A 227105-nucleotide genomic window follows, 5' to 3' on the forward strand; every position below is an offset into this window, starting at 1 on the left:
AATCAACATGCAGACCCTTCGTGTCTGAGGCACACTTTGCGCCCGCTGTAATTTCACAATGCCATAAAGGCCCGGCCATTGTGCCGATCCCCCCCTCTATATACTAGAGATACCAGAGGGCGTTTTTTTGCGGATGTGAGAAGAATGAGCCAACATTTTCAACATGATGTGCTGGTGATTGGCAGCGGCGCTGCCGGCTTGAGCCTTGCGCTCACGTTACCCAGCCATATGCGTATTGCAGTGCTGAGCAAAGGCGATCTGGCCAATGGTTCGACGTTCTGGGCCCAGGGCGGCGTCGCCGCTGTCCTGGATGACACCGACACGGTGCAGTCCCACGTCGAAGACACCCTCAATGCCGGTGGCGGGCTGTGCCACGAAGACGCGGTACGCTTTACCGTCGAGCACAGCCGCGAAGCCATCCAGTGGCTGATCGATCAGGGCGTACCCTTCACCCGCGATGACAGCATCGACCCCGAGCAACAGGGCTTTGAGTTCCACCTCACCCGAGAAGGCGGGCACAGCCACCGGCGCATCATCCATGCGGCCGACGCCACCGGCGCGGCGATTTTCAAGACATTGCTCGAACAGGCCCGCCAGCGCCCCAATATCGAACTGCTCGAACAGCGCGTTGCCGTCGATCTGATTACCGAACGCCGCCTGGGCCTGGAAGGTGATCGCTGCCTCGGTGCCTATGTGCTGGATCGTGCCACGGGTGAAGTCGACACCTTTGGCTCGCGCTTCACCATTTTGGCAACCGGTGGCGCAGCCAAGGTGTACCTCTATACCAGCAACCCGGACGGTGCCTGCGGTGATGGCATCGCCATGGCCTGGCGTTCGGGTTGCCGGGTGGCCAACCTGGAGTTCAACCAGTTCCACCCCACCTGCCTGTATCACCCGCAAGCCAAGAGCTTTTTAATCACTGAAGCCCTGCGGGGCGAAGGCGCGCACCTCAAGCTGCCCAACGGCGAGCGTTTCATGCATCGCTTCGACCCGCGGGGCGAACTGGCCCCGCGGGATATCGTCGCCCGGGCCATCGACCATGAAATGAAGCGTCTGGGCATCGATTGTGTGTACCTGGATATCAGCCATGAGCCCGATAGCTTTATCAAGGCCCACTTCCCGACTGTATATGAGCGCTGCCTGGCATTTGGTATCGACATCACTCAACAGGCCATCCCGGTAGTACCTGCGGCGCATTACACCTGCGGCGGCGTGATGGTCGACGAACATGGCCACACCGATGTGCCGGGCCTGTACGCCATCGGCGAAACCAGCTTCACCGGCCTGCATGGTGCCAACCGCATGGCCAGCAACTCGCTGCTCGAGTGCTTTGTGTACGCCAAGTCGGCAGCGGCAGATATCCTTGCCCAGTCGCCCGAAATCGCCGCCCCCGTCGCACTGCCGAGTTGGGATGCCAGCCAGGTGACCGACTCCGATGAAGACGTAATCATCGCCCACAACTGGGATGAGCTACGGCGCTTTATGTGGGACTACGTGGGCATCGTGCGCACCAACAAGCGCCTGCAGCGGGCCCAGCACCGGGTGCGCCTGCTGCTGGATGAAATTGACGAGTTCTACAGCAACTACAAGGTCAGCCGTGACCTGATCGAGTTGCGCAACCTGGCGCAAGTGGCCGAGTTGATGATCCGCAGTGCCATGACCCGCAAGGAGTCGCGCGGCCTGCACTACACCCTCGACTACCCGCACATGCTGCCCGAAGCGCTGGACACTATTCTGGTGCCAGCCACCTACGCCGACTGAACTTCAGTCGCACGCGCAGGCGCCGGTGCTGATCCGGTGCCAGCGCGGCGGCCGGAATGCACACCGCACGCACCCGCCGCTCACCCGGCGAGCGAAAGCGCACCACTACCACCAGGGGTAGCGCCAGGCTGTCACGGCGCAGTTGCACGGCCTGCCAGCCTTGGTCACGACTCCACAACTGCCAGCCATCAACATCATGACGCAACCGGGTAATGGCACTGCCATGGGTCAGGCGGATATGCCTTGGCAACACCCAGGCCCCGTGAGCCAGACACAGCAATGCGCCGAGCAGGTGTGCCCAGGCAGGGATCGAAAGAAGGCAAATAGATATCAGCGCCAGCGACTGGGCTGCAAGATACGCCGCCAGCAATTGCCCCGAGGCATGCCAGCGGCATTCAAAATAATTACTTGGGCTGGACACGGTCCAGAATCATCCGGACCATGCGCTGCAGCTCAGGGTCCTCGGACTCGCTGCGCTCCATAAACCAGCCAAACATGTCCTGGTCTTCGCACTCCAGCAGCTTGCGATAGCATTCGCGGTCTACGTCATTAAGGGTGGCGTACACCTCCTTGACGAAAGGCACCAGCAACACATCAAGTTCAAGCATGCCGCGGCGGCTGTGCCAGTAGAGACGATTGAGTTCAACATCTTCGACCATGGAGCGCTCCTCAAATAGAACGCAAGTATACAGGCCGATCCGTCATAGAACAGTCGGCTTTGGTCGGCCCCGTCCATCCTTTGCGAACTACCCATTTGCAGGGCGCACCTCTATGATGTGTTCCAGACTTATTCAACTGCGATGACCCATGGCCGACTCTGCTTTTTTTTGCACCCTGAACCACGAAGGCATCCTTGCTGTGATCGGCAACGACGCCAGCAAGTTTCTGCAAGGGCAGCTGACCTGCAACCTCAACTATTTGAGTGAAACCAGCTCAAGCCTTGGCGCCCGCTGCACGCAAAAAGGCCGTATGCAGTCGAGCTTTCGCATCGTACTGCAAGACAACGGCTGCCTGCTGGCAATGGCGCGCGAACTGGTTGAACCGCAGTTGGCGGACCTGAAAAAGTACGCGGTGTTCTCCAAGTCCAAACTGACCGATGACAGTGCCAACTGGATACGCTTTGGCCTGGTAAATGCCGACTCGGTGCTGCAAAGCCTGGGCCTGGACCTGCCAGCTGAAACTGACAGCGTCGCCCGCGCCAGCGACCTGATCGCCATTCGCGCTTCTGAAGGCCGCGCGGAACTCTGGGCCCCTGTCGAACAGACTGAAAGCCTCGTTCAGCACCTCAAGGCACAGCTGCCCGAGGCCGACCTCAACCAATGGCTGCTGGGCCAGGTTCGCGCCGGTATTGGCCAGGTCATGGCCCAAACCCGTGAGTTGTTCATTCCGCAAATGATCAACCTGCAGGCCGTAGGCGGTGTCAGCTTCAAAAAAGGCTGCTACACCGGCCAGGAAATCGTTGCGCGCATGCAATACCTGGGCAAACTCAAACGCCACCTCTACCGCCTGTCCCTTGAGGCGGGGCATGCTGCGCCCGCCCCCGGCACGCCGCTGTTTACCCCGTCCCACGCCAGTTCCGTGGGCGAAGTGGTACTGGCCGCTAACGCCGAAAACGGTGTTGAGCTGCTAGCCGTGCTGACCAGCGATGCTGCGCAAGCCGGAGATATTCACTTGGGTGACCTGCAAGGCCCTGGCCTTTCACTGCTTGAGCTGCCGTATCAACTGGACCGCGATCGCGAAATCCAGCGTTGATTGCCACACATTGAAATGCAGTACCTAGAGAAATGAGCATGCTGGCGCACAGAGTCCAAATGGACTTGCTTAAGGCCATTGATAGAGATGACCTGGTTCTACCCACACTACCGGAAGTAGCGTTAAACATTCGCAAGGCCGCGGAAAACCCTGAAATCAGCGTCAGTAACTTGAGCAAGGTCATAGGTCGTGACACCGCGCTGTCAGCCCGACTGATCAAAGTGGTCAACAGCCCGATGTTGCGTGCCACCCGTGAGGTGACTGACCTGCACACGGCCATCACCCGCCTGGGTGTTAACTACAGCAGCAATCTGGCGATCGGGCTGGTGATGGAGCAGATTTTCCATGCCCGCTCCGAGGTGGTCGAGCAGAAAATGCGCGATGTATGGCGCCAGAGCCTGGAAGTGGCCGGCATCTGCTACACCCTGTGCCGCCGTCATACCTTGCTCAAGCCTGACCAGGCGGCACTGGGCGGCCTGGTGCACCAGATCGGCGTCTTGCCCATCCTGACCTACGCCGAAGAGCACAACGAACTGCTTTCCGATCCGGTTTCGCTTAACCACGTCATCGACAGCATTCACCCGCTGATTGGTGACAAGCTGCTGGCAGGCTGGGAGTTTCCGGAAATGCTGCTAAAGATTCCCGGGCAGTATCAGGACTTTTCCCGGCAAACCAAAGCCATCGACTACATCGATCTGGTGCAAATCGCTACCGTGTTTATGGGGCAAGACATGGAAGCACTGGTCGCCCTGCCCGCGCTCAAGAAGTTGAAGGTGCAAGCTGATGACCTGAAGTTTCAGGAGCAACTGCACGAAGCGCGCTGGATGCTTATCTGAACCTCTGAATCTGTGGGAGCGGGCTTGCTCGCGATGCAGACGACGCGGTCTGTCAGTTACACCGAATCGATTCAATCGCGGGCAAGCCCGCTCCCACAGGGGATTTGACGCCGGGTCGACTGGCCAGGGTATTTATCCATCCATGTCACAGGGCTAGCGCCCATTGGCCGGCACAAAACTCACCCGCACTTTCAACCCGCCCTGCACGCCATCATGCAAACTGATATGGGCAAGGTGGGCGCGACAGATTTCACCCACAATCGCCAGCCCCAGCCCCGACCCGGCCACCTGCTGATTACGTCGATAGAAGCGTTCAAATACCCGTTCGCGATCTTCATGGGGAATGCCCGGACCATCATCTTCGACTTCCAGCACGGCAGGCGCTGTCACGCGCAAAATCACATTGCCACCCACCGGTGTGTGAGCCATGGCGTTGTCCACCAGATTGCTCAGCAGTTCATGCAGCAACGTAGGCTCACCGTATAGCCAGACCGGCTGGTCGGCCTCAAGCGCCAGGGCAAACCCGCGGGCATGGGCCAGTGGCGCCATGGCCATGCCCAGCTCACGGGCCAACTGACTCAGGTCGAGCAACTGCGCACCGCCTTCGGCAATAGCCCGGGCGCCGTTTTCGATGCGCGCCAGCGACAGCAACTGATTGGCCAAATGGGTCAACCGGTCCGTACCCTGGGCCGCTTGCTCAAGGGTATGGCGCAAGGTCTGCGGTTCCTTTGCACGCAAGCCCAATTCAAGCTGGGCCTTGAGGACTGCCAGAGGTGTGCGCAACTCATGGGCAGCGTCAGCAATAAACTGCGCCTGACGAGCGAACTGCCCACGCAAACGCTCGGTAAAATGATTGAGTGCCTGCACCAATGGCCGCAACTCTCTTTGCACGGACACCAGCGGCAAGGGTCGCAGATCATCCATCTCGCGCTCCTCCACGGCGCTGCGCAAACGCTCCAGCGGGCGCAGTGCGGCGCTTACGGCAAACCACACCACCAGTAATGCCCCCAACCCCAGCATGCCCAGGCGCAGCAAGGTGTCCGCCATCAAGCTACGGGCCATGGCCACCCGTGCTTCGTCGGTCTCGGCCACACGAATTTCCGCCATGCCGTTCATGCTGGGTTCGCTCACAGCCTTGAGCAAACTCACAACGCGCACGTTCTGGCCGAGATAAGTGCCATCATAAAAACGCGCCAACGCCGGATAATCATCGGTCCGCGGCGTGCCAGCTGGCGGCGCGGGCAGATTTTCATAACCGGAAATCAGCTTCTGATGAATATCATTGACCTGGTAGTAGATTCGCCCGGCGCTGTCGTAGGCAAAGGTATCAAGGGCAACGTAGGGCACATCCGCACTCAGGCTGCCATCACGCTGCGAGAGCCCGGCGGCAATGGTTCGTGCCGATGCCAGCAGGGTTCGGTCATACGCCGTATCGGCGGCCTCGCGACCGTTGAAGTAAGCGCTCAAGCTGCTCGCCAGCATCAACACAACCAGCAACAGCGTAAGGTGCCACAACAGGCTCCAGCGCAAGCTGTCGAGCTTAAACATCGCGGCCTTCCAGCAAATACCCCAGGCCCCTGAACGTCACGATCGCCACTGCCTGGCCGTCGAGTTTTTTACGCAGTCGGTGAATGTAAATCTCGATGGCGTCCGGGCTTGCCTCCTCATCCAGGCCAAACACCTGAGCCGCCAGCTGCTCCTTGCTCATGACCCTGCCAGGGCGCGCTATCAGCGCTTCGAGTACCGCCTGCTCGCGGGAGGTCAGCACCAGCAGATCATTGCCAAGGGTGAAGCGCCGGGTTCCGAGGTCGTAGACCAGGGCGCCGCATTGCTGCAGCCGTTCGCCCCCCAGCACACTGCGCCGCAGCAGCGCCTTGACCCGGGCTTCCAGCTCCGTCAGCTCAAACGGCTTGGCCAGGTAATCGTCGGCCCCCAGATTAAGCCCGTGAACCCGGTCCTTGACGTCACTGCGTGCGGTCAGCATCAACACCGGCAAGGTTTTGCCACGGGCCCGTAAACGCGCCAGGACTTCAAAGCCATCCATGCGCGGCAGACCTACATCCAGAATCGCCACGGCATATTCTTCACTGCTCAAGGCCAGGTCGGCGGCCACGCCATCATGCAGAACATCCACGGTCAGGCCCATGCCTTTCAGGGCTTGGGCAACACTCTCGGCCAGCTGTAGCTGATCTTCGACCAAAAGCACACGCATCGGTTTCACCTCGATTTTTTGTCCAGGCCGCAGCCTTTTGTGCGCGGAGTGTACAGACGGCAGGAGTGCTGTGAAGCGCAAAAACAGTGAATCTGTTTTGAAAGGTTAGCGAAAGGTTGGCCGGCTAGCATCACGAGACTGACCGTAATCCCTGTCGCCGTCATGCACTGCATAACGGCCCGAAAAACGCCTTGAAGCGTTTTCGCCAATAAGAACAATAATGGAGCACCTGCATGCTGACTTATCAGCCCGAAGCCCTTCATCCCTGTATTCCCCCCCTACCCGCGCTCTGTCGCGATGATTTTGCACACCCCAAAACTGCCCTATAAAAATAAAAGCTCCTGAGGAGACGATATGAAATTCCCCCTGCGCACTCTGGCTATTGCGGCCGGCTGCATGCTCTTCACTGGCCAACTGCTGGCTGAACCCAAGCGCCCCGAATGCATTGCCCCGGCGTCCCCTGGCGGTGGCTTTGACCTGACCTGCAAACTGGCGCAAAGCGCACTGGTCAACGAGAAGCTGCTGAGCAAACCCATGCGTGTGACCTACATGCCAGGTGGCGTGGGGGCTGTTGCCTACAACGCCGTGGTCGCCCAGCGCCCGGCCGATGCTGGCACCCTGGTAGCCTGGTCCAGTGGCTCATTGCTTAACCTGGCCCAGGGCAAGTTCGGCCGCTTCGATGAAAGCGCCGTACGCTGGCTGGCAGCGGTCGGCACCAGCTACGGGGCCATTGCGGTGAAGAAGGACTCGCCCTACAAAAATCTCGATGATCTGGTTCAGGCCCTGAAAAAAGACCCGAGCAAAGTGGTCATTGGCTCAGGCGGCACCGTTGGCAGCCAGGACTGGATGCAGACCGCCCTGATCGCCAAGGCCGCCGGGATCAACCCCCGTGACCTGCGTTATGTGGCCCTGGAGGGTGGCGGTGAAATCGCTACCGCGCTGCTGGGTGGCCATATTCAGGTAGGCAGTACAGATATTTCCGACTCCATGCCCCATATCCAGAGCGGTGATATGCGCCTCCTCGCCGTATTCGCCAACGAGCGTCTCGACGAGCCGGAGATGAAGGACATCCCGACGGCCAAGGAACAGGGCTACGACATTGTCTGGCCTGTCGTACGCGGCTTCTACCTGGGGCCAAAAGTCAGCGATGCAGAGTACGCCTGGTGGAAAGAGGCTTTTGACAAGCTGCTGGCGTCCGAAGACTTCGCCACTTTGCGTGATCAGCGCGAACTGTTCCCCTTCGCCATGACCGGCCCGGAGCTGGACACCTATGTGAAAAAGCAGGTGGCTGACTACAAAGTCCTGGCCCAGGAATTCGGCCTGATCCAGTAACCGCCGCCGACCACTGGCTGTGCCCCTGCACCCAGGGGCACAGCCCAGGAGTAAACCATGCTTGCACAACGCGTATTTGCTTCGGCCCTGCTGCTTGTCTGCGCCGGTTTGGCGGCGATGGCCTGGCCTTATCAGGCAGCCTTTTCCTACGAACCCGTTGGTCCTCGCGCTTTCCCTTTGCTGATGCTGGCATTAATGGGATTGGGGCTGGCCTACATGATCTTTCGCCCCTCCCCCGTGGTGCACAGCGAAGATGACCCAAAACTGGATCGTGAAACCCTGACCAAGATCGGCCTGTGTATCGTGCTGTTGCTGATCTTCGCCGGCACCTTCGAACCTCTCGGTTTTATCCTCAGCAGCATCCTGGTCGGCATCCCGCTGGCGCGTCTGTATGGCGGTCGCTGGCTGCCCAGCAGCGTGATCATCAGCTTGGTGAGCGTTGGCCTTTATTTACTCTTTGATAAAGCCATGGACGTTCCGCTGCCGCTTGGCCTGCTCGACGTTCTGGAGGACTGATATGGATACTTTCGGCTATTTGGGCCAGGGCTTCGGCGTCGCGCTCAGCCCGTACAATCTGGTCACAGCCCTGTGCGGCACCTTGATCGGCACCGTGGTCGGCCTGCTGCCGGGGCTTGGCCCAATCAACGGGGTCGCCCTGCTGATCCCCATCGCATTTGCCTTGGGCCTGCCACCGGAATCGGCGCTGATCCTGCTGGCGGCGGTGTATCTGGGCTGTGAATACGGCGGGCGTATCAGCTCGATCCTGCTGAACATCCCTGGCGAAGCTTCGACCGTGATGACCACCCTCGACGGCTACCCGATGGCGCGTAAAGGCCTGGCTGGCGTGGCGTTGTCGCTGTCGGCCTGGAGCTCATTTATTGGCGCCTTTATCGCCACCTGCGGCATGGTGCTGTTTGCTCCGCTACTGGCCAAGTGGGCGATAGCCTTCGGCCCGGCGGAGTATTTCGTGCTCATGGTGTTTGCCATTGTCTGCCTCGGCGGCATGGCCGGGGACCGTCCGCTCAAAACCTTTATCGCTGCGCTTATCGGCCTGTTTCTGGCCTGCGTGGGGATTGATGCCAACAGTGGCGTATACCGCTTCACCGGCGACAACATCCACCTGACTGACGGCATTCAATTTGTCGTGCTGGTACTGGGTTTGTTCTCCATCAGCGAAATCCTGTTGCTGCTGGAAAAAACCCATCGCGGCCAGGAAGCGGTTAAGGCCACCGGGCGCATGATGTTCAATTTCAAGGAAGCGTCTGCGGTATTCGCGGTGAATATCCGTTGCGGGCTGCTCGGTTTTATCATGGGCGTTCTGCCGGGTGCAGGTGCCACACTGGCCAGCGCCGTGTCCTATATGACGGAAAAACGCCTGGCGGGTACTTCCGGCAAATTCGGCGAGGGTGACATGCGCGGTCTGGCGGCCCCCGAAACCGCAATCGGTGCTTCCGCTTGCGGGGCGCTGGTACCCATGCTGACCCTGGGCGTGCCGGGTTCGGGCACCACGGCGGTGATGATCGGCGCTCTCTCGCTGTATAACATCACCCCCGGCCCGCTGTTGTTTCAGCAGCAGCCGGATATCGTCTGGGGTCTGATCGCGTCATTGTTTATCGCCAACGTCATGCTGGTGATCCTCAACATCCCGATGATCCGTATCTTCACCCGGATTCTATCGGTGCCTAACTGGGCGCTGGTGCCCGCAATCGCCATCATCACGGCCATTGGTGTATACGCCGTGCACGCGACCACCTTCGATCTGTTCCTGATGATCGGTATCGGCATCTTCGGCTATATCCTGCGCAAGCTCGACTTCCCGCTGTCTCCGGTATTGTTGGGGTTCATTCTGGGCGGGCTGATGGAGCAGAACCTGCGTCGCGCACTGTCGATATCCAACGGTGCGCTGGATATCCTGTGGGCGAGCCCGATCACCCTGGGTGTCTGGGTACTGACGACAATCATGTTGTTGCTGCCTGTCATACGTATCTGGCGCAAACGCAGCGCTCAACGTCGCGCCCTGGCCAATGCCTGATTCAGGACTCAAGCACTGGTGGGGCACGCCGCTGGTCGGCCTGGCTGGCGGCTACCTCGCCAGCCAGATCGGCTGGCCGTTACCGTGGATGGTCGGCTCTCTGCTGGCGATCATCCTGGTGCGCTGCCTGACACCCTGGCAACTGGCCGAGATTCCCGGCGGGCGTAAATGCGGGCAGTGGATTGTGGGCATCGGTATCGGCCTGCATTTCACACCTGTGGTGATGGAGCAGGTGCTGGCGCATTTCTGGCTGATCCTGGCGGGCGCCCTGCTCACCAGTGTGTCGAGTGTGATCGGTGTATGGCTGATGCGCCGCAGCGGTGAGGATCGCGCCACTGCGTTCTTCTCCAGCATGCCCGGCGGTTCGGGGGAGATGGTCAACCTCGGCGCACGCAATGGCGCCGTATTGAGCCGCGTCGCTGCTGGGCAGAGCCTGCGCGTACTGACCGTTGTGCTCTGCGTTCCGGCAGCCTTCAAGTATTTGTTGGGCGAAGGCACACCCGCCATGCATCCTGCTGCCATTAACCCTTACTGGCTCGCGGTGCTGTTTCCGGCAGGTGCCTTGCTGGCCTGGATCTGGCAACGCCTGCGCCAGCCAAACCCGTGGCTGTTCGGGCCGCTGCTGGTCAGTGCCAGCGTGAGTATTCTGTGGGATTTGCATATAGGCCTGCCAGACGGCAGCAGCCAGATGGGGCAGTGGCTGATTGGCAGCGGGCTGGGCTGTCATTTCAATCGGGCATTCTTTCGGCGGGCGCCGTCTTTTATCGGCAAAACCCTGCTGGGCACAGCCCTGACCATGTTGATAGCCAGCCTGTGCGCACTGGGCTTGAGTGCCCTCACCCAACTCGATCTACGCTCCATGACCCTGGGGATGATGCCGGGCGGCATTGCAGAAATGAGCCTCACCGCAGAAACATTGCAACTGTCAGTGCCGTTGGTCACCGCGTTGCAGGTAATGCGCCTGATCTTCGTGCTGTTTTTGGCTGAACCCCTGTTCCGCTATTGGGCTCGCCGGGATCAAGCCGATCCTTCCTGACCGGCGCTGGCCCACCGGCGCTCTCGTCGGGTGTGCCTCGCACCGCTGAGCAATGGCTTAAACCGGCGGTAATTTCCAGTCGATCGCAGCTAGGCCGTTTTGCTCAAGGAACTTGTTGGTTCGGCTGAAGTGGCCGTTACCTATAAAGCCCCGATACGCCGATAGCGGCGATGGGTGCACCGACGTCAGCACCAGGTGTTTGGTCGCATCGATCAGTTTTTGCTTGCTCTGGGCATGGGCGCCCCACAGCAGGAACACCAGCTTGGGTTGCTGCTCGCTGACCACCTGGATAATCCGGTCAGTAAAATGCTCCCAGCCCTTCTTGGCATGGGAGGCGGCATTGGCGCGCTCCACCGTCATCGTCGTATTGAGCAGCAAAACGCCCTGCTCTGCCCAGTGTTGCAAGCAGCCGTGAGGGGCAATATCAATATTCAGGTCACGCTTGAGCTCTTTATAGATATTGACCAGCGACGGCGGTGTCGGGATACCGGGCTGTACTGAAAAACACAAACCATGGGCCTGACCGGGGCCGTGATAAGGGTCCTGGCCAAGAATGACCACCTTGATCTTGTCCAGCGGCGTCAGGTTAAGGGCATTGAAAATAAGCGGACCCGGTGGGTAAATCTCTTTTCCGGCCGCATGTTCCTGGCGCAGGAACTCGCGCAGCTCGGCCATGTAAGGTTTATCGAACTCCTCACGCAATGCCTGTTTCCAGACAGGTTCAAGTTTTATACGGTCATCCGGGGTCATGGGTAGTTCCTGAGAAACAATGGGGCGGACACTAGAAAACCCCGTCCCTGTTGTCAACATCCCCATCCGACGCGTCCGGCGCCATGCAAGCGGGTCAGGTGCTTGTGCCGGGGTCATTGCCGGTTCGACCGTGAACGCTGATCTTGCTGAACCTTTAATACTGAATGAGGGGTGCCTGAACCTCTTGCACAAGCACAGGGCTATTAATCCCTTGCTGATTCAGCTGTTCGCGCTGAATCAGCGGCGCCTGAACCTCTCGCACAAGCACAGGGCTATTAATCCCTTGCTGATTCAGCTGTTCGCGCTGAATCAGCGGCGCCTGAACCTCTCGCACAAGCACAGGGCTATTAATCCCTTGCTGATTCAGCTGTTCGCGCTGAATAAGCGGCGCCTGAACCTCTCGCACAAGCACAGGGCTATTGATCCTTTGCTGATTCAGTTTTTCGCGCCGAATAAGCGGCGCCTTAACTTTTTGCCTGACCACAGGGCTATTTACGCCCTGATTTAACAGTGGGGCGGAACGCACGTCGGCTCGCTGATGGTGCCAGTGATGCACAGGATAATTTATACAAGCAGACAAGGATGCACTTATTAACACAACAGCTATAACTCGAATATACATACAAACCTCTCAAACCAAAGACAGTGCTCCCGCCCCATCGAAAGATATAAAAAACCGCGCACACTTCATTCAATATCTAAGAAACCAACCAAACACTCTCGAATTTACACCCCACAGCCATGCAGAGTAGTCAGCCAGACTCCCTGCCTGGCCGCATCAGCTGGATAAGGCATTACCGGACACGCAAATCAATTCCGTACCGAAAACGAACACCCATTGGTGTCAGATGAGTTGCACTCATAAAAAGCCAGCCCAAAGCCGCTGGTATACATCTTCCAGTTTCTAGCCTCCACCAAATTCATGGCGTCACCGGAAGCATCCGGATTATTATAATGCAAGTTCAGAAGTGACCTGTCAGCCGCCCTGTACTCGCAATACCCGATCCGCCCCGTAGACCCTGCCTCGTTATTGGCTGGATAAAAAACAGCGGCTTCGAATGTTTTCAACGGTGACGCTGTCGGGGCGCTTGCCACAGCGATCCATTCAGCTGCGGAAGCATTGGCTGGCGCCGTATAGATACCATTTCTGAGCGTCACGGTTTCAGCACGCGGACAACTTTCAACCACACTAGCTAAAGAAACCGAAGAATAAAACAACATCGCACACAACAAGTACACGTATTTCATATACGCCCCCAATCAAATACTGAAAATTGTTCACGACAAGCAACTTGTCGCCCCCCCAATCCTAAACGGACATTATTATTTAACAACAGGTTATTATGTAGGGAATTTCCTGAGGATACGTGCGATCTTCTTTATCCTCAGCACCTAATCAAAAAGAGCCAACCTCCACACTGATTATAAATAACGATCGTTTTCCTACCCTTGTAAGGATTATTATCAAGCCATCAACTATTTCCATGGACATGCTGAAATGACCACCCCTGACCTGTGCCCAGCATGCGGCGCTCGAAACGACTGCGCCATGGCCAGCCCGGATATCGCGGCTCAATCCTGCTGGTGCCATACCGTCAATATTGATCCCAAGGTCATACAGGCATTACCACTTGAGCTACGTGACCTCGCCTGCCTGTGCCCACGTTGCGCGAACGTTGCAAGTCAATTGCCGCCTGCACGGGCGCAGAGCCTCACGTAAGATACGCGCAAGAATTCCTTGTGATTGATCGCTATGCGTTTAGACCGTTTTCTGAGCAACCGCCCCCAGTTCAACCGCCAGCAAGTACGCTTGCTCCTGATAGAGAAGCGTATCCAGGTTGATGGGCAGGTTATCTGCGATCCACGTCACGAAATCCGGGCATTCAGCCAGGTTGAGTTCGACGGGCAAATCTTGCAGGCAGGCAAACCGGCGCGTTACTTCATGCTGCACAAGCCACCCGGTTGTGTAAGCGCCACCCAGGATGCGGAACATCCTACGGTGATCGACTTGCTGGATGAGCCGGACAAACACGACCTGCATATCGCAGGTCGGCTGGACTTCAACACCAGCGGGTTGATGCTGATTACCAATGACGGCCAATGGTCGCGTCATGTCACTCAGCCCGAGACCAAGATGCCCAAGGTGTATTACGTCGAGACCGAGCAGGAAATTACCGACGCGTATATCAGCAAATTTCGTGAGGGCGTCTATTTCGCTTTTGAAGACCTGACCACGCAGCCCGCCGGGCTGGAACTGCTTGGCCCTTGCAGTGCGCGCCTGAGCATCGTTGAGGGCCGTTATCATCAGGTCAAACGCATGTTTGGCTTCTTCAACAACAAGGTCGTGCGCCTGCACCGCGAAAGCATCGGCCCCTTGGTGCTCGACAGCCTGCTGGCCCCCGGCGAGTACCGGGCGCTGAGCGAGCAGGAAGTGGTGCAATTCCAACCCACTCCAGCAAATTAGCCGGCAACGAGGCCCACCCCTTTCTGTAACAATCACAGAGCACCATGAGTCAGACCGACGCTCGATTCACTGGAGTCTGACGCCATGATGAAGCCCGAAATTGCCGTGCTCGACATTCAAGGCCAATACCGCATCCACACCGAGCTTTATCGTTGCGATACGGCGCTAAACACCATCATCCTGGTGAATGGTTCGATGGCCACCACTGCGTCCTTTGGCCAGACCCTGAAAAACCTCCACCCGCATTTAAACGTTGTTCTCTATGACCAGCCCTACGCGGGCAACTCCAGACCTCATAACCCTCATCAGAAGATGCTGACGAGGGAAATAGAAGCTCAAATTTTGCTGGAGCTGATAGAGCATTTTGACGCGAACTACCTGCTGTCATTTTCATGGGGCGGGACAGCGGCACTTACCGCCCTGGCGTGTGCGCCGCGACGCATCGAAAAGGCCGTGATCAGTTCGTTTTCGCCGCTGATCAACGACGCCATGCGCGATTACCTGGAGCGTGGCCGTCATTGCCTGGCAGCTTGCAACCGCACTCAGGTGGGCAATCTGGTCAACGACACACTGGGCAAGCATTTGCCGCCATTGTTCAAACGTTTCAACTTCAGGCACGTCAGCAGCCTGGCCGAGCATGAATACGCGCAAATGCACTTTCATATAGACCAGGTCCTGAACAACGATCAGCAAGGCTTTCTCAGTGCCACGCAGGGTATCGATATACCGGTGCTGTTTATCAATGGCCAATGGGACGAATACACCGTGGCCAGCGACGCCCGGCACTTTGCCCAGCCGATTGCCAACAGCCGGTTCATCAGCCTGGAAAACACCGGGCATTTTCTCGATATGGAAAACAGGAGCGCCAGCCACAGCAGTAAAAACGCCCTGCTCGAGTTTTTAAAGCCAACACGACCTCACCCACCCTCACTGTCGTTGTGAGGGTGCCCGAAGCAATCAACAGAACGAAAAGCTGCTAAAACAACACATTTCAAGAATAAAACTTCTCATCGCTGCCATCTTCTGGTACAAAGTCAGCCGCTCTGAGCGGGTGTCGTATAATGGTATTACTCCAGCTTCCCAAGCTGATCACGCGGGTTCGATTCCCGCCACCCGCTCCACTTCTTCCTGGCTTTCAATCCACTTGAAAGCTTCGCTACACAGCAAAATCCTGCAACTGCATTGCCATCCAAGCCCTACCCCACCCTTTTTCATCCCCGATGACATTGTCCGCACTGCATCCCCCCTGCCCGTTATTTCAAACGATCGCTTGCAACAACCCGGGCAGCGCATGCATCAGCGCACTGATGGCAAAGCCGATAAACATCACCCCGCACAACCGGGTAATCAGTAATTCATGGCGCTGATAGAGCGCCCTGACATGGCCGGCGCCAACAACACCCACCAGAATCATGTAGGCCAGCGCCCCACCCACAAAGCTCAACGCGATCAACCATGGCAACATGGCCCAGGTCAGTAACTCTGCGCGGCTGGACAATAGCGCGGTGAACGTCGCCACTGCCACCGGATACGCTTTGGGATTGGTCAATCCGAAGAAAATCCCGTGGGCAAACGGCTGTCGCGCCGGACCTTGTTGAGCACTGCTGCTGCCCTGGGCGCGAACGGCACGCAGGCCCAGCCAGAAAAGGTACAAGCCGCTGATCAAGCCCAGCACGTTGAAGGCAGTGCTGCCAAATTCACGTGCGCCGACGATGGCAATCAACGCCGTGCTGCACCAGATCACATCGCCGAGCAAATGCCCGCACAGAAAACCGGCGCCGGCACGTCGCCCACGGGCAGCGCCAATGCCGAAAACAGCCAGCACGCCCGGGCCCGGCGTGATGCCATAGATAAAGCCTGAGGCCAGAACGGCCAATAACAACGAAGGTGTCATGCAAAACGCTCCAGATAATCATGCCTCACGTTCGTCCGCTGCCGTGAAGTGGCTCGATTTTGCACGTTATCAACGCTTAAGTAACCGCGTGCAGGGCGAAATTCAGTGGCGCCGCCCCAAAATATTCACCACCAGCCGGTCAACCCAGCCCCAGATGCGCTGCTTCACCCGTCGCCAGAGGGGGCGTGATTGCCAGTCTTGCAGGCTGACGGGCTGACTTTGGGCGAAGTCGGCGATAAAGCTGGCCGCCACCGCCTGGGTAAGCGCCGGATCCAGCGCCTCAAGGTTGGCTTCAAGGTTGAAACGCAGGTTCCAGTGGTCGAAATTGCATGAGCCAACGCTGACCCAATCGTCGATCAGGACCATTTTCAAATGCAGAAAACAGGGCTGATATTCCAGTATCTGCACTCCGGACTTGAGCAGCCGCGGGTAATAACGGTGCCCGGCGTAGCGCACCGAAGGGTGGTCTGTACGCGGCCCGGTGAGCAGCAACCGCACATCGACACCCCGCGCTGCTGCCCGGCGCAATGAACGGCGCACGCTCCAGGTGGGCAGAAAGTAAGGCGTGGCCAGCCAGATGCGCTGCTTGGCGCTGTTGATCGCGCGCACCAGCGATTGCAGGATATCGCGATGTTGATGGGCATCGGCGTAGGCCACGCGCCCCATACCCTCAGCCTCGTCGGGCACACCGGGCAAGCGCGCCAGGCCGAAGTGGGTCGCCGGTTTCCAGGCCTTGCGGCTGATATTGGCCCGCCACTGGCGATCAAACAGCATCTGCCAGTCCAGCACCAGCGGACCTTGCATCTGCACCATCACCTCATGCCAGTCGCAGCTGTTTTCAGTGGGGCGCCAGAACTCATCGGTGACGCCGGTGCCACCCACCACAGCCAATTGCTGATCCACCAACAACAGCTTGCGATGATCGCGATACAGATTGTTGAGGCCACGGCGCCAGCTCAGCGGGTTGTAATGCCGCAGCTCAACCCCGGCTTCGATCAGCCTGCGGCGCAACGCCGGGCCCAGTCCCAGACTTCCGTAGGCGTCAAACAGGCAACGCACCCGCACCTCGCGCCAGGCCGCCTGTTCCAGGGCCTGGACGATGGTTTCGGCACAGTCACCGGCCTCAACCAGATACAACTCCAGATCGATCTGCTCCTGAGCCTGTTCAATGACGGCCAGCATGCGCGGGAAAAACTGCGGCCCGTCGATCAGCAACTCAAAACTATTGTCACTGCGCCAGCCAAACACTGCGCCGGCCATCTTAACGGGCCGTGAAAATCAGCACCGCATTCACCGGTACTGAAAAGCTGATCGCCGAAAGCCCGGCCAGTTTGCGCAAGGTTTCAAGCTCCGGTTGCAGGCCAAAATCTTCGGCTTGCAGCATCAGCGGCTCCAGGGTCACGACCTGAAAGCGTCGTTCATCCAGACGGGTGGCCAATAGCTCGGCTTGATAGGTGTGCTGTTTGCCGCGCAAGCTGACCGTTACCGGCAAGCGCAATTCCAGTTGCGCACCGGAGGCCAGGTCATTGATCGGTTGCAGGTCGATCTGCGCGCTGATCTGCGCTTCCGGGAAGTGCTTGAAATCAAACAACACGTCACGCATGCGCTCATCACGCAGTGGCACTGAGCTGTTGACCGAGTCCATCTCGATACGCAATTGCGCCAGGCCTTTGCGGTCAACCTTGCCATGCAGGACCAGAAAGCGGTGCACATCGGCGATATTGGCATTTTGCGTGGTGATAAATGACAGCCGTGACGACTCACCGTCCAGGTACCAGTTGGCCTGGGCAGACAGGCTCACACCCAGGGTCAGCAACAAGGCACAGGCAGAAGATAACAGCGCTTTAAGCATAAAAACTCATCAACCAATAAACGTGGGTGAACATTAAACCCGGCGAGCGGTTTTGGCAGGACTTTTTTCACCCTCTTGAGACGCCAGGCGCTACCGACAGTTCCTCCCGCCCCCCCTGTCACACAAGCATCATCCAAACGTCACAGTGGTGACATTGCACCTGCTTAGCCTGAAGTTGCACACCTCAGTCGATTGGCAGATACCCAGAGCGGGCACAGTGCCTGCACGGAGATTCGCAATGTCCCAGATCGCCCGTATCCGCGACACCGCTCCAGAACGTCGCTTGCAGGCTGAGCGTTTGCTCGGCCCCGTGGCATTGCGCGAGGCTCAGACCCTGCGTTTTCGTGTGTTCAGCGACGAGTTGAAGGCCAAACTCAAAAGCGCCGAACATGGGCTGGACGAGGACGGCTATGACGCTTATTGCGAACATATCGGGGTACGCGATCTCAATAGCGGCCAGTTGGTTGCCACCACCCGCCTGCTGGATCACAGCGCGGCACAACGTATCGGTCATTTTTACAGCGAAGAAGAGTTCAACCTTCACGGGTTGGCCAACCTGCAGGGGCCGCTGCTTGAAATCGGGCGCACCTGCGTCGACCCGGCCTACCGCAATGGTGGCACCATCGCCGTGCTGTGGGGTGAACTGGCCGAAGTCCTTAACCAGGGCAATTATCGCTACCTGATGGGCTGCGCCAGCATCCCGATGCAGGATGGTGGCATTCAGGCCCGGGCGATCATGCAGCGTCTGCGCGAGCGTTACTTGTGTACGGAGCATCTACGCGCCGAGCCGAAAAATCCGCTGCCGGCGCAGGAAGTGCCCAGCAACGTCATCACGGAAATGCCGCCGCTGCTCAAGGCCTATATGCGCCTGGGCGCGAGGATTTGCGGCGAACCCTGCTGGGATGAAGACTTCCAGGTGGCCGACGTCTTCATCCTGCTCAAGCGTGATGAACTGTGCCCGCGCTATGCGCGCCATTTCAAGGCGGCCATGTGATGCGCCGCTTGCGCCGGTATGCCCGGGTGGCACGGGTGCTCGGGGTGGTCAGTCTGGGGCTGGGCATGGCGGGCATGTTCGGGCTGCTGGAGCGCCTGGGCCTGAACAGCACAATGGATCGCCGCCAGCGCTGGTCGCAGTTTTTTATGACACGCCTGAGCAGCGCCCTGCCCTTTCGCGTCACCGTGGTCGGGGAAATCCCGGCAACGCCGATGCTGTGGGTGAGCAATCACGTGTCCTGGACCGATATTGCATTGCTGGGGCAACTGACCCCGCTGTCATTTCTGTCCAAAGCCGAGGTGCGTGGCTGGCCGGTGGCCGGGTGGTTGGCGGCCAAGGCAGGCAGTTTGTTTATCCGCCGTGGCGCGGGAGACAGCCAGGTGATTCGTGAGCAAATGACCCGTCACCTGCAACAGCCGCTACCCCTGCTGATGTTTCCCGAAGGCACCACCACGGATGGGCGCTCGGTGCGTACCTTTCATGGGCGGTTGCTGTCGGCGGCCATTGACAGCCGGGTACCACTGCAACCTGTAGCCATCCGCTATTTGCGCAATGGCGAGGTCGATGCGATAGCGCCGTTTATTGGCAATGACGATTTGCTCTCACATCTGCTGCGACTGTTTAGCCATGAGCAGAGCGACGTTGAGATTCATCTGCTGGAGCCCATTGCCAGCCAGGCACAAGAGCGGGCCGTGCTGGCGTTCAGAGCGCAGGAAGCGATCCGGCGGGTGATGTCAGCACCGGTGACGCAAACAGATCCGCTGCCGGAGAGAGTGGGGGCGATGATTTGAGCCGGGAGCCATGTAAGGGGATGTTGTGGGAGCGGGCTTGCTCGCGATGCAGGCGACACGGTGCGACGATAAAGTCGCGTTGCAACAGTAAAGGTACGTTGCACATTAACTGGCCCACCGCGTACATATCCGGCATGTGCGTCTAACTGAAATATTGGTTTCGCCCTTACGGCGAGTCCCTTTTTGAAGGACCAAAAAGGAACCAAAAAGTCCTCGCCCCATCGTACGGCCTTCGCTGCGCTCAGGTTCCCTCGCTCCGGCTCTGCTCCGTGGGCCCGCCGCCACGGGCCATCCATGGCCCATCGCGGCTCTCCCGGCATCCATGCCGGTCGACCCACTCCTCAGAACCTCCTCTCGGCCTCCCGGGAGGGCAGGCAGATCAAAAGCACTACGCCGAGGCGGCCGACCGGCCGGCCTGTTTGGTTCACATTTACTGCGCAATCCCCTGTCGTCACTGCCGAAGGAACAAGGCTGCGATTTTTAACGCGAATATCGGTTATGTACTCAATGCATCAGTTATAAAAACGCTATCAAGCAGGCCTCAACCGCCAGCCCAGCACATCCAGCAAATCACACCCATCACGCAGCAATTGCGCCGAAACAGTAGCCATATGCTTAAGATCTACAGAGTCAGCCTCTTGCACTTCCCGACTGGAAAACGATTCCATCAGTTGGGTGACGGCCAGTACGCGAGCGGCGGCGTTGGCATGAAGTACGTCGAGGGGCGCGTTGCGGTCGATCAATAAAGCAGGGATGGTGCAATCGATGGCGGTAAGAGGGATGAACTGGGAATGAGTCATGGATAAACCTCAGATGCTATATGTTTTAGCCAGCCGTTTTCGTCGCCAAACAAAAACAAGTGGCCGCTGTACGCGGGTTGGCGAACCGGTCATTCCCAGAACCCGGCAGACCCGAAGATCTCCCACGCACAGCTGCCATAAAGCACAGCGCGTATAAATACACGCTCTGTCTTATATAGCAATTGCACATATTTCTGAAAATGTTCCAAGTCGCCAAACCCGGCCGCCTTATCGGCGAACACCGACTATAAGCGTCGTCCCCTCGCCCCAGCAATTGGCAAACCTGTGAGAAAAATCCCGAAAAAACGTGAGCTTATAGTTTCTGTAGTCGCTGCCGAGGAACACTGCAACTGTGGGAGCGAGCCTGCTCGCGAAGGTCGTTCGCGAGCAGGCTCGCTCCCACAATAGGGCTTGACTGCAACAGAGTATCTACAGAGATTGCGCAGTACACGCGAACCAAACAGGCCGGCCGGTCGGCCGCCTCGGGACGCAGTGCTTTTGATCTGCCCGCCCCTTCGGGAGGCCGAGAGGAGGTTCTGAGGAGTGGGTCGACCGGCATGGATGCCGGGAGAGCCGCGATGGGCCAAGGATGGCCCGTGGCGGCGGGCCCACGGAGCAGGGCCGGAGCGAGGGAACCTGAGCGCAGCGAAGGCCGTACGCCGGGGCAAGCCTTTTTGGTTACTTTTTCGGCGTCTGGAAAAAGTGACTCGCTGTAAGAGCGAAACCAATATCCCAGTTAGACATGAATGCCGGATATGTACTCAACACTCCAGTTAAACAAACAAGATCAAGCAGGCCGCAACCGCCAGCCGAGTACATCCATCAGATCGCACCCGTCACGCAGCAATTGCGCCGAAACAATAGCCAGATGTTTGAGATCAACGGAATCAGCCTCTTGCACTTCACGGCTGGAGAACGATTCCATCAGTTGGGTGACGGCCAGTACGCGAGCGGCGGCGTTGGCGTGAAGTACGTCGAGGGGCGCGTGACGGTCGATCAATAAAGCGGGGATGGTGCAGTCGATGGCAGTAAGCGGGACAAACGGTGAGTCAGTCATAGGTAAACCTCTTGGGTAATCGTTTGAGCCATTCATTTCCGTCGCCAAACGAAAACAGGTGGCCGCTGTACGCGGGTTGGCGAACCGGTATACCCAAGGAAACCCGGCAGACCCGAAGATCTCCCACGCACAGCTGCCATAAAACGTAGCGAGAAAAATACACGCTCCGACACTTATAGCAATTCCGTTTGTTCCTTAGGTAGTTTACAGGTCGCCAAACCCGTCCGCCTTATCGGCGAGCATTGACTATAAGCGCCGCCCTATCGCCCCAGCAATTGGCTAACCTGTGAGAAAAATCCCGAAAAAACGTGAGCTGGCAGTCTCTGTAGATACTCTGTTGCAGGTCTAGCCCTATTGTGGGAGCAAGCCTGCTCGCGAACGACCTTCGCGAGCAGGCTCGCTCCCACAGTTGCAGTGTTTCTATAGCAGCTGCCGCGATTGCGCAGCACACACGAACCGAACAGGCCGGCCGGTCGGCCGCCTCGGGGCGCAGTGTTTTTGATCTGCCAGCCCTCCCGGGAGGCCGAGAGGAGGTTCTGTGGAGTGGGTCGACCGGCATGGATGCCGGGAGAGCCGCGATGGGCCATGGATGGCCCGTGGCGGCGTGCCCACGGAACAGGGCCGGAGCGAGGGAACCGGAGCGCAGCGAAGGCCGTACGCCGGGGCAAGCCTTTTTGGTTACTTTTTCGGCGTCTGGAAAAAGTGACTCGCTGTAAGAGCGAAACCAATATCTCGGTTAGACACGAATACCGGATATGTACTCAACACACCAGTCAAACAAACAAGATCAAACAACCGTAAACCCTGAGAATCTGGTGTAACTGAAACAACCCATTGCCTGATTTTGCGACGACTTCGCCCCTCGTCAGCGGCTACGGACATCCCTTCCGGTAACAACCCGCCGCATACACCTGCAACTGCGGATAAAACGCCCGAAAATCCTCGCTCAGCGGTTCATACAATGCCTTTAAATCCTGCATCGCCCCGGCCAGTTCCTCGGGGCGCGACAAGCGCCGGGCTATACCATTGAACACCTGCTCCAGCACGGCAAAATCCCGATACGAACCCAACCAGTCATGGGCCGCCATGTGCGGCGCAATCGTGGCAAGCCGCCGTGGCAGCTGTTGTTCGGCCACCAGCACCCGGTAAAAATCCGAGGTAAAACGCTCCAGCGGCCCTTCGGCATACTGCCCCCAGTCCCGCGCCAGGCAATGGTCAAAAAACACGTCCAGCACAATGCCCGCATACCGCCGGCGAGTATGGGCAAATCGCGACAACGACTGATCAACCAGGGGGTGGTTGTCAGTAAAGACATCAATGCTGCGGTGCAGCGCTATACCGTGCTCAATGTCCGCGCTGTATTGGCCATGCAGCCGCCCTTTGACAAAATCGCCATAAAGACTGCCAAGCATTTCTTCCGGGCGCTGACCGCCAAGGTGCAGATGTGCGAGATAATTCATGGGCGCAGTTTAGCACTGCCACACCAATATCGTTATAACCCGATATATCGATTTGAGCTGATCTAAGATCGAAATCATATTTGTATATCGCGATACAACGATTTAAAGTTCGCCTCATCGCGATATAACGTTGTACCCAATGAGCACTGCAACCATGACGATCGACCTCGACGAAATAATAAAAGCCCTGGCACACCCAGTACGCCGAGAAATTCTCAACGCTCTGAAAAACCCTGATGCCTCGTTCCCTGACCAGGTCCACTCCACCGAACATGGTGTGTGTGCCGGGCAGTTTGATCAGCTCTGCGGCCTGTCGCAGTCCACGGTTTCTGCCCATCTCGCAACGCTGCAGCGAGCGGGCCTGATTACCAGCCAAAAACACGGTCAGTGGCACTTTTTCAAACGTAATGAGGAAACCATCAAGGTCTTCCTCGAAAAAATCAGCCAAGAGCTTTAAAAGGACTTCCATGCCCCTCTCGCTACTCATTCTGGCGCTCAGCGCTTTCGCCATCGGGACCACCGAGTTTGTGATCATGGGCTTGCTGCCTGATGTCGCAACCGACCTTGGTGTATCCATTCCCGGTGCCGGCTGGCTGGTAACCGGCTACGCGCTGGGTGTGGCCATCGGTGCGCCGTTTATGGCGCTGGCCACGGCCAGGTTGCCGCGCAAGGCCGCCCTGGTAGCGTTGATGGTGATATTCATCATCGGCAACCTGCTCTGTGCCCTGGCCAGTGATTACAACGTGCTGATGTTTGCCCGTGTTGTCACTGCCCTGTGCCACGGCGCGTTCTTCGGTATTGGTTCGGTCGTGGCCGCAGGCCTGGTACCTGCCAACAAGCGCGCGTCTGCCGTGGCCCTGATGTTTACCGGCCTGACCCTGGCCAACGTGCTCGGCGTTCCCCTGGGCACTGCTCTGGGCCAGGCAGCAGGATGGCGCTCGACGTTTTTTGCCGTCACCGTGATCGGTGTCGTGGCATTGATCGGCCTGATCCGCTTTCTGCCAGCCAAGCGTGACGAGGAAAAACTCGACATGCGTGCCGAACTGGCCGCGCTCAAAGGCGCAGGCATCTGGCTGTCGCTGAGCATGACTGCACTGTTTTCCGCGTCGATGTTCACCCTGTTCACTTATGTCGCGCCCCTGCTCGGTGATGTCACCGGCGTTTCGCCAAGCGGCGTGACCTGGACTCTGCTGCTGATCGGCCTTGGCCTGACGGTGGGCAATATCATCGGTGGCAAGCTGGCGGACAAACGCCTGGCCGCAACGCTGATCGGTGTGTTTATCGCGATGGCGGTGATGTCCACCGTACTGACCTGGACCAGCGTCGCGGTGATCCCGACTGAAATCACCCTGTTTTTGTGGGCTGCGGCTTCATTCGCTGCCGTACCGGCGCTGCAAATCAATGTCGTGACCTTCGGCAAGGCTGCCCCGAACCTGGTTTCAACCCTGAATATCGGCGCATTCAACGTCGGCAATGCACTCGGCGCCTGGGTTGGCGGCAGTGTCATCGCCCACGGCTTCGGCCTCACCAGCGTTCCACTGGCCGCTGCCGCACTGGCAATACTGGCACTGCTGGTGACGCTGATCACTTTCCGCCAGGGCGGCAATTCCGAACTGGCTACTGCTACTAACTGATCCTTGAGAGGGCTGCATAAATGACGACGATTTTCGATCCGATCAAGCTGGGCGACCTCGAACTGCCCAACCGCATCATCATGGCTCCGCTGACCCGCTGCCGCGCCAGCGAAGGTCGGGTACCTAACGCTCTGATGGCTGAATACTACGTTCAACGCGCCTCTGCCGGCCTGATCCTGAGCGAGGCCACATCGGTCACGCCTATGGGCGTCGGCTACCCTGACACTCCGGGCATCTGGGCCGACGACCAGGTACGCGGCTGGACCAACATCACCCGGGCCGTCCACGCTGCCGGTGGCCGGATTGCACTGCAACTGTGGCATGTAGGCCGCATCTCGCATCCGATGTACCTGAACGGTGAAACGCCGGTTGCACCCAGCGCCATTGCGGCCAAGGGCCATGTTAGCCTGGTGCGCCCGAAGGTTGATTTCCCGACGCCTCGCGCGCTGGAAACTGCCGAGATCGCCGATATTGTCGAGGCTTACCGCACAGGCGCAGAAAACGCCAAGGCTGCCGGTTTTGATGGCGTCGAGATCCATGGTGCAAATGGCTACCTGCTCGACCAGTTCCTGCAAAGCAGCACCAACAAACGTACCGACCAGTACGGCGGCAGCATAGAGAACCGTACGCGCCTGTTGCTGGAAGTTACCGACGCCGCCATTGAAGTCTGGGGTGCCGGCCGGGTTGGCGTGCATTTGTCGCCACGGGCCGACCTGCACGACATGGGCGATGAAAACCTGGCCGAAACCTTTGGTTATGTCGCCCGCGAACTGGGCAAGCGCGGTATTGCCTACATCTGTGCGCGCGAGCATGAAGCTGCCGACAGCCTGGGCCCGCAACTCAAGCAAGCCTTCGGTGGCCCGTACATCGTCAATGAGAGCTTCACCAAAGACAGTGCCAATGCCTGGCTGGCAGCAGGCAAGGCCGATGCCGTCGCATTCGGCGTGCCGTTTATCGCCAACCCTGACCTGCCCGCACGCTTGAAGGCCGATGCGCCGCTGAATGAGGCGCACCCGGAAACCTTCTACGTCAATGGCGCAGTGGGCTATATCGACTATCCAGTACTCTAAGTACTGAGCCTGGCACGGCCAGGTGACTGCACCACGCAAAACGCCCGAGACCAATGGCCTTGGGCGTTTTGCTATAACCGTTTAAACATCACCGCCCGGACCCTTTTTGCGGGCAAAAAAAAGGGGCGGTTTGACCCGCCCACATTTTTTCCCTAGTCCCTTTTGTTCCTTCTCATCATCCTGATGAATCGCTTCCCGCGATGTCCGTCTGCGTTCTTCCTTGAGCGCCGTATCGATCCGTCGATACAGTTCAAATACTAGAGTTTTATAGGATTGCTGCAAGCGCGGATGTTATGAGTATTTATTACACAAACCGCCTAACAAAAAATATAAATATTTTATATTTCAATGACTTATGAATTAAGCACTGTTTCACAAAGGCGTTTGCCCTTTATTGCCAAGCCCTTGGCTTACGCAAAAAGTAAGTAAAGGCTTACAGCAAGCCACAGGCAATAACCTATCTCGTCCGTGACATTCCATTTCAAAGCCGATTAAATAAACAATTAGTTCAAGTTTGTATAACAACAAGGTCCATATTGTTGTCAAATTCGCACTACCGGGCATCACTCAAAACAAACACCCACAAAAAACCCCGATTAATTCGGGGTTTTTTGTCAGCCGTTCGCGGATTACTGGAACAGCGACTCGCTCGACAGGCCGTTGCGTTCAAGAATTTCTCGCAAGCGCTTGAGCCCTTCAACCTGGATCTGGCGCACACGCTCACGGGTCAGGCCAATTTCCAGCCCTACATCCTCAAGAGTGCTGCTCTCATGGCCACGCAGCCCGAAACGGCGAATCACCACTTCACGCTGCTTGTCTGTGAGCTCGGACAACCACTGATCGATACTTTGCGACAAGTCATCGTCCTGAAGCAGCTCACAAGGGTCTGTGGGCCTGTCATCTGTCAGGGTATCAAGCAGGGTTTTGTCAGAGTCCGGCCCCAAAGACACGTCTACCGAAGACACGCGTTCATTAAGCCCAAGCATGCGCTTGACCTCGGCGACCGGTTTTTCGAGCAGATTGGCGATTTCTTCAGGAGAGGGTTCGTGATCGAGCTTTTGCGTGAGTTCGCGCGCGGCTCGCAGGTAGACGTTCAGCTCTTTTACAACGTGGATCGGCAAACGGATGGTGCGGGTCTGGTTCATGATCGCCCGTTCAATCGTTTGGCGGATCCACCAGGTGGCGTAGGTCGAGAAGCGAAACCCTCGTTCGGGATCGAATTTCTCGACAGCCCGGATCAGGCCCAGGTTGCCTTCTTCGATCAGGTCAAGCAATGACAAACCACGGTTGACGTAACGTCGGGCAATTTTCACCACCAGCCGCAGGTTGCTTTCTATCATTCGCTTGCGCCCGGCCGGGTCGCCGCTTTGCGACAAACGCGCAAAATGGACTTCTTCTGCCGGAGAGAGTAACGGGGAAAAGCCGATTTCATTGAGGTACAACTGGGTCGCATCAAGGGCCCGCGTGTAGTCAATGTACTTGTGCTGTTTTGTAGCAGCTGCTTTTTTGGACTTGGTTCTAGCTGTAGGGGGCGAATCGTCTTCTTCTGACATCAAGTCGCTATCGATGCTGGAGTCCATAAGGAGCACCTCATCGTCGATGTCAAACCCCGGCGCTTCTTTGTTGAGAGCCATTGCAATAGTCCTTTGTTGAGTTCGACCTCAAGCTCAAGCCTCGCCTTAATCCCTGGCAACGCTGGAGCCTGTTCCTTATCCACATCAGGAACAGGCTGGTAACCGATCAACGGCGAGGAAGGAATTGCAATGGATCTACAGGTTTACCTTGGCGGCGAATCTCAAAGTGAAGTTTCACCCGGTCTGTACCAGTTGACCCCATTTCGGCAATTGTCTGTCCGACCTTGACCTGCTGCCCCTCCCGAACCAAAAGCCTGCGGTTGTGACCGTAGGCACTGACGTAGGTATCACTGTGTTTGATGATGATCAGTTCGCCGTAGCCCCTCAATCCACTGCCAGCGTATACAACCGAACCATCAGACGCAGCTAAAACAGGCTGTCCCAAATCGCCGGCGATATCAATACCTTTATTCAAACTACCGTTTGAAGAGAATTTTCCGATCAAAATGCCATTTGAGGGCCATCCCCACCCCTTGGGAGCAGGGCCTGCCGGCATCGGGGCAACCGCTGCGGGGGCACTTGCAGCCGTGGCGGAACGCTTGATAACCGTGGTTTTGCTGCCCGAAGAGGATGACACAACGGTGGTGCTCGAGCCGCCTGCGGGCTGGGTGCCTGAGCGCCCGTCAAAGCGGATGACCTGGCCCGGGACGATGGTGAACGGGGCGGCAATATTGTTGCGTGCAGCCAGGGCCTTCCAGTCCCACCCATAACGAAAGGCTATCGAGAACAAAGTGTCGCCGCGACGCACCGCGTATTGCCCGGTGGTCACGGCCGGGCGCTGGGCCACGCCGTTGCGGTCAACGACATTTACGCCATTTTTGGGGGTGCTGGAGCACGCTGCCAACAAAGCCAGTGTGGTACTCAGAAATAGACCGACCACCAGTCTCTGAAAGCTTTTGCTGCTCTTACGCTGCGCAATGACTGTGAGACTCACCCGCCGCTCCCTTTGAAGATGGCTAAATAGTAAAACGCCAGTACTGGCCATGGTTTGCAGCAAGTATAACTGGCTATAGGGCTTTTACAGACTGTAAAGCCGATTGATAAACACAGCGTATAAAACATACACACATACCGGGTAGAGCCCGGGTGATGGGCTTTATGACCCGTACCCTGCCCCAAAATTCACCCGATACGAACAAAGACTCAGGCCAGCGGCCCGTTGAGCAGCGGCACAAAGCGTACATTACCGATCACCCGCCGGGCGAAACCGTGCTCTTCGCGCACGATCAACATCAACTGCTGCATCTCGCCGGCACCCACCGGGATCACCAGGCGCCCGCCAGGGGCCAGTTGGTCGAGCAGTGCCTGCGGCACATCAGTGGCTACAGCGGTGACGATAATGCCGTTGTAAGGCGCCAGCGCAGGCCAGCCCTCCCACCCATCGCCCCAGCGGAACACCACATTGCGCAGGTTGAGCTCAAGCAATCGCTCCTTGGCCCGGTCCTGCAGCACCTTGATGCGCTCGACCGAAAAAATCCGCTCGACCAGCTGCGACAGCACGGCGGTCTGGTACCCCGAACCGGTGCCGATCTCCATGACCTTGTCCAGCGGCCCGTCCTCAAGCAACAGCTCGCTCATGCGCGCCACCATGTAAGGCTGGGAGATGGTCTGGTTATTGCCGATCGGCAGCGCCGTATCTTCGTACGCCCTGTGCGCCAGGGCTTCATCCACAAACAGATGACGTGGCGTGCGGCGAATGACCTCGAGCACGTTCTGGTTAACGATGCCCTCTTCACGCAGGCGCTGAATCAGCCGCTCACGGGTGCGCTCAGAGGTCATGCCAATGCCGCGGTGCATCATGCCATCCTGCTCGCGCGCCATCAGCCCATGCCCTCCAGCCAGTCATTGAGGCTGTTGAAACCATCACCAAAGGTGCGATCCAGTTGCAGCGGCGTGATCGATACATAACCCTGCATCACGGCATGGAAGTCCGTGCCCGGGCCACCGTCTTCGACATCGCCTGCCGCAGCAATCCAGTAACCTGCCTTGCCGCGCGGATCAACCACCCGTACCGGTGCAGCAGCACGGGCACGATGGCCGAGACGGGTGAGTTGAATGCCACGAATCTTCGCCAACGGCAGGTTGGGAATGTTCACATTGAGGACCGTACGCGGCGGCAAGTTCAGCGATGCGTGGGCTTCAAGCAGCTTGCGGGCAAAAAACGCCGCCGTCGGCAGGTTGTCCACCTGGCGGGAGACCAACGAAAAGGCAAAAGAAGGACGATCCAGGAAGCGGCCCTCGAGTGCCGCCGCCACAGTGCCCGAGTACAACACGTCATCACCCAGGTTGGCACCCAGGTTGATGCCCGACACCACCATGTCCGGCTGCTGCTCGAGCAAGCCGTGAATAGCCAGGTGCACGCAATCGGTAGGTGTACCGTTGATGCTGATAAAGCCATTGGCCAGGGTATGAGGATGCAGGGGACGGTCCAGCGTCAGCGAACTGCTGGCGCCACTTTTGTCCTGCTCGGGGGCAACTACCACGCACTCGGCGTAGTCGGCCAGCGCACCATAAAGCGCGGCCAGGCCCGGAGCTGTTACCCCGTCATCGTTTGAAATCAGAATACGCATAAGGTGTCCGCTTGATCCAACGTCACCAGATCAACAAGCTCGCGCACCAGAACAGTGGCGAAGCATCCTGGCGGCAGAACAAATTCCAGTTGCAGAATGTCAGGCTGAGGATAATGCCACGTCAACCGGCCAATGGGCAGTCGCAGGATACGTCGCTCATGGCTCATGCCGGCGCGTACCAGCCAGTCACGCAAATCGGCTTCACGCTCTGCAATTGACTGCTCCAGCGCGTGGGTGGCGCCAGTGGTCGGTGATTCGCCCTCGCCCCACTGCGGGCCGGTGGGGTGCAGATCGAGAATGGCCAGGCGCGGGTCGCTGCATTCAGCCTCGCCCGCCGGGAAAAAGCTGCGGCTGTCGGTAAAAGCCAGTAAATCGCCAACTTGCGCCCGTTGCCAGCTGCCATCGGCCACCCGTGCGGCCAGCACCTGATTGAACAGATAGCTGCGCGCGGTGGACAGCAGCCGCGAACGAACGTTGCGCTGCTCAGGCAAGGCCTTGCGCGCCGCATAATCACGGGCTTCGCCCAGATTGCCGCCCTGCCAGCCAAAGCGCTGGCTACCGAAATAGTTCGGTACACCCTGCTTGGCGATCAGTTGCAGGCGTTGCTCCAGCGCGTCCTTGTCGGCGTTCAGTTGCGTCAGGCGCAAGGTGAAACCATTGGCCGCATGGGCTCCTCGCTGCAATTTGCGCTTGTGTCGCGAGGTCTTGAGAATCTTCAGCGTGTCGTTTTCGGCGCCCGACAGATCAGGGTCTGCCTTGCCCGGCAGTTGCACGCTGAACCACTGGCGGGTCAATGCCTGGCGGTCCTTGAGGCCTGCATAGCTGACGGTGCGCAGCGGCACGCCTGCCGCCTTGGCAAGGCGCCGGGCCGCCTCCTCGGTATTCAGGCCGCGCTTCTCGACCCACAACCACAGGTGCTCGCCATCTCCGGACAGCGGTATATCAAGCACTTCGTCGACTTGAAAATCTTCAGCCGTGGCCTTGAGCACAGCCGTGCCCAATGCCTCGCCATAAGCGAGCGGGCCCAGCAGATCAAACTCGTTCATGAGCGAACCAACAAGGCAATGGAATGCACTGCGATGCCTTCTTCACGCCCAACGAAGCCGAGCTTCTCGGTGGTCGTGGCCTTTACGTTTACCTGGTCCAAATCAACCTCTAGATCCGCGGCAATCAGCGCACGCATCGTTTCAATATGCGGCGCCATTTTTGGCGCCTGGGCAATGATGGTGTTGTCGACATTGCCGACTTTCCAGCCCTTGGCATGGATCAGACCGACGACATGACGCAACAGAACGCGACTGTCAGCGCCCTTGAAGGTCGGATCGGTGTCCGGGAAATGCTTGCCGATATCGCCAAGCGCTGCAGCGCCCAGCAAGGCGTCGCTCAGGGCGTGCAACAGCACATCACCATCAGAGTGGGCCAACAGCCCGAATTTATGGGAGATCCGCACGCCGCCCAACGTAATGAAATCGCCTTCAGCGAAACAGTGCACATCATAGCCGTGGCCAATACGCATAAAAAAACGCCCCGATTAAGTCAGGGCGTGATTCTACCTACTATTAAGCACTTAGTGCGCTTGCGTGGTGACGCAAGTGGTCGTCAATAAAGCTGGCGATGAAGAAATAGCTATGGTCGTAGCCCGGTTGCAAACGCAAGGTCAGCGGGTAATCGGCTAGCCTGGCGGCCTGTTGCAGCACTTCAGGCTTGAGCTGAACAGCCAGGAAGTCATCGCGATCTCCCTGATCGACCAGCAACGGCAGCCTTTCACTGGCCTCGCCAATCAGCACACTGGCATCCCACTCACGCCAGCGCGCCCGCTCTTCTCCCAGGTAATGGGAGAATGCCTTTTGCCCCCACGGGCAATCCATCGGATTGCTGATGGGCGCAAACGCCGACACCGACTGGTAACGCCCCGGATTACGCAACGCGCAAACCAACGCCCCGTGCCCACCCATCGAATGTCCGCTGATGCCACGCTTTTGCGAAGCCGGGAAATGCGCTTCGACCAGAGCCGGCAATTCCTGCACCACATAATCGTGCATCTGATAGTGCTGGGCCCACGGCTGCTGAGTGGCATTCAGATAGAACCCTGCACCCAGGCCGAAATCCCACGCCCCCTGCGGGTCATCGGGCACGCCTTCGCCACGGGGGCTGGTGTCCGGTGCGACGATGATAAGGCCCAATTCGGCAGCCATCTTCATGGCCCCGGCCTTGTGCATGAAGTTTTCGTCGGTACAGGTCAAACCCGACAGCCAATACACTACAGGCAGCTTTGCGCCCTGCTCCGCCTGCGGCGGCAAGTACACGGCAAACACCATGTCGCAGCCCAGCACTTCGGACCGGTGCTTGTAACGCTTGTGCCAACCGCCAAAGCTCTTCTGGCAGGAAATGTTCTCAAGAGACATGGGCAACTCCAGACCACAAGACAAACACCCCCCTGTGGGAGCAACCCCGCTCCCACAGGTGTTTTATGGCGTTCGACTTGCCGCAGTTATTTAGAAATGGATGACAGTGCGGATGCTTTTGCCTTCATGCATCAGGTCAAAAGCCTTATTGATATCTTCCAGGCCCATGGTGTGGGTGATGAAAGTATCCAGCGGGATCTCGCCGCTTTGTGCCATATCTACATAGCTTGGCAATTCGCTGCGGCCGCGCACGCCACCAAATGCCGAACCGCGCCAGACGCGACCGGTCACCAGCTGGAACGGACGGGTGGAAATTTCCTGCCCCGCACCTGCCACGCCAATAATCACCGACTCGCCCCATCCCTTGTGGCAGCACTCCAGTGCCGCACGCATCAACTGCACATTGCCGATGCACTCAAAGGAAAAATCGACACCGCCATCGGTCATGTCGACTATCACTTCCTGAATCGGGCGATCGAAGTCTTTCGGGTTCACGCAATCAGTAGCACCCAGCTGTCGGGCGATTTCAAACTTGGCCGGGTTGATATCAATGGCAATGATCCGCGCCGCCTTCGCTTTCACCGCACCGATTACCGCAGACAGGCCAATACCGCCCAGACCGAAGATGGCCACGGTGTCGCCCGGCTTGACCTTGGCCGTGTTCAGCACCGCGCCGATCCCGGTCGTCACACCGCAACCCAGCAGACACACTTTCTCCAGAGGAGCGTCCTTCTGAATTTTTGCGACCGAAATCTCAGGGAGCACGGTGTATTCGGAAAAGGTCGAAGTGCCCATGTAGTGGAAAATCGGCTGACCTTTGTAGGAGAAGCGCGTAGTGCCATCAGGCATCAAGCCCTTGCCCTGGGTGGCACGAATGGCCTGACACAGGTTGGTCTTGCCCGACAGGCAGAATTTGCACTTGCCACATTCAGGGGTGTACAGCGGGATGACATGATCGCCGACCGCAACCGAGGTCACGCCTTCGCCGATGGCTTCAACGATGGCACCGCCTTCATGGCCCAGGATCGACGGGAAGATACCTTCCGGGTCTGCGCCCGACAAGGTGTAGGCATCGGTATGGCAAACACCCGAGGCCACAACCCGCAGCAGCACTTCGCCAGCCTTGGGCATGGCAACGTCTACTTCCACGATTTCCAGCGGCTTTTTGGCTTCGAACGCAACGGCGGCACGTGACTTGATCATCGATCGTCTCCAGCAAAGTAAAAACAAGACGCAGAGTGTAAATCAGCGCCAGGTGATTAATAATCCAGGCAAAAGCAAAACATTATTGCCATGCAGGGATAATCAACCATGAATGAGAACCGCTGGGAAGGTATAGACGAATTTGTCGCTGTGGCCGAATGCGGCCAATTCACAGCGGCGGCCGAACGTCTTGGCGTCTCTTCATCCCATATCAGCCGCCAGGTAGCGCGACTTGAAGAGCGATTGCAGACCCGCCTGTTTTATCGCAGTACCCGCAAGGTGACGCTGACCGAAGCCGGTCAAACTTTTTTGCAGCATTGCCAGCGCCTGCAAGACGGACGTGAAGAAGCACTGCGTGCCATCGGTGATCTGGCCAGCGAACCCAAGGGCATGTTGCGCATGACCTGTGCCGTGGCCTATGGCGAACGTTTTATCGTGCCGCTGGTTACGCGCTTTATGGGGCTGTACCCGCAATTGCGGGTGGACATCGAACTGAGCAACCGGCCATTGGACCTGGTGCATGAAAGCCTGGATCTGGCGATCCGCCTGGGGCGCTTGCAGGATTCAAGACTGGTAGCCACGCGCCTGGCTCCCAGGCGCATGTATATGTGCGCCTCGCCCTCCTATCTGGAACGTTACGGGCGCCCCCATAGCCTGTCGGAATTGAGCCGGCACAATTGTCTGATTGGCAGTTCAGATCTATGGCAATTGCAGCAGGACGGCCGCGAATTTTCGCAACGGGTGCAAGGGAACTGGCGATGCAACAGTGGGCAGGCTGTGCTGGATGCTGCGTTACAAGGTGTAGGGATTTGTCAGTTGCCGGACTATTACGTGCTGGAGCACTTGAAGACCGGGACGCTGGTGTCGTTGCTCGACACCCACCAGCCCCCCAACACCGCAGTATGGGCGCTGTACCCGCAACAGCGGCACTTGTCGCCCAAAGTCAGAAAGCTGGTTGATTACTTGAAGGAGGGGTTGGCCAGGCGGGAGGAATATCAGGAGAGGGAGCAGTAGTTTTTAACAGTGGGAGCGGGCTTGCTTGCGATGCAGACGACTCGGTCTGTCAGGCAAACTCAGTTGATACCATCGCGAGCAAGCCCGCTCCCACAAGAACCTCAGCAGGTTCTGATCAGCGCTTGGCCCAACGCAAACGCAACCACTCAAGGTCTTCGGGGCGGGTGACCTTGATATTGTCCGAACGCCCTTCGATCAAACGCGGCGCCAGACCTGCCCACTCCATCGCTGAAGATTCATCGGTGATGGTTGCATCGGCCACCAGACTGTCAGCCAAAGCACGATGCAACGCCCCCAAGCGGAACATCTGCGGCGTATAGGCCTGCCAGATCAAGCTGCGATCCACGGTTTCAACCGCACGCCCCTGCTTGTCCACCCGTTTGAGCGTGTCCCGCGCTGGAACGGCTAACAAACCACCTACAGGGTCGTCAGCCAATTCACTCAGCAGCTTGTTAAGGTCTTCCCGAGACAGGTTGGGCCTCGCGGCATCATGCACCAACACCCAATCGTCATCTGCCGCGCCCTGCGCATGCAGGTGCAACAACGCGTTGAGTACCGAGTCGGCGCGCTCACGCCCGCCGTCTACCCGCACAACCCGAGGGTCGGCAGCACAAGGCAAGGACGGCCAGAAAGGATCATCAAAAGCGACACTGACCACCAGCCCCTTCAGGCCCGGGTGGTCGAGGAAACAGCTGATGCTGTGTTCCAGAATACTGCGGCCACCCAACTGCAAATATTGTTTGGGACGGTCCGCGGCCATACGGGCACCTACACCCGCGGCAGGAATCACGGCCCAGAAGGCCGGTGACAAATAACTCATTGGGCCAACTGATAGAGGGTTTCACCCTCTTTGATCATGCCCAACTCATGGCGAGCACGTTCTTCAACGGTCTCCATGCCTTTTTTCAGCTCCAGCACTTCCGCATCCAGCACGCGGTTGCGCTCAAGCAGGATTTCGTTTTCAGCACGTTGATCGGCTATTTGCTGGGTCAGGTCAGTAACCTGCGCCAAACTGCCATTACCCACCCACAGGCGATACTGCAGGCCTGCCAGCAGCAAGAGCAAGATTAGAAACAACCAATTGGGACTGCGCATCGAATATCAGGTATCCAGTGAAAAGACAGCCATGCCGACAAACGTAAACAACGAATAATACAAAGCCTGGACGAACCAGGCTTGTATACAGAAGCATCAGATTAGTGTCAAAAGACCCGACTTGGCGAGCTTTCCGACACTACCTGCTGACTTTTTACCATTAAGTACTCAGCCGCGAAACTCGCCACGGCCGTTGTACTTGGCTTTTGCACCCAGTTGCTCTTCGATACGCAGCAATTGGTTGTACTTGGAAACGCGATCGGAACGGCACAGCGAGCCGGTCTTGATCTGGCCAGCGGCGGTACCCACGGCCAGGTCGGCAATGGTGGAATCTTCGGTTTCGCCGGAGCGGTGCGAGATCACAGCCGTGTAACCTGCAGCCTTGGCCATCTGGATGGCTTCCAGGGTTTCGGTCAGGGTGCCGATCTGGTTGAACTTGATCAGGATCGAGTTGGCGATGCTCTTGTCGATGCCTTCTTTCAGGATCTTGGTGTTGGTAACGAACAGGTCGTCGCCTACCAGCTGTACTTTCTCACCGATTTTGTCGGTCAGAATTTTCCAGCCATCCCAGTCAGACTCGTCCAGGCCGTCTTCGATGGAGATGATCGGGTAACGCTGGGTCAGACCCTTGAGGTATTCAGCAAAACCTTCGGAGCTGAACACCTGGCCTTCGCCCGACAGGTTGTACTTGCCGTCTTCGTAGAATTCACTCGCCGCGCAGTCCAGCGCCAGGGTCACGTCGGTGCCCAGGGTGTAACCGGCATTGGCGATGGCTTCGGAAATGACTTTCAGAGCATCTTCGTTGGACGCCAGGTTCGGTGCGAAACCACCTTCGTCGCCCACTGCGGTGTTCAGGCCACGGGCCTTGAGCACTGCTTTGAGGTGATGGAAGATTTCGGTGCCCATGCGCAGCGCGTCAGAAAAGGTCTTGGCGCCAACCGGCTGAACCATGAACTCTTGAATGTCGACGTTGTTATCGGCGTGCTCGCCACCGTTGATGATGTTCATCATCGGAACCGGCATCGAGTAAACACCCGGAGTACCGTTCAGGTTGGCGATGTGTGCGTACAGCGGCAGGTCCTGGTCCTGGGCAGCAGCTTTGGCAGCAGCCAAAGACACGGCCAGGATGGCGTTGGCGCCCAGGGAGCCTTTGTTCTCAGTACCGTCCAGCGCGATCATCGCGTGGTCCAGCGCCTTTTGGTCAACCGGGTCTTTACCCAGCAGCAAATCACGAATCGGGCCGTTGATGTTGGCAACGGCTTTCAGCACGCCTTTGCCCAGGTAACGGCTTTTGTCGCCATCACGCAGTTCCAGCGCTTCACGGGAACCGGTGGAAGCACCGGACGGCGCGCAAGCGCTGCCGATGATGCCGTTGTCGAGAAGCACGTCCGCTTCCACAGTGGGATTGCCACGGGAGTCGAGAACTTCACGACCTTTGATGTCGACGATCTTTGCCATTGTTGTAAATACTCCAAAGTTGACGAAAACGACGCAGCTGAGGGAAATATTGTTATCGGCGGCAAGGGTCAAATAGCGGGCAGCCTTGCGGGCGATAAGGCTCGGGCCCTGAGGCCCGAGAAATCGTGCGGTACTTTACCGGAGAAACGAGGGTTACGCGGTTTCTATTGTCGGAAAACTTTTAACCAACTCATCCAGCGACTTCAGCTGAGCCAGGAATGGCTCCAGCTTGTCCAGGCGCAAGGCACAAGGGCCGTCGCACTTGGCGTTGTCAGGATCCGGGTGTGCTTCCAGGAACAGACCGGCCAGGCTCTGGCTGATACCAGCCTTGGCCAGGTCGGTTACCTGGGCACGACGACCACCGGCAGAGTCCGAGCGACCGCCAGGCATTTGCAGCGCATGGGTCACGTCGAAAAACACCGGGTATTCGAACTGCTTCATGATGCCGAAGCCCAGCATGTCGACAACAAGGTTGTTGTAGCCAAAGCTGGAACCACGTTCGCAGAGGATCAACTGATCATTGCCCGCTTCTTCGCATTTGCTCAGGATGTGTTTCATTTCCTGAGGCGCAAGGAACTGGGCTTTTTTGATGTTGATCACGGCGCCGGTCTTGGCCATGGCCACGACCAGGTCAGTTTGACGCGACAGGAAAGCCGGCAACTGGATGATGTCGCAGACCTCGGCGACCACGGCCGCTTGCGCAGGCTCGTGGACGTCGGTAATCAGCGGCACACCGAAGGCGGCCTTGATGTCCTGAAAAATCCGCATGCCTTCTTCGAGGCCTGGGCCACGGTAAGAGCTGACAGATGAACGATTGGCCTTGTCGAAACTGGCCTTGAACACGTAAGGAATACCGAGCTTTTCGGTGACCCGTACGTACTCTTCGCACACCTGCATGGCCATATCACGGCTTTCCAGCACGTTCATGCCACCGAACAAGACCATTGGCTTGTCGTTGGCAATTTCGATATTGCCTACACGGATAATCTTTTGCGCCATTCTGATTACGCCTTCTTCTCGTGTTGCGCCAGTGCAGCTTTGACGAAACCGGTGAACAATGGATGGCCATCACGTGGCGTGGAGGTGAACTCCGGGTGGAACTGGCAAGCGACAAACCAAGGATGGTCCGGAGCTTCAACCACTTCTACCAACGCGCCGTCACCGGAACGACCGGTCACTTTCAGGCCTGCTTCGGTCAGTTGCGGCAGCAGGTTATTGTTCACTTCATAGCGATGACGATGACGTTCAACAATCACGTCCTTGGCATAGCAATCGTGAACCAGGGAACCGGCTTGCAGCTGGCAATCCTGCGCGCCCAGACGCATGGTGCCGCCCAGGTCGGAAGTTTCGGTACGGGTTTCGACTGCACCGGTGGCGTCTTCCCACTCGGTGATCAGACCGACAACCGGATGGCCGCTGCTGCGATCGAATTCGGTGGAGTTGGCGTCTTTCCAGCCCAGCACATTACGTGCGAACTCGATAACCGCTACTTGCATGCCCAGGCAGATACCCAGGTATGGCACCTTGTTCTCGCGTGCATATTGAACGGCAGTGATCTTGCCTTCGACGCCGCGCAGACCGAAGCCGCCCGGAACCAGAATGGCATCACAGCCTTCAAGCAGCTCGGTGCCTTTGTTTTCGATGTCTTCGGAGTCGATATAGCGCAGGTTGACCTTGGTACGGTTGGAAATACCGGCGTGGCTCATCGCTTCGATCAGCGATTTGTACGCGTCCAGCAGTTCCATGTACTTGCCGACCATCGCGATGGTGACTTCGTGCTCCGGGTTCAGCTTGGCGTCGACGACCTTGTCCCACTCGGACAGGTCGGCGCTGTTGCATTCCAGGCCAAAGCGCTCAACGACGAAATCATCCAGGCCCTGAGCGTGCAGCATGCCCGGGATCTTGTAGATGGTGTCGGCGTCTTCCAGCGAAATGACAGCACGTTCCTCAACGTTGGTGAACAGCGCGATCTTGCGACGCGAAGACACATCAACGTGGTGATCGGAGCGGCAGATCAGTACGTCTGGCTGCAGGCCGATGGAACGCAGCTCTTTAACCGAGTGCTGTGTAGGTTTGGTTTTCGTTTCGCCAGCGGTGGCAATGTACGGAACCAGAGTCAGGTGCATCAGCATGGCGCGCTTGGCGCCCACTTCGATGCGCAGCTGACGGATAGCTTCGAGGAACGGTTGCGACTCAATGTCACCCACAGTGCCGCCAATCTCAACCATCGCTACGTCGGCATCGCCGGCGCCCTTGATGATCCGACGTTTGATTTCGTCGGTGATGTGCGGAATTACCTGAATGGTTGCACCCAGGTAATCACCACGGCGCTCCTTGCGCAGGACGTGTTCGTAAACGCGGCCCGTGGTGAAGTTGTTGTTCTGGGTCATGGTCGTGCGGATAAACCGCTCGTAATGGCCCAAGTCCAGGTCGGTTTCGGCGCCGTCGTGCGTGACGAACACTTCACCGTGCTGGAACGGGCTCATGGTGCCCGGATCAACGTTGATGTAGGGGTCCAGCTTCAGCATGGTGACCTTAAGTCCCCGCGCCTCCAGGATGGCTGCCAATGAAGCCGAGGCAATGCCTTTCCCCAATGAAGAAACAACACCGCCCGTGACGAAGATGTAGCGCGTCATGAAAAACCCTAGAAGTCTGCGTTAAAGCGGTCAGAGCCGCCGGGGAAAGCGAAGGAAGGCCGAAGCCCCCAATCACCAGCATTAGTCACAGTGCACCTTTCGAAAAACTGCTGCGTTGAAACAGACCGATGGAAACCACCGGTTCGATGCAAGCCACACATTTTTTTAAAATCGCCCAGCAAAGACTGCTTGGTAATCGGCAACATCTGCAATTCTGGTGAATCCACAGAAGTTGTATCAAGAAGGGAGCGTAGTCTACCGGAAACCCCCTTTCAGCTCAAACCTTGATCGCTCGAAGTTGGCAGCCACTGCAATTTCCAGTGCCCACAGGGGCTGGAGTCCAGTCCAGGGAGGTTTGCCACGGCCAATAACTGCTCATTGCGGTACAGAAGCGGCAATCTGCCACGGGCAAACAACGGAACACCTCGCTCGTTGAGCAGCCGCTTGAGATCACGATGACCGCGCTGTGCCTGCGCCATCACTTCGCCCCCTAGACGATAGCTCACTTGCAAAGGGCCATCCGGGATATCCCCGACAAAATGCACACGACCATTACCCGGCAGCGCCAGGACCTGATCAGGACAGAGCCACAACACCGGGGCAATCGGTTGGTGCAACCATTCGCCGGCCAGCCACCAAATACGTCCACCGGCACGATGCAACTCGCCGTCTGCGAGCTTCCACACCGGCTGCGCATCGATGCGGGCATCCCGCAGGGCATCCCACCCCGCCCAATGGTCGGTGTCCGGCAATGACGTGAAGGCTGACAGCCAGTGACGCAAGGCATTGCGCTGACGGGCAGGTGACAGGCTGGCGATGGCGGTCAGTTCCAGGGAGGGCAAGCCAAGCCAGGCAAACTCGCTGGTAGAGCCCGCAGCGTGCAAATCCTGCTGGGCCAGTTCATCCAGCAAACCCTGCGCCTCGGCACAGTGCGCTGCGCTGCGGGCCATGCTGGCAGCCGCCTGGGGCCAGCGCCGAGCGAGGACCGGAAGGACTTCATGGCGCAGGAAGTTGCGGGAAAAGTCTGTCTGGCTATTGGACGGATCTTCAATCCAGCTCAGCCCTTGTGCTCGGGCATATGACTCAAGCTGGGCGCGGGATACGTCCAGCAAAGGCCGGCACAGGTGTCCTGCGCCCAGGCGACGCTGGCGCGGCATGCCCGCCAGGCCGCTGACCCCCGCCCCGCGCAACAGGCGAAACAACAGGGTTTCAGCCTGGTCATCGCGATGCTGCCCGAGCAGCAGCACCTCCCCGGCACCGCTGATCGCCGCAAACGCCTGATAGCGCGCATCCCGCGCTGCACGCTCGACACTTGCGCCCGCCTGCACCTGCACGGCAATCACCTGCAAGGGCACTCCAAGCCCCTTACACAGTGCCTGACAATGGGCTGGCCACGCATCGGCCGCCGCCTGTAGGCCATGATGCACATGGACAGCGGTGATAGGCGGTAATGAGTGGGTTTTACGTAATTGAACGAGAAGGTGCAGCAGAACTGTGGAATCGAGTCCGCCGGAGAGCGCGACGTGCCAGGCCTTGGCGTTGCGCCAGGGGCCGAGGGCTTGCAGAAGTAGAGTTGACATGTCAGCCATTAAAAGCCCCTCACCCTAGCCCTCTCCCAGAGGGAGAGGGGACTGACCGCACGCGGTAGCGAGAACACCACCAATCAGCTCCCTCTCCCTCCGGGAGAGGGTTGGGGTGAGGGCCGGTTTTAATCAGGTATCAGAGACCGTAGCTCATCAAACGATCATAACGACGTTTGAGCAGGGCTTCGTGATCCAGCTTCTTGAGCATGTCGAGCTGGGAAATCAGATCGGCACGAATGCTCGCAGAAGCCGCAGCCGGGTCACGGTGCGCGCCGCCCAATGGCTCGCCAATCACCTTGTCGACGATGCCCAGGCCTTTCAGACGTTCTGCAGTGATACCCATGGCTTCAGCTGCGTCCGGCGCTTTTTCGGCGGTTTTCCACAGAATCGAGGCGCAACCTTCCGGCGAGATCACCGCGTAGGTCGAGTACTGCAGCATGTTCAACTGGTCGCACACGCCAATGGCCAATGCACCGCCCGAACCGCCTTCGCCGATAACGGTGGCAATGATAGGGGTTTTCAGGCGCGACATGACGCGCAGGTTCCAGGCAATGGCTTCGCTCTGGTTGCGCTCTTCGGCGTCGATACCCGGGTAAGCACCCGGCGTGTCGATAAAGGTCAGGATCGGCATCTTGAAGCGCTCGGCCATTTCCATCAGACGGCAGGCCTTGCGGTAGCCTTCAGGGCGCGGCATACCGAAGTTGCGTCGTACCTTTTCACGCACTTCACGGCCTTTCTGATGACCAATCACCATCACTGGCTGATCGTCCAGACGGGCAATACCGCCAACAATGGCAGCGTCATCGGCAAAGTGGCGGTCGCCATGCAGCTCATCGAACTCGGTGAAGATGTGATCGATGTAGTCCAGCGTGTAGGGACGACGCGGGTGACGGGCCAAACGGGCAATCTGCCAGCTGGTCAGCTTGCCGAAAATATCTTCAGTCAGCGTTTTGCTTTTGTCTTGCAGACGAGAGATTTCATCACTGATATTCAGCGAATTGTCATTACCAACCAAGCGCAACTCTTCGATTTTGGCTTGCAGGTCAGCAATCGGCTGTTCGAAATCAAGAAAATTCGGGTTCATAAGCATCCGTCTTGGGTCGGCGGCAAAGCATGCCAGAGGGTCTGAAACCCAGCAATTGCTGGCGTTTCTAACCGAGCTGGGGCAGCCGGTTGATCTGTATCGCGCCTACCTTAAGGGACAGGCGCTCTCAGGTCGAGATTAAAAATTCAGGTCGAGGTCAGGGCGCAGCTATGGCCCCTGACCGTCAACGGTATTGGAGGAAGACGTTGTCTCGCCCGAACTGGTCACGCAGGGCTTGAATCAAGCTGTCTGCCGGATCGATCCGCCAGGTCTCGCCAAACTGCAGCATGGCCTTGGCCTCTTCGCCCGTGTACTCCATGGTGACAGGACAGGCTCCGCGATGTTTTTTCAGCAACTCGCCCAGATTACGCAACTGATCACCCTTGAGCGCGTCCCGGTTCACTTTCAGGCGCAAGCTCTCGGCCAGACTGGTGCGTGCATCTTCCATGCTCATCACCCGTTTGACCCGCAGGCGCAGGCCACCGGAGAAGTCGTCATTGCTGACTTCACCTTCGACCACCACCATCGCATCAGTCTGCAACAGCGACTGCGCCGAATGAAACGCCTCGGCAAACAACGACGCTTCAATGCGCGCCGAACGGTCATCGAGAGTGATAAAGCCCATCTTGTCGCCTTTTTTGTTCTTCATCACCCGCAACGCGATAATCATCCCGGCAACGGTCTGCGTATCACGGGCTGGCTTGAGATCAATAATGCGCTGGCGGGCAAAGCGGCGGATCTCGCCCTCGTACTCGTCAATCGGATGGCCGGTCAGGTACAGGCCCAGAGTGTCCTTCTCGCCTTTGAGTCGCTCCTTGAGCGTCAGTTCCCTGGCCTTGCGGTGGTGGGCATAGACGTCCGCATCAGCCTCGACAAACAACCCGCCAAACAGGTCGGCGTGCCCGCTGTCATGGGTGCGCGCAGTTTGTTCGGCTGCCTTGATCGCTTCTTCCAGCGCCGACAGCAACACCGCACGGTTCTGGTCGATGTTGGCTTGCCAGGCCTTGGGCTCGTCATGGAAAAACGGCCCCAGACGGTCAAGGGCACCGCTGCGGATCAGGCCATCAAGAGTACGCTTGTTGATACGTTTGAGGTCAACCCGGGCGCAGAAATCGAACAAATCCTTGAACGGGCCGTCCTGACGCGCCTCGGTAATGGCCTCGACAGGCCCCTCGCCCACCCCCTTGATCGCCCCCAGGCCATAAATGATCCGGCCTTCATCGTTCACCGTGAACTTGAACTCCGAGGCATTCACATCCGGCGCATCGAGACGCAGCTTCATGCTGCGAATCTCTTCGATCAGGATCACCACCTTGTCGGTGTTGTGCATATCCGCCGACAGTACCGCGGCCATAAATGGCGCCGGGTAGTGGGTTTTCAGCCAGGCGGTCTGGTACGACACCAGGCCGTAGGCAGCGGAGTGGGATTTGTTGAAACCGTAACCGGCGAATTTTTCCACCAGGTCGAAAATGTTACCGGCCAGGTCAGCGTCAATATTGTTATTGGCGCAACCTTCAATAAAGCCACCGCGCTGCTTGGCCATTTCTTCAGGTTTTTTCTTGCCCATGGCCCGACGCAGCATGTCAGCGCCGCCGAGGGTATACCCGGCCATGACCTGGGCAATCTGCATCACCTGCTCCTGATACAGGATGATGCCGTAAGTGGGTGCCAATACCGGCTTGAGGCCTTCGTACTGATAATCGGAGTGCGGGTACGCCAGTTCGGCACGGCCGTGCTTACGGTTGATAAAGTCATCAACCATGCCTGACTGCAGCGGCCCTGGACGGAACAGGGCCACCAGTGCGATCAAGTCTTCCAGGCAGTCGGGTTTGAGCTTTTTGATCAGCTCTTTCATACCGCGCGACTCGAGCTGGAACACCGCGGTGGTTTCGGCCTTTTGCAGCAACTGGTAGGTCGGCTTGTCGTCCAGCGGGATAAAGGCGATATCCAGCGGCGGCTCGTCGACCTTGGCGCGATCGCGGTTGATGGTTTTCAACGCCCAGTCGATCACTGTCAGGGTCCGCAGACCGAGGAAGTCGAACTTCACCAGGCCAGCAGACTCAACGTCATCCTTGTCGAACTGGGTAACCAGACCACCACCCTCTTCGTCGCAGTAAATCGGCGAGAAGTCAGTCAATTTGGTCGGTGCGATCACCACACCACCGGCGTGCTTGCCGACGTTACGTACAACGCCTTCAAGCTTGCGGGCCATTTCCCAGATTTCGGCCGCTTCTTCATCAACCTTGATAAAGTCGCGCAGGATTTCTTCCTGCTCGAAGGCTTTTTCCAGGGTCATACCGACTTCAAACGGAATCATCTTCGACAGACGATCCGCCAGGCCGTAGGACTTGCCCTGCACCCGCGCCACGTCACGGATTACCGCCTTGGCGGCCATCGAACCGAAAGTGATGATCTGGCTTACCGCGTTGCGTCCGTATTTTTCGGCCACATACTCGATTACCCGGTCGCGACCATCCATGCAGAAGTCGACGTCGAAGTCGGGCATCGATACCCGTTCCGGGTTAAGGAATCGTTCGAACAGGAGGTCGTATTCCAGCGGATCAAGGTCGGTGATCTTCTGTACATAGGCCACCAGCGAGCCGGCACCCGACCCCCGGCCCGGTCCTACCGGTACGCCATTGCTCTTGGCCCACTGAATAAAGTCCATCACGATCAGGAAGTAACCCGGGAACCCCATCTGGATGATGATATCCAGTTCGAAATTCAGCCGGTCGACATACACCTGACGCTTGGTGTCGTAATCCTCGGTGGTGTCTTTGGGCAGCAGAACGCTCAGGCGCTCTTCCAGGCCGTCAAATGACACCTTGCGGAAATATTCATCGATGGTCATGCCATCAGGGATCGGGAAGTTGGGCAAAAAGTGAGTGCCCAGCTTTACTTCGATATTGCAGCGTTTGGCAATTTCAACCGTGTTTGCCAAAGCATCAGGCAAGTCACTGAACAGCTCGGCCATTTCCTCGGCGCTTTTCAGATACTGCTGATCGCTGTAATTCTTGGAGCGACGCGGGTCGTCCAGTGCCCGGCCCTCACCAATGCAGACGCGGGTTTCGTGAGCCTCAAAGTCCTGTTGCCTGATAAAGCGTACATCGTTGGTTGCCACCAGCGGCGCGCCGATCTTGTCTGCCAGAGCCACAGCCGCATGCAGATGCTCTTCGTCATTGGGACGCTTGGTGCGCTGCACTTCGATATAGAAGCGGTCAGGGAACACCGTCATCCATTCTCGGGCCAGGGTCTCGGCTTCTTCAGTGTTGCCACTGATCAGCGCGACACCGATCTCGCCCTCTTTCGCAGCCGACAGCATGATCAGGCCGTCGGCGGCCTCGGCTACCCACTCGCGCTCGATGATGACCTGGCCATTGCGCTGGCCATCGATGTAACCACGGGAGATCAGCTCGGTCAGGTTGCGATAGCCCAACGGGTTCATCGCCAACAGGCTGATACGGCTGAGGGGGTTTTCAGGGTCCTTGTTCGACAGCCACAGGTCTGCACCATTGATCGGCTTGATGCCGCCGCCCATGGCCGCCTTGTAGAACTTGACCAGGGAGCACATGTTGTTCTGATCGGTCACCGCGACAGCGGGCATATTCATGCCGGCCAGAGTTTTGATCAGCGGTTTGATCCGCACCAGGCCATCGACCAGGGAGTATTCAGTGTGCAGGCGCAGGTGAACGAATGAAGCCGGCATGGTGATCCTGTCTATAAGCTTTGAGAAACAACAAGGCCCGGATTGTACCGGGCCTTGGCAAAAACATCAGCCTTATGGCTAAAGGCCTTCAAGGGCCTCGTAAGCACGACGCACCGGACCAAACGAACGGCGATGTATCGGTGTAGGCCCCAGGCGCTCGAGGGCTGCAAGATGAACGGCCGTTGGGTAACCCTTGTGCCCGCCAATGCCATAGCCAGGGTACTGCAGCTCGAATGCAGCCATTTCGCGGTCACGGCTGACCTTGGCCAGAATCGATGCCGCGGCAATTGCCGGTACCTTGCTATCGCCCTTGACCACGGCCTCGGCTGGCATGGCCAGCTTGGGGCAACGATTACCGTCGATCATGGCCAGTTTCGGGGTAATGCTCAGCCCTTCAACAGCGCGCTGCATGGCCAGCATGGTGGCGTGCAGAATGTTCAGCTCGTCGATTTCTTCGACTTCGGCCCGGGCAATGCACCAGCTCAGTGCTTTTTCACGAATTTCGTCGAAGAGCTTTTCGCGACGGGCTTCAGTGAGTTTTTTCGAATCATTGAGCCCGGCGATAGGCCGATTGGGGTCGAGAATCACGGCGGCCGTTACCACAGCACCGCACAAGGGGCCACGACCCACTTCATCGACACCCGCCACGAGGTCTTCGACCAGATTGAAGTCCAAGCCGATTTGCATGGTTACTTTACTCATTTGGATTGTGCAATCAGGTCCAATACCGCTTTGGCGGCCTGATTGGAAGCGTCGAGACGCAAGGTGCGATGAATTTCGTCAAAGCCGCGGGTCTGCTCTTCACCACCCTCAAGCAAAGGCAGCAAGGTGCGGGCCAGTGCCTCAGGCGTGGCTGCATCCTGCAACAACTCGGGCACCAGCATGCGCTGGGCCAGCAAGTTGGGCAGCGACACATACGGGCTTTTGACCAGACGCTTGAGAATCCAGAACGTGAGACGCGCAAGACGATAAGCCACCACCATCGGCCGCTTGTACAACAAGGCTTCAAGAGTGGCCGTGCCCGATGCGATCAAGACCGCATCACAGGCCGCGAGCGCGAGGTGCGACTGGCCGTCGAGCAAGGTCAGCGGCAGGTCGCGCCCCACCAGCAACTGCTCGATCTGCTCACGACGCGCTGCGCTCGCGCAAGGCAACACAAAGCGCACATCAGGGCGAGCTTGGCGGATTATTTGCGCGGCATCGAGAAACAACCCGCCAAGCTTGCCAACTTCACCACCACGACTACCCGGCATCAAGGCGACCAACGGCCCGTCAGGCAGGCCCAACTCGGCGCGCGCACCGGCCTTGTCGGCCTCAAGAGGAATGGTGTCTGCCAGCGAATGCCCGACAAAACGCACGGGCACACCGTGCTCTTCGTAAAAGCGCGCCTCGAATGGCAGCAACGTCAGCATCAAATCGCAACCTTCGCGGATTTTCAGCACGCGCTTCTGCCGCCACGCCCACACGGACGGGCTCACATAATGCACGGTCTTGATCCCGGCACGACGCAATTGAAGTTCGATATTGAGGGTGAAGTCGGGGGCGTCGATGCCGATAAACACGTCGGGCTTTTCGGCGATCAGGGTCTGAACCAACAGCTTGCGGCGCTTGAGCAATTCACGCAGGCGACCCAGCACTTCAACCAGGCCCATCACCGACAGACGTTCCATCGGGAAGTAGGAGCTCATGCCCTCTGCTTCCATCAATGGACCACCCACGCCGATAAATTCGATATCAGAATGCTGGACCTTGAGTGCCCGCATCAACCCCGAACCCAATATGTCGCCCGAGGCCTCACCCGCTACCAGCGCGATACGCAATCTGGCCATGACTAGCGCGTGATGCCGCGAGTGGAAGAGCGAATGGACTCTACAAACATGGCAACTTCCGGGAACTGCGCAGCAGGCTCGGCCAATTCTGCAAGCGCCTGATCAACAGTCAACCCCTGGCGGTAAACCACCTTGTAGGCACGACGCAAGGCATGGATGGCATCGTCACTGAAGCCGCGACGACGCATGCCTTCGAAGTTCATGCTGCGTGCTTCGGCAGGGCTGCCAAACACGGTTACAAATGCAGGAACGTCCTTGCCAATGGCAGTGCCCATGCCCGAAAAGCTGTGCGCACCGATGTGGCAGAACTGATGGACCAGGGTAAAACCGGACAGGATGGCCCAGTCCCCCATGTGCACATGGCCTGCCAACGCAGAGTTATTGACCAGGATGCAATGGTTGCCAATAACGCTGTCATGGCCGATATGGGCATAGGCCATTACCAGGTTGTGATCACCCAGTGTGGTTTCAGAGCGGTCCTGAATGGTGCCGCGATGAATGGTGACACCTTCACGAATCACGTTGTGGTCACCGATCACCAGGCGAGTTTCCTCACCCTTGTACTTCAGATCAGGGGTGTCCTCGCCTACCGAAGAAAACTGGTAGATGCGATTGTGCTTACCGATCCTGGTTGGGCCCTTGAGAATCACATGCGGCCCAATCACAGTCCCCTCGCCGATTTCCACACCAGCGCCGATGATCGACCAAGGGCCGACCTCGACGTCGTCGGCCAAAATGGCCGTCGGATCGATGATTGCGCGAGGGTCAATCAAACTCATAGTTTGCGTTCCGCACAAATGATTTCAGCCGAGCATACCGGCTTGCCGTCAACCGTTGCCTGGCACTCGAACTTCCAGATGGAACGCTTGCAGCTCAAGAACTTGGCCTCAAGGATCAGTTGATCACCTGGCAGCACAGGCTGACGAAAGCGTAGCTTGTCGGAACCTACGAAGTAATAAAGTGTACCGTCAGCCGGCTTGAGGTCCATCATCTTGAAACCAAGGATGCCGGCTGCCTGAGCCATGGCCTCGATGATCAACACGCCCGGCATGATCGGGTGGGCCGGGAAGTGACCGTTGAAAAAAGGCTCATTGATGCTGACATTCTTGTAGGCACGAATGCGCTTGTTCTCGACATCCAGATCCACCACTCGGTCCACCAGCAGGAACGGGTAACGGTGGGGCAGATATTCGCGAATCTCGTTGATGTCCATCATTTCGTGGGGAAGCCTGTAATAAAGATTGGGCGCGCGCGACTAAGGCGCGCTCCTCTAGCAAATCAAGGAAGCAAACCAATGGCTCTGCACGCTTGATATGGAAATTGTATTAACCTTTTGAAGAAGCTTTACCGCCGGGGGTCACTTACCGACGTGCTTTTCCAGTTGTTTCAATCGCCGGGCGATATCGTCCAGCTGACGAATACGTGCCGCACTTTTGCGCCACTCGGCGGCCGGCTGCATCGCGGTACCGGAAGAGTAGGCGCCAGGCTCGGTAATCGAGTGGGTCACCATTGTCATGCCAGTCAAGAATACATTGTCACAAATTTCAATGTGCCCCACCAAACCGACACCACCTGCCAGCATGCAGTGCTTGCCGATCTTGGTGCTGCCCGAGATCCCGACACATGCGGCCATGGCCGTATGGTCACCGACCTGAACGTTGTGCGCGATCTGGATCTGGTTATCCAGCTTGACCCCATTACCGATTACGGTATCAGCCAGGGCGCCGCGGTCGATGGCCGTGTTGACACCGATTTCGACATCATCACCAATGGTCACACCACCGATTTGCGCGATTTTTTGCCACACGCCTTTTTCGTTGGCAAAACCAAAGCCTTCACCGCCCAGCACTGCGCCCGACTGAATAACCACGCGCTTGCCGATGCGAACATCGTGATAAAGCGTCACGCGTGGAGCCAGCCAGCCGCCTTCACCGATTTCGCAACGCGCCCCGATAAAGCAATGAGGGCCCACCGTGACACCGGCAGCGATGCGCGCACCGCTTTCGATGACGGCAAACGCACCAATGCTCGCCGCAGGGTCAACCACCGCGTCAGCAGCAATCACTGCCGATGGATGAACGCCGGCAGTGGCTTTGGGCTTGGGATCAAACAGATGGGAAATCCGCGCATAAGCCAGGTAAGGATCCGGCACAACCAGGGCATCACCGGGATACTCTTCGGCGTCAGCAGCCTTGAGCAATACAGCTCCGGCCTGGCAGTCGACAAGGAATTTTCGGTACTGGGGGTTGGCCAGAAAGCTCAACTGAGCTGGGCCAGCCTCTTGTAAAGTGGCTAGCCCAGTGATTTCTTTCTCCGCAGAGCCACGCAAGGTGGCCCCGAGGAACTCGGCCAATTGGCCGAGTTTTATAGTCGCAGTCATAATTACTTCAGCTGATTCATGCGCTCGATAACTTGGCGAGTGATGTCGTACTGAGGTTTAACATCAATCACAGCACCACGCTCGAACACCAGGTCAAAGGCGCCTTTTTTGATGACTTCTTCAACAGCGCTGTCCAGTTTCGGCTTCAGCTGTTTCAGCATTTCACGGTCAGCAACGGCTTTGGCTTCGTTCAGTTCCTTGGACTGGAACTGGAAGTCACGGGCCTTTTGCTTGAATTCAAGCTCCAGACGCTCACGCTCGCCCTGCTGCATTTTGTCGCCGCCTTTTACCAGACGGTCCTGAATACCCTTGGCGCTGCTTTCCAGGCTTTTGAGCTTGGTCAGTTGCGGGCCAAATTTCTTCTCGGCATCTACGGCGTAACGCTTGGCGGCGTCCGATTCAAGCAATGCCATCTGATAGTTCAGCACGGCAATTTTCATGTCGGCGAAAGCCGGGCCAGCCACTAGAACCGAAGCCAGGAGAACCAATTGAGTCAACTTACGCACGATGCACTCCTAAAAAATCCGTTGTCTGTATCTGAAGTCAGGCTTTAGAAAGTCTGGCCGAGGGAGAATTGGAACACTTGAGTGTCGGCATCATCCGGTTTCTTGATCGGCATGGCCAAGCTGAAACTCAGCGGGCCAAGCGCAGTCACCCAGGTCACACCAACACCCACAGAGCTGGCCAGGTTGCTGAAGCCGATATCGCAATCCTTGGTATCGCCCTTGCAGTTGGTGTCGAACACGTTACCCACATCCCAGAACACGGAGGTGCGCAGGGAACGCTGGTCTTTGACGAACGGCATAGGGAACAACACTTCCACACCACCCTGGATCAGCACGTTACCACCGAATGGCAGCGGATCCTGGTCCGGGTCGGCAATGGTGCCTACGTTACCGGTTACACCAGCACCACGGCTTGGGGTGCTGCGTGGGCCCAGAGCGCTGTCCTTGAAGCCACGTACCGAGTTGAAGCCACCCGCGTAGTAGTTTTCATAGAACGGCAGGCCTTCGGTGGAACCATAGCCATCACCATAGCCCAACTCGGTGTGCAGGCGCATGGTGTAGGTGTCGGTCAACGGCTGGAACAGCTGGGCACGGTAGTCCAGCTTGTAGAACTGCAGGTCGCTGCCTGGAATGGTGGTTTCAAACACCAGGCTCTGCGAGCTGCCGCGAGTCGGCAATACGCCTTTGTTCAGGGTCGATTCAGACCAGCCGACCGATGCCTTGAAGTTGAGGTACTTGTCGCCTTCACGGTTTACGAAGTCGAAAATCTCATCAACGGTGTACTGGCCGGTGCTGATTTCATCCTGCTGCACAGTCAGGCCATAGGTCAGGCGCGATGTGTCGCTGATCGGGTAGCCCATGGTGATACCAGCACCCAGGCTGTCCACCGAGTAGTTTGCTACGTCAACGTCCAGGTCTTTGTAGTCGGTAGTGCGGTAGAAGGCGTTGTAACCCAGGCTCACACCATCAGCTGTCCAGTACGGATCGACATAGCTGAAGTTGTAGCGGCTCTGGTATTCGCTGCGGGTCAGGCCAATGCTGACCTTGTTGCCCGTACCCAGGAAGTTGTTCTGGGTAATCGAACCGCCCAGGATCAAACCTGCACTCTGGGCAAAACCGACGCTGGCGGTAATGGAACCCGACGCCTGCTCTTCTACTGCATAGTTCACGTCAACCTGATCGTCAGTGCCTGGCACTGCCGGAGTCTCGACGTTGACTTCCTTGAAGAAGCCCAGACGCTCAAGACGGACCTTGGACTGGTCAATCAGGTAAGTCGATGCCCAGCCACCTTCCATCTGGCGCATTTCGCGACGCAGCACTTCGTCAGCCGACTTGGTGTTGCCGCGGTAGTTGATGCGGTTGACGTAAGCACGCTTGCCCGGATCGACCACAAAGGTGATGGCCACGGTGTGATCTTCAGGGTTTGGCTGAGGTACGCCGTTGACGTTGGCGAAGGTATAGCCCTCGTTACCCAGACGACGGGTGATCAGCTCCGAGGTGGTGGTCATCAGCTTGCGCGAGAACACCTGGCCCGGCTGAACCAGCAGCAGCGACTTGATCTGATCTTCCGGAACCTTGAGGTCACCGCTCAGTTTCACTTCGCCAACATTGTATTTTTCGCCTTCATTCACGTTAACGGTGATGTAGACGCTTTTCTTGTCAGGCGTGATCGATACCTGGGTCGAAGCAATATCCATATTGATATAGCCGCGATCGAGGTAGTAGGAGCGCAGACGCTCAAGGTCACCCGACAGTTTTTCACGTGCGTACTTGTCGTCGTTCTTGAAGAACGACAGCCAGTTCGTGGTCTTGAGTTCAAACAGGTCAACCAGGTCGGACTCAGGGAAAACCGTGTTGCCCACCACGTTGATGTGCTGGATCGCGGCAACCGTGCCCTCGTTGATATTGACCTTCAAGGCAACCCGGTTACGCGGCTCGGGCACCACTTCGGTGTCTACCGTCGCCGAGTAGCGGCCCTGGGCAACATACTGGCGTTGCAGTTCGTTGCGCACGCCTTCAAGGGTGGCGCGCTGGAAGATTTCACCTTCGGCCAGGCCCGACTGTTTAAGACCTTTCATAAGGTCATCAGTGGAGATCGCCTTGTTGCCGTCAATGGTGATGCTGGAGACGGAAGGACGTTCGACAACCGTGATAACAAGCACATTGCCATCACGACCCAGTTGGATGTCCTGAAAGAACCCGGTTTTGAACAACGCACGAGTGGATTCCACCAGACGGCGGTCATCCGCTACTTCACCCACGTTCAGAGGCAACGCGCCAAACACGCTACCGGCGGAAACCCGCTGGAGGCCGTTGACACGGATATCAGAGATAGTGAAGGACTCGGCGTGAACTTCGGCGATCATCAGTACGGCGAGAACCGCAGTTAGCAGCAGACGTTTCATGAAGTCCTTTCTTATTCCAACTGGCAATAAACAAACTGCCGCAAAATGCGGCAGATTCGCAATTCAGCGAAGCGTTTACAGACGGCCCAGATCGTTGATCAAGGCAAGTAACATCACCCCGACCACCAAGCTGATACCGATCTGCATTCCCCAACCCTGCACCCGATCCGACAAGGGGCGACCACGCACCCACTCGATCAGATAAAACAACAAATGTCCCCCATCCAGTACAGGTATGGGCAACAAATTCAGAACCCCGAGGCTGATACTCAGATAAGCCAGGAAATTCAGGAAATCAGCAACACCCGACTGGGCAGAAGCGCCCGCCACTTTAGCAATGGTTATCGGTCCACTCAAGTTTTTTACCGAGAGCTCGCCGAACAACATTTTCTTGAGTGAGTCGAGCGTCAATATGCTCATGGTCCAGGTGCGTTTGGCCCCCTCCCCGATTGCCGCGAGCGGGCCATAGCTGACTTCACGGATCATCGATGGTGGCCAGTCGACACCTTTGACGCCGGCCCCCAGATAACCGGTTGCCGCCTTGCCTTCGCCACGCGCAGCCAGCGTGACCGGAATCTCTACCGGCACACCGTCGCGCTCGACATGCAAAACAATACGGGCTTGCGGATGTACCCGCACCCAGTCCACGACCTGCTGCCAGTCCTTGACCGGCTGATCGTCGATGGCCAGCAGCTTGTCACCGGTTTTAAGCCCGGCAGCCTGGGCAGGGCCTTTAGGGTCGAGTTCTGCCAGAACGGCTGGCAACTCGGGACGCCATGGGCGAATCCCCAACGACTTGATCGGATCCGGCTCATCAGCGCCCTTGAGCCAGTCTTTCAATACCAACTGACGGGACGTTTCAGCCGTTGTACCCGGCTCACGCACCACCACCTGCAACGAACCGCTTTCGCCCAGACGGCGAACCAGCTGCAGGTTGACGTTTGACCAGCCCGTGGTTGGCTCGCCATCGATGGAGACGATTTCCTGACCGGCAGTCAGCCCGGCCTGAGCCGCCAGGCTGCCACCCTCCACAGCACCGATGACCGGCCGCACCTGCTGGCTACCCATCATTGCCAGCACCCAGAAGAACGCCATGGCCAACATGAAGTTGGCAATTGGCCCGGCCGCAACGATGGCAATGCGCTGGCCTACGGTCTTGCGGTTGAACGATTGATCGCGCTGCTCGGCGGGCACTTCGCCTTCGCGCTCATCGAGCATCTTGACGTAGCCACCCAACGGGATGGCAGCAACTACAAACTCGGTGCCCTGGCGGTCATGCCAGCGAAGCAGAGGCGTACCGAAGCCCACGGAGAAGCGCAGAACCTTGACGCCACAACGGCGCGCCACCCAAAAGTGACCGAATTCATGAAAAGTGACCAGCACACCCAATGCCACCAGGGTGCCAACAATCATATAGAGCGCACTCATCTACTTTCTCCGCGATTCTGTCCGGTTCCGGCTCACATCACTTTCAGCCGTTACGACTCAACCACTGTTCAGCCAGCATCCGGGCTTTGCTATCTGCGGCAAATACCGCTTCCAATTCGTCGACGGCCACAACGGGCTCGCTGTTCAATACGTCTTCGATAATACGCGCGATCTGCGGATAACGGATTCGCCCGTCCAAAAAGGCGGCCACGGCAACCTCGTTTGCCGCATTGAGCATCGCTGGCGCGCTATTGCCCGCCATGGCAGCCTCGCGAGCCAGACGCAAACAAGGGAAGCGTTGCTCGTCAGGGCGCTGGAAGTCCAGCCGCGCCACTGCAAACAGGTCCAACGGCGCAACACCCGAGTCAATCCGCTCAGGCCAGGCCAGGGCATTGGCAATCGGCGTACGCATATCGGGGTTGCCCAACTGGGCCAGCACCGAGCCATCCACATAATCGACCAGCGAGTGAATCACGCTTTGCGGATGGATCACCACCTCGACCTGTTCCGGGCGTGCATCAAACAGCCAGCAGGCCTCGATCAGCTCCAGGCCTTTGTTCATCATGCTGGCCGAATCTACCGAAATCTTGCGCCCCATCGACCAATTGGGATGAGCACAGGCTTGATCCGGCGTGACGTATTCAAGCTCTGCCAGCGGCGTCTCACGGAATGGACCACCAGAGGCTGTCAGCAAAATCCGACGAACACCGACATTACCCAGGCCACGGGAAAAGTCCCGGGGCAAGCACTGGAAAATCGCGTTGTGTTCGCTGTCGATGGGCAGCAATACCGAACCGCTGCGACGCACGGCCTGCATAAACAGGTCGCCGGTCATCACCAACGCTTCTTTGTTGGCCAGCAGGATCTTCTTGCCGGCATTGACCGCCGCCAGTGTCGGGCGCAGGCCTGCGGCACCGACAATTGCCGCCATCACCGAATCCACTTCAGGAGCCGACGAAACCTGACACAAGCCCTCCTCACCTACCAACACCTCGGTATTGAGCCCGGCTGCGCGCAAATCCGCCTGTAACTGGCTGGCAGCACGCTCATCCGGCACCACGGCAACCTGCGGCCGGTGCTTGATGCACAAGGCCAGCAGTTCGGCGAGACGGCTGTAGCCTGTCAGGGCAAAGGCCTGATAGCGGTCAGGGTGACGCGCAATAACATCCAGGGTGCTCAGGCCAATGGAACCCGTAGCCCCCAGAACAGTAATCTGTTGTGGACGGTTCATGAAGCCGCCATCCACAGCAATACAGCAAATACCGGGATCGCCGCCGTCAGGCTGTCGATACGATCCAGTACACCACCATGGCCCGGCAGCAGGTTACTGCTGTCTTTGACCCCGGCCTGGCGTTTGAACATGCTTTCCGTGAGGTCGCCCACCACCGAAATCAGGACGATCACAGCAGCGCCCAGCAGTGCAACAAACATCTGCGAAGCGCTCCAGTCACGCACTATACCCACGACCGCGGTGATCAGCAGGCTGAGCAACAGACCGCCAAATACACCTTCCCAGCTTTTGCCCGGGCTGACCTTGGGGGCAAGCTTGCGCTTGCCGAATTTGCGCCCGGAAAAATAGGCACCAATATCTGCGCCCCATACCAGAACCATCACCGCCATGATCAGCCAGTTGCCCAGCGGCATCGCCTTGATCAGGACCAGACCTTGCCAGGCCGGCAGCAGGATCAACAGACCGATCACCAGCCTGGCCGCCATACTCGACCAGTGCGCAGCCGATTGCGGAAAGGTCAGCACCAGAAAGGTCGCTGTCGCCCACCACAACACCGCCGCGCCCAGCACCCAGGGCGCCAGATCGGGGAATATATGCAGCCCCAACAGCAGCGCGGCCACTACTACAGCAAACAGCACCCGTGCACCTTGCGCCTCAAAGCCGGCAAGACGCGCCCACTCCCAGGCACCCAGGGTCACGACCAGGCCAATAAACAGCGCAAAGCCGCTGCCCTCGAGCAGGAAAAAGCCACACAAGGCAATTGGGAGCAAGATAAGTGCAGTGATGATTCTTTGTTTAAGCATTAAATCCGGGCTCCAGCCTCAACCTGCTCGCTCGTTTTACCGAAGCGGCGCTGGCGAGAAGCGAAATCAGCCAATGCGTGCTGCATGGCCTCGTGTTTGAAGTCCGGCCAGAACAGGTCGGAGAAGTACAACTCGGAATAGGCCAGCTGCCACAGCAAGAAATTGCTGATGCGGTGCTCGCCACCGGTGCGGATACACAGATCGGGCAATGGCAGATCACCCGTTACCAGACAGGTTTGCAGCAAACCCGGAGTGATATCCTCCGGCTGCAAGTGCCCTGTCTGGACTTGACGCGCCAACTGCTGCGCGGCCTGCGCGATATCCCACTGGCCACCGTAATTGGCGGCAATCTGCAAGACAAAGCGGCCTTCGCCCACTGTCATTGCTTCCGCTTCACGCATCGCCTTTTGCAAATCGGGATGAAAGCGCGAGCGGTCGCCAATGATCCGCAGGCTGATCTCGTTTTCGTTGAGGCGCTTGGCCTCACGACGCAGCGCCCTGAAAAACAGGTCCATCAAGGCACTGACTTCAGCGGCGGGCCGCTGCCAGTTTTCACTGGAAAACGCGAACAGGGTCAGTACCTCGACCCCGGCTCCGGCACACACTTCAATGACCGCGCGAACTGCATCCACACCCGCTTTATGCCCGGCAACACCTGGCAGAAAGCGTTTTTTTGCCCAGCGATTATTACCGTCCATGATGATCGCGACATGTCGCGGAACAGATGACGGGTCAGCCTGCTTCGTCTTTTCCATAAAACGCCCTGACCCTTATACGGCCATCAGGTCCGCTTCTTTCTGCTTGGTGGCAACTTCGATATCCGCCACGGCCTTGTCGGTCAGCTTCTGGATATCATCAGCAGCACGACGCTCTTCGTCTTCGCTGATTTCCTTTTCCTTGACCAGGTCTTTCAATTGGCTCAAGGCGTCGCGACGGATATTGCGCACGGCAATACGGGCATCTTCAGCTGCATCACGGGCCTGCTTGGCGAAAACCTTGCGGGTTTCTTCAGTCAGGGCCGGCATGGAGATCAGCAGCAGCTCACCCAGGTTGGTCGGGTTCAGGTTCAGACCGGCGCTCTGGATGGCCTTGTCGACTGCGCCCAGCATGTTGCGCTCGAACGCTACAACTTGAAGGGTGCGGGAGTCTTTGACGGTGATGTTGGCGACCTGGCTGATCGGAGTATCCGAGCCATAGTAAGGCACCATCACGCTGCCCAGAATGCTCGGGTGAGCCTTGCCGGTACGGATCTGGCCAAATGCATGGGCCAGGGATTCCAGCGACTTCTGCATACGCGTTTGAGCGTCTTTCTTGATTTCGTTGATCATTGTTGACCTTCCTCGATCAGAGTACCTTCAGCGCCGCCATGGACAATATTAAGCAGGGCGCCGGGCTTGTTCATATTAAATACACGCAATGGCATTTTGTGGTCGCGGCACAGACAGATGGCCGTCAGGTCCATAACACCCAGTTTGCGATCCAGTACTTCATCGTAAGTCAGATGATCGAACTTCTCGGCATGCGGGTCTTTGAATGGATCTGCGGTGTACACGCCGTCAACCTTGGTTGCCTTGAGCACGACATCAGCGTCGATTTCAATGGCACGCAAGCATGCTGCCGAATCCGTCGTGAAGAAAGGATTACCGGTGCCTGCAGCGAAAATCACCACATCCTTGGCATTCAGGTGGCGCATGGCCTTGCGACGATCGTAATGATCGGTCACACCAACCATGGAAATGGCCGACATAACGATGGCGGAGATATTCGCACGTTCCAGCGCATCGCGCATGGCCAGGGCGTTCATCACGGTAGCCAGCATGCCCATATGGTCGCCAGTCACACGATCCATACCGGCGGCGCTCAATGCAGCACCACGGAACAGGTTGCCACCACCAATCACCAGTCCTACCTGAACGCCGATGCCGACCAGTTGGCCCACTTCCAGCGCCATGCGGTCGAGCACCTTGGGATCGATCCCGAACTCTTCAGAGCCCATCAGGGCTTCGCCGCTTAGCTTGAGTAGAATGCGTTTATAGCGAGCTTGATAACCACTGCCCTGCTGAGCCATTGCGAATCTCTCCTGCCGCGTTTTATAGATAATCTGTGCGAGGTCATTTTTCAACCCGCGCTTGTTCTAGCTGTGGCACTGCACAGCAGCACCATCGGAACACGATTTTGCAAACCGGTTCCGCCGAGAAGGAAAAATCCCCTCCCATTTGAAAAGAGGCTGCGCGCGTGAGCGGGCAGCCTCTTCGGGTCGACAGTTTAGAACCGTCTTATTGCTTGCTTGCAGCCACTTGAGCAGCAACTTCAGCAGCGAAGTCGTCAACTGGCTTCTCGATGCCATCACCTACTTTGAAGTAAGTGAAGGAAACGATTTCAGCGCCGGCTTTCTTGGCCAGATCGCCGACCTTGATTTCCGGGTTCTTGACGAACGCTTGCTCAACCAGGCTGGCTTCAGCCAGGAACTTGCTGATACGACCGGCAACCATTTTTTCAACGATTTCGGCTGGCTTGCCTTTGATCTTGTCTTCGTTGAGGCTCATGAACACGGTTTTTTCGCGTTCGATAGCATCAGCGGAAACTTGCGATGGCAGCAGGAACTCAGGGTTGCTTGCAGCTACGTGCATGGCGATGTCACGAGCCAGCTCGGCGTTGCCGCCTTTCAGAGCTACAACAACACCGATCTTGTTGCCGTGCAGGTAAGCATCAACAACGTCACCTTCGATGCGGGCCAGACGACGGATGTTGACGTTCTCGCCTACTTTACCAACCAGAACCAGACGATCAGCTTCTTGAGCAGCGATCAGCGGAGCTGCGTCGGTCAGTTTGTCAGCGAACGCTTTTTCAACGCTGTCAGCAACGAATTTTTTGAAGTCGTCTTGCAGAGCCAGGAAGTCGGTTTGCGAGTTGACTTCAAGAATTACAGCCGACTTGTTGTCGTCTGCAACTTTAACTGCGATAGCGCCTTCAGCAGCAACGTTACCTGCTTTTTTGGCTGCCTTGATGGCGCCCGAAGCACGCATGTCATCAATGGCTTTTTCGATGTCGCCGCCAGCCTTGGTCAAGGCTTTCTTGCAGTCCATCATGCCTTCGCCAGTACGCTCACGCAGTTCTTTAACCAACGCTGCAGTAATCTCTGCCATTTCAAAATTCCTCTTGGATAGGTTTTCAACCATTCCACCCGACCGAACGGGCGTTCAATTCGTTTGAAGCGCACCCCGAATCAACCGTGCAGGTCGCCATCTGATACAGATACAACAAACAGGGTTACAACAAATGGATTTCGAGGTGGCAAAAAGGGGGCCAAGCCCCCTTTTTGCGTACTGAGTAAACGCTAGGCGTTAATTACTCAGCCTTCAACTACCGCTGCAGCTGGAGCTTCTTCGACGAAAACGTCGGTGCCGCCAGCAACGTGGTTACGGCCTTTGATCACAGCATCAGCCATCGCACCCATGTACAGCTGGATAGCGCGGATTGCGTCATCGTTACCCGGGATGATGTAGTCAACACCTTCTGGGCTGCTGTTGGTATCGACAACGCCGATTACCGGGATACCCAACTTGTTAGCTTCGGTGATCGCGATACGCTCGTGGTCAACGTCGATAACGAACAGAGCGTCTGGCAGACCGCCCATGTCCTTGATACCACCCAGGCTACGATCCAGCTTCTGCAGATCGCGAGTGCGCATCAGCGCCTCTTTCTTGGTCAGCTTGGCGAAAGTACCGTCTTCTGCCTGGATTTCAAGGTCACGCAGACGCTTGATCGAAGCACGAATGGTTTTGAAGTTGGTGAGCATGCCGCCCAACCAGCGGTGATCCACGTACGGCGAACCGCAACGTGCTGCTTCTTCAGCAACGATCTTGCCAGCGGAACGCTTGGTGCCGACGAACAGAATCTTGTTTTTGCCCTGGGCCAGGCGCTCAACGAAAGTCAGAGCTTCGTTGAACATTGGCAGGGTTTTTTCAAGGTTGATGATGTGGATCTTGTTACGCGCGCCAAAGATGTATTTACCCATCTTCGGGTTCCAGTAACGGGTTTGGTGACCGAAGTGCACACCGGCCTTCAGCATATCGCGCATGTTGACTTGGGACATGATAGTTCCTTAATAAGTCGGGTTAGGCCTCCACGTATCCCAACGACCAACCAGCAGCTTCAAAGCTGAAGGCACCCAGGTCATCGTGTCGACACGTGTGTGGGTTTGTGCTCTGCGGGCTATACCCGCAAAGCGGCGCATTTTATACCACAAGATGCATTAAAAACGAAGTGTGAATTCAGACTTTATTGCTAAAGCGTTGCCCTGCAAGGGCTTACGCCTGGCTTGCTCTTGCTTCTTGTCCAACAATACCACTTCCACCAGCAAAATATTCCAAACACCGAGCAAGCCCATAACAGCGTCGGAGCGAGACGGCCGCATGGCAGGGCCAAGACCTTCTGGGGCCTTCCAAAAAAAGACACGTTGTAAGAGCAACCCTTAATTTCAGCTATATGCAGATGCCGGATATATACGCAGTGGATCAGTGTTGTTACGACACCAATAGATCAAAAATAACGAGATCAAAATAACGCGCCTGTCGCCAATCAGGCGCGTGCTGCTTCAGTGCGTTACCAGCGTATCCAGCGACTTGTCGACATACCCCTTGGCCAGCTCCACCAAATGCATAGTCGACAACACCAGATCGCGCGCAGGCCCGCTCAAGCCATTCCCCGCCTCGTTCGCGCAGGCACCCGCACAGCGCAACAAGTCTGACGCCTGGGCCAGGGCCGCTTCTGAATTGACACTGTGCGGGATGGCAAACAGGGCCGCGCCCAAAGGGCGAACTGGCTTATGGCCTTGCAGGTAGTAATTGAGCGCACGCTCGGTGGCGGCACGGTCCAGCAACGGGGCGTTACCGTCAGCAGCATCGAGGGATAAAACAGGTGGATCGGGGGTGATCTTTTTCATGGTTGAAACTCCGTATTTACTAAAGGAGCAACCACTTATCGCGACTAAACGAATGGGTGGCAGCCGTACGCAGGTTAGTCGACCGGAGTACACGGAAAACCCGGCGCACCACAAGGGTGCCCTGCGCACGGCCACCATAAAACGCAGACCGAAAAAAAGCGCCTCGTTACGGTGGCGCCTTGCGCCGTGTACCAAACCGGGCGACTAAACCCGACCGCTGATTTGCAGCGATGGGCCGAGACTATTCCCCGATTTTAAGCGGCGCAAGCCAGCTGGATTTTCTAGGATGCTTCACGGGAATGAAAGCGAAACGTCGTACGAAACCACTGATATTAGAGGCCGGCCACGGCCTTGTAGTCGCTGTCTAGGAACGAAGGCTGCGTTCGGCTTGGTGCGCCACTGCGACGCAGCAGTCGTAAACCCTGAGAACCTGGTTTAACTGACACAACGCGCTGTCTGATTTTGCGACGACTTCGTCGGAGTGCCGCATCACGCCGAACGCAGCCTTCGTTCCTCGTCAGCTGCTACAGAAATTGCGCAGTACGCGCGAACCGAACAGGCCGGCCGGTCGGCCGCCTCGGGGCGCAGTGCTTTTGATCTGCCTGCCCTCCCGGGAGGCCGAGAGGAGGTTCTGCGGAGTGGGTCGACCGGCATGGATGCCGGGAGAGCCGCGATGGGCCATGGATGGCCCGTGGCGGCGGGCCCACGGAGCAGAGCCGGAGCGAGGGAACCTGAGCGCAGCGAAGGCCGTACGATGGGGCGAGGACCTTTTGGTTCCTTTTGGGTCCCTCCAAAAGGGACTCGACGTAAGGTCGAAACCATAGTCTCAGTTAGACACAAATGCTGGATATGTACGCGCAATGCCATTTAAAACTACCGAGTACATACCTATTCGGCCTCACGAAGGGCGAAAAAATCAAAAGCGCGGGCTTCGGCCGCTTACCTTATTCGCGCGGGGCCTTGGAATAGAACCAGGATGCTCCTATCTATTAATAGAAGCGATGGCTACAGGCCCACGACTAACGCCGACCGTCTGTTAGAATCGTACTTTTATGACGGCGTGCCGCGATTCACAGCACGCCCGCAATCCTGATGATGAGCGCCAACGCGCGAAGAGAGCCCGAATGACCGTCACCCTCAAAACCCCAGAGGACATCGCAAAAATGCGTATCGCCGGCAAACTGGCCGCCGAAGTCCTGGAAATGATCGCCGAGTACGTAAAACCCGGCGTCACCACTGAAGAGCTGGATCGCATCTGCCATGACTATATCGTCAATGTGCAAAAGGCCATCCCTGCCCCGCTCAACTATAAAGGCTTTCCCAAGTCGATCTGCACCTCGATCAATCACGTGGTATGCCACGGCATCCCGGGCGACAAGGTATTGAAGGACGGCGACACCCTGAACATCGACGTCACCGTGATCAAGGACGGCTACCACGGCGACACCAGCCGCATGTTCCACGTCGGCAAGGTTCCGGTATGGGCCGAGCGCCTGTCGCAAGTGACCCAGGAATGCATGTACAAGGCTATCGAAATCGTTAAACCGGGCTGCCGCCTGGGCGATATCGGCGAAGTGATCCAGAAGCACGCTGAAAAGAACGGTTTTTCTGTAGTACGCGAGTTCTGCGGCCACGGTATCGGCAAGGTATTCCACGAAGAGCCGCAGATCCTGCACTACGGCCGCGCTGGCACAGGTATGGAGCTCAAGGCCGGCATGACCTTCACCATCGAGCCGATGATCAATCAGGGCAAGGCCGACACCAAGGTGCTGGGCGACGGCTGGACCGCCATCACCAAGGACCGCAAGCTGTCTGCCCAGTGGGAACACACCCTGCTGGTCACCGACACCGGTTACGAAATTTTCACCCTGCGCAGCGATGACACCATCCCCCGCGTTTCGGCCTGAAACTTGCGTGTTTTCACCGTTTAGCCCGTAAAACCCAGCACAGGAATGCCAATCGATGCCGCAGGTGGATCCAGAACTTTTTGACCGCGGCCAGTTCCAGGCCGAGCTGGCATTAAAGGCGAGCCCCATTGCCGCTTTCAAAAAGGCGATCCGCCAGGCTCGGGAGGTACTCGACGAACGCTTCAAAAAGGGGCGTGATATTCGCCGCCTGATCGAAGACCGTGCATGGTTCGTCGACAACATCCTGCAACAGGCGTGGGACCAGTTCAGCTGGAGCGCTGAGGCCGACATCGCGCTGGTCGCCGTCGGCGGCTATGGCCGCGGCGAGTTGCACCCTTATTCCGATATCGATTTGCTGATCCTGCTGGACAACGCAGATCACGAAGTTTTCCGTGATTCCATTGAGCGTTTTCTGACACTTCTATGGGACATAGGCCTGGAAGTAGGTCAGAGCGTGCGCTCGGTGGATGAATGCGCAGAGCAGGCCCGCGCCGACCTGACCATCATCACCAACTTGATGGAAAGCCGTACCGTGGCGGGCCCCGAGCATTTGCGCCAGCGCATGCTGGACGTCACCAGCACCGCCCACATGTGGCCCAGCAAGGAGTTTTTCCTGGCCAAGCGCGCCGAGCAAAAGGCCCGCCACCACAAGTACAACGACACCGAGTACAACCTGGAGCCTAACGTCAAGGGTTCGCCCGGCGGCCTGCGCGATATCCAGACCATTTTGTGGGTAGCCCGCCGCCAGTACGGCACCCTGAATTTGCGCGCCCTTGCCGGCGAAGGCTTTCTGGTAGAAAGCGAGCACGCCCTGCTGGCCTCGTCCCAGGAATTTTTGTGGAAGGTGCGCTACGCCCTGCACATGCTTGCCGGGCGTGCCGAAGACCGTCTGCTGTTCGACCACCAGCGCAGCATCGGCGAACTGCTCGGCTTTGCCGGCGAAGACGCCAAGCAGACCATCGAAAATTTCATGCAGCAGTACTACCGGGTGGTCATGAGCATTGCCCAGCTCAGCGACCTGATCATCCAGCACTTCGAAGAAGTGATTCTCGCCCCCGAGGACGAAGCGCCACCAACCCCGTTGAACTCGCGCTTCCAGTTGCACGATGGCTATATCGAAGCCACCAGCGACCACGTGTTCAAGCGCACCCCCTTCGCCATGCTGGAAATCTTCCTGCTGATGGCACAGCACCCCGAGATCAAGGGCGTGAGGGCCGATACCATCCGCCTGCTACGCGAACATCGCTACCTGATCGACGAAGATTTCCGCAAAGACATCCGCAACACCAGCCTGTTTATCGAACTGTTCAAGTGCAAGATCGGCATCCACCGCAACCTGCGCCGGATGAACCGTTACGGCATCCTGGGCCGTTACCTGCCCGAGTTTGGTTTTATCGTCGGGCAAATGCAGCATGACCTGTTCCACATTTATACGGTCGATGCCCACACCCTGAACCTGATCAAACACCTGCGTAAACTGCAATACACCCAGGTATCGGAGAAATTCCCGCTCGCCAGCAAGTTGATGGCCAAACTGCCCAAGCCCGAGCTTATCTACCTGGCCGGGCTGTACCACGATATCGGCAAGGGCCGCCACGGCGACCATTCCGAAATCGGTGCCGTGGATGCAGAAGCGTTCTGCATACGTCATCAGTTGCCGCAGTGGGACACGCGCCTGATCGTGTGGCTGGTACAAAACCACCTGGTGATGTCCACCACCGCCCAGCGCAAGGACCTGTCCGACCCGCAGGTCATCCATGATTTTGCCCAGATTGTGGTGGACGAAACCCACCTCGACTACCTCTATGTGCTGACTGTCGCCGATATCAACGCCACCAACCCGACGCTGTGGAACTCCTGGCGCGCCAGCCTGTTGCGCCAGCTCTACACCGAGACCAAGCGTGCCTTGCGTAGAGGCCTGGAAAACCCGGTGGACCGCGAAGAACAGATCCGCCAGACGCAAAGTGCGGCGCTGGATATTCTGGTGCGCGGGGGTACCGACCAGGATGACGTGGAACAGCTCTGGTCACAGTTGGGCGACGACTATTTCCTGCGACACTCCTCTGCCGACGTGGCCCTGCATACCGAAGCCATCCTGCAGCAGCCTGCCGATGGCGGCCCGCTGGTGCTGATCAAGGAAACCACCCAGCGCGAGTTCGAGGGCGGCACGCAGATCTTCATCTATGCACCCGACCAGCACGACTTCTTCGCCGTGACAGTGGCCGCCATGGACCAGCTCAACCTGAACATCCATGACGCACGCATTATCACCTCCAGCAGTCAGTTCACCCTCGACACCTATATCGTGCTCGACAACGATGGCGGCTCGATTGGTAACAACCCGGCGCGTATCGAAAAAATCCGCAAGGGGCTGACCGAAGCCCTGCGCAACCCGGACGACTACCCGACCATCATCCAGCGCCGCGTGCCGCGCCAGCTCAAGCACTTTGCCTTTGCGCCCCAGGTCACGATCCATAACGACGCCCAGCGCCCGGTGACCGTGCTGGAGCTCAGCGCCCCCGACCGCCCGGGCCTGCTGGCTCGCATCGGAATGATCTTTCTGGAGTTTGATCTGTCGCTGCAGAACGCCAAGATTGCCACCCTGGGTGAACGCGTCGAAGACGTCTTTTTCATTACCGATGCAAACAACCAGCCGCTGTCCGACCCGCAGCTGTGCATGCGTTTGCAGGAAGCGATCGTCGAGCAACTGACGGTCAACCAGGATTCAACCCCAGAACCGTGGCGCCTGAGCATTTAACCGCCGCCGAGTGAGACCCGCACCCCATGAACAACGCTCTAAACCAGCTGCAGCCTTACCCGTTCGAAAAATTGCGCGCCCTGCTTGGCAGCGTGCAGCCCAACGCCGACAAGCGCCCGATCGCGCTGTCGATTGGCGAACCCAAGCACCGCTCGCCGGACTTCGTGGCCAAGGCACTGGCTGACAACCTCGACCAGATGGCGGTCTACCCGACCACCCTGGGCATCCCGGCGCTGCGCGAAGCTATCGCCGACTGGGCCGAGCGTCGTTTCAACGTGCCAAAAGGCTGGCTTGACCCGGCGCGCAATATCCTGCCGGTCAACGGCACCCGTGAAGCCCTGTTTGCCTTCACCCAGACCGTGGTCAACCGTGGTGACGACGCTCTGGTGGTGAGCCCGAACCCGTTCTACCAGATCTATGAAGGGGCTGCCTTCCTGGCAGGCGCTCAGCCGCACTACCTGCCGTGCCTGGCCGAGCATGGGTTCAACCCGGATTTCGACGCCGTATCCGTCGACACCTGGAAACGCTGCCAGATCCTGTTCCTGTGCTCGCCGGGTAACCCGACCGGTGCGCTGATCCCGCTTGAAACCCTGAAAAAACTGATCGCACTGGCCGACGAACACGACTTCGTGATCGCCGCAGACGAGTGCTACAGCGAGCTGTACTTCGACGAGAAGACACCACCGGTCGGCCTGCTCAGCGCCTGTGTGGCCCTGGGCCGTGAAGACTTCAAGCGTTGCGTGGTGTTCCACAGCCTGTCCAAGCGCTCCAACCTGCCGGGTTTGCGTTCCGGTTTTGTGGCCGGCGATGCCGACATCCTCAAGGCGTTCCTGCTGTACCGCACGTACCATGGCTGCGCAATGCCGGTACAAACCCAGCTGGCAAGCATTGCCGCCTGGAACGACGAAGACCACGTACGTAGCAACCGTGACCTGTATCGCGAGAAGTTTGATGCGGTGTTGGAGATTTTAACCCCGGTACTGGATGTGCAGCGCCCGGATGGCGGCTTCTACCTGTGGCCCAGGGTTGAAGGCGACGACGCCGAATTCTGCCGCGACCTGTTTGCCCAAGAGCACGTCACCGTAGTGCCGGGCTCTTATCTGTCCCGCGAAGTAGACGGTTTCAACCCCGGCGCTGGTCGCGTACGCATGGCCCTGGTTGCGCCACTGGCCGAATGCGTGGAAGCCGCCGGGCGGATCCGCGACTTTATCCAGCGCCGCGGCTAAACCGCCCCTGTGGGAGCGGGCTTGCTCGCGATGCAAGCGATGCGGTCTGCCAGACGAACCGCTGCGATGCCATCGCGAGCAAGCCCGCTCCCACATAAAGCTGGGTTATTTCACCGTTCCCAGGTTGGCCTCGCTCAAGTCCAGGTCCTTGAGGATTTCGCTCAGGGCGTCGTCGCCGATTTCGTGATGGCGGCGCAAGCTGTACAGTTCCAGCCGCTGCGCCCGCAGCGCCTTGAGCCGCAAGCGGCTTTCCAGCTGGTCCATTTGCGAAGCCAGTGCCTGGGCCTCCGCCGAGTCGTTGTACACCTCAAGCTGATGACGGTACTCAGACATGATCCGCGCCTTTAGCTCAGCCGCCAGAGCCGCCTGGGCCGCATCCTGCTGACCATCGGCCTCCACCACCTCTTCTGCTTCCAGCGCGTGAATCGCCGCTTCTGCGGTGCGCCGCCAGGCTTCGCGCACTTCTTTGCGCATGGCATCGTCCGGGCTTTTTGGAATACCGCGCAACAACACCGGCAAGGCAATGCAGGCCGCCACCAGCGATAGCAAGATCACCCCGGCAGCAATAAAGATCAGCAAATCACGCTCAGGAAAATTCAAACCCTCGCTGACCAGCAGCGGTACCGACATCACGCCCGCCAGGGTCACCGCACCGCGTACCCCGCCCACGGTCAGCAGCCAGCAGGAGCGGGCTGTCGGCACCATCGTCAGCTCGCCCTTGCCACGCCAGCGGCGCAACAGGCCGGACAGCCGCCAGATGCTCTGCACCCAGATGAAGCGCAGCGCCAGCAGCACCAGGAAAATCGCCACCACATCCAGGCAGCGATACATCAAGGTCGGCCACAGAGTCGTTTCGTGGCTGACCACCGCCTTGATGATGTCCGGCAATTGCAAGCCCAACAGCAAAAAGATCAACCCGTTGAAGGCAAACTCCAGCAGCGACCACACACTGCGATTAAGCAGGCGGGTGCTGGTCTGACGCGGCAACAGGTCCAGCCAGCTCTGCATCATCCCCGCCGCCACCGCCGACAGGATGCCCGAAGCACCCAAGCGTTCGGCCAGTACATAGGCAGCAAAAGGCAGCAGCAACATAAACACCACATGGGTGGCCGGGTCATCCCAGCCGCGGGCGATCATCCACGCGCGCAAACGCCCCACCAGCCAGCTCAGGGCGACGCCAATGGCCAGCCCGCCACAGGCCACCAAGATGAAGGTCAGGCTAGCATTGGCCAGGGAAAACACCCCGGTAATGGCAGCCACCAGGGCGAACTTGAAGGTCACCAGGCCCGTGGCGTCATTCATCAGCGCCTCGCCTTGCAGCATGTGCATCAAGGGTGCGGGCAAGCGATTCTGTGCAATGGCCGATACCGCCACCGCATCAGTGGGTGACAGTACTGCTGCCAGGGCAAATGCCACCGGCAAGGGGATGGTCGGCAACAGCCAATGGATGAAATAACCCGCACCCACCACCGTAAACAAAACCAGCCCTACTGCCAGGGTCAGAATCGGCCCGCGCAGGCGCCAGAACTCACGCTTGGGCATGCGCCAGCCATCCGAGAACAGCAGCGGCGGCAAGAACAGAAACAGGAACAGCTCAGGTTCCAGCGCCACATGCAGGCCCAGTGTCGGCCAGGCCAGTACGGCACCGGCGGCAATCTGCACCAGCGGCAAAGGCAGAGGTATGACACGCCCCAACAGACGCGAAATCCCCACCAGCATCAGCAGGATAAGGACGGTATAGGCGGTTTGCATATCAGCAGAGTTCCCGAACGATCAGTTTTAAACTAAATAAATAGCAACAATTTCCCATTGCGCTCCATAGTAGCGTCTAACCGTAAAAGCCGAGCCTGAACAAAAGTAGCAGTGCGACGACATGTCACAAGTCTGTGCCAAGCTCGCAGCCAATCACGCCCAAGGGCGCTGCGCATGGCATAATCCGCGACTGCTCATTTACCGCATCTCCAAAGGGGGGGCAATTTCCGTGACCGATTCAAGCAAGACGTTGCACCTTTTCGGCATCAAAGCCTGCGACACCATGAAAAAGGCTCGCACCTGGCTCGATGAACATGCAGTGCACTACGATTTCCATGACTACAAAAGCAGCGGCATTGACCGTGAACACCTGACCCGCTGGTGCAATGAGCACGGCTGGGAAGTGGTGCTCAACCGCGCCGGTACAACCTTTCGCAAGCTCGACGACGAACGCAAAGCCGATCTCGACCAAGCCAAAGCCATTGAACTGATGCTCGCCCAACCCTCGATGATCAAGCGCCCGGTGCTCGATCTCGGTGACAAAACCCTGATTGGCTTCAAGCCAGATCTTTATGCGGCGGCCCTTCTGTAAGCGCCCGCCCATTTATTTTTGTAAGAGGTAATTGCATGTCTACTACCCTGTTCAGCGCAGCCTTCGGCGTCGGCACCCAAAACCGCCAAGGCGCATGGCTGGAAGTGTTCTACGCACAACCCCTGGTCAATCCATCGGCCGAGCTGATTGCAGCCATCGCACCGATTCTGGGCTACACCGGTGGCAATCAGGCAATCACCTTTACTACCGCCCAAGCCGCACAGATGGCTGAAGCCGCCAAACCGGTCGACGCCGCCCAGGCTGCCCTGCTGACCCGCCTGGCCGAAAGCCACAAGCCGCTGGTTGCCACCCTGCTGGCCGAAGACGCCACTCTGACCTCGACACCAGAGGCCTACCTCAAGCTGCACCTGCTGTCCCATCGCCTGGTCAAGCCCCACGGCCTGAGCCTGGCGGGCGTGTTCCCGCTGCTGCCAAACGTGGCATGGACCAGCCAGGGCGCCATCGATCTGGGCGAACTGGCCGAGCGTCAACTCGAAGCGCGCCTGCGTGGCGATCTGCTGGAAGTGTTCTCGGTCGACAAGTTCCCGAAAATGACCGACTACGTGGTTCCGGCCGGTGTGCGCATCGCTGATGCGGCGCGTATCCGCCTGGGCGCCTACGTCGGCGAAGGCACCACCGTGATGCACGAAGGTTTCGTCAACTTCAACGCTGGTACCGAAGGCCCGGGCATGATCGAAGGCCGTGTATCGGCAGGCGTGTTTGTCGGCAAAGGTTCGGACCTGGGCGGCGGTTGCTCGACCATGGGCACGCTGTCGGGTGGTGGCAACATCGTGATCAAGGTCGGCGAAGGCTGCCTGATCGGCGCCAACGCCGGTATCGGCATCCCGCTGGGTGACCGCAACACCGTTGAGTCCGGCCTGTACGTGACGGCAGGTACCAAAGTGGCCCTGCTGGACGAAAACAACCAGCTGGTCAAAGTGGTCAAGGCCCGTGACCTGGCTGGCCAGCCTGACCTGTTGTTCCGCCGCAACTCGGAAACCGGCGCTGTGGAATGCAAAACCCACAAGTCGGCCATCGAGCTGAACGAAGCACTGCACGCTCACAACTAAGCGTCTGTCTGCAACTGACGGGGCCGGCTTCCGGCCTCGTCAACAGAGCCCGAACACCATGCTTTTGCCTTCTCCCTGGCGCGCTGACTTTCCCGCCATCGCCGCCTTGCAACGTCAGGACCAGACGTATCTGGACAGCGCTGCTACCACGCAAAAACCCCAAGCCCTGCTCGACGCACTGACGCATTACTACGCCAACGGCGCAGCCAATGTACACAGGGCCCAACATCTGCCGGGCGCCCACGCGACCCAGGCATTCGAAAACACCCGCCACAAAGTGACGCAATGGCTCAATGCCGGCGAGTGCGGGCAAATCGTGTTCACCCACGGCGCCACGTCAGCGCTGAACCTTCTGGCCTACGGCCTGGAGCACCAATTCAATACGGGCGATGAAATCGTTATCAGCGCCCTGGAACATCACGCCAACTTGCTGCCGTGGCAGCAACTTGCAAAGCGTAAAAAGCTGGCCCTGGTGGTACTGCCACTGGATGCCGACGGCGTGATCGACCTCGTGGCCGCCGCACGCCTGATCACCCCGCGCACCCGCCTGTTGGCCGTGAGCCAGTTATCCAACGTCCTTGGTGTGTGGCAGCCCCTGCCCGAACTGTTGGCGCTGGCCAGGGCACAGAATGCACTGACCGTGGTTGACGGCGCCCAGGGTGTTGTCCACGGTCGCCAGGACGTTCAGGCGCTGGGTTGTGACTTCTATGTGTTTTCCGCCCACAAGCTCTATGGCCCCGACGGGCTGGGCGTGCTGTTTGGCCGTCATGAAGCCCTGGCCCGCTTGCAACACTGGCAGTTTGGCGGCGAGATGGTGCAGGACGCCGACTATCAGCACGCCACCTTTCGCCCGGCACCGCTGGGATTTGAGGCTGGTACCCCGCCGATTGCCAGCGTGATCGGACTGGGGGCAACCCTCAACTATCTGGCCAACCTCAACCAGGGCGCAGTCCAGGCCCACGAAACAGCACTGCACCGATTGCTCGTCGAGGGTTTGCAGCAGCGCCAGGGCATTCGTCTGCTGGGCGCCCCGCAACTGGCCCTGGTCAGTTTTGTAGTCGAGGGCGTCCACAACGCCGATCTGGCCCATCTGCTGACCGAACAGGGGATTGCCGTTCGCGCCGGGCATCATTGCGCCATGCCACTGCTTAAAAGCCTTGGTCTGGCTGGTGCCATCCGTGTTTCGCTGGCGCTGTACAATGACTCAGAAGATCTGGAGCGTTTTTTCCTCGCCCTCGATCAGGCGCTGGAGTTGCTGCAATGACCCTGCCCGCCGACGCCCAGGCGGCGCTCGACAGCTTTGAGCATTGCACCGGCTGGGAACAGCGTGCACGCCTGCTGATGCAATGGGGCCAGCGATTGCCGGAACTCAGCGAGGCCGACAAAACCGACGCCAACCGGGTGCATGGCTGTGAAAGCCAGATGTGGCTGGTGGGCAAACAGGTCGATGGCCAATGGCAGTTTGCGGCCAGCAGTGAAGCGCGACTGATTCGCGGGCTGGTGGCGTTGCTACTGGTGCGGGTGAACGGCTTGACCACGCAAGAGCTGCTGCAGGTCGATTTGCCGGGATGGTTCGAACAATTGGGGCTTAGCCGGCAGTTGTCGCCATCGCGCAGCAATGGGCTCAATGCGGTGCTGGTGCGGATGCGGGAATTGGCAGCCTGACCATTGCCGCCCCCTGTGGGAGCGGGCTTGCTCGCGATGCGGGCGATTCGGTTTATCTGAAACACCGCGCCGGTGCTATCGCGAGCAAGGCCGCTCCCACAGGCCAGGTCCGAGGCGAGCCTTATTCCTGTGGTGCAGGCTTTACCTTCTCCGAAGGCCGGCGCACGCCCGCCACGATCTTGTCCACCGCCTTGGTCGCCGCCACCATGCCGAAGGTGGCCGTCACCATCATCACTGCGCCAAACCCGCCAGCACAGTCCAGCTTCACCCCGTCACCGACAAAACTCTTCTGCAGGCAAATGCTGCCGTCCGGCTTGGGGTAGCGCAGCTGCTCGGTGGAGAACACACACGGCACGCTGTAGTGACGGGTCATGGTGCGCGAAAATCCATAATCGCGACGCAAGGTCGAACGCACCTTGGAGGCCAGAGGGTCATTGAAGGTACGGTTCAAGTCACAGACCTGAATCAGCGTCGGGTCAATTTGCCCGCCCGCGCCACCGGTGGTGATGATCTGTATCTTGCGCCGCTTGCACCAGGCAATCAGCGCCGCCTTGGCATTCACACTGTCGATGCAGTCGATCACGCAATCAATATCGGGGGTGATGTAGTCGGCCATGGTTTCGCGCGTCACGAAATCGGCCACCTCATGAACCTTGCAGTCAGGATTGATCTGACGCAGGCGTTCGGCCATCACCTCAACCTTGTCCCGACCAATGGTCGTACTCAAGGCGTGTAACTGGCGGTTGCTGTTGCTGACGCACACGTCATCCAGATCAAACAGCGAAATTTCGCCGACGCCGCAGCGCGCAATCGCTTCCGCTGCCCACGACCCGACGCCGCCTACACCGACGATCGCCACATGCGCCGCCTTCAGTCGTTCAAGGCCTTCCAGCCCATATAACCGGGCTACACCGGCAAAACGTGGATCTTCTGTACTCATGACCAACACCCCAAAAACCGGCGCGCATTATAGGGTTCTTACATTGCATTGAGTATCTTTCCTACAAGCTATGCGACCAAGCCTGCTTTAATAGCCTGCTACGGAAGAAGATAAGAGCTACAACTAATAAAGAAAGAACTTAAGTCGGCTGTAAGTGCCAAACGCCCGACTCAATTCCGTCCGCTATACGATTGGTCAAAGCACAGTGTAGGATGCGCGCCGTTTGGCACCCGCCGACCGATCTTCGTTCCACTCCCTTTGGAACCCGAAATAGTTATGTCATCGCGTAAATTTGGACTCAATCTGGTGGTGGTCCTGGCCATCGCCGCGCTCTTCACAGGCTTCTGGGCGCTGATCAATCGCCCGGTCTCTGCGCCCAACTGGCCCGAGCAAATCTCCGGTTTTTCGTACTCGCCGTTCCAGCAAGGCCAGTACCCACAGAAAGACCAGTACCCGACCGACGACGAAATGCGTCGCGACCTGGAAATCATCAGCAAGCTGACCGACAACATCCGGACTTACTCGGTTGACGGCACCCTGGGCGACATTCCCAAGCTGGCCGAAGAATTCGGCCTGCGCGTGACCATCGGGATCTGGATCAGCCCTGATCTGGAGCGCAACGAGCGGGAAATCCAGAAAGCCATCGAGCTGGCCAACAACTCACGCAGCGTGGTGCGGGTTGTGGTGGGCAACGAAGCCCTGTTCCGCGAAGAAATCACGCCCGAAGACCTGATCGTGCTGCTGGATCGGGTGCGCGCCGCGGTCAAGGTGCCGGTCACCACGTCCGAGCAATGGCATATTTGGGAAAAGTACCCGCAACTGGCCAAGCACGTTGACCTGATCGCCGCGCACATCCTGCCCTACTGGGAATTTATCCCGGTGGACAAGGCCGGCGAATTCGTCCTGGACCGTGCCCGCGACCTGAAAAAAATGTTCCCGAAAAAACCGCTGCTGCTGTCGGAAGTTGGCTGGCCGAGCAATGGCCGCATGCGCGGTGGCGCTGACGCTACCCCGGCCGACCAGGCGATTTATCTGCGTACGTTGGTCAATACCCTCAACCGCCGGGGCTACAACTATTTTGTGATCGAAGCCTTCGACCAGCCGTGGAAGGCCAGCGACGAAGGTTCAGTGGGCGCGTACTGGGGCGTGTACAACGCTGCCCGCCAGCAAAAATTCAATTTTGAGGGGCCGGTGGTGGCGATTCCACAGTGGCGCGTACTGGCCATCGGCTCGGTGGTCATGGGCCTGCTGTCGCTGGCACTGCTGCTGATCGACGGTTCCGCCCTGCGCCAGCGTGGCCGCACCTTCCTGACCTTTACCGCTTTCCTCTGCGGCTCGGTGCTGGTGTGGATCGCCTATGACTACAGCCAGCAATACAGCACCTGGTTCAGCCTGACTGTGGGCTTTCTGCTTGGCTTAGGTGCGCTCGGGGTGTTTATCGTGCTGCTCACCGAGGCCCATGAACTGGCCGAAGCAGTATGGATTCGCAAGCGGCGAAGGGAGTTTTTACCGGTAGAAGCCGACGATGCCTACCGTCCGAAAGTCTCGATCCATGTGCCGTGCTACAACGAGCCGCCGGAGATGGTCAAACAGACCCTCGACGCCCTGGCCAACCTCGACTACCCCGATTTCGAAGTGTTGATCATCGACAACAACACCAAGGACCCGGCAGTCTGGGAGCCGGTGCGCGATTACTGCGCCACCCTCGGCCCGCGCTTCAAGTTCTTCCACGTCGCGCCCCTGGCCGGTTTCAAGGGCGGCGCGCTGAACTACCTGATCCCGCATACCGCGCCGGATGCCGAAGTGATTGCCGTGATCGACTCTGATTACTGCGTGGACCGCAACTGGCTCAAGCATATGGTGCCGCACTTTGCCGACCCGAAAATCGCCATCGTGCAATCGCCACAGGACTACCGCGACCAGAACGAAAGCACCTTCAAAAAGCTCTGCTACTCCGAATACAAGGGCTTTTTCCATATCGGCATGGTCACCCGTAACGACCGCGATGCGATCATTCAGCACGGCACCATGACCATGACCCGCCGTTCAGTGCTCGAAGAACTGGGCTGGGCAGACTGGTGCATCTGTGAAGACGCCGAGCTGGGCCTGCGGGTATTTGAAAAAGGGTATTCCGCCGCGTATTCCCACAACAGCTATGGCAAGGGCCTGATGCCCGATACCTTTATCGACTTCAAGAAACAGCGATTCCGCTGGGCCTACGGTGCGATTCAGATTATCAAGCGTCACACCTCCAGCCTGTTGCTGGGCAAAGACACGGAGCTGACCCGTGGCCAGCGCTATCACTTCCTCGCAGGCTGGTTGCCATGGGTGGCCGACGGCATGAATATTTTCTTCACTGTCGGTGCCCTGTTGTGGTCGGCGGCGATGATCATCGTGCCAACGCGGGTCGACCCGCCACTGTTGATTTTCGCCATTCCGCCACTGGCGCTATTTGTGTTCAAGGTGGGCAAGATCATTTTCCTGTACCGCCGTGCAGTGGGGGTCAACCTCAAGGACGCCTTCGCCGCGGCACTGGCCGGGCTGGCGTTGTCCCACACCATCGCCAAAGCCGTGCTGTACGGGTTCTTCACCACCAGCATCCCGTTCTTCCGGACGCCTAAAAACGCCGATAACCACGGCTTTTGGGTAGCGATCTCGGAAGCCCGCGAAGAGGTGTTCATCATGCTGCTGCTCTGGGGCGCGGCTGTGGGGATTTTCTTCGTACAAGGCCTGCCGAGCAACGACATGCGTTTCTGGGTGGTGATGCTGCTGGTGCAATCGTTGCCGTATCTGGCAGCGCTGATCATGGCCTTTATGTCTTCGTTGCCTAAACCGGTCGAAGAAGCACAAGAGCAACCCGCTGCATAAATCGACTGCAACCACTAAACGGCGGCCTCTGGCCGCCGTTTTGCTTTAAGATAACCGCCCTTTTGTGCCTTGTGTCCCGCTTCGGAGTCCCTACCATGACGGCCCACGCCGACCTTTCGCCGACCCTGCAACTCGCCTGCGATCTGATCCGTCGCCCTTCCGTGACGCCGATCGACGCTGACTGCCAGAAGCTGATGATGCAGCGCCTGGGCGATGCCGGCTTCATGCTTGAGCCGATGCGCATCGAAGACGTCGACAACTTCTGGGCCACCCACGGCAAACACGAAGGCCCGGTGCTGTGCTTCGCCGGCCACACTGACGTGGTACCGACCGGCCCGGTACAGGCCTGGCAGAACGACCCGTTCGACGCGCTGATCGATGAGCACGGCATGCTCTGCGGCCGTGGCGCGGCCGACATGAAAGGCAGCCTGGCAGCCATGCTGGTGGCCGCTGAACGCTTTGTCTGCGACTACCCGGACCACAAGGGCAAGGTCGCATTTTTGATCACCAGTGACGAAGAAGGCCCGGCCCATCACGGCACCAAGGCCGTGATCGAACGTTTCGCCGCACGTAACGAGCGTCTGGACTGGTGCATCGTCGGCGAGCCGTCGAGCACTTCCCTGGTGGGTGATGTGGTCAAGAACGGCCGTCGCGGTTCTCTGGGGGCCAAGCTCACCGTTCGCGGCGTTCAAGGCCATGTGGCCTACCCGCATCTGGCCAAGAACCCGATTCATCTGGCCGTGCCTGCGCTGACCGAGCTGGCCGCCGAGCATTGGGACAACGGCAATGCCTTTTTCCCGCCAACCAGCTTCCAGATTTCCAACCTCAACTCAGGCACAGGCGCGACCAACGTCATCCCGGGTGATCTGGTTGCAGTGTTCAACTTCCGCTTCTCCACCGAGTCCACCGTTGAGGGCCTGCAAAAGCGCGTCGCGGACATCCTGGACAAGCACGGCCTGGACTGGCACATCGACTGGGCGCTGTCCGGCCTGCCGTTCCTGACCGAGCCGGGGGCGCTGCTGGATGCCGTGTCGTCGAGCATCAAGCAGGTGACCGGTCGCGAAACCAAGGCTTCCACCAGCGGTGGCACATCCGACGGTCGCTTTATCGCGACCCTGGGCACCCAGGTGGTAGAGCTGGGGCCGGTCAACGCGACCATTCACCAGGTCAACGAACGGGTGCTGGCCAGCGATCTCGACGTGCTGACCGAAATCTACTATCAGACCCTGATCAAGTTGCTCGCCTGATGCTCGCCTGCCCGATCTGCTCCGAGCCGCTCAACGCGGCAGACAATGGTGTGGTGTGCCCTGCCGGCCATCGCTTTGACCGTGCCCGCCAGGGCTACCTGAACCTGCTGCCGGTGCAACACAAGAACAGCCGTGACCCAGGCGACAACCAGGCTATGGTTGAAGCCCGCCGCGACTTTCTAAACGCCGGGCATTACGCCCCTGTGGCCAAACGCCTGGCCGAACTGGCCGCCGAACGCGCGCCGCAGCGCTGGCTCGACATCGGCTGTGGCGAGGGTTACTACACCGCGCAAATCGCCGACGCGCTGCCCAACGCCGATGGCTACGCGCTGGATATCTCCCGCGAAGCGGTCAAGCGTGCCTGTAAACGCAGCCCGCAACTGACCTGGTTGATCGCCAGCATGGCCCGCGTGCCACTGGCTGACGCCAGCTGCCAGTTCCTGGCCAGTGTGTTCAGCCCGCTGGACTGGCTCGAAGCCAAGCGCCTGCTCACCCCCGGTGGCGGCCTGATGCGTGTAGGCCCGACCCGCGGTCACTTGATGGAATTGCGCGAACGCCTGTACGACGAAGTCCGGGATTACGCCGACGACAAGCATCTGGCCCTGGTGCCCGAAGGCATGTCGCTACAGCACAGCGAAACACTGGAGTTCACCCTCAGCCTGAGCGAACCCCAGGATCGCGCCAACCTGCTGGCCATGACCCCTCACGGCTGGCGTGCCAGTGCCGAGCGGCGCGCCGAGGTCATCGAGCACCCCGAGCCTTTAGTGGTGACCGTGTCGATGCGCTACGATTACTTCGTACTTCAATAACCCATTTTACGGCCAGGGGCAGATGCCCTTGGCCCGACTAATCCGCGAATGGATTTTTCAGACACGCAGTGAGGACATCCATGCGCCAACCCGATATCGAGATTTACCTGAAAGAAGCCGTCACTTACAAAGACGTCGAAGCCTGGCTGGCAAACGTGCTGGGACCGTGCACGGAATGGAAAAAGAAAGGCGAAACCTGGAAGTGCATGGCCGGCAACGTGCCCGTAACCTGGATGCCAAAAGCTGTAGGCAAATGGAATAGCCTGTACCTGGACAGTGACCAGACGCCGTGGGAAGACGACATCGCCTGCGCCAAGGCTGCTTTTGAGGCATTGCACATCGAAGTGCGCTGCGCGCCGGGCAGCTGGGTTGAAGAACAGGGCGAGGCAGACGCCGATCGCTGGATCCGCATCAGCGAAGACGGCCAGGAAGAAATCACCTGGAAAACCGGTTCCTGATTCGGACCGGCCATAGATCCCTTGTGGGAGCTGGCTTGCCTGCGATGCGACCGACGCGGTGTCTATGTGCACATGCGCTGATGCAATCGCGAGCAAGCCCGCTCCCACAGGGAGGGCAAGCAGTGCCTTACAACCCCACTACATCCTCGGCCTGCAGGCCCTTGGCGCCCGAGACCTGGGTGTATTCGACCTGCTGACCTTCGGCCAGGCTGCGATGGCCTTCACCGCGAATGGCACGGTAATGCACAAACACATCAGCCCCGTCTTCGCACTGGATAAAGCCGTAGCCCTTTGCGTCGTTAAACCACTTCACATTGCCCGTTACACGTGCAGTCATGGAACATCCCCCCTTTTTATTATTGATCGGGCTCGTTAACTGGCCCTTTGAGAACTATCGTTTGAACCTGACTCTGCAAAACTCTGTCTGACGCAGTATCGCGAAAGACCACCGAGTATAGGTCAGGCAAAAAAACACTCAATCAATATTAGTTCAGCGCTTTTTTGCCGATTTTGCGCTGATACTGCAAACTACCCGACCGAGTAAACGCTCGTTTAATTCACTAACGCAGAAGCCGTATGACCCCCTCCCCATTCCGCCGCCTTGTATTTGGCGCCCTGCGTCGCTTGCTGTACCTGTGGGTGCGCTCGGAGACCATCAACCAGTCTTCGCTGACCCTGAACCTGGATCGCAGCCGACCGGTGTTCTATGTACTGCAATCGCCCTCGCTGACCGAGCTGGCCGTTGTCGACGCCGAGTGCTCCAAAGCCGGCCTGCCGCGCCCGGTGCTGCCAGTTGCCGTAGGCGAGATGATAGAGCCAGCTGCCTTCTTCTACCTGACCCCCGAGCCGGACTGGCTGGGGCGTCAGGACAAGCGTGGCGCACCGCCGGTATTGACCCGACTGGTTGACGGCTTGAGCCAGCACCCGGGGGAAGACGCGCAAATCATCCCGGTCAGCGTATTCTGGGGCCAGTCCCCCGACAGCGAGTCCAGCCCCTGGAAACTGCTGTTCGCCGACAGCTGGGCCGTGACCGGGCGTTTGCGGCGCATGCTGCGCATCCTGATTCTGGGCCGTAAAACCCGCGTGCAGTTCTCGGCCCCTATCCATATGCGAGAGCTGGTCGACCTCAACAAGGGCCACGAACGCACCGTGCGCATGGCCCAGCGCATTTTACGGGTGCACTTTCGCAACCTGAAAATCTCGACCATCGGCCCCGACCTGTCGCACCGGCGTACGCTGGTAAAGGGCCTGGTCAACGAGCCTTCCGTGCGCCAGGCGATTCTCGATGAAGCCGAGCGCGAGAATATTTCACCCGACAAGGCCCGTGCCCTTGCGCTGCGCTACGCCAATGAAATCGCCTCGGACTACACCTACACCGCGATCCGTTTTTTTGAAGTACTGCTGAGCTGGTTCTGGAACAAGATTTACGATGGGGTCAAGGTCAACCAGATCGAGAGCGTGCAAAAGGTCGCCCAGGGCCATGAGATCATTTATGTGCCGTGCCACCGCAGCCATATCGACTACCTGCTGCTGTCCTATCTGCTGTTTCGCAACGGCCTGACCCCGCCGCACATTGCCGCCGGGATCAACCTGAACATGCCGGTGCTGGGCCCGCTGCTACGCCGTGGCGGGGCATTTTTCATGCGCCGCACCTTCAAGGGCAACCCGTTGTACACCTCGGTGTTCAACGAATACATGCACACCCTGTTCACCAAGGGTTTCCCGGTTGAGTACTTCGTCGAAGGTGGCCGCTCGCGCACCGGACGCATGCTGCAACCGAAAACCGGGATGCTGGCCATCACCGTGCGCAGTTTCCTGCGTTCATCACGCACGCCGATCGTGTTCGTACCCGTATACATCGGTTACGAACGGGTTCTTGAAGGCCGCACCTACCTGGGTGAGTTGCGCGGCGCCAGCAAGAAAAAAGAGTCGATTTTTGACATTTTCAAAGTGATCGGTGCGCTGAAAAAACAGAAGTTCGGTCAGGTCGCAGTCAACTTCGGCGAGCCGATCAAGCTGGCCGAGTTTCTTGAGCAGGAGCAGCCGGGCTGGCGTCAGCAGGAGCTTGCACCGTCCTACCGCCCTGAATGGCTGAGCCAGACCACCAACCGCCTGGGAGAAAAGGTTGCCCGGCATCTGAATGAAGCGGCGGCCATCAACCCGGTAAACCTGGTGGCACTGGCCTTGCTGTCCACTACCCGCCTGGCCCTGGATGAGCAAGCCATGGCCCGGGTACTGGACCTCTATCTGGCCCTGCTGCGCCGTGTGCCTTACTCGCCGTACACCACCTTGCCCGAAGGCGATGGCCCGGCGCTGATCAAGCATGTCAAAGACATGAATCTGCTGGCCGAGCAAAGCGATGCGCTGGGCAAGATCCTCTATCTGGATGAGCAGAACGCGGTACTGATGACTTATTACCGCAACAACGTGATGCATATCTTTGCCTTGCCATCTTTACTCGCCAGCTTCTTCCAGAGCACTTCGCGCATGAGCCGCGAACAGATCCTGCGCTACACCCATGCGCTGTATCCGTACCTGCAATCGGAACTGTTTATCCGCTGGTCCGAGCAAGAACTCGACGGAGTGGTCGATCAATGGCTTGAAGCCTTTGTCGAGCAAGGGTTGCTGCGGTTCGAAAAAGACGTGTACCTGCGCCCTGCGCCAAGCTCGCGACACTTTGTATTGCTGACGCTGCTGTCCAAAAGCATTGCGCAAACCCTGCAGCGCTTTTACATGGCCATATCCCTGCTGCTCAACAGCGGCCAGAACACCCTGAGCGCCGAAGAACTGGAAGACCTGTGCACCATGATGGCCCAGCGCCTGTCGATTCTGCATGGGCTCAACGCCCCGGAATTCTTCGACAAGAGCCTGTTCCGGCACTTTATCCAGACCTTGCTTGAAGAGGACGTGTTGCGCCGCGATAGCAATGGCAAGCTGAGCTACCACGAACTGCTCGGTGAACTGGCTGAAGGGGCCGCCAAGCGCGTGTTGCCTGCGGAAATCCGCCTGTCTATTCGCCAGGTGGCATTGCACCGCAGTGAAGATGCCGCGGATATTTCCGAGAGCGTGGGATAATCCTGCAAAGTTGAGTTGAAACGTCTCAACCGGTTTCAGCCTTCCAATCCGCGACTAGCCTTGGATGTGTGCCGAAGATTTCGGCACACATCCAAAGCAAACCAACGATAAGGAAGTCTGGAAATGACCCAAGACAACAAAACCCCCTCCGAACACCCCTCTCCTGAAACCAGGGGTAATGCTGGCACGCCCTGGCATGTTCAGAATCCCGATGGCAGCGTCCACGGTGGCAACGGCATCCAACCCGCCAGCCACAACAACCCCCCTGACGAATCCCAGGATGAACCTCTGACTGAATAACCCACTGAAACAGCAGCGGTTGTCAGGCACAGGTTTGCCGCTTCAAAGGCAAGTTCATTGCTAGAATCCCTTCCATTCTCCAGTGTGAAATGTCTTACACAGGAAAAGAAACGGAGTCTGCCCTATGAAAAAGTTACTTTTACTGAGCCTGACCGCCCTGCTGGGAGCCTGTAGTTCCATGACCTCGACCCCGCAAGCGTCCCTCGACGGTGAAGTGTTCTACCTGCAACGTATCGCCCTGCCACCTACCGCTACACTGGAAGTGAGCCTGCAGGATGTGTCTCTGGCCGACGCGCCAGCAGTAACACTGGCCAAACAGAGCGGCCCGGTAAAAGGCCAGGTGCCACTGCCTTTCCACCTGACCTATGACCCGGCGCAAATCAAACCCGGCCACACCTACGCAATCAGCGCGCGGATTGAAGAGAACGGCCAGTTGCTGTTTATCAACACCGAGCGCAACAGTGTCGACCTGACGGCCAAGACCCAGCAGCCGATCCGTGTGCGCGTGGATCAGATTCGCTAATCCGCAGGCTCGCCCTCACCCCAACCCTCTCCCGAAGGGAGAGGGTTGGGGTGAGGGGCTTTGGCTCCTAGACCTTCTTCACCTTGAACCAAGCCGCATACAACGCAGGCAAGAACAGCAACGTCAGCACAGTCGCCACGATCAACCCGCCCATAATGGCCACCGCCATCGGCCCGAAGAACACGCTGCGTGACAGTGGAATCATCGCCAGTACCGCCGCCAGCGCGGTCAGCACAATCGGCCGGAACCGCCGCACCGTCGCTTCAATCACCGCCCGCCACGGGTCCAGCCCCGCCGCCTTGTCCTGCTCGATCTGATCCACCAGGATCACCGAGTTGCGCATGATCATCCCCGACAACGCAATGGTGCCCAGCATCGCCACAAAACCGAACGGCTTGCCAAACAACAACAGGAACAATGTCACCCCGATCAAACCCAAAGGCGCCGTCAGGAATACCATCACCATGCGCGAGAAACTGCGCAGCTGTACCATCAGCAACGTCAGCACTACCACGATAAACAGAGGTACGCCGGCCTTCACCGAGTCCTGGCCGCGGGTGGAGTCTTCCACCGTGCCACCCACTTCCAGCAGATAGCCATCTGGCAGCTCGGCACGCACACCTTCCAGGGTCGGCAGAATCTGCTGCACCAGGGTCGCCGGTTGCTCCTTGCCGTAAATATCCGCCCGCACCGTCACGGTCGGCAGACGATTGCGGTGCCAGATAATGCCTTCTTCAAAGCCGTACTCCAGGGTCGCAATCTGCGACAGGGCAACGCTCTGGCCATTATCGGTCGGTACCGCCAGGCTCGGCAGCAGCGCCAGTTCGGTACGTTCCTGGGCTGTGCCGCGCAGCAGAATTTCGATCAACTCGTTATCTTCGCGGTACTGGCTGACCGTCGAGCCCAGCAAGGTACTTTGCAAGAAGCGCGACAGGTTGGCCGTACTCACCCCCAGGGCACGCGCCCGGTCCTGATCGATATTGAGGTTGACCACCTTGCTTGGCTCTTCCCAGTCCAGGTGCACGTTAACCACATGGGGGTTGCCCCGCACCTGGGCTGCGACCTTGCGCGCCAGCGCCCGTACCTCTTCGATATGCTCGCCGGTCACCCGAAACTGCACCGGATAGCCCACAGGCGGGCCGTTTTCCAGACGCGTCACCCGCGAGCGTATCGTCGGGAACTGTTCATTGAGCGTGTCGATCAACCAGGTGCGCAGGCTTTCCCGGTCCTCGATGGTCTTGGCCAACACCACAAACTGGGCAAAGCTCGCCGCGGGCAGTTGCTGATCCAGTGGCAGGTAATAGCGGGGCGAACCGGTGCCTGCGTAAGCCACATAGTTCTCGATGCCCGGGTGATCCTTGAGCAGTGCCTCGAGCTGCTTGACCTGGTCGGTGGTGTTGCTCAACGAAGCACCCTCGGCCAGCTTCATATCGACCATCAGCTCCAGTCGGCTGGACGCCGGGAAGAACTGCTGCGGAACAAACTTGAACAGCACCACCGAGCCTATAAACACCAACGCGGTCAGGGCAATCACGGTTTTGCGCCGGGTCACGCACCACTCCACCAACCGCCGTACGCGCTGGTAAAATGGCGTTGCATAGGGGTCAGGCACGCCAGCCCCTGTGCCGTGTTTGGCCGCATGAATCTTCGCCAGGTCCGGTAACAACAGCGCGCCCAAATACGGCACAAACACCACCGCAGCCACCCACGACGCCAGCAGGGCAATGGTCACCACCTGGAAAATCGAGCGGGTGTATTCGCCGGTGCTCGACTGCGCCATGGCAATCGGCAAAAAGCCCGCAGCCGTTATCAGCGTACCGGTGAGCATCGGGAACGCGGTGCTGGTCCAGGCAAAGCTGGCGGCCTTGAGCCGGTCGTAGCCCTGCTCCATTTTGATCGCCATCATTTCCACGGCAATGATCGCGTCGTCGACCAGCAGGCCCAGCGCCAGTACCAACGCGCCCAGCGAGATCTTGTGCAGGCCGATGCCAAAGTAATGCATGGCGGCAAAGGTCATGGCCAGCACCAGCGGAATGGTCAGCGCCACCACCATGCCGGTACGCACACCCAGGGAGAAAAAACTCACCAGCAAAACGATGACCAGTGCTTCGACCAGCACCTGCACAAACTCACCAACGCTGGTTTTCACCGCCGCAGGCTGGTCTGACACTTTGCCCAGCTGCATCCCCGCCGGAAGGTTTTTCTGGATCCGCTCAAACTCGGTGTCCAGTGCCTTGCCCAGCACCAGAATATCGCCACCGTCCTTCATCGCCACGGCCAGGCCAATCGCGTCCTGGCCCATAAAGCGCATGCGCGGTGCCGGAGGATCATTAAAACCGCGACGCACATCCGCCACGTCGCTGATGCGCAAGGTGCGCTCGCCTACGCGAATGGGGAAGCGCTCGATCTCTTCGACCGTCTTGAAGTTACCGCTCACACGCAATTGCACGCGCTCGGTCGGGGTTTCGAAGAAGCCCGCCGTCGATACTGCGTTTTGCTCTTCAAGGGCTTTTTGCACGGCCGCCAGCGGCAAACCCAGGGTCGCCAGCTTGAGGTTGGACAGTTCGATCCAGATTTTTTCGTCCTGCAGGCCCAGCAACTCGACCTTGCCCACATCCTTGACCCGCTGTAGCTGGATCTGGATACGGTCAGCGTAGTCCTTGAGTACCGCGTAGTCGTAACCTTCGCCGCTCAGGCTGTAGATATTGCCAAAGGTCGTGCCAAATTCATCGTTGAAGAACGGCCCCTGAACATCCGGTGGCAAGGTGTAGCGGATATCACTGATCTTTTTGCGTACCTGATACCACAGCTCGGGGATCTGGTCGGAATGCATCGAATCGCGGGCCATAAAGGTCACTTGCGATTCACCCGGGCGCGAGAACGAGACAATGCGCTCGTACTCGCCGGTTTCCATCAGTTTCTTCTCGATTCGCTCGGTGACCTGACGCGAGACTTCTTCAGCCGTGGCGCCCGGCCACAGGGTGCGGATTACCATCGCCTTGAAGGTAAACGGCGGGTCTTCGCTTTGCCCTAATTTGGTGTAAGAAAGACCGCCAACGATTGCCAGCAACAGCATCAGAAACAGGACGATCTGGCGATTACGCAATGCCCATGCAGACAGGTTGAAACCCATGGGGATCACTCCTTGGCCGCAATATTGATTGCCCGGTTGGAGCGATCAATCGGCCGCACCTCCTGGCCGGGATGCAACACATGCACACCGGCGGCGACAATCCAGTCATCGGCCGTAAGGCCTTCGAGCACCGGCACGCTGCTTTCGCCAAACGGCCCCACACGCACGGGCACCTGCTCCAGCTTGTTGCCCTGGCCCACCCGCCACACATAGGACGCACCATTTTCCGCAGTCAGGGCCGACAACGGCACAGACAGCGAGCTGACACCTTCACTCTGAATAAACACCCGGGCACTTTGTCCCAGTTCGGCAGGCACTTTGCCAGCGGTGAAAGCGATGCGCGCAGCAAAGGTGCGCGATTTAGGATCAGCTGAAGGCGACAGTTCGCGGATGCGGCCGCTGAAGCGCTGGCCAGGCTGCGACCACAACTCGACCGCTACCGGCATGCCTATCTTGAAACGGCCAAAATCCTGTTCCGGCAAGCTGATCAACACCTCACGCTCGCCGTCGGCAGCCAGGGTAAACACCGTTTGCCCGGCATTGACCACCTGCCCCACTTCGACCTGACGCTGGGCAATCACACCGTCTTGCGGCGCACGCAACACCGCATAACTCGCCTGATTGCTGGCCACGTCCTGCTCGGCCTTGAGCTGTTGCAGCCTGGCTTCGCCTGAGCGGTAGAGGTTTTCGGCGTTGTCGAACTGCGAACGGCTGACCATCTGCCGGTCCAGCAGGGTCTTGTAGCGATCACGCTCGGCACGCACCAGGTTCAGGTTGGCCTGCCCGGCGGCGACCTGGGCGCGGGTGGCGTCCAGTTGCAGGCGCACGTCTTGCGGGTCCAGCTCGGCCAGCGGCTGATTAGCCTTGACCCGCTCCCCCTCGTCCACCAGACGCTTGGTAACTTTGCCGCCAATGCGAAACGCCAACTGCGGGTCAAAGCGTGCCCGCACTTCGCCGGGGTAACTCTGGCTGGCCAGTGCCGAAGGCTGCGGTTGCACCACCATCGCCGGGCTGATGCTGATTTTTGCGGGCTCCTGCTGCCCACACCCAGACAATAAAAACAGCAGACACACAGGCACAGCGCGGGGCAAGGCATGGCGCAACATGGTGATGACCTTTCGCTAATGGGGCTTGGAATATTTATACTGGCAGCATGTTATTAATACTAAACTCACCAGTCCAGTAATAAACGGATATGTCTGACAATCCTTTACCCCTCAATGCCCTCGGGCGCCCCAAGGACCTGGCAAAACGCCAGTCGATCCTCGACGCCGCCAAAACCCTGTTTTTGACCAAGGGCTATGCCAACACCAGCATGGATGCGGTTGCGGGTCTGGCAGGCGTGTCAAAACTGACGGTCTACAGTCACTTCACCGACAAGGAGACCCTGTTTTCCTCGGCCATCATGTCCAAATGCACCGAACAGTTGCCGGTACTGTTCTTTGAATTGCCGGCGGGCAAGCCGATCAAGGATGTATTGCTGAACATTGCCCGTGGTTTTCAGGTGCTGATCAACAGTGAAGAGTCGCTGAACCTGCATCGCCTGATGGTTGCTCTGGGCAGCCAGGACCCCAAGCTGTCGCAGATCTTTCTGGAGGCCGGGCCGGAGCGCGTGGTGCACGAGATGGAGGGGCTACTGCGCAAGATGGATCAAAGTGGCGCGCTGCAGATCGACAACCCCCATTATGCGGCGGAGCACTTCTTCTGCATGCTCAAGGGCGCGCCGAACTTCCGCCTGCTGTTTGCCGGCGGTGAGCCGCCGGGGCCCGAGGAAAGCGAGGCCCATGTGCAGGAAGTGGTGGGGATATTTATGCGGGCGTATCAGCCATTGTCGTGAGACCGCGGCGCCTTTTACCCTCACCCCAACCCTCTCCCGGAGGGAGAGGGGGCTGATCTGTGGTGTTACGCAGATTTGCTTTTACCTTTTAGGCCCCTCTCCCTCCGGGAGAGGGGCTTTTAAGGTTTCAATGCTTTTTTCGGATAAATATCGTAACGGCTCGACTTACCATCCAGCGCATGGCTCGGCTTGGGCCCGGCAATGCACGGTGCCTTGCGCGGGCGCTTGACCACCACCCGGTGGCTGGCCAACGCCAGCGCAGCTTCCAGCAACGCCGGGGCATCGTTGTCATCACCCACCAATGGCCGGAACAAGCGCATTTCCTTTTTCACCAGGGCGGTTTTTTCGCGATGGGGGAACATCGGGTCCAGGTAAATCACCTGCGGCGGTTCGCCTTGCCAATTGCGCATCACTTCGATCGAATTGCCCTTGAGCAAGTGCATACGCGACACGATCGGCGCCACCTCAAAGTCATCCAGACCACGGGCCAGCCCGTCTTCGAGCAAGGCACCGATCAGCGGCTGGCGCTCGATCAGGCTCATTTCACAGCCCAGGCTCGCCAGCACAAATGCATCCTTGCCCAGGCCCGCCGTGGCATCCAGCACCCGCGGGCGCACACCCTGCTGGATGCCCACGGCCTTGGCGATCATCTGCCCCGTGCCGCCGCCAAACAAACGTCGATGGGCCGCGCCACCTTCGACAAAGTCGACCCGCACCGGGCCCGGCGCATCTGCGCCCAACTGCTGCAGCTGCAAACCCTGGGCGCTCAATTGCAAGGCGAACTCGGCGTCCGGTTCGTCCAACGACAAACCCAGACGCTCGGCCCATTGCTCGGCCAGGGCCTGATAAGCCTCGTCCAGTGCCTCGACTTTGATACGACAGCCCGCTGTTTGCTCAATCATCTAAAAACACGCTCAAAAATTTAATGATCGGCAAAGACTGCCGATAAATGAAATATCCGGCATTTTGCCAGAGCTGAGCGCCAACCGAGAGTTATGTCAGACATTCAATCCGCATCTATCGGCTTTATTGCGCCCATTGGTGACTTTGGCCGACACAATTCCCAGATCACAGGAAGCGTCAACCACCTGTGGAAGGACTTCTACGCCCAGGCATTGGCCGAGCAGTCCGGTACTGAAGACTATGCGACGGTTGATACAGCGCCGACAGCCAAAAATGAAAATGCCGAGCCCCGTGGCGGCAGTGAGGTTTTGGGCACTATCGTGACCCAGCGCCACTGCGACGTTCAGGACACTGAACTGCGCCCGCCTGAAGCCCTGTTTTTGCCCATTGCCGAATTTGAACTGGACCTGCTGCCACCGCCCGGCGTGCCCTACCCGCCTGAGGTCATTGTCGAGCAACAACACCAGCAGGATTTCAACACTACGTGGGTGCGCCCAGTAGTCATGGCTCAGGGCCATCCGCTGCCTGAACCGGGCCCTGCGCCTGAACCTCGCGCGTTGCATCTGCCCATTGCCGAGTTTGAGTCTGACTTGCTGCCGCCGCCTGCCGAGCCCTTCGATGCCATGACCCTGATCGAGCAACAACGGGCCATGGATTTCGATCTGGGCTGGGCACGCCCGCTGGTGGTCAACAACTTGCGCCTGGCGGCTTAAAGCAGGTCTAGTTGTTCGCGACTCTGGGGGGGATGCAGCTCGGGCAATGCCGGCAACCCAGGTAACCTTTCACTCAGTTGAAGATGAAAACGCCGTGCCAGTTCCGGAGCACGGTGATTGTCCGGCGTGTGCAAAAAAACATAGGGCGTGCGCCCTTCCTCGATCCAGCCCGCGACTTTTTCAACCCAGGGCACCAGGTAAGGATCGTTGGCCTCAAGCTCCGGACGGCCAATAAAACGCACCTGCGGACATTGCGTGAAAGCCGCCGGACGTGGGGGCACCCTGGGCTTTTTCGATTGTGCGTGAAGCACGGCAGGGTCGCCCGAATCACAACTGAACAGTGCCCGCGAATCAAGGCAGATACGCTCAACCCCTCGATCCATCAGCAGACGATTGAGCAGGCGCTCGGCATCGCCCTTGGCGAAGAACTCCGGATGCCGCACCTCAACGGCCAACGGCCTCTGCAAGGCGTCCACAAAGCTCACCAGCTCCGCCAGGCGCTGTGGCCCGAAGCTTGCCGGGAGTTGTAGCCAAAATGGCGCTACACGCGCTCCCAAGGGCTGCAACAGTTGCAGGAAGTCTTCGGCTGCATGCAATTGCTCGCGCAAATCACCGCCGTGACTGATATCCCGAGGGAACTTGGCCGTCAGCCGAAAGTGTTCAGGCAGGCTTTGTGCCCATCGGACCACCGTGGTCGGTGCAGGCCTGGCGTAAAACGTGGTGTTGCCCTCGACCGCATTGAACACCTGCGCATACAGGCTCAGAAAATCCGCCGGGCGGGCGTTTTGCGGATACAGCCCTTCGCGCCAGGCGTTTTCACTCCAGGACGGACAACCGAGGTAGTAAGGAAGGTCAGTCATGTACTCAGATGTAAAGATCCAGGCCCAGCACTTCCTGTTCCCAGTCGACGAAGCCTGCGGTGGTCAGGTAGCTGGCAAGGGCACTGGCCGCGCTTTTGCTCATGGCGCGCTGGAAGATCATGTCTTGCGAGCGCACCGGCAACTGGCTGATGCGCTCGGCGCCGGAGGATGTGCGGGGGGTGTTTTCGGGCGCAGCCTCAGTGTCTTCAACCGACTCATCAACCACCGCCTGACCATTACGCGGCTTGCGCTTGATGGGGTATGACCGGGGAGAAAAGCTGTCAATGCGCATGGCTGCATGCTCTGTAACGATAGATACAATTTAGCGGCGCAGGGCAGACTAAGCAAATGGGCCGGCCATTTTGTAGCAGCAGCCTCGCTCCGCTCGGCAGCTGCTACAAAAGTGGATCAAACGCCACGTTCGGCTTTTGTAGCCGCTACCTTGTCGCGCAGGTACACAGGCTGGGCGTCATCGGCACGGATGGCTTCGCCGCGGGCCCAGGCAAAGCGGGCCAGGGTCAGCAGGTCTTCGGCGTGGGGCAACATGCCTGCGTCCATTGCATACGGCTTGACGTTCAAGCGCTCGGCATAGCCCCAGCCAGTGCCCGCGCCATACCAGTCGCCTGTAGCACCATCGGGCAAGGCCGCAGCCTCAGGCGCCAATACCGCTTCAGCGCCTTGCAGGCGCATCTCACCCGCTTCTTCGCGGTAGCAGCCCCAATACACCTCGTCCATGCGTGCATCGATCGCCGACACCACCTGGGTTGCGCCGTGCTCACGGTGAGCACGCTGGGCCAGGACCGCCAGGTTGGAGATCGGCAACACCGGGCGCTCCAGTGCAAAGGCCAGGCCCTGAACCACGCCAATGGCAATACGCACACCGGTAAAGGCACCAGGCCCGCGACCGAAGGCAATGGCCTCAACCGCCGACAGCTCGACACCGGCCGCGGCCAGCAGCGCCTTGATCATCGGTAACAGCTTTTGCGCATGCAGGCGCGGGATCACCTCGTAGTGGCTAGTAACCTTGCCATCGTGCAACAAGGCAACTGAGCAAGCTTCAGTCGCGGTATCCAGGGCCAGCAAGGTGGTCATCGGTGTTCCCGTCAGAATCAGAATTGAAAAAAGTGCAGCAGTATAAACAACAACAGCCCGCAAGCGGGCTGTTGTCATGACGCAAAATCGACTTATCAGCTCAGTGCTTCAAGCACCTTGGCCGTGATCGATTCTACCGAGCCAACGCCTTCAACGTGGCTGTACTTGGGCTTGCCCTGAGCAGCGGCCAGCTTCTGGTAGAAGTCCACCAGCGGCTTGGTTTGCGAATGGTAAACAGACAGGCGGTGACGAACGGTTTCTTCGGTGTCGTCCTTGCGCTGTACCAGATCTTCGCCGGTCACATCGTCCTTGCCTTCAACCTTTGGCGGGTTGTAGACGGTGTGGTACACACGGCCCGAGGCTTCGTGTACACGACGGCCAGCAATACGCTGGACGATCTCTTCGTCTTCAACGGCGATTTCCAGCACGTGATCCAGCTCGACACCGGCTTTAACCAGCGCTTCAGCTTGCGGAATGGTGCGCGGGAAACCGTCGAACAGGAAACCGTTTACGCAATCCGGCTGAGCAATGCGCTCTTTGACCAGATTGATGATCAGGTCGTCGGAAACCAGGCCGCCGCTGTCCATCACGCCTTTGGCGATCAGGCCCAGCTCGGTGCCGGCTTTTACGGCTGCACGCAACATGTCGCCGGTGGAGATTTGCGGGATGCCAAATTTTTCAGTGATGAACTTTGCCTGAGTACCTTTACCGGCCCCGGGAGCTCCCAGCAGAATTACGCGCATCGATGTGCTCCTCAAATTTTTTATTTAAATGACAACAAACTCGCCTCTTTGGGCCAGTCTCAAAATCGGGTTATGGCCATCAAAACGGCCAAGGGCTGATCAAGATACACAGCAGGCCCGGCCCACACAAGCCGCCCAAAGTAGGAAAAATTACAGCCAAACGGGCCTGTGCGGCCGGGTGTCACAGGTCGCAACCCCACAATAAAGTGTCGCGCCCGCGCAGCGATCGGCATCCAGTCTGCCGTGTCCCCGCCCGCTCTGGCGCGACATTTGCCGCTGTTTTGCCTTAGCCGGTGTTGCGCAAGCCGGCCGCGATCCCGGCCACAGTCACCAGCAACGCTTGTTCCAGAGGGCTGTCCTGCGCCGCTTGCTGGCGACGCGAGCGTGCCAGCAGCTCGGCCTGCAATAGATGAAGAGGATCAAGGTAAGTGTTGCGCAAACGGATGAACTCGAGCGTCTCCGGGCTATGTGCCATCAACTGCGCCTGCCCGGTCAAGCCCAGCACCACTGCGCACGCCTGCGACAATAAGTCGCGTAAGTGCGCACCCAATGGCAGCAGTTCCGGGGTCACCAGGCGCTCGTCGTAAAGCCGGGCGATATCGGCATCGGCCTTGGCCAGGACCATTTCCAGCATGTCGATACGGGTGCGAAAGAAGGGCCACTGCTCACGCATTTGTGCCAGTTGATCACCTTCACCGCGCTCCAGTGCACGACGCAATGCAGTTTCCCAACCCAGCCAGGCGGGCAACATCAGGCGGGTCTGGGTCCAGCCAAAAATCCACGGGATGGCCCGCAGGCTTTCAATGCCCCCTGCCCGGCGCTTGGCCGGCCGACTGCCCAGAGGCAAGCGGCCCAGCTCCTGCTCCGGGGTGGACTGGCGAAAGTACTCGACGAACTGCGGATTATCCCGCACTACGCCACGGTAGGCAGCGACCCCGTCTGCCGCCAGCTCATCCATCAGTACCCGCCAGCCCGGCTCCGGCAGGGGCGGTGGCAGCAAAGTGGCCTCCAGCACGGCGGCCAGGTACAGGTTGAGATTTTGCTCGGCAATGTCCGGCAGGCCGAATTTGAAGCGAATCATTTCGCCCTGTTCAGTGGTGCGGAAACGCCCCGCCACCGAGCCCGGCGGCTGCGACAGGATGGCCGCGTGAGCCGGGCCACCGCCGCGCCCCACGGTACCGCCGCGACCATGAAACAACAGCAGCTCGACGCCTTGCTCACGGCAGATATTGACCAGGGCTTCCTGCGCCCGGTACTGCGCCCAGGCGGCCGCGGTGGTGCCCGCATCCTTGGCCGAGTCGGAATAGCCGATCATCACTTCCTGCGGGCCCTGCAGGTGCGCGCGATAACCCGGCAACAGCAGCAGGCGCTCGATCACCGGCCCCGCATTGTCGAGGTCGGCGAGGGTTTCGAACAGCGGTACAACCCGCATCGGCCGCTCCAGCCCAGCCTCCTTGAGCAATAGTTGCACCGCCAGTACATCCGAGGCAGCACCGGCCATCGAGATCACGTAGGAGCCCAGCGAGGCGCCCGGTGCGGCAGCGACTTCGCGGCAGGTCGCCAGCACTTCGGCGGTGTCGGCACCCGGCTTGAAATATCCGGGCAACAGCGGCCGACGGTTGTTCAATTCGCGCATCAGAAAGCTAAGACGCGCATCTTCGTCCCAGTCCTCATAGCGGCCCAGGCCCAGGTAATCGGTGATTTCAGTCATGGCCGAGGCATGGCGTGCAGCATCCTGGCGCACATCGAGGCGCACCAGGAACAGGCCGAAGGTTACAGCCCGACGCAGGAAATCGAGCAGCGGGCCATCGGCAATTACGCCCATGCCACAGGCATGCAGGGACTGATAACACAGCTGCAACGGCGCCAGCAGTTCGCGATTGTCCTGCAGCACTTCAGGCGGCGCGGCCTGGGTGCTGTGCAAGGCTGTATGCGCCCAATTGCGGGTGGCCCGCAGGCGTTCACGCAATTGTTTGAGTACGGCGCGATACGGCTCGGCGCTGTCGCCTGCGGCGGCCAGCAGTTGCGCCGAGGCCTGTTGCATCGACAGATCGGCCGCCAGTTTGTCGATATCGCGCAGGTACAGGTCCGCCGCCATCCAGCGCGCCAGCAGCAGTACTTCACGGGTAACGCTGGCCGTGACATTGGGATTGCCATCACGGTCGCCGCCCATCCAGGAAGCAAAGCGGACCGGTGCGGCCTCAAGCGGCAAATGCAGGCCGGTCGCGGCATGCAGAGCTTTGTCAGCCTTACGCAGCATATGCGGCACGGCGTGCCATAACGAATGCTCGATCACCGCAAAACCCCACTTGGCCTCATCCACAGGGGTAGGTCGGGTGCGACGGATTTCTTCGGTGTGCCAGGCCTCGGCGATCAACCGCTGCAAGCGCTGATGAATCTCGGATTTTTCCGCGAGGGTCAGGTCACGATGGTCCTGGGCCGCCAGTTGCTCGGCAATGGCATCGTACTTCTGGATCAGGGTGCGGCGAGTCACTTCAGTGGGGTGTGCGGTGAGTACCAGTTCAATTTCAAGACGGCTGACCTGGCGCGCCAGCGACTCGGGGTCATGGCCTTCGGCGAGCAGGCGCGCAAGCAGTTGCGGCAACACCAGCGCCTCGAACGGCTGGGGCTGGCCTTCTTCACGGCGGTGGATCAGCTCGTACTGCTCGGCAATATTGGCCAGGTTCAAAAACTGGTTGAAGGCTCGCGCAACGGGCAGCACTTCGTCATCGCCCAGGGCGTCCAGAATGGCGCTTAACTCCTCGCCGGTGGTGCCGCGCCGGTCGGCTTTGGCCCCCTGGCGAATGCGCTCGATCTTGGCGAGAAAAGCTTCGCCGTATTGGTCACGAATCGTATTACCCAACAGCTCACCCAGCAGGTGAACATCATCGCGCAAGCGTGCATCAATATCGGTCATCAGCAGTTTCTCCAGCAGGATCCGGGGACAGCTCGTGCCCCAAGAGTGCGTTGCAAAGGCAGTTGGAGGCAAGCCATGGGAAGCACAGATTTAAAAAAATGCGCTGACCAATTGGTCAGAAAATCTTTTAGGCCAAATGCCATCTTTTATTGAACTATTCAAAAAACGCTTCGGTCACAGCCATTAACCATCACCGCTGGAACTCGTGTTCCAACACTCCGGGTGACGTCGCCAGTCGTGATGGAATTTGCTTTTTTAAGGAGCTTCCCAATGGAGTTGAAGACCATGATGACCCGCACTGTCAAAACCACCTCACCTCGCCTGCGCGGGCTAAAACTGGCTGCGCTGGCAATCGGCACCAGCTTCGTTCTGGCCGGTTGTGCTGGCAATCCACCTTCAGAGCAGTACGCCGTGACGCAATCGGCGGTGAACAACGCCGTGAGCGCAGGTGCCACTGAATATGCACCGGTGGAAATGAAGTCAGCCCAGGACAAGCTCAAGCAAGCCGAGCTGGCCATGCATGACAAAAAATATGACGAGGCCCGCCGCCTGTCCGAACAGGCTGAGTGGGATGCTCGCGTAGCAGAGCGCAAGGCCCAGGCAGCTAAAGCAGAGAAGGCTGTTCAGGATGCTCAGAATGCCGTTCAGCAATTGCGTCAGGAAGGCATGCGCAGCGTTCAGTAAACGCTGCCCTTTTTTGACTGCATCTGACGACACAGCATTCCTAATCGATAGAAAGGACGACATATCATGCGCAATACAGTAATGATCCCTGCCCTGTTGGCCCTGAGCGTTGGCCTGGCGGCGTGCTCGCACCAGCCCAACGTCAACCTGGAAAACGCCAAGACCAACTTCTCGGCCCTGCAAACCAACCCTGAAGCGACCAAGGTTGCAGCGCTCGAAACTAAGGACGCCAGCGAATGGCTGGACAAGGCTGAAAAGGCTTACCTGAACAAGGAAGACGAGTCCAAGGTTGACCAGCTGGCTTACCTGACCAACCAGCGTGTGGAAGTGGCCAAGCAGACCATCGCGTTGCGAACCGCTGAAAACAATCTGAAAAACGCCGGTGCGGCGCGCAACCAGGCCTTGCTCGATGCCCGTGATGCGCAGATCCAGCAACTCAAAGGCATGAACGCCAAGCAAACCGAACGCGGCACACTGGTGACCTTTGGTGATGTGCTGTTCCAGTTCGGCAAATCCGAGCTGCAACCCAACGGCATGCGCAATATCAACACCCTGGCCGAATACCTGCTGCAGAACCCGGACCGCAAGGTGATTGTCGAGGGTTACACCGACAGTGTCGGTTCGGCGGCTTTCAACCAGACCCTGTCCGAGCGCCGTGCCGAGTCGGTGCGTAATGCACTGGTGCGCAAAGGCGTAGACCCTACCCGCATCGTGGCGCAGGGCTATGGCAAGGAATACCCGGTGGCCAGCAACAGCACCGATTCTGGCCGCGCCCAGAACCGCCGCGTTGAAGTGACCATCTCCAACGACAACCAGCCGGTTGCTCCGCGTTCAACCATGAAGTAAGACATGAAAAAGCCCCGCCTGAGTAATCAGGCGGGGCTTTTTTTTGCGCAAATATATCCACAACTGTGGGAGCGGGCTTGCTCGCGATGCAGACAGCGCGGTTAGTCAGGCATACCGAGGCGATTCAATCGCGAGCAAGCCCGCTCCCACAACAGAACGTTACTGCTCCAGCTTCGGCGTTTCCTGGCCCAGGCAACGTACGGCCTGTTTCTTGTTGTTGACCAGCACACCGGTCAGGCCTTTTTGCTCGGTATCGAACAAGACGATGATGCCGTCGATGCACTGCGCCACCTGGTTGGCCGGCGTGAGCGAGACCTTATAGTCCTCCCCCGGGATAGTCTTGAGCATGGTGAAGTCGCTGAGCAGCAAGGCGTCCTCGGGCTTGGCAAAATGCAGGTAACCGTAGTACCACAGGGCGCCCACGGTGCCGATAATGCTGCAGATACCGGTGATGATCAGGGGGATGGCGTTGCGTTCTTCACTCATTGTTGGCTCTCGGATTCAAGTTCGGTGTTCGGTGACGCGGGGTAATTGGCAATTTCGCCCAGGCGCCGCACGCCATTGAAATGTTGCGGGTCATCCAGGTAACGCAGCATTACCTGACGCCAGGTCGGGTCGGCAAACGTCTGTACATGGCCGCCACGGGTCAGTTGCAGCACCTTGGGCGGAGGCGCAGCCTGGTACAGGCGCAGGCCATTGGAAAGCGGCACGATGGGATCATCGAGGCTGTGGAAGATCAGCATCGGCGTGTCGCCCATGTTAGGTATCGCGTAAAGAGCACTGTCGGCATCCGGTACCAGCCAGGACAGCGGCACCTGCAGCGGCCAGGTCAGCCAGGACGTGCTCAGGGCAAACTGCCCCACTTCGCGGTAACTGGCCGGCACGCCATCGAGCACCACCGCCTTGACTCGCGCGCGCTGCTGCGGGTGCTCGCTCAGGTAGTGGATGCCCATGGCGCCGCCCAGGCTTTGCCCCAGCACAATCAGCGGCAGGCCCCGGGCTTGCGGCTCATGCTGCAACCAGTCAAAAGCGGCATCGATGTCCTGATACACCGCCGGCAGCCCGGGCTCTCCTTGGGACAGGCCGTAACCGCGATAGTCGAGCATCAGCACTTGATAACCCTGCTCCGGCAACCAGGCAGTGGCGCCGAGATGGTAAGCCAGGTTGCCGCCATTGCCGTGCAGATGCAGCACCGTGCCCTTGAGCGGCACGCCTTTCTTGGCCGGTAGCCACCAACCGTGCAGGCGCGTGCCATCGGCGGCAGTCAGGGTGACATCGCTATAATCCAGGCCAGCGGCTTTCGGGGTAACCGGCTGGCCGGGCTCAGGGTAGAACAACAGGGAACTGCATCCGCTGAGGGTCAACAGCAGGCAGAGTGCAGCCAGGATTTTCATCAGAACGATTCGCCTGAACGAGTGAGTGTGGGAGCGGGCTTGCTCGCGATGGCATCGACGCGGTTCAACTGAAACGCCGCAGCGCCTGTATCGCGAGCAAGCCCGCTCCCACAGGGTTCACAAAATGTTGGAGTAATCCGCTTCGATACGGTCAAGGCTCAAATGGTTGAGGAAGTTGCTGAAGCACATCCAGGCCGAGAGCGCGTTCATGTCGCGGAACTGGTCCGGCAGGTACTTGGGCGCTACCACCAGGCCTTCATCCACCAACTGACGCAGGGTTCGCATGTCCTCCAGGGTGGTCTTGCCACAGAACAGCAGCGGCACTTGTTCCAGCTTGCCTTTACGTACGGCCAGCTGAATGTAGTTGTAAACCATGATGAAGCCCTTGAGGTAGGACAAGTCTTTGGTGAATGGCAGTCCATTTGGCACCGACCCACGGAAAACCCGACTCGCGTTGCCATAACTTTCTGGCATCTCGAAGCCTTGCTCGCGGAAAAACTCGTACACCTGCATGAAATCTGCGCCCTCCTCCACCATATGGATGGCGCGGGTTCGGTTGGTCAGTTTGCGCAGGCGACTGGGGTAGGAGGCAAAGGTGATGATTTCCATCAGGATTGCCAGGCCTTCCTGGGTCACGGTGGAAGAAGGCGGCCCCTTGGACAGGAAGGTGCAGATCGGCTGGTTCAGGCCATTGAGCGTGGTGCCCACATGCACCAGCCCTTCGTGGACTTCGAGGGCGCGCACGTCGCGTTCGTTGAACATCGCATCGGTACGGATCTTGATGTAATCGGCACCCGCCGCCGCATCTGCCACGATACCGTCGGACTCGAACACGCGGATGGTTTCTTCAGCCTCGCCAAACACCTTGTTCAAGCGGCTTTGCAGCAGATTCACGGCATCCTTGGCGGTCAGGATCTTGGCTTCGTCCTTGAGCGCCCCGCGCCCGTCGATGTTGTCCAGGTAATCGGACATCATCAGGCCCAGGTCAGCCAGGGTCGGATCGCCAGCATGAAACGCATCGGAAGCTGCGCCATACAGCTCCTGGGAAATAAGCCCGAAATCCTCGGTGCCACGGGCTTCGAGCATGCGCACCACCATGCGGTATTCCTTGCACATGCGCCGCATGATCTGCCCGACCGGGTTGAATTGCCCCAACTGGCGGGTGATATCCCGCTCGATGTTCTGGAACTCGGACTTCACCGCCGCTGAATCAAAAGCCAGTGGCCGGCCCAGGTAATAGTCGCGATCAACTGCAGGCATGGCCTTGCCTTTGGCCTTTAAAAAGCCCTGGCGGATGCTGTCATCCCACTTCACCGCATCCAGCACGCGGATCGGTGTCTGTGCCAGCACGATGCGGTCAGACAAGGTGCGTATCGTGCGCTGGTAGTCGTCCACCGGCAGCTTCCTTCAGTTAACAGCGTTATTTGGCCACACGTTTATAGCGGGCCGCTTCGACAAATACGTCGGAATTGGCCGGGTCATCCAGATAGGCAAAGACTTCAGCCGACGGGCTTTTGATCAGGGTACCCGTCCCTTCAGCGGTTTCCACCGGCTCACCGTTCAACGCGGACTGGCCAATGGCCTGCTTGATCTGATCCAGGTCAAGATCGTAGATCACCAGTTCGCCGTTATCGGTCAGCTCAAATCCGCTGAGGGTATGGTTGCCGCCCAGTTTGGCCGGTATCGCGGCCGAGGCATACCAGCGGCTGCCGTGGCGGGCGACGATAAAGACATAGCGCTCACGGGCCTTGGGTTCGCCCTTGGGGTAAACGACGGCCTGGTAGCGTGTTTTGTCGATGGCACTGATATCGAGATTGCGTGCCTGGCCCCAGGCATCCTTGCTGATCCATTTGCCCAGCAGCTGTTTGGGTGCCGGCTGCGCCTCGATCGGGGCCTGGCTGAAGGTCACCAGACAGCCGTTCAACATCAAAAACGACAATGCCATAAGCATCACGCGCCAAACTTTCATGCCTGCATCCTTCTATAGAGCGGCCAACACCAAGTGCATGTAACGCGTAAGAATAGCCAGACGGTCGTCATCCGCCTCGGGCTGCGCGCCATCAAGTAGGGCCTGATATTCCATCCGACCGATAATCGCCGTCAAGACTTTGGCATCCTGCTGAGGTTGTGTGGAGCCTAGCACTTCGAAGATCTGCCCGGCACCCTGCAGGAAAATCTGCTGATGGGCACGTACCAGCACCGCCAGCCGCGGGTTGATCAATGCGGCCTGATGAAAAGCTTGCTCGGCCATCAACTGGTCGCGGCGGGTGAGCAGTTGGCGCTGAAGGTAATCGGCGGTCATCCGTGCAATATCATCGGCCAGCAGCCCCCGCGCCCGGTGGCTGCCATCGCCCTGGGCCATCATTTCCCGCAACTTGCCTTCGGTGCCCTGCCACAGCTTGGCCATAAAGGCCGCACTGCGCTCCACATACTGGGCGAAGGTGTCGTTGATCAGGTCATCGATATCCTTGAAGTAATACGTGGTTGCCGACAACGGCACCCCCGCTTCGGCGGCCACCGCCCGATGGCGCACGCCCCGCACGCCGTCGCGTATGACGATGCGCATGGCAGCATCGAGAATCAACTGGCGGCGCTGCTCGCTGCCATGCCGGCTGGCCTTGCGACCCTGGTATTCGACACTTTGGGCAAGCGCCACCGCAACATTTGCTGCGCCTTGAGGAGGCATCACAGATTCCTTCTGAATTGAGCGGCGTTACCGAAACTGTGGGAGCGAGCCTGCTCGCGAAAGCCACCTTCGCGAGCAGGCTCGCTCCCACAAACTCTCCTGATTATTCTGCTGGCTGCATGCCAGGCAATAAAAAGCCGCCTTTAACGGCGGCTTCTTATTCTGCATCGTTACGCTTGCGGGCGCATATGCGGGAACAGGATAACGTCGCGAATCGACGGTGAGTTGGTCAACAACATCACCAGACGGTCGATACCGATACCTTCACCGGCAGTCGGCGGCATGCCGTATTCCAGGGCGCGGACGAAGTCGGCATCGTAGTGCATGGCTTCGTCGTCACCGGCGTCCTTGTCGGCTACCTGTGCCATGAAGCGCTCTGCCTGGTCTTCTGCGTCGTTGAGCTCGGAGTAGGCGTTGGCGATTTCACGGCCACCGATGAACAGCTCAAAACGGTCAGTAACGTTCGGGTTCTCGTCGTTGCGACGGGCCAGCGGCGACACTTCGAACGGGTACTGGGTAATGAAGTGCGGTTGCTCCAGCTTGTGCTCGACCAACTCTTCGAAAATCATCACTTGCAGCTTGCCCAGACCTTCGAAACCCAGCACCTTGGCGCCGGCTTTCTTGGCGATGGCGCGAGCCTTGTCGATGTCGTTGAGGTCGTCAGCGGTCAGCTCGGGGTTGTACTTGAGGATCGAGTCGAATACCGACAGACGCACAAACGGTTCGCCAAAGTGGAACACCTTGTCGCCGTACGGTACGTCTGTAGTGCCCAGAACCAGCTGCGCCAGTTCGCGGAACAGCTCTTCGGTCAGGTCCATGTTGTCTTCGTAGTCGGCGTAAGCCTGGTAGAACTCCAACATGGTGAATTCAGGGTTGTGACGGGTCGACACGCCTTCGTTACGGAAGTTGCGGTTGATCTCGAACACTTTTTCGAAACCACCCACCACCAGACGCTTGAGGAACAGTTCCGGCGCGATGCGCAGGTACATGTCCATGTCCAGGGCATTGTGGTGGGTTTCAAACGGCTTGGCCGCAGCGCCACCCGGGATGGTTTGCAGCATCGGCGTTTCGACTTCCAGGAAGTCGCGTGCCATCAGGAAGCTGCGAATGTGGGCAATCACTTGCGAACGTACACGGAAGGTGTGACGCACGTCTTCGTTAACGATCAAGTCAACGTAACGCTGGCGATAGCGCTGCTCGGTGTCGGTCAGGCCGTGGTGCTTGTCCGGCAGCGGACGCAGGGATTTGGTCAGCAGGCGCACGCTGGTCATTTCAACGTACAGGTCACCTTTGCCGGAGCGGGCCAGGGTGCCTTCAGCGGCAATGATGTCGCCCAGGTCCCAGGTTTTTACTTCGGCCAGGGTTTCTTCCGGCAGGGTCTTGCGGTTGACGTAGACCTGGATGCGACCGGTCATGTCCTGGATCACCATGAACGAGCCACGGTTAAGCATGATGCGACCGGCAACCTTCACCGGAATGGCGGCTTCGGCCAGCTCTTCCTTGGACGCTTGCGCATACTTCTTCTGCAGGTCAGCGCAGAGGCTGTCACGGCGGAAGTCATTCGGGAAGGCATTGCCCTTGGCACGCACGGCAGCAAGCTTTTCCTTGCGCAGGGCGATCAGGGCATTTTCTTCCTGTTGCAGGTCTTGCGGGTCGAGTTGTTGGTCGCTCATGTCTTTAAAAATTCCATCACAGTTCTGTTGCCCCCGCCTTGCGGCAGGGGGAAGCGGGCTTTGGCGCACCCTCTGGGCATCGCACTGGCTTCGCACACGTTTTGTTGCCGACTTACAGCCCTTGTTTCAGGCTGGCTATCAGGTATTCGTCGATATCGCCGTCGAGCACCTTGTCGCAGTCGCTGCGCTCGATATTGGTACGCAAATCCTTGATCCGCGAGGCGTCGAGAACGTACGAGCGGATCTGATGACCCCAGCCGATGTCCGACTTGGTGTCTTCCAGGGCCTGGGAAGCGGCATTGCGCTTCTGGATTTCCTGCTCGTAAAGACGCGCCCGCAGCATTTTCATCGCGGTGTCTTTGTTCGCATGCTGGGAACGTTCGTTCTGGCAGCTCACCACGGTATTGGTCGGCACGTGAGTGATACGTACGGCCGAGTCAGTGGTGTTTACGTGCTGACCACCCGCTCCGGAGGAGCGATAGGTATCGATTCGCAGGTCAGAGGGGTTGATGTCGATTTCGATGTTGTCATCGATTTCCGGCGAAACGAATACAGCCGAAAACGAGGTATGACGACGGTTGCCCGAATCGTACGGGCTTTTGCGTACCAGACGATGGACGCCAATCTCGGTGCGCAACCAACCAAATGCGTATTCGCCTTTGATATGAACGGTTGCACCCTTGATACCGGCAACTTCACCGGCGGACAGTTCCATGATGGTGGCATCGAAGCCGCGCTTGTCGGCCCAACGCAAATACATCCGCAGCAGGATATTGGCCCAGTCTTGCGCTTCGGTGCCACCGGAGCCAGCCTGGATGTCCAGGTACGCGTTGTTGGCATCCATCTCACCACTGAACATGCGGCGGAATTCGAGTTTTTCAAGGGCTTCGCGCAGGCGTTCAACTTCAGCGGCCACGTCATCGACGGCGCCCTGGTCTTCTTCCTCGGCGGCCATCAACAGCAGGTCTTTGGCATCGGCCAGGCCTGTGTGCATCTCATCGAGGGTTTCAACGATCTGCGCCAGCAGGGAGCGCTCGCGCCCCAGTTCCTGGGCGTATGCAGGGTTGTTCCAGACACTCGGATCTTCAAGCTCGCGATTGACTTCGGTCAGACGCTCATGCTTTTGATCGTAGTCAAAGATACCCCCGAATGGTTTCGGAGCGCTCTGACAGGTCCTTGATGCTGTTAAGGATCGGGTTGATTTCCATGGCTGGCGGCACTCTCAGGCGATTTTTACAAAGCCGGGGAGTATACCGTAAACCGAGCGTATCAGCAGCCCGCCTGGCGGGGTTATGTGGCCAGTGACAACAGGTCGCAAGCCTTCTTCGATGAGCGATACGTCGCACACGATTATGGGCACAGAATTACATCTGAAAGACGAGGCCATCTCAGCCGTACGACAAGTTTGAATACTACATAGGAATAATTACCCAATTTGAGAGAAAAGTACTACACGCCAAATAATTGCACTTAAAAACCTGCACCGCTATACCTACAACACACTTACAACACCTGATTCCCTGATACCCACACGCCATATCCGAACAACCAATAATTAAATGGCAGCCCCATGTCGAACTTAGCGAACGGTCACTCATTCGGTATAGCGACCCCCCACTTCAAGTCCTCGATGATGGCCATGCAGGCCTATCTAACATCAGGGGCGACCCCGCATGCCTTATTAAGTGCAGCCGTGTCACTGACGTATAACCTCCCGCACTTATGCGGCCTGGGAGGCGACGCAATTATCATGCAATCAACCCCCCATAATCTGGCCATCTTCAACGGAACGGGCAGAACAGGTTTTCACCAGCATCACGACAACTACTTGCATAAAGGCCTTGTATCAATTCCTCGCAGAGGGATTTACAGCACCATGATCTATGGCTGCCCTTCAGCTTATGATCGTTATACACGCCTACATGACATCGACTTGAACGGCGTATTTAAACACCTGCACGACAATGACTTGAAACATGGCGTGGTGGCGTCCAGCAGTTTGATTCAGGCGTTTGATAACAGCACTAAAGACTCACTCAGACAGACACGGTTTTCACAATGGAACAAATACTTTATTCAACAGCAAGATCCAGCGCCCTTCTACCGTCAAACCCTGGCCACTTTGGCGCGTGAAGGTTTTGCATCCATGTACAGGGGGCAGTTGGCGGCGCAGGTATTTGACGCGCTGTCGACCTGCGACCCGCATTTGTATACACCTGAAGATTTTTCCGACTTTACCCCTAACCCCTCAGAAGTAAAAAAAACCACCTTCATGCACGCCAATGTCACGGCGCATGGCAGTAACAGTCCATGGAAAGAGCTGTTCCTGCTCTTGAAAGTCTACCAGTGGAGTGCCGAAGACACGGCCTTGCTCACACCGGCACAGCTCTGTACGGCAGCCGGGCTGATCGACAGCTGGGTGGCATCGCCGCTTTCTTCAGAGACGCACAGCGATGACAGCCTGAGCCAACAGGCCGCCCTGATCTATCAACAGCTCAAATTCGACAACCCCGAACCTGTGCCTCAATTGTCCAAACCCTCCCACACCATCTTTATGGCATGTGCCGAGGCCGACGGGACCCTGACCGGCATAACCAACTCGATCTTTACCCCCCTGGGGTCACTGTTCGAGATCGATGACACAGGCATTATCCTGAGCAACCGGGCATTCTCATTCAATGGCCCCCATCTGGGTTCGACCTTCAAAGGCAACACAGCCGCCAAACACACCACCAACTGCGTGCGCGTCACCACCGATCACCTGGAATTTATCATTGGTACATCCGGGGGGCCTGTGCAGTCCCAGACACTGGCGTACGTCATCTACAAAATTATCGCTGAGCAATGCCCGGTTCAAACCGCCCTGTCGAGCCCGCGCTTTGCCAATCTGGGCCGGCACCCGAAGACAAACGGCATTACCTATTTAAGCGAATCCGCACAAACGAACCCGATATTTACCTGTACTCACGGGCTATCCGATAAATTCGGGGTGGTACAGCTGGCTGGCATCAACACCCTGACCGGTCAGGTGTTCGCCGCTGCAGACCCTCGTGGCAGCGGTGTGGCGCTGGCGGTATGAAGGCTCACAGTTGCGGTTCAGGCCATGCAGCCATACTGACTGTCGCCAGTGCTTTCTTTCTGGAAGTACTGGATGCAACCATCATGCTGATGGCCATCATCCCCATGGCCAACGACCTGGGCGCCAGCATCAGCGGCGTGACACTGTCACTGGCCACCTATCTACTGGCCCTGGTCTTGTTCCTGCCCCTGAGCGGGCATTTGTTCAACCGTTTCGCGCTTGCCCAACAATTCCTGTGCGGCCTGGCGATTTTTTGCCTCGCCTCCCTGGCCTGCGCCATCAGCCAGAATATTTACCTGCTGTGCATCGCCCGCCTTGTCCAGGGCTTTGGCAGTGCGTTGGTGGTACCTGCCGGACGAGCCTTGATCCTGGCCAACACCCCGAAGATTGCCATTCCCAAAACCATGGCCTGGCTGATTGCGCCTGCGCTCGTCGCCCCGATGGTTGCCCCCTATATGGCCAACCTGCTGTTAAACATCGGCAACTGGCGACTGATTTTTGCCTCTATCGGACTCTTTGCCGCAGGATTGATTATTGCCTGCCGCATCACCCTGTACTCACTGCCTGCCCCTGAAACCCCGCGTTTACAGCTTGATAAACATGCCTACGCACTATGGGCACTGTCCTCATCGGCCTTGTTCATGATGTTTATGGCGGCTTCGAATAACTGGCTCTTCTGCAGCGTTCTGGCCGCAGGTGCAATGTTCTATGGCAGCAAACGACTTTGCACAAGGCTGCACCAGCACGCGAAGGCGCAATTGTTTGATCTGTCCTTGCTCAATGATCCAGCGTTCAAGTTCAACATTCTCTCCGGCAGTTTGTTCCGTATCAGCATTTATGCATTTCCAACGCTGCTGATTATTCACCTCATGAAAAATTCGAATTATTCGCCCGTTTCGATTGGCCACTGCCTGCTGTTTATCTTCGCCGGCAACCTTGTTTCAAAACCCGTGGCAGCCCGGCTATTAACAGGCTGCCGCTGCCTGAAACGCTATTTTATCTATTCGGCACTGACGACATCCGTAACGTTGGGCCTGTTTCTTTTCCCGCCACTGCTCAACCAACTACCGGCACTGTGGTTGATGTGTTTTCTACACGGTTGCGCACGCTCATTTCAATTTCTCGGCTACTCATCCACCGCACTGCGCAATGTGCAACAGCACCGCATGCATCACGCCAATATCCTGATCAGTTCGGTGATGCAGCACAACGCCCTGATCGGCCAGGCAGTACCTGCCCTTCTGAGTGCTTTCTTTATTCCCGAACACCTGCCGTTCTTCACGATCGGCATGTCCACCGTGACGCTTGCATCACTTCTTACCGTGCTGGGCGCACTGCGCCTGCCCAACTCAAACAGGAGCCATATCGACCCCATGCACTTCAAGTCCGATTAACGGAAAACCTGGGTATGTCCCGTACTCATGTGGTGTTACGCAAGGAGCTGAAGATGAAAGCATTGACGTTGAAAACCACCGTTGAAATTCCGATAGAGGGCGTTCCTCAACTCACCCGATTTGTGTCCTTTGAAGGTGTCGATAAAGAACACTTCGCGCTATTGATTGGTGACTGTCAAACCACTCCCGTACTCACCCGGGTTCATTCCGAGTGCCTGACAGGCGATGTATTCGGCTCAAAGCGTTGCGATTGCGGCGCCCAGCTCAAAGAAGCCCTGTCGCAAATAGCCGCGCGAGGGGGTGGCGTATTGATCTATCTGCGTCAGGAAGGGCGCGGTATTGGCCTGTACTCCAAGTTCGATGCCTACCTGCTGCAAAACCAGGGCATTGATACCTTCACTGCCAACGAGATGCTCGGGTACGCCGATGACTTGAGAGAGTTTGAAAGTGCGGGGGCCATGCTCAAGGCCCTGCATATTCATCACATCGACCTGATTACCAACAACCCGGCAAAAATCCTGGCCCTGGAAAATTGCGATATCACCATCAATACCACCCTGCCCTCCGGGGTTTTCCTGACCGTCGAAAACGAGGACTACCTGCGCAGCAAAATCAATAAAAAACACCATACGATCAACTTGAAAAACAAAAAATGGTGATCGCAATGAGCACTTACATTCTGAATTTTTCACCTACAGGCATGCTACCGACAAAGCAGATGAACCCCCACACACCCATCAGCACCTCAGAAATTATCGACGATGTATTGATGGCCGCCGAACTGGGTGCGTCCATTGCGCACCTGCACGCCAGGGATCAAAAAACCGGCGAACCGACCTGCGACCTCAACACATTTGCCACTCTCTTCGAAGGCATCAGAAAATATAATAAACAACTGATTTTATGCGCCTCACTCAGTGGTCGAAACATTTCCGATCCAACTCTCAGAGCGCTGCCCCTGTCATTGGACGGTGACGCAAAACCCGATATGGGTTCATTGACCTTGTCGTCCATGAACTTTTCCACGCAGCCCAGCATTAATGCCCCGGCGACAATCAACTACCTCGCCGAACAAATGGCGCTAAAAGGCATCTCGCCCGAGGTTGAGATATTTGATAGCGGCATGTCGAACTACCTGCATTGCCTGATCAAAAAATCGTTAATGCCGCCCACTGTCTACGCCAATATTTTGCTGGGCAATATTTTTGGCGCACAGCCCAGTTTTGCGCATATGGCAGCCATTACCAGCTCACTGCCGGGCAATGTCGTCAGTTCTTTCGCCGGGCTGGGTAGCTATCAACTGCGCAGCAATACCCTGGCTCTCGCCTCTGGTCACGGCATCCGCATCGGCCTTGAAGACAATATCTGGCTCGACCATAAACGCACCACCCTGGCGAGTAATCGCAGCCTGCTCGAGCGCATCACCGCCATTGCCAACCTGCAGGAGTTGACACCCGCCACCCCCAGGCAGGTCAGGGAACAACTAGGACTGCAACCTGGACAAGGTCGCTATGGCTTGCCCCCTATCGTTGACTGATACGAGGAAACAGAAAATGGAGAATGTCTGGTTTACTCCCGAAAATTATCAACGCACCTCCAAAAACCTGCAGAGACGCTGTTTGAAACTATTGCTGTCGTTCGCGCCCCCCCAAGGCACATTGCTGGATGTCGGGTGCGGAACCGGTAATACCCTGCTCTTCACGGACAAAGAAAAGATTGAGCAGTACGTGGGCATTGATATTTCCGCTGACATGATTGCGTACGCCAACCGCACTCATGCAGCACCCAATATCAGATTTATGGTCAGCGACTTCCTGGACTGTTCCCTCGAACACTGGCCAGCGTTTGACGCAGCCGTCTGTGCCGCCTGCCTGCATTGGTTTATTCCCAACGAACAAACCGTTATCGATAAATTATTCAGGGCTTTGAAACCGGGCGGTTACTTATATTTATCCTGTGCGTTCGACTTCGATTATGTACAAGGTGAGCGATCGATCCAGGAGCGGGTGCTGACCGCTATCCGCCAGCAATACCCCTGTATTGCCGAGCCCGTGGTATTCGATGATTTCAGGTTCAACAGGCACTCCCTTGTCACGGCACTTCACGGTTTCGAGATCATTCGCTCGCACCGTATCGAGGAACCCGTGCACTTCAAGACGTTTGAAGATTTCAGGGATTGGCACCTGGGTAGCGGCTCCGTGGTCTATGGCCAGTTCGAAGAAAGCGTCCGCGACCTGGCAATCGCCGCTTACTATCAAAAACTCTATGAGCACTATTGCGCCGCAGAATACAAAACCGCGTATTCCACTGGCTTGATGCTGCTTAAAAGGAGGGCTGCCTGATGTATACCGGAATTGTTCAAGGCACTGCCCGGGTGCTGTCGGTGCACACGCAGGCTGGGCACAAACGTATCGTCCTGGCCCAGAAAGCCTCTCTATTCGAAAACGTTGATATCGGTGCCAGCGTGTCGGTCAACGGCACCTGCCTGACCGTCGTTGCCTACTCTGCAGGCACCGCGACGTTTGATATTTCTCACCGAACGGCCGAAATCACGACACTCAAACACTTGAGTATCGATGAGCAGGTCAATATTGAACGCTCACATCGAACTGGCGATGAGAATGGCGGGCACGCACTGTACGGCCATGTTGAAAGTACCGCGCAGGTCGTGTCGTGGCAGCCACTGGGCGAAACGGTGACTGCGCAACTCCAGCTGGATGCGTCGACCTTTGCCTACCTGTTCAAAAAGGGTTTTGTCGGTATGCATGGCTGCAGCCTCACCATCGATAGCCTGGATGAAGAGCGGCACTGGGTGACGGTCAACCTGATTGCGCAAACACTCGCCCTGACCAATTTGAGCAGCTTGCGGGTGGGCGACCGGGTCAATATCGAAATCGACCAGACCACCCGCACCCTGGTGGATACCCTTAGGACTACCCTGGCCCGCCTGCTCCCGGGAAACCTGTAGCGTGCGGCAAAGCAGTCATCGTTGATGCCATCGCGCGCAGGCTCGCTCCCACGACAGTGCTGTAAGCACTCCGGCTGTGTGAACGACACAAAACCTGTGGAAGCTGGCTTGCCTGCGATGCAAGCGACAAGGTCTTGAGAGCAATCACTCAATACCCACCTGATTACGCCCATTCTTCTTGGCCAGGTAAAGCCCCTTGTCCGCCGCCGAAATCAGCTCACGGCAGTTGCTACCCTGCTGCGGGGTCATGGTCGACAGGCCAATACTGATGGTCAGGCTGGAGCCTGCTGTCGGCGAAATATGCGGGATTTTCATCGCTTCAACCGCCATGCGCAGTTTTTCTGCCACCAGCCGCGCGCCGCCCTGGGAAGTGTTGGGCAGTACAATGGCAAATTCCTCACCGCCATAACGGGCCGGCAAGTCAGATGGCCGGCTGCTGGCATCACGGATGCCCGCCGCCACCTTGCGCAACGCTTCATCGCCGTCCAGATGGCCAAATGAGTCGTTGTATGATTTGAAGTAATCAACATCGATCATCAACAACGACAATTGGTTCTGCTCACGCATGGCGCGACGCCATTCCAGCTCAAGGTATTCATCAAAGTGGCGGCGGTTGGACAGCCCGGTCAGGCCATCGGAGTTCATCAGCCGTTGCAGCACCAGATTGGTGTCCAGCAATTGCTGTTGGCTGACCCGCAGCGCACGGTAGGCAGCATCACGCTGCAACAGCGTCATGTAGGAGCGCGAGTGATAGCGGATACGCGCCACCAGTTCGATGTTGTCCGGCAGCTTCACCAGGTAATCATTGGCCCCGGCCGAGAACGCCGCGCTTTTGATCAACGGGTCCTCTTTGGTGGACAACACGATAATCGGGATATTTTGCGTCGCCGGGTGGTTGCGGTATTCGCGCACCAGGCTCAAGCCGTCCAGGCCCGGCATCACCAGATCCTGCAAAATCACCGTCGGCTTGATGCGGATAGCCTGGGCAATGGCCTGGTGCGGGTCGGCACAGAAGTGAAAATCAATGTTCTGTTCAAGGGCCAACCCTCGGCGCACGGCTTCGCCGATCATTGCCTGATCGTCTACCAGCAACACCATGGCCGCGTTTTCATCAGTTTTAACGTCGTCCAACTGCAAGTCGCTCATGCGCGTTCACCTGAATTACTGCCTTCAAGCCACTCTTGCCGGGTTCTACCAGTCATTTGGCAAATTTCTCCAGCAAGCGTGGCGCAATCTTGTCCAATGGGCGAATCTCGACTGCGGCATCGATGGCCGCTGCCGCTTTGGGCATTCCGTACACCGAGCTGCTCTGCTGATCCTGGGCAATGGTGAGAAACCCCTGCTGGCGCATGAGTTTAAGACCTTGAGCCCCGTCACGCCCCATGCCGGTCAACAGCACTCCCACCGCTTCACCATTCCAGTAGCGGGCAACACTTTCAAAAAAAACATCGATCGATGGCCGATAAATCTCATTGACCGGCTCGGCGGTGTAAGCCAGCGTGCCATTTTTCAATAGCCTGATATGGTGATTGGTGCCCGCCAGCAGCACAGTGCCCACCTGCGGCGTCTCCCCGTCGCGGGCCAGGCGCACATCAAGTCCGCACGAAGTGCTCAGCCACTCGGCCATACCTGCAGCAAACACCTGATCAACGTGCTGAACCAGTACGATAGCTGCCTCAAAGTTTCTCGGCAGACCTTTAAGCAGGGTTTCAAGTGCAGCCGGACCACCTGCCGACGAACCGATGGCCACCAGCCCTGCCCGCACACCCGGTACACGAGCATGGGTCACTACCGGCTTGACCCGTTTCTCACTCTGCCCCATCAACCAGCCAACATTGAGTATCTTGCGCAGCAAAGGCGCCGCCGCCTCTCTGGGGTTGCTGCCGCCCAGCACGGGGGTATCCACCACATCCAGCGCACCAAAGCCCATGGCCTCAAAAACACGGTGCACATTCTGCTCGCGGTCGATGGTGACAATCACAATCGCACAAGGGCTTTCAGCCATGATCCGGCGCGTGGCCTCGACGCCGTCCATGACCGGCATGATCAAGTCCATCAGAATCAGGTCCGGGGTGTTCTCGGCGCACAGGCGCACCGCCTCCTGACCATCACCGGCAACCCAGATCACATGGTGCGCGGGTTCGAACGCCAGCGCCCGGCGCAAGGCCTCAACCGCCAGGGGCATATCGTTGACGATGGCGATTCTCATGTCTGGGCTCCACCAATGAGTTCAACCACTGCGTCGAGCAGGGCATCGTCATGGAAACTCGCTTTGGCTAGATAATAGTCGGCGCCTGCATCCAGGCCGCGCCGACGGTCTTCTTCACGATCTTTGTACGACACCACCATCACCGGCATTGATTGCAATCGGTTATCGCGACGCAACAGGGTAACCAGTTCGATGCCATCCATGCGCGGCATATCGATGTCGGTAATCAACAAATCGAAATGTTCGGCACGCAGCGCGTTCCAGCCGTCCATGCCGTCAACCGCCACAGCCACTTCATAACCACGGTTGATCAGCAACTTGCGTTGCAGTTCGCGCACCGTCAATGAGTCATCCACCACCAGAATACGTTTGCGGGTCAATTCGGCGGTGTGCCGGTTACGCCGGTCGATACGCTCAAGACGCCCGGTATTAAGCAGTTTGTCTACCGAACGCAGCATGTCTTCGACATCTACGATCAGCACCGGTGAACCATCATCCAGCAAGGCCCCGGCGGAAATGTCCTGGACCTTGCCCAGACGCGGATCAAGGGGCAGGACCACCAGGGTGCGCTCGCCGATAAAGCGCTCAACGGCCACGCCATAGACCGCGTCGCGTTCGCGAATCACCACCACCTTGAGGGTTTCGTCATCGCTCTGGCTGGCAGGGCGCTGCAACAATTGGCTGGCGGCAACCAGCCCCACATGGCGGCCTTCATGCCAGAAGTGCTGACGGCCTTCGAGCTGCACGATGTCGTCGGGCTCCAGGTCGCGCATGCGCTCGATATGGGCCAGCGGGAAGGCATAGGCTTCGTCGGCCACTTCAACCACCAGGCTGCGCACCACCGACAGAGTCAACGGCACTTCAAGATGGAAGCGGCTGCCATGCTGGGGGGTGTGCTCCAGCACAATGGCACCGCGCAACAGGCGCACCATATGCTGTACGGCATCCAGCCCCACACCGCGCCCCGATACTTCGGTGACGGTGTCGCGCAGACTGAAACCGGGTAAAAACAGAAAGGTCAGCAGCTCTTCTTCGCTCAGTTGCGCCACCGTCTCCTCGGTGGACAACTGACGCTCGACGATGGTGCGACGCAAACGGTCCAGATCGACACCGGCACCGTCATCGCTCAACTCCAGCACCAGCAGACCGGCCTGATGAGAGATGCGCAGGCGGATCAGGCCTTCGGCCGGTTTACCCGCCAGCAAGCGCTGTTCCGGGGTTTCAATACCGTGGTCGACGGCATTGCGCAATAAATGGATCAAGGGTGCTTCGAGCTTTTCCAGCACGTCGCGGTCAACCTGGGTTTTCTCGCCTTCGATTTCCAGGCGGATCTGCTTGCCCAGGGCGCGACCCAAATCACGCACCATGCGCTCCTGCCCGACCAGCACATCGGCGAAGGGCCGCATGCGACACGCCAGTGCAGTGTCGTAGAGCAATTGCGCACGCTGGCCAGCCTGCCAGCAAAATTCGTCAAGTTCGGCGGTCTGCTCGCTGAGCAGGTGCTGGGACTCGGCCAGCATCTGCCGGGCATCGACCAGTGCCTGCTCGGCTTCATGGCTGATGCCCGAGACCTTGAGGTGTTCATTGAGCGTGTCCATGGCCCGCAAGTTGGTGCTTTGCATGCGTTTAAGCCGTTGCAATGTCACCAGAAAGGGTTTGAGGCGCTGGGTTTCCACCAGGGATTTGCTCGACAGATCGAGCAGGCTGTTAAGGCGCTGGGCCGTGACCCGCAGTACCCGCTCGCCGCTTTCGGTCAGACGCTGGGGGCGACGTGCTGGCTCCGCTGCCGGCTCGGCTGGCACCTCGACCTGACGCTCAACCACAGGTTCTGGCGCAAGTTCGGGTACAGCTGGCGAGGGCATCAACAACAGCTGCGACACGTCAAATTCGGGCGGCGCCACCCGCGCACCGGGGGCAGACGGATCCAGCAGCTCATTCATGTGCGCCACATAGGCGTCGATGTCGTGAGGCGTGACAGTGTTGCCGGGGGTGGCAATGCGCATCAGCAGGTCGGTACCTTGCAACAAGGCATCAATGTGTTCGCGTTGCAGGTACAAACGGCCTTCCTGGGCACTGACCAGGCAGTCTTCCATGACATGGGACACGCTGACCCCGGCATCCACCCCGACAATCCGGGCTGCGCCCTTGAGCGAGTGGGCCGCGCGCATGCAGGCTTCCAGCTGGTCAGCCTGGGTCGGGTTGCGTTCCAGCGCCAGCAGGCCTTCGTTGAGCACCTGGGTTTGCGCCTCGGCCTCCAGGCTGAACAGCTCAAGCAGCGAGGCGTCGCGCATTTGCTCGGGGGTCATGTCAGGCTCCGGGTGATTGCGCTCAACAGTTGCTCTTCATCCAGTAAACGCAGGCTGCGGTTTTTCCACTGCAGCACACCCCGGGTGTATTTGGCGCTGACATGCTCGCCGGAGAGCGATGCAGCATTGATGTCGCCCTCGGCAATATTATGAATGCCATCCACCTCATCCACCGGCAGTACCACGGCTCCACCGTGGGCGGCCACAATCAGCATGCGCGGCATCACCCGCTGCGATGAGGCTCCCGGCGTGGCTGGGTCAAGCCCCAGCAGTTCAACCAGCGACAGGCACGGCACCAGAGTGCCGCGCACATTGGCCACACCGCGCAAGGCCCGGGAACGCTGGTGCGGCAGGGAGTGAATGGTTTGCATCGGTGCCACTTCATCCAGGCAACGCGTGGGCAGCCCCAGCCACTCCTCACTCAGGCGGAAAATCACCAGTGAGCAGGTTGCAACCTTTTGCTCATGGGCCTGCGGGGCATAAAGCTCCTGGCTTTGCTGCTCAAATGAATAGCGGTCGAGCAAACGGGTCGCGGCAGCAGCATACGTGTCGCAGTTGCGGCAATGGATATGCTGGGGCAGCAACGGGCAGCTTTTGTCACCGTAGATGCCAATGCGGTTCCAGCAGTCATCAATGGCCTGCGCTTCGGAGTGAATCAAGCTCTGTGCTGCTAAAGCGCTCATTGTTTACGCTCACTTTGAGTGGAACGCCCGTTACGGGCTGCGCGCTCGTGCAAGCGCCGGGCGCCTGCTTCATCGCCTTGTGAAGCCAACAGCGCTGCCAGATGGGCCAGCGCTTCCGAATGCTGGGGTTCCAGGTACAGCGCCTTGCGATAGAAGCCCTGGGCCTCTGAGGTCTGGCCCTGCACATCGCTGAGCAGGCCCAACCAGTAAAACACCTCGGCCTGCGGGTCATGCCGCTGCAAGAACTGTTCGCAGACCGCACGCGCCTCAAGGCTTTTGCCTTCATTGGCCAGGCTGGCAATCTGTTCAAGCAACAGACCCGGCCCATCCACTGGCGAAGCCGATTTTTGCCCGATCGGGGTTTGCGCGCGCGGGGCAAAAGGCCGGCTGGCCGGTGTCGGCACAGGCGCTGGCGCTTTTGGTCGTGCCAGTGGCTTGAGTTCGGCAAGCACAGGGCGCGCTGCCGGCAATGGCTCATGATTGTGGCAAAAGGCAAACGACTGCGGAGCACCGATCGAACGCATGCCCAGCCGGTTGAGCAAGCTGCCTTCGGCCGGACCTATAAATAAAACACCATCATCACGGGTCAGGCGCTTGAGCACATCAAGGGCCTGCTGCTGGGTTTTAAGATCAAAGTAGATCAACAGGTTGCGGCAGAACACAAAGTCATAAGGCTCGTGGCTGGCGAGCAGTATCGGATCCAGCAGATTGCCTGCGGTGAAGCTGACCTGCCCGCAGACCCGCTCCGACAACTGATAACCATCGCTCTCGACACAGAAGTAGCGCTCACGAAAATCTGTTGGCTGGCCTCGAAAGGAGTTTTTGCCATACAGCGCGTTTTGCGCACGCTGCACCGAAAGCGGACTGACATCCAGGGCGTCGACCTTGAATTGGTGTGCAGCAAAGCCGGCATCGAACAGTGCCATGGCAATCGAATACGGCTCTTCGCCGGTCGAACACGGCAGACTCAGGATACGCAACGGGCGTCGGCTGCCGATTTCCGCCAGGCGCTGCCTGGCCAGGCGGCCCAGGGTGGCAAAGGATTCGGGGTAACGGAAGAACCAGGTCTCGGGCACGATCACCGATTCGATCAGGGCTTGCTGTTCATCCTGGGAACTGAGCAGGCGCTGCCAGTAGCGATCGTTATCAGCCATGCCCAATGCAATGCAGCGCTGGCGTACGGCACGTTCGATAATCGCCGGGCCGACCGATGCCACATCCAGGCCGATGCGCTGCTTCAAATAGTCAAAAAAACGCTGATCAAGACTCATGGCGCCACCTGGACGCAGGTGTCATCTTCGCCCTGGGCAAAAAGCAGAGCAGACACCGCAGGGCTGAGCAGATCGTCGACACTTAACCACTGCAACAGCCCGGCCTCATCTTTACGCACCGGTCCCAGGTAAGGCGCATCGTGGTTATCGACACCGTAGGGCTGAAACTCCGCCGGATCGCAGCGCAAAGTGTCACTGGCCTGTTCAAGCAGCAGGCCGAGCAATTGCCCGCGATAATTGACCAGCACCAGCCGGGTGCTGGTGCGGGCTACGGCGGCGGTGCCAAAGGTCATGGCACTGATATCGATCACCGGAACCATTCGATCACGATGAGCAAAAACCCCCGCTACCCACTCGGGGGCATGGGCTATGGGCTTGAGAGGCAAGCGCGGCAACACTTCGACCACATCGCCAGCGGCCAGTGCATAGCGCTCGTTACCAATATAAAACACCAGAAACAGGCGTTTTTGCGACACCTTGGCGCCCGGTTTTTTGGCTGAAAGCTCGCTCATCAGACTTTGAAACGCGAAACGCCGCTGCGCAACCCAACGGCAACCTGACTCAATTCGTCGATCGCGAAGCTGGCCTGACGCAGGGACTCAACGGTCTGGCTGCTGGCATCACCCAATTGCACCAGCGCAAGGTTGATCTGCTCGGCGCCCGTAGCCTGAGCCTGCATGCCTTCATTGACCATCAGTACACGCGGCGCCAGGGCCTGGACCTGATGGATGATCTGCGACAGCTGCTCGCCCACTTGCTGCACTTCGGACATGCCGCGGCGTACTTCTTCAGAGAACTTGTCCATGCCCATCACGCCCGCCGACACTGCCGACTGAATCTCGCGCACCATCTGCTCGATATCGTAGGTAGCCACGGCAGTCTGGTCGGCCAAACGGCGCACTTCGGTAGCAACCACAGCAAAACCGCGGCCGTATTCACCGGCTTTTTCAGCTTCAATGGCCGCGTTAAGCGACAGCAAATTGGTCTGGTCGGCGACCTTGACGATGGTCACCACCACCTGGTTGATGTTACCGGCCTTCTCGTTGAGGATCGCCAGCTTGGCGTTGACCAGATCGGCAGCCCCCATCACCGAGTGCATGGTTTCTTCCATGCGGGCCAGGCCCTGCTGCCCGGAACCGGCCAGGATCGAGGCCTGGTCGGCTGCCGAGGTCACTTCGGTCATGGTGCGCACCAGATCACGGGACGTGGCGGCAATTTCCCGGGAAGTTGCACCTATTTCCGTAGTGGTGGCTGCGGTTTCAGTGGCTGTGGCCTGTTGTTGCTTGGAGGTAGCGGCTATTTCCGTAACCGACGTAGTGACCTGCACCGAAGAGCGCTGGGCCTGGGACACCAACGTAGTCAGCTCGGCCATCATGTCATTGAAGCCGGTTTCCACCGCGCCAAACTCGTCCTTGCGCTCCAGATTCAAGCGCGAGCTCAGGTCACCGGAACGCATCACTTCCAGAATCGTGACGATACGCTGCATCGGCGACATGATTGCGCGCAGCAACAGGAAGCCACACAGCGCTGCTGCAAGTACGGCAATAACCAGGGAAATGATCATGCTGATCTTGGCAGTCAATACGGCGTGACCAATATTGTCAGTGGCGAGCTTGGCCGACTCGCTGTTGCCTTCAATGATGCTATTGAGCAACTTGCGGCCTTCCATCCAGGCTGGAGCCAGTTGCTCACTAAGCACCTTGTGGGCCTGGGCGTAATCCTTGTTCTGATAGAGATCAAGAATTTTCGCCAACACCACGCCGTACTCTCCATGCAGACGCTCGAAGTCGTCGAAGTGGGCCCTGTCTTCACCTTCAAAAATAGTGCCGCGATAGTTATCCAGTTCTTTGTTCAAGCGGTCTTCGTAGCTGGCGTACAACTTGCGGTCTTCGTTGGTCAGGTCACGCTGATTAAGCGAGCCCACCAGTTCCAGGGTCAGGACATAGCTGTCGACCCAGGCGCTACGAATCATCGAACTGTAATAGACCCCGGGAATCGAGTCGGTTTGCACCTTTTCTTCACTGGTTTCGATCGACAGCAGGCGCGAGTAAGACGCAACAACCATCAGCAGCATAATGGCGATGATTACAGCAAAGCTCGCCAAGATGCGTTGGCGTAACGTCCAGTTCTTCACAGTCGATCCTCGGGTGCCATTCAAATGAAGGTGAGTATAGCCGAGGGTAAGCAATGATTCGTACAGGCGTTGAGACAGATCTCACAGCAATAGACAAAAATTCCTACATGCAAAACTTCAAACCTGTGGGAGGGCTGTTGTCAGAACATCAATGCATTGGTCAGGTCGCCCATGGGCGCTTGCCCCCGCGCCTTCATGGCATCGTCACGTTGCTTGAGGCCATCCAGCACTTCCAGCTGATGCACCCGGCTAATCAGGCGCAGAATCGAAGCGGTGTCATACACCGTGTGATCCACCGTCCCCTTGCGTGCGAAAGGTGATACCACCAGAGCCGGAATCCTTGTACCCGGCCCCCAGCGATCACCTTTGGGCGGTGCAACGTGATCCCACCAGCCACCGTTTTCGTCCACGGTAAGCACGATCACCATGTTTTGCCATTGCGGGCTGTTGCGCAGCACCTTGAGCACACGGTCAAGGTGCCGGTCACCAGCAGCCACATCGGCATAGCCAGCGTGCAGGTTGAGGTTGCCCTGAGGCTTGTAGAAACTCACGGCTGGCAGGCTGCCAGCCTCGGCGTCAGCCAGAAAGCGGTTGCTGCCGGACTCATCGCCCAGGCCTGCGTCGCGCAGGCGCTTGCTGCGCTCCTGCGGGTTCTGCGGGCCTTGTTGAACAAAGTAGTTGAATGGCTGGTGGTGGTACTGGAAGTTGGGGATCTTGGGGATCCCGTCCGAGCCCTTGAACTGCTCCAGCGTGGCCTGCCAGGCCCCCGCGTACCAGGCCCAGTCAATGTTCTTTTTGCTCAGTTTGTCGCCGATATGCTCATGGCTTTGTGGCACCAGTACGCTTGGCAGGTCGGGCTTGGCATAGTCGGGACGCTCGGGGTCGCGGATCCAGGTCGGCCAGTAAGGCGGCGCCATGGTGTTGACTGCAAAACCGTCCGGCGTGAGAGCGCTGGGACCGAACTGCGCGGCGCCGGTCATGGCGCTGGCCGGGGATTTGCCCAGAGGCTTCAAGCGTGTACCGGCAGGGTCATCGCCCTGCAAAACAGCAATCTGCGCCTCGGCAACAGAGGTATTCGCGTTCGGATAGAACGGCACTGCTGCGCTGATCAGGTATTGGTGGTTAAGGAACGAACCGCCAAAAGCCCCCTGGAAGAAGTTATCGCACAGTACGAATTCACGGGCTACATCCCACAGACGCAGCGAATACTGCGACTGGGCGTAGTAGCCCATGGGCAAGCCGCCGGAATCCCCCCAGGCCACGAACTGGTCGTTCTTGCCATCGTTGATCTGCATCTGGTTCTGATAGAACACATGCCACAGGTCGCGGGTCACCAGATTCAACGGCAGATCTTGCTGATTCGGCCCTTTCAGCGCGAAGGGGGCGTTGGGCAGGTTCTCCTGAAACTGCTCACCCGGCGCATAGGTCACGCCATCTACCGTCTGCGGTCCCACTTGCAGCAGCCCGCCCCATATCGGTGGCAGGGTCTGTAGCAGGCTGCCATCACGGTCGCGTTGCTGGTAGTCGGCGGGTTTGAGGGCCGACAACGGCTTCTCGACACCGGGGAAGTTTGCAAACAGGTTGTTGAAGCTGCGGTTCTCGGCATAGATCACCACGATGGTCTTGACCTGTTCGTGGAGCTTTTTGTCCAGCTCGGCCGGGGTCAGCGGTTGCGGCCTGACGGGGGGTTCGTGCTGACTGCTGCCGCAAGCGCTCAAGGTGGCCGCGCCAACGCCCAGTGCGGCAGCACCGGCGAGGAAGCGACGGCGGCTGCTGTCGGCCGGGCATTGGGTGTCCTGGTCTTTCTTGTCGCTCATTGCGGCTTCCTGATTACACGTAACAAATTATTTCTGGCGGGCAGGCTAACAGGGGATTATGACGGGGAAGTTGCAGTGGATCGAAGCCACGAAGCATAAAAAAACGCCCCGGGCCGTTGCGGCTCGGAGCGTCTAAAACAAGCATGTTGCGGCGCCTGCATCGTGATGCAGGCTCGCGCCCACAGAGTGCGTTAGCCCTGCGCCTGCTTGACCTGGGCTTCCAGCTCGATCTTGAGCCCCGGGTCGAGCTTGAGCTGTTTGGCCAGCTCTTCCAGATAGGCGCGCTCCATGAAATGTTCTTCATCCACCAGAATCAGGCTGGCGATATACAATTCGGCCGCGATTTCCGGGGTGCTGGCAGCTCTGGCAACCTCTGCCGGGTCCAGCGGCTTGTTCAGTTCAGCTTGCAGCCATTGGCGCAATGCAGGGTCGCCATTGAGTTTGTTCAACTCGCCATCGATCAGTTGGCGCTCACGCTCATCCACATGACCATCAGCCTTGGCAGCAGCCACCAGGGCCTTGAGGATCGCCTGGCTGTGTTGCTCCACTTGCGGCGCCGGAACACGGTCAATGGTTTGCGGCTCGGTCTGCGGTGCCGTGCCCTGATTGGCCTGCCAGTTGCCGTAGGCCTTGTAGGCCAGAACGCCCAGGGCGGCAAGGCCGCCATAGGTCAGTGCCTGACCACCGTACTTGCGCGCACTCTTGTTGCCCAGCAGCAGCCCCAGGGCACTGGCTGCCAGAGCGCCGCCACCCGCGCCGGAAAGCAGGCCGCCCAGGCCACCAGACCCGAGCAGGTCACCCAGGCCGCCTTTATCGTCACGGGAGGCGCTGCCTTGGGCGCCGGTTTTTTTCGCCAGCATCTGTTGGCCGGATTTAAGCAGTTGGTCGAGCAAACTCATAAGCATCCTCTCTTAACAGGGTCAGGGGGCGCCAGAAAACCCGCCCGCAGGCAGGTTTATCGTAAAGAGCACTGGCTATCAGTCGCGCAGGTCGGACTCATGAATCGGTTGGTCGCGATGGGTCGCGCGCTGGTACTGGGCTGGCCAGATGGCCTTTTTACCGCCCAGGTCATCGTCTGCATGCAACGGCCAATACGGGTCACGCAACAGTTCACGCGCCAGCAGGATCAGGTTGGCCTGCCCGGTACGCAAAATATGCTCGGCCTGGGCCGGTTCGGTGATCATGCCCACCGTACCGGTGGCAATGCAGGCCTCCTTGCGCACGCGCTCGGCAAAACGGGTCTGGTAGCCAGGCCCCACCGGAATCTCGGCATTGGCTGCGGTACCGCCCGAAGACACGTCGATCAGGTCCACGCCCAATGCCTTGAGGCGTCGTGCCAGTTCGACGGTTTCGTCAGGGTTCCAGCCGTCTTCCACCCAGTCGGTGGCCGAGACCCGCACAAACAGCGGTAGCTCCTGCGGCCATACACCGCGCACGGCCTCGGTGACTTCCAACACCAGACGGATGCGATTCTCGAACGAACCGCCGTATTGGTCACGTCGCTGGTTGCTCAACGGTGAAAGAAATTGATGCAACAAGTAACCATGAGCAGCATGTACTTCAACCACCGAGAAGCCAGCCTCCAGCGCTCGCTTGGCGGCAGCCACGAACGCCTGGATAACCTCATTGATCTGGATCTCGTCCAGTTGCACTGGCGCAGTGTGCTGTGGGTCGAAGGCAATGGGTGACGGCCCGACAGGCACCCAGCCGCCCTCCTCCACCTTGACGCTGCCATGCTTGCCCAACCAGGGGCGGTGGGTGCTGGCCTTACGCCCGGCATGGGCCAGCTGGATGCCGGCTACAGCGCCCTGGGAGCGAATAAAGCGGGTGATGCGTTGCAGGGGTTCAATCTGCTCGTCGTTCCACAGGCCCAGATCCTGGGCAGTGATACGGCCTTCGGGGGTGACGGCAGTGGCTTCGGTAAAAATCAGCCCGGCGCCGCCAACGGCACGGCTGCCCAGGTGGACCAGGTGCCAGTCATTTGCCAGCCCATCGACGCTGGAGTACTGGCACATTGGCGAGACCGCAATGCGGTTAAGAAGGGTCAGTTGGCGCAGGGTATAGGGTTCGAGCAGCAGACTCATGGGTCACCTCTAATTCCAGTGGGCAGGCTCCAAGTACTTCTGAAGAGCCTAGTCGACAACACTGGATGAGGGGGAGTTCATATCGCAACGGGACGTGGTGGTTTTGGTGGGAGCGGGCTTGCTCGGGATGCGGGCACCGCGGCCTGTCAGGCCAACCGCGGTGATAGCATCGCGAGCAAGCCCGCTCCCACAGGGGATTGGCGGATTAGCGCGGCTCGATATGGGCAATCATCAACTGTACGGTTTCGTTGCCGCGAAATTCGTTGAGGTCAAGCTTGTAGGCCAGTTCCACCCAGCGAATGGTCGGGTTCGGCCACACTTCGCGATCGATCCCGAAAGCAATGCCGTCGAGCTTTACGCTGCCGCATTCGGTCTTGAGCACGACTTTCAAATGCCGCTCCCCCACGATGCGTTGCTCCACCAACTGGAATACCCCGTGGAACAGCGGTTCGGGAAAGTGCTGCCCCCATGGCCCGGCATTGCGCAGGGCACGCGCCAGCTCCAGGTGAAACTCTTCCACTGCCAGGCTGCCGTCAGACAGCATGCGCCCGGTCAGGTCTTCTTCACGCAATTGACGCCGCACTTCAGCATCAAAGGCCTCACAGAAAAGCGGGAAGTTAGCCTCAGGCAAAGTCAGGCCAGCCGCCATGGCATGGCCACCGTATTTGCTGATCAAGTCCGGATGCTGTGCAGCCACCACACTCAGTGCATCACGAATATGAAAGCCCGGCACCGATCGGCCGGAGCCCTTGAGCATGCCATCCCCGGCATCGGCAAAGGCAAAAGTCGGGCGGAAGTAACGCTCCTTGAGCCGCGAAGCCAGAATTCCGATCACTCCCTGGTGCCACTCGGGGTCGAACAGGCACAGGCCAAACGGCATGCTGTCGATGGTCAGATCCTTGAGCTGGGCCAGCGCTTCACGTTGCATGCCCTGCTCGATGGATTTACGGTCCTGGTTCATTTCGTCCAGTTGCGCAGCCATTTCCCGTGCGGCATTGGCGTCATCGGTGAGCAGGCATTCGATACCCAGGCTCATGTCGTCCAGGCGCCCGGCGGCATTCAGGCGCGGCCCGAGGATAAAACCCAGGTCGGTGGAGGTAATTTTCGAATGGTCACGCTTGGCCACTTCCAGAATAGCCTTGAGCCCGGGCCGGGCACGCCCGGCACGGATGCGCTCAAGCCCCTGGTGTACCAGGATGCGGTTGTTCGCATCCAGCGGCACCACGTCCGCGACGCTGCCCAGCGCCACCAGATCCAGCAACTCGGCGATATTCGGCGCCTTGCTGTCCTGGTACCAGCCCAGGCTGTTCAAGCGCGCCCGCAAGGCGATCAGCACATAGAAGATCACCCCTACCCCCGCCAGCGCCTTGCTCGGGAACTCGCAGCCGGGCTGGTTGGGGTTGACGATGGCATCCGCGGCCGGCAACTCGCTGCCCGGCAAGTGGTGGTCGGTAACCAGCACGCTCAAACCAGCTTTTTTGGCTGCGGCCACACCTTCGATACTGGAGATTCCGTTATCAACCGTGATCAACAAGTGCGGCGTGCGGGTCAGCGCAACTTCGACGATTTCCGGGGTCAGGCCGTAACCATATTCGAAGCGGTTAGGCACCAGGTAATCGACATGGGCCGCCCCCAGCAGGCGAAGACCGAGCATGCCCACGGTGCTGGCTGTGGCGCCGTCGGCGTCAAAGTCGCCGACGATCAGGATGCGCTGGCGCTGCTCAAGCGCGACCACCAGCAAGTCCACCGCAGCATCGATGCCCTTGAGCTGCTGATACGGAATCAGCCGCGCCAGGCTCTTGTCCAGTTCTGCTTGCGACTGCACACCCCGAGCAGCGTAAAGACGGGTCAGCAGGGTTGGCATTTCGCCCAGAAAAGGCAGGGTTTCAGGCAGTGGACGAGGTTCGATGCGCATAAGCAGGTGAAGAGTCTCTGAGCGTAGAAAAAGTGTTGTAACTTAGCCGCGTTCGCCTTGCAGCCACTGCAGTTGCACTTCGTGCTGGCCGCGATCATCTGTAACGAAAATCGTACCCTCGCTGATCATCACGTCCCACTTGATAACCCGTGGCATATCTTTGGCCAGCACCTCAAGAATCTCTTGCGGAACGGCTGCGATATTGACGTTCTTCAGGTTCTTGATTGCAGGAATCACCTTCCCTTCCCACACACGCAAGCTGCCATACGCCAGCAGGCTGGTGCGCTCGGTACGGCGCGAGCACCAGGTCAGACGGTCGGCATCGGGCTGTCCGACTTCGATCCAGTGCAGAACACGGTCATCCAGGCTTTTTTCCCACAGGGCCGGTTCGTCTACATCTGACAGGCCTCGACCAAAAGACAGCTGCTCGTTGTACCAAAAAGCGTAGGCCAGAAGGCGCACAGTCATGCGTTCTTCGGTCTCCGAAGGGTGGCGGGCGATGGTCTGCTTGACGCTTTCATAGACCCCGCGATCGAGATCGGTAAGGTTGAGTTCAAACTTGTAGGTCGTGGACGGCTGTGCCATGAACGGGCTTCTTGATACGGAGAAAGGCGACAAGTCTAACCGATACACCGTGATTGAACGAATCGGCCAGCTTCTTGCCAGCCGCCAGCTATGTTAAAAGGCTGTACTCGCTCGCCCTTGGACAAGGATTCCACATGCCGCTCGCCACCAAACCCCTTTCAGGCCTTAAAGTTGTTGAATTGGGTACCCTGATCGCCGGGCCATTTGCATCGCGCATTTGCGCCGAGTTTGGCGCCCAGGTGATCAAGGTCGAATCCCCTGACGGCGGCGACCCGCTGCGAAAATGGCGCAAGCTGTATGAAGGCACATCGCTATGGTGGTTCGTCCAGGCGCGCAACAAAAAATCCCTGACCCTGAATCTAAAACACCCCGACGGTCTGAGCATTCTCAAGGAGCTGCTGACAGACGCCGATATTCTGATCGAAAACTTTCGCCCCGGGGTTCTGGAGAAACTCGGACTGGGTTGGGATGTGCTGCATGCACTGAACCCCAAGCTGGTGATGGTGCGCCTGTCCGGCTTTGGCCAGACCGGCCCGATGAAAGATCAGCCGGGGTTTGGTGCGGTCGGCGAATCCATGGGCGGGCTGCGTTATATCACCGGTTTCGAAGATCGTCCGCCAGTGCGCACAGGCATCTCGATTGGCGACTCGATTGCCGCGCTGTGGGGTGTGATCGGTGCCCTTATGGCTTTGCGTCATCGCGAGGTCAACGGCGGCCAGGGCCAGGTGGTAGACGTGGCGCTCTACGAAGCGATTTTTGCCATGATGGAAAGCATGGTGCCCGAGTTCGATGTGTTCGGTTTCATCCGTGAACGTACCGGCAATATCATGCCGGGAATTACGCCCTCTTCCATCCATACCAGCCTGGACGGCAAGCACGTACAGATCGGCGCCAATGGCGACGCCATTTTCAAGCGCTTTATGCAGATTATCGGGCGCGACGATCTGGCCAACGACCCGGAGCTTGCACACAACGATGGTCGTGACGCACGCCGTGACGAACTGTATGGCGTGATTGACCGCTGGGTCGGCTCGCTGCCGCTGGCCACGGTACTTGAACAACTGGGCGCAGCGCAGGTGCCGGCCAGCCGTATTTTCTCGGCAGAAGACATGTTCAGCGATCCACAGTTTCTGGCCCGTGAAATGTTCCTGCAGGCCAAACTGCCTGACGGTAAAGACTTCAAGATGCCCGGTATCGTGCCAAGGCTCTCCGATACTCCGGGCACGGCAGATTGGGTGGGCCCCGAACTGGGTGCACATAACATCGAGGTGTTGAACGACCTGGGTTACGACGCTGCAGCAATCGCCAACCTCAAGCAAGCGGGCGCCATCTAGGCGTGTTGCCCATTTCTAGTGGCCACCCAAGGAGATCAGCAGCATGACCCAGCGTTCGACCTTGCGAAGACTTTGGGCAGGCCTGATCACCGCATTGTTTCTGGCCTGGGCCCCTGGCAGTCAGGCAGCACCCACACTCATCTGGTTGTTGCGCGACCTGCCACCGTTAACGGTGTTTCATGGCCCGCAAAAAGGTAAGGGGATAGTCGACCAGGTGATGCCAGCCCTGATCGCAGGCATGCCGCAATACCAACACGTGATAATGCGGGTTAACCGGGCTCGGGCCCTGCAGATGCTTGAAGAGCCCTCGCTGACCTGCGATCCGGCGCTGATCTGGAATCCCGCCCGCGCCCTCTCGATCGTTTACTCCGAGCCCGTTGCGATCATGCACAGCAATGGCATGGCCATACTGCGTGAGAATCAGCATTTGATCGAACCCTTTGTCCATGACGACAAGGTAGACCTGCCGGGGGTGCTCAAGGCGCAAACCCTCAAGCTTGGAGTCATTGCCAAACGCAGCTACGGAGTATTGATTGATAGCCAGCTGAAGCTGAGCCCGCCAGGCCAGATTGTCATGCATTACGGTAACGATCCGTTGGGCAGCCTGCTGCAAATGCAACATGCAGGCCGTATGCCGACGCTATTGGGCTACTGGCCAGAAATCCAGGCCAAGGCCAGTCAGCAAGGTTTGTCATCCGACGAACTGCTGTTTTATCCGATCCAGGGCGCCCCGGAATATCAGTCGATTTACGTTGGCTGCTCGGACACTGCGCAAGGACGTGAGGTCATTAGCAGGGTCAATTCGATACTCACCACATTGGGCTCGCCATCCCTGTCTTACCTGGATGAGCAATGACACGTACGCATAAAAAAACCCCGAGCAGTGGGGAGGCTGCTCGGGGTTTAACAGGGTCATGATAACCCGCTCAACAGGCTACAAGTATCGGAGCAATAAACTTGCTCCTGCTGATGAAAAATCTGACAAACCAAACCTGCTGGAAGTTCCCCCGTTACTGGCAATTAATCTGCATTCGCGCCATCAGCACTTATCTGCTGTAGCTCGAAGGCACCCAACAATTGCCCCAGCGCCCCTATGGTCACGGGTTTTGACAGACACCCCAGCACCCTGAGACCTTGACTGCGGGCCACTCTGGCCGCCCTCTCGACCACCGGAGGTGCAGCAGCACTCAAAATGATCAACGCTGCAGCTTTGCGTTCAAGGGCCAACTCGCTGATCAGCTCCTGCCCTGACGCCCCTTCCATATACAAATCACAAATGGCCACGTCTATGGCACCGCGCCTGAGCAAGGAATCGCGGGCGCAATCAACGCTTTCGGCCGTCAACACGTCAAAAATACGGAAGGCGTTCAACATCTGATGCAACACCATTAATTGAAACGGGTTGTCTTCAAGAATCAATACTTTCAAAGATCGCATCATGGGCCTTCAGGTATAAACCTAGCGCTACAGAGGAGGTAAACCTTAGTGGGCTCAACACTCAATACACATAGGACATATCTGTAAATACCCTAGGAATCCACAACGCCTTTCATTTACTGGATCAAACCAGCTTACTGATCCCACTTTTTGGCTTCAGATTTGTCGAACCATCCTCCTACCAGCCCCTCCAGACGCCCAGTCTCTGAATAAAACGGAACAACCCACTGATAGATTTCCATGCCTCCGGACTTAAACTCCACCCAACGTTTTTGGTAACAGGGTTTGCGGCTTTGAATCATGCGCATTATTTCCCGCTGGAGCTTCTCGGCCAGCTCCTTCGAAAACAAATCAACATCAGTCACCTTCAACCCGCGAATCCGTCCCAACTGGACTGATAAACGCTGCTCATAGCTTTGATTGCAGGTAATCAGCTCTCCCTCCAGGCCAACCACGAAAATCGGGCTGGGAATGCCATCCAGAAAGCGGTGACTGAGCCCCAACTGCTCATTCAGGGTTTTCTCGGATTGACGCGCAATAATCAGTTGCCTGCGCAGAAACCAGTTGTACACAAACAACATAAGCCCGGCCGCAATCAAGACCGCTATCGCCCAATAAAGACGGGCTGAGTGATACAGGCCACTCTCGATGATCAGCGGTTTGCCCACCCCCCCCAGCCACTTGGTTCTCAGCGCCCGAATCTCGGCCATGGGCATGGCTTCCAACGCCTTGTTCATGATGCTGAAAAGCTCCGGGTATAGAACAGGGACCGAAAAGCTGGCGGCAGCCCATTGCCCGTCAACACTGCGTCCGACCTTGAGGCGCCCCGGTGGGTAAAGATGAGCCTGTGTCTCTGTTTGTATCGTCGCATCTGCCTCGCCATTGGCGACCGCGTGACGTGCCTGGGCGTAGGTATCAACCAGATGCAAGGTGATTGCGGGGTATTCACGTCGAATCAAGTCTTCGAGGGCATGCCTGGCTGGAAGCGCCAGAACCTTGCCGGCCAGTTCGTCCAATGAACCCAGCCGGGAATCATTGACTCGTACAACAAACACCCAGGGTGCCCCACCGTAGGAATAGGTGAAGTTCAAAAAAGCTTTGCGCTCACGACTTCTGGAGAGGCTTGAGTTCATCAGTGCCTCGCCACTTTTGAGCATGTCGAGGATTTGTACCGTTGAAAACGCTTCTTTATGTACAAACTGCAGCCCGGTCATGCGAGAAATTCGCGCCAGAATATCCACACTCAGCCCTACCCAACGACCGTCCCCGGTCTTGAATGCGTACAAGGGGAACTGCTGGGTCGCCAGGGCTACAACCGGATTGCGCTGGATCCACTCAAGCTCGCCAGGCAGCAGGTTGATATGCGATTGAACAGCGTGCCCTTCAAGCCCGATGATCCAGCGTGAAAGCACCATGCGCGATGTATTGTCATCAAGGCTGCCCAGCGCGCGGTTGATCAGCAACCCAAGTTCGGGGTCAGAGAGGCGTGTAGCAAATGCAAAACCGGAGGATGGCAAGGCGCTATCACCGATAATGCGCACCCCCGAATGAGGCCGGACACTTTTGAATGACTGCACGATAAGTTCATTGCCGATAAACCCGTCGATATCCCCCTCAACCAGCGCGTCCATTGCATTATGCAGGTCACTGATGGTGGTGATTTCACTGTCAGGGTAAAACGCCTGGGCGGTATGAATATCGACGTAGCCCTCCATAAAGCCGATTTTTTTCCCGACCCAGTTTTTGACCGGCTCTTCCTCACATGAGCGACAAACGATAACCAGTCGATCAGTCATGTACTCCCGGGAAAAAGCTACACCTTCAATCCCTCGCTCAAACCCGCTGGCGCTGGCCAGAATATCGATATTGCCGGCCAGCAGCTCTGCAACGGCCTGATCACGACGCCTGTAGCCCAGGACATCAACAGGCACGCCCAACGTGTCTCGAACGATGCTCAGGTAATCTGCGCTGATGCCCTGATAGTTATTGCGGTCGTCGGTGATGTCGACCGGTTCGTAATCACCGATGGCGATACCAACCCGTAGCGTTCCATGATTGGCCAGCCATTGCCGCTCCGGGGCATCCAGTTGCAGAGGCTGGATATCGACAAAGCGTGTTGCGAGCCTGAAAGGCGTTCCGGAAGCGCCAATCACCGGCAGGGCCAGGCTCAACAAGGCCATGCCCAGCACTATGCGCATCCATGATTCAAATGTCTGGTGAATACGTGACATGACAGCATCCTTGACCGGGTATTCGCCAGCACAGAAGGGGCGAAGACCTGGCAAGTTTGCCATGCACCAATAAAAAAGCCCGTCAGATGACGGGCTTCAAATTACGTAAGACGAATGCCGTTAAAGCGGCTTGCCACGGTTGCCATGCTGGCTGACAAAGCCCTGGACAGCCTTGAGGTCATTAGCCAGTACGGTGTAACGCTCCTCTCGCTCAAACAAGTCAGAAAGGTGAGACGGCAGTTCGAGCGCTTTTCCTATGCCGGCTTTTTCAACCGCTTCAGGGAACTTGACCGGATGTGCCGTGCCCAGAATGACCATCGGGATATCCAGACTGCGACGGCATTCACGGGCCGCACGCACGCCGATAGCGGTGTGCGGATCGAGCACTTCGCCGCTTTCGACAAATACCTGAGCGATGGTTTCGCAGGTTTGCTCATCATCAACCGCCAGCGAATCAAACAGACGACGCGCTTCGGTCCAGCGATCTTCATCAACGCTGAAATTACCGGTTTGCTTGAAGGTATCCATCAGACCGGCAACGGCTGCGCCATTGCGACCATGAAGGTCGAACAGCAAGCGCTCGAAGTTCGACGACACCATGATGTCCATCGACGGCGACAGAGTCGCGTGCAAGGTGTCCTTGGCGTACTGATTGCCGCTCATGAAGCGGTGCAGGATGTCGTTGCGGTTGGTGGCAACGATCAGTTGGTTGATCGGCAGGCCCATGTTGCGTGCCAGGTAGCCCGCAAAGATGTCGCCGAAGTTGCCGGTAGGCACCGAGAACGACACGGAACGGTGTGGCCCGCCCAGTTGCAGGGAGGCATGGAAGTAGTAAACGATCTGGGCCATGATCCGCGCCCAGTTGATCGAGTTTACGGCGACCAGGCGTGTACCCTTGAGGAAACCCTGGTCGGCGAAGCTGGCCTTGACCATTTCCTGGCAGTCATCGAAGTTGCCTTCGATGGCGATGTTATGAATGTTGTCACCGAACAGCGTGGTCATCTGCCGACGCTGGACTTCCGATACCCGGTTGTTGGGGTGCAGGATAAAGATGTCGACGTTTTCGCAATGCTTGCAGCCTTCGATCGCCGCCGAACCGGTATCCCCGGAAGTGGCGCCGACAATCACCACACGCTCGCCACGCTTGGCCAGCACGTAGTCGAGCAAGCGGCCGAGCAGTTGCAGGGCAAAGTCCTTGAACGCCAGGGTCGGACCGTGGAACAGCTCAAGTACCCATTCATTGCCATTTAGCTGACGCAGTGGCGCTACAGCTGCGTGGGAAAACGCGCCGTAGGTTTCTTCGAGAATCTTTTTGAAGTCTGCGTCCGGAATGCTGCCGGTCACGAACGGGCGCATAACCCGAAAGGCCAGTTCGTGGTAAGGCAAACCGGCCCAGGAAGCGATTTCTTCCTGGGTAAAGCGCGGCAGGTTTTCCGGTACATACAAACCGCCATCACTGGCCAGACCGGCCAGCAACACATCTTCAAAATTCAGGGCCGGTGCCTGGCCACGGGTACTGATATAGCGCATGGGTTCAAACCTTCGGTTTGAGCGCCAAGCGGTTTAGCGCCAGGCAACAAGTAAAAGCCGATGTGCTCTTGCTTGCCGCTTGCCGCTGCCGCTTGCCGCTCTTAATTAATTAAGATGCTCAACGCGGATGCGAACGACCGGACCCACAACGCCCTGCAATGCTTCAAGCGCGGCAATGGCATCGTTGATGTGCTGTTCAATTACCCGATGGGTCAACAGGATCATTGGCACCAGGCCGTCATGCTCTTCGACTTCTTTCTGCATGATCGATTCGATGTTGATGCCGCGCTCGGACAAGATGCTCGCTACCTGGGCCAATACGCCCGGGTGATCTTTGGCCTGGATGCGCAGGTAGTAGGCGCTTTCGCACGCTTCGATCGGCAGGATCGGATGGTCGGAGAGCAGATCCGGCTGGAAGGCCAGGTGCGGTACGCGGTTTTCCGGGTCGCTGGTCATGGCACGCACCACGTCTACCAGGTCGGCAACCACGGACGAAGCCGTTGGTTCCATACCGGCGCCAGCACCATAGAACAGGGTCGAACCGGCAGCGTCACCGTTGACCATGACTGCGTTCATTACGCCGTTGACGTTGGCGATCAGGCGGTCAGCCGGAATCAGCGTCGGGTGAACCCGCAACTCGATGCCGTTGGCCGTGCTGCGTGCAACACCCAGATGCTTGATGCGATAACCCAGCGCCTCTGCGTAATTCACATCAGCGGTTGTCAGTTTGGTAATGCCTTCGGTGTAGGCCTTGTCGAACTGCAACGGGATACCGAAAGCAATCGACGCCAGAATGGTCAGTTTGTGCGCCGCATCGATACCTTCAACGTCAAACGTCGGGTCTGCCTCGGCATAACCCAGCGCTTGTGCTTCAGCCAGCACGTCTTCGAACGTACGGCCTTTTTCGCGCATTTCGGTGAGGATGAAGTTACCGGTACCGTTGATGATGCCCGCCACCCAGTTGATACGATTGGCCGAGAGACCTTCACGGATCGCCTTGATCACCGGGATACCGCCTGCAACGGCCGCTTCGAACGCCACGATCACGCCCTTTTCCTGGGCTTTGGCGAAGATTTCATTACCGTGAACGGCAATCAGCGCCTTGTTCGCGGTCACGACATGCTTGCCGTTTTCGATGGCCTTGAGCACCAGTTCACGGGCGATGGTGTAACCACCAATCAGCTCGATAACAATGTCGATTTCAGGGTTGGTCGCAACAGCGAATACATCGTTGGTAATGGGGGTACCGGTAATGTCGCACTGAGGGTTTGGCGTACGCATTGCAATTTGCGCAACCTGGATACCACGCCCGGCACGGCGGGCAATCTCCTCGGCGTTACGCTTTAGTACGTTGAAGGTGCCGCCACCGACGGTCCCGAGCCCACAGATACCTACTTTGACCGGATTCACGCTGAACTCCCCATAAAACGGCCGACTCAAGGTCGGCCGTGAAAAACAACCGTGGATTGCCACGGTTCTCTATTAATGGCCGGGCAACTTAACTGCCCCGCCATGATCGTCACAGGCTTATCGTGACGACACTGGATTATTTAACACTGAGTGCCAGCTTGCCAACCTGCGCAGCAGGCTGATAACCCGGAATCACCTGACCGTCAGCCAAAACGATGGCTGGCGTGCCATTGACGCCGATGGACTGGCCCATGGCGAACTGCTTGGCAACCGGATTGGCGCATTTTGGCGCCTCGACGGTTTTACCATCAGTCATCTTGTCCATCGCCGTTTTTTTGTCCTTGGAACACCACACCGCCTGCAGCTGCTGGTCACCCGGTGAGCCGAGGCCCTGACGCGGGAACGCAACATAGCGCACTTCAATCCCCATCTTGTTCAGTTGCGGGACTTCGGCATGCAATTTGTGGCAATACGGGCAAGTGGTGTCGGTAAATACCGTGATATGGGACTTGGTTTCGCCGATGGCAGGGTAAACGACGGTCTCTGCCACCGGAATGCCATTAATCAACTTGGCCACGCCAACACGTTCGGCCTGCTCGGTCAGGTTCACCGGCTTGCCGTCCTTGAGCTGGAACATATAGCCCTGAACGATGAACTGGCCATCGGCACTGGCATACAGCACGCGGCTGCCCTTGAGCTTGACTTCATACAGGCCGGCCATGGGGCTGGCACTGATGCTCTCGACCGGCACATCCAGTTGCAGGGTTTCGAGGCTCTTGCGGATTGCTTGTTCGGCGCCGGTGTCGGCGAACGAGAAGGTGCTGACCAACGCAATGGCTGCGGCGGCGAAAATCTGGATCACACGCATGGGAACTCCTGAAGACGGGCAAAGCTGCCAACCCCGATACCCGTCCTGAAACAACGGGTTTGGGCGGCGCGCTTTCTAAACCGGCAAAGCCTACCACAGATGGCCTGCATGACCGACTCCGACTAGCCACGCGGGTGATGGAGGGCATGCAGGTCCTGCAGTCGGGCACGGGCAACATGGGTGTAAATCTGTGTCGTCGAGAGGTCGCTGTGCCCCAACAGCATTTGCACCACACGCAAATCGGCGCCGTGATTGAGCAAATGGGTGGCGAAGGCATGGCGCAAGGTATGTGGCGACAGCGACTTGTCGATCCCGGCCACCCTGGCTTGATGCTTGATGCGATGCCAGAAGGTCTGGCGGGTCATCTGTTCACCGCGCTGACTGGGAAACAGCACATCACTGGGGCGACCGCCCAGCAGCTCATGCCGGGCATCGCGCATGTAGCGCTCGACCCGGACGATGGCCTCCTCCCCCATCGGCACCAGGCGTTCCTTGCTGCCCTTGCCCATCACGCGCAAAACACCCTGGCGCAGGTTGACCTGCTCCAGAGTCAGGCTGATCAATTCGGTTACGCGCAGGCCACAGGCATACAGTACTTCAAGCATGGCCCGATCACGCTGGCCGATAGCCTCACTCAGATCAGGGGCGGCGAGCAGCGCTTCTACGTCTGCCTCTGACAGGGACTTGGGTAATGGCCTGCCCAACTGCGGCATATCGACCTGCAAGGTAGGGTCGACGGCAATCAGGTTTTCTCGCAGCAGATAACGATAGAAGCCACGCAAACCTGAGAGCAAGCGCGCAGTCGAGCGAGGCTTGTAGCCCTGCTCCAGGCGCCAGGCGAGGTGATCGAGGATCAACTCGCGCCCGGCGCTGGCCACAGCGATACCGCGCTCCTGCAACCAGCCATTGAATAAGGCCAGGTCACTGCGATAAGCACCGCGGGTGTTGTCCGACAGGCCTTTTTCCAGCCACAGGGTATCCAGAAAACGGTCGATAAGTGGGTCGTCTATAGCGGGCATTGGCTCTCGAAACGCACAGGCCGGAGGCTGCGCACAAATATAAAGTGAACTGCAAAAGTGAGCGCTAGTCTTTCATGGCTGGCGGATGCCATAAACCCCAAGTTTTCACAGGATGACCTTATGACCGAACAACAGATTTTGCTGTCTTTCGGCGGCATCGGCATCGCTGCCCTGGGCTCACAGTGGCTGGCCTGGCGACTGAAGCTGCCGGCCATCCTGTTTCTGCTGTTGAGCGGGATCCTGGTCGGCCCGGTATTGGGCTGGCTGGACCCGCAAGAATTGTTCGGCCCGCTGCTGATGCCGCTGGTCTCACTGGCGGTGGCGCTGATTCTGTTTGAAGGCAGCCTGACCCTGCATTTGTCCGAGTGGCGCGAAATCGGCACTGTGGTCCATCGGCTGGTAACTATCGGTGCGCTCTCGACCTGGGCCGTGATCACCTTGGCGACCCATTGGCTACTGGGCTTTGACTGGCTTCTGGCCTTGCTGTTCGGCACGCTGACACTGGTCACCGGGCCTACGGTGATTGTGCCGATGCTGCGCGTAGTACGGCCCAAGGCATCGATTGCCAATATCCTGCGCTGGGAAGGCATTGTCATCGACCCGATTGGCGCGCTGCTGGCGGTGGTGGTCTACAGCTTTATCATCGCCAGCGCCACGGGCGAAGGCCTGAGCCACAGCCTGCTGACCTTTGCCGGGGTGATTGTATGCGGCAGCTTGTTCGGCATTGTAGGTGGCTGGATCATGGGGCAGATCGTACGCCGCCAATGGCTGCCGGAGTACCTGCACAGCCTGGCCACGCTGGCAGCAGTGCTGGGCGTATTTATTGGCGCCAATACGGTGATGCATGAGTCCGGACTGCTGGCGGTCACCTTGATGGGCATGTGGATGGCCAATATGAAGGGGGTGGATGTACGCAACATCCTGCACTTCAAGGAAAACCTGAGCATCTTCCTGATCTCGGGGCTGTTTATCCTGCTGGCGGCGCGCCTGGACTTGAACGCCATGATCGGCCTGGGGCCTGTGGTGCTGGTGTTGCTGCTGATTATTCAATTTATCGCCCGGCCGCTGAACGTGGTGATTTCGACCTTTGGCTCAAAACTGAACTGGCGCGAACGCGCCTTGCTCGCCTGGATCGCCCCACGCGGGATCGTCGCGGCAGCCGTTTCAGCAATTTTTGCGATCCGCCTGGACGAAGCAGGCCATGACGGCGCGCTGCTACTGGTGCCCCTGACCTTTGCAGTGATCATCGGTACGGTGGTGCTGCAAAGCGCGACGGCACGGCCCCTGGCCCGCCTGCTCAAAGTGGCGGAGCCGGCCCCCAGCGGCTTTTTGATCGTTGGCGCCAATGGCCCGGCCCGGGTTATTGGCAAGGCATTGCAGCAACTGGGCAGCCGCGTACTGCTAACCGATTCCAACTGGGAACACATTCGCGCCGCGCGCATGGACAACTTGCCCACTTACTTTGGCAATCCGGCTTCAGAGCATGCCGAGAGTCACCTGGATCTGGTGGGGCTGGGGCATTTGCTCGCATTGTCACCCTCTGGCGAGTTGAATACCCTGGCAGCGGCACGCTTTCATCACGAGTTCGGGCTACAGCGCTTGTTTACACTGACCAATGGCCAGGAAATTCGTCGCACTGACAAGCATCGCGCCAGCCACGAGTACCGCGGTCAAGCCCTGGGCAACCCGGCGCTGACCTACGGCCAGCTCGCCAGTGAGTTGAGCCAGGGAGCCGAGCTGTACAGCACCACACTGACCGACAACTTCACCTGGGCGGACTACCTGGCCCTGCATGGCAAGCGCGTCACCCTGCTCTTCGCCCGCGACAACACTGGCTGGGTGCATGTAGTGACACCTGACAGTGAATTGAAACCAGGCTCCGGCTGGACGCTGCTGGCGTTGATCAGGCACCCGTAGCAGCTGTTACGAGGCAAACCCTGGCAACACCGGTACCGGGCGCTTGTCATCATCGATGGCGACGAAGCTGAACAAGCCCTGGATCGCCAGTTCGCGACCATCGCAGCTCATGCTTTCGACATACACCTCGACCTCAACCTTGAGGCTGGTGTTGCCAACTTTAACCACACGCCCCACCAGCTCAACGATGGAGCCAGCCGCGATCGGATGGTTGAAATCAATACGGTCCGTGGACACAGTCACCAACGGCAGACGACAAAAACGCGTTGCGGCAATAAACGAAACTTCGTCCATCCACGCCAGCGCGGTGCCGCCAAACAGGGTGTTGTGGTGATTGGTGGTAGAGGGGAATACCGCTTTGGTAATACGGGTAACGGAGAGGTCGGTACGGCGTTGAATCTCTTGCTCACGCGAAGTCATGCTTTCTTACTACCTACAACTGGACAAAGGTCTGACAAATCTCAGGCAACAAAAAAGCAGCCCGAAGGCTGCTTTTTTCTGCATCGGGAAGCTGGACTTAAGCCAGTTTTTCCTTGATGCGAGCTGCTTTACCCGACAGGTCGCGCAGGTAGTACAGCTTGGCTTTACGCACGTCACCGCGACGCTTAACAGCCATGCTGTCGATTTGCGGGCTGTAGGTCTGGAAAGTACGCTCTACGCCAACACCGTTGGAGATTTTACGAACAGTGAAAGCACTGTTCACGCCACGGTTACGCTTGGCAATCACTACACCTTCGAAAGCTTGCAGACGCGAACGATCGCCTTCCTTCACTTTCACCTGAACGACAATGGTGTCGCCCGGGGCAAAAGGAGGGATCTCTTTAGTCATCTGCTCTGCTTCGAGTGCAAGGATGATTTTGTTAGTCATGCTGTGCTCCTAAGGTAGATCAACTGATCTACCATCGATACGTTGTTAACTATCGTCCCGCTCGCGGATGTATTCCTCGAGCAGCTTCTTCTCTTCTCCAGAAAGCGAGCGGCTTTCCAGAAGATCGGCGCGTCGTTCAAAGGTCCGCCCAAGGGACTGCTGTAAACGCCAACGCCGGATGTGTGCATGATTGCCACTAAGCAATACGTCGGGAACACGCTGATCCGCATACACCTCCGGTCGGGTGTAGTGCGGGCAATCCAGCAGACCATCCGTGAAGGAATCTTCCTCCGCGGAGTCCGCATGCCCTAAAGCTCCAGGCAGCAGTCGTGTAACCGCATCAATCAGAACCATCGCCGGCAGCTCGCCACCAGAGAGTACATAGTCACCAATTGACCACTCTTCATCGACATAAGCGTCTATAAAACGCTCGTCAATGCCTTCATAACGACCTGCAATAAGGATTAATGCTTCCTCATTCGCCAGCTCGCGTACCGCCGACTGATTCAGTTGACGGCCTTGGGGCGACAGGTAAATCACCTTCGCCGCCTCTCCGGCTGCTTCTCTGGCCTGAACCAGTGCATCTTCCAGAGGCTTGATCTTCATCACCATGCCCGGACCACCGCCAAATGGGCGATCATCCACAGTGTGATGCCGATCCGTTGTGTAGTCTCGCGGGTTCCAACAAGTCAGCTGCAAGAGCCCTTGTTTCACCGCACGACTAGTGATGCCGTAGTCGCTGATGGCGGAAAACATTTCGGGAAACAAACTGATCACTTCTACGCGCAATTTAGCCACGCTTAGAAGTCCGCATCCCAATCCACCTTCATCTCGCCAGCTGCAAGGTCGACGCTCAACACGCATTGCTCTGTATAGGGCAACAAGCGATCACGATCATCCAGGCTACCTGGGCAAGGTTTGACTTCCATGACATCGTTCGAGCCAGTTTCCATCAGGTCAACAATCTTGCCGAGCAATTGCCCTTCAAGGTTGGTCACTTTCAGTCCCTGCAGCTGGTACCAGTAGTACTCGCCGTCGGTCAGCTCAGGAAACAGGTTACGCGGCACGCAGATTTCGAATTCACGAAGAAGACCAGCTTCATCACGGTCATCGAGACCCTTGAGCTTTACAACCAGAAACTTGCCGTTATGAGAACGGCCACTGACCAGCTCTGCCTGTCGTACATCATTACCGCGCCGAAGCGTCAGTTTTTTGTAGTCCAACAGGTTATCAATTGGATCCGTAAAGGAATAAACCTTCACTTCGCCGCGCACGCCGTGAATCGAGTAGATTTTGCCGATAACGATCAAATCATCAGCAGTTTCAGGCGTCACGCTCATATTGCTCAGGCCGCAGCCTTAGCGTTTTCTTTAACCAGCTGAGCAACACGCTCAGACAGTTGAGCACCAACGCTCAGCCAGTAGGCGAGGCGGTCTTCTTTAACGGAGAAACGGATTTCCTGACCACGGGCAACCGGGTTGAAGAAACCAATTTGTTCCTTGTGGGAACCGTCACGTGGGTTACGGCTGTCGGTAACGGTCAAGTGGTAAAACGGGCGCTTTTTGGAGCCGCCAAGGGCAAGACGGATTGTTAGCATGTGAACATCGTTCCTGTAGTCGGTGCTGCAAATCTAAAGGCACAGCGGGCATAGGTGCCCGAAAGGCCGCATATTCTAAGGAATATCCGGACTTTTGCAAATGTCTTTTTCTGGCGCCTATCGGCATGCCGTACAGACTTGCAACTAGGTCACCACGAATGGTGACAGGTCAGCTCCCGCACAGTGCGGGTTTGCCGGGTGTCTCGCATTGCTGCGAGTTGCCCGGACGCAAGCGTCCGGGCGGGTAAATTACATTTTTGGCATGCCGCCGCCGGGCATCATCGAGCCCATGCCGCGCATCATTTTCGCCATCCCACCTTTGGTGGAGAATTTTTTCATCATCTTTTGCATCTGCTTGTGCTGCTTGATCAAGCGGCCGATGTCCTGCACCTGAGTGCCGGAGCCCATGGCAATCCGGCGTTTGCGCGAACCGCTGATCAGCTCAGGGTCGCGGCGCTCGGCCGGGGTCATGGAGTTGATGATGGCTTCCATCTGCTTGAACTGTTTCTCAGCTGCGCCCTGGGCATTGCCCATTTGCGCCAGATTGACACCACCCATGTTCGGCAGTTTGTCCATGAGGCCGCCAAGGCCACCCATGTTCTTCATCTGTTGCAGCTGGTCGCGGAAGTCTTCGAGATCGAAGCCTTTGCCTTTTTTAAGCTTTTTAGCCAGTTTGTCGGCTTTGTCTTTATCGAGGGTCTGTTCGGCCTGCTCGATCAGGCTGAGCACGTCGCCCATGCCGAGGATGCGCGAAGCGATACGATCCGGGTGGAACGGCTCGAGCGCATCGCTCTTCTCACCCATACCGATGAACTTGATCGGCTTGCCGGTAATGGCTCGCACGGACAACGCCGCACCACCCCGGGCATCACCGTCGACCTTGGTCAGGATCACCCCGGTCAGCGGCAATGCATCACCGAACGCCTTGGCGGTGTTGGCCGCATCCTGGCCAGTCATGGCGTCGACGACAAACAGGGTTTCTGCCGGCTTGACGGCCGCGTGCAGCTCCTGGATCTCGGTCATCATCTCGGCATCGATATGCAGGCGACCTGCGGTATCGAGGATGACCACGTCGATGAACTTCAGCTTGGCTTCCGCAATGGCGGCGCGAGCGATGTCTACCGGCTTCTGGCTCAGGTCGGACGGGAAGAAGGTTACGCCGACTTCATTGGCCAGGGTTTCGAGCTGTTTGATCGCAGCCGGACGATAAACGTCGGCCGAGACCACCATCACGGTTTTCTTTTTGCGCTCTTTAAGGAAGCGCGCCAGCTTGCCGGCAGTCGTGGTTTTACCAGCGCCCTGCAAACCGGCCATCAATACAACGGCTGGCGGCGTGACATTAAGGACCAGGTCCTCGTTGGCAGCGCCCATCAGGCTTTCAAGTTCAGCCTGAACAATTTTTACAAACGCCTGGCCCGGCGTCAGGCTGCGCGACACTTCAGTGCCGACAGCGCGCTCTTTGACCGCAGCGACGAAGTCTTTGACCACTGGCAAAGCCACGTCGGCTTCCAGCAACGCCATGCGTACTTCACGCAGGGTGTCTTTGATATTGTCTTCGGTCAGCTTGGCCTTGCCGGTGACATGGCGCAGCGTCTGCGAAAGACGGTCGGTTAAATTTTCAAACATGCGCGATCCTTTCAGGCCCAAAGTAGACCGGGGTTATTGCGGCCCAGCCCGTGTAAAACTGATGCTCGGCGAGCCTGCGGCGTGGGCAGGTCGCGGATTATAGCGAAGACTGGCCGTGTCCGACACCATGCCGTCGGCTTATGTGGTCTTTCGTGCACAGGCGGTTGTATGCCAAACTCAGTCCTTTCGGGCTTGCCTAACAGGATTTATGCTCCCCTTGTCACCCAGTTTGCTACCCAGCCTCGCCGCCGCCTGCTTGTATGCCGCTGCGACCTTCTATCAGGGCTCTTGTCTGCGCCAGGGCGCAAAGGCAAACAAACGCCTGTTGGTGACGCTCGGCATTCTTGCCGTACTCGCCCACGCCGCCAGCCTGTTCACCCACCTGATGACGCCTGCAGGCCTTGAACTGGACTTCTTCAGTGCAGCCAGCCTGATTGCCGTGGCCGTGATTACCGTGACCCTGGCGGCCTGCGCCCGCATACCGGTCGAGAACCTGCTGCTGCTTTTATACCCGCTGGGCATGCTGACAGTACTGCTGTCCGAATTCGCCCCGCCCGGCACGGTTCAGGTCATTAATGAAGAGCCAGGCATACTCGCGCATATCCTGCTGTCGATTCTGGCCTATGGCATGTTCACCATTGCGGTGTTCCAGGCGCTGTTGCTGTCGCTGCAGAACTATCAGCTCAAGCACAAGCATCCCAAGGGCCTGATCAAGAACTTCCCGCCACTGCAAACCATGGAAAGCCTGCTGTTCGGCTTTCTCTGGGCCGGCTGGTCGCTGCTTTCGCTGTCCCTGGTTTCCGGTTGGCTGTTTCTGGGCAACCTGTTCGCCCAGCACCTGGTGCACAAGACCCTGCTGGCCTGCCTGGCCTGGATCGTATTCAGCGTGTTGCTGTGGGGCCGTCACCACCTCGGCTGGCGCGGTCACAAGGCCATCCGCTGGACCTTTGCCGGTTTTTGCCTGCTGATGCTGGCCTACTTTGGCAGCAAGCTGGTTCGTGAATACATTCTGCATATCTGACGGGCGATAATTATGGATAGCTTGCCCCCTGGGCCGATTCTGACAATTTCGGCACTATTGATCGCAGGAGCCGCTGTATTTATCGGCTTTATACTGGGCAAAAGCAGTGCCCGCGCCAGGCGCACCAACGCCCAGCAGCTGCGAGAGGAGGCTCCCCAGCAACAGGACGAGCAGCCCAACAGCCGCCCGGCCCTGCTATCAGGCATCCATGCGCTGGACAACATCACGGTCAACGATATCCTGATCCCGCGCAACGAAGTCGAAGGCCTGAACCTCGACGAACCGATCGAAGACCTGATTGAGCAGTTGCGCCAGACCTCGCGCACACGCCTGCCGGTGTTTCACAACGACATCAACCAGGTCGAAGCCATCCTCAATACCCGCCACATCCAGCACATGCTGCCCGACGCCAGCCTGACCAAAGAAGCACTGCTGGCCGTTTGCCACGAACCTTACTTCATCCCCGAAAGCACCCCGCTGCAACTGCAACTGCTTAACTTCCACAAGCAGCAGCGCCGCCTGGGCGTGGTGGTCGATGAATATGGCGAAGTGCTTGGCATCGTGACGCTTGAGGACATCCTCGAAGAGATCGTCGGCGAGTTCGAAGACGAGCAGAATATCGATAACCCCCATATCGACCCCCTGCCCGACGGCCGTTATGTTGTCGATGGTGCAGCCTCCATTCGCGAGCTGAACAAGGCCCTGGGCTGGCACCTGCCCTGCGACGGCCCGAAAACCCTCAATGGCCTGGTCACCGAAGCGCTGGAAACCATCCCCGAGACCACCGTGTGCCTGAAAATCGGCGGCTATCGCCTGGAGATCCTCCAGACCGAAGAAAACCGCGTCAGCCGCGTACTGATCTGGCACAACAGCGTCAAGCCCGCGGTTTAATCGCCGCGCAAGGTCTTGTTACATTTGAGCGGGCCTCCCTATAATCATCATCGCTTACCCAAGCCTCGCCAACACGCGTGTTACCCGCACCCAGCGCTGTCGGCGCGTTGTATGACGCAGTACCTGCGTACGTTCCCATCCTGAACTGCGCTTGCACCCTGTTATCCCTCAGGGCCAACGACCATAAAAATTGCTCGCCATGTCGCACCGCCAAAGCGGACATCGGCACAGGGCTCATAACTGTCAGGGATATACGCATGACCTCCAGCACAACCTATAGCGAAGCTACGCCCGACAAGCCGGCCAACTCCGCCACCCGCGTCGCCACGGCCAGCTTTATTGGCACGGCCATCGAGTTCTACGACTTTTATGTGTATGCCACCGCCGCTGCACTGGTGATAGGCCCGGTATTTTTTCCGCAGACATCCGGTACCGCACAAATGCTGTCGGCGTTTCTGACCTTCGGCATCGCCTTTCTCGCCCGCCCGCTGGGCTCATTCCTGTTTGGCCACTTCGGTGACCGCATCGGACGCAAATCCACCCTGGTGGCCTCACTGCTACTGATGGGCGTGTGCACCACATTGATCGGGGTGCTGCCGGGCTACGCCACGATCGGCGCCTGGGCCCCGATCCTGCTGTGCGTGCTGCGCTTCGGCCAGGGCCTGGGGCTGGGTGGCGAATGGGGCGGCGCGGCATTGCTGGCCACCGAGAACGCCCCCAAGGGCAAGCGCGCCTGGTATGGCATGTTTCCGCAACTGGGGCCTTCGATCGGTTTTCTGGCGGCCAATGGCCTGTTTCTGATTCTGGCCATGAGCCTGAGCGATGAGCAGTTCCGCTCCTGGGGCTGGCGCATCCCCTTCCTGCTTAGCGCAGCGCTGGTGATGGTGGGTCTGTATGTACGCCTGAAGCTGGAAGAGACACCGGTGTTTGCCAAGGCCGTGGCACAGCACGAGCGGGTGAAAATGCCCATCGTCGAACTCTTCAGCCAATACTGGGCACCGATGCTGCTGGGCGCCGCTTCGATGGTGGTGTGTTACGCACTGTTCTATATCTCGACAGTGTTTTCCCTGAGCTATGGCGTCGCCACCCTGGGCTATACCCGCGAAACCTTCCTCGGCCTGCTGTGTTTTGCCGTGCTGTTCATGGCGGCGGCCACACCTCTGTCGGCCTGGGCCAGTGACCGTTATGGACGCAAGCCGGTGCTGATAGTCGGTGGCGTGCTGGCGATCTTGTCAGGTTTTCTGATGGAGCCTCTGCTCACCCACGGCACCACCTGGGGTGTGGCGCTGTTCCTGTGCATCGAGCTGTTTTTGATGGGCGTGACCTTTGCCCCGATGGGTGCCCTGCTCCCTGAACTGTTCCCGACCCGCGTGCGCTATACCGGCGCGTCGGCGGCTTACAATCTGGGTGGCATTGTCGGAGCTTCCGCTGCACCTTTTTTTGCGCAAAAGCTGGTGAGCATGGGGGGGTTGAGCTGGGTAGGCGGGTACGTGTCGGGCGCAGCGATTCTCAGCCTGATTGCCGTGCTGTGCCTGAAGGAAACGAAAGAGGCTGACCTGAACAAGGTGGCTTGAAGAAACACTTAACCTGTGGGAGCGGGCTTGCTCGCGATTGCAACGCCTCGATACATCAGATGTACCGGGGCAATTGAATCGTGAGCTAGCCCGCTCCCACAATGGTTTTTACAGCTCTACAACCACTGCCTTGGCCGCGCGGGTCGCTTTGGCGCGAGCTGCTTCAATCGACTCATCGCGAGCCAGGGCCACGCCCATGCGACGCTGGCCGTTGACCTCTGGTTTGCCGAACAGGCGCAATGCGGTGTCCGGTTCGCTCAGGGCAGCACCCAGGTTGGCGAATGCCGTCCGGGTCGACTGGCCTTCTACCAGAATCACCGCCGAAGCCGATGGCCCGAACTGACGAATCAATGGAATCGGCAGGCCGAGAATGGCGCGAGCATGCAATGCGAACTGCGACAGATCCTGAGAAATCAATGTCACCAGGCCGGTATCGTGCGGGCGCGGCGACACTTCGCTGAACCACACCTGATCGCCCTTGATAAACAACTCAACGCCAAACAGACCACGACCACCCAGCGCCTCAGTAACAGCCTTGGCGACACGCTCGGACTCGGCCAGAGCAATCGGGCTCATGGTTTGTGGCTGCCAGGATTCCTGGTAATCGCCCTTCTCCTGTCGGTGACCAACCGGTGCGCAGAACGTGGTACCGCCAATATGGCGCACGGTCAGCAAAGTAATTTCGTAATCGAAGTCGATAAAGCCTTCGATAATGACCCGACCCTTGCCCGCACGACCGCCTTCCTGCGCGTAGTCCCACGCAGCCTTTACCTCCTCAGCACTGCGCAGCAGGCTCTGGCCCTTGCCTGACGAACTCATCACCGGCTTGACCACGCACGGGAAACCCAGATCCAGCACGGCGGCGCTGTAGTCTTCAAAGGTGTCGGCAAAATGGTACGGCGAGGTTGGCAGGTCCAGCTCTTCGGCTGCCAGGCGACGAATGCCTTCGCGGTTCATGGTCAACGACGTGGCACGCGCCGTCGGAATAACGGTGAAACCTTCAGCTTCCAGCTCCACCAGGGTGGCGGTGGCGATGGCTTCGATTTCCGGAACGATAAAGTGCGGTTGTTCTGCTTCGATGACGGGACGCAGGGCGGCGCCGTCAAGCATGTTGATCACATGGCTGCGATGGGCAACCTGCATGGCAGGTGCATTGGCGTAGCGATCGACGGCGATCACTTCGACCCCCAGGCGCTGCAATTCGATGACAACTTCTTTGCCCAGCTCACCGCAGCCACACAACATGACGCGGGTCGCAGTGGGCGACAGTGGAGTTCCGATACGGGTCATTTCAGGTCCTCAAGGAAACAAAATCATCGAAGGCACTGACCAAGCCAGCGCCTGCAGGGGGATACAAAGGCCGGCATTTTACATGACTAGACCGAGGCTTTGCGCAAACGCCAGGCCATTGCCAGCCATACGCAGGTGACGCCGGCGAATTTCGAGGCCATGGCGGTAATGATCACGCCAGGGGTGAAGGCATCGATCATGCCGAAGAAGATAAAGGTGTCGATCGGGATGCTCAGCGCAGAGCTGATCCACAAGCGGTCATGCAAAGGCCGCTTGGTGATGCTGAAGACCAGCCAGTCGATGCACTCGGACACGGCGAAGGCAGTGGCGCTGGCCAGTGCAATGGAAGGATCGGAGGTGACGTACGACAACACCAGGGCCGCCAGCATGGCCAGCAGGGCACCGTGACCGAATCGGGTTTGCACCATGTCGCGCAATACAAACACCAGGCCACCCCAGGCTGACCAGATGATGTCCAGGTGCGGCGCAGTGGAAAACGCGTAGTTGATCAGCACGACGCTGGCGATATAAGCGACAAGAAACAGCATGGCAGCGGGCGACACCTCTAAATAAGGCGCACAGGGTACTTGAGTCGCAGTCGATTTTGTACCCGCGACATCCCCCTGCGGGAGCGGGCTTGCTCACGATGACATCAGCGCAGTTTGCCTGACAGGCCGTGGCGCCTGCATCGCGAGCAAGCCCGCTCACACAATAAAGAAGCGTTGTCAGCTACCGGAACCCAACATCCACACCACACCACTGGCTTTGGCCCGCTCATGGCACAGCACTAGCACCTCGCGGCGCTCCGGGTTGGTCATGCGGCTCCAGCGGGTGATTTCCGCCACGGTACGCTGGCAGCCACTGCACACATCGTCGTCGTCCAGCGCGCAGATATTCACACAGGGCGAGGCGACCGGGCGATCTGCTTCTGTCATTGCTCTTGCACCTGAAGGTCACGGGCATATCGCTGGCCGTTCTTGACGTAGTGGGCCGCGCTGGCTTCCAGCAATTTTTTCTGCTCATCCGTCAGATCACGTACCACCTTGCCCGGCGATCCCATGACCAGCGAGCCGTCCGGAATTTCCTTACCTTCGCCAATCAACGAGTTGGCGCCAATGATGCAATGCTTGCCGATTTTCGCGCCATTGAGGATCACCGCATTGATACCGATCAGGCTGTAATCGCCCACCGTACAACCATGCAACATGGCGTTATGACCGATGGTCACGCCCGTGCCAAGGGTCAGCGGATAGCCCATGTCGGTATGCATCACCGCGCCATCTTGCACATTGCTGTGCTTGCCGATCAGGATCAGTTCGTTATCGCCACGCAACACGGCGTTAAACCAGACACTGGCGCCCTCTTCCAGGCGCACCTTGCCGATCAGGGTGGCATTGGGTGCGGTCCAGCTTTCGGGATGGGTTTCGACGAACGAGTCGCCCAGGCGGTATTTCATGGGATGTCCTCAAGGCAGGCGTGGCCGTCTGCTGACGGCTCTAAATTGGAATGGAACGTTCAGGCGGGGTATGCAGGTTGATATTGACGTCGTCATAGAGCAGGTTCATCAGCTCCACGATCATGATTGCCGTCAGCCCCCAGATTTTATACACGCCAAAACGGTAGCTCGGCACGTACCAGCTACGGCCCTGGTAGTCGATGCGATGAGTGTGCTCACGCGGGTCCTGGCGGAAGAACTCCAGCGGCACGCTGAATACCGCGGCGATTTCGGCGTCATTGGCCAGATACTCAACGTAATCCGGGACCAGACCGACATAAGGCGTTACGCGAATACCGTGTAACGAGATCAAGGGACTCAGCGGCCCGATCACCTCGACCAGCCCCGGCGGCAAGCCGATTTCTTCTTCGGCCTCACGCAGGGCGGTGAACACCAGGTCGGGGTCTTCCGGGTCGCGGCGACCGCCCGGAAAAGCCACTTCACCACCGTGGGTCGACAACCCGCTGGCACGCAGGGTGAGAATCAGCTCAGGCTCAGAACTGCGTGTGACCGGCAACAACACCGCAGCTTCCGGGTAATTCCGTTCTGTTTCCAGCGTCCGTGGGGTATAGCGGCTCACACGGCCAAGCAGCTCGTCCAGCATAGGTCATCTCGATCCGGCACTTATCGGGCATCATGCACCAAATCGCACCGGGCACCCAAGTCCTACAGTGTCGCAGCCCGCCAGACCACACTTGCCGCGAGCCCGCCTCAACCCCCAAGATAGGCAACGAGCCAGAGACCACAGCATGAAATTTTGTAGCCAGTGCGGCCATTCCGTCAGCCAGCATATCCCGCAAGGCGATTCGCGCCTGCGCTATGTCTGCGACCACTGCCAGACCATTCATTATCAAAACCCCAATATTGTCGCCGGTTGCGTGCCCGTGTGGGGCACACAAGTGCTGCTGTGCCGTCGCGCCATCGAACCGCGCAAAGGCTACTGGACACTGCCCGCAGGCTTTATGGAGAACGGCGAGACGGTTGAAAACGCGGCCCGACGCGAAACCCTGGAGGAAGCCTGTGCCGTGGTTGAGAACCTGGCCATCTACACCCTGATCGATGTGCCGCATATCAATCAGGTGCATATTTTCTACCGCGCCGACCTGCTGGGCCCGAACTTCGCAGCCGGTGAAGAGAGCCTGGAAGTGCGCCTGTTTGAAGAAGTCGACATCCCTTGGTCAGAGCTGGCTTTCCGCACGGTCAGCCGTACCTTAGAATGCTTTTTCGCTGACCGCCCGGGCGCTCACTACCCCGTACGCAGCGAGGCTGTAGCACCGCTGGCCAGCCTGAAGACCGCCCAAAAATAATGCTGCTTGCCTTGTAACTCAGGAATGTTCCTCTAATGCGTTGGTTGCTCGCTGCTCTATGCCTGTCATTTGCCGTTACCTGCCAGGCCTCTGTTGTCATAACCGTAAACGGCAAACCCGTTGATAAAAACCAGGTCCTGAAACCCGCCCCTTCGTCGCTTCCGGTACGTGCCGGGCAGAATATCGACAAGGTGCTGGTCATCAAGTCTGCCCGCAAGCTGGAGCTGATCAGCAACGGCAAACCGGTCAAGACCTACCGCATCTCCCTGGGCAAACAACCCAAGGGCCCAAAAGTACGCGAAGGGGACAAACGCACCCCCGAGGGCATCTACTGGGTCGACTGGCGCAAAAAAAGCGACAAGTTCAACCTGGCGATGCACATCAACTACCCCAACATCAGCGACGCTGCCACGGCCCGGCGTGAAGGCCTGAACCCGGGCTCGATGATCATGATCCACGGCACCCCGGACAGCGAAGACAACCCCGAGGAACTGTTCCATACCCTGGACTGGACCGATGGGTGCATCGCGATGAAAAACCACGAAATGCGTGAAGTCTGGAACCTCGTTCCAGACGGCACCATGGTTGAAATCCGCCCATAGCCAGCTGTCATACGAGCAACAAAAAACCCGCTGACCGGTAACGGTTCAGCGGGTTTTTCATATGACTTGTGGCTAGAAATCAGCCAGTTGCCACACTTCGTACGCAGGGGTTTCATACGGGTGGCTGTGCTTGAGCGCAGCCACCACGGCCTGAATCAGATCATCGGCGACGACCAGCTCAACCTTCCACTCCCCCACATACTCGACCTGACCAGTTTGCCCGATGAACGGCTGGCTGCCGTCCAGCGCGCGAAACTGGCCCTGGCCCATGGTCTGCCAGGCGCAGTGGTCATAGCTGCCGATCCGTCCGCCACCGGCAGCGAATACGGCATCCTTGACCACGTCCACATGGCTCGGAGGAACGAAAAAGCTGAGCTTGTACATGCTCTTAATCTACCCACACACGAGCGTTACGGAACATGCGCAACCACGGCGCATCTTCGTTCCACTCTTCCGGGCGCCACGAGTTCTGCACGGCGCGGAATACCCGCTCCGGGTGCGGCATCATGATGGTCACACGGCCGTCACGGCTGGTCAGGCCGGTAATCCCGCGCGGCGAGCCGTTAGGGTTGGCCGGGTAGTTTTCCGTGACCTTGCCGTGGTTGTCGACGAAGCGCAGCGCCACCGAACCGGACAGGTCCGCTTGCAGCATGGCTTCTTCGCTGGCGAACTCGGCATGACCTTCACCATGAGCAATGGCGATCGGCATGCGCGAACCGGCCATGCCCTGCAGGAAGATCGAGTTCGACTCCTGAACCTGGACCATCGCCACACGGGCTTCGAACTGCTCGGAACGGTTGCGCACAAAGTGTGGCCACAGCTCGCTGCCAGGGATCAGTTCGCTCAGGTTGGACATCATCTGGCAACCGTTGCACACACCCAGGGAGAAGCTGTCAGTGCGCTCGAAGAAGCTCTGGAACGCATCGCGGGCACGGGCATTGAACAGCGCCGACTTGGCCCAGCCTTCACCGGCACCCAGTACGTCGCCGTAGGAGAAACCACCGCAGGCAACCAGACCTTTGAACTCGTTCAGGTCGACACGGCCGGCCAGAATATCGCTCATGTGTACGTCGATTGCATTGAAACCGGCACGGTCAAACGCCGCGGCCATTTCAACCTGACCGTTGACGCCCTGCTCACGCAGGACAGCCACTTGCGGACGAATGCCTTTCTTGATGTACGGCGCGCTGATATTGGCGTTGACGTCAAAGCTCAACTGGGCAGTCAGGCCCGGGTTGTCTTCTTCGAGCAGCACGTCGAACTCTTGCTGTGCGCAGTCCGCATTGTCACGCATACGCTGGATCTGGAAGCTGGTTTCAGCCCACTGGCGCTGCAACTCGCCACGCTGACCGACAAACACTTTTTCACCGTTGAAGGTGATGGTGACTTCGCTGTTGTTCAGCGGCTGGCCGATCACGTCGACACACTCGCCCAGGCCTGCAGCGCTGAACTGTGCAAGCACATCAGCAGTCGCGTCCTGACGCACCTGAATTACGGCGCCCAGTTCTTCGTTGAACAGGATGGCCGGGAGCTGGCTGGCGCTGTCTGCGAGGCAATCCAGGGTCAGGTTCAGACCGCAGTGGCCGGCAAAGGCCATTTCCATCACGCTGGTCAGCAAACCACCGTCGGAACGGTCATGGTAAGCCAGCAGGTGACCATCGGCATTCAGGCCCTGGATCACCGCGAAGAAAGCCTTGAGGTCTTCTGCGTCATCAACGTCAGGGGCCTGCTTGCCCAGCTTGCCGTAGGTCTGGGCCAGGATCGAGGCGCCCATGCGGTTCTGGCCACGGCCCAGGTCGATCAGGATCAGATCGGTCAGGCCTTTGTCCATGCGCAGTACCGGGGTCAGGGTCTGGCGAACGTCGAGCACCGGGGCAAAACCGGTCACAACCAGCGACAGCGGCGAGGTCACGGTTTTGTCCGTACCCTCTTCGCTCCAGCGGGTTTGCATCGACATCGAGTCCTTGCCCACCGGAATGGTGATGCCCAGCTCAGGGCACAGCTCCATGCCGACAGCCTTGACGGTGTCGTACAAGCGGGCGTCTTCACCCGGGTGGCCTGCAGCGGACATCCAGTTGGCTGACAGCTTGATGTCGCTGATCTTGCCAATGCGCGAAGCCGCGATATTGGTCAGGGTCTCACCAATTGCCATGCGGCCCGATGCCGGAGCATCCAGCAGTGCCAGCGGCGTACGCTCGCCCATGGCCATGGCTTCACCGGTGTACACGTCGAAGCTGGTTGCGGTGACAGCAACGTCAGCCACAGGAACCTGCCACGGCCCGACCATCTGGTCGCGGGCAACCAGACCGGTGATGGTGCGGTCGCCGATGGTGATCAGGAAGCTTTTACTGGCCACGGCCGGGTGATGCAGAACGCGCTCGACGCACTCGCCGATGCTCAGTTGTGCCGGGTCGAAATCATCGCCCAACTCTTCTTCGCGAACAGCCGAACGGTGCATGCGCGGCGCCTTGCCCAGCAACACTTCCAGTGGCATGTCCACCGGGTTGTTGCCGAAGTGGCTGTCGGTCACGGTCAGTTGCGGCTCGGCAGTGGCTTCACCGACGACGGCAAACGGGCAACGCTCGCGTTCGCAGATCGCCTGGAAGCGCTCGAAATCTTCGACGCCCACCGCCAGAACATAACGTTCCTGGGATTCGTTGCTCCAGATTTCGTGCGGGGCCATGCCCGGCTCGTCGTTTGGAATGTTGCGCAGTTCGAAACGGCCACCACGGTCGCCGTCGTTCACCAGCTCAGGGAATGCGTTGGACAAACCGCCAGCACCCACATCGTGGATAAAGCTGATCGGGTTCTTGTCACCCAGCTGCCAGCAGCGGTCGATCACTTCCTGGCAACGACGCTCCATTTCCGGGTTTTCGCGCTGTACCGAAGCGAAGTCCAGGTCAGCCGAGCTTGCGCCGGTGGCCATAGAGGATGCTGCACCGCCACCCAGGCCGATCAGCATGGCCGGACCGCCCAGCACGATGAGCTTGGAGCCCACGGTGATTTCGGCTTTCTGCACGTGTTCGGCGCGGATGTTGCCCATGCCGCCGGCCAACATGATCGGCTTGTGGTAACCACGCACTTCTTCGCCACGGGGGGTGGTGATGGACTGCTCGAACGTACGGAAGTAACCGGTCAGGGCAGGACGACCGAATTCATTGTTGAATGCAGCACCGCCCAGCGGGCCTTCGATCATGATGTCCAGCGCGGTAACAATGCGCTCAGGCTTGCCGTACGGCACTTCCCACGGTTGTACAAAGCCCGGGATCTGCAGGTTGGACACGGTGAAACCGGTCAGACCAGCCTTTGGCTTGGCACCACGACCGGTTGCACCTTCGTCACGGATCTCACCACCGGAGCCTGTCGCTGCACCCGGGAACGGGGCAATGGCGGTCGGGTGGTTGTGGGTCTCTACCTTCATCAGGATGTGCACTGGCTCCTGCACCGCACCGTACTGGCGGGTTTCAGGATCCGGGAAGAAACGCCCGGCAACACTGCCGACGATAACCGACGCGTTGTCTTTATAAGCAGACAGAACGCCTTCGCTGTGCATCACGTAGGTGTTCTTGATCATGCCAAACAGGCTCTTGTCCTGGCTTTGGCCGTCGATGTCCCAGCTGGCGTTGAAGATCTTGTGGCGGCAATGCTCGGAGTTGGCCTGGGCAAACATCATCAATTCGATGTCGTGCGGGTTGCGATCCAGACCGTTGAAGGCATTGACCAGATAATCGATTTCGTCTTCGGCCAGGGCAAGGCCCAGCTCGACGTTGGCTTTTTCCAGCGCGGCACGACCGCCACCCAGTACGTCAATCGCGGTCAGCGGCTTTGGCTCGGCGTGGCTGAACAAGCCTGCAGCCTGCTCCAGAGCGCCCAGCACGATTTGCGTCATGCGGTCATGCAATACAGCGCCGATCAGTTCGGCATCCGCATCGCTGAACTGGCCAGCTACATAGAATGCAATGCCGCGTTCCAGGCGCTGGATTTTAGCCAGGCCACAGTTACGGGCAATGTCGCTGGCCTTGCTCGACCAGGGAGAGATGGTGCCAAACCGCGGCAACACCAGGAACAGTCGGCCGCTCGGCTCTTGGACCGGCACGCTTGGGCCGTACTTCAGGAGACGAGCCAGTACCTGCTGTTCATCGCTGGTCAGCTCACCGGTGGTATCGGCAAAGTGGGCGAATTCAGCATACAAACCAGTGACAGACGGAACCTTGAGGCTCAGTTGTGCAAGGAGTTTGCTGTGGCGAAAGGCAGAAAGGGCAGGAGCGCCGCGCAGGATCAACATCTTCGGGACAGCCTCGGGAGGGGTATGCTTTGAGGCCGGGCATTCTAGCCTAAACCGTTCGCCACGGCACCCGAAACGGCACACCTGAAGCGCACCAGACGTCGCGAATCGACCAAAGCCTTATTCTTTATAGCTATCAGCCGCTTAACGGATGCTCGATTATGATCTTTAAACAGAGCTCTACCCCCCATTTTACAAGGGTTTGAGCGATTTTCGCGGTCAATATCAGAATGACTGGAAATTGTCGAGATATGGCACCCGTGCTGCTTTGCGTATACTGCGCGGATGTTTTCTCTAACTGATATCCGCCCGCGCTGCGCCAAATGGCTGCTCGCAACCGGACTCTTCCTGATGCTCAGTGCCTGCGTTGAAAAACCCAGCACCCTGGAGCGCGTAAAGGAGGATGGGGTACTGCGGGTGATTACCCGCAACAGCCCTGCGACCTACTTTGAGGATCGCAATGGTGAAACCGGCTTTGAATACGAGCTGGTGAAGCGTTTTGCCGACGATCTTGGGGTTGAGCTCAAAATCGAGACCGCGGACAACCTGGACGAACTGTTCAATCAACTGGGCCAGCCTGACGGCCCGGTTCTGGCTGCTGCCGGACTGGTCAGCAGCGAGAAACGCCTGCAACAAGCCAGATTTTCCCACCCGTACCTCGAAGTCACGCCACAGATCATCTACCGCAACGGCCAGTCCCGCCCCACCTCTGCTGCGGATCTGGCCGGCAAGCGCATCACGGTCCTCAAAGGCAGCTCCCACGCCGAGCAACTGGCCGAACTGAAAAAACAGTATCCCGGAATCGAGTACGACGAATCCGACGCGGTCGAAGTCGTCGATTTGCTGCGCATGGTCGATGAAGGCCAGATCGACCTCACGCTGGTCGACTCCAACGAAGTGGCGATGAACCAGGTGTACTTCCCCAACGTGCGCGTCGCCTTTGACCTGGGCGATGCACGCAGCCAGCGCTGGGCAGTGGCGGCCGGTGAAGACAACAGCCTGCTCAACGAGATCAACGCCTATCTGGACAAGGTCGAAAAGAACGGCACCCTGCAACGCCTTAAAGACCGCTACTACGGGCATGTCGATGTCCTTGGCTACGTTGGCGCGTACACCTTCGCCCAGCACCTGCAACAGCGCTTGCCCAAGTACGAAAAGTTTTTCAAGGAAGCGGCCAAAAAAGAACAGATCGACTGGCGCCTGCTGGCAGCCATGGGTTATCAGGAATCCTTGTGGCAACCCGCCGTCACCTCAAAAACAGGTGTGCGCGGCCTGATGATGCTGACCCAGAACACTGCTCAAGCGATGGGCGTGTCCAACCGCCTGGATGCCAAGCAAAGCATCATGGGCGGCGCCAAATACCTCGCATTGATCAAGAGCGAGCTGGACGATGATATTCAGGAACCGGATCGCACCTGGTTCGCACTGGCTGCCTACAACGTCGGTGGCGGTCATCTGGAAGACGCACGCAAGCTGGCCAAGAAAGAAGGCCTGAACCCGAACAAGTGGCTTGATGTAAAGAAAATGCTGCCTCGCCTTGCGCAGAAGCAGTGGTACAGCAAAACCCGCTATGGCTACGCCCGCGGCGGTGAGCCAGTACATTTTGTGGCCAACATCCGTCGTTACTACGACATCCTGACCTGGGCCACGCAGCCACAGCTCGAAGGTGATCAGGCGGCCGACAGCAAGCTGCATATCCCCGGCATCGACAAGACCAAGCCCAAAGAAGAGCCGCAGCTGTAGAACACAATTCTGTGGGAGCGAGCCTGCTCGCGAATGAGCTTCGCGAGCAGGCTCGCTCCCACAATTGAATGATCCCCGTAGCCGTTTTTAAACCTTGGCCGCAGCCACAATCAGCGCTTTCATTTCAGCCACTGCCGACTTGAAGCCCACGAACAATGCATGCGCCACCAGCGCATGGCCAATGTTCAATTCATTGATGCCCTTGATCGCGGCTACCGCTTCCACGTTGTGGTAATGCAGACCGTGGCCAGCATTGACGATCAGCCCTTGAGCCAGGCCAAACGCAACGCCATCGGCGACACGCTGCAACTCTTCGGCGACTTCGGTCGGGGTCTGGGCATCGGCATAGCGTCCGGTGTGCAGTTCGATTGCCGGTGCGCCTACGCGCCTGGACGCTTCGATCTGACGCTCATCGGCGTCAATAAACAGCGACACTTCACAGCCAATCTTGCTCAGCCGCTCGACAGCTGCCTTGATCCGCGCTTCCTGCCCGGCAACATCCAGACCGCCTTCGGTGGTCAGTTCCTGACGGGTTTCAGGCACCAGGCAGATATGCGCCGGGCGAATGCGCTCGGCAAACAGCATCATCTCTTCGGTAACGCCCATTTCGAAGTTCATGCGCGTTTGCAGGACATCCTTGAGCAGCAACACATCGCGTTCCTGGATATGTCGACGATCTTCGCGCAAGTGCACGGTAATGCCGTCGGCGCCCGCCTCTTCTGCATCCAGCGCTGCCTTGACCGGATCAGGGTAACGGGTGCCGCGAGCCTGACGCAGCGTGGCTACGTGGTCGATGTTCACGCCGAGAAGAATGCGATTGCTTTGGGTCACGGGGGGCTCTCCTGAAGAGTTGACGATTCGGCGCACAGCATACCGGTCTATTCAGGGCTTGCGAAACAACTCACGACTGGCCAGCGGTTTACCAGCCAAATGCACGGCCAATGCCTGACGCATCAGGCGCTTGGCGGCGGACAAGGCTCCGGGCACGGTCCAGTCAGCCTCGGCCATTGCGTGCAGTTCGGTGCCATGAAACAGACCGGGCTGCACCAGATAAATCCGTTCAAGCCCGGCATCTACCTGCAAACGGTACATGCCATCGCTGGCCACCGGTTCGCCTTGAATGTCCCGGGTCAACGAAAAGCCATAGCCCAGATCGTCCAGCAGGCGCCATTCGAACGCTCGCAGCAGAGGCTCGAGCGCGCGCCCTTGCGCAAGCGCCACCAGCGTCGCGGCATAGTGGTCGAAGACTGCGGGATGCGGGTCTTCGGCTGGCAACAGCCTGATCAGCAGCTCATTGAGATAGAGGCCGCTGAACAGCGCTTCGCCATTGAGCCAGGTAGCAATCCCGGCACTCTCCATGCGTCCGACGTTTTTCAGCTCGCCACGGCCGCGAAATTCGATTTCCAGCGGCACAAAAGGCCGGGCCAGCGTCCCCGCCTTGCCCCGCGCACTGCGCAACACGGCCCGCAGGCGCCCTTGAGGCGTGATGAAATCCACCAGGGCACTGGTTTCACGATAGGGGCGACTGTGCAGGACGTAGGCGAGTTGGGGGGCCGGGGGTTTACTGGACATGGAAGTCAGCTATCTCAAAAGGCAAACACTGCCAGGAAGAACAGCATAAAACTAATGTGGGAGCGGGCTTGCTCGCGATAGCAGCAACTCGGCCTGTCTGAAGTTCCGAGTTGATGCTATCGCGAGCAAGCCCGCTCCCACAGGGGGGGTGTAATGCTGTGCTTACAGGTCGCCGTAGCCCAGCGAACGCAGGGCGCGCTCGTCGTCGGACCAGCCACCTTTCACTTTAACCCAAAGGTTAAGCATGATCTTGGAGTCGAACAGCAGCTCCATATCCTTGCGCGCTTCGGTACCGATACGCTTGATACGCTCGCCCTTGTCGCCAATGATGATTTTTTTCTGACCATCACGCTCAACCAGAATCAAGGCATGGATATGCAGGGTTTTGCCCTGCTGCTTGAACTCTTCGATCTCGACGGTGATCTGGTACGGCAGCTCGGCCCCCATCTGGCGCATGATCTTTTCACGTACCAGTTCGGCGGCCAGGAAGCGGCTGCTGCGATCGGTGATCTGGTCTTCCGGGAAGAAGTGCTCGTTTTCCGGCAGGTGATCGGCAATCACGCGCTCAAGGGCTTCAAGGTTGTGCCCGTGCTGAGCCGAGATCGGGATGATCTGGGCGTTCGGCAGTTGCTCCTGAAGCCAGCTCAGGTGCGGCATCAGCTCGGCCTTGTCTTCGATACGGTCGGTCTTGTTCAACGCCACGATCAGCGGGCCGGTTACGTACTGCACGCGCTCCAGCACCATCTGGTCTTCGTCGGTCCACTTGGTGCGGTCAACAACGAAGATCACCACATCGACGTCTTTCAACGCAGCCGAAGCGGTTTTGTTCATGTAGCGGTTCAGGGCCTTTTCGCCGCCCTTGTGCATGCCCGGGGTATCCACGTAGACCGCTTGCACGTTGCCTTCGGTCTTGATGCCCAGCATGTTGTGGCGGGTGGTCTGAGGCTTGCGCGAGGTGATCGCCAGCTTTTGACCCAGGATATGGTTCAGCAGTGTGGATTTACCCACGTTTGGACGACCAACAATGGCAACGTAGCCACAGCGAGTTGCGGTTGAATCAGTCATGACCATTCTCCACGCCAAGGGCAATCAGTGCTGCGGCGGCCGCTACCTGTTCGGCAATACGACGGCTCACGCCCTGTCCCCGGCTTTTTTCATTCAATAAGGCAATCTCGCACTCGACAAAGAAGGTGCGGCAATGCGGTTCGCCCTGGATATCCACCACTTCGTAACGTGGCAGGTCGCAGGCACGCGACTGCAAGAACTCTTGCAGGCGGGTCTTTGGATCTTTGTTGGTGTCGACCAGGGTCAGCGTCTCGAACTCGCTGGCCAGCCAGGCCAGTACGCGGTCGCGAGCGACATCCATGCCGGCGTCCAGGTAAATGGCGCCGATCAGCGCCTCAAGGGCATCGGCCAGGATCGATTCACGGCGAAATCCGCCGCTTTTCAGTTCACCGGAACCCAGGCGCAGGTACTCGCCCAGCTCAAAGCCGCGGGCCAGTACTGCCAGGGTCTCACCCTTTACCAGCCGCGCACGCAAGCGTGACAACTGGCCTTCACGCGCCAGCGGGAAACGGTCAAACAAGGCTTCGCCGGCAACAAAATTGAGAATGGCATCCCCCAGGAACTCAAGGCGCTCGTTATTGCGCCCCGCGAAACTGCGGTGTGTCAGGGCCAGAACCATCAGTTCCTGGTCTTTGAAGGTGTAGCCGAGCTGACGCTCTAAACGTTCTAAAGAAAAACTCACGATTTACCCACGCTGAGTTCGTGGCCGAATGTCACCACCGGACCGATATTAGGGATCAGTGATGCTCGTTTATCGCATAGCAAATGGACAGGGAACAGGCTGTTCGCCGCCGTCACACTTAACGCTTTGTTCAAATCCACATCCTGAATACTCAGGCGCGCGACTTGTTTCGCACACCTGAAAAGCAATCGGCGCTGTTATAAACAGCGCCGTTCTGGCTACTTGATCAGACCAACCCGCGAGAAGTTCGGCAGGTTGCTCGCCTTGGGTTCCGGCCAGCTCATCCAAACAGCGAAGGCCTTGCCGACAATATTCTTGTCGGGAACCATGCCCAGCTCGTCTTTGGGAATGTTCGGATCATCCCAGTAACGGCTGTCGTTCGAATTGTCACGGTTGTCACCCATCATGAAGTAATGCCCGGCCGGAACCGTCCACTCCTTGTCAGGCGGCGCACGATAGCGGCTCATTTCCTTGCGGATCATGTGCTCGACTTCGCCCAGCTTCTCTTTGTACAACTCGGCACTGCCCAGGGTTCCAGGCTCGGCCTTGACCAGTTGCTCGGCAACCAGTTGGTCGTTGACATAAAGATGCTTGTCGCTGGTATAGCGGATCTTGTCGCCCGGCAGGCCAACTACACGCTTGATGTAGTTGACTGTCGGATCGCTTGGGTAGCGAAACACCATCACATCGCCCCGCTTCGGATCACCCACTTCGATGATTTTCGTGTCGAGTACCGGCAAGCGGATCCCGTACGAAAACTTGTTCACCAAAATGAAATCGCCCACATCCAGGGTCGGTTTCATCGAGCCGGACGGAATCTGGAACGGCTCAACCAGAAACGAACGCAACACCAGCACGATAAACAACACGGGAAAGAACGACTTGCCGTATTCAACCAGCAGCGGCTCCTTGTTGAGCTTTTCGACTACCTGCATATCAACCGGCGTAACGCTGGCTTGATAGTTGGCAATGGCCTTGCGCCGGCGCGGAGCCAGGAAGACCAAATCGAGCAGCGCCAGCAAACCGCACACGGCAACAGCAATGACCAGCAACAGCGGGAAATTTAGTGACATAGGACCTAGCTATCCAAACGGAGCACTGCAAGGAAGGCTTCTTGTGGAATTTCCACGTTGCCCACTTGCTTCATGCGTTTTTTACCGGCCTTTTGCTTTTCCAACAGCTTGCGCTTACGGCTAACGTCACCACCGTAGCATTTGGCCAGTACGTTCTTTCTGAGTGCCTTGACGGAGGTCCGTGCAATGATCTGCCCGCCAATGGCGGCCTGGATCGCGACGTCGAACATCTGGCGCGGAATCAGTTCTTTCATCTTCTCGGTCAACTGGCGACCTTTGTAGTGCGCGTTTTCCTTGTGCACGATCAGGGCCAGCGCATCTACCTTGTCACCGTTGATCAGCACATCGAGCTTGACCAGATTAGCTGACTGGTAACGATCGAAGTGGTAATCAAGCGAAGCATAGCCGCGACTGGTGGATTTGAGACGGTCGAAGAAGTCCAGAACCACTTCGTTCATCGGCAAATCGTAGGTCACTTGTACCTGGGTACCCAGGAACAACATGTCGTGCTGCACGCCACGTTTTTCAATGCACAGGGTAATGACGTTACCCAGGTGCTCCTGAGGCACAAGAATGTTGGCACGCACGATTGGCTCGCGCATGTCTTCAATCATTGAAAGATCTGGCAGCTTGGACGGGTTATCGACGTAAATCGTTTCACCGGTCTTGAGCAGCAGTTCGAAAATTACGGTTGGCGCAGTGGTGATCAGGTCCAGGTTGTACTCGCGCTCCAGGCGCTCCTGAATGATCTCCATGTGCAGCATGCCCAGGAAGCCGCAACGGAAGCCGAAGCCCAGTGCGTCAGAGCTTTCTGGCGTGTATTGCAGCGAAGAGTCGTTCAGCGTCAGTTTTTGCAACGCATCACGGAAGTCTTCGAAGTCATCGGAGCTAACCGGGAACAGGCCCGCGTATACCTGAGGCTGAATACGCTTGAAACCGGGCAGTACATCAACATCCGGAGTCGTGCTCAAGGTCAGGGTATCGCCCACTGGCGCACCGTGAATGTCCTTGATACCGGCGATGATGAAACCTACTTCACCGGCTTTCAGGTCTGCAGTGGCGGTGTGTTTCGGGTTGAATACACCAACGCTGTCCACCAGGTGGATCTTGCCGGTGGATTTGACCAGAATCTTGTCGCCCTTTTTCACGCGGCCGTGGCGCACGCGAACCAGGGACACAACGCCCAGGTAGTTGTCGAACCAGGAGTCGATGATCAACGCTTGCAGCGGATCTTCGATATTGCCGGTCGGCGCAGGAATGGTGTGTACCAGGCGCTCAAGCACCTCGTCCACGCCCAGGCCGGTCTTGGCACTGCAGGTCACGGCATCAGTGGCGTCGATGCCAATGATTTTTTCGATTTCTTCCTTAACGCGATCAGGATCAGCCTGTGGCAGGTCGATCTTGTTCAGCACCGGCATGACTTCCAGGCCCTGCTCAATCGCGGTGTAGCAGTTGGCTACGGACTGGGCTTCTACACCCTGCCCCGCATCGACCACCAGCAACGCACCTTCACAGGCCGCCAGGGAACGGCTAACTTCGTAGGTGAAGTCAACGTGGCCCGGGGTATCAATGAAGTTCAACTGGTAGGTATTACCGTCTTTGGCCGTGTAATACAAGGTGACGCTGTGGGCCTTGATGGTGATCCCGCGCTCACGCTCGAGGTCCATGGAGTCCAGTACCTGGGCCTCCATTTCGCGGGCAGTCAGGCCACCGCACATCTGGATGAAACGATCGGCCAGCGTCGACTTGCCATGGTCAATGTGGGCGATGATGGAGAAATTGCGGATATGACTCAGATCACTCACGGGTCAACACTCAAAAAAGTCGCAGGCAGACTGCCCGCCGAAAAATAGCCGGGAATTGTACCTGAACATCGCGCCAAGCGTCACGTTCACAGGCCAATGGGCACCTACAAAAAAGCCCCTATCGCGAGATAGAGGCTCTTGATTGGCTCAATGAGCGCTACTCAACCCGCCCGACGTAACAGCCAGATACCGGCCACGGCACAAATGGAAGCCGGCAGCAGCACCGCAAACAGCGGCGAGAAGCCGAACACCAGGCTCAAAGGCCCCAGCAGGTCCTGGGCGATCTTGAAGGTAAACCCCACCAGCACCCCGGTAAAAACCCGCTGCCCCAGCGTAACAGAGCGCAACGGGCCGAAGATGAAAGATATGGCCATCAATACCAGCGCAGCAGTCACCAGCGGCTGCAACACCTTGACCCAAAAAGCCAGCCAGTAACGGCCGTTGTTCAGGCCCTGATCCTTGAGGTAGTGGATATAGTTCCACAACCCGGAAATCGACAGCGATTCGGGCGCCATGACCACGGTATTGAGCAGTTGCGGGCTCAACGACACGTCCCATTTTTCTTCAGGCGCCTTGACTACCTCAGTGCTGTCGCCATGAAAAAGAGTGGTGCTCACATCACTCAACTGCCAGTCGCCCTGGTGGTACTGGGCCTTTTTGGCAAAGCTTGCCGACTGCATCTGATGGTCTTTGTCGAAGCGATAACGGGTCACACCGTAAAGCAGGCCATCGGGCTGAACGGCGTTGATATGGATAAACTCATCACCCTGGCGGTGCCACAAGCCATGCTTGGAGCTTTGCGAGTCACCACCGCCCTGGGCCAGCGCGCGGTTGGCCTGGGCAATGTTTTCCGTGGCAGGCACCACATATTCGCCAATCAGCACCCCTGCAACCATCAGCACCAGCATCGGCTTCATCACGGCCCAGACGATGCGCCCAAGGGACACACCTGCGGCACGCATGATGGTCAGCTCACTGTTGCTGGCCAGGCCGCCCAAACCGATCAGGCAGCCAATCAACGCTGCCATCGGCAACATTTCATACAGGCGTCGGGGCGCAGTCAGCATGACAAAACTGAACACATCCAGAACGGTGTAGGTGCTGCTGAGACTGCGCATCTCGTCGATCACGGCAAACAGCAGGGCCAGCCCGAGGATGATCCCCAACACGGCCAGAATCGCCAACAACACACTGCTACCAATGTAGCGGTCGAGCTTAACCACGGGCCATCTCCTCGGCACTACGGCGACTTGCCAGTTTCAAGCGCAGCGGCTCCCAGTACATCAACCCCAGGCCAATGATCAGGAACAGCCCATGCACCCACCACAGGCCCAGCGCCATCGGGGTCTTGCCATCCTGAAGAAGCCCCTTGCCCCAGGTCAGCATGCTCAGGTAGCTCATATAAAGAAGAATCGCCGGCAACAACTTGAGGAAGCGCCCCTGACGCGGATTGACCCGCGATAACGGCACTGCGATCAAGGTCACGATAAAGACCAGCACGGGGAAGGCAATCCGCCAATGCAGCTCGGCAACCACGCGAGGATCCGTGCTGCCGAGAAGGCTTGCGGTAGGGATCGCATCGCGGTCTGTCACTTCATTGCTGACTTCCGGCTTGGGCAGCAGCACACCATAGGTGTCGTACTTGATTGCCCGATAATCGGCCTGCCCAGGATTGCCGTCATAGCGATAGCCATTGTTCAGCACCAGCCAGCGACTGCCGTCAGGACGCACTTCCTGATGACCCTTCTCGGCCAGCAGCACGGAAATACTGCGATCCTTGGCCTCTTCTCCGAGTTTCTTCTGCGAAATGAATACGCCGGACAAGAGGCTGCGGTCATTGCTCAATTCTTCGGTGTAGGTCACCCGCGTACCGTCACTCAGCGACTGGAAGCGCCCGGCCTCCAGGGTGTCGAATTCGGTCAGGGCATCCTGCTTGTTGAGCAGCAGCTGAAATTCATTGTTGCCCTGCGGGGCCAGGCTCAGACTGAGCCAGGCCACGATCAGCGCGACCAGCGCAGCCGGTGCCATGGTCATGGCCAGCAACCGCTGACGACTCATGCCGGTGGCCGACAGCACGGTCATTTCGCTCTCAAGGTACAAGCGACCATAAGAGAGAAGAATGCCCAGGAACAGCCCCAGAGGCAGGATCAGCTGCATGAAGCCCGGCAGGCGAAAGCCCATGATCAGGAACAACGAACCCGGGTCCAGGGCGCCCGAGGCGGCCTGGGCCAGATATTTGATGAAGCGACCGCTCATGATGATGACCAGCAGCACAGCACTGACAGCGCTCAATGTAAGCAGGACTTCGCGGGACAGATAACGGAAGACGATCAAACCAGACACTCCAGGGTCGTCAGGCTAAGGCGGCCAAACAAACAGCATAACGAGTCGGCACATACCTCATCATAGATGAGATGGGCCGTCTAAAAAGATGGCGCATTATCCTGTGAATGCCCTCCCCTGTCACTGCACAGTCTTGAAAGTGGCAACTTGGCCCTAAACCGGGGTTGTCAGGCTCCTCCGACGGGGTTCAAACTGCCCGCCTTGACGCCAGCCTTGATCACAGGTGAAGCGCTTCTTCTATATAAGCAAACAAACAGAACTGTTTGTGCGCATGTTGACCATTTGACTCAGGGACCCGGACATGGAACTGGTTGTAAAAAGCGTTAGCCCAGAAACGTTGAAAACGGCCACTCTGGTGGTCGCCATCGGCGAAGGCCGCAAGCTCGGCCCAACCGCCAAAGCCCTCGACGAACTCACCGGTGGCGCCATCAGCGCAGTCCTCAAGCGCGGCGACCTGGCCGGCAAAACCGGTCAAAGCCTGCTGTTGCACAGCTTGCCCAACCTCAAAGCCGAGCGCGTGCTGCTGCTGGGTACCGGCAAGGATGAAGAACTGGGCGATCGCCCGTTCCGCAAAATCATCAGCGGCGCACTGGGTGTACTCAAAGGCCTGGGCGGTAGCGATGCGGTGTTCGCACTGGACGAATTGGTGGTCAAGGGCCGCGACAGCTACAGCAAGACCCGCTTGCTGGCCGAAACCCTCGTAGACGGCGAATACACCTTCGACCGTTTCAAAAGCCAGAAGGCCGAACCCCGCGCCCTGAAAAAAATCACCCTGCTGACCATCAAGGCCGCGCAGGCTGAAGTGCAGCGCGCCGTGACCCACGCCCAGGCAATTGCCGCCGGCATGGCGTTCACCCGCGACCTGGGCAACCTGCCGCCAAACATCTGCCACCCGAGCTTCCTTGCCGAGCAGGCCAAGGACCTGGGCAAAGAGTTCAAAGGCCTGAAAGTCGAAATCCTTGACGAGAAAAAGATCAAGGATCTGGGCATGGGCGCGTTCTACGCTGTAGGCCAGGGCAGCGACCAGCCGCCTCGTCTGATCGTGATGAACTACGCCGGTGGCAAAAAATCCGAAAAACCGTACGTACTGGTAGGTAAAGGCATCACCTTCGACACCGGCGGCATCAGCCTCAAGCCGGGCGCCGGCATGGATGAAATGAAGTACGACATGGGTGGTGCTGCCAGCGTGTTCGGCACCCTGCGCGCCGTACTCGAGCTGAAACTGCCGATCAACCTGGTGTGCATTCTGGCCTGTGCTGAAAACATGCCTAGCGGCGGCGCGGCACGCCCGGGCGACATCGTGACGACCATGAGCGGCCAGACGGTCGAAATCCTCAACACCGACGCCGAAGGCCGTCTGGTGCTGTGTGATGCCCTGACCTACGCCGAGCGCTTCAAGCCACAGGCCGTGATCGACATCGCCACCCTGACCGGCGCCTGCATGGTTGCATTGGGCGCTCACACCTCGGGCCTGATGGGCAACAACGACGACCTGATCAACCAGTTGCTGGAAGCCGGCAAGCAAGCCGACGACCGTGCATGGCAACTGCCGCTGTTCGACGAGTACCAGGAACAACTGGACAGCCCGTTCGCCGACATGGCCAACATTGGCGGGCCTAAAGGCGGCGCCATCACTGCTGGCTGCTTCCTGTCGCGTTTTGCCAAGGCCTATAACTGGGCGCACCTGGACATCGCCGGCACGGCATGGGTCAGCGGCGGCAAGGACAAGGGCGCAAGTGGCCGCCCAGTGCCCCTGCTGACCCAGTACCTGCTGGATCGCGCCAACGCTTGAAGCTGACAATCGAAGACTGCGCCGCTTGAGGGCGGCGCAGTCCCGATTCAGGAATCGCAATGACCCCCGAAGCAAACCAAGAACTCACCAAGATCGACTTTTATATCCTGCCCAGCGCCGAACCCTCTGCGCGGCTGGATTTTGCCTGCAAACTCACCGAGAAGGCCTGGCGCCTGGGCCATCGCGTGTATCTGCATTGCTCTGACAGTGCCCAGCGCCAGGACCTGGATGAACGCCTGTGGCGCTTCAAGGGCGAAAGCTTCGTGCCCCACAGCAACACTGAAGACCAACCCGATGGCGTCGTGGTCATGGGCTGTACGGATGCACCCGCAAGCCACCAAGACTTACTGATCAACCTGGACCTCAAAGTCCCCGACTTTTTCAAGCGCTTCGCCCGCGTGGCCGAAGTGGTGGTCGAAGACCCCGCCGTGCGACAGGCTGCACGGGAGAGTTTCCGTTTCTACCGAGAACAGGGCTATCCTCTGCAGGACCACAAGTTACAACGACTCTGAGCACACGATGGACACCTCCAATTCGCCGCAAAAAGCTGCACACCTGCTTGATGATCTTGAGTCCATTCGCAAGCTGCTCGGCGATGAGGGGCTGCAACCGCCGCTGCTGACAGAGATGGTAGGTCGGCCCGACGAACAGATCCCGTTGCTCGACGAAGTTATCAGCGATGAACCAGAGCCGGAGCCGGTGCCCACGCAAATACCGCTGGTCGGCATCACCCCGGCGCCCGCGACGGAGAAAGCCCCTGACGCACTGCTTGCGCACCTGGACCGAGAGCTGCGCACTGCTGCCCAGGCCATCATGCAGGACGTGATCAACGACTTCGCCCCGCACATCGAAACCGAGATCAAGCGCCGCCTTGATGCCCACATGGAGCGTCTGCTCGCCCAACATCAAAGCTGACCCTGTGGGAGCGGGCTTGCTCGCGATTGCAGCACCTTAATGAAGCCGATGCACCGGGTTGCCCGTATCGCGAGCAAGCCCGCTCCCACAACAGCAATAGGTTCCCCGCGCAGTCCCACCCCGCTATACTTGCCGGCTTTCCTGAATTAATGCCAATAGGGTCCCGCCGCGCATGGATAAGACCTACCAGCCGCACGCCATTGAAACTTCCTGGTACAAAACCTGGGAAGAAGAGAATTATTTTGCCCCGCAAGGCGCGGGCGACCCGTACACCATCATGATTCCGCCGCCGAACGTCACCGGCAGCCTGCACATGGGGCACGGCTTCAACAACGCGATCATGGATGCCCTGATCCGTTTCCGTCGCATGCAGGGCCGCAACACCCTGTGGCAGCCGGGTACCGACCACGCGGGCATCGCCACCCAGATGCTGGTCGAGCGTCAGATCGAAGCACAAGGCCTGAACCGCCACGATTTGGGTCGTGAAAAATTCCTCGACAAGATCTGGGAATGGAAAGATCAGTCCGGCGGCAACATCAGCCGTCAGATCCGTCGCCTGGGTTCGTCCGTAGACTGGAGCCGCGAGCGCTTCACCATGGATGACGGCCTGTCTGAAGCCGTGAAGGAAGCCTTCGTGCGCCTCCACGAAGACGGCCTGATCTATCGTGGCAAGCGCCTGGTCAACTGGGACACCAAGCTGCACACGGCCATCTCCGACCTTGAAGTGGAAAACCACGACGAGAAAGGTTTCCTGTGGAACCTGCGCTACCCGCTGGCTGACGGCGCCAAGACCGCCGAAGGCCTGGACTACCTGGTGGTTGCTACCACCCGTCCGGAAACCATGCTGGGCGACGCAGCTGTTGCGGTAAACCCGGAAGACGAGCGCTACAAGGCCCTGATCGGCAAGTTTGTCGAGCTGCCGCTGGTTGGCCGCCGCATTCCGATCATCGCGGACGATTATTGCGATCCTGAATTCGGTACCGGTTGTGTGAAAATCACCCCGGCCCACGATTTCAACGACTACGAAGTCGGCAAGCGTCACAACCTGCCGCTGCTCAACATCTTCGATAAAAACGCCGCCGTGCTGCCTGCTGCCCAGGTGTTCAACCTCGATGGCACGCTGAACGAGTCCATCGACGGTACCCTGCCGGCCAAGTATGCAGGCCTGGACCGCTTCGAAGCGCGCAAGCAAATTGTCGCTGATTTCGACGAAGCCGGCCTGTTGGTCAGCGTCGATGATCACGCCCTGAAAGTGCCGAAAGGCGACCGTTCGGGCACCGTGATCGAACCGTGGCTGACTGACCAGTGGTACGTGTCGACCAAGCCTCTGGCAGAGCCTGCCATTGCTGCCGTGGAAGACGGGCGCATCGCGTTCGTGCCTAAACAGTACGAAAACATGTACTTCTCGTGGATGCGCGACATCCAGGACTGGTGCATCAGCCGTCAGCTGTGGTGGGGCCACCGCATTCCGGCCTGGTACGACGAGTCGGGCAAAGTCTATGTAGGCCGCGACGAGGCCGAAGTACGCGCCAAGAACAACCTGGGCCCGGACGTTGCCTTGCAACAGGACAACGACGTGCTCGACACCTGGTTCAGTTCGGGTCTGTGGACGTTCTCCACCCTCGGCTGGCCGGAAAAAACCGAAGCACTGAAAACCTTCCACTCCACTGACGTGCTGGTTACCGGTTTCGACATCATTTTCTTCTGGGTTGCCCGGATGATCATGCTCACCATGCATTTGGTGAAAAACGAAGACGGCACCCCGCAAGTTCCGTTCAAGACCGTGTATGTCCACGGCCTGGTCCGTGACGGTCAAGGCCAGAAGATGTCCAAGTCCAAGGGCAACGTCCTGGACCCGCTGGACATCATCGACGGCATCGAGCTCGAAGACCTGGTGGCCAAACGCACCACCGGCCTGATGCAGCCAAAACTGCTGAAGAAAATCGAGAAGCAGACCCGCGACGAATTCGCCGACGGCATCGCCAGCTACGGTACCGACGCCCTGCGCTTCACGTTCTGCTCGCTGGCGTCCACCGGCCGTGACATCAAGTTCGACATGGGCCGCGTCGAAGGCTATCGCAACTTCTGCAACAAGATCTGGAACGCCGCACGCTACGTGCTGGACAAGGGCGAAGACTGCGGCCAGAACGGCGAAGCCTACGAACTGTCGCTGGCTGACCGCTGGATCATCTCGCAGCTGCAGCGCACCGAAGCAGAAGTGACCCGTCACCTCGACCAGTTCCGTTTCGACCTCGCGGCGCAAGCGCTGTACGAGTTCATCTGGAACCAGTACTGCGACTGGTACCTGGAACTGTCCAAGCCTGTGCTGTGGGACGAAAACGCCCCGGTAGAACGTCAGCGCGGCACTCGCCGTACGCTGGTTCGGGTGCTGGAAGTGGCGTTGCGCCTGGCGCATCCGTTCATGCCATTCATCACCGAAGAAATCTGGCAGCGCATCGCGCCGCTGGCCGGTGCTGAAGGCAAGACCATCATGCTGCAACCGTGGCCGGTACCGAACGAAGCGCGCATCGACCAGGCCGCCGAAGACGATATCGAATGGCTCAAGGGCCTGATGCTGGGTATTCGCAACATCCGTGGCGAAATGAACATCGGCCCGGGCAAGCCTTTGCAGATCTACCTGAAAAACGTCAGCAGCGAAGATCAACGCCGTCTGGCCGAGAACGATGCCTTGCTCAAAAAGCTGGCTAAACTCGAAGCGATCACCGTGCTGCAAGAGGGCGCCGAAGCACCGCTGTCGGCTACCGCACTGGTAGGCGAGATGGAAGTGCTGGTGCCCATGGCCGGCCTGATCGACAAAGATGCAGAGTTGGCGCGTCTGGACAAGGAAATCCAGCGTCTGAACGGCGAAGTGGCCCGCGTAGGTGGAAAACTCTCTAACGCCGCGTTCGTTGACAAAGCTCCGGCCGAAGTCATCGAAAAAGAACGAACCAAGTTAGCCGAAGCCGAACAAGCCTTGAGCAAATTGGCCGAACAGCACGCGCGGATTTCCAGCCTGTAATAAAGCTGCGCACCTGATCGCGGGCAAGCCCTTAGCTCTGAAAGGAACTAAGGGCTTGCCCGCGATTGCTTTTGTGGAATGAATTGAACATGACAACCCCACGCACTTCCAAAGCCACACGCCACAAGCCCAAGGCTGTCAGCGACGCCAAGCCGGCTGAGCCACGGGTCAAGCCAAGCCTGCACCCACGTAACCGTCATCAGGGCCGTTACGACTTCCCGCAGTTGATTTCGGTCTGCCCTGAGCTGGCAGAGTTCGTGATCATCAACCCGTACGGCAAAGAAAGCATCGACTTCGCCAACCCGGATGCCGTGCGCGTATTCAACCGTGCGCTGCTCAAGGCGTTCTACGGTATCGCCCACTGGGACATTCCGGCTGACTACCTGTGCCCGCCTGTGCCCGGTCGCGCTGACTACGTGCACTTTCTGGCCGACCTGCTGGCCACCATGAACGATGGCGTCATCCCGCGTGGCCCGAGCGTGCGCGTGCTGGACATCGGTATGGGCGCAAACTGCGTTTACCCGCTGATTGGTCACAGCGAATACCGCTGGCAGTTCCTGGGCACCGAAGTTGACCCTACAGCCGTTAAAGCGGCCAAGGCGATCGTGCAGTCCAACGGCCTGAACAAAGCCATCAGCCTGCGCCTGCAACCCGATCAGAAGAAGATCTTGCTGGACGTCCTGGACAGCGCCGAGCGTTTTGACCTGAGCATGTGCAACCCGCCCTTTCATGCGTCGATCGATGAAGCAACGCGCGGCAGCGAGCGTAAATGGCGCGCACTGGGCAAGGCTGATCCCAAGCGCAAACTGCCTGTTCTGAACTTTGGCGGTCAGGCGGCCGAATTGTGGTGTGAAGGGGGCGAGCAGCGCTTTGTGACCCAGCTGATTCGCGAAAGCGTGCAAGTGGGCCGTCAGGTGCTGTGGTTCAGCGTACTGGTGTCCAAGGCGTCCAACTTGCCGGCGATCCAGACCGCACTGAAAAAAGCCGGTGTGCGTGAAAGCCAGGTGGTCGACATGTCACAGGGCAACAAGCAAAGCCGCTTTGTCGCCTGGACATTCCATGACAAAGAACAGCAACAGCTGTGGCGCGAGAAGAACTGGAAGTAATCTTGTAAATATGCAAAACCTCGTAGCAGCTGCCGAGCTGCGCGAGGCTGCGTTCGGCAGCTGCTACAAGATTTGCAGGCATAAAAAAGCCGCGCTTCGGAGTAATCCGAAGCGCGGCTTTTTTACAGCAGTCTTACTTGTTAACAGCGTCAGTCAGGCCTTTGGCCACAACGAGCTTGATAACTTTTTTGGCTGCGATTTCGATGGCTGCGCCAGTCGAAGGGTTACGGCCAGTACGGGCAGGACGCTCGGTCACTTTCAGTTTGCCAATACCTGGCAGAGTGATTTCGCCGCCATTTTCCAATTGATCAGCAACGATCTGGGCCAGTTGGTCCAGAGCGTTACGCGCGGTAGTTTTCGGCGCGTCGATAGCTTCAGCGATATCAGCGATCAGTTGGTCTTTAGTAATAGCCATTGAGATGTTCCTTCCCTATCAAATTCATTTGGTTTGCAGAGTGCAATGTCAGCCATCGAGCCAGATCTCAAGGGTCTGGCACACCCGCCAGCTTTCACGACGAATCGCGGATGTAGATAGCTAAAACGGGGTTTGGTTCGACCTGACACATGCTGAATGCACGCTTTACGCCGTTTCCGAGCGCAAGACCGGGCAAAACTAGCACAGAGACAGTTAAATATCCGCCTCTACCTGGGCTTTTGGTCAGCTTTATGGCCTTAAAACGGTAAAAAAACCGTCCAGGGCGCCCTCAAGCCCCCCAAACCCCGACCCGAGGCTCAGGTGCGGTACACTTGGCGCCTTTGCGGGGTGTGCACCCTGCCCTCTCATTACACACCGAGAAGCCCATGCCGATCCGTCATTGCATCGTCCACTTGATTGACAAAAAACCCGACGGTACGCCCGCAGTTCTCCACGCCCGTGACTCTGAACTGGCCGGGTCTCAAGCCATCGAGAACATGCTCGCTGACCTCAACGAAAGCTATAACGCCAAGCAAGGTAAAGCCTGGGGGTTTTTCCATGCCGAGTCCGGCGCGCATCCGTTCAGCGGCTGGCTCAAGGAATACCTCGATGGCGGTAAAGACTTCACGGCGTTCAGCCGCGTCGCCGTCGAGCATCTGCAAAAACTGATGGAAGAGTCCAACCTTTCCGTTGGCGGCCACGTGCTGTTCGCCCATTACCAGCAAGGCATGACCGACTACCTGGCCATCGCCCTGCTGCACCACAGCGACGGCGTTGCCGTGACCTCGGAGCTGGACGTGACGCCTTCGCGCCATCTGGACCTTGGCCAGCTGCACCTGGCCGCACGGATCAACATTTCCGAGTGGCAGAACAACAAGCAGTCCAAGCAATACATTTCGTTTATCAAAGGTAAAAACGGCAAGAAGGTTTCGGAGTACTTCCGCGACTTTATCGGCTGCCAGGAAGGTGTCGATGGCCCGGGCGAAACCCGTACCCTGCTCAAGGCCTTCAGTGACTTCGTAGAAAGCGAAGACTTGCCGGAAGAGTCCGCCCGGGAAAAAACCAAGACCCTGGTCGATTACGCCAGCAGTCAGGCAAAAATCGGCGAACCCATGGGCCTGGAAGAGTTGTCCGAGTTGATCGACGAAGAACGCCCCAAGGCTTTCTACGATCATATCCGTAACAAGGACTACGGCCTGTCCCCCGAAATCCCTGCTGACAAGCGCACCCTGAACCAGTTCCGTCGCTTCACCGGGCGCGCTGAGGGGCTCTCTATCAGCTTTGAGGCACACCTGTTGGGCTCCAAGGTCGAGTTCGACGAAGAAGCCGGTACGCTGGTGATCAAGGGCTTGCCGACCCAACTGCTCGATCAGCTCAAGCGCAGCAAGTAATGCTCAACGGTATCTTGAAGAAAGTCCTGTTTGTTCTGGTGGTGGTGGTCATCTTTCAGAACTGGGGCAAGATCGAGCGCGTGCTCAACCCTTCGGGTGTCGTCAGTGAGCAAACCCGGGCCAGCGCCCGGGTGGTGTTGTACTCCACCGAGTGGTGCGGCTACTGCAAGGCCACTCGGCGGTTCCTGGATGAGAAAGGCATACCGTTCAAGGAATTCGATATCGACAAGGATGCCAGTGCCCGCCAGGCTTACGAGGCGCTGGGCGGGCGCGGCATTCCGATACTGGATGTAAACGGCACGCTGATTCGCGACTTCAAGCCCGATGCGATATTGGCGGCACTGAAATAAGCCGGGAACAACTGTTCAATTTCTGTGGGAGCGGGCTTGCTCGCGATGCAGGCGCTGCGGTCAGCCAGACAAACCGCAGAGATACCATCGCGGGCAAGCCCGCTCCCACAGGAAAATCACTCCAGCTTCTGACTTTGCACCAGACACTCCTTGGCACTCTTCCTGAGTTTCTTGATCAATCGCTCCTGGCGCAACGCTTCACCCTTGTCCGGCCAGGATTCGACATACACCAGCGCCACTGCCGGGCTTGAAGCAAAAAAACGCGCGCCCTTGCCCGTTTGATGCTTGGCAAAACGGCGCACCGGGTCATCGCTGATACCGCAATACAAAGAGCCATTAGCGGCCCGCACAAGGTACACAAACCAGGGTTTCTCGACCACTTTCAGCGGCTGCCCTGAAAGGCCTTGAGCCCTTTTTGCGCCTGCGCCCGAATGGCGTTTTGTACCAGCGGTGTCCACCCCAGCAACAGGCCCTTGGTGCCCAGTGCCTGACGCGACCAGCGCCACAGATCGAAATGGTCGTGATGCTCGCAAATCTTGCCATCACGAAACACAAACCGTGCCTGGATATCATTGACCACCGTGGCGCCGGTCTGGCCAAACACATAGGTCGCCACCCAGTGCGCGCTGCCATGCTGGCCGTCAGCCTGAACCTGATCGAAGGTGAGGCTGAAATCCTTGGCCCGCAAGGTCAGCATGCGCCACATGTCAGCGGCGTTGTGGCCACGCAGCTCGCCAAACACAGGGTCGCTGAACACCACGTCAGTGGTGTAACAGTCAGCCATTGCCTCGGCATCAAGCCGCTGGAAGGCCTGGTAGAAACGAGTGATCAATGCTTGGTGGTCTTGGCTCATGGCAGGGTCCGTACAGGTCTGGAATCAGAGCACGATAATCTGCCATGAACAGAAACACTATGGGCCTCAGACTTTCTCGCTTTGTACATTCACATACAGTGAACGGCCGGCGCCAAGCCCGGCGACGATGGCCCCCAGACCGATGACTGCAAATATCCAGCCCACGGCACTCCAGCCACCCGTCACTTCATGCACCACGCCCACCGCCAGCGGCCCCATCGATGCCACGGTGTAACCAATGCCCTGGGCCATGCCCGACAGATTGGCGGCGACATGGGCATCGCGCGAGCGCAGCACGATCATGGTCAAGGCCAGGCTGAATGTACCGCCCTGCCCCAGGCCCAGCACAATCGCCCAGCCCCACAAGCCATCGATAGGCGCATAAAGGCAACCAAACAGCCCGGCCAGGGTCATGCCCATAACCAGCACGATTGCCAGCCGCTGGTCTTTACCCCGCGTGGCCAGCCACGGTGCCGTCAGCGCCGTGATCAATTGCACGATAACCGAGCCGGACATCACCAGCCCCGCCTGGGTAGGCGTCAGGCCGCGACCAATCAGGATTGACGGCAACCAGCCAAAAACAATGTAGGACAACGAGGATTGCAGCCCCATATAGAGCGTCACTTGCCAGGCCAACGGGTCACGCAACAAGCCACGCACGCGGTAAGCAACGTTGTGCGTGCCCTGACGCTTGCCCACCTGTGGCAGCCAGAAAACAACCGCAAGCAATGCGGGCAAGGCCCAGAAGCCAAGCCCCATTGCCCAGCTCTGCCCCAGTGACTCGCTAAGGGGCACCGTGGCCCCTGCCGCCAGTGCCGCACCCAGGCACAGGGCCATGGTGTAAACGCCGGTCATGGTTCCGGCATGCCCGGCGAAATCACGCTTGATGATGCCCGGCAACAACACACCGATGACGCCGATACTGGCCCCCGCCAGAATGCTCCCGGTAAACAGCCCCACTTCGCCCAGGCAACTGCGCAGAACGATCCCGCCGCCCAGCGTCAGCAAAATCCCCAGCACTACCCGCTCGGTACCAAAACGCCGCGCCAGGATTGGCGCCAGGGGCGCGAACAGCCCCAGGCACAGCACGGGCAACGTGGTCAACAGGCCAGCCTGCGCCGCAGACAAGCCCAGTCTGTCAGACACCTCACCCAGTAACGGCGCCATGCTCGACAGCGCGGGGCGCAGGTTCAAGGCCACCAGCACCAGCCCCAGGAGCAATAACCACGGACGCAAGACAACAGGCGCAGTGTGCTGAACCTGCTCGTCGTCAATTTCAGCGTCGATCAGCAATTCTTCCAGCTCATCGAGATGACGAACGGGCTCGACGCTGGCATTGGAAATTGACGAAGGGTGGCTCATGGCGTGCTCCGGCTCAAGGTTCATTGATCAACGTCCGGCACAGCGCCATGGCCCGTTGCGGGTTTTGTTGTTCTACGGCTTCCAGTAAATCAACGTGCAGGTCGAACACCACTTGACGACGCGGATGGACGTCCATGGTCTTGCGCAAATGATTGGTCAAGACGCTTGAGGTAAAGCGGTAGAGCTCGCTCAGGGCCGGGTTGTGGGCGGCATCAATCAGTCGTTGGTGAAACACCAGGTCACAGCAAATATAGGTATCGAGTTCACCGTGATAGTGCTGGCCACTGGCGTCCAGCGCCTGATGCAGCAGGCGCAAGTCCTCGTCCGTGCGGCGCAGGGCGGCCAGGCCAGCGGCTTCAACCTCAATGATGTGACGCATCTCCCGGCCCTGCTCCAGAGAGCAGGATGACAGCGCGCGCAGCGTGTCCATCGGGTCGACACGGCTGCGCAAGTAGCTGCCATCGCCCTGGCGAATCTCTATCAGCCCGGCAAATGCCAGCACGCGCATGGCTTCACGCACAGTGTTACGACTGATGTTCAATTGCGTAGCCAGCTCGGGCTCGGTTGGCAAACGCTGACCCACCTCCCAGGTACCGTTGTTTATTCGCGCACGCAGTTGCTCCAGAGCCTGGTCGACCAGCGAGCGTTTGATGATGGGAGAAGCGTCTGTCATTTAATTCGCCTTTTCATCCAATCATAGGATGAATTTTCCGACATGTTACTCAGACACCTCCATACGAGCAATCAACTACAGATTAAAAGCCCCCTAAAAAACCTTGTTCACCCTTGAACAAAAAACCCTTTAAGGGTAATTTTGATTGCATCGAGGCTGCCTCTTATGGAAAAGAAAACACCTCACTACAACCTCCAGTGCATTCAAGCCGATGTACAACGGCTTGGCGCTGTCGCCTTTACCAAAAGCGCATTGGATGGTGGACGAAGCCTGGGCCTGGTCCTCGCACAAATGCAGAGGGTCATTACCTCGTTGGAGCGCAGTGCGCTGTACAAATCGATGTCGACCCACGCCGACCACAAGGTCTGGCAGGACGTATATCACGCACAGGCCTACGGTTTGGCCATCTCTATCAAGGTGACGTATCGCCCCTGCGGAGGGCCGCCGGTCATCGCTTTCAAGGAGAAAACATCATGAGCAAAAATGACTGCTGCACCTGCGGCGCCGCCAATGCCATGCAAGCGTTCAAGGGCCGCAGCTTCAATGTGAACTTCAAGCAATTGAACCGGGTGGTGCACGGCCTGGACGGGCACGAATGCACCGAGTGCGCCGAGGTCGAATTTGATGCACCCAGCGCAGAGCTATATGCCCAGGCTGGCGACGAACTGGTAGAAGATGCCAAACGGGTTATGGCGGAAGAAATGAAGCGTATCCGCCGCAAGCTTCACTTCACCCAAAAAAATGCCGTGCAGTTGCTGTCGGGGGGCGGCCACAATGCGTTCAGTCGTTATGAACGGGCCGAGGTGGAGCCACCAAAACCCTTGTTTGTGTTGATGCGACTGCTCGATCGCCACCCCGAACTGGTCCGCGAATTACAAGCCATCAACGAGTGTGCAGACATCAATGCGCTGCTGGTGCAAAAACAGCAGCAGCGCGAAAACTGACACCTTTGGTTTTGTAGCCGCTGACGAGCGCAGCGAGGCTGCGATCATCAGCGGCTACAAGTCCCGATCAATGCAAAATCTGATTCAGGAACAGTTTGGTCCGGTCATTTTGCGGGTTGTCGAAGAAGTCATTCGGGGCGGCCTCCTCCACGATTTCGCCCTTGTCCATAAAGATCACCCGGTTGGCCACGGTGCGCGCAAAGCCCATTTCGTGGGTTACGCAGAGCATCGTCATGCCGTCTTCCGCCAGGCCGATCATGGTGTCCAGCACCTCTTTGACCATCTCCGGGTCAAGTGCTGAAGTCGGCTCATCGAACAGCATGATTTTCGGTTTCATGCACAGCGCCCGGGCAATTGCCACACGTTGCTGCTGACCACCCGACAACTGCCCCGGGAACTTGTGCGCCTGCTCCGGAATACGCACCCGTTCCAGATAATGCATGGCAATTTCTTCGGCCTGACGCCGGGGCATCTTGCGTACCCACATTGGCGCCAGCGTGCAGTTCTGCAGAATGGTCAGGTGCGGGAACAGGTTGAAGTGCTGGAACACCATGCCCACTTCACGCCGCACCGTCTCGATTTGCTTGATGTCGTTGGTCAGCTCTACACCGTCGACCACGATGCGTCCCTGCTGGTGCTCTTCGAGGCGATTGAGGCAACGGATGGTGGTTGACTTGCCGGAGCCCGAAGGCCCGCACAAGACGATACGCTCGCCCGGCTGGACGTTGAGGTTGATGTCCTTTAGCACATGGAACTGGCCGTACCACTTGTTGACGCCCAGCATCTGAATAATGCCTTCAGAGCTTGCTGGCTTTTTGATTGCTTCACTCATGTCGCACTACTCCTAACGCTTGTGGCCAGTGTCCAGCTTGTGCTCCAGATGCATGGAGTAGCGGGACATACCAAAACAGAAAATCCAGAACACCAGGGCAGCAAACACATAGCCTTCAGTGGCCATACCCAGCCATTTCGGGTCGGCGGCGGCTTGTTTGACGCTATTGAGCAGGTCGAACAGACCGATGATGATCACCAGGCTGGTGTCCTTGAACAGGGCAATAAAGGTGTTGACGATGCCGGGGATCACCAGCTTCAAGGCTTGCGGCAAAATCACCAGGCCCATGCTGCGCCAGTAGCCCAGGCCCATGGCCGCAGCCGCCTCGTACTGACCCTTGGGGATGGCTTGCAGACCGCCACGCACCACTTCCGCCACATAAGCCGACTGAAACAGGATTACGCCGATCAAGGCCCGCAGTAATTTGTCGAAGTTCATGCCCTCGGGCAGAAACAGCGGCAGCATCACCGAAGACATAAACAGCACGGTAATCAGCGGAACGCCGCGCCAAAACTCGATAAAAGTCACGCACACCACGCGAATGGCCGGCATGTCCGAGCGGCGGCCCAGGGCCAGCAAAATCCCCAGTGGCAAGGCGCCGGCAATACCTACCGTGGCAATCACCAGCGTGAGCATCAGGCCGCCCCACTGGCTGGTAGCCACGTTAGTCAGGCCCAGATAGCCGCCGTGGAGCAAGGTAAACGCCAGGATGGGGTACACCACCAAAAAGCCCAGCCCGTAGATAGCCTTGTGCTTGAAGCGCGAGATAAACAACGGCGCCGCACCCACCACGGCCAGCCATACCGTCAGGTCAACCCGCCAGCGCAGCCCGGTCGGGTAATAGCCATACATAAACTGGCCAAAACGCTGCTGGATAAACACCCAGCAAGCGCCCTCTTTGGTGCAATCAGCTTGCGTGCTGCCTACCCAATTGGCATCGAAAACCGTCCAGCTCAGCAGCGGCGGCACGATCAGCCAGACCAGATAAAAGGCAAACAGGGTCAGCAAGGTGTTGAGCCAGCTGGAAAACAGATTTGCCCGCGCCCAGGCGACAATACCGATGCGGTTGCCCGGCGGCGGCATGTCGGGTTTGAAAACATGAGTCGTCATAGTCCAGTCCTCATCGCTCGATCAGCGCAATGCGCGTGTTGTACCAATTCATCAGCAGCGAAATGCTGATGCTGATGGCCAGGTACACGCTCATGGTGATGGCAATGACTTCAATCGCTTGCCCGGTCTGGTTGAGTACCGTGCCGGCAAACAGTGAAACCATTTCCGGATAACCGATGCCCGCCGCCAGCGACGAGTTTTTCACCAGGTTCAGGTATTGGCTGGTCAAAGGCGGAATGATCACCCGCAGCGCTTGCGGGATGATTACCTTGCGCAGCGTCGGCCCCGGGCGCAGCCCCAGCGAGCGGGCGGCTTCGGTCTGACCGTGACTGACGGACTTGATCCCCGACCGTACGATTTCGGCAATAAAGGCCGCGGTGTACACCGTCAACGCAATGGTCAGCGCCAACAGTTCCGGGATCAGCACCCAGCCACCGACAAAGTTGAAGCCCTTGAGCTGTGGCATCTCCCAGTGCACCGGGGTACCGAACAGCAACACGCACAGGCCAGGAATCGCCAGCAGCAAGAACAGCCCGACCCAGAACTTGTGAAATGGCTCGCCGGTGTCTTCAAAGCGCTTGTTGGCCCGACGGACCATCAGCACCACGGCCACGATAGCCAGCACCACACTGGCCACAAACGGCCAGAAGGCATCCGTACCCACTGCGGCCGGCATGTTCAGGCCACGGCTGCTCATATAGAAGGTGTTGGCAAAGTTATGGCTGTTGCGTGGCCCTGGCATGGTCAGGAAGACCGCGAAGTACCAGAACAGGATTTGCAGCAATGGCGGGATATTGCGAAAGATCTCCACATACACCGTTGCCAGCTTGCTGATCATCCAGTTCGACGACAGGCGTGCCACGCCGATGATAAACCCCAGGATCGTCGCCAGGACGATACCGATCACGGACACCAGCAAGGTGTTGAGCAACCCGATCAGAAAGACCCGCGCATAACTGTCGGACTCGGTGTAATCAATCAAATGCTGCGCAATGCCAAACCCGGCACTGCGCTCCAGAAAGTCAAAACCCGAAGTAATGCCGCGATGTTGCAGGTTGGTCTGGGTATTGTTGAACAGATACCAGCCCATAAAGACCACCAGCGCGACGGTGACGATCTGAAATAACCACGCACGCACACGTGGATCGCCGAGGCTGAGCCTGGGCTTGGGTGCGCCGACTTTAATTTGCATGAAGTGCCCCTAACAATGGATCAGACAACATCACCCGGCAGTTGGCCTGCCGGATGAAAGGGCTATCAGCGCACAGGGGGTGCGTATTGAATGCCGCCGTTATTCCACAGAGCGTTCAGCCCGCGGTCGATGGCCAGAGGCGTGTTTTTACCGAGGTTTTTCTCGAAGACTTCACCGTAGTTACCCACCTGGCTGACAATCTGCACCACCCAGTCTTTTGGCAGTTTCAGGTCTTTGCCGTATTCGCCGTCAGCACCCAGCAAGCGGGCGACATCCGGGTTTTTGGTGGATTTGGCTTCAGCCACAACGTTTTTCGAGGTGATGCCGGCTTCTTCAGCATTGAGCATGGCGAACAGGGTCCACTTCACAATGCTGAACCAGTCTTCGTCGCCCTTGCGCACGACAGGCCCCAGAGGCTCCTTGGAGATGGTTTCAGGCAATACGACATAGTCGCTCGGGTTGGCCAGCTTGCTACGCTGTGCGTACAACTGGGACTTGTCGGAGGTCAACACGTCGCAACGGCCGCTTTCCAGAGACTTGGCGCTTTCATCAGAGGTGTCGAAGGTGATCGGGGTGTACTTGAGGTTATTGGCGCGGAAGTAATCCGACACATTCAGCTCGGTAGTCGTGCCGGCCTGGATACAGATGGTTGCACCGTCCAGTTCCTTGGCACTTTTTACCCCCAGCTTGTTGTTGACCAGAAAGCCGACGCCGTCGTAATAGGTCACGCCCGCGAACACCATGCCCATGCCCGCATCACGGGAACTGGTCCAGGTGGTATTGCGCGACAACACATCGACTTCGCCCGATTGCAGCGCGGTGAAACGCTCCTTGGCGTTCAACTGGCTGAACTTGACCTTGGTAGCATCGCCAAACACTGCGGCGGCCACTGCACGACAGACATCCGCATCGATCCCCATGATCTTGCCGTCTTTATCCGGTACCGAAAAGCCCGGTAAACCGTCACTCACGCCACATTGCACAAAACCTTTCTTCTTGACACTGTCCAGGGTCGCGCCTGCGTGGGCAAAACCGCTGGCACTGAGTAACACGATGGCTGCTGTGGCCAAAGCCAGGGTGGATTTCAATTGCTTCATTCAAACCTCCAGTGCTGCTTTTTTGTGTTTGAACAAGGCCCGCCGCCCCCTTGTGAGGCACTGTTGACCCATGTTGGCTTTTTATTGGGTCAAGCGGCATAAGCCTTGAGCGATGGGTGCATCGCACGAACCGTCAAACTGAAGCGCTCACTTGAGCTGTTGAATTCCTTGTCTAACTCCAACCTCGGGATTTTTGCAGCCCCCCCTGTTAGTGTTACCGTCCAAAGGGGGCGCATTCACGCCACTGTCCACATAGCAAGGCGCGTACCACTCTTGGCCCCTAAGTAAGTTCAGTAGGTAATGCAGGAAAAAACGTTCAAGCATGCGACATATTCTGTAATCCTTAGTCGATCAAGCACATTTGTAGCGCACCCGATTTGCGCACATGCACAACGATGGAGCAGCCATGACCCAACCCCTGATCATCCAGCCTCAAAAAACCGCAGACGCCTGTGTTATCTGGCTCCACGGTCTGGGTGCCGACCGTTATGACTTCATGCCGGTGGCTGAGATCCTGCAACAGTCGTTGCTGACCACGCGCTTTGTATTGCCGCAGGCTCCAACCCGCGCCGTGACCATCAATGGCGGCTATGCCATGCCTAGCTGGTACGACATCAAGGCCATGAGTCCTGCCCGCTCGATCAGTGAAGAAGAGCTCGAAGAGTCGGCCGACATGGTCATTGCCTTGATCGAAGCCCAGCGCCAGAGCGGTATCGACGCCAGCCGGATTTTTCTGGCCGGGTTTTCACAAGGTGGCGCCGTGGTTTTCCATACCGCTTATTTGAAATGGCAGGGCCCACTGGGTGGCGTTATTGCCCTTTCAACCTATGCGCCAACCTTCAACGAAGGCCTGCCATTGTCGGCCAGCCAGCAGCGAATCCCGGCTTTGTGCCTGCACGGGCAGTACGATGATGTAGTCCAAAACGCTATGGGTCGTACGGCTTATGAGCATTTGAAAGCCGCAGGTGTGTCCGTTACATGGCAGGAGTACCCAATGGGCCATGAAGTGTTACCAGAGGAAATAAGCGATATCGGTACCTGGCTGACGAAACATCTGAGCTAAAACCGAAACATCCCGTCGTTCACTACACGCCGAGCGCCCGACTTGCATTACACTGCCCGGCGTATACTCCTTAACCAACTGATGAGATGACCGTGCTCAAAGCACTTAAAAAAATATTCGGTAAAAGCGAGGCTGAGCCGCTCGCGCCAGCTTCCGTTACACCTCCAGGCAACGCCAGAGCGCGAACCGACGCGCAACAACCTGGCCGCTCTGCTCCTGTTCCAGCCCCTGAGCCGGTGAACATTCCCGACGCACAATCCGCTGCTGAACAACCGCGTATCGAAAAACCCAAAATTGCCAAGCCACGGCGTGAGGCGGCCCCCAAGCCACCGGTCATTCCCTGGAAACTCGAAGACTTCGCCGTCGAGCCACAAGAAGGCAAAGTCCGCTTTCACGATTTCAAGCTCGCCCCCGAGCTGATGCACGCCATCCAGGACCTTGGTTTCCCCTACTGCACGCCGATCCAGGCAGGCGTACTGGGCTATACCCTGAGCGGGCGTGACGCCATTGGCCGTGCCCAGACCGGTACGGGCAAGACGGCTGCGTTCCTGATCTCGATCATTAGCCAGTTGACCCAGACGCCGCCGCCAAAAGAGCGTTACATGGGCGAACCACGCGCTCTGATCATCGCGCCGACCCGTGAGCTGGTGGTGCAGATCGCCAAGGACGCGGCCGACCTGACCAAGTACACCGACCTCAATGTCATGACATTCGTGGGCGGCATGGACTTCGACAAGCAACTCAAGCAGCTTGAAGCCCGCCATTGCGACATTCTGGTGGCCACACCGGGCCGTCTGCTGGACTTCAACCAGCGCGGCGAAGTGCATCTGGACATGGTCGAAGTGATGGTGCTCGACGAAGCCGATCGCATGCTGGACATGGGCTTCATCCCGCAAGTACGCCAGATCATTCGTCAAACGCCACCAAAAGCCGAACGTCAGACGCTGCTGTTCTCCGCGACCTTTACCGAGGACGTGATGAACCTGGCCAAGCAATGGACCACAGACCCTGCCATCGTCGAGATCGAAGCGGTCAACGTCGCCAGTGACATGGTTGAGCAGCACGTCTATGCCGTCGCCGGTGCCGACAAGTACAAGCTGTTGTTCAACCTGGTCAACGACAATGGCTGGGAACGGGTGATCGTATTTGCCAACCGCAAGGACGAAGTGCGCCGCATCGAAGAGCGCCTGGTACGTGACGGTATCAACGCGGCGCAACTGTCGGGGGATGTACCGCAGCACAAACGTATCAAGACCCTGGAAGGCTTCCGCGAAGGCAAGATCCGCGTGCTGGTAGCTACCGACGTTGCAGGTCGTGGCATCCACATTGATGGCATCAGCCACGTGATCAACTTCACCCTGCCTGAAGTGCCGGACGACTATGTACACCGTATTGGCCGTACCGGCCGTGCTGGCGCCAGCGGTGTATCGATCAGTTTTGCCGGTGAAGACGACTCGTACCAGCTGCCGTCGATCGAAGCCCTGCTAGGTCGTAAAATCAGCTGCGAAACGCCGCCAGCCGAGCTGCTGCGCCCTGTCGTACGCGCTGTGCGCAAACCGCAGGACCCGACTGCAACGGCCTGATACGCAAGTCTGTAGCCGCTGCCGAGGCACGAGGCTGCGATGGGCTGCGAAGCGGCCCCGCTTTTTGAAGGGCCTGCGGCCCTTATCGCAGCCTGCGGCAGCGGCTACAGGGCTTGATTACTTCCAGCGCTGCGCCGCCACCTCATCGCTCACCCGCCCCTCCACCCATCGCGGGCCTGAGGGGGTCTGTTCTTTTTTCCAGAACGGGGCGCGGGTTTTCAGATAATCCATCACAAAACTGCAGGCATCGAAAGCGGCCTGACGGTGAGCACTGGCTACGCCAACAAACACAATCGGCTCTCCCGGCTCCAGCAGGCCAATACGGTGCAGCACTTCAAGCTTGAGCAGCGGCCAGCGCTGCGCAGCTTCATCAATAATTTTGCCCAGGGCTTTCTCGGTCATGCCCGGATAATGCTCCAGGAACATCCCCGCCACGTCACGGCCGTCATTGAAGTCGCGCACATAACCGACAAAACTCACCACTGCGCCCACGCCCAGATTCGCGGCATGCAGTGCATTGACTTCAGCGCCAGGATCAAAGGCCGCCGCTTGCACCCGAATCGCCATGTTCAGCCTCCGGTCACGGGCGGAAAAAATGCCACTTCGTCGCCGTCCGCCAGGGGTTCGGCGAGCTTGCACAGCTCTTCATTGCGCGCACACATCAGGTTGGGCTCGGCCAGCACCTGCCAGGCACCACCGCGTTGCGTCAGGTGCGCGCGCAACTGCTCAATGGAGACGAACCCGCCCTCCACTGCCTCACTATCCAGCCCCAGAACCTCGCGATAGCGGGCAAAGAAAACCACTTTGAGCTTCATGACGCATCCGCCTGAAAGTGCCCGCTCTTGCCGCCGAGCTTTTCCAGTACGCGCACACCTTCGATGGTCATGCCGCGATCGACCGCCTTGCACATGTCGTAAATGGTCAGGGCTGCAACGCTGGCGGCGGTCAGGGCTTCCATTTCGACGCCGGTCTGCCCGGACAGCTTGCAGCGCGCCACGATCAATACCGCGTCGCTGCCTTGGGCACTGAGCTCAACCTTGACGCTGGTGAGCATCAACGGATGGCACAAAGGGATCAGGTCCGAGGTTTTCTTCGCCGCCTGGATCCCGGCAATCCGCGCCACGGCAAACACATCACCCTTGGGGTGACCGCCACTGATGATCATGTCCAGGGTTTCAGGGCGCATGCGCACCACCGCTTGTGCCACAGCCTCACGGGAGGTCACCGCTTTGTCGGTGACATCGACCATGTTGGCGCGGCCTTGGGAATCTAAGTGAGTCAGCACAGGGGGTACTCCAGAGAGGAGTATCGATTGTAAACCCGAGGGTCAGCTTAAGGCCATCGACCCCGCGAATACCGCGCATCAGAACATGGAATTGGCCGCCCGCAGGCAATCGCCGTACAAAGGTCGAAACTTTGGAGTCATACCTATGCCACTTTTTATTGCCATTGCCCTGAGCCTGCTGGCGGGTGCTGCGGTGCCCCTGCAAGCGGGCAGTAATGCTCGATTGGGCGTGGTGCTGGGCCATCCCTTTTGGGCCACCGTGATCTCATTACTGATCAGCGGCCTGGCGATTGCGCTGGTAATGCTGATTGTCAAAGTGCCCCGCCCCAATCTCGCGGCCCTGCTCACCGGCCCCTGGTGGATCTGGCTCGGCGGGCTGGCCGGGGTGTTTTACATCACCGTGGCGCTGATCAGCGTGCCGCGCCTGGGGGCGCTGAACTTCATCATGGCGGTGGTGGTGGGCCAGTTGATCAGTTCACTGCTGATCGATTACTTCGGCTTGCTGGGTTTGCCAAGAAACACCCCCAGCCTGCAAAAACTGCTCGGGGTCAGCGTGGTGCTGGCAGGTTTTGTCATCGCTTCACGCGGCTGAAGGCGCACTCACTTGCCTGACCAGATCCCGCAGCCAGCGATGAGCCGGATCTTCGTTGAAACGCTGATGCCAGACCTGCACATAGTTGAACGGCGCTATCGTCATGGGAGGCGGCAGTGCCACCAGGCTGTCGCCAAATGACAGATTGTCCAGGGTACGGGTGGCCACAGTAAGAATCAGGTCGGTGTCGGTAATCATCCCCGGTGCCGTGCCCCAGTGCGGCACATTGACCGCAACCCGGCGCTGCAACCCCCGGGCGTGCAACACGTTATCGACCTCACCCTGGGTATTGCCATCCGTCGACACCAGCAGGTGCGGGCGCGCCAGATAGCTGTCCAGATCGAGCACGCCATTGTCCGGGAGCGAACGACGATTGAGCAGGCAGGTAAAGGTTTCTTCAAACAATACATCGCTGCAGATATCTGCTGGCATCGTGGGGAAAACCCCAACGGCCAGATCGATCTTGCCCTGCTCGATCTGCTCCAGCATGCCCAGGCGGCTGTCCTGGATGATCACCAGCGAAGTGTCCGGTGCTTGCTCGCGCAGCAGCACCAGCAGTTTTGGCAACACGATGGTCGCGCCGTAATCGGACATGGCCAGGCGAAAGGTGCGCTGTGATTCTGCCGGCACAAAGTCGATGGACTGACCGAGCAGCGTTTCGACCTGTCCCAGGATGGCCTTGAGCGGCGCCTGGAGATTTTGCGCCATCACGCTCAGCACCACCTCGTTGCCCTGACGGATCAGCAACGGGTCATCAAGCAGCACCCTGAGTTTGTTCAGTGAGTGGCTGATGGCGGGCTGGCTCAAATGCAAACGAACACCGGTGCGGGTTACGTGTTTTTCCGTGAGCAGCGCATCGAGCACCACCAGCAGATTCAAATCGATATTACGCAGTAACACCTGACGCTCCTGTCTTGGCCAACTCCAGGGCAACGCTGCATGATCCATGCGCGCAACCGCCGTCAGCTTACATGAAGCCAAAACGCCAGTGGGAGCGGGCTTGCTCGCGATGAAAGTGGCGCGGTGTATCTGGGATACCGCGTCATCTTCATCGCGAGCAAGCCCGCTCCCACCTTCAGGCAGTTACAAATGTGACTCGGCGTATTCCGCCAGAATCGAGCGAGGCACCCCTTGCAGGGCTATATGCACACCGTTGGGGAAGTCTTTGAAACGCTCCGTCAGGTAGGTCAGCCCCGAACTGGTGGCCGACAGGTAGGGGGTATCGATCTGTGCCAGGTTACCCAGGCATACCACTTTGGAACCGGCACCGGCACGGGTAATGATGGTTTTCATCTGGTGCGGTGTCAGGTTCTGGCACTCATCGATCAGGATCAGGCTCTGCTGGAAACTGCGACCGCGGATGTAGTTCAGGGATTTGAACTGCAACGGCACCTTGCTCAGAATGTAGTCGACGCTGCCGTGGGTATTTTCATCATCCATGTGCAGAGCTTCGAGGTTGTCAGTAATGGCACCCAGCCAAGGCTCCATTTTTTCGGCTTCGGTGCCCGGCAAGAAGCCGATTTCCTGGTCCAGGCCCTGCACGCTGCGGGTACAGATAATCCGCCGGTAGCGTTTGCTGACCATGGTTTGTTCAATCGCTGCCGCCAGCGCAAGGATGGTCTTGCCCGATCCCGCCGCACCCGACAGGTTGACCAGGTGAATGTCCGGGTCGAGCAAAGCAAACAGCGCCAGCCCCTGGTAAATATCCCGCGGTTTGAGGCCCCAGGCTTCCTGGTGCAGCAGCGGTTCCTGATGCATGTCGAGGATCAGCAACTGATCCTTGCGCACCTCCTTGATCCAGCCGACAAAGCCCTGCTCATCAATGATGAATTCATTGATATGCACCGCCGGCAGGTTTTCGTTCATTTGCACCTGATGCCAGGTACGGCCATGCCCCTGGCGGGTTTCGACCTTGTTGACGCGGTCCCAGAACGAACCGGTCATGGTGTGATAGCCGCGCGAGAGCATCGACACGTCGTCAACCAGCTGGTCGGTACTGTAATCCTCGGACTCGATCCCGCAAGCCCGGGCCTTTAGGCGCATGTTGATGTCTTTGGTGACCAGCACCACGCGCAATTGCGGCTCACGGGCGTGCAAATCGATCAACTGGTTGATGATGATGTTGTCGTTGAGGTTTTCGGGCAGCAACGCGTTGGGCTCGCGGCGCTTGCTCATCATGATCGACAGGAAGCCCTTAGGTGCGCCTTTGCCGCGCTGGATCGGCACACCTTTTTCGACGTCATCGGGGGTGGCAACCCCCAGCAACTGGTCAATGAGGCGAATGGCCTGACGGCACTCGGCTGCCACCAGTAATTTGCCGGTTTTGAGCTTGTCGAGCTCTTCGAGCACCGTCATCGGGATCGCGACGTGGTGTTCCTCGAAGTTAAGCATTGCGTTTGGATCGTGAATCAGAACATTGGTATCGAGTACATAAAGGATTGGCTGGTTGGAAGAAGGAGTGCGTCCGTGATCATCCATACTCGGTCACCTTTGTGGGAGCCATTCGACGCAATACCGCAACAGTGCTGCGCCTCGAAGTGACTGCCGTATGCCCTGCCCGATGGCGTCCTGGAAGACGCCACCTGTTTCGCAGGTTTCGGCCGTCTGTCTTCGTAATACGCCTAAATGTGTGACAAAAAAAATGTTTTTTCACATTCCAGCACTTTATTTTTTGAATGACGAACAACCCTTGGCGCATTCCGGGACCGCAACTAAGCTAATAGATCTACCGGTATTAAAAAGCGCTGCAATCAACCTGTTCGTCCTCTGTCGCGGCAGTGCGCAGCGCTCAAACCTGAATTCGACACCCCTTCATTAAAGCCCGTTATTTCCTACATAGATCCAGGACAAACCCTGCACCGGCATCTTTTCGCCCGCATTAAGCTGCGGCTGGCACTGAGTCCGCTAACCGTCACTTCCGTGGTGATTTTCTGATTCAACTCCGCGTAACACCTTCATTAATGCACGAGGTCACGGTACTGACGCCCCCCTCTTCAGGTGACGAATAAAAACCGCGACCGCGTTACTGCGAAAGGATGACTGCATGACTCCCATCTCCAAAACACTGGAACAATTGCTGCTCGAGATTTACAAGGACGGCAGCGTTTCGTTCACCGAGTACGAACAGCTGCGCGACAATGCTGATGAAAGAATGGAAAGGATCATCGAGCACTTTGGCCATCACAACAATACGACCGCTTTTCAAAAGGCCATGGATGTCGCCATGCAATTGCTGCAACTGGCAGTAATCGATGCCAAGAACGCCAAGCTGACCGATACCGGTGAAGCCATCGTCAAGGATGCAATCACCGCCCAGGTTGAATACCTGCGCGCTGGCAGCCATCTGGCACTGCGCCTGCTGTAACGCCGTGACTCCTGGCCCGTCGAAGCCGGCGGGCCAGCAGGAATGGTCTAGCGCTCACCGAGCGCTTCACAACTGTCCCAGCCCAATCCACTTTGTGAGGTAGCGTTCATCAGCCAGGGTAATGCCGTACGCACCTTGTCCTGGGTGTCATGAAACGCAATCACCCCATGCCGCCAAAGCAGCATCAGGGTCAATACTCGATGGGCTGACTGCTCGCCGTTCAAGCTCGTCGCCAAGTCCTGGGCATCGATGCCCCACAAGGCCACCCGCATGCCCTGAGCCTCAAAAAAACCGCCGCTGTCGGCCCGGCGCTGCCCGTAGGGCGGGCGAAACAGAGGCACGTAGCGCTGCGGCACAACCTGATTGACCAGGGCGGCGCTACGCGCAATAGAGTCCTGCCAGTCTTTCCAGTGACTGTGGGAACGGTACTCCCAGCCCTGCACACCCACACACTGTCCCTTGTAGAGTGCCTGCAAGGCCAGCGCGCCCTCCTTGTCGAGACGCACCTGCAAGCTGTTACCCAGCACGAAAAAAATCCCGCTGATGGATTGCTTGCGCAAGTACCCGGTCAGCCAGTCAGTAGTGCCCGGCAATTGCGTGGGGCCGCTGTCGAAGGTCAACAAAAACAGCCGGTCGTGCATCGTCTCGCCGTTGACTTCCTGGTCGCCCAACAGAGCGATTTCACTGCTGATTTGCGGGAGCAGCGCCGCCATGCGTAATTGCTCATCCAGGTAGCGCTGGTGAAACTCACGGCCGGGCTCGGCCCAGGCCACATAAAACGAGTCATCGGCGATTGCGAACTTGCCCGCCTGCTCACGCAGACTGTCCATGTCATCGACGTAATAGCAGAACGAAGCATCCTGATCGCAACTTTGCTGCGCCAGGTTGTAGTTGGTCAGTAACCGCTGCCACATCCGCTGGCGCAGAGCATCTATTGCCTCAACATTGATTATTTTCAGACCCAACCGCTGTTTCAGGGCGCTTTCATCCAGCGCTTCGCTGACCATCAAGGCATGGGCAAAAGCGAGTATTTCGGCACGCGAGGCAACATCGAACAAGGCCGGGCTGGTCAATTGTTCGGGCCATGTGCTGCGATCCAGCGTCGCGGGCTCGACAGGTGCCGCCACCGCCCCGGCACACACCAGCCAGACCCACAAGAAAAGAGCAATGCGCACTGATCAACCCCCTGTAAAAACTGACTGCACTATAACCCGACCAGTGCCCGACCCCGCAGGCGTTGGGGGATCTATCGCGTTCATAGGTGGAGTCAAACTGCGCCAACGCCTAGAATCCCCCGACGCTAAAAGGAGACAACCCCATGCTGATGGTGATTTCACCCGCTAAAACCCTCGATTATGAAACGCCGCCCGCCACAGCACGTTTCACCCAGCCCCAGTACCTGGACCATTCCCAGGAATTGATCGAACAATTGCGCGAACTGAGCCCGCAACAGATTGGCGAGCTGATGCATTTATCCGACAAGCTGTCGGGCCTCAACGCGGCGCGCTTTGGCAGCTGGACGCCCGCCTTTACCCCCGCCAATGCCAAGCAGGCACTGCTGGCGTTCAAGGGCGATGTCTACACCGGCCTCAATGCCGTGGACTTCAGCGAGGCCGACTTCGACTATGCGCAAAGCCACCTGCGCATGCTCTCGGGGCTCTACGGCCTGCTGCGTCCGCTGGACCTGATGATGCCGTATCGCCTGGAAATGGGCACCAAACTGGCCAACGCACGGGGCAAGGACCTGTACGCGTTCTGGGGCACGCACATCAGCGAATGGCTCAACCAGGCCCTGGCCGAACAAGGCGATGATGTACTGCTCAATCTGGCATCCAACGAATACTTCTCGGCGGTAAAAAAGTCGGCATTGAACGCCCGCATCATCAATACCGAGTTCAAGGACCTGAAAAACGGCCAGCATAAAATCATCAGTTTCTATGCGAAAAAAGCCCGAGGCATGATGAGCCGGTTTGTGATCAAGGAGCGCATCGACAACCCTGAGCACCTCAAGCAGTTTGATGAGCAGGGTTATCGCTTCAGCGCCGAGCAGTCCAAGCCGGATTTGCTGGTGTTTTTGCGCGACCACGCCCCGCAGTGACCCGCTGCATGCCTCATGCTGGTAAGTTATAGGTATTCCCTGCAAGAGGCCCAGCCATGTTTATCGGCGTTTTACTGATCATTACCTGGCTTGTCCTGTTGTTGCGCTACCCGGCCAAGGCCTTGCCGGTCTCACTGGCTGCCGTGCTGGGGCTGGCGATAGTTGCAGCCTCGGTGGCGTGGCTGGACAGCCGTGAAGCGGCACAACTGGCACGCCTGGAACTGCGCATCGTTTATGACCCCGCCCAATGCCCGGCAGACCGACCGCTGCAACTGACCCTGAAAAACAGCAATGACGTACCACTGGTCGAACTTGGCTGGCGCATTGCCGCCTATGCACCGGGCGACACCGTCAATCTTGCCGACAACCTTTACACCGCCCCGCGCTACCGCGGCCCCGGCGAATTGCAAGCAGGGGCAAGCTGGCAGGACTGCTTGCCGATGCCGCCGCTGCGCACGGGTTATCGCCCGCAAACCCTCGAGTTTCGGGCAGAACGCCTGCAAGGCAGTTTTTCCAATTAAGGATGTTCCCATGCTGCGTGTTTTGATCACCGGTTGTTCCAGCGGTATTGGCCGCGCCCTGGCCGATGCTTTCAAGGTGGCGGGGCATGATGTCTGGGCCTGCGCCCGCAAGCCTGGGGATGTAGCACTATTGGCTGCGGCGGGGTTTGCCGCTGTGCAACTGGACGTCAATGATCCGCAGGGGTTGGAGCAATTGGCCGAGCGCCTGGAGCAGGCAGGCGGCGGGCTGGACGTGCTGATAAACAATGCAGGTTTCGGCGCTATGGGCCCCCTGCTCGATGGCGGCGTCGAGGGCTTGCAGCAGCAATTTGAAACCAATGTATTTTCCATTGTGGGCGTTACCCGCGCGCTGTTCCCGGCGCTGCGCCGCAACAAGGGCCTGGTGGTCAATATCGGCAGTGTTTCCGGGGTACTGGTCACCCCGTTTGCCGGCGCCTACTGTGCCTCTAAAGCTGCAGTACATGCCTTGAGTGATGCCCTGCGCATGGAGCTGGCGCCTTTTGCCATTGGCGTGCTGGAAGTGCAGCCCGGGGCCATTGATACCAGCTTCGCGAAAAATGCCAGCGCCCAGGCCGAGCAGTTGATTGCCGAGAGCTCCGCCTGGTGGCCCATGCGCGACGGTATTCGCGCCAGGGCCAGGGCCTCACAAGACAATCCCACCCCGGCCACAGCCTTTGCCGACGCAGTATTCAAGGCCGTCATGAAACCCAAGCCACCGATGTTGCTGCGTTACGGTAATGGCAGCCGCGCCTTGCCGCTGCTGGCCGCGCTGGTGCCAGCTGCCCTACTGGAAAAAATCCTGATGAAGCGGTTCGGCCTCAATACCCGTGCCTGACACTCATTATGTAGCAGCTGCTACGGGTGATAGCACAGGCCTATGCATACGCCTTCATAAAATCGATAAACACCCGCACCTTCAACGGCAAATGCCGTGTATCGGGGTAGAGCGCGTACACCCCCTGGCGGCTCAGTTGCCATTCGGGCAGCAGATGTACCAGCCGCCCCGTGCGCAAATCCTCCTCGATCAGCCAGTCGGGCAGGATCGCCACGCCTTGCCCGGTCAGGGCAAACGCCTGCAACACCGATGAGTTGTCCGCCCTGATGCGCGCCTTGCAGGGGTTGGGCTGGTAAGGACGGACGACACCGCTGCTCACCTCGGTAATAGTCAACTCCCCAACCCGGCCATGCTCCAGCCACGGCGTTTGCTCAAGCGCGTGCACGCTGTCTATCGGCACCACGCTGGCAACGAACGCCGGCGAGGCCACCGGCAGAATTCCGAAGGTGCTCAACTGCACGGCACGATGGCTGGAGTCGAGCACGCGACCCAGTCGCAAGGCCACGTCAAAACGCTCGGAGATCAGATCCGCGTGGATCGATGAGGTCGACAGCTGGACGTTGAGGTCAGGGTGCAAGGCACGGAAGAGCTCCAGCGCCGGCACCACCTTGGCCAGGGCATATTCAACGGTGGTGGTGATGCGCAGCGTGCCCTTGAGTTCGGTGTGTTCGCTGCGCGCTTCGTCAATCGCCAGCCGGGCCTCTTCCAGCATGCTCAGGCAGCGCTGGTAAAAGCGCTCACCCGCCTCAGTCAGGGCCAACCGTCGGGTGTTGCGCGTTAGCAGGGTCACGCCCAGCTCAGCCTCTAGACGCTTGATATTGAAGCTGACCACCGCACGGGTTTGCCCCAGTAAATCAGCCGCGGCGGTAAGGGAGCCAGCTTCGACCACGGCCTTGAAGGTGTCGAACCGATCGAGGCTGACCATAGAGAAACCTGCCAATTGTCAAAATAATTTTGACAATCTAGCAGCAGACGGACGGTTCCTCCATAAGCCAAAGCTGCTTACTGTGCGCTCTACTGAACAGGAGCCACCCATGGCTTACCGCAATAAAGTCGCGCTGGTGTATCTGCTGGGATTTGCCCTGGATCTGGTGAATATGTTCGCAGCCTCGATCGCCTACCCGGATATCAGCCAGCAGCTGCATGCCTCGGTCACACAACTGGCGTGGATTGGCAATGCCTACATGCTTGGCCTGATCCTGGTCATTGTGCCCAGCGTATGGCTAACCCAACTGTTTGGTGAGAAACGCCTGATCGTGCTTTCACTGACATTATTCAGCGTGGCGTCGTTGTGTGTGGCCCAAGCGACCTCAATTGAAGCTCTGATCGGCTACCGCCTGCTGCAGGGGCTGGGGGGCGGGCTGTTGATTCCGGTCGGTCAGGCTATGGCCTATCGGCACTTCCCGATCCGCGACCGGGCCCGACTGACCTCAGTGATTTTGCTGGTGGCGCTGCTAGTGCCCGCACTGTCGCCAGCACTGGGCGGCTGGATGGTCGAAGCGCTCACTTGGCGCTGGGTGTTTTATGCCAATCTACCACTGACCTTGCTTACCCTGCTGCTGGCAGTCTGCTGGCTGCAACCCGACCCGCCTGCGCAGCCCGTATTGCCCATGACTTACAGGCGCATTCGAGCTGGCGCAGCCAATATGGGCCGCCTGCTCAAAAGCCCGTTGCTGCAAGTGGCAATGCTGACCTACCTGTTTATCCCCGGCATTTTCATCGGCACGCAACTGGTGAGTATCTTGTACCTGCACCAACTGGGTTTTAGCGCCACGCAAACCGGCATGCTGATGCTGCCCTGGGCTCTGGCTTCAGCGCTGGGCATCACCCTGTGCCGCTACCAGTTCAACCGCCTTGGCCCCAAACCCTTGCTACTGCTGGGCATGAGCGCACAAGCCGCGGGTATTGCGTTACTGCCCCAAATCGATAGTTCCAGCATCGGCTTGCCCATGGCGCTGTACGCCGTGATGGGCTTTGGTGGCAGCCTGTGCAGCAGCAGCGCACAAAACACAGCCTTTATCGATATCGCACCCGAACACATGGGCCACGCCAGTGCACTGTGGAACCTCAACCGCCAATTGAGCTTCCTGCTTGGCCCGGCCTTGATGATGACCCTGTTCGGTACATTGACCGCAATCACCTCGACGTCCCACGCCTTTGCCCTATGCTTTGCCATCGGGGGTGCATTGACGCTGGTGCCGCTGGTTCCTGTTCTACGCCTTGATACATCCCGCGTGCTGGCCTTGCTCGCACCCTGACCTGGAGATTTTGATGAGTGACTATAAGCGCTACTTCGACCTGGTAAGCGAAACCCACGTCGAAATTGAAGGCTGGTTTTCCGGTCTGGAACCCGGCGTGCTGCCGGTATTGCTGGCGCGGTTTTCGCCGCAGTTTTCGATGATTGCCCCCAGCGGCACAGTGCTGGACGCCAACGGCGTAGAAACACTGTTTGAACAACTGCGCGGTGCGCGCCCGGGCCTGAACATCACCCTCAGCGAGTTCAAGGGCATTGCCCTGCACGCGGGCGGTGCAGTGGTCAGCTACCGCGAGCTGCAGGAGGAACACAACGGCAACCGCACCGACCGCCGCGCCACCGTGGTATTCGAGAAAGACGCCGACGGCAAGATATTGTGGCGGCATTTGCACGAGACGTTTTGCGCGGCTTGAACCCCGGCCTCGCGCTTGTGGGAGCGGGCTTGCTCGCGATGCCGTCACTGCGGTGTTTCAGTTAAACCGCGTCGAGGCCATCGCGAGCAAGCCCGCTCCCGCATTAACTTTACTCGGCCTTGCCCTGATCCACGATCACCGTACAGGTCGTACCCGCGGCCAGCAGGAAGCCATCGGGGATCTCGTCGATATGGATCCGCACCGGCACCCGCTGGGCCAGACGCACCCAGTTGAAGGTGGGGTTGACGTCAGCCACCAGCTCACGACTCTCGGGGTTGTCGCGGTCGTAGATACCGCGCGAGATGCTTTCAACGTGGCCCTTCAACACTTCACCGCTCATCATTTGCAGATCGGCTTTGTCGCCCACGCGGATATGCGGCAGTTTGGTTTCTTCAAAGAAGCCATAGACCCAGAACGAATCCTGGTCGATCACGGCCATTTTCGGATCGCCCACCCGTGCATAGTCGCCGCGATGCACATTGAGGTTGGTCACGTAACCATCGACCGTGGCCAGGACCTTGGTGCGCTTGAGGTTGAGCTGCGCCGCGTCCAGCTGCGCCAGGGCGTGCTGATAGTCGGCCAGGGCCGAGTCGGCGATGTTGCTGGCGTCGTCACGGTTCTCGCGGGAAATCACCAGGCTGTCCATGTCAGCCCGACGATGGGCGTTGACCTTGCGCATTTCCCAGGTTGCCTTGCGGGAGGCCACCAGCGACTGGGCTTGCTTGACCATGATTTCGTAGTGCTCAGGGTCGATTTCCAGCAGCACGTCGCCCTTTTTCACCAACTGGTTGTCCTTGACCGGCACGCCGACCACATAGCCGTTGACGTCGGCCGCGACGTTGATGATATCGGCCCGCACCCGTCCATCACGGGTCCACGGGGTGTTCATGTAATGTTCCCACAGGGTTCGGCCGATCCATATCGCAAGGGCCAAAACCAGCAAGGTGGCAAGCAGGCTGAAGAACTTTTTCATCGGATCGGTCTCAACGGTAAACAGTGAGCGCCATGGCGCCAAAAAGACAAGCAAACAGGCTCAGGCGCAGCAGCGCCGGGTGCCAGAAGAAGCGGTACAGGTCGTAGCCGGAAAACAGTCGGTCAAAGCCCCATGCCAACCCCGCCGCGATAAAAAACATCAGGGTCATGGTGGGCATGTAGACGCCGTGGAAGGCGATTTCACGAGGCATGTTCAAGTCCTTGCGGCTGGGCATAAGCGGCCAGCGGCGATTGCGGGTCAAGCAGTGATGTACGAATAAAATGCAGGTAGCTTTGCACCCGCACCAACGCCGAGGTATCGAAGTTGCGGGCAAAGGGTTCGTCGGTAGATTGCACGCGGCTGATGGCGTGGTCGACGGCAATCAGCGCGCGCTCCAGGTTGCTTTCGCTGGGGGCGATAAACAGCCGCACCAGCGCCCGGCCCATGACCCGGATGGCCTGGCGCCACGGCTGGGCCTCGGCATACGCCGGGTGAACCGGCAGGATCGCCTGCTCCTTGCGCAGCTCGATAATTGCGTGGCCGACTTCCAGCACCACAAACATCCAGCGCAGCAATTGGCGTTGCACCTGCGGCTTGCCGGCGGCCAGGCCGTAAGCCTGATGCATCAGGTCACGGGTACGGCTTTCCAGGCTGGAGCTCAGACCACGTAACTTGCCACTGATGGCATACACCACCTGTTCACGCAGATCCTGCTCCAGACGGCTCCACAACCAGCGGCTGTTGGGCGGCAGGATAATCGCACCGGCAGCGGCACAGACCAGCATGCCCATGACCATCGCGATGTAGTCATTGATGAACTGGTACGGGTTGTAGATCGTCAGGTTGTCGGGAACCGATCCGGTGCTGAAAAAAATCAGCAAGCCCAGGCCGACACCCGCGTAATTGGCCCGCGACGTAAGGAACGAACCCAGCACGATCACCGGCGTCAACACTAGGCACAACAGCGGGAAACCGTCGATATGGGGCAGCACGAAGAACATTTCGACAAAGCCGATCAACGCCCCCAGGAAGGTCCCGCAGGCCATCTGAAAAGCCATGCGTTTGGGGTTGGGCGTGGCTGCCGACAAGCCCACCGTGGCGGCGGCGATCAGGGTCATCATGGCGCCGCTGGGCCAGGCGGTCATCACCCAGTAGGTGCCGAGCACGGCCAGGATAAACGCTGCCCGAATCCCGGAAGCGGCCGCCGACCACCAGTTGGTCTGCGAAATAAACGGTTGGTCCCAACGCTCCCGTTCGTGGGTGTGATCGGCCAGCGAGGCGTGGGTCAGCGCGTAGTTGTGCAGGTCGTCGACAAAGCGGAACAGCAGCTCGTAGGCGGTATTGAAGTCGAGGAAGTCAGACGGGCTGGGTTCGCTTTGCAGAAACCTGACCCGCAACGCACGCACATGCCCTGGCAGGCTCGCCTTGAAGGCATCCAGTTGCGCGGCGAGCAAGGCCGCGTCTTTATCCGTCAACGAGCGACCGGCATAGGTGTCGAGCAACTTCGCCAGGATCTCCAGCTCCGGCTCGATGGCCGACACTACGTCCACCACACCACGGCTGCGCAAACGTGCAAGCAACTGGTGCAAGGCATTGAAGCGCGTAGTAATGGCCATGAACTCGCTGTTCAAACGACTCAGGCGGCCACTGCGACGACGCATATGCGGGTCTTCAAATACGGTCACGCTGCGCATGCCTTCGAGGCCCACGCTTTCACCGATAAAACGCACGTTGCTGGCCTCATAGGCCTCCTGGGAGGACTGGCCACGCAGGCCTTCGGCAACAAAACCGGCAAATACGCCAAAGCGTTTGTACAGCGCGTCATGCATTGCTGCGCCAGCCGTTTTGGGCAGGATCGCAGCGCTGACCACGGTGGAGCAGAGAATGCCCAGCGAGATCTCCAGCACCCGCCACACCGCGGCCATAAAGGCGCCATCGGGGTGGGCCAGGGCAGGCAGGCCGACCATTGCAGCGGTGTAACCGGCCAGCACAAAACCATAAGCACGGAAGTTGCGGCAGCGAGCAGCACCGGCGGAGCAGATGCCCACCCAGATCGCCATCGCACCGAGAAACAGCACGGTGTTCTGCGCGAACAGGGCGATCAGCGCCACCATTACCGCCGAGCCGGTCAGGGTGCCCAAAAACCGGTAAAAGCTTTTGGCGAACACCTGGCCGCTTTGCGGCTGCATCACGATAAAGACAGTGATCATGGCGGTGCGCGGTTGCGGCAGCTCAAGGCGCATGGCCAGCCACAGGGTCAGAAAGGCGGCGACCAGCACTTTGAAAATATGCACCCAGGTCACGCCATCGCTGCGTGCCCAGTCAAAAAAGCCACGGCGCCATTCCAGGGAATACAGCCAGCGTACCGGGGCGGGCAAGTGGTTCATCTACAGGCTCTCAAAATTAGCCATCGAGGGGGATTGGTGGTCAGGTTCAGTGGTTGAACAGCGCCATGACGGCCGGCGGTTTGTCGGGCACATAGCGATCGTTCTTGGGCACATCGTTGCCAGCACCAAGGCCGCCACCCAGCGCCGTCACCAGCTCGGCGTGGGCGCTCAGGCGGGCGGCCTGGACCTGCTGCTGGATCTGCTGCTGCTTGAACAGCAGGGTTTGTGCATTGAGCACGTTGAGGTAGTCGGTCAGACCACGCTGGAACGCGACCACGGCGATGTCGTAGGTTTTTTGCGCGGCCTGCACCGACTCGGCGGCAAAGACCTGCTGTTTTTCCATCGACTCGCGCTTGATCAACTGATCGGAAATGCCCTTGAGCGCAGTCACCAGGGTCTGGTTGTACTTGGCCACGGCCATGTCATAGCCACCAGAGGCCACGCCCAGTTCCGAGCGCAAGCGACCGCCATCGAAGATCGGCAGGGAAATGGCCGGGCCAACGTTGTAGTTGAGCTTCTTGCCGGTCAGAAAACCCAGCGCGCTACCACCGGTGGCCATAAAGCCGATGCTGCCCACCAGGTCTACGTTGGGGTAGAAACCGGCGTGCGCCACATCGATGCCGCGGGCCTGGGCTGCCACTTCCCAGCGGCTGGCAACCACATCAGGACGCTGTCCCAGCAGTTCAGCAGGAAGGCTCGACGGCAGTTTCAGCGCAGTGGCCAGGGCGAGGGTTGGTCGCTTGAGGCGTGCACCCTCCCCCGGGCCCTTGCCGGCCAGCGCCGACAACTGGTTGCGGGTCAAGGCGATTTCTTCTTCCTGGGCGTCAATCTGGCGATGAATCTCGGGCAGCGGCGCCTGCGCCTGGCTGACTTCAAAATGGGTGCCGATACCGCCGTCCAGGCGCTTTTGCGCCAGATCGAGAATCTGTTCTTGCTGGTGCAGAGTCGATTCGACGATATCGAGCTGGGCGTAGTGCAGCGACAGTTGGATATAGGCACGAATCACGTTGTTCTGCAGTTCGAGCTGGGCCTGACGACCTTCGGCCACACTCATGTGCGCCATGTCCACGGCCTGCTCTGTGGCATTGCTTTCGCGGCCCCACAAGTCCAGGGCAAAGCTGAAGCCCAGCGCGGCGTTGTTGTCCCAGGTTGTGGAGTTGTCCAATGCACCCGGGCCATAGAATTGGTCCGAGGGCCAGTTGTGCCGTTTGAGCGTCGAATCTGCGTTGATTTGCAGCGACTCGGCCGACTCGGCAACCCCGGCCATGGCCCGGGCCTGACGCACACGGGCTGCAGCCATTGCCATCGTTGGGCTACCCTGTACGGCAAGGCTGATCCACTCATCCAGTTGCGGGTCGCCATAAGCGTGCCACCATTGGGCTTTGGGCCAGTTCGCGTCTTTCGCGGCGCTTTGAATCGCCTCGTCGGTGGCCAGCGTATTGGCGGGAAGCATGCTGCCCTTGGGCGCGATGCCACCAAAACCAATGCAGCCGTTTAATGCTAACGATAAAGCCAGAACACTGAGGGCTTTAAGCTCTCTGCTGATGCGACGCTGCACTGCTGCAAATTCCTGAAAAGGAGGGAGGATGAGGCTTGAGATAGAGAAGTCTATGACTTGGCAGGCACAACGATAAGCGGGCATAAATGTGAATCTTTATTACCGTTCTTGGGATAATCCGTTGGTCGAATGAAAAGCGGCCTGTAAAGCCTGAAACTTCATGTCACAATTTGTTGCTGTGTAATTGGTTGCTGTCCCCTATATCGCCCCTTGAGAGCACTTCATGGACACTTTGCAAAACATGCGCGCCTTCAGTTGTGTGGCCGAAGCCGGAAGTTTCACGGCCGCTGCCGCCATGCTGGACACCACCACTGCCAACGTCTCGCGCGCGGTCTCCAACCTTGAGGCCCACCTGCAAACACGCCTGCTTAACCGCACCACCCGCCGCATCGCCCTGACCGAAGCCGGCAAACGCTATTTACTACGCTGCGAGCAAATCCTGGCCTACGTTGAAGAAGCCGAAGCCGAGGCCAGCGACGCCCACTCGCGCCCAGCCGGGCAATTGAAAGTGCACACCATGACCGGCATCGGCCAGCACTTCGTGATCGACGCCATTGCCCGCTACCGCAAGACCCACCCCGACGTGACCTTCGACCTGACCCTGGCCAACCGCGTGCCGGACCTGCTCAACGAGGGCTACGACGTGTCCATCGTGCTGGCCAGCGAGCTGCCGGACTCGGGTTTTGTGTCCCAGCGCCTGGGCATCACCTACAGCATCGTCTGTGCATCGCCCGGCTATGTGAAAGCCAATGGCACGGCAACCAAGCCCAGCGACCTGCTCAACCATTCCTGCCTGCGCCTGGTCAGCCCGGTGATTGCATTGGACAAATGGGTGTTTGAAGGCCCGGAAGGCCAGGAAATGGTGCTGATCAACTCTTCGCCGTTTCTGGTCAACTCGGCCGACGCGATGAAAACCGCGATCACCAGCGGCATGGGTGTCGGCGTGCTGCCGGTGTACGCCGCCATCGAAGGCCTGCGCAACGGCACGCTGGTGCGCATGCTGCCCAAGTACCGCTCCCAGGAACTGAACCTGTACGCCATCTACCCGTCGCGCCAGTACCTGGATGCCAAGATCAAGACCTGGGTCGAATACTTGAAAAGCTCGCTGCCGGAAATTCTGGCGGCGCATCAGACTGAACTGGCCACCTATAGCTGATTGCGATTTTGTGGGAGCGGGCTTGCTCGCGATTGCTACAACGCGGTGTATCTGCCACACCCCGACGATCCAATCGCGAGCAAGCCCGCTCCCACAGGTCAAGGATTGGCAGCGGGCGGGCGAGAATGTTAGCGTGCTTACATTCCCGACAGCCGATGAGTCTTGTTCAGATGAGCCTTTCCAGCACCAAGAAAACCGTACTTGCCTTCAGCCGCGTCACCCCCGCGATGATCGAGCGCCTGCAACAGGATTTCAACGTCATCGCGCCCAACCCCAAGCTGGGCGATATCAACGCCCAATTCGAAGAGGCACTGCCCCACGCCCACGGTCTGATCGGCGTCGGCCGCAAACTGGGGCGCAAGCAGCTGGAACATGCCCGGCAGCTGGAGGTCGTCTCCAGCGTCTCGGTGGGTTACGACAACTACGATGTCGACTACTTCAACGAACGCGGCATCATGCTCACCAATACCCCGGACGTGCTGACCGAAAGCACCGCCGACCTGGGTTTTACCCTGATCATGAGCAGCGCCCGTCGGGTCGCCGAGCTGGACGCCTGGACCAAGGCCGGCCAATGGCAAGCCAGCGTGCCACCCGCCCTGTTCGGCAGCGATGTCTACGGCAAGACCCTGGGTATCGTCGGCATGGGCAATATCGGCGCAGCCGTTGCCCGTCGTGGCCGGCTGGGTTTCAACATGCCAATCCTGTACAGCGGCAACAGCCGCAAGACCGCACTTGAGCAAGAGCTGGGCGCGCAATTTCGCAGCCTCGACCAGTTGCTGGCCGAAGCGGACTTCGTCTGCCTGGTGGTGCCATTGAGCGAGAAAACCCGGCATCTGATCAGCCAGCGCGAACTCAAGCTGATGAAGCCGAGCGCTATTCTGGTGAATATCTCCCGTGGCCCGGTGGTCGACGAACCGGCACTGATCGAAGCCCTGCAAAACGGCACCATTCGCGGTGCTGGCCTGGATGTTTACGAGAAAGAACCGCTGAGCGAATCACCTTTGTTCGCGTTGAAAAACGCCGTGACCCTGCCCCATATCGGCTCGGCCACCCACGAAACCCGTGAGGCGATGGCCAACCGCGCCCTGGCCAACCTGCGCAGCGCCCTGCTGGGCGAACGCCCGCAAGACCTGGTCAACCCGCAGGTGTTCAAGGGCTGAGGCAAGGTCTGTTGTGGGAGCGAGCTTGCTCGCGATTGGATCGCCGAGGTGTGACTGATACACCGCGTCGCTGCCATCGCGAGCAAGCCCGCTCCCACAGGGGGTTACAGACTCACGCCAGCTTGGCGTTCAATGCCACCGGCTTGGGTTTGCGAAACACCAGCACGTTACCCAGCATCACCAACACCAACCCGGCCAACGCCGGGGGGGTCCACTGGTAGCCTTCGGCAAAGGCCGACACATTCAGCGCCACCAGCGGGAACAACACCGTGCAATAGGCCGCGCGCTCCGGCCCCATGCGCCCGACCAGGGTCAGGTACGCGGTAAAGCCGATCACCGAGCCCGGTATCACCAGGTACAACAGCGAACCGATATAGCGCGTGTTCCATTCCATTTCGAACGGGATACCCCTTAGCGCGCAGTACACCGCCAGCATGCTGGCACCATACAGCATGCCCCAGGCATTGGTGGTCAGCGGCTTGAGCCCGGCTTTCTGTTGCAGGCTGGACAGCATGTTGCCCGCCGAAAAACACAGGGTGCCGATCAACGCCAGCCCCAGTCCGAGGGCAATATGCGGTGTGGCGGCATGCCCGCTCAATTCCGGCCAGAACAACAGGCCCAGCCCGAGCATGCCCAGGGCACCGCCAGCGATCACGTTGCGGGCGATTTTCTGCTTGAAGAAAATCCGCGCATTCAGCGCATTCCACAAAGTGGCGGTAGAAAACACCACCGCGATCAGGCCTGTGGTCACCCACTGGCTGGCGGTCAAGAAACACATGAAGTTGACACAGAACAGGCACAACCCCTGGGCCAGGCAAATCAGATGCCCGCGCCTGTTCATCACCTGCAACTTGCGGCTGAGCAACAGCACGGCAAACAGCACCAACGCCGCCAGACCAAAGCGGTAAACGATGGACACCGGTATCGCCACCACCCCCAATTGCAATTTCAGGGCGATCCAGGTGGTGCCCCAGATCAAGACAGTCATTACATATAAAAACAGGTTCATGGCGCACTCCAGACAATGGCCTTCAGTCTGGGCCCGCTGCCTGGGCCGCACTTGCAGATTCTTGCGCTTTTGTTGGCCCGGGGCTGGCAGCCGCAGTGCGACGGAGTAGGATGCGAGCATGCCCGCATTCGATACCCTGCAAGTCTTCCAGTCCATGAACAGCTCGCCCAATGCCCGTCTGGTGCACAGTGCCGAGCTGGGTGAAGGCTTGGCCGCTGCTGTGTGGACCAACCACCACGATGCCCGTGAGTATGAAGCACCGACGCACCACACCTTGTCGTGCTATATCTCCGGCGGCACCGGTACTTTCAGACGCGAACAACCCGGCGCCAAGGGCTCACCGGGCAAGCTCTGCGTGCTGCCCGCCGATCATCAATCGGCGTGGGTGATCAATGGCGAAATACGCCTGGCCCATGTGTATGTCAGCCAGGAGCAATTTGCCCTGGGCTGCATCGCCCTGCTCGACCGCGAACCCAGGGAGATGCAATTGCGGGAACTGACCTTTCAGGATGACGAACAGCAAACCCGCCGCTTTCATCAACTGATCCAGACCAACTGGGACGAGCCCGCCGAACGCCTGCTCACCAGCAGCCTGGCCAGCGCCCTGCTCGACCATGCCGTACTGACCCAGGTGGGGCTGCGTGACGGGCTGCAACTCAAGGGCGGGCTGGCGGCCTATCAGCGCCGCCAACTGGTGGAATACATCGAGCACCGGCTGGCCGAACCGCTGAACATCGGCCAGTTGGCAGCGCAGTGCGCGCTATCGCCTTACCACTTTGCCCGCATGTTCCGCGAAAGCTTTGGCGTACCGCCCCATCAATACCTGCTGGCCCGCCGCCTGGCCCGCGCCCGCGACCTGCTGCGCAACAGCACACTGGCGTTGGGCCATGTTGCACTGGCCTGTGGCTTCGCCAGCGCCAGCCACTTCGCCAACCGCTTCAAGCAAAGCCTGGGCGGCACGCCGGGGGAGTTTCGGGCGGTGTTCAGGTAACCCTGGCGGCCTTAGAACTCCAGAGTGCTGGAAAATGTGAGTTGCCGGGCATCGCCGATGGAGACGAAGGTGCGGCTGGCCGCCGAGGTGTAGTAAGTGCGGTCGAAAAGGTTTTTGACGTTGACCTGGAATTTGACCTTTTGCCCCTCAACCTTGGTGTCGTAGGTGGCAAAGGCATCGGCCACGGTGTAACCCGGCAGATCGAAGTCGTTCAGGGCATCCCCCGCCCGTTCGCCCACATAGCGCGCGCCTGCGCCAACGCGTAGCTTGTCACCGCCCACAATGCTGCCAAAGTCATAGACCGCCGACAGCGAACCGCTGTTCTTGGCCACGTTCTGCAGACGCATGCCCTGGTAGGTGGTGTCTTTGGTCACCTCGGCATCGGTATAGGCATAGCTGCCGATCAGGCTCCACTGGTCCGTCAACTGGCCGCTGACGTCCAGTTCCAGGCCCCGGGAACGAACTTCACCCGCGGCCGAATATGCGGTGACATCGTCCACCGTGGAGGACACCAGCACATTGCGCTTTTTGATGTCGTACAAGGCCAGGGTGCCGGTGATACGGCCCGGGATATCCAGCTTGGCCCCCAGTTCCCAGGATTTTGACTGCTCCGGCGCGATGGAGGAGTCCAGTACTACGCCGCCCGTCAGCGGAGCGATCGAGGAGTTGGGCTTGAACGATTCGGTGTAGCTGCCATAGAACGACAGTTCATCGGTGTAGCGGTATACCAGCCCGGCCCGCGGGATCCATTTCACCCCGTTGGTATCGGTACTGGCCTTGAACGGAATGCTTTTGCCCGCCAGTTGGTCGTACTTCTGAAAGCGTGCGCCCGCCACCAGAATCCATTGGTCGGTGAGGTGGATCGAGTCCTGGGCAAACAACGAGTCGCTGCGCAGCAGGTCGGTCTGGTTGCTGTCACTGGCGCTCACAGTGGTACCGGCGACTTCATTGCCGTACACCGGGTTTTCGTAATTGAAGGTGGACTGGCTGTCCTGGCGGATCAGCTCGGCGCGATAGATTTTGCGGTATTCGTCGTCCACGCCAAACACCAGGTCATGCTGCATGCCAGCGGCCTGAACCTTGCCCTGCAAGCTGAAGGTGCTGAAACGGTCGGTGGTGATGGCGCCTTTGGTGCCGTCCATTTTTCGCGTCAGGGTGCCGTCGGAGTTGACCTTGGTAACCCGAACCTGGCTGGCGTCGTAGGTTTCGCGGTTCCAGCTGTAGCCGAAATGGGCTTTCCAGTCGTCGTTGAGGTCGTGATCGACTTCAAGGCGGTACAGGTCCGAGCGCCCTTCCATATTGTTGAACGGCTCGTCCAGGCGGCGCGTGGCCGGAATGTCCAGCGGATGGTTGGTCGCCGGATTGATGGCCGTGCCACGGTCGAAGGGGGTCAGGAACTCGCGGTGTTCGTACGCCAGCAGTACTTGGGTGTTGTCGCCGTACCAGGCCAGCGACGGCGCGATCAGGGTTTCGCGATGCACACCGAAATTGCGCCAGTAATCTTCATCTTCATGGTCGATGATCATCCGGTAGGCCAGCCCCGAATCACCCAGCGGGCCGGTGCTGTCGAGGCTGCCACCGCCGCCGTTTTTACCCGAACCGTAGGTTGACCCACGCACCGTCACCGCGTTGTACTGCTCCAGCTGCGGCTTTTTGCTGACCACGTTGACGACACCACCCGGATCTTGAATCCCGTAGAGCAACGAGGCCGGCCCCTTGAGCACTTCGACCCGTTCGGTGGCAGCGTTCATCGCCCGGCCCTGCACCAGCGGCATACCGTCGCGCATGATCGAACCGTCACGGTTGTCACCAAAGCCGCGCTTCATCACCGAGTCCTGGGTACTGCCCAGCGTGTTGCCCTGGGTGATGCCGCTGACATTGTTCAGGGCATCATCCAGATTGCGCGGCGCCTGGTCGCGAATCACCTGGGCGGCAACCACATTGATGGTTTGCGGCACTTCCATGGATGAGCCCGTGCCGCGCATCACCGAAGTGGTGGCTGGTGGCTGGTAGCTGGTGTCGGTTGTGGCCAGCGAGGTAATGCTGGTGGCCCCCAGGTTCAGGGCGCCTGCGGTGGGCTGGGGTTCCAGGGCAAAAGTGTTGGCGTCGGTACGCCGCCCATTGAAGCCAGACTGCGCGAGCAACTGCTGCAAAGCCTGCCCGGCACTCATGCGTCCCTTGATCGCCGGCGCTTGCAGGCCAAAGGGGGCTTCATCGGTGTAGACCACGCTCAGGCCGGTCAGCCGGGAAAAGTCGTTGAGCGCCTGGGGCAGAGGTTTCGCCGGCTGGTTGAAATCGAACAAGGCTTCGGCCTGCTGTTGCGGCGCCTCGGCAGCCATGGCCGCATAAAGCGGGTTTAGCGCCAACCCGGCCATCACGAATGCAGAAGCTCCCAACCACTGTTTCACCGAACTTGCCCTGGACTTCATGCTCATGACCTGTGTGTTGACCTGATACGGAATACGAATTTTTCGCATTTTCAAGCACTACACGGATGGCGCCGGGGTTTACCTCACCACGCAATGAAAAAAAATCCGCGATGACGCCACAGACCGCCTGTGGGAAAACGGTGGGAGCAAGCCCGCTCCCACATGGATATGTGGAGGGCGCGTCAACGCAACACAATCAGCCCTAACACGCTGTGCTGCTCAAATCCGAGCACGCCCTGCAACGAATTGAGCACGGCTTGCGGGTCCTGGCTGGGGAAACTGCCGCTGATTTTCCTGGCACCCAACTGGCTGTTGAGCAACACAATCTGCCCCGGGTAATAACGCCTGAGATCGGCCACGACATCAGCCAGCGGGGTTTTGTAATAGCTCAACCAGCCCGAGCGCCAGCCCAGGCGGCTCTGGCTGTCAACGTGATGCACTGCATCGGTAACCCCAGCGTCGTAGGTGATTTGCTGATCGGCAGTAAGAATCTGCTGAGCCGAATCCTTGCCAGCCTTGACCCCTACCCGCCCGGACAACACCGTGACTTGCGCCCCGCCCGGTTGCAGGCGCACCTCAAATTCGGTGCCCAGGACCCGCGCTTCACCGCCGTCGGCATCTACCACAAAGGGCGCGCCGGTATGGGTGACGTGAAAGAAGGCCACGCCACGGCGCAATTGCACATGGCGTTCACCACCACTGAAGTTCACCGCAATGGCGCTGTCGGCATCCAGCGTGACCTGCGTTTGATCGGCCAGCAGCACAGTGCGCACTTGCCTAGGCGCGCTCACATAGTCCGCGCCCAGATCGTCCACCCAGCGCGCCGGTTGCCAACCGGCAAATACACCGACCATCAGCAGCAGGCATGCAGCAATGGCCAACCCACCGGCCCAATGCCGCAGGCGACCGCGCCGGGATGTATCCATAGCCGACAGGTAACGCTGAAGGGCCAGCGACTCTTCGTCAGCCAGGGTACTGGCCGCCACTTCACTCAGCTCCCACACCACCTGCGCCTGGGCATAGGCCTCGGCATGGGCAGGGTCAGCCTGCAGCCAGCGACTGAAGGTAGCCTGATCGCCACTGTCGGGCCGGTCGTGCAGCACACTGAGCCAGTCCAACGCGGCACGCTCTTGCTCGGCTGTCACGGCAACTCTCGAATGGCGGTTCACAATACTGTCCCTGATGGCGGCTCACGCAGACTGGCCTTGCAGGCCTCCAGGGCACGCATCATGTGTTTTTCGACAGCACTTTGCGACACGCCCATGACCTTGGCGATCTCGGCATAGGTGCGACCGTGAATACGGTTAAGCAAAAAGATATGCCGCGTGCGCTCGGGCAGGCTGCGCAATGCCGCTTCGACCTGGCGCAAGTCATTTCCGGCTTCCAGAGCGGCCTGGGGCTCGCAGCTTCTGGCGTCCGGTTCAGGCTGCCAGTGATGGCTGACCCGCTCGCGCGTACCTTCGCTGCGCAAATGGTCGATGGCGATATTGCCCGCACAGCGCAGCAGATAGGTGCTCAGCTCTTCAACCTGCACCAACGGCCGCCGCCAAAACCGCAAAAACAAATCCTGCACCAGATCCGCGGCCGTAGCCCGGCAGCCCACGCGGCGGCTCACCAGCGCTTCCATCTGCGGACGTTGGCTAAGAAACACCTGCAGGAAATGCGCTCGTCCCTGGCGCGGTTCGCTGGTAGGGCCATCCTTGAGTTCGGGTGGGGTCATGGAGATCGATGCGCAGGCAAAAGGAAAGCGATACTAATGATAAATATTCTCATATGCAAAAGCAGATGACGGGCTGCGCGACCGCCCTTGATAAGTGGTGATTGCTCAATGCATAAAGCCACCCCTACAATGCGAACAATTCTTGTTCTCTAAAGCGTTATTCAACGCAGCCGGAGTGGTCGTTGTCGCAGTCAAACACCGTCGAGGTTCTGTATCAGGACCACCACAGCTGGCTCACGGGATGGTTACGGCGCAAGCTCGGCTGCCCGCAGAATGCCGCCGACCTGGCCCAGGACACTTTCATGCGGCTGCTGACCGCCCGCGAAACCCCGACCCCTGGCGAACCCCGGGCGTTTTTGACCGTGGTCGCCAAGCGCGTGCTGTTCAATCACTATCGCCGCCAGGATCTGGAGCGCGCCTACCTGCAGGCCCTGGCTGACCTGCCCGAACAGGTTGCCCCCAGTGAAGAAGAACGCGCAATCATTCTGCAAACCCTGATGGAGCTCGATCAATTGCTCGACGGCCTGCCTTCCCCGGTCAAACGGGCCTTTTTACTGGCTCAGGTCGATGGCCTGGGCTACGCCGAAATCGGCGCTCAACTGGGCATTTCGATTGCCACGGTCAAACGTCATTTGAGCAAGGCAGCCCTGCGTTGCTACTTCGCCCTGTGAACGGTGCCTTCAATGCACCGCCCGACATCGGCACGGCGGTGGCCGAGCAAGCAGTCAGCTGGCTGGTCGAAATGCAGGGCGGTGCGCTCAGTCCCAGGCGCCAGCAGGCCTGGGAGCAATGGTTACACGCCCATCCTGAACACCAGCGGGCGTGGGAGCATATCCAGCGCATCAACCAGCGCTTGCGCGGTTTGTCGTCGCCACTGGCCCATGCGGCCCTGAACGCGCCCAAAAGCAGCAGCCGCCGTCAGGCATTGAAGCTGTTGCTGCTTTTAGGCGCAGGCTCGGCATTGACCTGGGGCCTGCGCGAGCAATTGCCCGTCACCCCGTTGCTGGCAGACTTCAGCAGCCCGGTGGGCCAGCGGCGCAACGTGCAATTGCATGATGGCAGCCAGATCCGGCTCAACACCGCCAGCGCGGTGGATGTGAAATTCGATGCCCAGCAACGAGTCATCCGCCTGCTCGAAGGCGAAATGCTGCTGACTGCCGCCCAGGATTCGCGCCCCCTGCTGGTACTCACCGCCCACGGCAGCTTGCAGCCCCAGGCTGCCCGTCTGAATGTGCGCCAATTTGGCGACCGTACTGAAATCGCCGTGTTCGATGGCAGGGTTGCGCTCACGCCAACCGCACATTCGGGCAGTGCGCTGTGGGTTGAACCGCACCAGCAACTGAGCTTCAACCGCCTGGCCTGGAATGCTCCACGCCCGCTCGATGCGGGCAGCGGTGCGTGGACCGACGGCATGCTGGTTGCTGCGCATATGCGCCTGGCGGATTTTCTCGCCGAACTGGGCCGCTATCGCCGGGGCCAGCTCAACTGCGACCCAAAAGTCGCCGACCTGCTGATCTCCGGCACCTACCCGGTGGACGACAGCGAACGCGTGCTGGACCTGCTTGCCGTCAGCTTGCCAGTGCGAATCAAGCGCTTTACCCGCTATTGGGTAACGGTTGAAGCGCGGGTGTAACGGCTCTGTGCAAACGGACGTGTTGTAGCAGCGAGCTTGTTGTGGGAGCGGGCTTGCTCGCGATGGCAACAACGCGGTCTGCCAGTCACACCACGGCGATCCAATCGCGAGCAAGCCCGCTCCCACAAAGGGTGTGCATTTTATTTTCAAAAAATGTGAGCCGATTTCGGATCTGGCGTGACAGAGAAGGTAAGCCACTTAGATTCTCATCCCCACAGGATCCCTCATGCCCGCTCAGCCCTTCCGTCTTACGTCCCTGGCCCGCTTGCTATTAGGTGCCAGTTTGAGTTTCAGCGTCCTGCCGATGGCATTTGCCGACGCCAAGGCTTACCACATCGCACCGTCATCGCTGGAAAACGCTCTCAACCAATTCGGACGCGAAGCCGGGGTGCTGATTTCGTTCAGCTCCGCCGCCGCCAGCGGTATTCAGAGCAAGGGCCTGGAAGGCACCTACGATCCAGAACAAGGCTTGCAGGCCCTGCTTGAAGGCACTGGCCTGCAAGCCCGCGCTGAAGGCCTGGGGGCATTCAGCCTGCAACCTGCAACCACCTCGACAGCTCCGGCAAGCATTGAGCTGGGCGCTTCCAGCGTAGTCGGTGACTGGCTCGGCGACGCGGCGCAAACCGATGTGTTCGAACACCCCGGCGCCCGCGACGTGATCCGTCGCGAAGAGTTTGAACGCCAGGGCGCTACCAGCGCCCGCGAAGTGCTCAATCGCATCCCCGGCGTCAACGCCCCGGAAAACAACGGTACCGGCAGCCACGACATGGCGCTCAACTTTGGTATCCGTGGGTTAAACCCACGCCTGGCAACCCGTTCCACCGTGTTGATGGACGGCATTCCCGTGCCCTTCGCCCCCTACGGTCAGCCGCAGCTGTCGTTTGCCCCCATCAGCATGGGCAATATGGATGCGGTAGACGTAGTGCGTGGCGGCGGTGCCGTGCGGTATGGCCCGCAGAACGTCGGCGGTATCGTCAACTTCGTGACCCGCGCCATTCCTGACGAACCGACTGTAAAAGTTGGCCTGCAAACCGAAACCAGCCCATCGTCCACCCAGGATGGCTTCAAGAAAACCGCCAACCTGCTGGCCGGCGGCACCGCCGACAACGGCCTCGGCGGCGCCCTGCTGTATTCCGGCGTACGCGGCGGCGACTGGCGCCAGCATAGCGACACACGCATCGACGACCTGATCCTCAAGGGCAACTATCAGATCGACGAAGCCAACAGCCTGCACGCCATGGCCCAATACTACGATGGCGAGGCCGATATGCCCGGCGGCCTGAGCACCGCGGCCTACAAGGCTGACCCGTATCAGTCGACCCGCCCCAACGACAAGTTCTGGGGCCGTCGCACCCTGGTCAACTTTGGCTATCGCTACCAGGAAGATCGCCGTGAATTCACCGTCAACAGCTTCTTCACCAAGACCCTGCGCAGCGGCTATCTGGACCAGGGCAGCTTCCTCTCGCTGTCACCGCGGGAATATTGGGTGCGCGGGATCGAAACCCGCATAGCCCAGGGCTTTGATCTGGGCAACAGCAGCCACGAAGTGGGCGCAGGTTATCGTTATATCAACGAAGCCGGCCATGAGTTGCGCTACCGCACGCCGATTGCCGCCAATGAACTGCCCACCACCAACAGCCGCAATGACCGCGACACCCGTGGTGCCACCGAAGCCCATGCATTCTTTATCGACGACAAGATCGACATCGGCAAATGGACCTTCACTCCGGGCATTCGCTACGAAATGATTGAACAACAGCAAACCAACTTGCTGACCAACGTCAAATACAAGGGCGACTACAACACTCCGCTTCCAGCCCTGAACGTGATGTACCACGTGACCGACAGCTGGAATCTGTATGCCAATACCGAAGGCTCCTTCGGCAGCGTGCAGTACAGCCAGATGCCCAATCGCGTTACCGGCGGCGAAGTAAAACCGGAAAAAGCGCGCACCTGGGAAATTGGCACTCGCTACGACAATGGCAACCTGCGCGCGGAGATCGGCGCATTTCTGATCAACTTCAACAACCAGTACGACAGCAACCAAACCACCGACACGGTGATCGCCCGGGGCAAGACCCGTCATCAGGGCATCGAGGCCAGCGTCAACTACGCGCTGGATGGCATGAGCCCGGTACTGGCGGGGTTCGACGTATACGCCACCTATGCCTATGTTGACGCGACCATCCGCGAAGATGGGCCGAACAAAGGCAATCGTGTGCCGTTCTCCTCGAAAAACAAAGGCAGCATCGGCGTCGGCTATACCGAGGGGCCGTGGAAAGCCAACCTGGACAGCACCTTCCAGAGCAACCAGTTCGCCGACAACGCCAATACCCGCGCCGAAAGCGCTGACGGCAGCACCGGTTTGATCCCAGGCTATATGGTCTTCAACAGCCGTGTGGGCTATGACTTTGGCCACCAGCTGTCCGACCTTAACGTGGCTGTGGGGGTGAAAAACATCCTCAACCACGAGTATTACACCCGCTCGTTTGACGACAACAACAAGGGCAAATACGTGGGCGAGCCACGCACGCTCTATGTACAAACCTCTGTCGCATTTTGATTTAAATTGGCTAAAGCCCGCACACGCGGGCTTTTCCTACAGGCAAAGACTGACACCGGTCACGACTTGAAAGACTTCCTGAAAATAGTGCTTGAAATATTTGCTCATCGGCCCAAACACTGTAACTGAGCGATGACGATGAACCTTTGTACACCCAAGGCCGTCAGACCTCACACGAGCACGCTTATATAAGGGAAGAACTATGCTTACTCACGTCTTTTCCGATAAACACATCGACAGTGACAAACGCACCCAGGACTGGGTCACCGCTACTGTTGAAGTCACGCTCGAACGCCATTTGGAAGATCTGACCCGGGTCGAGGTCCATCTCAGTGATGAAAATGGCGGCAAGTCCGGTCCCAAGGACAAACGCTGCAAAATGGAGGCTCGACCTAAAGGACACCAGCCAATTCTCGTATCCCACGACGCTGATTCACTGACCCAGGCTGTGGAGGGTGCTGCTCAAAAACTGGAGCACGCTCTGGAGCACCTGTTCGGCAAGCTGCGTGGCAAACGTACAGTGACCCTCGCCCCGGAAGGGTTTGAGGCAAAAGAGCCAAAGCAGACCGCTGATGACTTGCTTGAAGAAGAGTTCCTGGAGAAAGAAAAGGAACTCGACAAGATCAGCTGATTGAACGTCAGTGAGGCACAAAAAAGGGCGGGCTTACCTTGGTAAGCCCGCCCTTTTTCATATGTAAAATCGACTTACAATTCCCCCTTCTCCACTTCCGGATGCTCGCCGGAACCGGCACCGGTCTTGCGATGAGGGTTCTCGATCTTCACCGACGGGAACTGCGAAGACGCATAGCGCACCACCAGAATGGCGAAGGCCAGCAACAGGATCGCCCCGGTCAGGTACACCACTCCCATGTCTGGCGGGTTGTGATGGGACACATTGGAAATCAGCAAGCGGGTCAGCGCCGTGATCGCCACATAAATCAGGAAGCGCACGGGCATGTGGTTGGTCTTGAAATAAATCCCGACCATTGCCCCCAGCTCGAGGTAGATAAACAGCAGCAGGATGTCATCAATCGTGATGTTGCCCTTCTCCACCATTCCCAGGAATTCCATCACCGCCGCCCAGGCAGTGACCGCGCCAATGGCAAACAATGCCAGGTAATGGAAGGTTTCGACGAACAGGTTGCCCATCGACTCGGCCAGTTCATGAACCTGGCGACGTAGCTTCTCAGCTTTGTTAACTCTCACGATGCAGCTCCTTGAATCGACTCGAACGGATCATCCGCGATGCACATGACGCTTTTAACATGCAGAAAAAAGGCCATGTGGCAGCCTGATGCTGCTCACTTAAGATGATGGCCGGCGGCAATTAGACACGTCGGGCGCCCGCTGCGCCTATCAATTACAGCTAGAGTGAAAAAGCCGCTATTCAAATCCCGATGATTGGCTTATCCTTTTAGCTGTATATAAATACAGTAATCGCTAGATAATTTACGTGAAGGCATATGAGGTGGTAAATGGCCGTCGAAGTGGTATACCGCAGCAGCCGAGATCTGGAGCGTTTGTTCATGGATAAAGCCGAAGCTGACCGTCATGACAAAATGCTGGAACTGGCAGAGTTGCTGGCCGAAGTGTTGCAAAAAGCTGTGCCGTCCCTGAACGAGCAGCAAGTCGAAGAAGCCGGTATCTACATGGCGAAAAATCGCGATGTGTTTGCCAAGGCATTCAAGAGCCAGCCGGACGCCCTGTCCGAGTTGCTGGTCGACAGCGAGTAATCGCCCCCGGTTCTCGCTTGACTCTCCCCTACGGGGCAGCCTCTACCCTCAAAGGCCCCCTTTGAGGTTGGCGTCATGATGAGCAAGCGAGTACTGGTGATTCTCGGTCACCCCGGCACGAACAGTTTCTGTAGCGCACTGGCAGACAGCTACATAGCTGCCGCCAAGGATGCCAGCCATGAAGTACGCATCATGCGCCTGGGCGCCCTGCGCTTCGACCCGGTGCTGCGCGAAGGCTATCAGGAGGTCCAGGCACTGGAGCCTGACCTGCTCCACGCCCAGGCCAACATCCTCTGGGCCGAACACCTGGTGCTGGTCTACCCGATCTGGTGGGGCGGAATCCCCGCATTGCTCAAAGGCTTTTTCGATCGCATCCTGCTGCCCGGTTTTGCCTTTCAATACCGCAAGGGCAAGGCTTTCCCCGACAAGCTACTGAAAGGCCGCAGCGCGCACCTGCTGGTGACGATGGACACCCCGCCGTGGTACTACAGATGGGTGTACCGCATGCCGGGGTTGCATCAGATACGCAAAACCACACTGGCGTTCTGTGGCATAAAACCCACCGCCACCCTGACGTTTGGCCCCATCCTGAACGCCACGCCCCATCAAAGAGACGCCTGGCTTCTAGAGGCACGCAAGCTCGCCACTCGATAATTCGGCGGGCGGCGATTAAAAGGACTTTTCATGTACATCGGCAAAGCCGCCCAATTGTCGGGCACCACCGTCAAAAGCATTCGCCACTACGAAGAAATCGGCCTGTTACCTGCACCGCAACGCCGTGGCGCTTATCGCATCTACAGCGAGCAAAGCGTTGAACTGCTGACATTTATCAAATGCGCGCAACAGCTGGGCTTCAAGCTCAAGGAAATGCAGGCCATCCTTGATCAACACCGCGGCCAGACGCTGCCATGGGAGGTCGTGAGCAACGCCATCGCCCGCAAAAAACACGCCGTAATGAATCAGATCGAAGCCTTGCAACAGGTGCATGCGGGGCTGGAAGAGTTTGAAACACGCTTTGCCATGGAAGGCCCGGAACTGGACCTGGCCTGCGTTCAGTCCTTGGGGTACAACAATTGATGAGCCAGCTCGTCCGAAACCCGTGCCGGTGAACGCTTTTCGGCCTGGGCGTGAGCATAGATGCCGGTCAGGCGCTGACTGATCTGCAGCAACTGCTGGTTGATGGCCTCGGGGGCGGCACCTTCATGGGTCAGGGCCATATAGATCAGCCCGCCGGAATTGATGACGTAATCCGGGGCATACAAAATCCCCCGCCGCTCGAGCTGATCGGCCACTTGTAGATTGGTCAGCTGGTTATTGGCACACCCGGCCACAGCCGAGCAGCGCAGTTGCGCGACGCTGTGCCAGTTCAATACGCCGCCCAGACCACACGGCGCAAGAATGTCGCAGGGTGTGCTGAGCAAGGCTTCGCAGGCAATCGGGTGCGCCCCCAGTTGTTCCATGGCCAGGCGCACTTTGCCGGGGTCGGTATCGCAGACCAGCAATTCGGCGCCCGCAGCATGCAGCTGTTCGGCCAGCGCGTAACCCACTTTGCCCAGGCCCTGCACCGCCACCCGCAAACCTTCGAGGTTGTCGCTACCCAATCGCGACGATGCGGTGCTGCGAATGCCGGCAAAAACCCCCATGGCCGTATGCGGCGAAGGATCCCCCGCAGCAGTGGTGCTGGTGACATGCCGGGTGTGCTGGGCAATGCAGTCCATATCGGCAGTAGAGGTGCCGCTGTCAATTGCCGTGATATAGCGCCCGTCCAGTTGGTCCACACAGCGACCAAAAGCCTCAAACAGCGCCGCGCGACTATCAACGTGGGCCGCACGCACCACCACCGCCTGCCCCCCTCCAACAGCCAGCCCTGCCAGCGCGGCTTTGTAGCTCATGTCTTGGGCCAGGCGGATGGCATCACCGACTGCACTTTCGTCATTGGGGTAAGCAAGATAACGACAGCCCCCCAGCGCCGGCCCCAGGCGAGTGTTGTGGATGGCTATCACGGCTTTAAGGCCTGTAACGGGGTCTACACTAAGGTGCAGCGACTCGAGCTGAGCGCTTTGCATAAGAGCAAACATCATCAGGCCCTCGAACGATTATGGGTAAACGCCAGTATAGGTGGCGCCAGAAAATTCGTTGAAGAGCTCAGGAATAAGCCTGCGCGGTTTTCAGGGTTTCGGACATATCCGACGGGATAGGGTTCTGTGGGAGCGGGCTTGCTCGCGATGCAGGCAATGCGGTTATTACGCAAGACCGCGTTGATTCGATCGCGAGCAAGCCCGCTCCCACACACAGAGTGAGGTCAGGCAGGCGTGTCAGGCTGATTGGCCGGATGCGCCAGGATAAAGGCCGGGTGTTGCTCAGCCAGCGCTGCCACTCGGGCAATGCGCGGGTACGCCGCCATTTGCACGCCAAAACGCTGCGCCGCGTACAGCTGAGGGATCAAATACACATCCGCCAACCCGGGCTGCGCGCCAAAGCAGTAACCTTCGTCACCGATCAACTGCTCGATGGCTGCCAGTCCTTGGCCGATCCAGTGACCGATCCACTCCACCACCTGCTCCTCATCCTGCCCCAACTGGCGCAGTCGATTGAGCACGCTGACGTTGTGCAACGGGTGGATATCACAAGCAACCAGAGCCGCTACCCCCCGTTCATGAGCGCGGGTGGCGAGGTCAGCGGACAGCAGCGCCACCTGGGGATAGCGCTCTTCAAGGTACTCGATGATTGCTGGCGACTGGGTCAAGACGCAGCCTTCATCGGTACGCAAGGCCGGCACGCGGCCCTGCGGGTTGATGGCCAGATACGCCGGCTGACGGTGTTCACCGCCAGCCGGTACGAGCAGATTGACCGGCACCGCCTGATAATCCAGCCCTTTCAGGGCCAGCGCGATACGCACCCGGTAAGACGAGGTTGAGCGGTAATAGGTGAAGAGTTCCATGACCCGCTCCTTTTAGCGCGCGGCAACAACCTTGCCCCGGCACTCGCCAAAACCGATGGAAACATGGCCTTCACGGGCGCAGCGGGCACGCAGGATGATTTCGTCACCATCCTCCAGAAATTTACGCACTTCGCCTGAAGCCAGTTCTATCGGGTGTTTACCGCCCTCGGTGATTTCCAGCAGGCTGCCCAGTTGCGAACGGGCCGGGCCCGACAAGGTGCCCGAACCGAACAGGTCACCGGACTGCAACTGGCAGCCGTTGACGCTGTGGTGAGCCACCAGTTGGGCCGCGGTCCAGTACATGTTCAGGCTGTTGCTCAAGCCCAGACGATGGGCTGGCAGGTTCTGCTCACGCATCGCCTCGGTCAGCAGCAGCACTTCAAGTTCAATATCCAGCGCGCCATTGGCCTGATCCCTGGTATCGAGCAGGTAAGCCAGTGGCTGTGGATCACCCTCAGGACGGGCCGGTTGCGCGCGACGGAATGGTTCCAACGCCTCGGCACTCACCACCCACGGCGAGATACTGGTGATAAAGCTTTTGGACAGAAACGGGCCCAGCGGCTGGTATTCCCAGGCCTGGATGTCCCGTGCCGACCAGTCATTGAGCAGGCAGAAGCCGGCAATGTGCTCTGCAGCTTCGCTGACCGGGATGGCATCGCCCATATCATTGCCTTTGCCAACCCAGATGCCCAGTTCCAGTTCGTAGTCCAGGCGGGCGCACGGGCCAAAGGTTGGCTCGGTCTGCCCGGCAGGCAAGGTCTGGCCTTTAGGGCGCCGAACTTCGGCACCGGACGGGCGAATGGTCGAGGCGCGCCCGTGATAGCCAATCGGCACATACTTGTAGTTGGGCAGCAGCGGGTTGTCCGGGCGGAACAGCTTGCCTACGTTTTTGGCGTGCTCAATGCCCACATAAAAGTCGGTGTAGTCGCCGATTTTGGCCGGCAGGTGCATCTGGCAATCAGCTGCCAGTGGCAGCAGGCGGGAACCCTGGGCTTCGATTTTGCCGCGCAGGGAACTGCCCTCCCCCAGCAGTTCCTGCAAACGCTCGCGCAGGGCAACCCGGGCGCCCCGATCCAGGGCAAAGTAGCTATTCAACGCCCCGCCCAACGAAGCCTCTACGGCTATCTTGGCCTGACCTTCAAACAGCCCCGCTGCCAGCCCGGCTTCCAGGTCGAAAATGGCATCGCCAATAGCCACCCCGCTACGTGGCGCCGAGCCATCAATGCTGAAAATGCCCATGGGCAGGTTTTGCAGGGGGAAGTCGCTGTGGCCGTTGGCGGAGGCGATCCAGCTGCGGGTCAAAGTGGACTGGGTCATGGGTTATCTCCGGTTCGGGGTGAAGGTCACGGGCAGCGTGGCCCAGCAAGCGTCGTAGTTCGATTGCAGCTGCGGGCACTCCAGGGCGAACCGGCTGGGGCGCAACACCTGGCTGGTTTCGAACATAAAGGCCATGGTGTTTTCGATCTTGCTGGGTTGCAGCTCGGCCGCAATGGCTTTGGTACAGGTTTCGCCGTCCGGCCCGTGGGCGCTCATGCAGCTGTGCAGCGATGCACCGCCGGGCAGGAAGCCTTCGGCCTTGGCATCGTAACTGCCCTGGATCAGGCCCATGAATTCGTTCATCAGGTTGCGGTGGAACCAGGGTGGCCGGAAGGTGTTTTCAGCCACCATCCAGCGCGGCGGGAAAATCACGAAATCGAGGTTGGCCAGTCCCGGTACGCTGGTAGGCGAAGTCAAAACAGTAAAAATCGATGGATCGGGATGATCGAAGCTGACAGTGCCGATGGTGTTGAAGCGGCGCAGATCGTATTTGTACGGCACGTTGTTGCCATGCCAGGCCACTACGTTGAGCGGCGAATGATCCAGCTCGCAGCCCCACAACTCACCAAGAAATTTTTGCACCAGTTGCGTAGGGAGCGCACCGTCTTCGTAGTGGGCGAGCGGAGTCAGAAAGTCGCGAGGGTTGGCCAGGCCATTACTGCCAATCGGCCCCAGATCAGGCAGGCGCAGCGGTGCACCATGGTTCTCGGCAACATAGCCGCGGGCCTGCGGGTCAAGCAACTCGACACGAAACTTGAGACCGCGAGGGATGACCGCGATCTCCAGAGGCTGCAGATCCAGACGCCCCAGTTCGGTACAAATGCGCAAACGCCCCGACTCGGGAACCAGCAACATTTCGCCGTCGGCATTGAAAAACACTCGCTGCATCGAAGTATTGGCGCAGTAATGGTAAATGCTGATGCCCGAGGGTTTATCCGACCCGCCATTGGCCACCATGCCCACCAGGCCGTCGATAAAGTCCGTAGCCTCGGCAGGAATCGGCAGCGGGTTCCAGCGCAAGCGATTCGGCGTCACCGGGCCCAACGGGCCACCAGCCAGTTGCCGCTCCAGTTTGACGAACGCCGGATGGTTGGCTGACGGCTGGATGCGGTACATCCACGTACGCCGCGCCTCGCTGCGCACCATGGTGAACGCAGTTCCGGAAAACAATTCGGCGTACAGACCGTAGGGGGCTTTTTGCGGGGAGTTCTGACCCACCGGCAGGGCGCCGGGCAATGCTTCGCTGCTGAATTCGTTGCCAAACCCGGACAGATAGCCAAGACCTGACAAAGGCGAATCGACGTTCATGGAGCCTCCAGCATGGAGAAGGCAGATGACTGCGCCCTGCGCTGAAGGCATTTGCGCGTCGCTGCGTTATTTTTATCGTAATTCAATTACGCATAACGTAATTTGATTGGTAACAAGCGTCAAGCTATAAAGACGCCCATTCGTCCCGAGATATAAACACTTCCATGGAAAAGCCCCGCAGCAGCAACGACAGCACCGGCAAGCAAAAAGTGCGTTCGGCCGAGGTCGGCACTGACATCCTCAAGGCGCTGGCCGAGCTCTCACCCTCCACGTCGCTGTCGCGCCTGGCCGAACACGTGCAAATGCCCGCGAGCAAGGTGCATCGCTATTTACAGGCACTGATTGCCAGCGGGTTTGCCGAGCAAAATGTCGCCACTAATCATTACGGTTTGGGGCGCGAGGCGTTGCGTGTGGGACTGGCTGCGCTCAACAGCATGGATGTGCTCAAGGTCGCCAGCCTGCCCCTGGCCGAACTGCGCGACGACTTGAACGAAACCTGCTTTTTGGCGGTGTGGGGTAACCAGGGCGCGACCGTGGTGCATATCGAGCCGGCGGTGCGGGCGGTCACGGTGGTGACCCAGCTGGGCTCGGTATTGCCATTGCTGAGCTCATCCACGGGGCTGGTGTTCAACGCTTTTTTACCGGATCGCGAAACCGCCGACTTGCGCGAACTGGAGTTCAAGACCGATCAGGTGCATCCGCTGCAAACACCTGCAGCCTACGTCGCACTTTGCAGTCAAATCCGCCAGCGCGGCCTGCACTTCGTCCATGGCTTGCTGATGCCTGGCGTCGATGCCTTGTCGGCCCCGGTGTTCAATGCGACCGGTCAGGTGGCGGCCGTACTGACAGTGGTTGGTCCCACCTCCCTGTTCCACGCCGATGAAAACGGGCCCGCAGCCAAACGCTTGTTGGCCGCGAGCCAGGCCATCAGTTGGCGGATGGGTTATCAGCCAGCCTGACAGCTCATTGTTTTAGACCATCCACTCGTATTTGGCCTCATCGAGCAGGTCTTTCATCATCTGCTCGATGTCGGCCATGGACGGTTGATCCACTCGCAGGCTGTCATCGAATGTCCAGGACCGGGAAAACACCCCCGACTCCCAGTCATCATGGGCCTGCACAGCGCCCCACTCCAGCGTATCCACACCCAGGCCCAGCAGGCTCTGACTGTACGTCAGGGTCTGGTCAACGATGTTGTTCACCGTATTGAGATAGAGGCTTCTGCAATCCAGGCCCTGGGGCTGGAGTCGCTCGTCAAGAAACGAGCGCACGCGCTCGATCACTTCTGCGCTGGGTTTAAGGCTGAAGCTGTTGATCGGCGATGCGGGTTTTTCATTACGGGTCATGGTGAACCTCCTGTCAGTGCTCCAGGCCCATCCGGCGTCGTGCACGGTTCAAGTCGACCTGGAGAGTCCGTGTGAAGGCTCATTCAACACCGGGATGACAGCAGGTGTGCGGCACATAGTTACCGCACAAGGACTGTTGCCGTAGCTGTAATACAGATTGTCCCAAACCGGGCTTACTCCGCTGCGGGCCAGCCCTTAAGCTTGCCGGACTTCGCAACACGGACACGCATCGAGTCGCATCGACTCTGCTCTCCCCGATTTACCCTGACGTTGATTTGTAGCTCCTTGATGAACGTCTTCCTTGGCCGCTGTTTTACAGCGGCCTTTTTTATGGTGCCCGCTCCCGCGGGATATGTGGCGGGTTTAAGAACTAGAACACCATCGTCAGCAACGGCGCGGCAAACAGGTTAAGGATGCCCGTCAGCACCATCACCAACCCTGCTACCGAGCCTTCCTCACTGCCCACTTCGCGGGCACGGCTGACCCCTGCGCCATGGGCACCGATACCGAACAGCGCGCCCCGGGCCAGACTGCTGCGCAGTGGCAGCCACTTGAGCAAAATACCGCCCAGCAATGCACCAAATACACCGGTAAACATTACAAACACCGCTGTAAGCTCAGGCACGCCGCCAAGGTCCTGTGCCAGCGGCATGGCAAACGGTGTGGTGATGGAGCGCGGCACCAGCGACATGGTCAATGAGGTGTCCAGCGCCAGCGCCCGGGCCAGCCAGAATGAACTGCCAATGGATGCCGCGCTGCCCGCCAGCATCCCCAGCAGCAACGCCACCCAGTGACGGGCCAGCAAATTGCGTTGCTGCCAGATCGGTACGGCAAAGGCCACCGTTACCGGCCCCAGAACCAGCATCAGCCAATGGGTATTGCTTGAGTATTCAGCATAGGCAGTGTGCAACGGCACGGCCACGGCTAGCAGCAAGGCCGGGACCAGGATCAGCGGAGACAACAGGTATCGCCCGGTACGCCGGTACAGCCAGCGGCTGAAGGCGTAGGTCAACAGCGTGAACAGCAGCCAGAACATGGGCATCAGTTCAAACTTCATGACGCATCCTCCAGCGGCACACCGCTTCCACCGTAAACGCCGTCACCACCATCACCAGCAAGGTACTCACGCCAATGACCAACAGGATGCGCCAACCTTCATCACGCACGATTACACCGTAATCAAGCAGGCTCATGAGTGCAGGGATGAAAAACAACAGCATTTCGGCCATCAACACACCGGCCCCCAATTGCAGGGTCGCGGGTCTGACCCAGCCCAGGGCAAACGCCAGCAACAGCAGCGCCATGCCCACCACCCCGCCCGGGATCGGCAAGTGCCCCCAGGTTGCCAGCTGGCAGCCCAGAAAATACAGCGCCAACAAAACGGCCAGTTCACTGACCAACCGACCCAGGCGTTTTACATCGAAGCGTTTCATGTTGTTTCCATTTCAGACAGGTTTCCAGTTTAAAGAGCCTGCTAACATCCCGGAAACGAATTGTCAGACTTGTAGCCATTCCAAAATGGAATCATGCCAATGGAATTCAAACACCTGCGCACCTTTGTCGAAGTCGCCCGCCAGGGCGGTTTTACACCCGCCTCCCACAGCTTGCATATCAGCCAGTCAGCGGTGAGCAAACAAGTGGCGCAGCTCGAGCACAGCCTCGGTACACCGCTGTTCGACCGCCTGGGTTCTCAGGTGCGGCTGACGGCAGCGGGCAATGTGGTGTTGCAGCGAGCCGAAGGCATGCTGCGCTTGCATCGGGAGTTGTTGAGCGAGCTGGACGACTTGAGCCAGATGACCCGGGGGGAACTGCGGGTGGGCCTGCCGCTGCTGGGCAGCAACACCCTGTTTGCCGGGCTGTTTGCCGAATACCGTCGACGCTACCCGAATATCCGGGTGCAGTTGCTCGAAGAAGGCAGCTTGAATATCGAACAGGCCGTTTTGAGCGGCGAACTGGAGCTGGGCGGCAGCCTGACCCCGAATAATCCCGCGTTTGCTTATCAGCCGTTTTGTGACGAGCCGCTGGATGTTCTGCTCCCGGCCGATCATCCGCTGGCCGAGGGGCCTGGCGTAAGACTTGAGCAATTGGCTGATACGCCCTTTTTGCTCTACCAGCGCAGCTTTGTGCTCAACGACCGGGTGCTCAAAGCCTGCCAGCAGTCAGGCTTTACCCCCAACGAAGGCGGGCGCAGTGGCCAGGCGGATTTTCTGGTGGCATTGGTGGCTGCAGGCCAGGGCGTAGTGTTGCTGCCCAGTGTGGTCGCCCGTGGGCTGGTGCGCCCCGGGGTGGTGCGGCTCAAACTGCTCGCACCGGATGACTTGCGCTGGGATATCGCGTTTATCTGGCGTGATGGCGCGTATCTGTCACGGGCAGCCCAGGCCTGGCTTGAGCTGCTGCGTGAACGCCCGGTTACGGCTTCAGTGTTTTGATCAGTTCTGCAATCCACGGCTCGGAGTCTTCCTCCGGAGTCACCGTGACGCTGGAGTCCAAACGCAGCATCGGCAGCACTTCACGCACGCCAAGCTCGGCAAACAGTTCGCGCATTTGCTCACCACCGCCACAAAACGTGTCACCGTAACTTTCATCACCCAGGGCAATCACTGCCCCAGGCAGCCCGCGCCAGGCGCCTGGCAACTGGTCACGGATGGCGCTGTACAGCGGCACGAGATTGTCCGGCAGCTCGCCCATGCCCGTGGTCGAGGTCACCGCCAGCAGCGCTTCGGGAGCAAACGCCTGGAGATCGGCCAAAGTGGCGCGGGTATTGAGCAAAACCTCAAAACCGGCATCGGTCAGCAGTTGTTTCGCATTGCGGGCGACTTCTTCAGCGGTGCCGTACACCGAGCCGGAAAGGATGGCGACTTTCATCAATCTGATCCTGTAGCTGACTAAAAGCCTGGGATATTAACAGGTCTGGCAGCGATGCCTTACCATGCGCCCATCTGTATGCCTCTCTGGAGAACCACTCAATGATCAACGCCCGTTTATTACAACGCATGGTGGACGCGTCCCAGGACGGCATTGTCGTTGCCGAACAAGAAGGTGAAGACAACATCCTGATTTATGCAAACAACGCCTTTGAAACCCTCACCGGCTACAGCCGCGACGACATCCTCTATCAGGACTGCCGCTTCTTGCAGGCCGGCGACCGTGACCAGCAGGGCCTGCAATTGATCCGCGAGGCGATTGCCAGCGGTCAGCCCACCCGCCAGATCCTGCGCAACTATCGCAAGGACGGCACGCACTTCTGGAATGAACTGTCGATCACGCCGGTGTTTAACGAAAACGACAAGCTGACATACTTTATTGGCGTGCAAAAAGACGTCACCTTGCAGGTCAAGGCCCAGCAGCGGGTCGCCCAGCTCGAAGCCCGACTGGCCTCGGTTCAGGCTGAACTGCAGGCGCTCAAGGCGACGAGCGGATTAAACAAAACGTAGAAATTACGGTCTGATAGTCGCTGTGACGATTTTTCAGACACCTTTTCGAGCTTTATCCATGTCGCACGATGCCCTTTTGACTCAGGACGAACTGGATTTCATCCAAACGATGCACCAAAACCCGCTGTTGAATAAACGGGATGCTTCGTCGAGCCTGATGGTCAACGGGATGTCGCAAATCCGCGATTTGCTGACACGCCTTGCCGCCCATGAACAGGTCACCATCCAGGCACAAATTGCCAATCAGCAAATGAGTTTTCCGCTGCGCCTGGTTGAAGACGAATTCCATGCCCAGCATCTGCAACTCGGCGCCCCGAGCATCTTCGAAGACGGGCCAAAGGCGCGCCCCTGGCGCCTGTCACTGGCCGAGCCGGTGCCGCTGGAAAATATCCGCGGCAAGGCAGGTCATCTGTGGGTAACCGAACTGTCGTTCAAAGGCGTGCTGATTGAAATGCGTCACGACAGCCAGCCGCCACGCCAGTTTGCACAGTGGTTCAGCCCCGATGGATATGAGCGGATCAACCTGCGCGGCACCCTGGAGCGTAAAACGGAAACGGGCCTTTATGCCTACCGCCTAAGCCAGAGCGACAAGGGCGAAACCGAACATCTGCGCCAGTACATCCTGCAACAACACCGCCTGGCGCACCCGGGCCTGCACGTCTGATCAACCGCCCGGCGTTGCCTTGAGTTCAGCATCCAGACGTTGATTGATCAGGCGTGACACACTCCCCAGGCAAGCGATGGATGAGTTCGCCAAAGCCTCCTGAACCACATCCGAGGCCTCACCTGCCAACGACACCGAGCAATTCAGGGTCTGTGCCAGGCGTGTCAGCCTGCGCTGGTGGACCGTGTTCAATGCATGGTTGGCAAACAGCACAACGGCCCGGGGCTCCAGCTTCTGGCAAACCAGTGACAACTCTTCCAATGGCTGACCTATGGCTACAACCCTGACCACGCGGTCATTACGGGTCAGCAGCAAGCCCGCCACCAGCAACTCCAGCTCGCGGCACAACTCAGGCATCGCCACCACCAGCACGCACGGGCGGGCAACAGCGGCCTGCAATTGAAGGCGATGCTGTACCCGACCGCGCAAGAAGCCGTCCAGCAGCAGCCATTCACTGGTACGGCCAAATGTATCCCGGGCCCCAAGCAGTTGCTGCCACAGCGGCAGGAAAATCCCCTGAAACACAACGTCAATCGGGTAGCTGGAGAAAATCTGCCCGTAAAGACGCTCCAATTCGGGTTCGTTAAAGTCCGTGAGGGCGCTGCCAATACGGGTTTGCCAGTCGCGGTACTCACTGCTGGCGGGGGCCGGGACATCGACGGAACTGTTGCTTGCTAGCAATTGCGCGACTTTGCTGACAGAAACCCCACGCTCAAGCCAGCCCATGACCTGACGAATCGTTCCAATATCGCTCACGGAATACAGACGATGCCCACTTTCGGTGCGTTTTGGTTCGATCAACCCATAGCGGCGCTCCCAGGCACGCAGGGTTACCGGGTTGATTCCCGTCAGCCTGGCCACTTCCCGGATCGGATACAGACCCTGGCAATCATCAGCCTGGGCAATGGGCTCGAGTTCAGTAATCACAGGCATCGGCAGGGCAACAATCAGAAAGGGTGACTGGATTCTACCCGTCAATCCAGACCCTGTGGGAGCGGGCTTGCTCGCGGTGCAGGCCACGCGGTCTGTCAGGTGAGCCGCGGTGATGCCCGCTCACACAAACGGCGCTGTGTGTATTCAGGAACAATCCTTGCTTGTTTTTACGGACATGGCCCACCACCCCGGCGCCGTGTTTTGTGATTGCCCTACCCGGGCAGCATCAGCCTCATGGAGATACACAATGTCTACCTCCCCTGTCACATTGATGGTTGCGCGCCGTGTCGCCAAAGGCCGCTACCAGGAACTGATCGCCTGGCTGCACGAAGGCGAACAGCTGGCCACGGACTTTGCCGGCTACCTGGGCTCGGGCGTTCTGGCGCCGCCACCGGGCGACGACGAATTTCAAATCATCTTCCGCTTTGCCGACGAATCCACCTTGCATGCCTGGGAGCACTCCGTCTCGCGCAAGGCCTGGTTGCTGCGTGGCAGCGACCTGTTCGCCAACCCTTCCGAGCACCGGGTCAGCGGCATCGACGGCTGGTTCGGCAATACCGGGCAAAGACCGCCCCGCTGGAAGCAGGCAGTCGCCATCTGGCTGGCGTTCTTCCCGGTCTCACTCCTGTTCAACTTTGTATGCGCCCCCTTGCTCGGCGAGTTAGCCCTGTTGCCACGGGTACTGGTCAGTACCCTGGCCCTGACGCCGCTGATGGTTTACCTGTTTATTCCACTCTCTACCCACTTGCTGGCAGGTTGGCTGCACAGCACCCCAGGCAAACCCCTGCGCAGCGCTATCGCGACACCGCGCCACTAATCTCGGGCTTGGCCGTCAGGTCGCGGACACTGGTATAGTTTTGCCAATGCGCCGCGACTGTTTCCGGCTTTTGTGCACCGAGTACGTCATGCCCACTTCTACCGCACCGATTCTGATCACTGGCGCAGGCCAGCGCGTTGGCCTGCATTGTGCGCAGCAGCTGCTGGCCGACGGCTATCTGGTGATTTTCACCTATCGCAGTGAAAAACCCGGCGTGCAAATTCTCCGCGACCTGGGTGCCATTGCGCTGTTTGCCGACTTTTCGACCGAAGCCGGCATTCTCGATTTTATCGAACGGCTGAAAATACACACCGACAGCTTGCGGGCGATTGTCCACAACGCCTCGGCCTGGCTGGAAGAAACCCAACAGACAGAAACCAGCGCCTTTTTGCACATGTTCAGCGTGCATATGCTCGCGCCATATCTGATCAACCTGCATTGCAGCGAGCTGCTCAAACGCTCGAACCCTGCAGATATTGTGCATATCAGCGATGATGTAACACGCAAGGGCAGCAGCAAGCATATGGCCTATTGCGCAACCAAAGCCGGGCTCGACAGCCTGACCCTGTCATTCGCGGCTAAACTGGCGCCACAGATCAAAGTCAACGGTATCGCCCCGGCCTTGCTGATG

217 protein-coding genes, 1 tRNA gene and 2 pseudogenes (1 of these 220 cut by a window edge) are annotated in these 227105 nt (G+C 58.6%); 85 read left to right on the forward strand and 135 right to left on the reverse strand.

Annotation, left to right across the window (positions count from 1 at the left end; genetic code table 11):
* Window positions 1-144 precede the first annotated feature (144 nt).
* Window positions 145-1761, forward strand: a complete 1617-nt coding sequence (gene nadB / locus ACP7BE_RS16695; protein WP_095024516.1) for an L-aspartate oxidase — start codon at window positions 145-147, stop codon at window positions 1759-1761.
* Here the strand turns inward: nadB and ACP7BE_RS16700 are convergent.
* Both ACP7BE_RS16700 and ACP7BE_RS16705 read right to left on the reverse strand, forming a co-directional pair.
* A complete protein-coding gene (locus ACP7BE_RS16700; protein ID WP_095001356.1) occupies window positions 1730-2182 on the reverse strand; it encodes a protein YgfX in 453 nt (150 codons plus the stop codon). The two genes, nadB and ACP7BE_RS16700, sit on opposite strands and share 32 nt — an antisense overlap.
* Window positions 2166-2420, reverse strand: coding sequence for a succinate dehydrogenase assembly factor 2 (locus tag ACP7BE_RS16705; RefSeq protein WP_048363403.1), 255 nt, complete (start codon window positions 2418-2420; stop codon window positions 2166-2168). The genes ACP7BE_RS16700 and ACP7BE_RS16705 overlap by 17 nt, the downstream gene beginning before the upstream one ends.
* A 148-nt stretch (window positions 2421-2568) precedes the next feature.
* Between ACP7BE_RS16705 and ACP7BE_RS16710 the strand changes: the two genes are divergently transcribed.
* Together ACP7BE_RS16710 and ACP7BE_RS16715 are read left to right on the forward strand one after the other, a co-directional pair.
* Window positions 2569-3513 (forward strand): YgfZ/GcvT domain-containing protein, encoded by a 945-nt coding sequence (locus tag ACP7BE_RS16710; RefSeq protein ID WP_426106577.1) that lies wholly within the window; start codon window positions 2569-2571, stop codon window positions 3511-3513.
* A gap of 32 nt (window positions 3514-3545) precedes the next feature.
* Window positions 3546-4349 carry an HDOD domain-containing protein gene (locus ACP7BE_RS16715; protein ID WP_095001354.1) on the forward strand — a complete coding sequence of 268 codons (804 nt, stop codon included), beginning with the start codon at window positions 3546-3548 and terminating at the stop codon, window positions 4347-4349.
* A gap of 153 nt (window positions 4350-4502) precedes the next feature.
* On the opposite strand, the gene ACP7BE_RS16720 is transcribed toward ACP7BE_RS16715, so the two are convergent.
* Together ACP7BE_RS16720 and ACP7BE_RS16725 are read right to left on the reverse strand one after the other, a co-directional pair.
* Window positions 4503-5897, reverse strand: coding sequence for a sensor histidine kinase (locus ACP7BE_RS16720; protein ID WP_095001353.1), 1395 nt, complete (start codon window positions 5895-5897; stop codon window positions 4503-4505).
* Window positions 5890-6561 (reverse strand): response regulator, encoded by a 672-nt coding sequence (locus ACP7BE_RS16725; RefSeq protein ID WP_426106579.1) that lies wholly within the window; start codon window positions 6559-6561, stop codon window positions 5890-5892. Before ACP7BE_RS16725 ends, ACP7BE_RS16720 begins: the two co-directional genes overlap by 8 nt.
* Window positions 6562-6915: 354 nt before the next feature.
* On the opposite strand from ACP7BE_RS16725, the gene ACP7BE_RS16730 reads away from it, so the two are divergent.
* Genes ACP7BE_RS16730 through ACP7BE_RS16745 form a run of 4 tightly spaced genes read left to right on the forward strand, consistent with a single transcriptional unit; the run spans window position 6916 to window position 10961 of the window.
* Window positions 6916-7893 (forward strand): Bug family tripartite tricarboxylate transporter substrate binding protein, encoded by a 978-nt coding sequence (locus ACP7BE_RS16730; protein WP_095020843.1) that lies wholly within the window; start codon window positions 6916-6918, stop codon window positions 7891-7893.
* Window positions 7894-7950: 57 nt separating this feature from the next.
* On the forward strand, window positions 7951-8409 hold the full coding sequence (locus ACP7BE_RS16735) for a tripartite tricarboxylate transporter TctB family protein (RefSeq protein ID WP_095001350.1): 459 nt from the start codon (window positions 7951-7953) through the stop codon (window positions 8407-8409).
* A 1-nt stretch (window position 8410) separates the two neighbouring features.
* Window positions 8411-9925 carry a tripartite tricarboxylate transporter permease gene (locus ACP7BE_RS16740; RefSeq protein ID WP_095001349.1) on the forward strand — a complete coding sequence of 505 codons (1515 nt, stop codon included), beginning with the start codon at window positions 8411-8413 and terminating at the stop codon, window positions 9923-9925.
* Entirely contained in the window at window positions 9918-10961 is a 1044-nt protein-coding gene (locus ACP7BE_RS16745) for an AbrB family transcriptional regulator (RefSeq protein WP_426106582.1), read from the forward strand. The genes ACP7BE_RS16740 and ACP7BE_RS16745 overlap by 8 nt, the downstream gene beginning before the upstream one ends.
* Window positions 10962-11018: 57 nt before the next feature.
* Here the strand turns inward: ACP7BE_RS16745 and ung are convergent, their stop codons facing one another.
* Window positions 11019-11711 (reverse strand): uracil-DNA glycosylase, encoded by a 693-nt coding sequence (gene ung / locus ACP7BE_RS16750; RefSeq protein ID WP_095001347.1) that lies wholly within the window; start codon window positions 11709-11711, stop codon window positions 11019-11021.
* Between the two features lie 130 nt (window positions 11712-11841).
* Between ung and ACP7BE_RS16755 the strand changes: the two genes are divergently transcribed.
* Entirely contained in the window at window positions 11842-12219 is a 378-nt protein-coding gene (locus tag ACP7BE_RS16755; protein WP_426106584.1) for a hypothetical protein, read from the forward strand.
* Window positions 12220-12521: 302 nt separating this feature from the next.
* Here the strand turns inward: ACP7BE_RS16755 and ACP7BE_RS16760 are convergent, their stop codons facing one another.
* A complete protein-coding gene (locus ACP7BE_RS16760; RefSeq protein ID WP_426106586.1) occupies window positions 12522-12959 on the reverse strand; it encodes a DUF3757 domain-containing protein in 438 nt (145 codons plus the stop codon).
* A 250-nt stretch (window positions 12960-13209) separates the two neighbouring features.
* On the opposite strand from ACP7BE_RS16760, the gene ACP7BE_RS16765 reads away from it, so the two are divergent.
* The 4 genes from ACP7BE_RS16765 (at window position 13210) to ACP7BE_RS16780 (ending at window position 15296) form a co-directional block, all read left to right on the forward strand.
* On the forward strand, window positions 13210-13431 hold the full coding sequence (locus tag ACP7BE_RS16765) for a cysteine-rich CWC family protein (RefSeq protein ID WP_095001344.1): 222 nt from the start codon (window positions 13210-13212) through the stop codon (window positions 13429-13431).
* 33 nt (window positions 13432-13464) lie between these two features.
* On the forward strand, window positions 13465-14175 hold the full coding sequence (locus ACP7BE_RS16770) for a pseudouridine synthase (protein ID WP_095001343.1): 711 nt from the start codon (window positions 13465-13467) through the stop codon (window positions 14173-14175).
* Window positions 14176-14262: 87 nt separating this feature from the next.
* Window positions 14263-15117, forward strand: a complete 855-nt coding sequence (locus tag ACP7BE_RS16775) for an alpha/beta fold hydrolase (RefSeq protein WP_169916950.1) — start codon at window positions 14263-14265, stop codon at window positions 15115-15117.
* Window positions 15118-15222: 105 nt separating this feature from the next.
* Window positions 15223-15296, forward strand: a tRNA-Gly gene (locus ACP7BE_RS16780).
* 137 nt (window positions 15297-15433) lie between these two features.
* Here the strand turns inward: ACP7BE_RS16780 and ACP7BE_RS16785 are convergent.
* The 3 genes from ACP7BE_RS16785 to ACP7BE_RS16795 all read right to left on the reverse strand — a co-directional run bounded on the left by ACP7BE_RS16785 (window position 15434) and on the right by ACP7BE_RS16795 (window position 17921).
* The gene (locus tag ACP7BE_RS16785; protein WP_095001341.1) at window positions 15434-16069 is read right to left on the reverse strand and encodes a LysE family translocator; all 636 of its coding nucleotides are present in this window, start codon (window positions 16067-16069) and stop codon (window positions 15434-15436) included.
* Window positions 16070-16171: 102 nt separating this feature from the next.
* Entirely contained in the window at window positions 16172-17329 is a 1158-nt protein-coding gene (locus ACP7BE_RS16790; protein WP_095001340.1) for a phospholipase D-like domain-containing protein, read from the reverse strand.
* A 1-nt stretch (window position 17330) separates the two neighbouring features.
* Window positions 17331-17921, reverse strand: coding sequence for a YceI family protein (locus ACP7BE_RS16795; protein WP_095001339.1), 591 nt, complete (start codon window positions 17919-17921; stop codon window positions 17331-17333).
* Window positions 17922-18159: 238 nt separating this feature from the next.
* On the opposite strand from ACP7BE_RS16795, the gene olsB reads away from it, so the two are divergent.
* Together olsB and ACP7BE_RS16805 are read left to right on the forward strand one after the other, a co-directional pair.
* The gene (gene olsB / locus ACP7BE_RS16800) at window positions 18160-18915 is read left to right on the forward strand and encodes an L-ornithine N(alpha)-acyltransferase (protein ID WP_095039405.1); all 756 of its coding nucleotides are present in this window, start codon (window positions 18160-18162) and stop codon (window positions 18913-18915) included.
* Window positions 18915-19706 (forward strand): lysophospholipid acyltransferase family protein, encoded by a 792-nt coding sequence (locus ACP7BE_RS16805; RefSeq protein ID WP_426106590.1) that lies wholly within the window; start codon window positions 18915-18917, stop codon window positions 19704-19706. Before olsB ends, ACP7BE_RS16805 begins: the two co-directional genes overlap by 1 nt.
* 530 nt (window positions 19707-20236) lie before the next feature.
* Here the strand turns inward: ACP7BE_RS16805 and ACP7BE_RS16810 are convergent.
* From ACP7BE_RS16810 to ACP7BE_RS16820, 3 genes are all read right to left on the reverse strand, one after another.
* The gene (locus ACP7BE_RS16810; protein ID WP_426106592.1) at window positions 20237-20506 is read right to left on the reverse strand and encodes a short-chain dehydrogenase; all 270 of its coding nucleotides are present in this window, start codon (window positions 20504-20506) and stop codon (window positions 20237-20239) included.
* A 787-nt stretch (window positions 20507-21293) separates the two neighbouring features.
* Window positions 21294-21563, reverse strand: a complete 270-nt coding sequence (locus ACP7BE_RS16815) for a short-chain dehydrogenase (protein ID WP_146541287.1) — start codon at window positions 21561-21563, stop codon at window positions 21294-21296.
* Between the two features lie 872 nt (window positions 21564-22435).
* Window positions 22436-23023, reverse strand: coding sequence for an ACP phosphodiesterase (locus tag ACP7BE_RS16820; protein ID WP_095001334.1), 588 nt, complete (start codon window positions 23021-23023; stop codon window positions 22436-22438).
* Between the two features lie 154 nt (window positions 23024-23177).
* Between ACP7BE_RS16820 and ACP7BE_RS16825 the strand changes: the two genes are divergently transcribed.
* The 3 genes from ACP7BE_RS16825 to ACP7BE_RS16835 are packed head-to-tail and all read left to right on the forward strand — an operon-like array spanning window position 23178 to window position 25727.
* A complete protein-coding gene (locus tag ACP7BE_RS16825) occupies window positions 23178-23480 on the forward strand; it encodes an ArsR/SmtB family transcription factor (RefSeq protein WP_095001333.1) in 303 nt (100 codons plus the stop codon).
* A gap of 10 nt (window positions 23481-23490) precedes the next feature.
* Entirely contained in the window at window positions 23491-24657 is a 1167-nt protein-coding gene (locus ACP7BE_RS16830; RefSeq protein WP_095001332.1) for an MFS transporter, read from the forward strand.
* 20 nt (window positions 24658-24677) lie between these two features.
* Window positions 24678-25727 (forward strand): alkene reductase, encoded by a 1050-nt coding sequence (locus ACP7BE_RS16835; protein WP_426106596.1) that lies wholly within the window; start codon window positions 24678-24680, stop codon window positions 25725-25727.
* Window positions 25728-26356: 629 nt separating this feature from the next.
* On the opposite strand, the gene rpoS is transcribed toward ACP7BE_RS16835, so the two are convergent.
* From rpoS to ACP7BE_RS16875, 8 genes are all read right to left on the reverse strand, one after another.
* Window positions 26357-27361 carry an RNA polymerase sigma factor RpoS gene (rpoS, locus tag ACP7BE_RS16840; RefSeq protein WP_095001330.1) on the reverse strand — a complete coding sequence of 335 codons (1005 nt, stop codon included), beginning with the start codon at window positions 27359-27361 and terminating at the stop codon, window positions 26357-26359.
* A gap of 106 nt (window positions 27362-27467) precedes the next feature.
* A complete protein-coding gene (locus ACP7BE_RS16845) occupies window positions 27468-28295 on the reverse strand; it encodes a peptidoglycan DD-metalloendopeptidase family protein (protein ID WP_095020572.1) in 828 nt (275 codons plus the stop codon).
* 209 nt (window positions 28296-28504) lie between these two features.
* A complete protein-coding gene (locus tag ACP7BE_RS16850) occupies window positions 28505-29140 on the reverse strand; it encodes a protein-L-isoaspartate(D-aspartate) O-methyltransferase (protein ID WP_169916772.1) in 636 nt (211 codons plus the stop codon).
* Window positions 29141-29181: 41 nt separating this feature from the next.
* Window positions 29182-29931 (reverse strand): 5'/3'-nucleotidase SurE, encoded by a 750-nt coding sequence (surE, locus tag ACP7BE_RS16855; RefSeq protein WP_095001327.1) that lies wholly within the window; start codon window positions 29929-29931, stop codon window positions 29182-29184.
* Complete coding sequence (gene truD, locus ACP7BE_RS16860) at window positions 29919-30977, reverse strand: tRNA pseudouridine(13) synthase TruD (protein ID WP_095001326.1); 1059 nt, start codon at window positions 30975-30977, stop codon at window positions 29919-29921. Before truD ends, surE begins: the two co-directional genes overlap by 13 nt.
* Complete coding sequence (ispF, locus tag ACP7BE_RS16865; protein WP_095001325.1) at window positions 30974-31447, reverse strand: 2-C-methyl-D-erythritol 2,4-cyclodiphosphate synthase; 474 nt, start codon at window positions 31445-31447, stop codon at window positions 30974-30976. Before ispF ends, truD begins: the two co-directional genes overlap by 4 nt.
* A 43-nt stretch (window positions 31448-31490) precedes the next feature.
* Window positions 31491-32342: an S-formylglutathione hydrolase gene (gene fghA / locus ACP7BE_RS16870; RefSeq protein ID WP_170943723.1), complete on the reverse strand. Its 852-nt coding sequence runs from the start codon at window positions 32340-32342 to the stop codon at window positions 31491-31493.
* Between the two features lie 84 nt (window positions 32343-32426).
* Window positions 32427-33539 (reverse strand): S-(hydroxymethyl)glutathione dehydrogenase/class III alcohol dehydrogenase, encoded by a 1113-nt coding sequence (locus tag ACP7BE_RS16875; RefSeq protein WP_016782003.1) that lies wholly within the window; start codon window positions 33537-33539, stop codon window positions 32427-32429.
* 108 nt (window positions 33540-33647) lie between these two features.
* On the opposite strand from ACP7BE_RS16875, the gene ACP7BE_RS16880 reads away from it, so the two are divergent.
* Window positions 33648-34553: a LysR substrate-binding domain-containing protein gene (locus ACP7BE_RS16880; protein ID WP_095001323.1), complete on the forward strand. Its 906-nt coding sequence runs from the start codon at window positions 33648-33650 to the stop codon at window positions 34551-34553.
* A 115-nt stretch (window positions 34554-34668) separates the two neighbouring features.
* On the opposite strand, the gene ispD is transcribed toward ACP7BE_RS16880, so the two are convergent.
* The 24 genes and pseudogenes from ispD to ACP7BE_RS17000 form a co-directional block, all read right to left on the reverse strand.
* Window positions 34669-35373 (reverse strand): 2-C-methyl-D-erythritol 4-phosphate cytidylyltransferase, encoded by a 705-nt coding sequence (gene ispD / locus ACP7BE_RS16885; RefSeq protein ID WP_095031493.1) that lies wholly within the window; start codon window positions 35371-35373, stop codon window positions 34669-34671.
* Window positions 35370-35648: a cell division protein FtsB gene (gene ftsB / locus ACP7BE_RS16890; protein WP_016782000.1), complete on the reverse strand. Its 279-nt coding sequence runs from the start codon at window positions 35646-35648 to the stop codon at window positions 35370-35372. The genes ispD and ftsB overlap by 4 nt, the downstream gene beginning before the upstream one ends.
* Before the next feature lie 168 nt (window positions 35649-35816).
* Window positions 35817-37106, reverse strand: a complete 1290-nt coding sequence (eno, locus tag ACP7BE_RS16895) for a phosphopyruvate hydratase (protein WP_095001321.1) — start codon at window positions 37104-37106, stop codon at window positions 35817-35819.
* Between the two features lie 153 nt (window positions 37107-37259).
* On the reverse strand, window positions 37260-38105 hold the full coding sequence (gene kdsA / locus ACP7BE_RS16900) for a 3-deoxy-8-phosphooctulonate synthase (protein ID WP_016781998.1): 846 nt from the start codon (window positions 38103-38105) through the stop codon (window positions 37260-37262).
* A gap of 5 nt (window positions 38106-38110) precedes the next feature.
* Window positions 38111-39742: a CTP synthase gene (locus ACP7BE_RS16905; RefSeq protein WP_029611550.1), complete on the reverse strand. Its 1632-nt coding sequence runs from the start codon at window positions 39740-39742 to the stop codon at window positions 38111-38113.
* Window positions 39743-40014: 272 nt separating this feature from the next.
* Window positions 40015-41331: a tRNA lysidine(34) synthetase TilS gene (gene tilS, locus ACP7BE_RS16910; protein WP_426106602.1), complete on the reverse strand. Its 1317-nt coding sequence runs from the start codon at window positions 41329-41331 to the stop codon at window positions 40015-40017.
* Between the two features lie 130 nt (window positions 41332-41461).
* Window positions 41462-42409, reverse strand: a complete 948-nt coding sequence (locus ACP7BE_RS16915) for an acetyl-CoA carboxylase carboxyltransferase subunit alpha (protein WP_016781995.1) — start codon at window positions 42407-42409, stop codon at window positions 41462-41464.
* 184 nt (window positions 42410-42593) lie between these two features.
* The gene (dnaE, locus tag ACP7BE_RS16920; RefSeq protein WP_426106604.1) at window positions 42594-46115 is read right to left on the reverse strand and encodes a DNA polymerase III subunit alpha; all 3522 of its coding nucleotides are present in this window, start codon (window positions 46113-46115) and stop codon (window positions 42594-42596) included.
* Between the two features lie 78 nt (window positions 46116-46193).
* Complete coding sequence (gene rnhB / locus ACP7BE_RS16925; protein ID WP_095001317.1) at window positions 46194-46802, reverse strand: ribonuclease HII; 609 nt, start codon at window positions 46800-46802, stop codon at window positions 46194-46196.
* 11 nt (window positions 46803-46813) lie between these two features.
* Window positions 46814-47944 carry a lipid-A-disaccharide synthase gene (gene lpxB / locus ACP7BE_RS16930; RefSeq protein WP_095001316.1) on the reverse strand — a complete coding sequence of 377 codons (1131 nt, stop codon included), beginning with the start codon at window positions 47942-47944 and terminating at the stop codon, window positions 46814-46816.
* A 2-nt stretch (window positions 47945-47946) separates the two neighbouring features.
* The gene (gene lpxA, locus ACP7BE_RS16935; RefSeq protein ID WP_095001315.1) at window positions 47947-48723 is read right to left on the reverse strand and encodes an acyl-ACP--UDP-N-acetylglucosamine O-acyltransferase; all 777 of its coding nucleotides are present in this window, start codon (window positions 48721-48723) and stop codon (window positions 47947-47949) included.
* Complete coding sequence (gene fabZ / locus ACP7BE_RS16940; protein ID WP_016781990.1) at window positions 48720-49160, reverse strand: 3-hydroxyacyl-ACP dehydratase FabZ; 441 nt, start codon at window positions 49158-49160, stop codon at window positions 48720-48722. Before fabZ ends, lpxA begins: the two co-directional genes overlap by 4 nt.
* A gap of 109 nt (window positions 49161-49269) precedes the next feature.
* Window positions 49270-50324: pseudogene (lpxD, locus tag ACP7BE_RS16945) on the reverse strand (UDP-3-O-(3-hydroxymyristoyl)glucosamine N-acyltransferase).
* A gap of 2 nt (window positions 50325-50326) precedes the next feature.
* Complete coding sequence (locus ACP7BE_RS16950) at window positions 50327-50830, reverse strand: OmpH family outer membrane protein (protein ID WP_003440444.1); 504 nt, start codon at window positions 50828-50830, stop codon at window positions 50327-50329.
* Between the two features lie 44 nt (window positions 50831-50874).
* Entirely contained in the window at window positions 50875-53235 is a 2361-nt protein-coding gene (bamA, locus tag ACP7BE_RS16955) for an outer membrane protein assembly factor BamA (protein WP_095001313.1), read from the reverse strand.
* A 75-nt stretch (window positions 53236-53310) separates the two neighbouring features.
* A complete protein-coding gene (gene rseP, locus ACP7BE_RS16960; protein ID WP_095027244.1) occupies window positions 53311-54663 on the reverse strand; it encodes a sigma E protease regulator RseP in 1353 nt (450 codons plus the stop codon).
* A 43-nt stretch (window positions 54664-54706) separates the two neighbouring features.
* Window positions 54707-55894: a 1-deoxy-D-xylulose-5-phosphate reductoisomerase gene (ispC, locus tag ACP7BE_RS16965; protein WP_426106608.1), complete on the reverse strand. Its 1188-nt coding sequence runs from the start codon at window positions 55892-55894 to the stop codon at window positions 54707-54709.
* On the reverse strand, window positions 55891-56697 hold the full coding sequence (locus ACP7BE_RS16970) for a phosphatidate cytidylyltransferase (RefSeq protein WP_130872020.1): 807 nt from the start codon (window positions 56695-56697) through the stop codon (window positions 55891-55893). The genes ispC and ACP7BE_RS16970 overlap by 4 nt, the downstream gene beginning before the upstream one ends.
* On the reverse strand, window positions 56697-57452 hold the full coding sequence (gene uppS, locus ACP7BE_RS16975; RefSeq protein ID WP_095001309.1) for a polyprenyl diphosphate synthase: 756 nt from the start codon (window positions 57450-57452) through the stop codon (window positions 56697-56699). Before uppS ends, ACP7BE_RS16970 begins: the two co-directional genes overlap by 1 nt.
* A gap of 15 nt (window positions 57453-57467) precedes the next feature.
* Window positions 57468-58025, reverse strand: a complete 558-nt coding sequence (gene frr, locus ACP7BE_RS16980) for a ribosome recycling factor (RefSeq protein ID WP_016781983.1) — start codon at window positions 58023-58025, stop codon at window positions 57468-57470.
* Window positions 58022-58765 (reverse strand): UMP kinase, encoded by a 744-nt coding sequence (gene pyrH, locus ACP7BE_RS16985; RefSeq protein ID WP_003440426.1) that lies wholly within the window; start codon window positions 58763-58765, stop codon window positions 58022-58024. The genes frr and pyrH overlap by 4 nt, the downstream gene beginning before the upstream one ends.
* Before the next feature lie 208 nt (window positions 58766-58973).
* Entirely contained in the window at window positions 58974-59843 is an 870-nt protein-coding gene (gene tsf / locus ACP7BE_RS16990) for a translation elongation factor Ts (RefSeq protein ID WP_095001308.1), read from the reverse strand.
* A gap of 206 nt (window positions 59844-60049) precedes the next feature.
* Entirely contained in the window at window positions 60050-60793 is a 744-nt protein-coding gene (gene rpsB / locus ACP7BE_RS16995; protein WP_016781981.1) for a 30S ribosomal protein S2, read from the reverse strand.
* A gap of 501 nt (window positions 60794-61294) precedes the next feature.
* Window positions 61295-61642 (reverse strand): DUF6124 family protein, encoded by a 348-nt coding sequence (locus ACP7BE_RS17000; RefSeq protein ID WP_426106612.1) that lies wholly within the window; start codon window positions 61640-61642, stop codon window positions 61295-61297.
* 1052 nt (window positions 61643-62694) lie between these two features.
* Here ACP7BE_RS17000 and map point away from each other — a divergent pair.
* Genes map through dapC form a run of 3 tightly spaced genes read left to right on the forward strand, consistent with a single transcriptional unit; the run spans window position 62695 to window position 67533 of the window.
* Entirely contained in the window at window positions 62695-63549 is an 855-nt protein-coding gene (map, locus tag ACP7BE_RS17005) for a type I methionyl aminopeptidase (protein WP_095001307.1), read from the forward strand.
* Window positions 63550-63604: 55 nt separating this feature from the next.
* Entirely contained in the window at window positions 63605-66307 is a 2703-nt protein-coding gene (locus ACP7BE_RS17010) for a [protein-PII] uridylyltransferase (RefSeq protein ID WP_095001306.1), read from the forward strand.
* Between the two features lie 26 nt (window positions 66308-66333).
* Window positions 66334-67533, forward strand: coding sequence for a succinyldiaminopimelate transaminase (gene dapC, locus ACP7BE_RS17015; protein WP_095001305.1), 1200 nt, complete (start codon window positions 66334-66336; stop codon window positions 67531-67533).
* A gap of 105 nt (window positions 67534-67638) precedes the next feature.
* On the opposite strand, the gene ACP7BE_RS17020 is transcribed toward dapC, so the two are convergent.
* The gene (locus ACP7BE_RS17020; RefSeq protein WP_095001304.1) at window positions 67639-69285 is read right to left on the reverse strand and encodes a Na+/H+ antiporter; all 1647 of its coding nucleotides are present in this window, start codon (window positions 69283-69285) and stop codon (window positions 67639-67641) included.
* 229 nt (window positions 69286-69514) lie between these two features.
* On the opposite strand from ACP7BE_RS17020, the gene ACP7BE_RS17025 reads away from it, so the two are divergent.
* The 4 genes from ACP7BE_RS17025 to ACP7BE_RS17040 are packed head-to-tail and all read left to right on the forward strand — an operon-like array spanning window position 69515 to window position 72612.
* On the forward strand, window positions 69515-69877 hold the full coding sequence (locus tag ACP7BE_RS17025; RefSeq protein WP_095001396.1) for an ArsC family reductase: 363 nt from the start codon (window positions 69515-69517) through the stop codon (window positions 69875-69877).
* Window positions 69878-69912: 35 nt separating this feature from the next.
* A complete protein-coding gene (gene dapD / locus ACP7BE_RS17030; RefSeq protein ID WP_095001303.1) occupies window positions 69913-70947 on the forward strand; it encodes a 2,3,4,5-tetrahydropyridine-2,6-dicarboxylate N-succinyltransferase in 1035 nt (344 codons plus the stop codon).
* Between the two features lie 58 nt (window positions 70948-71005).
* On the forward strand, window positions 71006-72211 hold the full coding sequence (locus tag ACP7BE_RS17035; RefSeq protein WP_095001302.1) for an aminotransferase class V-fold PLP-dependent enzyme: 1206 nt from the start codon (window positions 71006-71008) through the stop codon (window positions 72209-72211).
* Window positions 72208-72612, forward strand: a complete 405-nt coding sequence (locus ACP7BE_RS17040; RefSeq protein ID WP_095001301.1) for a SufE family protein — start codon at window positions 72208-72210, stop codon at window positions 72610-72612. Before ACP7BE_RS17035 ends, ACP7BE_RS17040 begins: the two co-directional genes overlap by 4 nt.
* Before the next feature lie 121 nt (window positions 72613-72733).
* Here the strand turns inward: ACP7BE_RS17040 and tcdA are convergent, their stop codons facing one another.
* Window positions 72734-73552 carry a tRNA cyclic N6-threonylcarbamoyladenosine(37) synthase TcdA gene (gene tcdA / locus ACP7BE_RS17045; RefSeq protein ID WP_095001300.1) on the reverse strand — a complete coding sequence of 273 codons (819 nt, stop codon included), beginning with the start codon at window positions 73550-73552 and terminating at the stop codon, window positions 72734-72736.
* Window positions 73553-73828: 276 nt separating this feature from the next.
* Between tcdA and ACP7BE_RS17050 the strand changes: the two genes are divergently transcribed.
* The 4 genes from ACP7BE_RS17050 (at window position 73829) to ACP7BE_RS17065 (ending at window position 78934) form a co-directional block, all read left to right on the forward strand.
* Entirely contained in the window at window positions 73829-76420 is a 2592-nt protein-coding gene (locus ACP7BE_RS17050) for a glycosyltransferase (RefSeq protein ID WP_095001299.1), read from the forward strand.
* A 95-nt stretch (window positions 76421-76515) separates the two neighbouring features.
* The gene (gene dapE / locus ACP7BE_RS17055) at window positions 76516-77667 is read left to right on the forward strand and encodes a succinyl-diaminopimelate desuccinylase (RefSeq protein ID WP_095001298.1); all 1152 of its coding nucleotides are present in this window, start codon (window positions 76516-76518) and stop codon (window positions 77665-77667) included.
* Window positions 77667-78476 (forward strand): putative RNA methyltransferase, encoded by an 810-nt coding sequence (locus tag ACP7BE_RS17060; RefSeq protein ID WP_095018175.1) that lies wholly within the window; start codon window positions 77667-77669, stop codon window positions 78474-78476. The genes dapE and ACP7BE_RS17060 overlap by 1 nt, the downstream gene beginning before the upstream one ends.
* A gap of 80 nt (window positions 78477-78556) precedes the next feature.
* Window positions 78557-78934, forward strand: a complete 378-nt coding sequence (locus ACP7BE_RS17065) for a hypothetical protein (RefSeq protein WP_095001296.1) — start codon at window positions 78557-78559, stop codon at window positions 78932-78934.
* A gap of 127 nt (window positions 78935-79061) precedes the next feature.
* On the opposite strand, the gene ACP7BE_RS17070 is transcribed toward ACP7BE_RS17065, so the two are convergent.
* Window positions 79062-79271 (reverse strand): cold shock domain-containing protein, encoded by a 210-nt coding sequence (locus tag ACP7BE_RS17070; protein WP_095001295.1) that lies wholly within the window; start codon window positions 79269-79271, stop codon window positions 79062-79064.
* A gap of 239 nt (window positions 79272-79510) precedes the next feature.
* Between ACP7BE_RS17070 and plsB the strand changes: the two genes are divergently transcribed.
* The 3 genes from plsB (at window position 79511) to ACP7BE_RS17085 (ending at window position 82832) form a co-directional block, all read left to right on the forward strand.
* Window positions 79511-82009, forward strand: coding sequence for a glycerol-3-phosphate 1-O-acyltransferase PlsB (plsB, locus tag ACP7BE_RS17075; protein ID WP_095018176.1), 2499 nt, complete (start codon window positions 79511-79513; stop codon window positions 82007-82009).
* 123 nt (window positions 82010-82132) lie between these two features.
* Window positions 82133-82309: a hypothetical protein gene (locus ACP7BE_RS17080; RefSeq protein WP_153328079.1), complete on the forward strand. Its 177-nt coding sequence runs from the start codon at window positions 82133-82135 to the stop codon at window positions 82307-82309.
* Between the two features lie 124 nt (window positions 82310-82433).
* Window positions 82434-82832 (forward strand): YbaY family lipoprotein, encoded by a 399-nt coding sequence (locus tag ACP7BE_RS17085; RefSeq protein WP_095001293.1) that lies wholly within the window; start codon window positions 82434-82436, stop codon window positions 82830-82832.
* Between the two features lie 67 nt (window positions 82833-82899).
* Here the strand turns inward: ACP7BE_RS17085 and ACP7BE_RS17090 are convergent, their stop codons facing one another.
* Complete coding sequence (locus tag ACP7BE_RS17090; RefSeq protein ID WP_095001292.1) at window positions 82900-85965, reverse strand: efflux RND transporter permease subunit; 3066 nt, start codon at window positions 85963-85965, stop codon at window positions 82900-82902.
* A gap of 5 nt (window positions 85966-85970) precedes the next feature.
* Window positions 85971-87071, reverse strand: coding sequence for an efflux RND transporter periplasmic adaptor subunit (locus tag ACP7BE_RS17095; protein ID WP_095001291.1), 1101 nt, complete (start codon window positions 87069-87071; stop codon window positions 85971-85973).
* Between the two features lie 89 nt (window positions 87072-87160).
* Between ACP7BE_RS17095 and ACP7BE_RS17100 the strand changes: the two genes are divergently transcribed.
* Window positions 87161-87802 carry a TetR/AcrR family transcriptional regulator gene (locus tag ACP7BE_RS17100; protein ID WP_426106620.1) on the forward strand — a complete coding sequence of 214 codons (642 nt, stop codon included), beginning with the start codon at window positions 87161-87163 and terminating at the stop codon, window positions 87800-87802.
* A gap of 119 nt (window positions 87803-87921) precedes the next feature.
* Here the strand turns inward: ACP7BE_RS17100 and ACP7BE_RS17105 are convergent, their stop codons facing one another.
* The gene (locus ACP7BE_RS17105; RefSeq protein WP_095001289.1) at window positions 87922-88704 is read right to left on the reverse strand and encodes a class I SAM-dependent methyltransferase; all 783 of its coding nucleotides are present in this window, start codon (window positions 88702-88704) and stop codon (window positions 87922-87924) included.
* A 93-nt stretch (window positions 88705-88797) separates the two neighbouring features.
* Here ACP7BE_RS17105 and ACP7BE_RS17110 point away from each other — a divergent pair, with 93 nt between their 5' ends.
* Window positions 88798-89418, forward strand: a complete 621-nt coding sequence (locus ACP7BE_RS17110; RefSeq protein WP_095026623.1) for an energy transducer TonB — start codon at window positions 88798-88800, stop codon at window positions 89416-89418.
* On the opposite strand, the gene ACP7BE_RS17115 is transcribed toward ACP7BE_RS17110, so the two are convergent.
* From ACP7BE_RS17115 to ppc, 5 genes are all read right to left on the reverse strand, one after another.
* Window positions 89415-90278: a DUF72 domain-containing protein gene (locus ACP7BE_RS17115; RefSeq protein WP_426106623.1), complete on the reverse strand. Its 864-nt coding sequence runs from the start codon at window positions 90276-90278 to the stop codon at window positions 89415-89417. The genes ACP7BE_RS17110 and ACP7BE_RS17115 overlap by 4 nt on opposite strands.
* Window positions 90279-90282: 4 nt before the next feature.
* Window positions 90283-90570: a hypothetical protein gene (locus tag ACP7BE_RS17120; protein ID WP_095018181.1), complete on the reverse strand. Its 288-nt coding sequence runs from the start codon at window positions 90568-90570 to the stop codon at window positions 90283-90285.
* Between the two features lie 116 nt (window positions 90571-90686).
* The gene (tsaB, locus tag ACP7BE_RS17125; protein WP_095018182.1) at window positions 90687-91370 is read right to left on the reverse strand and encodes a tRNA (adenosine(37)-N6)-threonylcarbamoyltransferase complex dimerization subunit type 1 TsaB; all 684 of its coding nucleotides are present in this window, start codon (window positions 91368-91370) and stop codon (window positions 90687-90689) included.
* A 95-nt stretch (window positions 91371-91465) separates the two neighbouring features.
* Window positions 91466-92113, reverse strand: a complete 648-nt coding sequence (adk, locus tag ACP7BE_RS17130; RefSeq protein ID WP_095001284.1) for an adenylate kinase — start codon at window positions 92111-92113, stop codon at window positions 91466-91468.
* Between the two features lie 286 nt (window positions 92114-92399).
* A complete protein-coding gene (gene ppc, locus ACP7BE_RS17135) occupies window positions 92400-95030 on the reverse strand; it encodes a phosphoenolpyruvate carboxylase (RefSeq protein WP_095018183.1) in 2631 nt (876 codons plus the stop codon).
* 270 nt (window positions 95031-95300) lie between these two features.
* Here ppc and ACP7BE_RS17140 point away from each other — a divergent pair, with 270 nt between their 5' ends.
* Both ACP7BE_RS17140 and ACP7BE_RS17145 read left to right on the forward strand, forming a co-directional pair.
* Complete coding sequence (locus tag ACP7BE_RS17140) at window positions 95301-95714, forward strand: DUF4398 domain-containing protein (RefSeq protein ID WP_019822131.1); 414 nt, start codon at window positions 95301-95303, stop codon at window positions 95712-95714.
* Between the two features lie 66 nt (window positions 95715-95780).
* Window positions 95781-96560: an OmpA family protein gene (locus ACP7BE_RS17145; protein ID WP_095001282.1), complete on the forward strand. Its 780-nt coding sequence runs from the start codon at window positions 95781-95783 to the stop codon at window positions 96558-96560.
* A 159-nt stretch (window positions 96561-96719) separates the two neighbouring features.
* On the opposite strand, the gene ACP7BE_RS17150 is transcribed toward ACP7BE_RS17145, so the two are convergent.
* The 7 genes from ACP7BE_RS17150 to prfB all read right to left on the reverse strand — a co-directional run bounded on the left by ACP7BE_RS17150 (window position 96720) and on the right by prfB (window position 103521).
* A complete protein-coding gene (locus ACP7BE_RS17150; RefSeq protein WP_029611547.1) occupies window positions 96720-97046 on the reverse strand; it encodes a hypothetical protein in 327 nt (108 codons plus the stop codon).
* The gene (locus ACP7BE_RS17155; RefSeq protein ID WP_095024890.1) at window positions 97043-97954 is read right to left on the reverse strand and encodes an alpha/beta hydrolase; all 912 of its coding nucleotides are present in this window, start codon (window positions 97952-97954) and stop codon (window positions 97043-97045) included. The genes ACP7BE_RS17150 and ACP7BE_RS17155 overlap by 4 nt, the downstream gene beginning before the upstream one ends.
* 117 nt (window positions 97955-98071) lie before the next feature.
* On the reverse strand, window positions 98072-99349 hold the full coding sequence (locus ACP7BE_RS17160) for a flavohemoglobin expression-modulating QEGLA motif protein (protein WP_095001280.1): 1278 nt from the start codon (window positions 99347-99349) through the stop codon (window positions 98072-98074).
* A gap of 25 nt (window positions 99350-99374) precedes the next feature.
* Entirely contained in the window at window positions 99375-99923 is a 549-nt protein-coding gene (locus ACP7BE_RS17165; protein ID WP_095001279.1) for a hypothetical protein, read from the reverse strand.
* A 12-nt stretch (window positions 99924-99935) separates the two neighbouring features.
* Window positions 99936-100640: a TetR/AcrR family transcriptional regulator gene (locus ACP7BE_RS17170; RefSeq protein ID WP_095001278.1), complete on the reverse strand. Its 705-nt coding sequence runs from the start codon at window positions 100638-100640 to the stop codon at window positions 99936-99938.
* Between the two features lie 170 nt (window positions 100641-100810).
* Complete coding sequence (gene lysS / locus ACP7BE_RS17175; RefSeq protein ID WP_095001277.1) at window positions 100811-102313, reverse strand: lysine--tRNA ligase; 1503 nt, start codon at window positions 102311-102313, stop codon at window positions 100811-100813.
* A 112-nt stretch (window positions 102314-102425) separates the two neighbouring features.
* A protein-coding gene (gene prfB, locus ACP7BE_RS17180) for a peptide chain release factor 2 (RefSeq protein ID WP_130872011.1) occupies window positions 102426-103521 on the reverse strand; the annotation gives its coding sequence in 2 pieces (ribosomal slippage) (window positions 102426-103448 and window positions 103450-103521; 1095 coding nt in all).
* Between the two features lie 425 nt (window positions 103522-103946).
* Between prfB and ACP7BE_RS17185 the strand changes: the two genes are divergently transcribed.
* The 6 genes from ACP7BE_RS17185 to ACP7BE_RS17210 are packed head-to-tail and all read left to right on the forward strand — an operon-like array spanning window position 103947 to window position 109754.
* Window positions 103947-105392: a gamma-glutamyltransferase gene (locus ACP7BE_RS17185; protein ID WP_176464959.1), complete on the forward strand. Its 1446-nt coding sequence runs from the start codon at window positions 103947-103949 to the stop codon at window positions 105390-105392.
* Window positions 105389-106786, forward strand: a complete 1398-nt coding sequence (locus ACP7BE_RS17190) for an MFS transporter (protein ID WP_426106629.1) — start codon at window positions 105389-105391, stop codon at window positions 106784-106786. The genes ACP7BE_RS17185 and ACP7BE_RS17190 overlap by 4 nt, the downstream gene beginning before the upstream one ends.
* A gap of 14 nt (window positions 106787-106800) precedes the next feature.
* Window positions 106801-107445: a GTP cyclohydrolase II RibA gene (gene ribA, locus ACP7BE_RS17195; RefSeq protein WP_232527636.1), complete on the forward strand. Its 645-nt coding sequence runs from the start codon at window positions 106801-106803 to the stop codon at window positions 107443-107445.
* 5 nt (window positions 107446-107450) lie between these two features.
* Entirely contained in the window at window positions 107451-108323 is an 873-nt protein-coding gene (locus ACP7BE_RS17200) for a 3-keto-5-aminohexanoate cleavage protein (RefSeq protein ID WP_095001395.1), read from the forward strand.
* A gap of 16 nt (window positions 108324-108339) precedes the next feature.
* The gene (locus ACP7BE_RS17205) at window positions 108340-109128 is read left to right on the forward strand and encodes a class I SAM-dependent methyltransferase (RefSeq protein WP_322212455.1); all 789 of its coding nucleotides are present in this window, start codon (window positions 108340-108342) and stop codon (window positions 109126-109128) included.
* A complete protein-coding gene (locus tag ACP7BE_RS17210; RefSeq protein ID WP_095018188.1) occupies window positions 109128-109754 on the forward strand; it encodes a riboflavin synthase subunit alpha in 627 nt (208 codons plus the stop codon). The genes ACP7BE_RS17205 and ACP7BE_RS17210 overlap by 1 nt, the downstream gene beginning before the upstream one ends.
* A 144-nt stretch (window positions 109755-109898) precedes the next feature.
* On the opposite strand, the gene ACP7BE_RS17215 is transcribed toward ACP7BE_RS17210, so the two are convergent.
* From ACP7BE_RS17215 to ACP7BE_RS17270, 12 genes are all read right to left on the reverse strand, one after another.
* A complete protein-coding gene (locus ACP7BE_RS17215) occupies window positions 109899-110900 on the reverse strand; it encodes a diguanylate cyclase (protein ID WP_095001271.1) in 1002 nt (333 codons plus the stop codon).
* A gap of 52 nt (window positions 110901-110952) precedes the next feature.
* Window positions 110953-111963, reverse strand: coding sequence for a chemotaxis response regulator protein-glutamate methylesterase (locus ACP7BE_RS17220; RefSeq protein ID WP_095001270.1), 1011 nt, complete (start codon window positions 111961-111963; stop codon window positions 110953-110955).
* Window positions 111960-114269 carry a hybrid sensor histidine kinase/response regulator gene (locus ACP7BE_RS17225; protein ID WP_426106633.1) on the reverse strand — a complete coding sequence of 770 codons (2310 nt, stop codon included), beginning with the start codon at window positions 114267-114269 and terminating at the stop codon, window positions 111960-111962. Before ACP7BE_RS17225 ends, ACP7BE_RS17220 begins: the two co-directional genes overlap by 4 nt.
* Window positions 114266-114952: a chemotaxis protein CheW gene (locus ACP7BE_RS17230; protein WP_095023038.1), complete on the reverse strand. Its 687-nt coding sequence runs from the start codon at window positions 114950-114952 to the stop codon at window positions 114266-114268. Before ACP7BE_RS17230 ends, ACP7BE_RS17225 begins: the two co-directional genes overlap by 4 nt.
* Entirely contained in the window at window positions 114949-116223 is a 1275-nt protein-coding gene (locus ACP7BE_RS17235; RefSeq protein ID WP_426106636.1) for a CheR family methyltransferase, read from the reverse strand. The genes ACP7BE_RS17230 and ACP7BE_RS17235 overlap by 4 nt, the downstream gene beginning before the upstream one ends.
* Complete coding sequence (locus ACP7BE_RS17240; protein WP_153326481.1) at window positions 116220-116735, reverse strand: chemotaxis protein CheW; 516 nt, start codon at window positions 116733-116735, stop codon at window positions 116220-116222. The genes ACP7BE_RS17235 and ACP7BE_RS17240 overlap by 4 nt, the downstream gene beginning before the upstream one ends.
* Entirely contained in the window at window positions 116735-118357 is a 1623-nt protein-coding gene (locus ACP7BE_RS17245) for a methyl-accepting chemotaxis protein (RefSeq protein WP_095001265.1), read from the reverse strand. The genes ACP7BE_RS17240 and ACP7BE_RS17245 overlap by 1 nt, the downstream gene beginning before the upstream one ends.
* Before the next feature lie 140 nt (window positions 118358-118497).
* Entirely contained in the window at window positions 118498-120174 is a 1677-nt protein-coding gene (locus ACP7BE_RS17250; RefSeq protein ID WP_426106638.1) for an acid phosphatase, read from the reverse strand.
* A 191-nt stretch (window positions 120175-120365) separates the two neighbouring features.
* Window positions 120366-121073 (reverse strand): tellurite resistance TerB family protein, encoded by a 708-nt coding sequence (locus ACP7BE_RS17255; RefSeq protein WP_426106639.1) that lies wholly within the window; start codon window positions 121071-121073, stop codon window positions 120366-120368.
* A gap of 78 nt (window positions 121074-121151) precedes the next feature.
* The gene (locus ACP7BE_RS17260) at window positions 121152-122258 is read right to left on the reverse strand and encodes an NADH:flavin oxidoreductase/NADH oxidase (protein WP_095018195.1); all 1107 of its coding nucleotides are present in this window, start codon (window positions 122256-122258) and stop codon (window positions 121152-121154) included.
* Between the two features lie 205 nt (window positions 122259-122463).
* Entirely contained in the window at window positions 122464-124173 is a 1710-nt protein-coding gene (gene recJ / locus ACP7BE_RS17265) for a single-stranded-DNA-specific exonuclease RecJ (RefSeq protein WP_095024899.1), read from the reverse strand.
* Window positions 124174-124215: 42 nt separating this feature from the next.
* Window positions 124216-124758 (reverse strand): YaeQ family protein, encoded by a 543-nt coding sequence (locus ACP7BE_RS17270; protein ID WP_016781928.1) that lies wholly within the window; start codon window positions 124756-124758, stop codon window positions 124216-124218.
* A gap of 134 nt (window positions 124759-124892) precedes the next feature.
* Here ACP7BE_RS17270 and ACP7BE_RS17275 point away from each other — a divergent pair, with 134 nt between their 5' ends.
* Together ACP7BE_RS17275 and ACP7BE_RS17280 are read left to right on the forward strand one after the other, a co-directional pair.
* Window positions 124893-126092: a CaiB/BaiF CoA transferase family protein gene (locus ACP7BE_RS17275; RefSeq protein WP_095001260.1), complete on the forward strand. Its 1200-nt coding sequence runs from the start codon at window positions 124893-124895 to the stop codon at window positions 126090-126092.
* Window positions 126093-126135: 43 nt separating this feature from the next.
* A complete protein-coding gene (locus tag ACP7BE_RS17280; protein ID WP_426106642.1) occupies window positions 126136-126948 on the forward strand; it encodes a TIGR02285 family protein in 813 nt (270 codons plus the stop codon).
* Window positions 126949-127112: 164 nt separating this feature from the next.
* Here ACP7BE_RS17280 and ACP7BE_RS17285 read toward each other — a convergent pair whose 3' ends face one another.
* The 6 genes from ACP7BE_RS17285 to xerD all read right to left on the reverse strand — a co-directional run bounded on the left by ACP7BE_RS17285 (window position 127113) and on the right by xerD (window position 134587).
* Window positions 127113-127532 carry a response regulator gene (locus ACP7BE_RS17285; protein WP_218723014.1) on the reverse strand — a complete coding sequence of 140 codons (420 nt, stop codon included), beginning with the start codon at window positions 127530-127532 and terminating at the stop codon, window positions 127113-127115.
* Window positions 127533-127663: 131 nt separating this feature from the next.
* The gene (locus ACP7BE_RS17290) at window positions 127664-129760 is read right to left on the reverse strand and encodes a transporter substrate-binding domain-containing protein (RefSeq protein WP_315265151.1); all 2097 of its coding nucleotides are present in this window, start codon (window positions 129758-129760) and stop codon (window positions 127664-127666) included.
* Between the two features lie 120 nt (window positions 129761-129880).
* On the reverse strand, window positions 129881-131290 hold the full coding sequence (gene thrC / locus ACP7BE_RS17295) for a threonine synthase (RefSeq protein ID WP_095001256.1): 1410 nt from the start codon (window positions 131288-131290) through the stop codon (window positions 129881-129883).
* Between the two features lie 105 nt (window positions 131291-131395).
* On the reverse strand, window positions 131396-132700 hold the full coding sequence (locus tag ACP7BE_RS17300; RefSeq protein WP_016781922.1) for a homoserine dehydrogenase: 1305 nt from the start codon (window positions 132698-132700) through the stop codon (window positions 131396-131398).
* 136 nt (window positions 132701-132836) lie between these two features.
* The gene (locus ACP7BE_RS17305; protein ID WP_095001255.1) at window positions 132837-133568 is read right to left on the reverse strand and encodes a DsbC family protein; all 732 of its coding nucleotides are present in this window, start codon (window positions 133566-133568) and stop codon (window positions 132837-132839) included.
* A 122-nt stretch (window positions 133569-133690) separates the two neighbouring features.
* A complete protein-coding gene (xerD, locus tag ACP7BE_RS17310) occupies window positions 133691-134587 on the reverse strand; it encodes a site-specific tyrosine recombinase XerD (protein ID WP_426106646.1) in 897 nt (298 codons plus the stop codon).
* A 120-nt stretch (window positions 134588-134707) separates the two neighbouring features.
* On the opposite strand from xerD, the gene ACP7BE_RS17315 reads away from it, so the two are divergent.
* Entirely contained in the window at window positions 134708-136504 is a 1797-nt protein-coding gene (locus tag ACP7BE_RS17315; protein WP_095001253.1) for a cation:proton antiporter, read from the forward strand.
* Between the two features lie 6 nt (window positions 136505-136510).
* On the opposite strand, the gene ACP7BE_RS17320 is transcribed toward ACP7BE_RS17315, so the two are convergent.
* From ACP7BE_RS17320 to ffh, 6 genes are all read right to left on the reverse strand, one after another.
* Window positions 136511-136924 carry an acyl-CoA thioesterase gene (locus ACP7BE_RS17320; protein ID WP_095001252.1) on the reverse strand — a complete coding sequence of 138 codons (414 nt, stop codon included), beginning with the start codon at window positions 136922-136924 and terminating at the stop codon, window positions 136511-136513.
* 97 nt (window positions 136925-137021) lie between these two features.
* Window positions 137022-137372: a 50S ribosomal protein L19 gene (rplS, locus tag ACP7BE_RS17325; RefSeq protein WP_003440273.1), complete on the reverse strand. Its 351-nt coding sequence runs from the start codon at window positions 137370-137372 to the stop codon at window positions 137022-137024.
* A 45-nt stretch (window positions 137373-137417) separates the two neighbouring features.
* Window positions 137418-138170 (reverse strand): tRNA (guanosine(37)-N1)-methyltransferase TrmD, encoded by a 753-nt coding sequence (gene trmD, locus ACP7BE_RS17330; RefSeq protein WP_003440270.1) that lies wholly within the window; start codon window positions 138168-138170, stop codon window positions 137418-137420.
* A gap of 2 nt (window positions 138171-138172) precedes the next feature.
* On the reverse strand, window positions 138173-138712 hold the full coding sequence (gene rimM, locus ACP7BE_RS17335; protein ID WP_048363294.1) for a ribosome maturation factor RimM: 540 nt from the start codon (window positions 138710-138712) through the stop codon (window positions 138173-138175).
* Window positions 138713-138717: 5 nt separating this feature from the next.
* Window positions 138718-138969 (reverse strand): 30S ribosomal protein S16, encoded by a 252-nt coding sequence (gene rpsP / locus ACP7BE_RS17340; protein WP_095001251.1) that lies wholly within the window; start codon window positions 138967-138969, stop codon window positions 138718-138720.
* Window positions 138970-139218: 249 nt separating this feature from the next.
* The gene (ffh, locus tag ACP7BE_RS17345) at window positions 139219-140595 is read right to left on the reverse strand and encodes a signal recognition particle protein (protein WP_095001250.1); all 1377 of its coding nucleotides are present in this window, start codon (window positions 140593-140595) and stop codon (window positions 139219-139221) included.
* A 208-nt stretch (window positions 140596-140803) separates the two neighbouring features.
* On the opposite strand from ffh, the gene ACP7BE_RS17350 reads away from it, so the two are divergent.
* The 3 genes and pseudogenes from ACP7BE_RS17350 (at window position 140804) to ACP7BE_RS17360 (ending at window position 144081) form a co-directional block, all read left to right on the forward strand.
* Window positions 140804-141616, forward strand: a complete 813-nt coding sequence (locus ACP7BE_RS17350; RefSeq protein ID WP_095001249.1) for a cytochrome C assembly family protein — start codon at window positions 140804-140806, stop codon at window positions 141614-141616.
* A gap of 186 nt (window positions 141617-141802) precedes the next feature.
* Window positions 141803-142507: pseudogene (locus ACP7BE_RS17355) on the forward strand (transporter associated domain-containing protein); the annotation flags it as partial.
* 257 nt (window positions 142508-142764) lie between these two features.
* Window positions 142765-144081: an MFS transporter gene (locus tag ACP7BE_RS17360; RefSeq protein WP_095001248.1), complete on the forward strand. Its 1317-nt coding sequence runs from the start codon at window positions 142765-142767 to the stop codon at window positions 144079-144081.
* A gap of 108 nt (window positions 144082-144189) precedes the next feature.
* Here the strand turns inward: ACP7BE_RS17360 and purT are convergent, their stop codons facing one another.
* The 5 genes from purT to ACP7BE_RS17385 form a co-directional block, all read right to left on the reverse strand.
* The gene (gene purT / locus ACP7BE_RS17365) at window positions 144190-145371 is read right to left on the reverse strand and encodes a formate-dependent phosphoribosylglycinamide formyltransferase (protein WP_426106651.1); all 1182 of its coding nucleotides are present in this window, start codon (window positions 145369-145371) and stop codon (window positions 144190-144192) included.
* A gap of 86 nt (window positions 145372-145457) precedes the next feature.
* On the reverse strand, window positions 145458-145919 hold the full coding sequence (locus tag ACP7BE_RS17370; RefSeq protein ID WP_095018202.1) for a VUT family protein: 462 nt from the start codon (window positions 145917-145919) through the stop codon (window positions 145458-145460).
* A 177-nt stretch (window positions 145920-146096) separates the two neighbouring features.
* Window positions 146097-146306: a DUF1289 domain-containing protein gene (locus ACP7BE_RS17375; RefSeq protein WP_426106653.1), complete on the reverse strand. Its 210-nt coding sequence runs from the start codon at window positions 146304-146306 to the stop codon at window positions 146097-146099.
* On the reverse strand, window positions 146303-146827 hold the full coding sequence (locus ACP7BE_RS17380) for a gamma carbonic anhydrase family protein (RefSeq protein WP_095001245.1): 525 nt from the start codon (window positions 146825-146827) through the stop codon (window positions 146303-146305). The genes ACP7BE_RS17375 and ACP7BE_RS17380 overlap by 4 nt, the downstream gene beginning before the upstream one ends.
* 40 nt (window positions 146828-146867) lie before the next feature.
* Window positions 146868-147470, reverse strand: a complete 603-nt coding sequence (locus tag ACP7BE_RS17385; RefSeq protein ID WP_095001244.1) for a CoA pyrophosphatase — start codon at window positions 147468-147470, stop codon at window positions 146868-146870.
* Window positions 147471-147615: 145 nt separating this feature from the next.
* Between ACP7BE_RS17385 and ACP7BE_RS17390 the strand changes: the two genes are divergently transcribed.
* Window positions 147616-148173 carry an NUDIX hydrolase gene (locus ACP7BE_RS17390; protein WP_095001243.1) on the forward strand — a complete coding sequence of 186 codons (558 nt, stop codon included), beginning with the start codon at window positions 147616-147618 and terminating at the stop codon, window positions 148171-148173.
* Between the two features lie 35 nt (window positions 148174-148208).
* Window positions 148209-148775, forward strand: a complete 567-nt coding sequence (locus ACP7BE_RS17395; protein ID WP_426106656.1) for a L,D-transpeptidase family protein — start codon at window positions 148209-148211, stop codon at window positions 148773-148775.
* Between the two features lie 72 nt (window positions 148776-148847).
* Here ACP7BE_RS17395 and ACP7BE_RS17400 read toward each other — a convergent pair whose 3' ends face one another.
* Window positions 148848-149159 carry a YqfO family protein gene (locus ACP7BE_RS17400; protein WP_095001241.1) on the reverse strand — a complete coding sequence of 104 codons (312 nt, stop codon included), beginning with the start codon at window positions 149157-149159 and terminating at the stop codon, window positions 148848-148850.
* Window positions 149160-149163: 4 nt separating this feature from the next.
* Window positions 149164-153060, reverse strand: coding sequence for a phosphoribosylformylglycinamidine synthase (gene purL / locus ACP7BE_RS17405; RefSeq protein ID WP_426106658.1), 3897 nt, complete (start codon window positions 153058-153060; stop codon window positions 149164-149166).
* Between the two features lie 285 nt (window positions 153061-153345).
* On the opposite strand from purL, the gene mltF reads away from it, so the two are divergent.
* Entirely contained in the window at window positions 153346-154803 is a 1458-nt protein-coding gene (mltF, locus tag ACP7BE_RS17410) for a membrane-bound lytic murein transglycosylase MltF (RefSeq protein ID WP_095001239.1), read from the forward strand.
* 87 nt (window positions 154804-154890) lie between these two features.
* On the opposite strand, the gene pdxJ is transcribed toward mltF, so the two are convergent.
* The 8 genes from pdxJ to lptF form a co-directional block, all read right to left on the reverse strand.
* Window positions 154891-155634, reverse strand: coding sequence for a pyridoxine 5'-phosphate synthase (gene pdxJ, locus ACP7BE_RS17415; RefSeq protein ID WP_095001238.1), 744 nt, complete (start codon window positions 155632-155634; stop codon window positions 154891-154893).
* Between the two features lie 51 nt (window positions 155635-155685).
* Window positions 155686-156375 (reverse strand): DNA repair protein RecO, encoded by a 690-nt coding sequence (recO, locus tag ACP7BE_RS17420; RefSeq protein WP_095001237.1) that lies wholly within the window; start codon window positions 156373-156375, stop codon window positions 155686-155688.
* A 162-nt stretch (window positions 156376-156537) separates the two neighbouring features.
* Window positions 156538-157440, reverse strand: a complete 903-nt coding sequence (gene era, locus ACP7BE_RS17425; RefSeq protein WP_095001236.1) for a GTPase Era — start codon at window positions 157438-157440, stop codon at window positions 156538-156540.
* Window positions 157433-158122, reverse strand: coding sequence for a ribonuclease III (gene rnc / locus ACP7BE_RS17430; protein WP_095001235.1), 690 nt, complete (start codon window positions 158120-158122; stop codon window positions 157433-157435). The genes era and rnc overlap by 8 nt, the downstream gene beginning before the upstream one ends.
* A gap of 218 nt (window positions 158123-158340) precedes the next feature.
* Window positions 158341-159195 (reverse strand): signal peptidase I, encoded by an 855-nt coding sequence (lepB, locus tag ACP7BE_RS17435; RefSeq protein ID WP_095001234.1) that lies wholly within the window; start codon window positions 159193-159195, stop codon window positions 158341-158343.
* A 5-nt stretch (window positions 159196-159200) separates the two neighbouring features.
* On the reverse strand, window positions 159201-161000 hold the full coding sequence (gene lepA, locus ACP7BE_RS17440; RefSeq protein WP_095001233.1) for a translation elongation factor 4: 1800 nt from the start codon (window positions 160998-161000) through the stop codon (window positions 159201-159203).
* A 161-nt stretch (window positions 161001-161161) separates the two neighbouring features.
* Entirely contained in the window at window positions 161162-162223 is a 1062-nt protein-coding gene (lptG, locus tag ACP7BE_RS17445) for an LPS export ABC transporter permease LptG (RefSeq protein ID WP_095001232.1), read from the reverse strand.
* Entirely contained in the window at window positions 162216-163334 is a 1119-nt protein-coding gene (gene lptF / locus ACP7BE_RS17450; RefSeq protein ID WP_095001231.1) for an LPS export ABC transporter permease LptF, read from the reverse strand. The genes lptG and lptF overlap by 8 nt, the downstream gene beginning before the upstream one ends.
* A 310-nt stretch (window positions 163335-163644) precedes the next feature.
* On the opposite strand from lptF, the gene ACP7BE_RS17455 reads away from it, so the two are divergent.
* The 5 genes from ACP7BE_RS17455 to rlmF all read left to right on the forward strand — a co-directional run bounded on the left by ACP7BE_RS17455 (window position 163645) and on the right by rlmF (window position 170175).
* Window positions 163645-165135 (forward strand): leucyl aminopeptidase, encoded by a 1491-nt coding sequence (locus ACP7BE_RS17455; protein ID WP_095001230.1) that lies wholly within the window; start codon window positions 163645-163647, stop codon window positions 165133-165135.
* Window positions 165136-165194: 59 nt separating this feature from the next.
* On the forward strand, window positions 165195-165647 hold the full coding sequence (locus ACP7BE_RS17460; RefSeq protein ID WP_095001229.1) for a DNA polymerase III subunit chi: 453 nt from the start codon (window positions 165195-165197) through the stop codon (window positions 165645-165647).
* 7 nt (window positions 165648-165654) lie between these two features.
* On the forward strand, window positions 165655-166050 hold the full coding sequence (locus tag ACP7BE_RS17465) for a DNA polymerase III subunit chi (protein ID WP_095001228.1): 396 nt from the start codon (window positions 165655-165657) through the stop codon (window positions 166048-166050).
* A 172-nt stretch (window positions 166051-166222) separates the two neighbouring features.
* Complete coding sequence (locus ACP7BE_RS17470; RefSeq protein ID WP_095001227.1) at window positions 166223-169069, forward strand: valine--tRNA ligase; 2847 nt, start codon at window positions 166223-166225, stop codon at window positions 169067-169069.
* 89 nt (window positions 169070-169158) lie between these two features.
* Window positions 169159-170175 carry a 23S rRNA (adenine(1618)-N(6))-methyltransferase RlmF gene (gene rlmF / locus ACP7BE_RS17475; protein ID WP_095001226.1) on the forward strand — a complete coding sequence of 339 codons (1017 nt, stop codon included), beginning with the start codon at window positions 169159-169161 and terminating at the stop codon, window positions 170173-170175.
* 133 nt (window positions 170176-170308) lie between these two features.
* Here rlmF and ACP7BE_RS17480 read toward each other — a convergent pair whose 3' ends face one another.
* Window positions 170309-170590: an HU family DNA-binding protein gene (locus ACP7BE_RS17480; RefSeq protein WP_003440137.1), complete on the reverse strand. Its 282-nt coding sequence runs from the start codon at window positions 170588-170590 to the stop codon at window positions 170309-170311.
* A 386-nt stretch (window positions 170591-170976) separates the two neighbouring features.
* On the opposite strand from ACP7BE_RS17480, the gene yejK reads away from it, so the two are divergent.
* Both yejK and ACP7BE_RS17490 read left to right on the forward strand, forming a co-directional pair.
* Window positions 170977-171981, forward strand: coding sequence for a nucleoid-associated protein YejK (gene yejK / locus ACP7BE_RS17485; protein ID WP_095001225.1), 1005 nt, complete (start codon window positions 170977-170979; stop codon window positions 171979-171981).
* Window positions 171981-172331 carry a glutaredoxin family protein gene (locus tag ACP7BE_RS17490; RefSeq protein WP_016781886.1) on the forward strand — a complete coding sequence of 117 codons (351 nt, stop codon included), beginning with the start codon at window positions 171981-171983 and terminating at the stop codon, window positions 172329-172331. The genes yejK and ACP7BE_RS17490 overlap by 1 nt, the downstream gene beginning before the upstream one ends.
* A 116-nt stretch (window positions 172332-172447) precedes the next feature.
* Here the strand turns inward: ACP7BE_RS17490 and ACP7BE_RS17495 are convergent, their stop codons facing one another.
* The 4 genes from ACP7BE_RS17495 to ACP7BE_RS17510 form a co-directional block, all read right to left on the reverse strand.
* On the reverse strand, window positions 172448-172717 hold the full coding sequence (locus ACP7BE_RS17495; protein WP_095001393.1) for a GIY-YIG nuclease family protein: 270 nt from the start codon (window positions 172715-172717) through the stop codon (window positions 172448-172450).
* Window positions 172714-173184 carry a nuclear transport factor 2 family protein gene (locus ACP7BE_RS17500; protein ID WP_095018208.1) on the reverse strand — a complete coding sequence of 157 codons (471 nt, stop codon included), beginning with the start codon at window positions 173182-173184 and terminating at the stop codon, window positions 172714-172716. The genes ACP7BE_RS17495 and ACP7BE_RS17500 overlap by 4 nt, the downstream gene beginning before the upstream one ends.
* Before the next feature lie 66 nt (window positions 173185-173250).
* Window positions 173251-174570 (reverse strand): CynX/NimT family MFS transporter, encoded by a 1320-nt coding sequence (locus tag ACP7BE_RS17505; protein WP_426106666.1) that lies wholly within the window; start codon window positions 174568-174570, stop codon window positions 173251-173253.
* Window positions 174560-175219, reverse strand: coding sequence for a FadR/GntR family transcriptional regulator (locus ACP7BE_RS17510; RefSeq protein ID WP_095001222.1), 660 nt, complete (start codon window positions 175217-175219; stop codon window positions 174560-174562). The genes ACP7BE_RS17505 and ACP7BE_RS17510 overlap by 11 nt, the downstream gene beginning before the upstream one ends.
* A gap of 165 nt (window positions 175220-175384) precedes the next feature.
* Here ACP7BE_RS17510 and ACP7BE_RS17515 point away from each other — a divergent pair, with 165 nt between their 5' ends.
* Window positions 175385-175696 carry a type II toxin-antitoxin system MqsR family toxin gene (locus ACP7BE_RS17515; RefSeq protein WP_095023048.1) on the forward strand — a complete coding sequence of 104 codons (312 nt, stop codon included), beginning with the start codon at window positions 175385-175387 and terminating at the stop codon, window positions 175694-175696.
* The gene (locus ACP7BE_RS17520; protein WP_130872002.1) at window positions 175693-176163 is read left to right on the forward strand and encodes a type II toxin-antitoxin system MqsA family antitoxin; all 471 of its coding nucleotides are present in this window, start codon (window positions 175693-175695) and stop codon (window positions 176161-176163) included. Before ACP7BE_RS17515 ends, ACP7BE_RS17520 begins: the two co-directional genes overlap by 4 nt.
* A gap of 67 nt (window positions 176164-176230) precedes the next feature.
* Here ACP7BE_RS17520 and ACP7BE_RS17525 read toward each other — a convergent pair whose 3' ends face one another.
* The 4 genes from ACP7BE_RS17525 to ACP7BE_RS17540 all read right to left on the reverse strand — a co-directional run bounded on the left by ACP7BE_RS17525 (window position 176231) and on the right by ACP7BE_RS17540 (window position 180394).
* Window positions 176231-176995, reverse strand: coding sequence for an amino acid ABC transporter ATP-binding protein (locus tag ACP7BE_RS17525; protein WP_095018210.1), 765 nt, complete (start codon window positions 176993-176995; stop codon window positions 176231-176233).
* Window positions 176996-177007: 12 nt separating this feature from the next.
* Window positions 177008-178105 carry an amino acid ABC transporter permease gene (locus tag ACP7BE_RS17530; protein ID WP_095001218.1) on the reverse strand — a complete coding sequence of 366 codons (1098 nt, stop codon included), beginning with the start codon at window positions 178103-178105 and terminating at the stop codon, window positions 177008-177010.
* Window positions 178106-178115: 10 nt separating this feature from the next.
* The gene (locus ACP7BE_RS17535; RefSeq protein WP_095001217.1) at window positions 178116-179297 is read right to left on the reverse strand and encodes an amino acid ABC transporter permease; all 1182 of its coding nucleotides are present in this window, start codon (window positions 179295-179297) and stop codon (window positions 178116-178118) included.
* Between the two features lie 65 nt (window positions 179298-179362).
* Entirely contained in the window at window positions 179363-180394 is a 1032-nt protein-coding gene (locus ACP7BE_RS17540; RefSeq protein ID WP_095001216.1) for an amino acid ABC transporter substrate-binding protein, read from the reverse strand.
* 406 nt (window positions 180395-180800) lie between these two features.
* Here ACP7BE_RS17540 and ACP7BE_RS17545 point away from each other — a divergent pair, with 406 nt between their 5' ends.
* The gene (locus ACP7BE_RS17545) at window positions 180801-181457 is read left to right on the forward strand and encodes an alpha/beta hydrolase (RefSeq protein ID WP_095001215.1); all 657 of its coding nucleotides are present in this window, start codon (window positions 180801-180803) and stop codon (window positions 181455-181457) included.
* Window positions 181458-181543: 86 nt separating this feature from the next.
* On the forward strand, window positions 181544-183040 hold the full coding sequence (rhlB, locus tag ACP7BE_RS17550; RefSeq protein WP_095018212.1) for an ATP-dependent RNA helicase RhlB: 1497 nt from the start codon (window positions 181544-181546) through the stop codon (window positions 183038-183040).
* A gap of 117 nt (window positions 183041-183157) precedes the next feature.
* Here the strand turns inward: rhlB and moaE are convergent, their stop codons facing one another.
* From moaE to moaC, 3 genes are read right to left on the reverse strand one after another with little or no spacing between them, the layout of a single operon-like run.
* Complete coding sequence (gene moaE, locus ACP7BE_RS17555) at window positions 183158-183607, reverse strand: molybdopterin synthase catalytic subunit MoaE (RefSeq protein ID WP_095001213.1); 450 nt, start codon at window positions 183605-183607, stop codon at window positions 183158-183160.
* Window positions 183608-183609: 2 nt separating this feature from the next.
* The gene (locus ACP7BE_RS17560; protein ID WP_095001212.1) at window positions 183610-183855 is read right to left on the reverse strand and encodes a MoaD/ThiS family protein; all 246 of its coding nucleotides are present in this window, start codon (window positions 183853-183855) and stop codon (window positions 183610-183612) included.
* The gene (gene moaC / locus ACP7BE_RS17565) at window positions 183852-184325 is read right to left on the reverse strand and encodes a cyclic pyranopterin monophosphate synthase MoaC (RefSeq protein WP_095001211.1); all 474 of its coding nucleotides are present in this window, start codon (window positions 184323-184325) and stop codon (window positions 183852-183854) included. The genes ACP7BE_RS17560 and moaC overlap by 4 nt, the downstream gene beginning before the upstream one ends.
* A gap of 145 nt (window positions 184326-184470) precedes the next feature.
* Between moaC and ACP7BE_RS17570 the strand changes: the two genes are divergently transcribed.
* Window positions 184471-184917: a DMT family transporter gene (locus tag ACP7BE_RS17570; RefSeq protein WP_095001210.1), complete on the forward strand. Its 447-nt coding sequence runs from the start codon at window positions 184471-184473 to the stop codon at window positions 184915-184917.
* On the opposite strand, the gene ACP7BE_RS17575 is transcribed toward ACP7BE_RS17570, so the two are convergent.
* Together ACP7BE_RS17575 and ACP7BE_RS17580 are read right to left on the reverse strand one after the other, a co-directional pair.
* Complete coding sequence (locus ACP7BE_RS17575; RefSeq protein ID WP_095038763.1) at window positions 184906-185817, reverse strand: LysR substrate-binding domain-containing protein; 912 nt, start codon at window positions 185815-185817, stop codon at window positions 184906-184908. The genes ACP7BE_RS17570 and ACP7BE_RS17575 overlap by 12 nt on opposite strands.
* A gap of 183 nt (window positions 185818-186000) precedes the next feature.
* On the reverse strand, window positions 186001-187395 hold the full coding sequence (locus tag ACP7BE_RS17580) for a PhoH family protein (RefSeq protein WP_095001208.1): 1395 nt from the start codon (window positions 187393-187395) through the stop codon (window positions 186001-186003).
* A gap of 565 nt (window positions 187396-187960) precedes the next feature.
* On the opposite strand from ACP7BE_RS17580, the gene ACP7BE_RS17585 reads away from it, so the two are divergent.
* A complete protein-coding gene (locus tag ACP7BE_RS17585; protein WP_095001207.1) occupies window positions 187961-188281 on the forward strand; it encodes a hypothetical protein in 321 nt (106 codons plus the stop codon).
* A 47-nt stretch (window positions 188282-188328) separates the two neighbouring features.
* Here ACP7BE_RS17585 and ACP7BE_RS17590 read toward each other — a convergent pair whose 3' ends face one another.
* Window positions 188329-189456 (reverse strand): polysaccharide deacetylase family protein, encoded by a 1128-nt coding sequence (locus tag ACP7BE_RS17590; protein ID WP_095024909.1) that lies wholly within the window; start codon window positions 189454-189456, stop codon window positions 188329-188331.
* 143 nt (window positions 189457-189599) lie between these two features.
* Here ACP7BE_RS17590 and yaaA point away from each other — a divergent pair, with 143 nt between their 5' ends.
* The 3 genes from yaaA to ACP7BE_RS17605 are packed head-to-tail and all read left to right on the forward strand — an operon-like array spanning window position 189600 to window position 191735.
* The gene (gene yaaA / locus ACP7BE_RS17595) at window positions 189600-190379 is read left to right on the forward strand and encodes a peroxide stress protein YaaA (RefSeq protein ID WP_095001205.1); all 780 of its coding nucleotides are present in this window, start codon (window positions 189600-189602) and stop codon (window positions 190377-190379) included.
* Window positions 190380-190435: 56 nt separating this feature from the next.
* Entirely contained in the window at window positions 190436-190900 is a 465-nt protein-coding gene (locus tag ACP7BE_RS17600) for a multidrug transporter (protein WP_095001204.1), read from the forward strand.
* A 10-nt stretch (window positions 190901-190910) separates the two neighbouring features.
* Window positions 190911-191735, forward strand: coding sequence for an SDR family oxidoreductase (locus tag ACP7BE_RS17605; protein WP_095001203.1), 825 nt, complete (start codon window positions 190911-190913; stop codon window positions 191733-191735).
* Between the two features lie 40 nt (window positions 191736-191775).
* Here ACP7BE_RS17605 and ACP7BE_RS17610 read toward each other — a convergent pair whose 3' ends face one another.
* Window positions 191776-192660 (reverse strand): LysR family transcriptional regulator, encoded by an 885-nt coding sequence (locus ACP7BE_RS17610; RefSeq protein ID WP_426106674.1) that lies wholly within the window; start codon window positions 192658-192660, stop codon window positions 191776-191778.
* A 109-nt stretch (window positions 192661-192769) separates the two neighbouring features.
* Here ACP7BE_RS17610 and ACP7BE_RS17615 point away from each other — a divergent pair, with 109 nt between their 5' ends.
* Both ACP7BE_RS17615 and ACP7BE_RS17620 read left to right on the forward strand, forming a co-directional pair.
* On the forward strand, window positions 192770-193993 hold the full coding sequence (locus tag ACP7BE_RS17615; RefSeq protein ID WP_426106676.1) for an MFS transporter: 1224 nt from the start codon (window positions 192770-192772) through the stop codon (window positions 193991-193993).
* Window positions 193994-194006: 13 nt separating this feature from the next.
* Complete coding sequence (locus ACP7BE_RS17620; protein ID WP_150628601.1) at window positions 194007-194402, forward strand: DUF4440 domain-containing protein; 396 nt, start codon at window positions 194007-194009, stop codon at window positions 194400-194402.
* A gap of 109 nt (window positions 194403-194511) precedes the next feature.
* On the opposite strand, the gene ACP7BE_RS17625 is transcribed toward ACP7BE_RS17620, so the two are convergent.
* Genes ACP7BE_RS17625 through ACP7BE_RS17640 form a run of 4 tightly spaced genes read right to left on the reverse strand, consistent with a single transcriptional unit; the run spans window position 194512 to window position 199320 of the window.
* Window positions 194512-195375, reverse strand: a complete 864-nt coding sequence (locus ACP7BE_RS17625; protein WP_016781860.1) for an efflux RND transporter periplasmic adaptor subunit — start codon at window positions 195373-195375, stop codon at window positions 194512-194514.
* A gap of 10 nt (window positions 195376-195385) precedes the next feature.
* Window positions 195386-195586, reverse strand: coding sequence for a DUF1656 domain-containing protein (locus tag ACP7BE_RS17630; protein WP_016781859.1), 201 nt, complete (start codon window positions 195584-195586; stop codon window positions 195386-195388).
* The gene (locus ACP7BE_RS17635) at window positions 195576-197762 is read right to left on the reverse strand and encodes an FUSC family protein (RefSeq protein ID WP_426106679.1); all 2187 of its coding nucleotides are present in this window, start codon (window positions 197760-197762) and stop codon (window positions 195576-195578) included. Before ACP7BE_RS17635 ends, ACP7BE_RS17630 begins: the two co-directional genes overlap by 11 nt.
* A 46-nt stretch (window positions 197763-197808) precedes the next feature.
* The gene (locus ACP7BE_RS17640; protein ID WP_150628602.1) at window positions 197809-199320 is read right to left on the reverse strand and encodes an efflux transporter outer membrane subunit; all 1512 of its coding nucleotides are present in this window, start codon (window positions 199318-199320) and stop codon (window positions 197809-197811) included.
* A gap of 223 nt (window positions 199321-199543) precedes the next feature.
* On the opposite strand from ACP7BE_RS17640, the gene ACP7BE_RS17645 reads away from it, so the two are divergent.
* Window positions 199544-200476 carry a LysR family transcriptional regulator gene (locus ACP7BE_RS17645; RefSeq protein WP_095001197.1) on the forward strand — a complete coding sequence of 311 codons (933 nt, stop codon included), beginning with the start codon at window positions 199544-199546 and terminating at the stop codon, window positions 200474-200476.
* Between the two features lie 170 nt (window positions 200477-200646).
* Window positions 200647-201636: a 2-hydroxyacid dehydrogenase gene (locus ACP7BE_RS17650; RefSeq protein ID WP_095001196.1), complete on the forward strand. Its 990-nt coding sequence runs from the start codon at window positions 200647-200649 to the stop codon at window positions 201634-201636.
* A gap of 112 nt (window positions 201637-201748) precedes the next feature.
* On the opposite strand, the gene ACP7BE_RS17655 is transcribed toward ACP7BE_RS17650, so the two are convergent.
* Window positions 201749-202645: a DMT family transporter gene (locus ACP7BE_RS17655; RefSeq protein ID WP_095018257.1), complete on the reverse strand. Its 897-nt coding sequence runs from the start codon at window positions 202643-202645 to the stop codon at window positions 201749-201751.
* 118 nt (window positions 202646-202763) lie between these two features.
* Between ACP7BE_RS17655 and ACP7BE_RS17660 the strand changes: the two genes are divergently transcribed.
* The gene (locus ACP7BE_RS17660; protein WP_095038766.1) at window positions 202764-203636 is read left to right on the forward strand and encodes a helix-turn-helix domain-containing protein; all 873 of its coding nucleotides are present in this window, start codon (window positions 202764-202766) and stop codon (window positions 203634-203636) included.
* Between the two features lie 11 nt (window positions 203637-203647).
* Here the strand turns inward: ACP7BE_RS17660 and ACP7BE_RS17665 are convergent, their stop codons facing one another.
* From ACP7BE_RS17665 to ACP7BE_RS17675, 3 genes are all read right to left on the reverse strand, one after another.
* Window positions 203648-206065, reverse strand: coding sequence for a TonB-dependent siderophore receptor (locus tag ACP7BE_RS17665; protein WP_307987545.1), 2418 nt, complete (start codon window positions 206063-206065; stop codon window positions 203648-203650).
* Between the two features lie 182 nt (window positions 206066-206247).
* A complete protein-coding gene (locus tag ACP7BE_RS17670) occupies window positions 206248-207234 on the reverse strand; it encodes a FecR family protein (protein ID WP_426106683.1) in 987 nt (328 codons plus the stop codon).
* Window positions 207231-207785, reverse strand: a complete 555-nt coding sequence (locus tag ACP7BE_RS17675; protein ID WP_426106685.1) for an RNA polymerase sigma factor — start codon at window positions 207783-207785, stop codon at window positions 207231-207233. Before ACP7BE_RS17675 ends, ACP7BE_RS17670 begins: the two co-directional genes overlap by 4 nt.
* Before the next feature lie 182 nt (window positions 207786-207967).
* On the opposite strand from ACP7BE_RS17675, the gene ACP7BE_RS17680 reads away from it, so the two are divergent.
* The 4 genes from ACP7BE_RS17680 to ACP7BE_RS17695 all read left to right on the forward strand — a co-directional run bounded on the left by ACP7BE_RS17680 (window position 207968) and on the right by ACP7BE_RS17695 (window position 212612).
* Window positions 207968-208456, forward strand: a complete 489-nt coding sequence (locus ACP7BE_RS17680) for a sigma-70 family RNA polymerase sigma factor (RefSeq protein ID WP_150628604.1) — start codon at window positions 207968-207970, stop codon at window positions 208454-208456.
* Window positions 208453-209418: a FecR domain-containing protein gene (locus ACP7BE_RS17685; protein WP_150628609.1), complete on the forward strand. Its 966-nt coding sequence runs from the start codon at window positions 208453-208455 to the stop codon at window positions 209416-209418. Before ACP7BE_RS17680 ends, ACP7BE_RS17685 begins: the two co-directional genes overlap by 4 nt.
* Before the next feature lie 226 nt (window positions 209419-209644).
* Complete coding sequence (gene fecA, locus ACP7BE_RS17690) at window positions 209645-211981, forward strand: TonB-dependent Fe(3+) dicitrate receptor FecA (protein ID WP_426106687.1); 2337 nt, start codon at window positions 209645-209647, stop codon at window positions 211979-211981.
* A gap of 202 nt (window positions 211982-212183) precedes the next feature.
* Window positions 212184-212612, forward strand: a complete 429-nt coding sequence (locus ACP7BE_RS17695) for an HPF/RaiA family ribosome-associated protein (RefSeq protein ID WP_095001183.1) — start codon at window positions 212184-212186, stop codon at window positions 212610-212612.
* A 74-nt stretch (window positions 212613-212686) separates the two neighbouring features.
* Here ACP7BE_RS17695 and ACP7BE_RS17700 read toward each other — a convergent pair whose 3' ends face one another.
* Window positions 212687-213187, reverse strand: a complete 501-nt coding sequence (locus tag ACP7BE_RS17700; protein WP_016781843.1) for a phosphate-starvation-inducible protein PsiE — start codon at window positions 213185-213187, stop codon at window positions 212687-212689.
* A 269-nt stretch (window positions 213188-213456) separates the two neighbouring features.
* On the opposite strand from ACP7BE_RS17700, the gene ACP7BE_RS17705 reads away from it, so the two are divergent.
* The 3 genes from ACP7BE_RS17705 to ACP7BE_RS17715 all read left to right on the forward strand — a co-directional run bounded on the left by ACP7BE_RS17705 (window position 213457) and on the right by ACP7BE_RS17715 (window position 214791).
* A complete protein-coding gene (locus ACP7BE_RS17705) occupies window positions 213457-213714 on the forward strand; it encodes a YebG family protein (RefSeq protein ID WP_016781842.1) in 258 nt (85 codons plus the stop codon).
* Between the two features lie 78 nt (window positions 213715-213792).
* Window positions 213793-214368: an NAD(P)H-dependent oxidoreductase gene (locus tag ACP7BE_RS17710; protein ID WP_095001390.1), complete on the forward strand. Its 576-nt coding sequence runs from the start codon at window positions 213793-213795 to the stop codon at window positions 214366-214368.
* Window positions 214369-214398: 30 nt separating this feature from the next.
* Window positions 214399-214791, forward strand: coding sequence for a MerR family transcriptional regulator (locus tag ACP7BE_RS17715; RefSeq protein ID WP_095018224.1), 393 nt, complete (start codon window positions 214399-214401; stop codon window positions 214789-214791).
* Here ACP7BE_RS17715 and ACP7BE_RS17720 read toward each other — a convergent pair.
* From ACP7BE_RS17720 to hmgA, 4 genes are all read right to left on the reverse strand, one after another.
* The gene (locus ACP7BE_RS17720; RefSeq protein WP_095018259.1) at window positions 214767-215792 is read right to left on the reverse strand and encodes a Leu/Phe/Val dehydrogenase; all 1026 of its coding nucleotides are present in this window, start codon (window positions 215790-215792) and stop codon (window positions 214767-214769) included. The two genes, ACP7BE_RS17715 and ACP7BE_RS17720, sit on opposite strands and share 25 nt — an antisense overlap.
* A gap of 224 nt (window positions 215793-216016) precedes the next feature.
* Window positions 216017-216655 (reverse strand): maleylacetoacetate isomerase, encoded by a 639-nt coding sequence (maiA, locus tag ACP7BE_RS17725; RefSeq protein WP_095020533.1) that lies wholly within the window; start codon window positions 216653-216655, stop codon window positions 216017-216019.
* A gap of 12 nt (window positions 216656-216667) precedes the next feature.
* The gene (gene fahA / locus ACP7BE_RS17730) at window positions 216668-217972 is read right to left on the reverse strand and encodes a fumarylacetoacetase (RefSeq protein WP_095031466.1); all 1305 of its coding nucleotides are present in this window, start codon (window positions 217970-217972) and stop codon (window positions 216668-216670) included.
* 3 nt (window positions 217973-217975) lie between these two features.
* Window positions 217976-219280, reverse strand: coding sequence for a homogentisate 1,2-dioxygenase (gene hmgA / locus ACP7BE_RS17735; protein ID WP_095018226.1), 1305 nt, complete (start codon window positions 219278-219280; stop codon window positions 217976-217978).
* A 164-nt stretch (window positions 219281-219444) separates the two neighbouring features.
* Here hmgA and ACP7BE_RS17740 point away from each other — a divergent pair, with 164 nt between their 5' ends.
* Window positions 219445-220239 (forward strand): IclR family transcriptional regulator, encoded by a 795-nt coding sequence (locus ACP7BE_RS17740; protein WP_095001178.1) that lies wholly within the window; start codon window positions 219445-219447, stop codon window positions 220237-220239.
* Between the two features lie 12 nt (window positions 220240-220251).
* On the opposite strand, the gene ACP7BE_RS17745 is transcribed toward ACP7BE_RS17740, so the two are convergent.
* The 3 genes from ACP7BE_RS17745 to ACP7BE_RS17755 form a co-directional block, all read right to left on the reverse strand.
* Complete coding sequence (locus ACP7BE_RS17745; protein WP_138738588.1) at window positions 220252-220626, reverse strand: hypothetical protein; 375 nt, start codon at window positions 220624-220626, stop codon at window positions 220252-220254.
* Between the two features lie 370 nt (window positions 220627-220996).
* The gene (locus tag ACP7BE_RS17750) at window positions 220997-221683 is read right to left on the reverse strand and encodes an LrgB family protein (protein WP_426106692.1); all 687 of its coding nucleotides are present in this window, start codon (window positions 221681-221683) and stop codon (window positions 220997-220999) included.
* Window positions 221673-222059, reverse strand: coding sequence for a CidA/LrgA family protein (locus ACP7BE_RS17755; protein WP_095001174.1), 387 nt, complete (start codon window positions 222057-222059; stop codon window positions 221673-221675). The genes ACP7BE_RS17750 and ACP7BE_RS17755 overlap by 11 nt, the downstream gene beginning before the upstream one ends.
* 99 nt (window positions 222060-222158) lie before the next feature.
* Here ACP7BE_RS17755 and ACP7BE_RS17760 point away from each other — a divergent pair, with 99 nt between their 5' ends.
* The gene (locus ACP7BE_RS17760) at window positions 222159-223055 is read left to right on the forward strand and encodes a LysR family transcriptional regulator (RefSeq protein WP_095001173.1); all 897 of its coding nucleotides are present in this window, start codon (window positions 222159-222161) and stop codon (window positions 223053-223055) included.
* On the opposite strand, the gene ACP7BE_RS17765 is transcribed toward ACP7BE_RS17760, so the two are convergent.
* A complete protein-coding gene (locus tag ACP7BE_RS17765; protein ID WP_095001172.1) occupies window positions 223036-223491 on the reverse strand; it encodes a flavodoxin in 456 nt (151 codons plus the stop codon). The genes ACP7BE_RS17760 and ACP7BE_RS17765 overlap by 20 nt on opposite strands.
* A gap of 101 nt (window positions 223492-223592) precedes the next feature.
* On the opposite strand from ACP7BE_RS17765, the gene ACP7BE_RS17770 reads away from it, so the two are divergent.
* Entirely contained in the window at window positions 223593-224060 is a 468-nt protein-coding gene (locus ACP7BE_RS17770) for a PAS domain-containing protein (protein ID WP_095001171.1), read from the forward strand.
* Window positions 224061-224118: 58 nt separating this feature from the next.
* Window positions 224119-224724 (forward strand): hypothetical protein, encoded by a 606-nt coding sequence (locus ACP7BE_RS17775; protein WP_095018230.1) that lies wholly within the window; start codon window positions 224119-224121, stop codon window positions 224722-224724.
* Here the strand turns inward: ACP7BE_RS17775 and ACP7BE_RS17780 are convergent, their stop codons facing one another.
* Entirely contained in the window at window positions 224725-225657 is a 933-nt protein-coding gene (locus tag ACP7BE_RS17780) for a MerR family transcriptional regulator (RefSeq protein WP_095026603.1), read from the reverse strand. It lies immediately after the preceding gene.
* Between the two features lie 247 nt (window positions 225658-225904).
* Here ACP7BE_RS17780 and ACP7BE_RS17785 point away from each other — a divergent pair, with 247 nt between their 5' ends.
* Entirely contained in the window at window positions 225905-226474 is a 570-nt protein-coding gene (locus ACP7BE_RS17785) for an antibiotic biosynthesis monooxygenase (protein ID WP_095001168.1), read from the forward strand.
* A gap of 88 nt (window positions 226475-226562) precedes the next feature.
* Window positions 226563-227105, forward strand: partial view of a dihydromonapterin reductase gene (folM, locus tag ACP7BE_RS17790; protein WP_426106696.1) — the 5' portion only. Its footprint extends 168 nt past the window's final position; 543 of the gene's 711 nt are visible here — the first part of the coding sequence; it begins with the start codon at window positions 226563-226565; the stop codon falls past the right edge of the window.

This window comes from Pseudomonas sp. TWR1-1-3 (assembly GCF_049896805.1).
Classification (GTDB): Bacteria; Pseudomonadota; Gammaproteobacteria; order Pseudomonadales; family Pseudomonadaceae; genus Aquipseudomonas; species Aquipseudomonas bubulae.

Excerpts from the sequence above, each read along its gene's own strand:
- nadB (WP_095024516.1), top strand. The coding sequence starts at position 145 with ATGAGCCAACATTTTCAACATGATGTGCTGGTGATTGGCAGCGGCGCT.
- ACP7BE_RS16705 (WP_048363403.1), bottom strand. The coding sequence starts at position 2,420 with ATGGTCGAAGATGTTGAACTCAATCGTCTCTACTGGCACAGCCGCCGC.
- ACP7BE_RS16710 (WP_426106577.1), top strand. The coding sequence starts at position 2,569 with ATGGCCGACTCTGCTTTTTTTTGCACCCTGAACCACGAAGGCATCCTT.
- ACP7BE_RS16715 (WP_095001354.1), top strand. The coding sequence starts at position 3,546 with ATGAGCATGCTGGCGCACAGAGTCCAAATGGACTTGCTTAAGGCCATT.
- ACP7BE_RS16720 (WP_095001353.1), bottom strand. The coding sequence starts at position 5,897 with ATGTTTAAGCTCGACAGCTTGCGCTGGAGCCTGTTGTGGCACCTTACG.
- ACP7BE_RS16725 (WP_426106579.1), bottom strand. The coding sequence starts at position 6,561 with ATGCGTGTGCTTTTGGTCGAAGATCAGCTACAGCTGGCCGAGAGTGTT.
- ACP7BE_RS16730 (WP_095020843.1), top strand. The coding sequence starts at position 6,916 with ATGAAATTCCCCCTGCGCACTCTGGCTATTGCGGCCGGCTGCATGCTC.
- ACP7BE_RS16735 (WP_095001350.1), top strand. The coding sequence starts at position 7,951 with ATGCTTGCACAACGCGTATTTGCTTCGGCCCTGCTGCTTGTCTGCGCC.
- ACP7BE_RS16740 (WP_095001349.1), top strand. The coding sequence starts at position 8,411 with ATGGATACTTTCGGCTATTTGGGCCAGGGCTTCGGCGTCGCGCTCAGC.
- ACP7BE_RS16745 (WP_426106582.1), top strand. The coding sequence starts at position 9,918 with ATGCCTGATTCAGGACTCAAGCACTGGTGGGGCACGCCGCTGGTCGGC.
- ung (WP_095001347.1), bottom strand. The coding sequence starts at position 11,711 with ATGACCCCGGATGACCGTATAAAACTTGAACCTGTCTGGAAACAGGCA.
- ACP7BE_RS16760 (WP_426106586.1), bottom strand. The coding sequence starts at position 12,959 with ATGAAATACGTGTACTTGTTGTGTGCGATGTTGTTTTATTCTTCGGTT.
- ACP7BE_RS16765 (WP_095001344.1), top strand. The coding sequence starts at position 13,210 with ATGACCACCCCTGACCTGTGCCCAGCATGCGGCGCTCGAAACGACTGC.
- ACP7BE_RS16770 (WP_095001343.1), top strand. The coding sequence starts at position 13,465 with ATGCGTTTAGACCGTTTTCTGAGCAACCGCCCCCAGTTCAACCGCCAG.
- ACP7BE_RS16775 (WP_169916950.1), top strand. The coding sequence starts at position 14,263 with ATGAAGCCCGAAATTGCCGTGCTCGACATTCAAGGCCAATACCGCATC.
- ACP7BE_RS16785 (WP_095001341.1), bottom strand. The coding sequence starts at position 16,069 with ATGACACCTTCGTTGTTATTGGCCGTTCTGGCCTCAGGCTTTATCTAT.
- ACP7BE_RS16790 (WP_095001340.1), bottom strand. The coding sequence starts at position 17,329 with ATGGCCGGCGCAGTGTTTGGCTGGCGCAGTGACAATAGTTTTGAGTTG.
- ACP7BE_RS16795 (WP_095001339.1), bottom strand. The coding sequence starts at position 17,921 with ATGCTTAAAGCGCTGTTATCTTCTGCCTGTGCCTTGTTGCTGACCCTG.
- olsB (WP_095039405.1), top strand. The coding sequence starts at position 18,160 with ATGTCCCAGATCGCCCGTATCCGCGACACCGCTCCAGAACGTCGCTTG.
- ACP7BE_RS16805 (WP_426106590.1), top strand. The coding sequence starts at position 18,915 with ATGCGCCGCTTGCGCCGGTATGCCCGGGTGGCACGGGTGCTCGGGGTG.
- ACP7BE_RS16810 (WP_426106592.1), bottom strand. The coding sequence starts at position 20,506 with ATGACTCATTCCCAGTTCATCCCTCTTACCGCCATCGATTGCACCATC.
- ACP7BE_RS16815 (WP_146541287.1), bottom strand. The coding sequence starts at position 21,563 with ATGACTGACTCACCGTTTGTCCCGCTTACTGCCATCGACTGCACCATC.
- ACP7BE_RS16820 (WP_095001334.1), bottom strand. The coding sequence starts at position 23,023 with ATGAATTATCTCGCACATCTGCACCTTGGCGGTCAGCGCCCGGAAGAA.
- ACP7BE_RS16825 (WP_095001333.1), top strand. The coding sequence starts at position 23,178 with ATGACGATCGACCTCGACGAAATAATAAAAGCCCTGGCACACCCAGTA.
- ACP7BE_RS16830 (WP_095001332.1), top strand. The coding sequence starts at position 23,491 with ATGCCCCTCTCGCTACTCATTCTGGCGCTCAGCGCTTTCGCCATCGGG.
- ACP7BE_RS16835 (WP_426106596.1), top strand. The coding sequence starts at position 24,678 with ATGACGACGATTTTCGATCCGATCAAGCTGGGCGACCTCGAACTGCCC.
- rpoS (WP_095001330.1), bottom strand. The coding sequence starts at position 27,361 with ATGGCTCTCAACAAAGAAGCGCCGGGGTTTGACATCGACGATGAGGTG.
- ACP7BE_RS16850 (WP_169916772.1), bottom strand. The coding sequence starts at position 29,140 with ATGACCTCTGAGCGCACCCGTGAGCGGCTGATTCAGCGCCTGCGTGAA.
- surE (WP_095001327.1), bottom strand. The coding sequence starts at position 29,931 with ATGCGTATTCTGATTTCAAACGATGACGGGGTAACAGCTCCGGGCCTG.
- truD (WP_095001326.1), bottom strand. The coding sequence starts at position 30,977 with ATGAACGAGTTTGATCTGCTGGGCCCGCTCGCTTATGGCGAGGCATTG.
- ispF (WP_095001325.1), bottom strand. The coding sequence starts at position 31,447 with ATGCGTATTGGCCACGGCTATGATGTGCACTGTTTCGCTGAAGGCGAT.
- ACP7BE_RS16875 (WP_016782003.1), bottom strand. The coding sequence starts at position 33,539 with ATGATCAAGTCACGTGCCGCCGTTGCGTTCGAAGCCAAAAAGCCGCTG.
- ACP7BE_RS16880 (WP_095001323.1), top strand. The coding sequence starts at position 33,648 with ATGAATGAGAACCGCTGGGAAGGTATAGACGAATTTGTCGCTGTGGCC.
- ispD (WP_095031493.1), bottom strand. The coding sequence starts at position 35,373 with ATGAGTTATTTGTCACCGGCCTTCTGGGCCGTGATTCCTGCCGCGGGT.
- ftsB (WP_016782000.1), bottom strand. The coding sequence starts at position 35,648 with ATGCGCAGTCCCAATTGGTTGTTTCTAATCTTGCTCTTGCTGCTGGCA.
- eno (WP_095001321.1), bottom strand. The coding sequence starts at position 37,106 with ATGGCAAAGATCGTCGACATCAAAGGTCGTGAAGTTCTCGACTCCCGT.
- kdsA (WP_016781998.1), bottom strand. The coding sequence starts at position 38,105 with ATGGCGCAAAAGATTATCCGTGTAGGCAATATCGAAATTGCCAACGAC.
- ACP7BE_RS16905 (WP_029611550.1), bottom strand. The coding sequence starts at position 39,742 with ATGACGCGCTACATCTTCGTCACGGGCGGTGTTGTTTCTTCATTGGGG.
- tilS (WP_426106602.1), bottom strand. The coding sequence starts at position 41,331 with ATGGCTGACATGTCAACTCTACTTCTGCAAGCCCTCGGCCCCTGGCGC.
- ACP7BE_RS16915 (WP_016781995.1), bottom strand. The coding sequence starts at position 42,409 with ATGAACCCGAATTTTCTTGATTTCGAACAGCCGATTGCTGACCTGCAA.
- dnaE (WP_426106604.1), bottom strand. The coding sequence starts at position 46,115 with ATGCCGGCTTCATTCGTTCACCTGCGCCTGCACACTGAATACTCCCTG.
- rnhB (WP_095001317.1), bottom strand. The coding sequence starts at position 46,802 with ATGCAAATCGGCTTGGACTTCAATCTGGTCGAAGACCTCGTGGCGGGT.
- lpxB (WP_095001316.1), bottom strand. The coding sequence starts at position 47,944 with ATGGCCAGATTGCGTATCGCGCTGGTAGCGGGTGAGGCCTCGGGCGAC.
- lpxA (WP_095001315.1), bottom strand. The coding sequence starts at position 48,723 with ATGAGTTTGATTGACCCTCGCGCAATCATCGATCCGACGGCCATTTTG.
- fabZ (WP_016781990.1), bottom strand. The coding sequence starts at position 49,160 with ATGATGGACATCAACGAGATTCGCGAATATCTGCCCCACCGTTACCCG.
- bamA (WP_095001313.1), bottom strand. The coding sequence starts at position 53,235 with ATGAAACGTCTGCTGCTAACTGCGGTTCTCGCCGTACTGATGATCGCC.
- rseP (WP_095027244.1), bottom strand. The coding sequence starts at position 54,663 with ATGAGTGCGCTCTATATGATTGTTGGCACCCTGGTGGCATTGGGTGTG.
- ispC (WP_426106608.1), bottom strand. The coding sequence starts at position 55,894 with ATGAACCGTCCACAACAGATTACTGTTCTGGGGGCTACGGGTTCCATT.
- ACP7BE_RS16970 (WP_130872020.1), bottom strand. The coding sequence starts at position 56,697 with ATGCTTAAACAAAGAATCATCACTGCACTTATCTTGCTCCCAATTGCC.
- uppS (WP_095001309.1), bottom strand. The coding sequence starts at position 57,452 with ATGGAAAAGACGAAGCAGGCTGACCCGTCATCTGTTCCGCGACATGTC.
- frr (WP_016781983.1), bottom strand. The coding sequence starts at position 58,025 with ATGATCAACGAAATCAAGAAAGACGCTCAAACGCGTATGCAGAAGTCG.
- pyrH (WP_003440426.1), bottom strand. The coding sequence starts at position 58,765 with ATGGCTCAGCAGGGCAGTGGTTATCAAGCTCGCTATAAACGCATTCTA.
- tsf (WP_095001308.1), bottom strand. The coding sequence starts at position 59,843 with ATGGCAGAGATTACTGCAGCGTTGGTTAAAGAACTGCGTGAGCGTACT.
- rpsB (WP_016781981.1), bottom strand. The coding sequence starts at position 60,793 with ATGTCCCAAGTCAACATGCGCGATATGCTGAAGGCCGGTGTGCACTTC.
- ACP7BE_RS17000 (WP_426106612.1), bottom strand. The coding sequence starts at position 61,642 with ATGAAAAAGATCACCCCCGATCCACCTGTTTTATCCCTCGATGCTGCT.
- map (WP_095001307.1), top strand. The coding sequence starts at position 62,695 with ATGACGGCGTGCCGCGATTCACAGCACGCCCGCAATCCTGATGATGAG.
- ACP7BE_RS17010 (WP_095001306.1), top strand. The coding sequence starts at position 63,605 with ATGCCGCAGGTGGATCCAGAACTTTTTGACCGCGGCCAGTTCCAGGCC.
- dapC (WP_095001305.1), top strand. The coding sequence starts at position 66,334 with ATGAACAACGCTCTAAACCAGCTGCAGCCTTACCCGTTCGAAAAATTG.
- ACP7BE_RS17020 (WP_095001304.1), bottom strand. The coding sequence starts at position 69,285 with ATGCAAACCGCCTATACCGTCCTTATCCTGCTGATGCTGGTGGGGATT.
- dapD (WP_095001303.1), top strand. The coding sequence starts at position 69,913 with ATGTCTACTACCCTGTTCAGCGCAGCCTTCGGCGTCGGCACCCAAAAC.
- ACP7BE_RS17035 (WP_095001302.1), top strand. The coding sequence starts at position 71,006 with ATGCTTTTGCCTTCTCCCTGGCGCGCTGACTTTCCCGCCATCGCCGCC.
- ACP7BE_RS17040 (WP_095001301.1), top strand. The coding sequence starts at position 72,208 with ATGACCCTGCCCGCCGACGCCCAGGCGGCGCTCGACAGCTTTGAGCAT.
- tcdA (WP_095001300.1), bottom strand. The coding sequence starts at position 73,552 with ATGAGTACAGAAGATCCACGTTTTGCCGGTGTAGCCCGGTTATATGGG.
- ACP7BE_RS17050 (WP_095001299.1), top strand. The coding sequence starts at position 73,829 with ATGTCATCGCGTAAATTTGGACTCAATCTGGTGGTGGTCCTGGCCATC.
- dapE (WP_095001298.1), top strand. The coding sequence starts at position 76,516 with ATGACGGCCCACGCCGACCTTTCGCCGACCCTGCAACTCGCCTGCGAT.
- ACP7BE_RS17060 (WP_095018175.1), top strand. The coding sequence starts at position 77,667 with ATGCTCGCCTGCCCGATCTGCTCCGAGCCGCTCAACGCGGCAGACAAT.
- ACP7BE_RS17065 (WP_095001296.1), top strand. The coding sequence starts at position 78,557 with ATGCGCCAACCCGATATCGAGATTTACCTGAAAGAAGCCGTCACTTAC.
- ACP7BE_RS17070 (WP_095001295.1), bottom strand. The coding sequence starts at position 79,271 with ATGACTGCACGTGTAACGGGCAATGTGAAGTGGTTTAACGACGCAAAG.
- plsB (WP_095018176.1), top strand. The coding sequence starts at position 79,511 with ATGACCCCCTCCCCATTCCGCCGCCTTGTATTTGGCGCCCTGCGTCGC.
- ACP7BE_RS17080 (WP_153328079.1), top strand. The coding sequence starts at position 82,133 with ATGACCCAAGACAACAAAACCCCCTCCGAACACCCCTCTCCTGAAACC.
- ACP7BE_RS17085 (WP_095001293.1), top strand. The coding sequence starts at position 82,434 with ATGAAAAAGTTACTTTTACTGAGCCTGACCGCCCTGCTGGGAGCCTGT.
- ACP7BE_RS17090 (WP_095001292.1), bottom strand. The coding sequence starts at position 85,965 with ATGGGTTTCAACCTGTCTGCATGGGCATTGCGTAATCGCCAGATCGTC.
- ACP7BE_RS17095 (WP_095001291.1), bottom strand. The coding sequence starts at position 87,071 with ATGTTGCGCCATGCCTTGCCCCGCGCTGTGCCTGTGTGTCTGCTGTTT.
- ACP7BE_RS17100 (WP_426106620.1), top strand. The coding sequence starts at position 87,161 with ATGTCTGACAATCCTTTACCCCTCAATGCCCTCGGGCGCCCCAAGGAC.
- ACP7BE_RS17105 (WP_095001289.1), bottom strand. The coding sequence starts at position 88,704 with ATGATTGAGCAAACAGCGGGCTGTCGTATCAAAGTCGAGGCACTGGAC.
- ACP7BE_RS17110 (WP_095026623.1), top strand. The coding sequence starts at position 88,798 with ATGTCAGACATTCAATCCGCATCTATCGGCTTTATTGCGCCCATTGGT.
- ACP7BE_RS17115 (WP_426106623.1), bottom strand. The coding sequence starts at position 90,278 with ATGACTGACCTTCCTTACTACCTCGGTTGTCCGTCCTGGAGTGAAAAC.
- ACP7BE_RS17120 (WP_095018181.1), bottom strand. The coding sequence starts at position 90,570 with ATGCGCATTGACAGCTTTTCTCCCCGGTCATACCCCATCAAGCGCAAG.
- tsaB (WP_095018182.1), bottom strand. The coding sequence starts at position 91,370 with ATGACCACCTTGCTGGCCCTGGATACCGCGACTGAAGCTTGCTCAGTT.
- adk (WP_095001284.1), bottom strand. The coding sequence starts at position 92,113 with ATGCGCGTAATTCTGCTGGGAGCTCCCGGGGCCGGTAAAGGTACTCAG.
- ppc (WP_095018183.1), bottom strand. The coding sequence starts at position 95,030 with ATGACCGATATTGATGCACGCTTGCGCGATGATGTTCACCTGCTGGGT.
- ACP7BE_RS17140 (WP_019822131.1), top strand. The coding sequence starts at position 95,301 with ATGGAGTTGAAGACCATGATGACCCGCACTGTCAAAACCACCTCACCT.
- ACP7BE_RS17145 (WP_095001282.1), top strand. The coding sequence starts at position 95,781 with ATGCGCAATACAGTAATGATCCCTGCCCTGTTGGCCCTGAGCGTTGGC.
- ACP7BE_RS17150 (WP_029611547.1), bottom strand. The coding sequence starts at position 97,046 with ATGAGTGAAGAACGCAACGCCATCCCCCTGATCATCACCGGTATCTGC.
- ACP7BE_RS17155 (WP_095024890.1), bottom strand. The coding sequence starts at position 97,954 with ATGAAAATCCTGGCTGCACTCTGCCTGCTGTTGACCCTCAGCGGATGC.
- ACP7BE_RS17165 (WP_095001279.1), bottom strand. The coding sequence starts at position 99,923 with ATGAAAGTTTGGCGCGTGATGCTTATGGCATTGTCGTTTTTGATGTTG.
- ACP7BE_RS17170 (WP_095001278.1), bottom strand. The coding sequence starts at position 100,640 with ATGCCTCCTCAAGGCGCAGCAAATGTTGCGGTGGCGCTTGCCCAAAGT.
- lysS (WP_095001277.1), bottom strand. The coding sequence starts at position 102,313 with ATGAGCGACCAACAACTCGACCCGCAAGACCTGCAACAGGAAGAAAAT.
- ACP7BE_RS17185 (WP_176464959.1), top strand. The coding sequence starts at position 103,947 with ATGGCCATGCAGGCCTATCTAACATCAGGGGCGACCCCGCATGCCTTA.
- ACP7BE_RS17190 (WP_426106629.1), top strand. The coding sequence starts at position 105,389 with ATGAAGGCTCACAGTTGCGGTTCAGGCCATGCAGCCATACTGACTGTC.
- ribA (WP_232527636.1), top strand. The coding sequence starts at position 106,801 with ATGTCCCGTACTCATGTGGTGTTACGCAAGGAGCTGAAGATGAAAGCA.
- ACP7BE_RS17200 (WP_095001395.1), top strand. The coding sequence starts at position 107,451 with ATGAGCACTTACATTCTGAATTTTTCACCTACAGGCATGCTACCGACA.
- ACP7BE_RS17205 (WP_322212455.1), top strand. The coding sequence starts at position 108,340 with ATGGAGAATGTCTGGTTTACTCCCGAAAATTATCAACGCACCTCCAAA.
- ACP7BE_RS17210 (WP_095018188.1), top strand. The coding sequence starts at position 109,128 with ATGTATACCGGAATTGTTCAAGGCACTGCCCGGGTGCTGTCGGTGCAC.
- ACP7BE_RS17215 (WP_095001271.1), bottom strand. The coding sequence starts at position 110,900 with ATGAGCGACTTGCAGTTGGACGACGTTAAAACTGATGAAAACGCGGCC.
- ACP7BE_RS17220 (WP_095001270.1), bottom strand. The coding sequence starts at position 111,963 with ATGAGAATCGCCATCGTCAACGATATGCCCCTGGCGGTTGAGGCCTTG.
- ACP7BE_RS17225 (WP_426106633.1), bottom strand. The coding sequence starts at position 114,269 with ATGACCCCCGAGCAAATGCGCGACGCCTCGCTGCTTGAGCTGTTCAGC.
- ACP7BE_RS17230 (WP_095023038.1), bottom strand. The coding sequence starts at position 114,952 with ATGAGCGCTTTAGCAGCACAGAGCTTGATTCACTCCGAAGCGCAGGCC.
- ACP7BE_RS17235 (WP_426106636.1), bottom strand. The coding sequence starts at position 116,223 with ATGAGTCTTGATCAGCGTTTTTTTGACTATTTGAAGCAGCGCATCGGC.
- ACP7BE_RS17240 (WP_153326481.1), bottom strand. The coding sequence starts at position 116,735 with ATGAGCGAGCTTTCAGCCAAAAAACCGGGCGCCAAGGTGTCGCAAAAA.
- ACP7BE_RS17250 (WP_426106638.1), bottom strand. The coding sequence starts at position 120,174 with ATGAGCGACAAGAAAGACCAGGACACCCAATGCCCGGCCGACAGCAGC.
- ACP7BE_RS17255 (WP_426106639.1), bottom strand. The coding sequence starts at position 121,073 with ATGAGTTTGCTCGACCAACTGCTTAAATCCGGCCAACAGATGCTGGCG.
- ACP7BE_RS17260 (WP_095018195.1), bottom strand. The coding sequence starts at position 122,258 with ATGAGTCTGCTGCTCGAACCCTATACCCTGCGCCAACTGACCCTTCTT.
- recJ (WP_095024899.1), bottom strand. The coding sequence starts at position 124,173 with ATGCGCATCGAACCTCGTCCACTGCCTGAAACCCTGCCTTTTCTGGGC.
- ACP7BE_RS17270 (WP_016781928.1), bottom strand. The coding sequence starts at position 124,758 with ATGGCACAGCCGTCCACGACCTACAAGTTTGAACTCAACCTTACCGAT.
- ACP7BE_RS17275 (WP_095001260.1), top strand. The coding sequence starts at position 124,893 with ATGCCGCTCGCCACCAAACCCCTTTCAGGCCTTAAAGTTGTTGAATTG.
- ACP7BE_RS17280 (WP_426106642.1), top strand. The coding sequence starts at position 126,136 with ATGACCCAGCGTTCGACCTTGCGAAGACTTTGGGCAGGCCTGATCACC.
- ACP7BE_RS17285 (WP_218723014.1), bottom strand. The coding sequence starts at position 127,532 with ATGATGCGATCTTTGAAAGTATTGATTCTTGAAGACAACCCGTTTCAA.
- ACP7BE_RS17290 (WP_315265151.1), bottom strand. The coding sequence starts at position 129,760 with ATGTCACGTATTCACCAGACATTTGAATCATGGATGCGCATAGTGCTG.
- thrC (WP_095001256.1), bottom strand. The coding sequence starts at position 131,290 with ATGCGCTATATCAGTACCCGTGGCCAGGCACCGGCCCTGAATTTTGAA.
- ACP7BE_RS17305 (WP_095001255.1), bottom strand. The coding sequence starts at position 133,568 with ATGCGTGTGATCCAGATTTTCGCCGCCGCAGCCATTGCGTTGGTCAGC.
- xerD (WP_426106646.1), bottom strand. The coding sequence starts at position 134,587 with ATGCCCGCTATAGACGACCCACTTATCGACCGTTTTCTGGATACCCTG.
- ACP7BE_RS17315 (WP_095001253.1), top strand. The coding sequence starts at position 134,708 with ATGACCGAACAACAGATTTTGCTGTCTTTCGGCGGCATCGGCATCGCT.
- ACP7BE_RS17320 (WP_095001252.1), bottom strand. The coding sequence starts at position 136,924 with ATGACTTCGCGTGAGCAAGAGATTCAACGCCGTACCGACCTCTCCGTT.
- rplS (WP_003440273.1), bottom strand. The coding sequence starts at position 137,372 with ATGACTAACAAAATCATCCTTGCACTCGAAGCAGAGCAGATGACTAAA.
- rimM (WP_048363294.1), bottom strand. The coding sequence starts at position 138,712 with ATGAGCGTGACGCCTGAAACTGCTGATGATTTGATCGTTATCGGCAAA.
- rpsP (WP_095001251.1), bottom strand. The coding sequence starts at position 138,969 with ATGCTAACAATCCGTCTTGCCCTTGGCGGCTCCAAAAAGCGCCCGTTT.
- ffh (WP_095001250.1), bottom strand. The coding sequence starts at position 140,595 with ATGTTTGAAAATTTAACCGACCGTCTTTCGCAGACGCTGCGCCATGTC.
- ACP7BE_RS17350 (WP_095001249.1), top strand. The coding sequence starts at position 140,804 with ATGCTCCCCTTGTCACCCAGTTTGCTACCCAGCCTCGCCGCCGCCTGC.
- ACP7BE_RS17360 (WP_095001248.1), top strand. The coding sequence starts at position 142,765 with ATGACCTCCAGCACAACCTATAGCGAAGCTACGCCCGACAAGCCGGCC.
- purT (WP_426106651.1), bottom strand. The coding sequence starts at position 145,371 with ATGACCCGTATCGGAACTCCACTGTCGCCCACTGCGACCCGCGTCATG.
- ACP7BE_RS17370 (WP_095018202.1), bottom strand. The coding sequence starts at position 145,919 with ATGCTGTTTCTTGTCGCTTATATCGCCAGCGTCGTGCTGATCAACTAC.
- ACP7BE_RS17375 (WP_426106653.1), bottom strand. The coding sequence starts at position 146,306 with ATGACAGAAGCAGATCGCCCGGTCGCCTCGCCCTGTGTGAATATCTGC.
- ACP7BE_RS17380 (WP_095001245.1), bottom strand. The coding sequence starts at position 146,827 with ATGAAATACCGCCTGGGCGACTCGTTCGTCGAAACCCATCCCGAAAGC.
- ACP7BE_RS17385 (WP_095001244.1), bottom strand. The coding sequence starts at position 147,470 with ATGCTGGACGAGCTGCTTGGCCGTGTGAGCCGCTATACCCCACGGACG.
- ACP7BE_RS17390 (WP_095001243.1), top strand. The coding sequence starts at position 147,616 with ATGAAATTTTGTAGCCAGTGCGGCCATTCCGTCAGCCAGCATATCCCG.
- ACP7BE_RS17395 (WP_426106656.1), top strand. The coding sequence starts at position 148,209 with ATGCGTTGGTTGCTCGCTGCTCTATGCCTGTCATTTGCCGTTACCTGC.
- ACP7BE_RS17400 (WP_095001241.1), bottom strand. The coding sequence starts at position 149,159 with ATGTACAAGCTCAGCTTTTTCGTTCCTCCGAGCCATGTGGACGTGGTC.
- purL (WP_426106658.1), bottom strand. The coding sequence starts at position 153,060 with ATGTTGATCCTGCGCGGCGCTCCTGCCCTTTCTGCCTTTCGCCACAGC.
- mltF (WP_095001239.1), top strand. The coding sequence starts at position 153,346 with ATGTTTTCTCTAACTGATATCCGCCCGCGCTGCGCCAAATGGCTGCTC.
- recO (WP_095001237.1), bottom strand. The coding sequence starts at position 156,375 with ATGTCCAGTAAACCCCCGGCCCCCCAACTCGCCTACGTCCTGCACAGT.
- era (WP_095001236.1), bottom strand. The coding sequence starts at position 157,440 with ATGACTGATTCAACCGCAACTCGCTGTGGCTACGTTGCCATTGTTGGT.
- lepB (WP_095001234.1), bottom strand. The coding sequence starts at position 159,195 with ATGTCACTAAATTTCCCGCTGTTGCTGGTCATTGCTGTTGCCGTGTGC.
- ACP7BE_RS17455 (WP_095001230.1), top strand. The coding sequence starts at position 163,645 with ATGGAACTGGTTGTAAAAAGCGTTAGCCCAGAAACGTTGAAAACGGCC.
- ACP7BE_RS17460 (WP_095001229.1), top strand. The coding sequence starts at position 165,195 with ATGACCCCCGAAGCAAACCAAGAACTCACCAAGATCGACTTTTATATC.
- ACP7BE_RS17465 (WP_095001228.1), top strand. The coding sequence starts at position 165,655 with ATGGACACCTCCAATTCGCCGCAAAAAGCTGCACACCTGCTTGATGAT.
- ACP7BE_RS17470 (WP_095001227.1), top strand. The coding sequence starts at position 166,223 with ATGGATAAGACCTACCAGCCGCACGCCATTGAAACTTCCTGGTACAAA.
- rlmF (WP_095001226.1), top strand. The coding sequence starts at position 169,159 with ATGACAACCCCACGCACTTCCAAAGCCACACGCCACAAGCCCAAGGCT.
- ACP7BE_RS17480 (WP_003440137.1), bottom strand. The coding sequence starts at position 170,590 with ATGGCTATTACTAAAGACCAACTGATCGCTGATATCGCTGAAGCTATC.
- yejK (WP_095001225.1), top strand. The coding sequence starts at position 170,977 with ATGCCGATCCGTCATTGCATCGTCCACTTGATTGACAAAAAACCCGAC.
- ACP7BE_RS17490 (WP_016781886.1), top strand. The coding sequence starts at position 171,981 with ATGCTCAACGGTATCTTGAAGAAAGTCCTGTTTGTTCTGGTGGTGGTG.
- ACP7BE_RS17500 (WP_095018208.1), bottom strand. The coding sequence starts at position 173,184 with ATGAGCCAAGACCACCAAGCATTGATCACTCGTTTCTACCAGGCCTTC.
- ACP7BE_RS17505 (WP_426106666.1), bottom strand. The coding sequence starts at position 174,570 with ATGAACCTTGAGCCGGAGCACGCCATGAGCCACCCTTCGTCAATTTCC.
- ACP7BE_RS17510 (WP_095001222.1), bottom strand. The coding sequence starts at position 175,219 with ATGACAGACGCTTCTCCCATCATCAAACGCTCGCTGGTCGACCAGGCT.
- ACP7BE_RS17515 (WP_095023048.1), top strand. The coding sequence starts at position 175,385 with ATGGAAAAGAAAACACCTCACTACAACCTCCAGTGCATTCAAGCCGAT.
- ACP7BE_RS17520 (WP_130872002.1), top strand. The coding sequence starts at position 175,693 with ATGAGCAAAAATGACTGCTGCACCTGCGGCGCCGCCAATGCCATGCAA.
- ACP7BE_RS17525 (WP_095018210.1), bottom strand. The coding sequence starts at position 176,995 with ATGAGTGAAGCAATCAAAAAGCCAGCAAGCTCTGAAGGCATTATTCAG.
- ACP7BE_RS17530 (WP_095001218.1), bottom strand. The coding sequence starts at position 178,105 with ATGACGACTCATGTTTTCAAACCCGACATGCCGCCGCCGGGCAACCGC.
- ACP7BE_RS17535 (WP_095001217.1), bottom strand. The coding sequence starts at position 179,297 with ATGCAAATTAAAGTCGGCGCACCCAAGCCCAGGCTCAGCCTCGGCGAT.
- ACP7BE_RS17540 (WP_095001216.1), bottom strand. The coding sequence starts at position 180,394 with ATGAAGCAATTGAAATCCACCCTGGCTTTGGCCACAGCAGCCATCGTG.
- ACP7BE_RS17545 (WP_095001215.1), top strand. The coding sequence starts at position 180,801 with ATGACCCAACCCCTGATCATCCAGCCTCAAAAAACCGCAGACGCCTGT.
- rhlB (WP_095018212.1), top strand. The coding sequence starts at position 181,544 with ATGACCGTGCTCAAAGCACTTAAAAAAATATTCGGTAAAAGCGAGGCT.
- moaE (WP_095001213.1), bottom strand. The coding sequence starts at position 183,607 with ATGGCGATTCGGGTGCAAGCGGCGGCCTTTGATCCTGGCGCTGAAGTC.
- ACP7BE_RS17560 (WP_095001212.1), bottom strand. The coding sequence starts at position 183,855 with ATGAAGCTCAAAGTGGTTTTCTTTGCCCGCTATCGCGAGGTTCTGGGG.
- ACP7BE_RS17570 (WP_095001210.1), top strand. The coding sequence starts at position 184,471 with ATGCCACTTTTTATTGCCATTGCCCTGAGCCTGCTGGCGGGTGCTGCG.
- ACP7BE_RS17580 (WP_095001208.1), bottom strand. The coding sequence starts at position 187,395 with ATGGATGATCACGGACGCACTCCTTCTTCCAACCAGCCAATCCTTTAT.
- ACP7BE_RS17585 (WP_095001207.1), top strand. The coding sequence starts at position 187,961 with ATGACTCCCATCTCCAAAACACTGGAACAATTGCTGCTCGAGATTTAC.
- yaaA (WP_095001205.1), top strand. The coding sequence starts at position 189,600 with ATGCTGATGGTGATTTCACCCGCTAAAACCCTCGATTATGAAACGCCG.
- ACP7BE_RS17600 (WP_095001204.1), top strand. The coding sequence starts at position 190,436 with ATGTTTATCGGCGTTTTACTGATCATTACCTGGCTTGTCCTGTTGTTG.
- ACP7BE_RS17605 (WP_095001203.1), top strand. The coding sequence starts at position 190,911 with ATGCTGCGTGTTTTGATCACCGGTTGTTCCAGCGGTATTGGCCGCGCC.
- ACP7BE_RS17610 (WP_426106674.1), bottom strand. The coding sequence starts at position 192,660 with ATGGTCAGCCTCGATCGGTTCGACACCTTCAAGGCCGTGGTCGAAGCT.
- ACP7BE_RS17615 (WP_426106676.1), top strand. The coding sequence starts at position 192,770 with ATGGCTTACCGCAATAAAGTCGCGCTGGTGTATCTGCTGGGATTTGCC.
- ACP7BE_RS17620 (WP_150628601.1), top strand. The coding sequence starts at position 194,007 with ATGAGTGACTATAAGCGCTACTTCGACCTGGTAAGCGAAACCCACGTC.
- ACP7BE_RS17625 (WP_016781860.1), bottom strand. The coding sequence starts at position 195,375 with ATGAAAAAGTTCTTCAGCCTGCTTGCCACCTTGCTGGTTTTGGCCCTT.
- ACP7BE_RS17630 (WP_016781859.1), bottom strand. The coding sequence starts at position 195,586 with ATGCCTCGTGAAATCGCCTTCCACGGCGTCTACATGCCCACCATGACC.
- ACP7BE_RS17635 (WP_426106679.1), bottom strand. The coding sequence starts at position 197,762 with ATGAACCACTTGCCCGCCCCGGTACGCTGGCTGTATTCCCTGGAATGG.
- ACP7BE_RS17645 (WP_095001197.1), top strand. The coding sequence starts at position 199,544 with ATGGACACTTTGCAAAACATGCGCGCCTTCAGTTGTGTGGCCGAAGCC.
- ACP7BE_RS17650 (WP_095001196.1), top strand. The coding sequence starts at position 200,647 with ATGAGCCTTTCCAGCACCAAGAAAACCGTACTTGCCTTCAGCCGCGTC.
- ACP7BE_RS17655 (WP_095018257.1), bottom strand. The coding sequence starts at position 202,645 with ATGAACCTGTTTTTATATGTAATGACTGTCTTGATCTGGGGCACCACC.
- ACP7BE_RS17660 (WP_095038766.1), top strand. The coding sequence starts at position 202,764 with ATGCCCGCATTCGATACCCTGCAAGTCTTCCAGTCCATGAACAGCTCG.
- ACP7BE_RS17665 (WP_307987545.1), bottom strand. The coding sequence starts at position 206,065 with ATGAAGTCCAGGGCAAGTTCGGTGAAACAGTGGTTGGGAGCTTCTGCA.
- ACP7BE_RS17675 (WP_426106685.1), bottom strand. The coding sequence starts at position 207,785 with ATGACCCCACCCGAACTCAAGGATGGCCCTACCAGCGAACCGCGCCAG.
- fecA (WP_426106687.1), top strand. The coding sequence starts at position 209,645 with ATGCCCGCTCAGCCCTTCCGTCTTACGTCCCTGGCCCGCTTGCTATTA.
- ACP7BE_RS17695 (WP_095001183.1), top strand. The coding sequence starts at position 212,184 with ATGCTTACTCACGTCTTTTCCGATAAACACATCGACAGTGACAAACGC.
- ACP7BE_RS17705 (WP_016781842.1), top strand. The coding sequence starts at position 213,457 with ATGGCCGTCGAAGTGGTATACCGCAGCAGCCGAGATCTGGAGCGTTTG.
- ACP7BE_RS17710 (WP_095001390.1), top strand. The coding sequence starts at position 213,793 with ATGAGCAAGCGAGTACTGGTGATTCTCGGTCACCCCGGCACGAACAGT.
- ACP7BE_RS17715 (WP_095018224.1), top strand. The coding sequence starts at position 214,399 with ATGTACATCGGCAAAGCCGCCCAATTGTCGGGCACCACCGTCAAAAGC.
- ACP7BE_RS17720 (WP_095018259.1), bottom strand. The coding sequence starts at position 215,792 with ATGTTTGCTCTTATGCAAAGCGCTCAGCTCGAGTCGCTGCACCTTAGT.
- maiA (WP_095020533.1), bottom strand. The coding sequence starts at position 216,655 with ATGGAACTCTTCACCTATTACCGCTCAACCTCGTCTTACCGGGTGCGT.
- fahA (WP_095031466.1), bottom strand. The coding sequence starts at position 217,972 with ATGACCCAGTCCACTTTGACCCGCAGCTGGATCGCCTCCGCCAACGGC.
- hmgA (WP_095018226.1), bottom strand. The coding sequence starts at position 219,280 with ATGAACGTCGATTCGCCTTTGTCAGGTCTTGGCTATCTGTCCGGGTTT.
- ACP7BE_RS17740 (WP_095001178.1), top strand. The coding sequence starts at position 219,445 with ATGGAAAAGCCCCGCAGCAGCAACGACAGCACCGGCAAGCAAAAAGTG.
- ACP7BE_RS17745 (WP_138738588.1), bottom strand. The coding sequence starts at position 220,626 with ATGACCCGTAATGAAAAACCCGCATCGCCGATCAACAGCTTCAGCCTT.
- ACP7BE_RS17750 (WP_426106692.1), bottom strand. The coding sequence starts at position 221,683 with ATGAAGTTTGAACTGATGCCCATGTTCTGGCTGCTGTTCACGCTGTTG.
- ACP7BE_RS17755 (WP_095001174.1), bottom strand. The coding sequence starts at position 222,059 with ATGAAACGCTTCGATGTAAAACGCCTGGGTCGGTTGGTCAGTGAACTG.
- ACP7BE_RS17760 (WP_095001173.1), top strand. The coding sequence starts at position 222,159 with ATGGAATTCAAACACCTGCGCACCTTTGTCGAAGTCGCCCGCCAGGGC.
- ACP7BE_RS17765 (WP_095001172.1), bottom strand. The coding sequence starts at position 223,491 with ATGAAAGTCGCCATCCTTTCCGGCTCGGTGTACGGCACCGCTGAAGAA.
- ACP7BE_RS17770 (WP_095001171.1), top strand. The coding sequence starts at position 223,593 with ATGATCAACGCCCGTTTATTACAACGCATGGTGGACGCGTCCCAGGAC.
- ACP7BE_RS17775 (WP_095018230.1), top strand. The coding sequence starts at position 224,119 with ATGTCGCACGATGCCCTTTTGACTCAGGACGAACTGGATTTCATCCAA.
- ACP7BE_RS17780 (WP_095026603.1), bottom strand. The coding sequence starts at position 225,657 with ATGCCTGTGATTACTGAACTCGAGCCCATTGCCCAGGCTGATGATTGC.
- ACP7BE_RS17785 (WP_095001168.1), top strand. The coding sequence starts at position 225,905 with ATGTCTACCTCCCCTGTCACATTGATGGTTGCGCGCCGTGTCGCCAAA.